215 protein-coding genes, 1 tRNA gene and 1 riboswitch (2 of these 217 only partly in view) are annotated in these 230,686 nt (G+C 49.6%); of the genes, 128 read left to right on the forward strand and 88 right to left on the reverse strand.

Annotation, left to right across the window (positions count from 1 at the left end; translation table 11 throughout):
• A protein-coding gene (locus H6F72_RS07860) for an AEC family transporter (protein ID WP_190433483.1) crosses the window boundary here: on the forward strand, nt 1–8 show its 3' end. 979 nt of this gene lie to the left of the window's left edge; the window shows 8 of its 987 coding nt (coding positions 980–987); the start codon falls outside the window, past its left edge; the stop codon is at nt 6–8.
• Between the two features lie 28 nt (nt 9–36).
• On the opposite strand, the gene H6F72_RS30145 is transcribed toward H6F72_RS07860, so the two are convergent.
• Nucleotides 37–468 (reverse strand): hypothetical protein, encoded by a 432-nt coding sequence (locus H6F72_RS30145; RefSeq protein ID WP_242016838.1) that lies wholly within the window; start codon nt 466–468, stop codon nt 37–39.
• 75 nt (nt 469–543) lie between these two features.
• Nucleotides 544–1,080 carry a phosphoribosyltransferase gene (locus H6F72_RS07870; protein WP_190433484.1) on the reverse strand — a complete coding sequence of 179 codons (537 nt, stop codon included), beginning with the start codon at nt 1,078–1,080 and terminating at the stop codon, nt 544–546.
• A gap of 203 nt (nt 1,081–1,283) precedes the next feature.
• Here H6F72_RS07870 and H6F72_RS07875 point away from each other — a divergent pair, with 203 nt between their 5' ends.
• Both H6F72_RS07875 and H6F72_RS07880 read left to right on the forward strand, forming a co-directional pair.
• Nucleotides 1,284–2,561 (forward strand): hypothetical protein, encoded by a 1,278-nt coding sequence (locus H6F72_RS07875; RefSeq protein ID WP_190433486.1) that lies wholly within the window; start codon nt 1,284–1,286, stop codon nt 2,559–2,561.
• 95 nt (nt 2,562–2,656) lie between these two features.
• Entirely contained in the window at nt 2,657–4,138 is a 1,482-nt protein-coding gene (locus H6F72_RS07880) for an MFS transporter (RefSeq protein WP_190433488.1), read from the forward strand.
• Here H6F72_RS07880 and H6F72_RS07885 read toward each other — a convergent pair.
• Nucleotides 4,135–7,449, reverse strand: coding sequence for a PAS domain S-box protein (locus tag H6F72_RS07885; protein WP_190433489.1), 3,315 nt, complete (start codon nt 7,447–7,449; stop codon nt 4,135–4,137). The two genes, H6F72_RS07880 and H6F72_RS07885, sit on opposite strands and share 4 nt — an antisense overlap.
• Before the next feature lie 930 nt (nt 7,450–8,379).
• Between H6F72_RS07885 and pstS the strand changes: the two genes are divergently transcribed.
• From pstS to psb27, 5 genes are all read left to right on the forward strand, one after another.
• A complete protein-coding gene (pstS, locus tag H6F72_RS07890; RefSeq protein ID WP_190433490.1) occupies nt 8,380–9,516 on the forward strand; it encodes a phosphate ABC transporter substrate-binding protein PstS in 1,137 nt (378 codons plus the stop codon).
• A gap of 75 nt (nt 9,517–9,591) precedes the next feature.
• Nucleotides 9,592–10,545: a phosphate ABC transporter permease subunit PstC gene (gene pstC, locus H6F72_RS07895; protein ID WP_190433491.1), complete on the forward strand. Its 954-nt coding sequence runs from the start codon at nt 9,592–9,594 to the stop codon at nt 10,543–10,545.
• A 66-nt stretch (nt 10,546–10,611) separates the two neighbouring features.
• Nucleotides 10,612–11,502 (forward strand): phosphate ABC transporter permease PstA, encoded by an 891-nt coding sequence (gene pstA, locus H6F72_RS07900; protein ID WP_190433492.1) that lies wholly within the window; start codon nt 10,612–10,614, stop codon nt 11,500–11,502.
• Between the two features lie 271 nt (nt 11,503–11,773).
• The gene (gene pstB / locus H6F72_RS07905) at nt 11,774–12,580 is read left to right on the forward strand and encodes a phosphate ABC transporter ATP-binding protein PstB (RefSeq protein WP_190433493.1); all 807 of its coding nucleotides are present in this window, start codon (nt 11,774–11,776) and stop codon (nt 12,578–12,580) included.
• Nucleotides 12,581–12,800: 220 nt separating this feature from the next.
• Complete coding sequence (gene psb27, locus H6F72_RS07910) at nt 12,801–13,193, forward strand: photosystem II protein Psb27 (RefSeq protein ID WP_190433494.1); 393 nt, start codon at nt 12,801–12,803, stop codon at nt 13,191–13,193.
• Nucleotides 13,194–13,384: 191 nt separating this feature from the next.
• Here psb27 and H6F72_RS07915 read toward each other — a convergent pair whose 3' ends face one another.
• Nucleotides 13,385–14,437 carry an adenosine deaminase gene (locus tag H6F72_RS07915; RefSeq protein WP_190433495.1) on the reverse strand — a complete coding sequence of 351 codons (1,053 nt, stop codon included), beginning with the start codon at nt 14,435–14,437 and terminating at the stop codon, nt 13,385–13,387.
• 277 nt (nt 14,438–14,714) lie between these two features.
• On the opposite strand from H6F72_RS07915, the gene H6F72_RS07920 reads away from it, so the two are divergent.
• The 6 genes from H6F72_RS07920 to H6F72_RS07945 all read left to right on the forward strand — a co-directional run bounded on the left by H6F72_RS07920 (nt 14,715) and on the right by H6F72_RS07945 (nt 20,802).
• The gene (locus H6F72_RS07920) at nt 14,715–16,055 is read left to right on the forward strand and encodes an adenylosuccinate synthase (RefSeq protein ID WP_190433497.1); all 1,341 of its coding nucleotides are present in this window, start codon (nt 14,715–14,717) and stop codon (nt 16,053–16,055) included.
• A gap of 119 nt (nt 16,056–16,174) precedes the next feature.
• A complete protein-coding gene (locus H6F72_RS07925; RefSeq protein WP_190433499.1) occupies nt 16,175–16,789 on the forward strand; it encodes a 50S ribosomal protein L25/general stress protein Ctc in 615 nt (204 codons plus the stop codon).
• 122 nt (nt 16,790–16,911) lie between these two features.
• On the forward strand, nt 16,912–18,453 hold the full coding sequence (locus H6F72_RS07930; protein WP_190433501.1) for an AAA family ATPase: 1,542 nt from the start codon (nt 16,912–16,914) through the stop codon (nt 18,451–18,453).
• Nucleotides 18,454–18,471: 18 nt separating this feature from the next.
• Nucleotides 18,472–18,798, forward strand: coding sequence for a hypothetical protein (locus H6F72_RS07935; RefSeq protein WP_190433502.1), 327 nt, complete (start codon nt 18,472–18,474; stop codon nt 18,796–18,798).
• A 10-nt stretch (nt 18,799–18,808) separates the two neighbouring features.
• The gene (locus tag H6F72_RS07940; protein WP_190433504.1) at nt 18,809–19,924 is read left to right on the forward strand and encodes an AI-2E family transporter; all 1,116 of its coding nucleotides are present in this window, start codon (nt 18,809–18,811) and stop codon (nt 19,922–19,924) included.
• Nucleotides 19,925–19,968: 44 nt separating this feature from the next.
• Complete coding sequence (locus H6F72_RS07945) at nt 19,969–20,802, forward strand: YdcF family protein (RefSeq protein ID WP_370527463.1); 834 nt, start codon at nt 19,969–19,971, stop codon at nt 20,800–20,802.
• Between the two features lie 12 nt (nt 20,803–20,814).
• On the opposite strand, the gene H6F72_RS07950 is transcribed toward H6F72_RS07945, so the two are convergent.
• The gene (locus H6F72_RS07950; RefSeq protein ID WP_190433508.1) at nt 20,815–21,837 is read right to left on the reverse strand and encodes a CHAD domain-containing protein; all 1,023 of its coding nucleotides are present in this window, start codon (nt 21,835–21,837) and stop codon (nt 20,815–20,817) included.
• Between the two features lie 312 nt (nt 21,838–22,149).
• On the opposite strand from H6F72_RS07950, the gene H6F72_RS07955 reads away from it, so the two are divergent.
• Nucleotides 22,150–22,374 carry a hypothetical protein gene (locus tag H6F72_RS07955; RefSeq protein WP_190433510.1) on the forward strand — a complete coding sequence of 75 codons (225 nt, stop codon included), beginning with the start codon at nt 22,150–22,152 and terminating at the stop codon, nt 22,372–22,374.
• Between the two features lie 237 nt (nt 22,375–22,611).
• Here H6F72_RS07955 and H6F72_RS07960 read toward each other — a convergent pair whose 3' ends face one another.
• Nucleotides 22,612–22,836: a ferredoxin-thioredoxin reductase variable chain gene (locus H6F72_RS07960; RefSeq protein WP_190433512.1), complete on the reverse strand. Its 225-nt coding sequence runs from the start codon at nt 22,834–22,836 to the stop codon at nt 22,612–22,614.
• Nucleotides 22,837–22,940: 104 nt separating this feature from the next.
• The gene (locus tag H6F72_RS07965; RefSeq protein WP_190433513.1) at nt 22,941–24,938 is read right to left on the reverse strand and encodes a PP2C family serine/threonine-protein phosphatase; all 1,998 of its coding nucleotides are present in this window, start codon (nt 24,936–24,938) and stop codon (nt 22,941–22,943) included.
• Between the two features lie 338 nt (nt 24,939–25,276).
• Between H6F72_RS07965 and H6F72_RS07970 the strand changes: the two genes are divergently transcribed.
• Both H6F72_RS07970 and H6F72_RS07975 read left to right on the forward strand, forming a co-directional pair.
• Nucleotides 25,277–25,708, forward strand: a complete 432-nt coding sequence (locus H6F72_RS07970; RefSeq protein ID WP_190433515.1) for an NfeD family protein — start codon at nt 25,277–25,279, stop codon at nt 25,706–25,708.
• 53 nt (nt 25,709–25,761) lie between these two features.
• On the forward strand, nt 25,762–26,766 hold the full coding sequence (locus tag H6F72_RS07975; protein ID WP_190433517.1) for an SPFH domain-containing protein: 1,005 nt from the start codon (nt 25,762–25,764) through the stop codon (nt 26,764–26,766).
• A gap of 65 nt (nt 26,767–26,831) precedes the next feature.
• On the opposite strand, the gene H6F72_RS07980 is transcribed toward H6F72_RS07975, so the two are convergent.
• On the reverse strand, nt 26,832–27,239 hold the full coding sequence (locus tag H6F72_RS07980; protein WP_190433519.1) for a Fur family transcriptional regulator: 408 nt from the start codon (nt 27,237–27,239) through the stop codon (nt 26,832–26,834).
• A 158-nt stretch (nt 27,240–27,397) separates the two neighbouring features.
• Between H6F72_RS07980 and purS the strand changes: the two genes are divergently transcribed.
• The 3 genes from purS (at nt 27,398) to H6F72_RS07995 (ending at nt 29,224) form a co-directional block, all read left to right on the forward strand.
• Complete coding sequence (purS, locus tag H6F72_RS07985; RefSeq protein ID WP_190433521.1) at nt 27,398–27,682, forward strand: phosphoribosylformylglycinamidine synthase subunit PurS; 285 nt, start codon at nt 27,398–27,400, stop codon at nt 27,680–27,682.
• Nucleotides 27,679–28,377, forward strand: a complete 699-nt coding sequence (gene purQ, locus H6F72_RS07990) for a phosphoribosylformylglycinamidine synthase subunit PurQ (RefSeq protein WP_190433523.1) — start codon at nt 27,679–27,681, stop codon at nt 28,375–28,377. The genes purS and purQ overlap by 4 nt, the downstream gene beginning before the upstream one ends.
• A gap of 166 nt (nt 28,378–28,543) precedes the next feature.
• The gene (locus H6F72_RS07995; RefSeq protein ID WP_190433525.1) at nt 28,544–29,224 is read left to right on the forward strand and encodes a TVP38/TMEM64 family protein; all 681 of its coding nucleotides are present in this window, start codon (nt 28,544–28,546) and stop codon (nt 29,222–29,224) included.
• Between the two features lie 19 nt (nt 29,225–29,243).
• Here H6F72_RS07995 and H6F72_RS08000 read toward each other — a convergent pair whose 3' ends face one another.
• Together H6F72_RS08000 and H6F72_RS08005 are read right to left on the reverse strand one after the other, a co-directional pair.
• Nucleotides 29,244–29,618 carry a hypothetical protein gene (locus H6F72_RS08000; protein ID WP_190433526.1) on the reverse strand — a complete coding sequence of 125 codons (375 nt, stop codon included), beginning with the start codon at nt 29,616–29,618 and terminating at the stop codon, nt 29,244–29,246.
• A gap of 207 nt (nt 29,619–29,825) precedes the next feature.
• Nucleotides 29,826–31,520, reverse strand: coding sequence for a GH3 auxin-responsive promoter family protein (locus H6F72_RS08005; protein ID WP_190433527.1), 1,695 nt, complete (start codon nt 31,518–31,520; stop codon nt 29,826–29,828).
• Between the two features lie 268 nt (nt 31,521–31,788).
• On the opposite strand from H6F72_RS08005, the gene H6F72_RS08010 reads away from it, so the two are divergent.
• The 3 genes from H6F72_RS08010 (at nt 31,789) to H6F72_RS08020 (ending at nt 34,308) form a co-directional block, all read left to right on the forward strand.
• Complete coding sequence (locus H6F72_RS08010; RefSeq protein WP_190433528.1) at nt 31,789–32,292, forward strand: sterol desaturase family protein; 504 nt, start codon at nt 31,789–31,791, stop codon at nt 32,290–32,292.
• Between the two features lie 162 nt (nt 32,293–32,454).
• Entirely contained in the window at nt 32,455–32,781 is a 327-nt protein-coding gene (locus H6F72_RS08015) for an Mpo1-like protein (protein ID WP_206755422.1), read from the forward strand.
• Nucleotides 32,782–32,910: 129 nt separating this feature from the next.
• Nucleotides 32,911–34,308, forward strand: coding sequence for an amidohydrolase family protein (locus H6F72_RS08020; RefSeq protein WP_190433529.1), 1,398 nt, complete (start codon nt 32,911–32,913; stop codon nt 34,306–34,308).
• A 74-nt stretch (nt 34,309–34,382) separates the two neighbouring features.
• Here the strand turns inward: H6F72_RS08020 and uvsE are convergent, their stop codons facing one another.
• Both uvsE and H6F72_RS08030 read right to left on the reverse strand, forming a co-directional pair.
• Nucleotides 34,383–35,312: a UV DNA damage repair endonuclease UvsE gene (gene uvsE, locus H6F72_RS08025; protein WP_190433530.1), complete on the reverse strand. Its 930-nt coding sequence runs from the start codon at nt 35,310–35,312 to the stop codon at nt 34,383–34,385.
• A 65-nt stretch (nt 35,313–35,377) separates the two neighbouring features.
• Nucleotides 35,378–35,665, reverse strand: a complete 288-nt coding sequence (locus H6F72_RS08030) for a hypothetical protein (protein ID WP_190433531.1) — start codon at nt 35,663–35,665, stop codon at nt 35,378–35,380.
• Between the two features lie 281 nt (nt 35,666–35,946).
• Between H6F72_RS08030 and H6F72_RS08035 the strand changes: the two genes are divergently transcribed.
• Complete coding sequence (locus H6F72_RS08035; protein WP_242016839.1) at nt 35,947–36,540, forward strand: class I SAM-dependent methyltransferase; 594 nt, start codon at nt 35,947–35,949, stop codon at nt 36,538–36,540.
• A 49-nt stretch (nt 36,541–36,589) separates the two neighbouring features.
• Here H6F72_RS08035 and H6F72_RS08040 read toward each other — a convergent pair whose 3' ends face one another.
• Complete coding sequence (locus H6F72_RS08040) at nt 36,590–36,934, reverse strand: hypothetical protein (protein ID WP_190433532.1); 345 nt, start codon at nt 36,932–36,934, stop codon at nt 36,590–36,592.
• Nucleotides 36,935–37,041: 107 nt separating this feature from the next.
• Here H6F72_RS08040 and H6F72_RS08045 point away from each other — a divergent pair, with 107 nt between their 5' ends.
• On the forward strand, nt 37,042–38,304 hold the full coding sequence (locus H6F72_RS08045; RefSeq protein ID WP_190433535.1) for an FGGY-family carbohydrate kinase: 1,263 nt from the start codon (nt 37,042–37,044) through the stop codon (nt 38,302–38,304).
• Nucleotides 38,305–38,319: 15 nt separating this feature from the next.
• Here the strand turns inward: H6F72_RS08045 and H6F72_RS08050 are convergent, their stop codons facing one another.
• Nucleotides 38,320–38,832, reverse strand: coding sequence for a GNAT family N-acetyltransferase (locus H6F72_RS08050; RefSeq protein WP_190433537.1), 513 nt, complete (start codon nt 38,830–38,832; stop codon nt 38,320–38,322).
• A 139-nt stretch (nt 38,833–38,971) separates the two neighbouring features.
• Here H6F72_RS08050 and H6F72_RS08055 point away from each other — a divergent pair, with 139 nt between their 5' ends.
• Together H6F72_RS08055 and H6F72_RS08060 are read left to right on the forward strand one after the other, a co-directional pair.
• Nucleotides 38,972–39,253: a hypothetical protein gene (locus H6F72_RS08055; RefSeq protein WP_190433540.1), complete on the forward strand. Its 282-nt coding sequence runs from the start codon at nt 38,972–38,974 to the stop codon at nt 39,251–39,253.
• A 23-nt stretch (nt 39,254–39,276) separates the two neighbouring features.
• Entirely contained in the window at nt 39,277–40,047 is a 771-nt protein-coding gene (locus H6F72_RS08060; protein WP_190433542.1) for a hypothetical protein, read from the forward strand.
• 278 nt (nt 40,048–40,325) lie between these two features.
• On the opposite strand, the gene H6F72_RS08065 is transcribed toward H6F72_RS08060, so the two are convergent.
• From H6F72_RS08065 to H6F72_RS08095, 7 genes are all read right to left on the reverse strand, one after another.
• On the reverse strand, nt 40,326–42,620 hold the full coding sequence (locus H6F72_RS08065; protein ID WP_190433544.1) for an EAL domain-containing protein: 2,295 nt from the start codon (nt 42,618–42,620) through the stop codon (nt 40,326–40,328).
• A gap of 176 nt (nt 42,621–42,796) precedes the next feature.
• Entirely contained in the window at nt 42,797–43,432 is a 636-nt protein-coding gene (locus H6F72_RS08070) for a hypothetical protein (RefSeq protein WP_190433546.1), read from the reverse strand.
• A 241-nt stretch (nt 43,433–43,673) separates the two neighbouring features.
• Entirely contained in the window at nt 43,674–44,441 is a 768-nt protein-coding gene (locus H6F72_RS08075) for a glutathione S-transferase family protein (RefSeq protein WP_242016840.1), read from the reverse strand.
• A 3-nt stretch (nt 44,442–44,444) separates the two neighbouring features.
• Nucleotides 44,445–45,047, reverse strand: a complete 603-nt coding sequence (locus H6F72_RS08080) for a TetR/AcrR family transcriptional regulator (RefSeq protein ID WP_190433547.1) — start codon at nt 45,045–45,047, stop codon at nt 44,445–44,447.
• Between the two features lie 220 nt (nt 45,048–45,267).
• Nucleotides 45,268–45,519, reverse strand: a complete 252-nt coding sequence (locus tag H6F72_RS08085) for a hypothetical protein (protein WP_190433549.1) — start codon at nt 45,517–45,519, stop codon at nt 45,268–45,270.
• A 29-nt stretch (nt 45,520–45,548) separates the two neighbouring features.
• The gene (gene pcrA, locus H6F72_RS08090) at nt 45,549–47,906 is read right to left on the reverse strand and encodes a DNA helicase PcrA (protein ID WP_190433551.1); all 2,358 of its coding nucleotides are present in this window, start codon (nt 47,904–47,906) and stop codon (nt 45,549–45,551) included.
• 189 nt (nt 47,907–48,095) lie between these two features.
• Nucleotides 48,096–49,022 (reverse strand): TIGR01777 family oxidoreductase, encoded by a 927-nt coding sequence (locus H6F72_RS08095; protein ID WP_190433553.1) that lies wholly within the window; start codon nt 49,020–49,022, stop codon nt 48,096–48,098.
• Nucleotides 49,023–49,250: 228 nt separating this feature from the next.
• On the opposite strand from H6F72_RS08095, the gene H6F72_RS08100 reads away from it, so the two are divergent.
• A complete protein-coding gene (locus tag H6F72_RS08100) occupies nt 49,251–49,949 on the forward strand; it encodes a diacylglycerol/polyprenol kinase family protein (protein ID WP_190433555.1) in 699 nt (232 codons plus the stop codon).
• 399 nt (nt 49,950–50,348) lie between these two features.
• Nucleotides 50,349–51,014 (forward strand): hypothetical protein, encoded by a 666-nt coding sequence (locus tag H6F72_RS08105; RefSeq protein ID WP_190433556.1) that lies wholly within the window; start codon nt 50,349–50,351, stop codon nt 51,012–51,014.
• A gap of 254 nt (nt 51,015–51,268) precedes the next feature.
• Here H6F72_RS08105 and H6F72_RS08110 read toward each other — a convergent pair whose 3' ends face one another.
• Nucleotides 51,269–51,418 carry a hypothetical protein gene (locus H6F72_RS08110; protein ID WP_190433557.1) on the reverse strand — a complete coding sequence of 50 codons (150 nt, stop codon included), beginning with the start codon at nt 51,416–51,418 and terminating at the stop codon, nt 51,269–51,271.
• A gap of 704 nt (nt 51,419–52,122) precedes the next feature.
• Here H6F72_RS08110 and H6F72_RS08115 point away from each other — a divergent pair.
• From H6F72_RS08115 to H6F72_RS08130, 4 genes are all read left to right on the forward strand, one after another.
• The gene (locus H6F72_RS08115; RefSeq protein ID WP_348252023.1) at nt 52,123–53,484 is read left to right on the forward strand and encodes a nicotinate phosphoribosyltransferase; all 1,362 of its coding nucleotides are present in this window, start codon (nt 52,123–52,125) and stop codon (nt 53,482–53,484) included.
• Nucleotides 53,485–53,543: 59 nt separating this feature from the next.
• Nucleotides 53,544–54,143: a nicotinate-nucleotide adenylyltransferase gene (locus H6F72_RS08120; protein WP_190433558.1), complete on the forward strand. Its 600-nt coding sequence runs from the start codon at nt 53,544–53,546 to the stop codon at nt 54,141–54,143.
• Nucleotides 54,104–54,850, forward strand: coding sequence for an NUDIX domain-containing protein (locus H6F72_RS08125; protein ID WP_190433559.1), 747 nt, complete (start codon nt 54,104–54,106; stop codon nt 54,848–54,850). Before H6F72_RS08120 ends, H6F72_RS08125 begins: the two co-directional genes overlap by 40 nt.
• A gap of 274 nt (nt 54,851–55,124) precedes the next feature.
• Nucleotides 55,125–57,131 (forward strand): ABC transporter ATP-binding protein, encoded by a 2,007-nt coding sequence (locus H6F72_RS08130; protein ID WP_190433560.1) that lies wholly within the window; start codon nt 55,125–55,127, stop codon nt 57,129–57,131.
• Nucleotides 57,132–57,262: 131 nt separating this feature from the next.
• Here H6F72_RS08130 and H6F72_RS08135 read toward each other — a convergent pair whose 3' ends face one another.
• Complete coding sequence (locus H6F72_RS08135; RefSeq protein WP_190433561.1) at nt 57,263–58,237, reverse strand: Npun_R2821/Npun_R2822 family protein; 975 nt, start codon at nt 58,235–58,237, stop codon at nt 57,263–57,265.
• 112 nt (nt 58,238–58,349) lie between these two features.
• Entirely contained in the window at nt 58,350–59,294 is a 945-nt protein-coding gene (locus H6F72_RS08140) for a hypothetical protein (protein ID WP_190433562.1), read from the reverse strand.
• 378 nt (nt 59,295–59,672) lie between these two features.
• On the opposite strand from H6F72_RS08140, the gene H6F72_RS08145 reads away from it, so the two are divergent.
• From H6F72_RS08145 to H6F72_RS08155, 3 genes are all read left to right on the forward strand, one after another.
• Nucleotides 59,673–60,677 (forward strand): Npun_R2821/Npun_R2822 family protein, encoded by a 1,005-nt coding sequence (locus H6F72_RS08145; RefSeq protein ID WP_190433564.1) that lies wholly within the window; start codon nt 59,673–59,675, stop codon nt 60,675–60,677.
• 10 nt (nt 60,678–60,687) lie between these two features.
• Nucleotides 60,688–61,605 (forward strand): Npun_R2821/Npun_R2822 family protein, encoded by a 918-nt coding sequence (locus tag H6F72_RS08150; protein ID WP_190433566.1) that lies wholly within the window; start codon nt 60,688–60,690, stop codon nt 61,603–61,605.
• A gap of 83 nt (nt 61,606–61,688) precedes the next feature.
• Complete coding sequence (locus H6F72_RS08155; RefSeq protein WP_190433569.1) at nt 61,689–62,639, forward strand: NAD-dependent epimerase/dehydratase family protein; 951 nt, start codon at nt 61,689–61,691, stop codon at nt 62,637–62,639.
• Here H6F72_RS08155 and H6F72_RS08160 read toward each other — a convergent pair.
• The 10 genes from H6F72_RS08160 to H6F72_RS08205 form a co-directional block, all read right to left on the reverse strand.
• Nucleotides 62,636–64,081 (reverse strand): FAD-binding domain-containing protein, encoded by a 1,446-nt coding sequence (locus H6F72_RS08160; RefSeq protein ID WP_190433571.1) that lies wholly within the window; start codon nt 64,079–64,081, stop codon nt 62,636–62,638. The two genes, H6F72_RS08155 and H6F72_RS08160, sit on opposite strands and share 4 nt — an antisense overlap.
• A gap of 82 nt (nt 64,082–64,163) precedes the next feature.
• Nucleotides 64,164–64,712, reverse strand: a complete 549-nt coding sequence (locus tag H6F72_RS08165; protein WP_190433573.1) for an NUDIX hydrolase — start codon at nt 64,710–64,712, stop codon at nt 64,164–64,166.
• A 12-nt stretch (nt 64,713–64,724) separates the two neighbouring features.
• Nucleotides 64,725–65,243, reverse strand: coding sequence for a 2-amino-4-hydroxy-6-hydroxymethyldihydropteridine diphosphokinase (gene folK, locus H6F72_RS08170; protein WP_190433575.1), 519 nt, complete (start codon nt 65,241–65,243; stop codon nt 64,725–64,727).
• Nucleotides 65,244–65,317: 74 nt separating this feature from the next.
• A complete protein-coding gene (locus H6F72_RS31060) occupies nt 65,318–67,024 on the reverse strand; it encodes an AAA family ATPase (RefSeq protein WP_199298965.1) in 1,707 nt (568 codons plus the stop codon).
• Between the two features lie 148 nt (nt 67,025–67,172).
• On the reverse strand, nt 67,173–69,782 hold the full coding sequence (gene acnB / locus H6F72_RS08180; protein WP_190433577.1) for a bifunctional aconitate hydratase 2/2-methylisocitrate dehydratase: 2,610 nt from the start codon (nt 69,780–69,782) through the stop codon (nt 67,173–67,175).
• A 426-nt stretch (nt 69,783–70,208) separates the two neighbouring features.
• Nucleotides 70,209–71,225 carry a tetratricopeptide repeat protein gene (locus tag H6F72_RS08185; protein ID WP_190433579.1) on the reverse strand — a complete coding sequence of 339 codons (1,017 nt, stop codon included), beginning with the start codon at nt 71,223–71,225 and terminating at the stop codon, nt 70,209–70,211.
• Nucleotides 71,226–71,416: 191 nt separating this feature from the next.
• Nucleotides 71,417–71,489: transfer RNA gene (locus tag H6F72_RS08190), tRNA-Glu, on the reverse strand.
• 295 nt (nt 71,490–71,784) lie between these two features.
• Nucleotides 71,785–72,063: an Npun_R1517 family heterocyst differentiation transcriptional regulator gene (locus H6F72_RS08195; RefSeq protein WP_190433581.1), complete on the reverse strand. Its 279-nt coding sequence runs from the start codon at nt 72,061–72,063 to the stop codon at nt 71,785–71,787.
• 1,052 nt (nt 72,064–73,115) lie between these two features.
• Nucleotides 73,116–74,291 (reverse strand): histidine kinase, encoded by a 1,176-nt coding sequence (locus H6F72_RS08200; protein WP_199296181.1) that lies wholly within the window; start codon nt 74,289–74,291, stop codon nt 73,116–73,118.
• 97 nt (nt 74,292–74,388) lie between these two features.
• Nucleotides 74,389–75,471: a universal stress protein gene (locus H6F72_RS08205; RefSeq protein WP_190433585.1), complete on the reverse strand. Its 1,083-nt coding sequence runs from the start codon at nt 75,469–75,471 to the stop codon at nt 74,389–74,391.
• A gap of 199 nt (nt 75,472–75,670) precedes the next feature.
• Between H6F72_RS08205 and H6F72_RS08210 the strand changes: the two genes are divergently transcribed.
• From H6F72_RS08210 to H6F72_RS31065, 3 genes are all read left to right on the forward strand, one after another.
• On the forward strand, nt 75,671–77,302 hold the full coding sequence (locus H6F72_RS08210) for a DUF2079 domain-containing protein (protein WP_190433586.1): 1,632 nt from the start codon (nt 75,671–75,673) through the stop codon (nt 77,300–77,302).
• 122 nt (nt 77,303–77,424) lie between these two features.
• Nucleotides 77,425–78,612 carry a glycosyltransferase family 4 protein gene (locus H6F72_RS08215; protein ID WP_190433589.1) on the forward strand — a complete coding sequence of 396 codons (1,188 nt, stop codon included), beginning with the start codon at nt 77,425–77,427 and terminating at the stop codon, nt 78,610–78,612.
• A 61-nt stretch (nt 78,613–78,673) separates the two neighbouring features.
• The gene (locus tag H6F72_RS31065; RefSeq protein ID WP_190433591.1) at nt 78,674–82,039 is read left to right on the forward strand and encodes a sigma 54-interacting transcriptional regulator; all 3,366 of its coding nucleotides are present in this window, start codon (nt 78,674–78,676) and stop codon (nt 82,037–82,039) included.
• Between the two features lie 28 nt (nt 82,040–82,067).
• On the opposite strand, the gene H6F72_RS08225 is transcribed toward H6F72_RS31065, so the two are convergent.
• Nucleotides 82,068–82,271, reverse strand: coding sequence for a hypothetical protein (locus H6F72_RS08225; protein WP_190433593.1), 204 nt, complete (start codon nt 82,269–82,271; stop codon nt 82,068–82,070).
• A 96-nt stretch (nt 82,272–82,367) separates the two neighbouring features.
• On the opposite strand from H6F72_RS08225, the gene rnc reads away from it, so the two are divergent.
• Complete coding sequence (rnc, locus tag H6F72_RS08230) at nt 82,368–83,066, forward strand: ribonuclease III (RefSeq protein WP_370527464.1); 699 nt, start codon at nt 82,368–82,370, stop codon at nt 83,064–83,066.
• 16 nt (nt 83,067–83,082) lie between these two features.
• On the opposite strand, the gene H6F72_RS08235 is transcribed toward rnc, so the two are convergent.
• Entirely contained in the window at nt 83,083–84,261 is a 1,179-nt protein-coding gene (locus tag H6F72_RS08235; protein ID WP_190433598.1) for an IscS subfamily cysteine desulfurase, read from the reverse strand.
• 143 nt (nt 84,262–84,404) lie between these two features.
• Between H6F72_RS08235 and H6F72_RS08240 the strand changes: the two genes are divergently transcribed.
• Entirely contained in the window at nt 84,405–85,034 is a 630-nt protein-coding gene (locus H6F72_RS08240; RefSeq protein WP_199296182.1) for a MarC family protein, read from the forward strand.
• Nucleotides 85,035–85,041: 7 nt separating this feature from the next.
• Here H6F72_RS08240 and H6F72_RS08245 read toward each other — a convergent pair whose 3' ends face one another.
• A complete protein-coding gene (locus tag H6F72_RS08245) occupies nt 85,042–85,437 on the reverse strand; it encodes a nuclear transport factor 2 family protein (RefSeq protein ID WP_190433600.1) in 396 nt (131 codons plus the stop codon).
• A gap of 257 nt (nt 85,438–85,694) precedes the next feature.
• Here H6F72_RS08245 and H6F72_RS08250 point away from each other — a divergent pair, with 257 nt between their 5' ends.
• Nucleotides 85,695–85,967 carry a SemiSWEET transporter gene (locus tag H6F72_RS08250; RefSeq protein WP_190433603.1) on the forward strand — a complete coding sequence of 91 codons (273 nt, stop codon included), beginning with the start codon at nt 85,695–85,697 and terminating at the stop codon, nt 85,965–85,967.
• Here H6F72_RS08250 and H6F72_RS08255 read toward each other — a convergent pair.
• Entirely contained in the window at nt 85,940–86,767 is an 828-nt protein-coding gene (locus tag H6F72_RS08255) for a metal-dependent hydrolase (RefSeq protein WP_190433605.1), read from the reverse strand. The genes H6F72_RS08250 and H6F72_RS08255 overlap by 28 nt on opposite strands.
• A 214-nt stretch (nt 86,768–86,981) precedes the next feature.
• On the opposite strand from H6F72_RS08255, the gene H6F72_RS08260 reads away from it, so the two are divergent.
• Complete coding sequence (locus tag H6F72_RS08260) at nt 86,982–88,106, forward strand: site-2 protease family protein (RefSeq protein WP_190433607.1); 1,125 nt, start codon at nt 86,982–86,984, stop codon at nt 88,104–88,106.
• Between the two features lie 103 nt (nt 88,107–88,209).
• Here H6F72_RS08260 and H6F72_RS08265 read toward each other — a convergent pair whose 3' ends face one another.
• Nucleotides 88,210–88,635 carry a hypothetical protein gene (locus H6F72_RS08265; RefSeq protein WP_190433609.1) on the reverse strand — a complete coding sequence of 142 codons (426 nt, stop codon included), beginning with the start codon at nt 88,633–88,635 and terminating at the stop codon, nt 88,210–88,212.
• A gap of 435 nt (nt 88,636–89,070) precedes the next feature.
• Here H6F72_RS08265 and H6F72_RS08270 point away from each other — a divergent pair, with 435 nt between their 5' ends.
• The 3 genes from H6F72_RS08270 (at nt 89,071) to H6F72_RS08280 (ending at nt 92,548) form a co-directional block, all read left to right on the forward strand.
• Entirely contained in the window at nt 89,071–89,478 is a 408-nt protein-coding gene (locus tag H6F72_RS08270; protein ID WP_190433610.1) for a phosphomannose isomerase type II C-terminal cupin domain, read from the forward strand.
• A 97-nt stretch (nt 89,479–89,575) separates the two neighbouring features.
• Nucleotides 89,576–91,048, forward strand: a complete 1,473-nt coding sequence (locus H6F72_RS08275; RefSeq protein ID WP_190433612.1) for a TldD/PmbA family protein — start codon at nt 89,576–89,578, stop codon at nt 91,046–91,048.
• Nucleotides 91,049–91,207: 159 nt separating this feature from the next.
• The gene (locus H6F72_RS08280) at nt 91,208–92,548 is read left to right on the forward strand and encodes a TldD/PmbA family protein (protein WP_190433614.1); all 1,341 of its coding nucleotides are present in this window, start codon (nt 91,208–91,210) and stop codon (nt 92,546–92,548) included.
• A 112-nt stretch (nt 92,549–92,660) separates the two neighbouring features.
• On the opposite strand, the gene prfB is transcribed toward H6F72_RS08280, so the two are convergent.
• Both prfB and H6F72_RS08290 read right to left on the reverse strand, forming a co-directional pair.
• Nucleotides 92,661–93,783 (reverse strand): peptide chain release factor 2 gene (gene prfB / locus H6F72_RS08285; protein WP_190433617.1). Its coding sequence is split into 2 segments (ribosomal slippage): nt 92,661–93,710 and nt 93,712–93,783, totalling 1,122 coding nucleotides; the frame shifts between segments, so codons are not numbered across the junction.
• Nucleotides 93,784–93,990: 207 nt separating this feature from the next.
• Nucleotides 93,991–94,719, reverse strand: a complete 729-nt coding sequence (locus H6F72_RS08290; protein WP_190433618.1) for a Bax inhibitor-1 family protein — start codon at nt 94,717–94,719, stop codon at nt 93,991–93,993.
• A 289-nt stretch (nt 94,720–95,008) separates the two neighbouring features.
• On the opposite strand from H6F72_RS08290, the gene H6F72_RS08295 reads away from it, so the two are divergent.
• Nucleotides 95,009–95,791 (forward strand): RNA polymerase sigma factor SigF, encoded by a 783-nt coding sequence (locus H6F72_RS08295; protein ID WP_190433620.1) that lies wholly within the window; start codon nt 95,009–95,011, stop codon nt 95,789–95,791.
• A gap of 9 nt (nt 95,792–95,800) precedes the next feature.
• Here H6F72_RS08295 and H6F72_RS08300 read toward each other — a convergent pair whose 3' ends face one another.
• A complete protein-coding gene (locus H6F72_RS08300) occupies nt 95,801–96,082 on the reverse strand; it encodes a hypothetical protein (RefSeq protein WP_190433622.1) in 282 nt (93 codons plus the stop codon).
• 163 nt (nt 96,083–96,245) lie between these two features.
• On the opposite strand from H6F72_RS08300, the gene H6F72_RS08305 reads away from it, so the two are divergent.
• The 7 genes from H6F72_RS08305 to H6F72_RS08340 all read left to right on the forward strand — a co-directional run bounded on the left by H6F72_RS08305 (nt 96,246) and on the right by H6F72_RS08340 (nt 103,339).
• A complete protein-coding gene (locus H6F72_RS08305; RefSeq protein WP_370527465.1) occupies nt 96,246–98,288 on the forward strand; it encodes a DUF3352 domain-containing protein in 2,043 nt (680 codons plus the stop codon).
• A 14-nt stretch (nt 98,289–98,302) separates the two neighbouring features.
• Nucleotides 98,303–99,487, forward strand: a complete 1,185-nt coding sequence (locus H6F72_RS08310; protein ID WP_190433626.1) for a M20 family metallopeptidase — start codon at nt 98,303–98,305, stop codon at nt 99,485–99,487.
• 139 nt (nt 99,488–99,626) lie between these two features.
• Nucleotides 99,627–99,881 (forward strand): hypothetical protein, encoded by a 255-nt coding sequence (locus H6F72_RS08315; protein WP_190433628.1) that lies wholly within the window; start codon nt 99,627–99,629, stop codon nt 99,879–99,881.
• A gap of 203 nt (nt 99,882–100,084) precedes the next feature.
• Nucleotides 100,085–100,489, forward strand: a complete 405-nt coding sequence (locus tag H6F72_RS08320; protein ID WP_190433629.1) for an NIL domain-containing protein — start codon at nt 100,085–100,087, stop codon at nt 100,487–100,489.
• Between the two features lie 28 nt (nt 100,490–100,517).
• Complete coding sequence (locus H6F72_RS08325; RefSeq protein WP_190433631.1) at nt 100,518–100,943, forward strand: hypothetical protein; 426 nt, start codon at nt 100,518–100,520, stop codon at nt 100,941–100,943.
• Between the two features lie 423 nt (nt 100,944–101,366).
• A complete protein-coding gene (locus H6F72_RS29660) occupies nt 101,367–102,218 on the forward strand; it encodes a peptidoglycan-binding protein (RefSeq protein ID WP_199298967.1) in 852 nt (283 codons plus the stop codon).
• A gap of 362 nt (nt 102,219–102,580) precedes the next feature.
• Nucleotides 102,581–103,339, forward strand: coding sequence for a hypothetical protein (locus H6F72_RS08340; RefSeq protein WP_190433634.1), 759 nt, complete (start codon nt 102,581–102,583; stop codon nt 103,337–103,339).
• Nucleotides 103,340–103,432: 93 nt separating this feature from the next.
• On the opposite strand, the gene H6F72_RS08345 is transcribed toward H6F72_RS08340, so the two are convergent.
• The 10 genes from H6F72_RS08345 to H6F72_RS08390 all read right to left on the reverse strand — a co-directional run bounded on the left by H6F72_RS08345 (nt 103,433) and on the right by H6F72_RS08390 (nt 113,898).
• Entirely contained in the window at nt 103,433–104,644 is a 1,212-nt protein-coding gene (locus H6F72_RS08345; protein WP_190433636.1) for an aspartate aminotransferase, read from the reverse strand.
• A 3-nt stretch (nt 104,645–104,647) separates the two neighbouring features.
• Nucleotides 104,648–105,832, reverse strand: a complete 1,185-nt coding sequence (locus H6F72_RS08350; protein ID WP_190433638.1) for an iron-containing alcohol dehydrogenase family protein — start codon at nt 105,830–105,832, stop codon at nt 104,648–104,650.
• A gap of 126 nt (nt 105,833–105,958) precedes the next feature.
• A complete protein-coding gene (locus H6F72_RS08355) occupies nt 105,959–106,492 on the reverse strand; it encodes a Ycf51 family protein (RefSeq protein WP_190433640.1) in 534 nt (177 codons plus the stop codon).
• 55 nt (nt 106,493–106,547) lie between these two features.
• Nucleotides 106,548–107,018, reverse strand: a complete 471-nt coding sequence (sufU, locus tag H6F72_RS08360; protein WP_190433641.1) for a Fe-S cluster assembly sulfur transfer protein SufU — start codon at nt 107,016–107,018, stop codon at nt 106,548–106,550.
• A gap of 161 nt (nt 107,019–107,179) precedes the next feature.
• Nucleotides 107,180–109,363, reverse strand: a complete 2,184-nt coding sequence (locus tag H6F72_RS30945; protein WP_190433642.1) for a bifunctional diguanylate cyclase/phosphodiesterase — start codon at nt 109,361–109,363, stop codon at nt 107,180–107,182.
• Nucleotides 109,364–109,388: 25 nt separating this feature from the next.
• A complete protein-coding gene (locus H6F72_RS08370) occupies nt 109,389–109,742 on the reverse strand; it encodes a PAS domain-containing protein (RefSeq protein ID WP_190433643.1) in 354 nt (117 codons plus the stop codon).
• A 304-nt stretch (nt 109,743–110,046) separates the two neighbouring features.
• On the reverse strand, nt 110,047–111,033 hold the full coding sequence (locus H6F72_RS08375; RefSeq protein ID WP_190433644.1) for a DnaJ C-terminal domain-containing protein: 987 nt from the start codon (nt 111,031–111,033) through the stop codon (nt 110,047–110,049).
• A 94-nt stretch (nt 111,034–111,127) separates the two neighbouring features.
• Entirely contained in the window at nt 111,128–113,155 is a 2,028-nt protein-coding gene (gene dnaK / locus H6F72_RS08380; RefSeq protein WP_190433645.1) for a molecular chaperone DnaK, read from the reverse strand.
• A 318-nt stretch (nt 113,156–113,473) separates the two neighbouring features.
• On the reverse strand, nt 113,474–113,617 hold the full coding sequence (locus H6F72_RS08385) for a hypothetical protein (RefSeq protein ID WP_190433647.1): 144 nt from the start codon (nt 113,615–113,617) through the stop codon (nt 113,474–113,476).
• A gap of 11 nt (nt 113,618–113,628) precedes the next feature.
• Nucleotides 113,629–113,898, reverse strand: a complete 270-nt coding sequence (locus H6F72_RS08390) for a hypothetical protein (protein WP_190433649.1) — start codon at nt 113,896–113,898, stop codon at nt 113,629–113,631.
• Nucleotides 113,899–114,130: 232 nt separating this feature from the next.
• On the opposite strand from H6F72_RS08390, the gene pds reads away from it, so the two are divergent.
• The 4 genes from pds to H6F72_RS08410 all read left to right on the forward strand — a co-directional run bounded on the left by pds (nt 114,131) and on the right by H6F72_RS08410 (nt 118,451).
• Complete coding sequence (gene pds / locus H6F72_RS08395) at nt 114,131–115,558, forward strand: 15-cis-phytoene desaturase (protein WP_190433651.1); 1,428 nt, start codon at nt 114,131–114,133, stop codon at nt 115,556–115,558.
• 31 nt (nt 115,559–115,589) lie between these two features.
• Nucleotides 115,590–116,516 (forward strand): 15-cis-phytoene synthase CrtB, encoded by a 927-nt coding sequence (gene crtB, locus H6F72_RS08400; RefSeq protein WP_190433653.1) that lies wholly within the window; start codon nt 115,590–115,592, stop codon nt 116,514–116,516.
• 304 nt (nt 116,517–116,820) lie between these two features.
• Complete coding sequence (locus tag H6F72_RS08405) at nt 116,821–117,969, forward strand: EAL domain-containing protein (protein ID WP_348226773.1); 1,149 nt, start codon at nt 116,821–116,823, stop codon at nt 117,967–117,969.
• Between the two features lie 92 nt (nt 117,970–118,061).
• The gene (locus H6F72_RS08410; protein ID WP_190433654.1) at nt 118,062–118,451 is read left to right on the forward strand and encodes a hypothetical protein; all 390 of its coding nucleotides are present in this window, start codon (nt 118,062–118,064) and stop codon (nt 118,449–118,451) included.
• Nucleotides 118,452–118,588: 137 nt separating this feature from the next.
• On the opposite strand, the gene H6F72_RS29665 is transcribed toward H6F72_RS08410, so the two are convergent.
• On the reverse strand, nt 118,589–120,409 hold the full coding sequence (locus tag H6F72_RS29665) for an S-layer homology domain-containing protein (protein WP_199298968.1): 1,821 nt from the start codon (nt 120,407–120,409) through the stop codon (nt 118,589–118,591).
• A gap of 151 nt (nt 120,410–120,560) precedes the next feature.
• Between H6F72_RS29665 and H6F72_RS08420 the strand changes: the two genes are divergently transcribed.
• The 8 genes from H6F72_RS08420 to rpsU all read left to right on the forward strand — a co-directional run bounded on the left by H6F72_RS08420 (nt 120,561) and on the right by rpsU (nt 128,027).
• Nucleotides 120,561–121,466 carry an alpha/beta fold hydrolase gene (locus H6F72_RS08420; protein WP_190433656.1) on the forward strand — a complete coding sequence of 302 codons (906 nt, stop codon included), beginning with the start codon at nt 120,561–120,563 and terminating at the stop codon, nt 121,464–121,466.
• 20 nt (nt 121,467–121,486) lie between these two features.
• Nucleotides 121,487–121,999 (forward strand): GNAT family N-acetyltransferase, encoded by a 513-nt coding sequence (locus H6F72_RS08425; protein ID WP_190433657.1) that lies wholly within the window; start codon nt 121,487–121,489, stop codon nt 121,997–121,999.
• A 197-nt stretch (nt 122,000–122,196) separates the two neighbouring features.
• Nucleotides 122,197–122,907: an SDR family oxidoreductase gene (locus H6F72_RS08430; protein WP_190433658.1), complete on the forward strand. Its 711-nt coding sequence runs from the start codon at nt 122,197–122,199 to the stop codon at nt 122,905–122,907.
• Between the two features lie 120 nt (nt 122,908–123,027).
• Entirely contained in the window at nt 123,028–123,864 is an 837-nt protein-coding gene (locus H6F72_RS08435) for an Npun_R2479 family HD domain-containing metalloprotein (RefSeq protein WP_190433659.1), read from the forward strand.
• 569 nt (nt 123,865–124,433) lie between these two features.
• The gene (gene aroF, locus H6F72_RS08440) at nt 124,434–125,312 is read left to right on the forward strand and encodes a 3-deoxy-7-phosphoheptulonate synthase (RefSeq protein ID WP_190433660.1); all 879 of its coding nucleotides are present in this window, start codon (nt 124,434–124,436) and stop codon (nt 125,310–125,312) included.
• Between the two features lie 105 nt (nt 125,313–125,417).
• Nucleotides 125,418–126,956, forward strand: coding sequence for a glycosyl hydrolase family 57 (locus H6F72_RS08445; protein WP_190433661.1), 1,539 nt, complete (start codon nt 125,418–125,420; stop codon nt 126,954–126,956).
• 439 nt (nt 126,957–127,395) lie between these two features.
• Complete coding sequence (locus H6F72_RS08450) at nt 127,396–127,743, forward strand: RNA-binding protein (RefSeq protein ID WP_190433663.1); 348 nt, start codon at nt 127,396–127,398, stop codon at nt 127,741–127,743.
• Between the two features lie 104 nt (nt 127,744–127,847).
• Complete coding sequence (rpsU, locus tag H6F72_RS08455) at nt 127,848–128,027, forward strand: 30S ribosomal protein S21 (protein WP_190433665.1); 180 nt, start codon at nt 127,848–127,850, stop codon at nt 128,025–128,027.
• A 53-nt stretch (nt 128,028–128,080) separates the two neighbouring features.
• Here rpsU and H6F72_RS08460 read toward each other — a convergent pair whose 3' ends face one another.
• Nucleotides 128,081–128,848 carry a gamma-glutamyl-gamma-aminobutyrate hydrolase family protein gene (locus H6F72_RS08460; protein WP_190433667.1) on the reverse strand — a complete coding sequence of 256 codons (768 nt, stop codon included), beginning with the start codon at nt 128,846–128,848 and terminating at the stop codon, nt 128,081–128,083.
• A 239-nt stretch (nt 128,849–129,087) separates the two neighbouring features.
• Nucleotides 129,088–129,537, reverse strand: a complete 450-nt coding sequence (locus tag H6F72_RS08465; protein WP_190433669.1) for a thiol-disulfide oxidoreductase DCC family protein — start codon at nt 129,535–129,537, stop codon at nt 129,088–129,090.
• A gap of 180 nt (nt 129,538–129,717) precedes the next feature.
• Between H6F72_RS08465 and H6F72_RS08470 the strand changes: the two genes are divergently transcribed.
• Nucleotides 129,718–131,376, forward strand: a complete 1,659-nt coding sequence (locus tag H6F72_RS08470) for a radical SAM protein (protein WP_190433671.1) — start codon at nt 129,718–129,720, stop codon at nt 131,374–131,376.
• Between the two features lie 46 nt (nt 131,377–131,422).
• Nucleotides 131,423–131,611, forward strand: coding sequence for a CPXCG motif-containing cysteine-rich protein (locus H6F72_RS08475; protein WP_190433673.1), 189 nt, complete (start codon nt 131,423–131,425; stop codon nt 131,609–131,611).
• A 3-nt stretch (nt 131,612–131,614) separates the two neighbouring features.
• Here H6F72_RS08475 and H6F72_RS29670 read toward each other — a convergent pair whose 3' ends face one another.
• Nucleotides 131,615–132,667 carry a hypothetical protein gene (locus tag H6F72_RS29670; protein WP_199298969.1) on the reverse strand — a complete coding sequence of 351 codons (1,053 nt, stop codon included), beginning with the start codon at nt 132,665–132,667 and terminating at the stop codon, nt 131,615–131,617.
• A gap of 206 nt (nt 132,668–132,873) precedes the next feature.
• Between H6F72_RS29670 and H6F72_RS08485 the strand changes: the two genes are divergently transcribed.
• Together H6F72_RS08485 and lepB are read left to right on the forward strand one after the other, a co-directional pair.
• Complete coding sequence (locus H6F72_RS08485) at nt 132,874–135,318, forward strand: VIT domain-containing protein (protein ID WP_190433674.1); 2,445 nt, start codon at nt 132,874–132,876, stop codon at nt 135,316–135,318.
• Nucleotides 135,319–135,352: 34 nt separating this feature from the next.
• Nucleotides 135,353–136,816 carry a signal peptidase I gene (lepB, locus tag H6F72_RS31070; RefSeq protein ID WP_190433675.1) on the forward strand — a complete coding sequence of 488 codons (1,464 nt, stop codon included), beginning with the start codon at nt 135,353–135,355 and terminating at the stop codon, nt 136,814–136,816.
• 2 nt (nt 136,817–136,818) lie between these two features.
• Here lepB and ligA read toward each other — a convergent pair whose 3' ends face one another.
• Nucleotides 136,819–138,891: an NAD-dependent DNA ligase LigA gene (ligA, locus tag H6F72_RS08495; protein ID WP_190433676.1), complete on the reverse strand. Its 2,073-nt coding sequence runs from the start codon at nt 138,889–138,891 to the stop codon at nt 136,819–136,821.
• Between the two features lie 208 nt (nt 138,892–139,099).
• Here ligA and H6F72_RS08500 point away from each other — a divergent pair, with 208 nt between their 5' ends.
• A complete protein-coding gene (locus tag H6F72_RS08500) occupies nt 139,100–140,341 on the forward strand; it encodes a glycerophosphodiester phosphodiesterase (protein ID WP_190433677.1) in 1,242 nt (413 codons plus the stop codon).
• Between the two features lie 185 nt (nt 140,342–140,526).
• Nucleotides 140,527–140,883 (forward strand): hypothetical protein, encoded by a 357-nt coding sequence (locus H6F72_RS08505; protein ID WP_190433678.1) that lies wholly within the window; start codon nt 140,527–140,529, stop codon nt 140,881–140,883.
• Between the two features lie 88 nt (nt 140,884–140,971).
• Here the strand turns inward: H6F72_RS08505 and H6F72_RS08510 are convergent, their stop codons facing one another.
• The 3 genes from H6F72_RS08510 to mnmG form a co-directional block, all read right to left on the reverse strand.
• Nucleotides 140,972–141,565: a TIGR04376 family protein gene (locus H6F72_RS08510; RefSeq protein WP_190433679.1), complete on the reverse strand. Its 594-nt coding sequence runs from the start codon at nt 141,563–141,565 to the stop codon at nt 140,972–140,974.
• Nucleotides 141,566–141,680: 115 nt separating this feature from the next.
• Nucleotides 141,681–142,730, reverse strand: a complete 1,050-nt coding sequence (locus H6F72_RS08515) for a hypothetical protein (protein WP_190433680.1) — start codon at nt 142,728–142,730, stop codon at nt 141,681–141,683.
• 511 nt (nt 142,731–143,241) lie between these two features.
• Nucleotides 143,242–145,155 (reverse strand): tRNA uridine-5-carboxymethylaminomethyl(34) synthesis enzyme MnmG, encoded by a 1,914-nt coding sequence (mnmG, locus tag H6F72_RS08520; RefSeq protein ID WP_190433681.1) that lies wholly within the window; start codon nt 145,153–145,155, stop codon nt 143,242–143,244.
• A gap of 712 nt (nt 145,156–145,867) precedes the next feature.
• Between mnmG and H6F72_RS08525 the strand changes: the two genes are divergently transcribed.
• Nucleotides 145,868–146,188 (forward strand): hypothetical protein, encoded by a 321-nt coding sequence (locus H6F72_RS08525; protein ID WP_190433683.1) that lies wholly within the window; start codon nt 145,868–145,870, stop codon nt 146,186–146,188.
• A 153-nt stretch (nt 146,189–146,341) separates the two neighbouring features.
• Nucleotides 146,342–146,530, forward strand: a complete 189-nt coding sequence (locus H6F72_RS08530) for a hypothetical protein (protein ID WP_190433685.1) — start codon at nt 146,342–146,344, stop codon at nt 146,528–146,530.
• Nucleotides 146,531–146,619: 89 nt separating this feature from the next.
• On the opposite strand, the gene H6F72_RS08535 is transcribed toward H6F72_RS08530, so the two are convergent.
• From H6F72_RS08535 to H6F72_RS08550, 4 genes are all read right to left on the reverse strand, one after another.
• Complete coding sequence (locus H6F72_RS08535; RefSeq protein ID WP_199298971.1) at nt 146,620–148,698, reverse strand: TolC family protein; 2,079 nt, start codon at nt 148,696–148,698, stop codon at nt 146,620–146,622.
• 173 nt (nt 148,699–148,871) lie between these two features.
• Nucleotides 148,872–150,590: a diguanylate cyclase gene (locus H6F72_RS08540; protein WP_190433687.1), complete on the reverse strand. Its 1,719-nt coding sequence runs from the start codon at nt 150,588–150,590 to the stop codon at nt 148,872–148,874.
• A 31-nt stretch (nt 150,591–150,621) separates the two neighbouring features.
• Entirely contained in the window at nt 150,622–152,007 is a 1,386-nt protein-coding gene (locus tag H6F72_RS08545) for a TIGR03279 family radical SAM protein (protein ID WP_190433689.1), read from the reverse strand.
• 51 nt (nt 152,008–152,058) lie between these two features.
• Nucleotides 152,059–153,030 carry an undecaprenyl-diphosphate phosphatase gene (locus H6F72_RS08550; protein WP_242016841.1) on the reverse strand — a complete coding sequence of 324 codons (972 nt, stop codon included), beginning with the start codon at nt 153,028–153,030 and terminating at the stop codon, nt 152,059–152,061.
• A 383-nt stretch (nt 153,031–153,413) separates the two neighbouring features.
• Here H6F72_RS08550 and H6F72_RS08555 point away from each other — a divergent pair, with 383 nt between their 5' ends.
• The 4 genes from H6F72_RS08555 (at nt 153,414) to nadB (ending at nt 157,932) form a co-directional block, all read left to right on the forward strand.
• A complete protein-coding gene (locus H6F72_RS08555) occupies nt 153,414–154,100 on the forward strand; it encodes a DUF3120 domain-containing protein (protein ID WP_190433691.1) in 687 nt (228 codons plus the stop codon).
• A gap of 202 nt (nt 154,101–154,302) precedes the next feature.
• Nucleotides 154,303–155,322, forward strand: a complete 1,020-nt coding sequence (locus H6F72_RS08560; protein WP_313930198.1) for an adenylate/guanylate cyclase domain-containing protein — start codon at nt 154,303–154,305, stop codon at nt 155,320–155,322.
• A gap of 271 nt (nt 155,323–155,593) precedes the next feature.
• Nucleotides 155,594–156,025 (forward strand): photosystem II complex extrinsic protein PsbU, encoded by a 432-nt coding sequence (gene psbU, locus H6F72_RS08565; RefSeq protein WP_190433694.1) that lies wholly within the window; start codon nt 155,594–155,596, stop codon nt 156,023–156,025.
• A gap of 176 nt (nt 156,026–156,201) precedes the next feature.
• The gene (gene nadB, locus H6F72_RS08570) at nt 156,202–157,932 is read left to right on the forward strand and encodes an L-aspartate oxidase (RefSeq protein WP_190433696.1); all 1,731 of its coding nucleotides are present in this window, start codon (nt 156,202–156,204) and stop codon (nt 157,930–157,932) included.
• Here nadB and H6F72_RS08575 read toward each other — a convergent pair.
• Complete coding sequence (locus tag H6F72_RS08575; RefSeq protein WP_190433699.1) at nt 157,929–158,393, reverse strand: hypothetical protein; 465 nt, start codon at nt 158,391–158,393, stop codon at nt 157,929–157,931. The two genes, nadB and H6F72_RS08575, sit on opposite strands and share 4 nt — an antisense overlap.
• 482 nt (nt 158,394–158,875) lie before the next feature.
• Between H6F72_RS08575 and H6F72_RS08580 the strand changes: the two genes are divergently transcribed.
• Complete coding sequence (locus H6F72_RS08580) at nt 158,876–159,670, forward strand: tetratricopeptide repeat protein (RefSeq protein ID WP_190433702.1); 795 nt, start codon at nt 158,876–158,878, stop codon at nt 159,668–159,670.
• Nucleotides 159,671–159,729: 59 nt separating this feature from the next.
• On the opposite strand, the gene H6F72_RS08585 is transcribed toward H6F72_RS08580, so the two are convergent.
• Both H6F72_RS08585 and psaM read right to left on the reverse strand, forming a co-directional pair.
• Nucleotides 159,730–160,158: a hypothetical protein gene (locus tag H6F72_RS08585; RefSeq protein ID WP_190433704.1), complete on the reverse strand. Its 429-nt coding sequence runs from the start codon at nt 160,156–160,158 to the stop codon at nt 159,730–159,732.
• A gap of 223 nt (nt 160,159–160,381) precedes the next feature.
• Complete coding sequence (gene psaM, locus H6F72_RS08590; RefSeq protein WP_190433706.1) at nt 160,382–160,477, reverse strand: photosystem I reaction center subunit XII; 96 nt, start codon at nt 160,475–160,477, stop codon at nt 160,382–160,384.
• 449 nt (nt 160,478–160,926) lie between these two features.
• Here psaM and phoU point away from each other — a divergent pair, with 449 nt between their 5' ends.
• The 5 genes from phoU (at nt 160,927) to H6F72_RS08615 (ending at nt 166,739) form a co-directional block, all read left to right on the forward strand.
• Complete coding sequence (phoU, locus tag H6F72_RS08595) at nt 160,927–161,583, forward strand: phosphate signaling complex protein PhoU (protein ID WP_190433708.1); 657 nt, start codon at nt 160,927–160,929, stop codon at nt 161,581–161,583.
• 703 nt (nt 161,584–162,286) lie between these two features.
• On the forward strand, nt 162,287–164,635 hold the full coding sequence (locus H6F72_RS08600) for a ribonuclease R family protein (protein ID WP_190433710.1): 2,349 nt from the start codon (nt 162,287–162,289) through the stop codon (nt 164,633–164,635).
• 18 nt (nt 164,636–164,653) lie between these two features.
• Nucleotides 164,654–165,286, forward strand: a complete 633-nt coding sequence (locus H6F72_RS08605; protein WP_348226748.1) for a flavin prenyltransferase UbiX — start codon at nt 164,654–164,656, stop codon at nt 165,284–165,286.
• Nucleotides 165,287–165,398: 112 nt separating this feature from the next.
• Nucleotides 165,399–166,181 (forward strand): LapA family protein, encoded by a 783-nt coding sequence (locus H6F72_RS08610; RefSeq protein ID WP_190433712.1) that lies wholly within the window; start codon nt 165,399–165,401, stop codon nt 166,179–166,181.
• Nucleotides 166,182–166,307: 126 nt separating this feature from the next.
• Entirely contained in the window at nt 166,308–166,739 is a 432-nt protein-coding gene (locus H6F72_RS08615; RefSeq protein WP_190434389.1) for a hypothetical protein, read from the forward strand.
• 112 nt (nt 166,740–166,851) lie between these two features.
• On the opposite strand, the gene H6F72_RS08620 is transcribed toward H6F72_RS08615, so the two are convergent.
• Nucleotides 166,852–168,051: a hypothetical protein gene (locus H6F72_RS08620; RefSeq protein ID WP_190433715.1), complete on the reverse strand. Its 1,200-nt coding sequence runs from the start codon at nt 168,049–168,051 to the stop codon at nt 166,852–166,854.
• 169 nt (nt 168,052–168,220) lie between these two features.
• Complete coding sequence (locus H6F72_RS08625) at nt 168,221–169,477, reverse strand: hypothetical protein (protein ID WP_190433717.1); 1,257 nt, start codon at nt 169,475–169,477, stop codon at nt 168,221–168,223.
• A 262-nt stretch (nt 169,478–169,739) separates the two neighbouring features.
• Here H6F72_RS08625 and H6F72_RS08630 point away from each other — a divergent pair, with 262 nt between their 5' ends.
• From H6F72_RS08630 to H6F72_RS08645, 4 genes are all read left to right on the forward strand, one after another.
• Complete coding sequence (locus H6F72_RS08630) at nt 169,740–170,300, forward strand: shikimate kinase (protein WP_190433719.1); 561 nt, start codon at nt 169,740–169,742, stop codon at nt 170,298–170,300.
• A gap of 110 nt (nt 170,301–170,410) precedes the next feature.
• Complete coding sequence (argB, locus tag H6F72_RS08635; RefSeq protein WP_190433721.1) at nt 170,411–171,304, forward strand: acetylglutamate kinase; 894 nt, start codon at nt 170,411–170,413, stop codon at nt 171,302–171,304.
• A gap of 5 nt (nt 171,305–171,309) precedes the next feature.
• Nucleotides 171,310–172,329 carry a carboxylesterase gene (locus H6F72_RS08640; protein WP_190433723.1) on the forward strand — a complete coding sequence of 340 codons (1,020 nt, stop codon included), beginning with the start codon at nt 171,310–171,312 and terminating at the stop codon, nt 172,327–172,329.
• A 21-nt stretch (nt 172,330–172,350) separates the two neighbouring features.
• Nucleotides 172,351–173,379 (forward strand): carboxylesterase, encoded by a 1,029-nt coding sequence (locus tag H6F72_RS08645; protein WP_190433724.1) that lies wholly within the window; start codon nt 172,351–172,353, stop codon nt 173,377–173,379.
• Here the strand turns inward: H6F72_RS08645 and H6F72_RS08650 are convergent.
• Nucleotides 173,376–173,837, reverse strand: coding sequence for a hypothetical protein (locus H6F72_RS08650; protein ID WP_190433725.1), 462 nt, complete (start codon nt 173,835–173,837; stop codon nt 173,376–173,378). The genes H6F72_RS08645 and H6F72_RS08650 overlap by 4 nt on opposite strands.
• A gap of 298 nt (nt 173,838–174,135) precedes the next feature.
• Here H6F72_RS08650 and H6F72_RS08655 point away from each other — a divergent pair, with 298 nt between their 5' ends.
• From H6F72_RS08655 to H6F72_RS08680, 6 genes are all read left to right on the forward strand, one after another.
• Nucleotides 174,136–174,669: a hypothetical protein gene (locus tag H6F72_RS08655; RefSeq protein WP_190433726.1), complete on the forward strand. Its 534-nt coding sequence runs from the start codon at nt 174,136–174,138 to the stop codon at nt 174,667–174,669.
• A 45-nt stretch (nt 174,670–174,714) separates the two neighbouring features.
• Nucleotides 174,715–175,626 (forward strand): DUF3153 domain-containing protein, encoded by a 912-nt coding sequence (locus H6F72_RS08660; protein WP_190433727.1) that lies wholly within the window; start codon nt 174,715–174,717, stop codon nt 175,624–175,626.
• Between the two features lie 37 nt (nt 175,627–175,663).
• Complete coding sequence (locus H6F72_RS08665) at nt 175,664–176,752, forward strand: AI-2E family transporter (protein ID WP_190433728.1); 1,089 nt, start codon at nt 175,664–175,666, stop codon at nt 176,750–176,752.
• Between the two features lie 138 nt (nt 176,753–176,890).
• Nucleotides 176,891–177,241 (forward strand): lipopolysaccharide assembly LapA domain-containing protein, encoded by a 351-nt coding sequence (locus H6F72_RS08670; RefSeq protein WP_190433729.1) that lies wholly within the window; start codon nt 176,891–176,893, stop codon nt 177,239–177,241.
• Nucleotides 177,242–177,390: 149 nt separating this feature from the next.
• Nucleotides 177,391–178,221 (forward strand): segregation/condensation protein A, encoded by an 831-nt coding sequence (locus H6F72_RS08675; RefSeq protein ID WP_190433730.1) that lies wholly within the window; start codon nt 177,391–177,393, stop codon nt 178,219–178,221.
• 339 nt (nt 178,222–178,560) lie between these two features.
• Complete coding sequence (locus H6F72_RS08680; protein ID WP_190433732.1) at nt 178,561–179,760, forward strand: sugar phosphate nucleotidyltransferase; 1,200 nt, start codon at nt 178,561–178,563, stop codon at nt 179,758–179,760.
• A 136-nt stretch (nt 179,761–179,896) separates the two neighbouring features.
• Here H6F72_RS08680 and H6F72_RS08685 read toward each other — a convergent pair whose 3' ends face one another.
• Nucleotides 179,897–180,343 carry a hypothetical protein gene (locus tag H6F72_RS08685; protein ID WP_190433734.1) on the reverse strand — a complete coding sequence of 149 codons (447 nt, stop codon included), beginning with the start codon at nt 180,341–180,343 and terminating at the stop codon, nt 179,897–179,899.
• Between the two features lie 240 nt (nt 180,344–180,583).
• On the opposite strand from H6F72_RS08685, the gene H6F72_RS08690 reads away from it, so the two are divergent.
• The 3 genes from H6F72_RS08690 to truB all read left to right on the forward strand — a co-directional run bounded on the left by H6F72_RS08690 (nt 180,584) and on the right by truB (nt 184,401).
• Nucleotides 180,584–182,494 (forward strand): alpha/beta hydrolase, encoded by a 1,911-nt coding sequence (locus tag H6F72_RS08690; RefSeq protein WP_190433736.1) that lies wholly within the window; start codon nt 180,584–180,586, stop codon nt 182,492–182,494.
• A 111-nt stretch (nt 182,495–182,605) separates the two neighbouring features.
• Nucleotides 182,606–183,391, forward strand: a complete 786-nt coding sequence (locus tag H6F72_RS08695) for a class I SAM-dependent methyltransferase (RefSeq protein WP_190433738.1) — start codon at nt 182,606–182,608, stop codon at nt 183,389–183,391.
• Nucleotides 183,392–183,474: 83 nt separating this feature from the next.
• Nucleotides 183,475–184,401 carry a tRNA pseudouridine(55) synthase TruB gene (gene truB, locus H6F72_RS08700; RefSeq protein WP_190433740.1) on the forward strand — a complete coding sequence of 309 codons (927 nt, stop codon included), beginning with the start codon at nt 183,475–183,477 and terminating at the stop codon, nt 184,399–184,401.
• Here the strand turns inward: truB and H6F72_RS08705 are convergent.
• Nucleotides 184,374–184,727 carry a hypothetical protein gene (locus tag H6F72_RS08705; protein WP_190433742.1) on the reverse strand — a complete coding sequence of 118 codons (354 nt, stop codon included), beginning with the start codon at nt 184,725–184,727 and terminating at the stop codon, nt 184,374–184,376. The two genes, truB and H6F72_RS08705, sit on opposite strands and share 28 nt — an antisense overlap.
• Nucleotides 184,728–184,828: 101 nt before the next feature.
• Here H6F72_RS08705 and H6F72_RS08710 point away from each other — a divergent pair, with 101 nt between their 5' ends.
• The 4 genes from H6F72_RS08710 (at nt 184,829) to H6F72_RS08725 (ending at nt 188,715) form a co-directional block, all read left to right on the forward strand.
• Nucleotides 184,829–186,769: a S9 family peptidase gene (locus H6F72_RS08710; protein ID WP_190433744.1), complete on the forward strand. Its 1,941-nt coding sequence runs from the start codon at nt 184,829–184,831 to the stop codon at nt 186,767–186,769.
• A 60-nt stretch (nt 186,770–186,829) separates the two neighbouring features.
• On the forward strand, nt 186,830–187,681 hold the full coding sequence (locus H6F72_RS08715) for an ABC transporter ATP-binding protein (RefSeq protein WP_190433745.1): 852 nt from the start codon (nt 186,830–186,832) through the stop codon (nt 187,679–187,681).
• On the forward strand, nt 187,678–188,223 hold the full coding sequence (gene scpB, locus H6F72_RS08720; RefSeq protein ID WP_190433747.1) for an SMC-Scp complex subunit ScpB: 546 nt from the start codon (nt 187,678–187,680) through the stop codon (nt 188,221–188,223). Before H6F72_RS08715 ends, scpB begins: the two co-directional genes overlap by 4 nt.
• Nucleotides 188,224–188,358: 135 nt before the next feature.
• Nucleotides 188,359–188,715 carry a DUF760 domain-containing protein gene (locus tag H6F72_RS08725; protein WP_190433749.1) on the forward strand — a complete coding sequence of 119 codons (357 nt, stop codon included), beginning with the start codon at nt 188,359–188,361 and terminating at the stop codon, nt 188,713–188,715.
• 90 nt (nt 188,716–188,805) lie between these two features.
• Here the strand turns inward: H6F72_RS08725 and H6F72_RS08730 are convergent, their stop codons facing one another.
• Complete coding sequence (locus H6F72_RS08730; protein WP_190433751.1) at nt 188,806–190,017, reverse strand: HhoA/HhoB/HtrA family serine endopeptidase; 1,212 nt, start codon at nt 190,015–190,017, stop codon at nt 188,806–188,808.
• Between the two features lie 211 nt (nt 190,018–190,228).
• Here H6F72_RS08730 and H6F72_RS08735 point away from each other — a divergent pair, with 211 nt between their 5' ends.
• The 11 genes from H6F72_RS08735 (at nt 190,229) to H6F72_RS08785 (ending at nt 201,971) form a co-directional block, all read left to right on the forward strand.
• A complete protein-coding gene (locus H6F72_RS08735) occupies nt 190,229–191,155 on the forward strand; it encodes a M23 family metallopeptidase (protein WP_190433753.1) in 927 nt (308 codons plus the stop codon).
• A gap of 31 nt (nt 191,156–191,186) precedes the next feature.
• Nucleotides 191,187–192,053, forward strand: a complete 867-nt coding sequence (locus tag H6F72_RS08740; RefSeq protein WP_190433755.1) for an inositol monophosphatase family protein — start codon at nt 191,187–191,189, stop codon at nt 192,051–192,053.
• A gap of 68 nt (nt 192,054–192,121) precedes the next feature.
• Nucleotides 192,122–193,084 (forward strand): J domain-containing protein, encoded by a 963-nt coding sequence (locus H6F72_RS08745; RefSeq protein WP_190433757.1) that lies wholly within the window; start codon nt 192,122–192,124, stop codon nt 193,082–193,084.
• Nucleotides 193,084–194,313: an ATP phosphoribosyltransferase regulatory subunit gene (locus H6F72_RS08750; protein WP_190433759.1), complete on the forward strand. Its 1,230-nt coding sequence runs from the start codon at nt 193,084–193,086 to the stop codon at nt 194,311–194,313. The genes H6F72_RS08745 and H6F72_RS08750 overlap by 1 nt, the downstream gene beginning before the upstream one ends.
• Nucleotides 194,314–194,400: 87 nt before the next feature.
• On the forward strand, nt 194,401–194,625 hold the full coding sequence (locus tag H6F72_RS08755) for an indolepyruvate ferredoxin oxidoreductase subunit alpha (protein ID WP_190433761.1): 225 nt from the start codon (nt 194,401–194,403) through the stop codon (nt 194,623–194,625).
• A 201-nt stretch (nt 194,626–194,826) separates the two neighbouring features.
• Nucleotides 194,827–195,558, forward strand: a complete 732-nt coding sequence (locus H6F72_RS08760; RefSeq protein WP_190433763.1) for an ABC transporter ATP-binding protein — start codon at nt 194,827–194,829, stop codon at nt 195,556–195,558.
• A 72-nt stretch (nt 195,559–195,630) separates the two neighbouring features.
• Complete coding sequence (locus tag H6F72_RS08765; protein WP_190433765.1) at nt 195,631–197,505, forward strand: serine/threonine-protein kinase; 1,875 nt, start codon at nt 195,631–195,633, stop codon at nt 197,503–197,505.
• A 115-nt stretch (nt 197,506–197,620) separates the two neighbouring features.
• A complete protein-coding gene (locus H6F72_RS08770; protein ID WP_190433767.1) occupies nt 197,621–198,100 on the forward strand; it encodes a Mov34/MPN/PAD-1 family protein in 480 nt (159 codons plus the stop codon).
• Between the two features lie 54 nt (nt 198,101–198,154).
• Nucleotides 198,155–199,327, forward strand: a complete 1,173-nt coding sequence (gene moeB / locus H6F72_RS08775; RefSeq protein WP_190433768.1) for a molybdopterin-synthase adenylyltransferase MoeB — start codon at nt 198,155–198,157, stop codon at nt 199,325–199,327.
• 939 nt (nt 199,328–200,266) lie between these two features.
• The gene (locus tag H6F72_RS31075; RefSeq protein ID WP_190433769.1) at nt 200,267–201,292 is read left to right on the forward strand and encodes a zinc-binding dehydrogenase; all 1,026 of its coding nucleotides are present in this window, start codon (nt 200,267–200,269) and stop codon (nt 201,290–201,292) included.
• An 88-nt stretch (nt 201,293–201,380) separates the two neighbouring features.
• Entirely contained in the window at nt 201,381–201,971 is a 591-nt protein-coding gene (locus H6F72_RS08785; protein WP_190433770.1) for a hypothetical protein, read from the forward strand.
• 20 nt (nt 201,972–201,991) lie between these two features.
• Here H6F72_RS08785 and H6F72_RS08790 read toward each other — a convergent pair whose 3' ends face one another.
• Nucleotides 201,992–202,336: a Dethiobiotin synthetase gene (locus H6F72_RS08790; protein WP_190433771.1), complete on the reverse strand. Its 345-nt coding sequence runs from the start codon at nt 202,334–202,336 to the stop codon at nt 201,992–201,994.
• Between the two features lie 426 nt (nt 202,337–202,762).
• On the opposite strand from H6F72_RS08790, the gene H6F72_RS08795 reads away from it, so the two are divergent.
• The 7 genes from H6F72_RS08795 (at nt 202,763) to glmU (ending at nt 212,350) form a co-directional block, all read left to right on the forward strand.
• Nucleotides 202,763–203,950 (forward strand): DegT/DnrJ/EryC1/StrS aminotransferase family protein, encoded by a 1,188-nt coding sequence (locus tag H6F72_RS08795; protein WP_190433772.1) that lies wholly within the window; start codon nt 202,763–202,765, stop codon nt 203,948–203,950.
• Between the two features lie 4 nt (nt 203,951–203,954).
• Complete coding sequence (gene crtB, locus H6F72_RS08800; protein ID WP_190433773.1) at nt 203,955–204,854, forward strand: cyanoexosortase B; 900 nt, start codon at nt 203,955–203,957, stop codon at nt 204,852–204,854.
• A gap of 31 nt (nt 204,855–204,885) precedes the next feature.
• Nucleotides 204,886–205,728: a cyanoexosortase B system-associated protein gene (locus H6F72_RS08805; RefSeq protein WP_199298973.1), complete on the forward strand. Its 843-nt coding sequence runs from the start codon at nt 204,886–204,888 to the stop codon at nt 205,726–205,728.
• A gap of 191 nt (nt 205,729–205,919) precedes the next feature.
• Nucleotides 205,920–207,185 carry a polysaccharide biosynthesis/export family protein gene (locus H6F72_RS08810; protein WP_190433774.1) on the forward strand — a complete coding sequence of 422 codons (1,266 nt, stop codon included), beginning with the start codon at nt 205,920–205,922 and terminating at the stop codon, nt 207,183–207,185.
• A gap of 107 nt (nt 207,186–207,292) precedes the next feature.
• The gene (locus H6F72_RS08815; RefSeq protein ID WP_190433775.1) at nt 207,293–209,488 is read left to right on the forward strand and encodes a tyrosine-protein kinase domain-containing protein; all 2,196 of its coding nucleotides are present in this window, start codon (nt 207,293–207,295) and stop codon (nt 209,486–209,488) included.
• A 409-nt stretch (nt 209,489–209,897) separates the two neighbouring features.
• The gene (locus H6F72_RS08820) at nt 209,898–210,932 is read left to right on the forward strand and encodes an HD domain-containing phosphohydrolase (protein WP_190433776.1); all 1,035 of its coding nucleotides are present in this window, start codon (nt 209,898–209,900) and stop codon (nt 210,930–210,932) included.
• Nucleotides 210,933–210,982: 50 nt separating this feature from the next.
• Complete coding sequence (gene glmU / locus H6F72_RS08825) at nt 210,983–212,350, forward strand: bifunctional UDP-N-acetylglucosamine diphosphorylase/glucosamine-1-phosphate N-acetyltransferase GlmU (RefSeq protein WP_190433777.1); 1,368 nt, start codon at nt 210,983–210,985, stop codon at nt 212,348–212,350.
• Nucleotides 212,351–212,417: 67 nt separating this feature from the next.
• Here glmU and H6F72_RS08830 read toward each other — a convergent pair whose 3' ends face one another.
• Both H6F72_RS08830 and H6F72_RS08835 read right to left on the reverse strand, forming a co-directional pair.
• Nucleotides 212,418–213,365 (reverse strand): isoaspartyl peptidase/L-asparaginase, encoded by a 948-nt coding sequence (locus tag H6F72_RS08830; RefSeq protein WP_190433778.1) that lies wholly within the window; start codon nt 213,363–213,365, stop codon nt 212,418–212,420.
• Nucleotides 213,366–213,455: 90 nt separating this feature from the next.
• Nucleotides 213,456–213,620: a DUF2256 domain-containing protein gene (locus H6F72_RS08835; protein WP_190433779.1), complete on the reverse strand. Its 165-nt coding sequence runs from the start codon at nt 213,618–213,620 to the stop codon at nt 213,456–213,458.
• Between the two features lie 133 nt (nt 213,621–213,753).
• Here H6F72_RS08835 and H6F72_RS08840 point away from each other — a divergent pair, with 133 nt between their 5' ends.
• Together H6F72_RS08840 and H6F72_RS30190 are read left to right on the forward strand one after the other, a co-directional pair.
• Nucleotides 213,754–214,608 carry an RNA methyltransferase gene (locus H6F72_RS08840; protein ID WP_190433780.1) on the forward strand — a complete coding sequence of 285 codons (855 nt, stop codon included), beginning with the start codon at nt 213,754–213,756 and terminating at the stop codon, nt 214,606–214,608.
• Between the two features lie 236 nt (nt 214,609–214,844).
• Nucleotides 214,845–216,674, forward strand: a complete 1,830-nt coding sequence (locus H6F72_RS30190) for a serine hydrolase (RefSeq protein ID WP_242016842.1) — start codon at nt 214,845–214,847, stop codon at nt 216,672–216,674.
• Here H6F72_RS30190 and obgE read toward each other — a convergent pair.
• From obgE to H6F72_RS08865, 4 genes are all read right to left on the reverse strand, one after another.
• A complete protein-coding gene (obgE, locus tag H6F72_RS08850; RefSeq protein ID WP_190433781.1) occupies nt 216,661–217,761 on the reverse strand; it encodes a GTPase ObgE in 1,101 nt (366 codons plus the stop codon). The genes H6F72_RS30190 and obgE overlap by 14 nt on opposite strands.
• 156 nt (nt 217,762–217,917) lie before the next feature.
• A complete protein-coding gene (locus tag H6F72_RS08855; protein ID WP_190433782.1) occupies nt 217,918–218,178 on the reverse strand; it encodes a hypothetical protein in 261 nt (86 codons plus the stop codon).
• A 115-nt stretch (nt 218,179–218,293) separates the two neighbouring features.
• Nucleotides 218,294–219,922 (reverse strand): C39 family peptidase, encoded by a 1,629-nt coding sequence (locus tag H6F72_RS08860; protein WP_190433783.1) that lies wholly within the window; start codon nt 219,920–219,922, stop codon nt 218,294–218,296.
• Between the two features lie 358 nt (nt 219,923–220,280).
• Nucleotides 220,281–220,718: a peroxiredoxin gene (locus H6F72_RS08865; RefSeq protein ID WP_190433784.1), complete on the reverse strand. Its 438-nt coding sequence runs from the start codon at nt 220,716–220,718 to the stop codon at nt 220,281–220,283.
• A gap of 312 nt (nt 220,719–221,030) precedes the next feature.
• Here H6F72_RS08865 and H6F72_RS08870 point away from each other — a divergent pair, with 312 nt between their 5' ends.
• Nucleotides 221,031–221,282 carry a hypothetical protein gene (locus tag H6F72_RS08870; protein ID WP_190433785.1) on the forward strand — a complete coding sequence of 84 codons (252 nt, stop codon included), beginning with the start codon at nt 221,031–221,033 and terminating at the stop codon, nt 221,280–221,282.
• Nucleotides 221,283–221,358: 76 nt separating this feature from the next.
• On the opposite strand, the gene hypB is transcribed toward H6F72_RS08870, so the two are convergent.
• Genes hypB through H6F72_RS08885 form a run of 3 tightly spaced genes read right to left on the reverse strand, consistent with a single transcriptional unit; the run spans nt 221,359 to nt 223,736 of the window.
• Entirely contained in the window at nt 221,359–222,087 is a 729-nt protein-coding gene (gene hypB, locus H6F72_RS08875; RefSeq protein ID WP_190433786.1) for a hydrogenase nickel incorporation protein HypB, read from the reverse strand.
• A gap of 50 nt (nt 222,088–222,137) precedes the next feature.
• Nucleotides 222,138–222,536: a hydrogenase maturation nickel metallochaperone HypA gene (gene hypA / locus H6F72_RS08880; protein ID WP_190433788.1), complete on the reverse strand. Its 399-nt coding sequence runs from the start codon at nt 222,534–222,536 to the stop codon at nt 222,138–222,140.
• Between the two features lie 3 nt (nt 222,537–222,539).
• Nucleotides 222,540–223,736: an agmatinase family protein gene (locus tag H6F72_RS08885; RefSeq protein WP_190433790.1), complete on the reverse strand. Its 1,197-nt coding sequence runs from the start codon at nt 223,734–223,736 to the stop codon at nt 222,540–222,542.
• 88 nt (nt 223,737–223,824) lie between these two features.
• Nucleotides 223,825–223,961: riboswitch (guanidine-I (ykkC/yxkD leader) on the reverse strand.
• 212 nt (nt 223,962–224,173) lie between these two features.
• On the opposite strand from H6F72_RS08885, the gene H6F72_RS08890 reads away from it, so the two are divergent.
• From H6F72_RS08890 to H6F72_RS08905, 4 genes are all read left to right on the forward strand, one after another.
• Entirely contained in the window at nt 224,174–224,584 is a 411-nt protein-coding gene (locus H6F72_RS08890; RefSeq protein WP_190433792.1) for an Npun_F0494 family protein, read from the forward strand.
• 47 nt (nt 224,585–224,631) lie between these two features.
• Nucleotides 224,632–226,101: a cobyric acid synthase CobQ gene (gene cobQ / locus H6F72_RS08895; RefSeq protein WP_190433795.1), complete on the forward strand. Its 1,470-nt coding sequence runs from the start codon at nt 224,632–224,634 to the stop codon at nt 226,099–226,101.
• Nucleotides 226,102–226,276: 175 nt separating this feature from the next.
• A complete protein-coding gene (locus H6F72_RS08900) occupies nt 226,277–226,516 on the forward strand; it encodes a 2Fe-2S iron-sulfur cluster-binding protein (protein ID WP_190433797.1) in 240 nt (79 codons plus the stop codon).
• Between the two features lie 133 nt (nt 226,517–226,649).
• Entirely contained in the window at nt 226,650–227,063 is a 414-nt protein-coding gene (locus H6F72_RS08905) for a hypothetical protein (protein WP_190433799.1), read from the forward strand.
• 290 nt (nt 227,064–227,353) lie between these two features.
• On the opposite strand, the gene H6F72_RS29685 is transcribed toward H6F72_RS08905, so the two are convergent.
• The 4 genes from H6F72_RS29685 to H6F72_RS08925 all read right to left on the reverse strand — a co-directional run bounded on the left by H6F72_RS29685 (nt 227,354) and on the right by H6F72_RS08925 (nt 228,825).
• A complete protein-coding gene (locus H6F72_RS29685) occupies nt 227,354–227,557 on the reverse strand; it encodes a hypothetical protein (protein WP_199298974.1) in 204 nt (67 codons plus the stop codon).
• An 88-nt stretch (nt 227,558–227,645) separates the two neighbouring features.
• Nucleotides 227,646–228,218 carry a DUF4351 domain-containing protein gene (locus tag H6F72_RS08915; RefSeq protein ID WP_190433801.1) on the reverse strand — a complete coding sequence of 191 codons (573 nt, stop codon included), beginning with the start codon at nt 228,216–228,218 and terminating at the stop codon, nt 227,646–227,648.
• Nucleotides 228,219–228,370: 152 nt separating this feature from the next.
• Nucleotides 228,371–228,598: a hypothetical protein gene (locus H6F72_RS08920; RefSeq protein WP_190433803.1), complete on the reverse strand. Its 228-nt coding sequence runs from the start codon at nt 228,596–228,598 to the stop codon at nt 228,371–228,373.
• Entirely contained in the window at nt 228,574–228,825 is a 252-nt protein-coding gene (locus H6F72_RS08925) for a hypothetical protein (protein WP_190433805.1), read from the reverse strand. Before H6F72_RS08925 ends, H6F72_RS08920 begins: the two co-directional genes overlap by 25 nt.
• A gap of 300 nt (nt 228,826–229,125) precedes the next feature.
• Between H6F72_RS08925 and H6F72_RS08930 the strand changes: the two genes are divergently transcribed.
• Nucleotides 229,126–229,500 (forward strand): helix-turn-helix domain-containing protein, encoded by a 375-nt coding sequence (locus H6F72_RS08930; RefSeq protein WP_190433806.1) that lies wholly within the window; start codon nt 229,126–229,128, stop codon nt 229,498–229,500.
• Nucleotides 229,501–229,538: 38 nt separating this feature from the next.
• Nucleotides 229,539–230,399 (forward strand): ImmA/IrrE family metallo-endopeptidase, encoded by an 861-nt coding sequence (locus H6F72_RS08935; protein WP_190433807.1) that lies wholly within the window; start codon nt 229,539–229,541, stop codon nt 230,397–230,399.
• Between the two features lie 64 nt (nt 230,400–230,463).
• Here the strand turns inward: H6F72_RS08935 and H6F72_RS08940 are convergent, their stop codons facing one another.
• Nucleotides 230,464–230,686: the 3' portion of a hypothetical protein gene (locus tag H6F72_RS08940; protein ID WP_190433808.1), read on the reverse strand. It continues 113 nt past the right edge of the window; the window shows 223 of its 336 coding nt (coding positions 114–336); its start codon lies beyond the right edge, outside the window — the gene reads right to left on this strand; the stop codon is at nt 230,464–230,466.

Raw genomic sequence — 230,686 nt, forward strand, 5'->3', positions numbered from 1 at the left:
TTCAGTAGCCTTGGCTGGCTAAGCAGGATGGGTCATTTACCCCACCCAACTGACGTCTTCACCGCTGCTGTTGACGGCTGGTAAGGGTTTAGTAATTGGCACTTCGCGGCGGCTCTCTTTAGGTGTGCCTGGTGAAGACTGGGATGCTTTAGTTACTTGATCTGGTGAAATGTGAGTTTGGGTCTTGCGTGTTTGTGATGAAGCCTGGCGTTCTGGCACAATCACTTTCTGCATCAAATACTCAATTGTTTGTTGTTTGACCCAGCCCCTTGTCACCAGGATGTCACCAAAGCGCATTCCAGTTAGCTTTTGATCATTCAAGGCCACATCTATCTGCCCCGGTGACAGCAAGCCAGCTTCCACTAAGTACCCGCCTAAGCGCTTTATATGACTTGCGTGATCTGGCACAGCTGGCTTCTCCAAGCGATCGCTTTTGTCTGGCCTTTTGTCCGGCTTTTTATCTGACATTGTGATTTCAGTCTATCAAGCTGGTTTGTAGCCCCTTCACAGTTCGCAACTCCAATTCCTGAAATTTACTGACATTTATTGGGCTTGACGATTAACCGGAGGCGCGATCGCTGGAGTTACTAGTTCACTGGGGTTCATTTGCTCATACTTTTCAAAAGGCTGATGAATCCAAGGATTGTCGAGCAAGTAGTCTACGTAATAATCCGGCGCAACGGTGGAACAAGCCTTATACCAAAGCACCGCTGTTCGTACTTCTTCTACATAAAAACCGTATTTGCGATCGAGCCAAGTTAGGGTGCGCTCTAGGGTTACTCCAGAATCTACCAAGTCGTCTACTAATAAGATATGGCTACCCAAATTGGCAGTTGTCATGGTTAAGTCACGCGAGAAGGTAATCGAACCCCGCACTTGATTGTTCAGCCCACCATAAGATGAAGTGGCCAAAATTGCTAAAGGTTGATTATAAATTCGCGACAGAATATCACCGACACGCAAACCACCTTTAGCTAAACAAATAATCTGATTGAATTGCCAATTTGACTGATGAATTTGAGCAGCTAATGCTTCAATTTTTTGATAATACTCAGCCCAAGAAACGTGAAGATCCACCATGATTGATTCAATTAAGCAGTAAGAATGAAGAGCATGATACAACTCTTAACCCCATCTCACTCAGGAATTTCCCAGCTTGCTAGTCTCCCTTTTGCCACGACCCTACCATCACAATTCAATTTGGGACGCATACGGACAATCGTGACACTGGGAATCCTAAGCTGACCTCTCAGAAATTTCTGCTCGCCCACGGCTAAGTACAGATGCGAAAAAAGATACTTTTATGGCTTTGTTTGGGCTTTGCTAGTTTGCCGATCGCCTGTCTATGGGTTGCGAATTGGGTTGCGGCTGAGCAAGAAAAACAATCGCAGCAACAGTGGCAAGTTTTTACAACTCGATTTGCTGATTCTGCTCCTAATCGTACGGCTTTGCAGCTAGAGGTATTAAGCGCTAAGTTAGGCATCAATCTGCTGGGTGCCAAAAGCGATCGCCTAACTCCAACAGCAATTCAGCAATTTGAAGCAATTCAGCCAGAACTGCAAGAATTTTTAGACAAGCAGTTAGAAGATGCCACTGATGCAGTGGAGCCGCTGCCCCAGTCCTTACAAAAATATCTACGGGCACATGCCGACACCCTAGATGCCATCCGTCAGCAAGGGCTACAAGGTGAAGTACCTCAGTGGGCCTCAGTGATGTCCCACCCCAATGCAACTCAAGTTCGCCCGAACTTTGCTGGCTTTGTGAAGCTACAACGTCTGCTTGCCATTGATGCTCTAGAGAAGAATCGACTCGGCCAAACCGAGGCAGCGATCGCCAATCTGGAAGCAAGTTGGAGGTTGACCCAAGGCTTGCGCGATCGCCCAGAGCTAAACAGCCAAGTCGTGGCGTTGATCATGACTAAAATCCAAGCGGGTAGCCTCCGTAAAATGCAGCAGTTACCGCCCATTTGGCAGCAACGTCTAATGGAGCACGATTACCGCCAGTCTTTTCAAGCAGCGTTGAACTGGGAGAGTTGGTTGGTTGCCGACTTAATTCGGAGAACAGATCTGCTAGCCAAGCCTGCTAATTCAGTACTGCAACCACTTTGGCAATCGCTCCGCCAACCTTATCTTCGCCTGGCTGCTTTAGATGCGGCTAGCAAAATGCGCCGAGCTTACACGGATTTACCCCAGCAAAATGTCTGTCTCTTTAATCCCCGAACTTTTGATGACGATTTAGGAACCTCACTCGCTCTCTGGAATGGAGAGGGTGGAGATATGTTGTTTGGGTTTGCTCAGCAATGGCGAACCGCAGGTTACTTAATGCTCGATTTGGAATTCACTCAAAAGGTACTAAACACTAAAGCGCTTAAGACTCCTGAGATAGCGTCTACTATAGTCACTCGGCAATCTCGCATTTGTCCTCACGCTCAGTGGATTTATCAAGCTTCACCGACCCAAACTTGGACGCTGAGCTTCAGTCAAGCCCTAGAGCGACCCACCCGTAAAACTAAAGGTCTAGTTTTACCGTTAACTTATCGTGCCAAAGCGCAGAAAATCTGATAGTTTCTGATAGTTTTGATAAACCCTTGGTGCTCGGATAGTTAGCTTGTTTTATTCCATACCAAGGTTGCTCTTTCTCGTCGGTGCCAACTGTTATGAACGATCCGTCTCCCTTTGCCGATGCTGCGACTCCCGCAGAAGAAAAGCTGAGCTTGAGTACCAAGCTAGCCTATGGAGCGGGAGATTTAGGGCCTGCCATTACAGCAAATTTACTAGGTGTATTTTTGTTGTACTTCTTTACCAGTGTGGCAGGGTTAGGAGCAGGGTTGGCTGCCAATATCTTGATGATTGGCAAAGTTTGGGATGCGGTTAACGACCCAGTCGTAGGGACACTGAGCGATCGCACTAAAAGCCGTTGGGGGCGTCGGCATCCTTGGATGATTTTTGGAGCCATCCCTTTTGGGATCTTCTTTTTTTTACAGTGGCTAATCCCACGCTTTAGTAGCAACCCTGTGACCAACCAGTGGGGGTTGTTCTGGTATTACGTGGGCATTTCTATCCTGTTCAATACGTTTTATACAGCAGTTAACCTACCCTATACTGCTCTAACACCAGAACTGACCCAAGACTATAACGAGCGCACCAACCTCAACAGTTTCCGCTTTGCCTTCTCTATTGGTGGCAGCATTCTCTCGCTAGTGTTGGCATTGGCCATCTTCAAGGTGGTTCAAGGAAATCCTGCTCAGCAATATCTCGTGCTTGCAGGGGTTTGCACCGTTTTATCGGTGCTACCACTCTATTGGTGTGTTTGGGGTACCCGAAAACGAGTCGCAGTTACTGAGCGCGCGCGCCAAGCTAGTAGCGACGGGACAGAGCCGCTGCCCTACTTAGAACAACTGGGCATTGTCTTTCGCAATCGCCCTTTTCTGTTTGTAGTTGGCATCTACCTTTGCTCTTGGATCGCCGTGCAAAATACAGTCGCGGTTATTCCCTACTTTGTCGTCCACTGGATGCGCCTTTCTCAGGAAACATTCACTCAGGTCGTGCTGGTCATTCAAGTGACTGCCCTGATCATGCTGTTTGTCTGGAGCAGAGTGAGTAAGCATCTAGGCAAGAAGGCGGTCTATTTCATGGGCATGAGCTTATGGATCATTGCTGAAGTTGCACTTTTTTTCCTGCAACCGGGGCAAACAGCACTAATGTTTGTGCTGGCTTTTCTCGCTGGGTTTGGCGTCTCAACAGCCTATCTGATTCCTTGGTCAATGATGCCAGATGTGATTGAGCTCGATGAGTTGCAGACTGGGCAACGGCGGGAAGGCATCTTCTACGGCTTTATGGTGCTGCTGCAAAAAATCGGTTTAGCTTTCGGCTTGTTTATGGTCGGTAAGGTTTTGGATGGCTCTGGTTTTATTGCCACCGTTGCAGGACAGGAGGCACCGCAACAACCTGAGTCGGCTTTATTTGCCATTCGCTGCTTAGTTGGTCCTCTCCCCTTAGCTTTTTTGCTGCTGGGGTTAGGGTTAGCATATTTTTATCCGATTACTCGTGAAGTTCACGCCGAGATTCTCTTGAAGCTACAGGAGCGCAAAGCCCACCACGGTAAAAGCACTAGTCCTGAAGCTTCTGAAGAAATTTAAGTGCCTTCAATATTGCCAAGCGCTTCCTGGCTAGGCTGGGTTGGCAACTCTAGCAAAAACGTAGTCCATCCCCCACCACTATCGACTCGGATCGTTCCTTTCAAGCGCTCCGCCAGTCGCTGTACTAAAGCTAAGCCTAAACCTGTCCCCCCCTGTTTCCAAGGATCAGCATTCGGCACGCGATAGAATTTTTCAAAAATCCGGGGTAGCTCGGCGGCTGGGATTTCTACCTGGTTGCGAACTGCCAAAGTAACGCTGGTATTGATCCCTGTTGACAAGTTTTTGGGCTGGGGCTGGTGGTTAACCTGTACAACAATTTGGCCTTTGGACGGCGTGTATTTACAGGCGTTGTTGAGCAACTCGGCAATGATTCGGCTTAAGCTGGCTCGGTCCGAGATTAAAGTGGGTGGGTGAGACAAGAACTCTAGGCGCAAAACTTGATGATGCTGCTGCGATCGCGTCTGAAATGGCTCTAGAAGTTCGGGCAGCCAATGCTGCAAATCGATTGACTCCACCACAAAAAGGGGATAAGACGCAGCTTCCAGACGTTGTAAATCTAGCAGATCGTTGATCAGCTCAGCTTCACGGGCACATTCAGTTTGCAAAATTTGTAAGTAGCGTTCTTGCCGCTCGGCGCTGGGAGCCATCCGCAGCATGTGAATCGCCATTTTCATGTTGGAGATGGGAGTGCGAAGCTCATGAGACACGGTACTGAGGAAGTCATCCTTCAGCCGATTCAGCATTTCCAGTTCGGCGACCTGGGTTCGAGATCTTTGATATAAGCGGGCTTGGCGAATGGCGATCGCGCACTGGTTAGCCACTTGTTGCACTAAGCGAATTTCCAGCTCATTAAAGACTGAACCACTGGATCGAAAGAGCCAGAGATCTCCTAGGACTCCTTGGTCATCCAGAATCGGGCAAGCCAGCAAGGTCGCTGCAACTTGGATCGGACGTAGCGTTAAACCCTCGTAGATACAGAACTGAAGATGCTGACCTTGTATAAGCTGATAGTACACTTCTGGTCGATCAGCCATCTGAATGACTTGGCCCACGGCTGAGGGGCCAGGGCTGTAATCATGACTGATAGTAGAGATTGTGTGGTCGGCATTGTAGAGTCCGGTATCACAACAGGGCACCCCTAGGCCTTGCGCTAATTCCTTGACAGCTGTGCTCAAAATGTAGTCTTCATCCAAGCTATCGCGGACCTTATCGGTGATCCGTTTCAGCGTGGCTTCAAAATCTAAGGCTTGCTGCAGTTGCACTGTGCGTTCCACCACTTGCTGCTCTAAGCGAGCATTTAAGCGTTGCACCTGTTCGTAAAGTTCCGATTGTTGAATGGCGATCGCGAGCTGAGTTACCAGCCTTTGCAGGGAGTCAATCTCAAACGGTTCCCAGTGTCGGGGAGCAGAGCACTGATGAGCGCAGAGCAGCCCCCAAAGCTGATCGTTGGACACGATCGGCACTAGGAGGTTAGCTCGAATCTGGATGCGTTCTAAAAATTCTAAGTAACAAGATAGATAGCTTGTCTGGTAAATATCATCAACGACAGAAATTCGTCCCTGTTGATATTGGTGACTGTAATCCACATCAAAACAAGGATCATGCAGCTCGATCCCCAGAACGGATAGACAGCCTGGAGCCACGGATTCCACAATAAATTGCCCAGGTTGATCCGGAATAATTCGGTAAATGGCGGCTCGCTCAATTTGCAGGAGATTTCGTGTCTCAGCCACAGCAGTCTGCAAAATATCATTCAGATTCAGCGATCGCCGAATTCGCAAAGCCATATCAGCAAGCAGGCGATCGCGTTCTGTTTGTTGTTGAAGTTGGGCTTCCGCCCGTTTGCGTTCGGTGATGTCCTTGAACGTAACTACCGCACCCACCAATACTTCATGCTCACGAATGGGCATGGAGGTGTACTCCACCGGAAATGAAGTGCCATTCTTACACCAAAAGATATCTTCTATGCCTTGTCGCACCATCCCATCCTTGAAAGCGGCATAAATGGGGCAGTCACTCTCTAGATGAGGTGTGCCATCTAGCTTAGAGTGATGAATCGTGGCATGCATCGGCTGACCAATCAACTCTTCTACTTCCCAACCGACCATTCTGGAAGCAGCAGGATTCACAAAAGTAACGTGACCTTGCAGATCTAAGCCATAGATCCCTTCTCCCGCTGAGTTGAGAATCAAGTGGTTCTGATGACTGAGGCGTTCTAGCAACTCCTGCGATCGCTTTTGCTCAGTCACATCTGAAATCACCGCGATCGTCCCATTGAGCTGCCCCTCAACGTCATAAAACGGTCCCGCAGAGAGGCTCAGGTCTATCTGTGAATGATCTTGTCGTTGACGGCGCACCTGTAACCCGGTGACCGTTTTTCCTCGGCAGATATCTTGATAAAGCTGTTGAAATTCTGCTTGTCCAGCATCGGACACAATCGGCAGTGGTTGACCTACCACATCTGCGCCTTTCCAGCCAAACATAGCTGCCGCAGCGGCATTCCAAAGCTTTACCTTTCCCCTTTGGTCCAAGGCAATAATGGCTGAGGGTGCCGCATGGATCAAGGCCTGCAACACCTGATTCGTTTCCTGTAACACCGCCTCAATGCGCTGCCGCTGAGTAATCTCGATCAAAAGCTGCTGCTCATGATTTTGAGTTTCGGTCGTAATCTGTTGGCGATACTGCCGAAAAAACCGATTCAGGCGAGGAGCGTCCTGCAAAAGTGCAGCTAAATATTTTTGCGCCCGCTGATCAAGCTCATACGTCACTTCGGGATGCGCTTCTACCCAAACATGGCACAGCTTCAAATAAGCCAAAAACGCACTCAAGTGGTTGTAGTACTGAGTTCCCAACACTCGCTGCATTTGGTTGTAGCAAGCCTTAGAAGCATCCAAGCTGAGGAATATATAAACTGCACTGCTAAAAATGCTCTCTTCCAACAATGAGCCCGAATCAGGCCAAGTTGTTAAAGTCGCAGGCTGGGCTTCTAGAACACTAATGTGAAACTGAATCCTTGCTTCTGTGGGAGGCGGAGACTCTAATAACTGAAGGATATTCAAGGCTGACATGCCTAAAGGCTGCAAGCTGCAACTGTGGCAAATCAGGCAATACGGGACGGCACAGTAACGTGACAGATAAGCTGAAAGTTTTTCTTTAATTAAAGTCGGCAAAGGATTATTCAGATAGGCAGACAAAGTGTGCTGCCAAAGCGTCTCCAGGATCTCAGGGGTTGAGTGAGCAGCGGCAAAGAAAGGTGGAAAAAAACCTAACCGTTCTTCTATTTCTGCTTGAATTTGTTCACTAGTTCGCATAAGAGGTGCGAGTGGGATGCGGAAGACAGTTTTGACTGGGTATGTATCGTCAGCTTCAGCTCAATCGTGCTGCCTATAGTAACGACTTTGAGCTTAACAATCTCTCAACTAGACGCCTCAATCTGAGTCAGTTAACAAATATTTCTTAAAGATTTCTGTTCGCCAGGTAAATAGCATTACCAAGATTTATTAGTTTAACTGGCTTTACTACGTCTTGTGGCAGCTAGACAGACTGGTTCTTCGGCGGAGCAAGGAACGAACGCTGTTTTGCTACAAGCACCACAGGCCAATTCTATGTTTTTAGGCTTAATTTGACAGTCAAAGCTTCTGTAGGGACGTTGTGCTAGCAACATTGTGCAAGGGCAAGGTGATTTCTTAAGTTTATCCAGCACCAATCAAGCAACCATTTGTAGCTCTTTTATAGATCTAGGAATAAGAAATAATTCACGCCAAAGCGATCGCATTTCCTAGCTTTCCGCTAACCTTAAATCAGATCCAAATCCATCAAAATTAATCAAAGAATTCTCTATCTACGTCGTTGTTAAACTGAAATGAATTTATTCGACCAGGATTTGATTCTTCTGGTTTTATTTCAACACATCTACTTCAATATCAACCAATTCACCAATTTAGGAATTTTTGTGCCAGAACACTGAGTTGCGAAATTCAATTTATCCCTTTAGAGAAATCTTTAAAGAGCAAATTCATTTAGGCTGGCACACTCCTTCGCTGAGTTATAAATTCAAAAGCCACAGATCTAACAACTCTCTAACTGTCACCAGCCATGCCAAAAAACAAAAGCTGATTTTTAGTTCCATCGCAAGCTTCTAGAGATTTCAATCCCCTTGTTAACCTTATCTTTACGCTTTAGTTGTATTCTTTTCTCGTTTGCTAAATAAGCAGTCCAGCAAAATTACTCCGAACCTGACAATGGCGCTTCACTTTAACTTTGCTCATCGAGCTTTTCTGACTTCTGCGATCGCCCTGACGGTCGGTTTGGCTTCCTGCCAACAAACTCCCCCCAGCGGTCCTCAAGGTAGCAGCCCCGCACCCGCTGGCAATACTGCCGCCAACAGCAATGCAGGTGGTGGTCAAACTATTGCTTTAAGTGGCGCTGGCGCTAGCTTCCCCGCTCCCTTGTATCAGCGCTGGTTCTCTGAGTACAAGAAGCAAAACCCCACTGTTGAAATCAGCTACCAGTCGGTTGGTAGTGGTGCTGGCGTTAAGCAGTTTTTGGCCGAAACAGTAGATTTCGGAGCCTCAGACGCACCCCTCAAAGAAGATGAGCGGCAAGGATTTCCGGCTAAGCGGGGCCAAGCCATTCAAATTCCTATGACAGGTGGTGCTGTTGTCTTTGCCTACAATCTAGATGGCGTTGACAACCTCAAGCTATCGCGCGAAGCCTACTGCGGCATTGTGCAAGGTGACATTAAAACCTGGAATGATCCCAAGATTGTTCAAGACAACCCTGGTGTAAATCTACCCAGCAACCCCATCACCTTTGTTCACCGCTCTGATGGTAGCGGTACCACCTTTATCTTTACGACTCACCTGAAAGCAGCTTGCCCCAATTGGACTGCGGGTGCCTCTAAAGCTGTACAGTGGCCCGCTGGTTTTGTCGGTGCTAAAGGCAACGAAGGTGTCACCGCTCAGGTTCAGCAAACTCCCGGTGCAGTTGGCTATACCGAGTACTCCTACGCCAAAGAGAACAACCTCAAATCAGCTACGCTACAAAATAAGGGGGGTGAATTTATTGCACCTAGCCCTGAAGCATCTGCAAAAGCATTTGCTGGCGTGACCGTTCCAGAAGACTTTTCTTTGGTGATTCCTGACCCAGAAGCTAAAGACGCTTATCCCATTAATGGTTTGACCTGGTTGCTGGTTTACAGCCAGTACGACGATCCAGCCAAAGCAGATGCGTTGAAAAACATGGTCAAGTGGGCACTCTCTAATGGCGACCAGTATGCTCAGGAGTTAGGCTATGTGCCTTTACCCGATGAGCTGGCCAACCGAGTTGTCGCAACTCTTGATACCATTAAGGTTGCCGCCGCAACTCCGGCACAATAAGCTATTTGGTGCTATTTAGTTTCCGTAGGTAGCTCTTCAGTACCTACGGAACGTCTTTAATTAGTAGAGGAAATCATGACTTTGCTGGTCAGAGATTCTCAGGAGACAATTCATCAACGGTCTCCAATCTCCCGGTATGTGAATATTGGCTTTAAGTGGCTCACTGGCTTCTTTGCAGTGGCAATTGGTTTAACGCTATTGGCGATCGCCTGGCAGGTCGCCAACCAGTCCTGGCCTGCAATCCAGCAATTTGGCTTGGGTTTTCTGACCTCTAGCGCCTGGAATCCGGTTGAAGATCAGTACGGAGCTTGGCCATCGATCTACGGAACTTTAGTCAGCTCCTTTATTGCTCTGTTGCTATCGTTACCCATCGGTGTAGGCGTGGCTCTGTTCCTCAGCGAGGATTTTTTGCCACCCCGCATCCAGCAGCCTTTGGTATTTCTCATTGAGTTGCTCGCAGCAATTCCCAGTGTTGTTTATGGCTTATGGGGCATTTTTGTCCTCATTCCTTTGGTCGGCAAACTAGCTCTTTGGCTGCACCAGCACTTGGGCTGGGTTCCCTTCTTTAGCACCCCTCCACGCGGACCAGGGATGTACATCGCAGGAGTCATCCTGGCTATTATGACTCTGCCGATCATTGCAGCTATTTCCCGTGATGCTTTAGTGGCGGTGCCTTCTGAGTTGCGGCAAGCTTCCTATGGTTTGGGCGCGACTCGCTGGGAAACCATCTTCAAAGTCATGCTGCCTTCCGCTTTCTCTGGCATTGTTGGGGCGACGATGCTGGGATTGGGTCGGGCTTTGGGTGAAACAATGGCGGTCACGATGGTGATTGGCAACGCCAACACGGTCAGCCCATCAATCTTCTCTCCAGCCACCACGATCGCCTCACTCTTGGCGAATCAATTTGCTGAGGCATCAGGGCTGCAAATTTCGTCACTGATGTACACCGCCTTAATTTTGTTTGCCTTAACGCTGGTAGTCAATATTCTGGCTGAACTCTTGGTCCGCTCAATGAGGCAGAGCCTTTAGTATTGAGGCTGAATTGGCTCACTTAAAGATTTAGTCAAAATCGAGATCTAGCAACTAGTCGCTTATATGGCTGATTTCCCCATTCCTTCACCGCCTCCCTTTTCGCCGCGCAGCTTGATGCGGTCTCGGACCTCACCTCGGACTTTGTTCTCCGCCGCCATGACTGGGTTGGTGTTTATTGCGGCCGCGATCGCCTTATTGCCTTTGGTGGCAGTGTTGACCTATGTCATTCTCAATGGAGCCGATCGACTGAGCTTAGATTTATTCACCCAATTGCCACCTCCACCACTCGTCAAAGGCGGCGGATTTGGCAATGCCATTCTGGGTACCTTACTTACTGTCGGCATTGGAGCCGCCATTAGCATCCCTGCTGGGATTTTAGGCGCAATCTTTCTCTCAGAATTTGCTAGAGATACCACCCTCGCTTCTTGGGTTGACTTCTTTAACAACGTCCTCAGTGGTGTCCCTTCAATTGTCGTTGGGGTTTTTGCCTACAGTGTCGTGGTGCTGACTACAGGTACTTTCTCTGCCCTTGCTGGAGGTGTCGCTCTTGCCGTTCTGATGTTGCCAATCGTGGTTAGAACTGCGGCTGAGGCACTAGAATCAGTGCCGAATGAAATTCGTCAGGCTGCCGTGGGGTTAGGAGCCACTGAATTTCAAACTGTGGCCCGTGTCGTCTTACCTGCTGCGATCCCAGCAATTTTGACTGGGGTGATGTTGTCGGTGGCCAGAGCTGCCGGGGAAACCGCACCTCTAATTTTCACCGCCTTATTTAGTCAGTATTGGGCGCGGGGTGTGATGCAACCAACTCCCACCCTATCTGTTCTAATCTTCAACTATGCCATTACGCCTTACAAGAATCAGCAAGAGCTAGCTTGGGCAGGCTCCCTAGTCCTCGTGGCTTTGGTACTAGTCACTAGCATCTTGGCTCGTTGGCTGACTCGACGTAAGGCTTAACCCCAGATTGATGAATTTTACTCAGCCACACGAAAAGAAAGGTTGAATAGAATGTAAGATATCTGTGCGTCCTCAGGAATGTTTGCGATCGCCTGCTTTAAGAGTTGGCTATACCCGGAAATTTGGGTTTCAAGTTTATGACTTAATTGGATAACTACATTTGGTGGCAACGCCTGACAGTGCGAGGTAAGTTGCTAGCTTGCATTTGAATAGAAACATTCTGAATCATTTCAACTAATTAGAGGCGAACTAATCCATTCGGGTTAACTTTATGCATACTCATAGTCCCATTGCCAGTCAGACGGATACCGTTTTACGTGCAGAAAACCTGAACGTTTATTACGGCAGCTTCCGCGCCCTCCGCAATATTTCCTTGGATATTGCCAAAAATCAAATTACAGCTCTTATTGGCCCTTCTGGCTGTGGTAAGAGCACCTTGCTGCGCTGCTTCAACCGTCTCAACGACTTGATTAAGGGATTTAAGGCCGATGGTAGAGTTTACTACCACGCTCAAGACCTCTATGCCTCTGAAGTCGATCCGGTCGAAGTTAGACGCCGAATTGGCATGGTATTTCAGAAGCCGAATCCTTTCCCCAAATCAATTTACGACAACGTCGCCTTTGGTCCTCGGCTCGTTGGCTATAAAGGGGATATGGATGAATTGGTTGAGCAATCTCTCAAACAGGCCGCGCTTTGGGGCGAAGTTAAAGACAAACTGCGAGAGAGCGGCTTAGCTTTATCGGGTGGGCAACAACAACGGTTGTGTATTGCCCGTGCGATCGCGGTGCAACCGGATATTATTTTGATGGATGAACCTGCTTCAGCCTTAGACCCCATCTCAACCCTCCGCATCGAAGATTTAATGCAGGAGTTGAAGCAGCAATATACGATCGTAATTGTGACGCACAATATGCAGCAAGCGTCTCGGGCCTCCGATCGCACTGCTTTTTTCAACGTTGAGGAAAACGAGAAAGGCGGACGCAGTGGTTATCTAGTTGAATACGATCGCACCGAAATCATTTTCCAAAGTCCACAACAGCAGATTACGCAAGAATACGTGAGCGGTCGCTTCGGATAATTGTTAATCATTGCTAGCGCCAAGCTTCAGCCCTAACGAGATTAAATATTTGCATTTAACTGCATCCAGCAATCTTCTTTGTCTGGATTATTTTTTTTGAGAGCAATTTCGTCTTTACTCTCAATACCTATCTCTTAGGAAGGTGATCCCCTAGTACCGATACAAGATAGGATTAACGTTAATTTTCTGATTTAATCCTGTTCTTTTTCGGTAATACATTATGAAACGCTATCTGTCACGTTTGCTAGCTCTGATTCTAGTGGTTACGGTTGGTCTGGCAGGATGCAGTGGCGACCAGCTCAGCGGCAACTATCGGCAAGATACTCTTACGCTCGTTAACAGTTTGCGAGAAACCATTGAATTGCCTCAAGACGCTCCCAATCGTGTCTCTCTTCAAACAGAAGCTCGCCAGAAAATTAATGACTTCGCCTCACGGTATCGCCGGGATGACTCTGTAACCAAGCTGAGTTCTTTTACGACTATGAGAACTGCTTTGAATGCTCTGGCAGGGCACTATAGCTCTTACCCCAATCGCCCGCTACCACAAAAGCTTAGAGACCGCTTGCAGCAGGAGTTGACCCAAGTCGAAACGGCTCTCAACCGAGGCGCTTAATTTTTTAGCTTCAGCAGACCCAGTTGGCATCGTAACTTTCGTAGCAGATTTTAAGATCTTCCGTTAGTTAACGTCGCGCGAGCGCAATTTTTGGCATCATTTCATTCTCACTATAAAATCGCCTTAGATCCGAGTTGGCTTTGGATCTAAGGCGATTTTGATTTCTCAGGTTTAACCCAAGTTGGCAGTCTTCAGTTGACGACGCTTTGAGCAGGCTCAGAAACCTTCTCGTCTTCCCGTAGCACCTCAGTCAAGATGGAAGCTGGACGCTGTCGATGGGGCCAAGCAAAGGCGTGCTTGAAAGCTGCATCTTGGCAAGCTTGAAGTTCCTTGAAGCCAATCACGTCATAGGTCAACAGATTTTCGTACTCGAACGGCAAGCGAACATTGTGCAACCCTGCATTATCTGTGCAGATGGCAATATCTACCCCTGCTTCAAAGCAGCGATCGAATACTAGTTTGAGTTGGCGAATATCCTCTAGAGTGCCCGTCTTGAGATACGTGGTCGGACAGACTTCCAAGCATTGATTTTGCTGAGCTAACTCTGGCAAAAGTTCTGGATATCGCAGCGGAATCTGAATTCCGTGACCAATCCGCATCAAATAAGGCAGTAGTTCTGGATAACTACCATCTGTAGTTTCGTACACATGCCCAGTAGTGTTGAGTCCCAGCGATCGCGCGTAGGCATACAACTCCGTAAACTCATCAAGCCGCTCCGCATAATAGGCATCGCCCCCAGCTAAATCAATGCCACAAACATAGGTGCGATTTTGAGCCGATAATTCCACGATGGCTCGGTTTACGGCATACGGTAAGCGGGAGTGCATACACAAGATCTGGCTCGTCACGATCGGGTATTCACTCAGCTGACTAGCCTGCCCCACAATCTCGACAATTTGAGCCATCTGGTCGATCCGCTCAGTTTGGGGCAAATGGTCTGGCGTCCGCAAATAAGGGGTATAGCGCAACTCTAAATACGCAAGATTCTCAAAGATATAAGCGCCCCGAATCAAGCGGTAGATAAAGTAAGGTAATGTCTTGGCACTCTGGACATTTTCTACCAGCGTATGTAATTCTAGATACTCATCTAGGGTTTTACGAGGCCGAGTGTAGAATTCCTCAAACTCTGGGTACTCTGGAAAGCGTTGAGCTAAATCCGACTGACTGCGATGAAAGTAGCGCCAGAGTACCCGAGGGACAACTGAACCGCCTAAGTGACGGTGTAGCTCAGCATATAAAGACACGGCAACCTCATTCAAAAAATAAGTTGACAATCGCCTGCCTGTCTCAGGAAAAAGAGCACAGTTAGATTAAATCAGCTAACTGCACCCCTCTGGTCCCAGTCAGCAGCTGCCATTAAATTGTGTAAATCCTTCTTCAACTATAGACAAATCTATGGAAGACCGGAGGGTTTCTAAAATGGCTGCCAACAGATTTTTCAACTTCTATCTTGAGGTTGACACTTGTTACGTTGGTTGCCGATAATCGTAATTTGTGTGAAGTCTAGCACTAGAAAAACCCTTGGCTAACGTAGTTGTAATTGGGGCCCAGTGGGGCGACGAAGGAAAAGGTAAGATTACCGACCTGCTCAGCAAATCAGCAGATGTTGTTGTACGTTACCAAGGGGGTGTCAATGCTGGGCACACCGTGGTGGTTAAGGACAAAACTTTTAAGCTGCATCTGATCCCTTCTGGCATTCTTTATCCCGACACAGAATGCATTATTGGATCGGGTACGGTTATCGATCCCAAAATCTTAATTGAGGAGTTGGATCAGCTCGATAAGTTGAATGTTTCAACTAAAAACCTGCTGATCTCCGAAACTGCCCATGTAACAATGCCTTACCATCGCTTGATTGATCAAGCATCGGAAGAGCGGCGCGGCAGTCACAAAATTGGCACCACCGGGCGTGGAATTGGTCCCACCTATGCTGATAAGTCCGAGCGGACGGGCATCCGGGTGATGGATTTGATGAATGCAGAATCCCTCCGGAAGCAGCTCAATTGGGCGATCAACTACAAGAACGTCATTTTAGAAAAGCTGTATAACTTGCCACCGCTCGATCCAGAAGCAGTGATTGCTGAGTATCTAGAATATGCTGAGCGGTTGCGGCCTCATGTCGTCGATTGCTCACTCAAGATCTACGATGCCATTCAACGCCGTCGCAATATCTTGTTTGAAGGTGCCCAAGGCACACTCCTGGATCTAGACCACGGTACCTATCCTTACGTCACCTCCTCTAATCCGGTAGCGGGTGGCGCTTGTGTCGGCGCTGGCGTTGGCCCTACCATGATCGATCGCGTGATTGGGGTGGCGAAAGCTTATACAACTCGTGTCGGTGAAGGCCCTTTCCCCACTGAACTCGATGGAGAGGTGGGTGAGTTGCTCTGCGATCGCGGTGCAGAATTTGGCACCACCACGGGTCGGAAGCGGCGTTGTGGCTGGTTTGATGCCGTGATTGGTCGCTACGCCGTTCGCATCAACGGCTTAGACTGCTTGGCCATTACTAAGCTAGACGTGCTGGATGAGTTGGACGAAATTAAAGTTTGCGTCGCCTACGAGATTGAAGGTCAACGCTGCGAAGACTTCCCCAGTAGTGCTCGTCGCTTTGCTCACTGCAAACCCATCTACAAGAGCCTCCCTGGTTGGAAGCAATCAACGGCTGATTGCCGCTCTTTAGAAGATCTGCCGAAGCAAGCCTTAGACTACCTGAAATTCTTAGCTGAGTTGATGGAAGTGCCGATCGCGATCGTATCTCTAGGGGCGAGTCGCGACCAAACCATCATTGTGGAAGACCCCATTCACGGACCGAAGCGAGCTTTGCTCTACGCTAACGGTGCGGCTGTTGCTGCTGAGGTCTAGAACAAACGCTTTCTAGGATGACTGCACTTTATGGGCACCTATACACCTACCGTTAGCAGGATTTAAGTTACTGTGCTCTGCGTTAGCCTGAAGGGCCATAGCGGAGCACAGTTTTTTTTATGCTACTGAACCTGGAGTGTCAAAAACGGGAGTCTGGAACTAAGCCGGGAGCGCTACGACGTGCTGGCAAGACTCCTGCTGTTTTGTATGGACATAAAGGGGCAGAGTCAATTTCCTTAACCTTGGATGCCAAAGTAGCGGAAAGCTTAGTTGATAAAGCCACTCTGAACAATACATTGGTGCAACTGAGCATTCCCAGCTTAGGGTGGAGTGGCAAGACGTTGCTCCGCGAAGTTCAAACTCACGCTTGGAAGCCGTCAATTTATCACCTCAGCTTCTTTGCGATTGAGTCGCAATCTAGCATTCACGTTCAGGTACCTATCCATCCCACGGGTGAAGCCCCAGGAGTCAAGCTGGAGCAAGGTTCTCTGGATACAGTTTTGACGGAAGTGCAGATCCAATGCCCTCCTGGAAGTATCCCTGACTTTATTGAAGTGGATATTTCCGAGCTTCATGTGGGCGATATGGTACATATCAGCGATCTAAAATTGCCTGATGGTGCCGTTGCGCTAGAAGATCCAGCCCAGGTAGTCATGATCGTCATCGGACCTAGAAGCACTGCCGCAGCAGAGCAAGAGGAAGCAACAACTACGGAATCAGCTGCCGCCACATAAGTCTGAAATACAAGTTTCGAGCCAAACAGAGTTATAAGAGCCAGGGTTACACCTGGCTTTTTTGTGGGAGCTTTTTGATTGGGCAGGTTGTTTTGGGCTGAATTTACTGGATATTAGAGAGTATGACAGACACTTCTCTTCCCCCTTTTATTCAACAGATGCTGGAGCCAGGATTTTATCCCCATCCTGTCGTAGAGCCGATCCAGCTAATTCAGACTCACGTTTCCTATGTACTGCTGACAGGTGATTATGCTTATAAAGCCAAAAAACCCGTTAACTTTGGCTTTTTAGATTTCGATACGCTGGAAAAACGCCATCACTTCTGCGAAGAAGAGCTGCGTCTCAATCAACGCGGTGCGGCAGAGCTGTATATCGAGATTCTGCCCTTGACGCAGAGTGGCGATCGCTATACCCTAGGTGGCTCCGGCGCTCCGGTCGAGTACGTGATCAAGATGCGGCAGTTTCCCCAAGAAACGCTATTCACGAACTTGTTCGATCGCGGAGAGTTAACCGCAACCCGTTTGGTAGAGTTAGCCCAAGAACTCGCAAGTTTTCATGCTAAAGCAGCTAGTAGCGACTATATCCGCAGCTTTGGTGAGGTAGACCAGATCCGAGTGGCGATCGATGAAAACTACGACCAAACCCAAGGCTATGTAGGCGGGCCGCAAACTCAGCAGCAGCTCGACGAAACTCGCAGCTACACCGATCGCTTGTTTGCAGAACAGAAAACTCTGTTCGACAGTCGTATTCAGAACGGCTGGATTCGTGAGTGTCACGGGGACGTGCATTTGCGGAATATTTGCCTGTGGCAAGACAAGATTTTGCTGTTCGACTGCATTGAGTTCAACGAGCCGTTTCGCTTTGTTGATGTCATGTTCGATGTCGCTTACATCGTCATGGACCTTGATGCCCGCGATCGCACCGACTTAAGCAATGTTTTCTTAAACGCTTATGTAGAGCAAACGGGAGACTGGGAAGGGTTGCAAGTTCTACCTTTCTATCTCAGTCGGCAATCTTATGTCCGGGCCAAGGTTACTTCGTTCTTGCTGGGTGATCCGGCAGTCCCGGAAGCCGAGAAGCAAGCTGCTGCTGAAACCGCCGCCCGCTATTACCGTTTAGCTTGGCAGTATACCCAACCGCAGCAGGGGCGATTGATTTTGATGTCTGGGTTGTCTGGCTCTGGCAAGAGTACTACGGCGCGCCAAGTGGCAGGTGAGATTGGCGGTATTCACATTCGCTCTGATGCGGTGCGGAAACATTTGGGCGGCATTCCCCTCCAGCAACGGGGTGGCGCTGATCTTTATACGCCAGAGATGACCCAGAAAACCTACGATCGCCTACTCAAACTTGGCACGACCTTAGCCGCGCAAGGTTTCCCGGTGATTCTGGATGCTAAGTACGATCGCCAAGCTTTACGGGCTGAGGCGATCGCTCAAGCTCAAGCTCATCAATTACCGCTGCAAATTCTTTATTGCACGGCTCCAGAAGCTGTGTTGCACGATCGCTTGCAGCAACGCAGCAACGACATCGCGGATGCCACGGCAGATTTACTCGCTCAACAGCAGATGGCCCCCTTTACGGCGGATGAGCAAGCTTTCGTGACCACCCTGGACACCACGAAAGACTTAACATCCTTGCTCACGCAGACTCTGCAATCCCTATAGGGATAGGAGAAAAAGACGGTGGCCAAGTCTTCTAGGTTTTCAGGCGGATTTGCAGTAGGACTGAAGTGGTCTTTATTCTTTCTGCTCTGCTTTTTCATCCTGGGTTACTCCGCCGTCTTTAGTGTCCTTCTCGCCTCAATGGGGGGATTTGCCACTAGCTTGATCACAGATTGGTGGAATGCTAAAGCTGATCCTCAACCTGCGACAACTTCAGATGCGGCAGGCAACCAAGCGAATCAGCCTAAAGCAGAACGAGTCCTGACCCGCGCTGAAAAATGGCAACGAGCCACTGGCACTCATCGCAGGCGTCTCCCCAGATTAAAGTGGCCGTTTGGCAAAAGGTAAAATCAAGCTCATGACTAACTCCCCCAATAAAGTACAGCGATGGTTAGCCTGGGGCTTGCCTTTTCCGCTAATTGTGCTTAATGCTTGGGTTGCCCTTCAGGTATTTGAGTATTTTGAGCCACTAGTGACCGTAGTTGGCCTCGGTGTTTTGCTAGCTTTCGTCTTAAACTACCCCGTGCGTTTTTTGCATCAACGCGGCATGAAACGCAATCGAGCCGTTTTCTTAACGTTCTTCGTGGCGCTCCTTGTAGTGATTGGGGTGGGGGTGACGCTGATTCCCATTGTGCTAGAGCAACTGAGCGAAGTGATCAGAGTTTTGCCGAGTTGGATTAATTCAGGCAGTACTAAACTGGAGCGCTTGAACCAATGGCTAGAGACTCGCAATTTGCCCATCGACTTCAGTCATTTGGCCACTCAGTTGACCGATCGCTTCCCAGATGAGGTACAAGCCCTAGCCGAAGAATTGCTTACCTTAGCTTTGGACACCGTCAACAGCGTCTCCGACGTACTACTGACGGCTGTGCTGACGTTTTACTTATTGCTAGATGGCGATCGCCTCTGGAACGGTTTGTTTCGTCGCTTGCCGAGTCGGTTTGGGGTGCCCATTCAGCGATCGCTCCAACAAAACTTTCAAAACTATTTTCTCGGTCAGGTTACGCTTGCGGCCCTCGTCGGCACTGCTATGACTCTGGCTTTTTTAGCGCTGCGGCTGAAATTTGGCTTGCTATTCGGCCTTGGGATCGGCGTTATGACCTTGATTCCCTTTGGCGATGTCCTAAGTTTTGTGCTGGTGGGCCTCTTGGTGGCTTCGCATGATTTTTGGTTGGGTGCCAGAACGTTAGGAGTGGCTGTGGTGGTCGATCAAGTGATTGACCAAGCGATCGCGCCAAGATTAATCGGGAGCTTCACAGGTCTAAGCCCCATTTGGGTGATTGCTGTCTTGGTCATTGGCACGAAAGTTGGTGGCTTACTGGGTCTCCTGATTGCTGTCCCCATTGCCAGTTCGATCAAAAGTCTTTTAGATATTAGCTTCCAGCCTGTTCCAGAGGACAATGGCCGCGAACTGGAGCCGTCCAATTTCAATCCCATACAACTAACTCCTGCAGAATCAGAGCCTCGCTCGTAGGGGCGAAGCCCTCGGCGAGGTGCTTTGGAGGGTTACAAGGTCGCTTGTCTAAAAGCTTCGCCCTGATTCAATTCAATCGATCGCCTATGTTTTTGTTTCTGTCAAAGTTGCTGCCTTTATTCTTGTACCCGTTAGGGCTGAGTTGCTTGCTGTTGGTGGTGGCCTTGTTGACGTTTTGGAAGCGGCCTCGAATTGCGGCTGGTGCGATCGCTCTGGCCCTCACCGTCCTCCTGTTGGGAGGCAATGGTTGGGTTGCCAATCAGTTAGTGCGATCGCTGGAGTGGCAAAATTTACCAGCGGCAGAATTGCCTCAAGCAGATGCGATTGTGGTGCTAGGGGGTGCGACTAAGTCTGTTGCCAAACCCAGACCTGGCGTAGACTTGAGTGAAGCAGGCGATCGCGTGGTCTATGGGGCGCAACTGTATCGCGAGGGGAAAGCGCCACTTTTGATTCTGAGTGGCGGTCGGATTAACTGGCGGGGTGGGGGATCTCCGGAATCAGCGGATATGGCGGCATTAGTGAAGAGTTGGGGCGTCCCTGAGTCAGCGATTCTGCAAGACCCGCGATCGCTGAATACCTATGAGAATGCCGTTAATGTGAAGCAAATTCTAGAATCGCACCAGATTAAGCGAGTTTTGCTCGTCACTTCGGCCATGCACATGCCGCGATCGCGACTCATTTTCCAGCGCCAAGGCATTGAAGCAATTCCTGCACCCACTGACTTCTTGGTCACTGAGCTAGAAATACAAGAGCTACAGAGCAGCCCAGAAGCGCTCTTGCTCAATCTCATCCCTGATGCTGATCGGCTTCAACAATCTTCTCGCGTCCTGAAGGAGTATTTAGGATTAGCAATTTATCGGCTACGCGGTTGGCTGTAAGTGACAAATTAACTACCCTCTCCCATTAGTCCCTACAGTCACGACCACTTCTGAAGTAGAACTGAGGTCGGATACTACAGGACACATTACTTGCAGCCGCAGCGTATTGCGGAATTCAGGAGCGAGGTAGCGTTGCTGAATGGGTTGCCAACTTTGCCACAGTTGCAGTTTTCGTTGTTGAATTTGCTCATCCAAAGTGGGTAGCGCTGTGGCTAAGTCTGACTCTAACTCAGCACTCAAAAACTCGCTCAACACTGAATAATCTTGAATCTGCCCTAGCACTTCCTGAATATTCTTAAAGTCTTCGACTTGAGCGGCATAAGCAGGATCATAGAAGTCGGTGAAGAATTCGGTTTGATAGCGTACTCGCTTCAGCTGCTTACGCAGGTCATGCAGTTGCGTTTCTTGGTCTGCCAATAACGCTTGAATGACTTTGGTATCTAACTTTGATGAGGATTGATTTTGAGCTAGATTCGCTCCGACTAGCCAACCGGGATGCAGCAGCAGTTGACTGATTAGCGGCAGTAATAAATCAGGCAGCACTTTGAGAATAGGTTGCTCAGCGATCGCTTGATACTCGGGGTGTTTAACCCAACGGGAAAAGGCTTTCTTGAACTTTTGGTAGTGGCCGCGATGTAAGGTTTTTTCTAGTTCAGCGAAGTGGTGCGATCGCTGCTTTTGTAGTTTTCTAAAAACGGCATCTAACTCTTTTTGCTCTGCTTTTTTAAGTGAGGGATAGTAACGATTTTTTAACTCTGGTTGCAGAACATCTAAATCTCGTACTGCTCCTAATTTCTTGGCGATTTTACTAATTTGAGGAATATTAGCTGCCTTGGGTAAATCTAAGGCAGGGCCAAACACTTGTAGGGCAGTCCGGAGACGGCGCATGCCAACTCGCATTTGATGTAAATGCTCTGGTTCTGAGTCTTGCAGGACTGCTGCTTCGGGCTTTACAGATTTTTTGAAGTGCTGCTGAATGGCTTGATGAGCATATTCTCCCAAGGTCGCTGCTCTGACGGGTGTCTGGATTTTCATATCGCTTCGTTACAACTCAAAGAATTATCAGAATGGAAAATCTTATCGAATTTTTGTTAACCTTTGACTACCATTTTGTTAATTTCAGCCAGGTAATTACTCAGTCCTAAGATAGTTAGTTTGAAACTTTGTCTGCCAATATGCGTATTGGAGGAGGGCTTGGCAAACGAGCGCTTTTCTCAGCGAGCCTGTCGTCTAGGACTGGGATAGGTAAACTATAAAAGTATGGTTTTATCTCTATCAGAAATTTCAGATAAAGTTAACAAATTATTTATTCAAAGTAAATTAAAACTTCTAGAGTTAGTTATTTAGATGTCTCAGCCTTTACATTGGGTCGTCCCAGCTCCTCCACCGGACACTGAATTCTTTGCGGTCTATCAAGCCACCCATGAGTTTTATCGGGAAGCACAACATCGAGAGGCGTTGGAGGAGTATTACGAATGGTACGAACAAACGGCTGCTGCTCACCGCCGCGAGTTTGAGAAGATGCGGGGAGATGTGAATATTTTTGGCTGGTTTAGTCGGCGCGATCGCTAGTATCCAGCCTCCTGTTAGAACCGAGAGCTTGAGGGCACCTGCCCCCAAACCCCCGCTGAGAGAGTTGCGTCCCCCAGCCTCCCTCCAGAAGGTTTTCGTAAAATTTTTTGGTGGAGAAGGTAAAAAGCAAAGACCCCTGATGTTTCTAGCAATGAGAAATCAATCAGGGGTTAGTAAAGTGATGAGTTTTATCTCTGAGCTTGAGCTGGCGTAGGAGGCTTCCTCCTGGGAACAGAACTATGCGGTTACTTCTAGTTCTACTTCTTGCAAGTGAGCGCGAAATTTTTTGTCAAATTTGACTTGGATGGGTAGGTTGGCACTGACGGGTCGGCCCTGCCACTCCTTGACGACAGCTACTACTTCGCCTTCCTGACCTTTGATATCAAATGCTTGATTGCGATGGTCAGGATGATGGTACACAATGACGGATTCTTTGACGCGAACGCGATCGCCAACTTTCATAATCCTCGTGTTTCCTCTTCAACAACCTGAACCAATGCAGCGCTCAACCATAAGTAGCGCTTGCAGACAACCTTTTTATCTTCACATAGAGTGGCACTTTCCTATCAATTAGTCGGGGAACCGGGGGGTAAAGCTTGGTTGAGGGGGTTGGGTAGACGTTGACGCAATTGCTGGAAGCCTTGCGGGTTGAGTTGTGACCAAGCAATTAAACCAGCGGTACCGCCACCAGCTAACAAGATTAATAAGCTGAGGACGACGACAAAGCGGTTGCGTTTGCGAGTTACTGTACTGACCGGAACAGCAGTGGCAGGGGTTTCGGCTTCACCTGATTCGCCATAGAGCAACGCTTTGGAGGCTTCGGACATATCTGCGGGCCAACCACTCGTTGCATTGGTCGCTCGTTTGGGGTCAAACCAGTTGAGCTGGAAGTCGGAGGAGACTCGACAGTGCATCAACACAACAGAGGTGTTGTCGTAGCCGTTGTGTTGGTTGGCTAAATCGATCAAGGCTTGAACTGCGGCTGACAGAGACAATTTACCTCGCAGCACAGGTTCGGCGTAATCAAGCCAAGCTCGCTCAATCAAGCCGTTATCACTGAGGCCATCGGAGCAGAGCAAAAGCAACCCATCTTCCTCGACAATGAAGCGCTGCACAGTGGGTCGAAGAAATTCGGCATCTCTGGTGCCTAGGGCTTGTGTTAATCCGCCTGCATCAGGTCTGTGTAGCGCTTCGCGATGTAAACTACGGCCCAACCGAACTTCTCTGGTGGCTACGTCATCATCCAAGGTCAACAGATGGCAGTAGTGAGGGGTGATCCAGTAAGCACGGCTATCTCCGACATTGGCGATGTATAGCTCATGGGCATTATCAGCAGTTGCACCTGTAGTCAGTTTGACTCGCTGCGGCAACTGAAGCGCCATGACTAGGGTTGTGCCCATGCGCTGTCGCGATTCTCGCCCTTGAGTATCGTTTTGAGCGCAAATCAAGTTATTCACGACGCGAATGGCTGCTTCTAGCTGTTCCATAATCAGCTCTGGTGACAGCAGTTCTTCCTGTTCTTCTACTTCTGTTAAAAAGGCACGAATTTGGAGCTTGAGCGATCGCACTGCCAACTGACTTGCAACTTCCCCGCCTTCGTGGCCACCAATGCCATCACAAACGATCGCCAGGTGGGGCACTAATTTCTCTTTGGGACGGGCTTGGCCTTCTCGCAAGTCGGGCACTGTAGGGAAGTAAGCATCTTCATTCAGCGATCGCTGCTTGCCTGTATCCGACTCGCCGAGTAGCTTGAGCTGGAGCGGCAATTGAGAAGATTGTTCTAGCAATAACTGGTTGAGTTGCGTGACCACACTGGCAAGCGAGGCTTCCGCTGTGCGTAACGGGTGCAAGACGGTTTGCAGCGGTTGAGCCACGACCACTTGAGCTTCGGAAGCCCAGGCAAAGAGAAATTCGCCAAATTCTTCTAGGGTGGGAGGCTGAGGCAACTTGCGGCTGAGGAGCGATCGCGGTTGGGCATCTGATTCAGGTTGGTCAGCATACAACTCGCGCAGTCGGACGCGCCAACCTTCTACTCGCAGGTTCTCTGGAATCATTAAGCTGGAGGCCACGCCTTGCTCAGCTAGCGGTTGCCACAGTTGCAGCAATTGCCACAGCCAATAGACTTGGCGCAGGGAGGTGGTTTGCGGCCAGACTTCGGCCATTGAGGGGTGTAAGGTCCCGCCTGAGTCGATGGCGGCGTTGTCCAGCAGTGCAATATCCCACTGAGTTGTTTCTTCTCGGCTGGAAGCGAACCCGTACAACTCTGGCACATGCAACCGTTGAGGATAGAGATGCAGATAAGCGAGCAACTCATCTGGCCAGGCAGGAGGGAGGTGCGGCAGCAATCCAGGTTGGGTGTCTAGCCAAATCTGTGGAGTCAAAACGTAGTATCTGCCTAGAACCAATTCCTGTGGCGATCGCTGAGTCGCGCTGCTGCCACTGGCCCAGAGGTAGCGATAGATGAGCGGTGTTTCACAATGGGCACAAAGCTTCTGGCCTAGAGAATTCTGTGGATTAGCACAGGCTAGGTTAGGGCAAGAAATTTTTAGCTCAGAATTGCTCATGCGTTCGCACACCCTAAAGCTAAGTGGATCAAAGGGCTAGAGGCCTAAAAGGTTGGGATAGATTGGTTGTGATAACACTAATCCCACCAGCCTACCCCATCATTATCTAAGCCTAGTACTTCACCAAATTAGATTTTCAGGGTTGAGTGGAGCGGGTTTCGCCAGCCCCACTCAACCCCAACCAGCACAATTAATGCGGTGGAATCCGAGGTTGAAGTTACAAGACAGCAATCATAGCAGGGTTAGGGGCTACCAGACATTTGCGATCGCGGCAACCAAGCTGGAATTGGGATCAGTGCAATTGAATCTATCTTTATCGCGCTGCACAGGATATGGGTATGCCTTTCGGTCCTACAGTGATTTGGTTGCTGGCAGGAGTCGGATTTTGTTTAGTAGAGCTATTGCTGCCGACTGCATTTGTCGCCTCAATGATGGGTGTGAGTGCGTTTATCGTTGCCCTGATTTCATTGGTTTTGCCGCAGCTTAGTTGGCAAATTATCCTCTGGATGGTCATTTCGGTAGCGCTGGTAGTTTTGGTGCAACGTTGGGTACCCAAGCAGAAGGCCTCAGCGATCGCAGATGCCACAGAGGCAGAAACTTTAACCGAGATTTTGCCAGGAAAAACGGGTCGGGTGCTCTACGAAGGCAATTCCTGGCAGGCCCAGTGTGATGATGAAACGCTGGCGATCGCGCCTCAGCAAAAAGTCTGTGTAGTCGGTCGTAAAGGCACGACTCTGCTGGTCATGCCAGAAAATTTACTGCATCACTAGAGCCGAATCTGCATTCGGTTGATTTGCTTTTTCAAGCTTCAGGAGAATCCACAATGAATCAATTTATCTTAATGCTCGTTCTCGCCCTAGGCGGTGTGGGGCTTTCTGGCGTCAGAATTCTGAGCCAAGGGAATGAAGCGCTCGTTGAAACCCTGGGACGCTACAACGGCAAAAAACTCAAACCAGGGCCAAATTTCGTCTTTCCTGGTTTGGATCGCGTGGTGTTCAAAGAAACCATCCGCGAAAAGGTTTTAGACATTCCTCCCCAACAATGCATTACCCGTGACAACGTATCCATCACTGTGGACGCCGTAGTCTACTGGCGCATTATCGACATGGAGCGGGCCTGGTACAAGGTGGAGAACCTCAAGTCGGCAATGGTAAACATGGTGCTGACCCAGATTCGGGCCGAAATGGGCAAGCTAGAACTCGATGACACCTTCACGGCGCGATCGCAAATTAGTGAGCTGCTGCTCCGGGAGCTAGACATCGCCACCGACCCTTGGGGGGTAAAAGTCACCCGTGTTGAGCTACGCGACATCGTACCCTCCAAAGCCGTCCAGGAATCGATGGAATTGCAAATGTCCGCAGAGCGACGGAAACGCGCCTCTATCCTGACATCAGAAGGCGAAAGAGAATCAGCCGTCAACTCTGCCAGAGGTAAAGCAGAAGCTCAAGTGTTGGATGCGGAAGCCAGACAAAAAGCAGTCATCTTGGAAGCGGAAGCTCAACAAAAAAGCATTATCCTCAGAGCGCAAGCAGAGCGGCAACAGCAAGTGCTCAAGGCTCAAGCCACTGCCGAAGCACTTCAGATTGTGGCCAAAACCCTTAAAACTGACCCCGATGCTCACGAAGCGCTGCAATTTTTACTAGCGCAACACTATCTAGAAATGGGCACCACCATTGGCAGCAGCGGCAGCAGCAAGGTAATGTTTATGGACCCGCGCAGTATTCCTGCCACTTTAGAAGGGATGCGATCGATCGTGGGGGATGACAGCACTCACGCTAACAACCACAACTCCAAGCTTGATCCTGCTGCTAATCTAGGGCTTTCATAAGCTCAAGTAGCACCTCTGCGATCGTTGGACAAAACACTGCTTAAAGCACTACTTGCGAAGCGAAGCTAACTAACCACCCCGTTAGCACTTTGAGCCGCTTGGCAGGGATCGCAGAGGCCAAAAAACTCCAGGGTATGGTAGTAGATCTTGAACTGATGCGATCGCTGGAGCTGCGTCTCTAGCTCGTGTACCGGACATTCATGAATGGGAATTGAGGCACCACATTGTAAGCAAGTGAGGTGGTGCTTATCTTGCTGCAAACAGCTGTACAACGATTCACCACTGGCTAACGTGCGTACCTGTACCACACCCTCTAATTTCAAAGCGTCTAGGGAGCGATAGACCGTAGCAAGCCCCATGCTCTGACTTTGACTCCGCAATTCCACGTAGAGATCTTGGGCAGAAACGGCTCGATTTAGGGTCTTCAATAGGGCTAAAATACGCTCCTGGCTGCGGGTGCGTTGAGCTTTCATATACAAACAATTCTCAAGCGTTATGTTGGGTAGGGACGCAGTTTGTCCTTTCCTTCAAGCTAAACCATATAGACTGCACAAATGGTAAATCGCAGCCTTAGAATAGGAAGGCTGTGGTGTACAAACCGTCTATTCACTCTTTTAGTTAAGGCGCTGCTGTGACTCGAAAGTATCAGGCTCGAATCTATGTTACCCTCCGTCCCTCCGTACTAGATCCAGCCGGGACGGCAGTGCAATCTGGATTGCAACATATGGGCTACGACAATGTGGAGCAAGTTCGAATCGGCAAATATGTGGAACTGACCCTGACAGCAGCAGATGAAACCGCAGCTCGACAGCAGTTGGATCGAGTGTGCGATCAACTTTTAGCGAACCCGGTGATTGAGAACTATCGCTTCGAACTCACCGAATCAGCCACCCTCAACTCAGGGGTAACCGCATGAAGTTTGGCGTTGTTGTATTTCCTGGCTCGAATTGCGATCGCGACGTTGCCACCGTTACCGAAGGCTTACTTCAGCAGCCAACGCGCATGGTTTGGCATGAGGAAAGCGACATTTCCGATTTAGATGTGGTAGTAGTTCCCGGTGGTTTTAGCTACGGCGATTACCTCCGCTGCGGGGCGATCGCTCGTTTCTCTCCTGTCATGCAAGCTACGATCAAGCATGCTGAGCAGGGCAAGCTAGTTCTGGGCATTTGCAATGGCTTCCAGGTGTTGACGGAAGCAGGACTGCTGCCTGGAGCTTTGGTCCGTAACCGTGACTTACACTTTGTCTGCGATCGCGTCCCCGTTAAGGTGGAGCGAAATGATTTGCCTTGGACGCAGGAATATCAGGCAGGAGAAGTGATTACCCTACCGATTGCCCATGGTGAAGGTAGTTATTACGCTGACCCCGACACCTTGGCTGAGCTTGAAGCCAATGGTCAGGTGCTGTTCCGTTACTGCACAGCGGCAGGAGAGGCTGAAAATGGCAGCAACCCCAACGGCTCCCTCAACAACATCGCTGGCATTTGTAATCATCGGGGCAACGTTTTAGGCATGATGCCCCACCCAGAGCGAGCCGCTGAACCCATCTTAGGTAACACCGATGGCATGAAATTGTTTCACGGTTTGTTGTCTGCCGTTGCTGCGATCGCTTAACCGACTCAATCAAATTGCTGGCGCGATCGCTCGACTATCTTGGTAGCCTGGGCGGGCAACAAGTAGTGGTAACCACTACTAGTTCCATACCCGTAGTGAGATGCGAGCGATGGTCAGGGTCTCGTATCCTAAGGCTTTCAAATCACCGAGGTCTCTGGATACGATTATGCGATTGTTGCGGCGTAAAAGGTTTTGGTTATTCGTGGCTACGATCGCTGTAATTACTTTAATTAGCGTGCTCTTTCTTAAGGGCTGGTTTATCAATTTGAGGAGCTGGCTGCGGACTTTAGGACCGTGGTCTATTCCGATGTTTATTGCTGTTTATGTCCTCATGACCCTGGCGGGGTTACCTAATGCCTTGCTGATGCTCGGCTCCGGTACTTTGTTCGGGTTTAGCAAAGGAGTACTTTACGCCTCAATCGCAGATATTTTGGGGGCGACGGCTTGTTATGTCGTGGGTAAAACCATTGCTCGCAAACAGATAAAGAAATGGCTCGCCAAAAATCCCAAGTTTCTCGAGATTGACAAAGCGATCGCTCGTAAGGGCTGGAAAATCATCCTATTGACTCGCCTCTCGCCAGTGCTGCCTTCGAGTGTGCTTAACTACGGCTTCAGTTGTACCAAGGTCAAATTTAGAGACTATTTCATCTTTACTTGGATCGGGATGTTGCCCGTAATCGCCTTCTACGTTTACCTCGGCTCTTTTGGCTTCAGGATGATGGGTCGAGAGGGTTCGCCGCAAAATCTGTTGCTGCAACTTAGTGGACTGTTGGCCACAGTAGCCACTGCGATTTACACGACGCGAGTCGCTAAGCGAGCCTTGGCCCAAGCTGAAGATGCTGCCTAGAAGCCTGCTCAAGAGGTAGCTATTCGGGTTGGTGAAGTTCTGGCTGTCTCCGCTTGAACCAAACGAGCAGCACATCCAGAATGCGATTAAGGCTGGCAGGATACGCGATCGCCCAGATATTAATCAACAGGCAAGTGCTAGCCAACCAAAACAGAATATAGGTGGGAGGCATCACGATACCAACGGCCAACCAGGTTAAGACATGTAGCACCATTACTAGGGCGAAGCAACTGGCTAAACCCACGGCTCGTTGAATTTGCACCGTTGGACGACGCAAAGCCGTGAGTCCCAGAGTCAGCACGGTGGCGAGTAAGTTAGCTGGCACCAAAAACGCACAAATGGCGATGCAGTGAGTCCGAGAGAATTCAGATAGAGAGTGGAAAGCGTCAAGCATGAAGAATGAACAGTGAGAGTCTAGAAGCTATCGATTTAAGCGATCGCCCCTTACGTTAGTGCCTGCTATAAGCTCTAGCCACAGCTTAAAGGGGGATATGACTAATCATTTCACCCTTTGAGAGTACCCACTCCGGATCTTTAATAACTCTACAGCTTTGGTGGCTGCTGGCGGTTTGGCAACTGCTCTCTGGGACACCAGCTCTCACTAGTAAGATTCTCGATTCGCCACTTCCGGCAGTCGAATTTCCTGGTCCACGGTTAACCCTGCCAAGAAACTGCGGTCCTCACTGATGTGAGGAAACTTGAGCTGAGAATCTGGCACCCCTTTCTTAAGCTGCCGTTGGCGGACGATCGCAAAGCTGCCTGAAGCCAGAATCCGAAGTCGCGGTGCGGGCACAGCATCTCGTCGCTTAACTTCGTAGGAAGTGTGAATTTCCTTCAGTTTTTGGTCGAACCGATGTAAGAAAGCTGACGGATTATCGAGTGCTTGACCAGGCAGCAGCTCAATGTTTACTAGATAGTGGGCTGGAATCACATCTTCAGCCAAAGTGACACAAAAATCTTCTAGGGGCAGGCCAAACTCTTGTTGCAGCGATTGCATCACTTGAGTCACATGGAATTCGGTGGTTTTTTCGGTGGTAGAGGAGAGCAGCCCCCCTCGACGATGGCGGAAAACAATCAATGGCGATTGCTCGTAAAAGCCTGTCACTTCGACCACATCACCAATGTCGTAGCGATAGAAACCGCTGTAGTTGGTCATCAAGATGCGGTAGCGATCGCCCACTCGCACTTCCGGCGCTAGTAGGGTTTGGGGCTGTTCAGCCTCCCATTGATCTTCCGGGATAAATTCAAAAAACCCACTCTCGATCGCCAGAATGCTGCCGTCTTGGCCCAGTTCCGGATAGATGCTAAACGTGCCTTCGGCAGAGGCATAGACCGCGCCATAACCTGGGGTGTCGCCAAAGTACTGAGGAAAGCGCTCAAAGTAGAAGTCCGAAGTGCCGCCCCGCGCAGTTGCCACATAGGAAAGCTGCGGCCAAACGAGCCTTGGGATCAGCCGCCCTTCCGACTTCCAGACCTCGCGGAGTTGGGCCGCTCGGCTTGGATTGGCTGACCATTGTCGCTCTAGTTTCGTACGCACGTCCGGCGCTAATTTCAACCAAGGCGCGATCGTGCCCTGGTCTAAATCGTGTATCAACTCCTCAGCATATTGCTCCAAATAATTGCAGATCCGCAACACCAGCATGGGAAAGTTAGCTCCTAAACCTCGCATCTCAGGCTGGCACAGCGCAAACAGTAGGCAGAGATAGTGCCGCGTCAAGCTGTCGTCGGGCAGCAACGTTTCGTAGGGATGCGCAAAAAGTTGTTCGTAGAGGAATTTGCCCATCCGCAGTACGCCAACGCTGGCAGGCCCATACTCAATACCGCCCGGAGTGCGACCCAAAAGCTGTACCGAGTTGGTAGCAAGCAGTTTGCCAAACTGGGAGCCGCGATCGCGTAAGGCGTCACTCAAAAACCCAATGCTGGTGAGATTCGCCTGCCGCAGAGAGTTTTGAAATCGCTTGGTGACGGGAATTAGTTTTTTTTGCCCCGTCGAACCGCTGGTGAGGTTGAGATAGACCACCGGATCGGGGGTTAAGACGTTTTGCTCACCTTGAGCAATGCGCTCGGTATAAAGCTCATAGCTGCTGTAGGGTAAAACTGGGACGCGATCGCGGAATTGGTCAATGGTTTTGATGTCGCCCAAACCATACTCTCGCCCCAAGGCAGTGTCTTGATAGGCAACCAGCAACTCTTTCAGGAACTGCTCTTGCACCGCTAAAGTGCGCCGAGTTTTTTTGACAAAGCTATTTTTCACTTGACGACTCACAGTCGCCAGAATCGGTAACAAGATCGACATTCCCCTTCCCCTCACGCTCATCCGCACAGATGCATTGGATTTCGATTAAAGCCGATTTACCACCGGAGTTCAAATAGACACCAGTAGCGCTAAATGGTTCTCAAACCGCGAAAAAGCTCCAAATTCTATGCTGAGCGATCGCCTCGTTAGACCCTCACTCTCTAGAAATCAGTGCCACAAACCTCCTTTAGTAGCTCCTGAGCCACGAAGAGGATGTCAAAATAGTCGTTATTGGTTCTTGCGGGCACCGTGTGAGGAAGGAGAGTTCATGCTGACCTTAGAGCCGATCGCCATCGGCATTGCCTGTTTCATCATCGCTTTTATTCTGGCCAGCTTGGTGGAGTACTGGATGCACCGCCTAATGCATGCGTCCCCTCGGGTGGGCGAGCGCCATCGCGACCACCATCGGCGTAACGAAGGCCAAGGCGTTTTGTGGGAATTCCGTGACTACGTCAGAGGCACGTTTATTGTGCTGGGCTTGATGTTTTTTGTCTCGATCCCTGCGGGTAGCGGGTGGCTGCTAGGTGGGATCGCCTATGCGGCGTTCTCAGCTTATGCCCATCAGCTCCAGCACGAAAACCCCACTAAGTGCTTCTGGATGAAGATGCCTGTGCATTACGTACATCATAAATACGGCATGTGGGACCACAACTTCGGCCTAGCTGTAGATTGGTGGGACCATATTTTTGGCACTTACAAACCTGTGGAGTGGCTGAGCGAGCAAGAACTGAACCAACCAGAACGGAGTTATCTGCAACTCCGTTGGTGGTAACGCTAGCTTAGAAGCAGTCCAACCGGGTGATTTTTGCCAAAAACTGGCGATCGCCCTCGCCTAAGCCAGAAGCCTAGTGCTATGTTGCTTAAACAGTTGCTTATTGCTTAAACAATAGTTTCCGATCCCTGGCATGAATTCTTAGTCTGTGAGGATTCCACCTTGAGCGAATTTCGACAGTTGTTGCAAGAATCGAAAGCCCACTTTGTTGCCAGTCATCAAAACCCCATTAACCAGGCTCTGCACCATCTCACCAATATTTTGGCGATCGCAGCGGTAATCTTGCTATTTTACGATTGGCGGCTGACCTTAGTTTGCCTAGTATTCACCCAAGTGTTTGCCCTAGGCGGCCATGCTGTCTTTGAAAAAAATCAGCCTGCTTTCGTCAAGTACCCTGGCGTCACTATTCTCAGTTCCTTCACTTGGTCCTTTGAGAATTGGTTTGGTCTGCGCCAAATTCTGGCTTACTTACAGCGCAAGACGGCTTAGCGTTTACACTTGTACACAAACTCAATAATTTCTTTGATTCAAAGTTTGTTGGAGCCAACGTCGGCAACTGTTTCCAGGCTTGCTGGCTGGTTTGTCTCCACTTTACAGGCTATCCACTGAGGAGCGTTCATGTATCAAGGTTTACTGGTAATCGATGCGGATGCCCATAAGCTCGAAAATCCGCTGCTGCTGCGGGATTATATAGAGCCACAGTATCGCGATCGCATTGGTCTAGTGATTGATAGTTTGGGTGATCAGCGCGCGAAGCTGATTGACTTTAATCCTGCGACTGGCAAAAACGATTATGTGCGGATGTTCCCCCAGCCCCAAGGCTTAGGCAAAGGTGGCTTCCGCAACCTCCATCCTGAGACGACTCTCGGTGCCATGTTCAATCGGGTCCGCATTGAGCACATGGACCGCGAAGGTGTAGATGTCCAAGTTATCTACGGCACGCTCAATCTGATTTTTTCCAGCATTTTAGATAAAGATTTTGCGATCGCCCTCTGCCGCGCTTACAACACCTACATGGCAGATGACTGCCGTGGTTATGACAACCGCCTCAAGCCCATTGGGGTTCTGCCACTTCAAGATGTGGACGCTGCGATCGCAGAGATGAAGCGCTGCATCAATGAACTCGGCATGGTCGGTATAGCGGTGGCTCCCAACCTGCCCATTCCTCATCCCAAAGCACCAGACGCCTTCCCCGAAATCCGCACCTGCAAGAACATCAGCCATCCAGACTTCCGCCCCCTCCTACAAACTGCTGTGGATTTGGATATTGCTTTGGGCATCCACGGTGGCCCTGGTTCTTACATGGTGGGCGGCATCGCTGACCACATGGAGACCTTTGTCCTGAGCCACATCTTCGTGCAGCGCAACCAGCAGCAAATGGCAATGGCGCGCATGGTCTTCGATGGGGCATTTGAGCAATTCCCCACCCTACGGGTTGGTTTCCTCGAAGGAGGTTGCGGCTGGATTCCTGACCTCGCCCATGCTTTCCATGAGCACTGGGAGAAGCGAATTCGTGACTTCGATCCTAAGAACCCATATCGCCCCTCCCTCATGGACTTCACCAAGCTAATGATCCAAGAGCGGGGTGTGCAAAACGTTAACTTGCTCAACCAGGCAAAAAATCTGTTCGACTTGCTGTGGAGTGCTGAGCATGACCCTGCCAAGATCGATGACGCGAGCCTGTATGAGCACTACGATCTGCGCCACCGCGACCCGATGGACTACTTCAAACGGGGTCAGATCTTTGCGTCCTATGAGTCGGATGACCCAGGCCCCTCCTACATGCCTCAGGCAATGGGTGAAGCAGGCAAGCACATTCCTTGCTTCTCTGGTGACTACGGCCATTGGGATGGCGTCCTCAAGGATTGCGTTAAGGATGCAGCCACAGCCACTGAGTACGATCGCGAGCATCTGGCATTATTGTTAGGCGGTAATGCGCTGGCGCTCTACGGCGATCGCTTGCGTAATTCTTTACCTGATTACGTCAAAGCTGAATCTACCGTTACAGCTCAATAACCTAACTTAGCTCCTGATCTATCAACCCCTCTTTGGTATGAAGAGGGGTTGAGCAAAAATCGAGATTTGGTTGATTAGGCTGACATTGAGGCGATCGCGGGAGCTAACCACTCTTCCCGGAGTTTCGCGATCGCCTGCTCCTTCAATTTTGCTTCCACCTCAATCCAAGGCACTTCCCGGTAAGAACTAGGCATGACTGTAATGAGATTGCTGTGGTGGGGGTCGCCAAAAGCATCACAACCATTAGAAATATGCACTAGTTGCCATTCTGGAAAAGGCCAAGTGCTACGAGCGGCTAGCACCATTTCCGCTACACTAGGGTGCTCGTAGCTTTCCAGTTTTTCGTGAATGACATGATGGTGAGCATCAAACACCATTGGCACTTCAGCCGCCTGGCAGACCGCTAAGATTTCTGCCGCGCTGTAAGCATACTCGTCATTTTCCAGAGCCAAACGGCAACGAATCCCATCGGGTAGATTGCGAATCACCTGAATCAACCGTTCCGCGCGATCGCCTTTGCCGCCGTGGATTTCCATCATCGCCCAAGGCGATCGCGGCAAACCGAGCAAGTCAAAGATTTGCGCCTGAGCCCGTAGGATTTTGATACTATTCTCGATTACCTCTGGTTTATCAGAGCTAAGCACCACAAACTGATCGGGATGGATGACGAGGCGAATGCTCGCCGTCTGGGCGCGATCGCCCGTGGCTCGGAGCGTGTCTTGAAACTCCAGCAAAATTCCTTCACCGATTGGCTCATCGGCAAACGGAAATAAAGCTGAAGTTAGCCGATAGAGCCGAATCCCTTGTTCTAGACAGAAATCGATCGCGAGGTTGAGGCGCTGTAGATTGTCGGCATACAGCGCTCGCAAAACTCGTTCCTGTTCACTGAGTTCTAGCTGTAATAACCGCTTCCGGGTCAAAGCACGATAGCGCACTTGATTTGTAGAGGTAATGCAGACCAACCCCAATTTTGGAAGTGCGGTGTCTGTCAACTGTTGGCTCATCGGGGTTCGGCTTCTCTGGATTCGGCTGCTTTAAGTTCGGCTCTGGGGGCACTGCTAGACGGAGTTTATTCTTGCACGTACATAGGAGGTTCGATCGCGAAGTTGTCGATCCGACCAGACTCATCGATCACATAACCATCGGTTGTCTTCAGGTCAGTATTTTCTTCCTGCTCCACCGCAGCATCCAAGTTCTTGATATTGCGGGCCACATCTACGTTGGAGGGAATTTCTTCATCAGCTGGGTTCACAGCTGGGTTTTGCGCCATCTGCACGCCAAACTGATCCCCTCCTGCACCTTTGCCAGGTTCAGCGTCTTCAGGATTACCGCTTCTATATTCTTGTTCTTCACTCATGGTCATATCCCCGTATGTAAAAATTCAAGCTGGCTGAGTAAGATTTGCCTTGACACCTCATGCATCCAATGCGGCGAAGTCTTAGCTCATTCAACGCCTACCAAGTTACCTCAGTTCACCTTCAGAGAGATTCCTTCGGCGGGAAGGAACTCCACCTTGGCTACCTATACCTTGAGTAGGGTTCTGATCCCCACACCTTCTGCCAGCGATCGCGAGAATAAAGGAAGGCTTTGCTCGCTGTTCTGGAACCATGTCTCTTTATCTTTGGGAACGAAAAATCTTTGGACAAGAAACAACTGTTCGATCGCTGGGCACCCAGTTATGACTGGCTCTTTCCCTCAGTGTTTTACCAAGCCATTCATCAGCGCTTGCTGGAATTTACTCAGCTAGGCGATCGCGCTCAGGTGCTAGATCTGGGTTGCGGTACTGGGCGATTACTTTATCGTTTAGCAGAGCAATTTCCCAGCTTACAAGGGACAGGATTGGATCTCTCTGCCGAAATGCTGGGGCAAGCCCAAAAACGCCAGCCTCAATCGTCTCGGCTCACCTATGTTCAAGGTGATGCCGAGCAGCTACCTTTTGGCGAGGTACAGTTTGATGCCGTGTTTAACACACTTAGCTTTTTGCACTACCGTCAGCCAGAGCAAGTTTTTGCTGAAGTCAGCCGAGTCTTAAAACCAGCGGGTTGCTTCTACTTGGTTGACTTGACGTGGCAGCCTTGGTCAGATACCCAAGCTCTACTGATCTCGCCAGGAGAAATTCGGCTTTATAGCCAGAAAGCCCGCGAACAGCTAGGGCAACAGACAGGGCTAATTTGCCAAGGCCATTATTATCTACTGGGTCCTGTGATGCTGACAGTTTTCACTAAACCCTAGGATTGCCGACTGACAATTTATTAGGAATAGCTAAAAATAGCCTGTTGTTTTAATCACTAATTAGAGATTCGAACGTGGTTCTTAAAGCTTTGAGATCTGCAATCCTAGCCACAATTAAGTTCTCGCTGCCAGCATCTTCTAAGCGGTGTTTCCAGAGTTGAATCTTTTCAGAATTATTCATCCAAAAATTAACGACAGTTTCTACCACTTGATCTAAATCCCAACCGCGTTGGGGAGGTACTGTCTCGATGGATTGAATAAAAGAATCAAGGGTGCAACGGTAGGAACCAACATATTCCACACCAGGTTCTGGCAGCTTTTGTATAATTTCTTGTTGATGATTGAAGAAATGTAAAATGGGTGAGACACCTAGGACTTCAAATGTGTATTTCATGTGAAACTCCTAAAGAGTTTTTGCCGTTTCTTATTAAGAATGAATTGTAGTGAGTATAAAACCAAACGTCTAACGTCAGTAGATAGATTTAATACCTTTTTAACCAAATGAACCTTTACCTTGGCCTAGATTTTGGCACTTCAGGCGCACGCGCGATCGCAATTGACGCCGAGGGAACCGTGCAGGCGCAAGCCAGTTATCCCTATGTCGCCACGGCTTCAAAGGATTGGGTCACCAGTTGGCAAACGGCTTTATTTGCCCTGATCGAAAAAATCCCCCTAGACCTGCGCCAATCTATCCGAGCGATCGCGATCGATGGCACCTCTTCGACTGTGCTGATCTGCAACAGCGCCGGACGACCCATTGATGAACCGATCCTCTATAACGATGCTCGTGGAGCAACAGTTTTGGAGATGTTACAAGCGATCGCCCCTGCGAATCACAGCGTCATCAGTGCCACCTCTAGTTTGGCTAAGTTGTTGTGGTGGACTCAGCAACCGCAGTTTGCTCAAGTGCGCTATTTCTTGCACCAGGCTGACTGGTTGAGTTTTCTACTCCACGGCAAATTAGGGATCAGCGATTATCACAATAGTCTCAAGCTGGGCTACGACGCCGAGCAGCTATGCTACCCAGCTTGGTTAGAGAGTTTGCCCATGTCACCCTTGCTACCTCAGGTTGTGGCTCCTGGTACGCCCATTGGCCCGGTTAAGGCGGCGATCGCTACCCAATTTAGCTTGCGCTCCAATTGCCTCGTCTGTGCAGGCACCACAGACAGCATTGCTGCTTTTCTCGCCAGTGGAGCCCAAATCCCCGGTGAGGCTGTCACGTCGCTCGGTTCCACTCTGGTCCTCAAGCTTTTGAGCCAAACTCGGATCGATGACACTCAATTCGGTATCTACAGCCATCGTTTGGGCGAATGGTGGCTTGTGGGTGGCGCTTCCAACACAGGTGGAGCAGTGTTGCAAAAATTCTTTAGTTCTGAGCAATTAGAAACGCTTAGCGAAAAAATTCCCACTGAACAGGAAAGCTCGTTGCATTACTACCCATTGCAGCACCCTGGCGAACGCTTTCCGATCAATGATGCTGCCCTGGCTCCCCAACTAGAACCACGCCCAGAAGACCCAGTGGAATTTCTCCACGGCTTGTTAGAGAGTATGGCCCGCATTGAAGCCCAAGGTTATGAGCTATTGCAGAAGTTAGGAGCCACGCCGCTCAAACAGGTCTACACAGCCGGAGGAGGGGCAAACAACTCAGCCTGGACCAAAATTCGCGAGCGCCAACTAAAAACCTCTGTGGTTCGCTCGGCCCAAACGGAAGCGGCATACGGTACAGCTTTGCTGGCAATGCGGAATTGCAACCAGATTTTGTAAGTAGCAAGTCTACGTTTACAGCGCTAGTTTCATCGTCAAGGAAATACCGCCAGCGCGATTGCGAACTTCACTCCCCGCGATCGCTCGAAACCCCATCCTTTCATACAACCGTAGAGCAGGATTATGAGCTCTGACACTGAGAGAAATCGCTGGGTAAATCGGTTTTGCCGCTTCGAGTAAATGAGCGATGAGCTGAGTGCCAATGCCTTGGTTGCAATAGTCCGGTAGTACGGCGATCGCTAGCTCTGGCACGTCATCTGATACATAAGCGAAGCCTTTTTCTGTCCCTGGCCAAAGCCTGACCCAGACAGCTCCAACTTTCTGGTTGGTACCGGAGGCGATCGCCACAAACCCTAGATCTCCCTCTCGGCCCCAACCTTCAACGTAACGAGCTAGCAGAGGATGATGCATCGCAGCTTGAATGCTAGTTTCGCCCTCGTCTCTGAGGTGGGCTGCCTCAAACAGCATTTCCCATAGAAACGGCTGATCCGCGATGGTTAAGGGTTGAATTAGGTAGTTCAAGCTCATCTCTTCTAAATTGCAAAATATTTTTATTTTCTTAATAAAGAAAGTTTTTGCAATGGCCTTTACAGTAACCTTAACTTTTACAGGTGTATAAAATATTTTCTATAATTGTAATTTCTTAATCTCTACATAAGTAGACAAGATGACTCCTGAAGAAAAATTAAAGCAATCGGCAGAACAAAGTCGAATTGCAAGAGAATTTAAAGAGTTTGTAAAACAGGAAATTGAAAATTCAAAAGAATGGTTTGTGGTGACTCTTGAAACCTATGACGCCTACAGGGGATGCTATAAAGTTCACAAAAAAGATGGTTCAGTTCTTTATGCGACAGTAAGGTCAATGCCCGGTCATATTGGCAAAGGTGACACATTGGTAGCTTATCAGCCCAAAACAGGTCACTCGCCTAAATTATTTTTACCTCTTTAAAGATGTATTTTTAGAATTTTGCTATGAGTCATAAAGATAATAATGAGCAGAAAAACAAAGCTCATTTAACCCTAGGGTCTGCTAGTGGGATAGGAGGTGTAGGCATACTACAAATTCTAAGTCTCTTTCCTCTTACAGCTCCCATAGGAGCCGCTGGTACTGTTATTTTGAGTGCATGGCAATCTGAGCAGCAAAAGAAATTTATCAGTGAAGTCGAGCAAAAGATAGAGGCCCTTGAGCAGAAAACCATTAAACAATCTTTGCTAGATTCTGATGAGTTTAAAGAAATAGTAGCTCGTATTTGGGATAACGCTTTGAAAACAGCTTCAGACTTGAAACGGAAGGCGCTTGCGAGCGTTTTGGTGAATTCTGCTACTCAATCCCAAAACAGTCTCGCCGAAAAATCATCTCTTTTGCGAACTCTGCTAGAAATATCAGACAGAGAAATACTTGTCTTTACAGTTATACAAAGTGCTCTAGAAAAATCTGTTTCTTCTTGCCACGAGAAAGATATAGAACTAGCCTTAAATTTAAGTAGTCAAGAAGTTCATAATACTTGTGAGGATTTAGAGCAGCTTCGTCTAATAGCCCTTGCTGAACCGAATACCTGGACTATCACTCAACGTGGTTTGAGACTAATCGTGTGGTGGAGTGGGCTAGACAAACAAGAGATCCTAACAGCAGTTCAAGAGAGGGTTGAATCCGAACTTGGAACTAAACTTCAAGAAGTCAAGCAAGAAACAATGATTGCGATGTATGACACGCTTAGAAAAATGATGCATCTCGGCAGGTAAGCTTCTATACTCTCTTGATCTCTAATGCTCCTATTTAGTCATCTTCTTTAGCGACTGAATATACTTAAAGTTCTTATTGATTAATCATTGATTCTCTATCAAATTAGCGAGCCTTATTTAAAGGTTGTTCCACAATACTAGCCAGCAATCGGCTGTGGCAGCTTGTTGTTGAGTGGTTTCTGCTTGCTGGCGGATACTCGTTTTAATTCCGGCTAAGTCAGAGCGGAATTCAGTCATACTTTCTGAAGGCAATCCGATTTGATAGGTGAGTGCTTTAGTTAATTCTCTATTGTGGCTTTGATATTAGCTTCTTCGTAATTTATTTGAAATAAGCGATTGCGGCCTTGAGCTTTAGCTCGGTAAAGACCTTGATCCGCGGCTGCAATTAAAGTTGCAGCAGAAGACTGGCCCTGGGGAATTGTTGTGGCGACACCGAGGCTAAGCGTTACGAATCCAGTAACTTGAGAACTAATGTGCAGCAGTTGCAAAGTTTTGATCTTGGCCTGGATTTCGGTCGCGACTGCGGCAGCACCCACCGCATCCGTATTCGGTAGGATGATGGCAAATTCTTCACCCCCGTAACGAGCCACTAGATCCGCAGGTCGCTTTACAGCTTGGGCGATCGCTTGGGCAACTTGTCTTAAAGCATCATCCCCAGCTAAGTGCCCGTAGGTGTCGTTATACAACTTGAAGCAATCTACATCGCACAGAATCAAAGACAAAGTAGCTTGCTCACGCGCTAATCGCTGCCATTCCTGAGCTAAATACTCATCAAAGCAGCGACGATTTGCCACTTGAGTCAAGCCATCTGAGGACGCGAGGCGCTGTAGCTCCTGGTTGGCTTGTTGCAGTTGTTGATAAAGTTCCGACTGCTGAATCGCGATCGCGGCTTGACCCGCCAACTGGCTGAATAGATTCATCTCAGAAGCTTTCCAGCTTCTAGGACCGCTACACTGATGGGCGATCATTAGCCCCCACAGCTTCTCCTGCTGCAAAATTGGCACCACTAAATTAGCCCGAATTTGCAACTGCTGTAGTAGCTCCACATGGCATGGAGTCAGCTCTGCGGCGTGAATATCTTCAATTGCTTTAGTTCGTCCTTGCTTATATTCACAAGCGTGATTGGATTGGAAGCAAGTATCTATGACATTCAGCCCCAATATAGGTAGCCATCCCTCGGCTACAGACTCTACCACCACAACCCCACTCCAGTCGGACGCAAAGCGGTAAAGGACAACCCGATCTACCTGAAACAGCTGTCGAACTTCTGCCGCTGTGGTTTGCAGAATTTCATTTAAGTCTAGAGATTGCCGAATGCGCTGAGTTACAGCAGCCACAATTCGCTCCGACTCACTTTGCTGGTCAATTTGCGCCTGTAAGTCGTAGTTTGCTAGCGGTTGGCTGCCTACCTGCTGAGCCTGACTACTTGCGTCCGGCAGGTTGTCACTAAGTTGATTTAAAGTCGGTGGCGCGATCGCAGTTAAGCAAGGCGTCGTAGCGGCGGGCAAAGCCCCTGGTTTGGCAATCAAGTATCCTTGGGCAAAAGTGGCACCGCGCTGCCGCAGCCAGTCCAGCTCCCCAATGCACTCAATGCCTTCAGCCACGGTCTGAATATTTAACTGCTGCGTAATTTCCAAAATCTTTTCTGTGATTAGACCTTTATAGGGGTCTTGATGCACATCTCGAACCAGGCCCATATCCAATTTGAGGAAGTCTGGACGTAATTGATGCAATAAATTAAGGCTAGAGTAGCCAGAGCCTAAATCATCCAGCGCGATCAGAAACCCTGCATCTCGGTAGTATTTCAAAATTGATTTGAGATGATCCAAATCCTGAGGGCGATCGGACTCAATTACTTCAAACACCACATGCTCATGGGGAATGCCTGCCTCATCAATGGCATCTACGGTACTCCGTAGGCAGGAAACTGGGTCATACAACGCCGTGGGGGAAAAATTGATAAAGATGTGGCTGGAGATTTGATGCCGACTGGCAGCAGCGATCGCGCTTAAACGAGCCAGTCGATCCACTTGGGGCAGCAGTCCCGCTTCTGTAGCCAAATCCAAAATGGCACCTGGCATAATCAAACGATCCTGCTCGTCAAACCCCCGCAATAGCGCTTCGTGAGCATAAATCCGAGAGGTGTCTGCCATGTGAACAATCGGCTGAAAAAAGCTAGTGAAGCGTTTAGCCGCCAGCATCTCTACCAGCCAATCAGATTGGGTGAACTTGATGAAGCGTTGCAACGAGGTAATATCGCTAAAGTCATGAATTCGGGGCTGGATATTACCTCGAACAAACAACACTTGAGTAGATTCCAACTCTCGCGGAGTCAGCAACTCGCCGATATTTTTGGCTAACTCCTGGGTTTGTCCAGGTGCACAAGCAATACTCAGGCCATGCCGCTCTGGCATCAGATCGCAGCTGAAGTTTGCTGTCTGCAAGTAAGGCACGATTTTTTTTAGGGTGTGCGGTACAGGCAGCCACAGAAACAATCTGCCAGCCTCTGCTGCACCACAGGGCGAGAGGTTGTAGCAAGCACAGGATTTCGGACCAGCATTAGCTTGGCTCACAACTCGCCTACCTTGATAAAACAGCTTTAATTAGTAATTCCCAGCCAAAATCACGAGAGCCCGAAATATTATCAGGAGTTTTCAAAGAATTATTAAAGATCTCTCTTTAGGCATAAAAGCGGGCAGACCCAAAGCCAGAATCAGTCGAGCTTAGACTTTTATCTATTATCTAACTTTTAATCGTTTGGTAGCGGCGGGCGGAAGCAAAGGTAAGCCAGTGGCCCAAATAGCGGAATTAAAGCCACAGTCCAAAACAAGCCTGGTTCTTTTAAACCTCGACGGGCCATGTCGTCTCCTAGCAAGGTCGGCCACAACAGACCGAAAAGGCAAAACGCCAAACTCATTAGGTGAATGAAGCGGCTGGTTTGAAACTCCTGCACAAACCCACCCCAATCACCCAATAGAATGCCATAGGCGATAAAGGCGATCGTGCTTGTGCTGATCAACCAACCAGTGCGGCGTGAATCCCAAAAATTGAGCCAGCCATCTTTAGGCCCCGAAAAATGTTGGTTCGGCTCTCGTAACGCCAAATAAGGAATTAAACCCAATACTCCGGTGCCCAGAGAACCTAGGACAAACGGCCAAGCAGGAAGCTTTTGCATACGGCCATCGGCAAATATGAGGCAGCTATAGATCATCACCCACATGCCAATCAGACTGAACACTGCCACGACCCAAGCGTTCAGATCTGTCCAGTTTCCCGCCAAGAAGTTTTGTAAGCGGCCTACGTCAGGCTGCCAGGGGGGAGCTAGGAACACAGCATAGGCAATAAAGCCAATCCAGAGCAGCCACAATCCGACTTTTCTGATCATTGCTTTCACATCACGATTCAGCCAACCGCTCGATCAGGTTATTTAGGAGCGTCACTCTTACCTGCCTGTCTAGCAAACAGATAAACCGCGCCCCAAGCGAGCAGCACAATGATTAGTAAATAACTCATTTATTTTCCCCATTCTGATCACAGCGTAGATAAATCCAAGCGGGCGTCCCTCTTTCCTAAGGCAGGTCACTCAGCGGTATCCTCAGCCGTGGTCCAGCTCGTAGCAACTAGAACTAAGAACCAGGGGCGATCGCTTTATCCCGTCGTCTACCCTGCGAATATTGGCGCAACCGTTGTTTGGCAATGATCTTGACTCGCCGCCTAAATTCCTCAAACTGCTGTGGGTTGGGTTGTGTTTTTTGCCAAGCCTCTCGTGCCATCAAGCGCTCCGACCAAGCTTTTAGGGCTGGGTAATCTACTAAGTCAACTTGCACATAAGGCAACAGAGACACCACAACTCCTGCGACAACATCGCCTAAAGTCAATTGGTCGCTGCCAAAGTAAGGGCGATCGCCCAACAACTCGTTAAGAAAACCCAACCCCTGCGCCACTTGAAGTTGAATTCGTTCGAGCTGCTTTGAGTTTTCGGGCTGCACCACCAATCCAAACACTGCTGGCCCCAATTCGTTCGTCGTCACCATCTGGGCCATCCGTACTGTGGCGATCGCCTGCGGATCAGTTGGCATCAGAGCAGATTGAGGGTATTTAGCTTCTAGGTAATCCAGAATTGCCAAAGATTCCAAAACTCTCACCCCTTCATCTACGACTACAGGAATGTGATGAAAAGGATTAATCGCGGCAAACTCCGGTTGGAATTGGTCTCCATTCAACTGCATCAGCACAGGTTCAAATGGAATCTGTTTTTCTAACAGCGTCAACCAGACTCGACGCGCATTAGGTGAGAGGGGAGCATAGTAGAACTTCAGCATTAAAAACTCCGAGAAGGACGAATTCCGACCGATCGGTCTGTAGAACTTCAAAAAAATAACCCTTCGTTTCATCCGCTAAATTGATGGTGGTGGCAAGCGATCGCAAAGGTAATCATTTAGATGCGCGATCGCTCGCTCCAAATGCACCGGATCGTCATAGAGCTTGCTCATCATTAGGGCTCCTTCCAAGGTAGAAATCATCACCGTTGCTACGGTATCCGCCTCAACCGTAGGCCGAATTTCACCCCTGGCAATTCCCCGCTCCACAGTGCGTCGAATCGAATTGCGTAAGGTATTCATCGCTGCTTGAGCGCGATCGCGCAACGCAGGATTGGCATCATCACTCTCGATCGCCGTATTGAGAATTGGGCAACCTCCCGCGATCGGCGGGTCTTCGATAAAACTGTAAAAGACACCCAAAATCGCTTGCAGCCGTTCTATAGCATGCTGCTTTGTCGCTAGAGCAATGCGAAGCCGTTCTTGGCATCTCTGAAAAGCAAAGTCAAAAGCCTCTAAAGCTAGAGCCTGCTTACTCGTGAAATGGTTGTAAATCCCTCCTTTTTGTAACCCTGTCGCCTGCATAATGTCCGACATCGACGAACCCGCGTAGCCCTGCTGATTAAACAGAGTCGCCGCCTCTTGCAGGATCTTGGCTCTAGTTTCGTCAGCCTTAGCCATACAGCAGTCCTCAAAAAGAACCGATCGGTCTTTTTAAGAGTACAACAACCCCATCACTAATACAAATCAACCTAATGCACCAAACATTGTGCCCCTTTTGGAGGGAGTCTGAGGGATGCAACCGTCTCTCAGCACGGGCTTGGGGGCAAGCGCCCCCGAAGGCTCGGTTCTGCAAAATCTAACGGTATGCAGCACCAACCAAGCCAAAGACTCAACCTATTTAGCCACCTTGAGCTTCCTGCTGTTCCAGCTTCTCCTTCGAGTCACCCCAATAGGCGCTATAGGTCCACTCCTCGCTATTCCCCTTGTCCTCCATAGACCAGCGGTAAATAGCTGACTTTGGGTTCACTCCAATCTCCAAGAGCTTAGCGCCCATGTAGTATTCCATCTGGCGCTTCGTCATATCCTTCCAAGCCTCGGCTCTGTTCTTCTCCAGGGTCTTGGCCATATGAGCTTGCGTATGCTTTGCCATCCTATTTAGGTGCCTCCGATTGAATTGAATTATTCTACGCGCTGCAACACTGTGACCTTTGGGTCAATAATTTTCTGGCCTAAACCTGGAAACTTAATGGCGAGGCAGATTTTGTCCCCTTTGCCAAAGATGTGTGTGACTTGGCCCACGCCGAAAGCTTTATGCACAATGCGATCGCCCACAGTCCAGTCATCTTCATGGCTATTGGGCCGAGCGGAGCCGACAGCAACGCCTTCGCGTTTAGCCGCAGCAATTCCCTGAGTCATCCGTGTGGGGATGGCCGTAGCAACGTTGCTGGTAAGCAATTCTCTAGGCAACTCAGCTAGAAATAGCGAGGGGCTAGCAGGTTCGCGTGAACCATAGAGGCGACGTTCCCGCGCGTGGCTGATGAACAACCGCTCTTGGGCACGAGTGATGCCGACGTAGCAAAGCCGCCGTTCCTCTTCTAAAGCAGTCGGGTCTTCGAGCGATCGGAAGTTGGGGAACAAGCCTTGCTCTAAACCCACCAGAAACACGACCGGAAACTCTAGTCCCTTTGAGGAATGCAGCGTCATTAGGGAAACGCGGGCGTCATCTTCTTTTAGGTCATCCAAGTCAGAGGCAAGAGAGGCGTTGGCTAGGAAACCTGACAAGCTTTTGTCTTCGTTGTCTTCCTCAAATTGCCGCACCGCGTTGTAAAGCTCTTGGACGTTTTGCACGCGATCGAGAGCTTCATCTGTGCCCTGGTTCTGCAAGTCTTGGATATAGCCAGAGTCTTCGAGTACCCCTTGGACAATTTCTGTGGCAGGGATGGTTTCTAGTTTTTCTCGCCAAGTTTGGATGATGTTGGCAAAGTTGAGTACGCCTTTTGCAGAGCGCCCCGCCAAAGTTTTAACCGAAGTGTCGTCTTGCAAGATTTCCCAGAGCGGTACACCCAGTTGTTGCGCCGCATTAGTTAGCGAGTCGATCGTGGTTTTGCCCACGCCACGCCGGGGGGTGTTGATCACGCGCAGCAAACTAACGGTGTCGGCGGGATTGGCGATCGCTCTCAAGTAAGCCAAGACATCTTTAATTTCTCTGCGATCGTAGAACTTGAGACCACCCACGACTTTATAGGGCACTCCCCAACGCACTAACGATTCCTCAAAGGCGCGGGATTGGGCATTGGTGCGGTAGAGAATGGCAAAACAGCCCCAATTAAGTTCGGGGTTCTGGCGTTCTAGGGTGCGGATTTGGTGAACCGCAAACTCGGCTTCAGCCGTTTCATCATCAGAGCGGTGACAGAAAATGGTTTCGCCACTACCGCGAGTCGGCTTCAGGACTTTGTCGATCCGCTCCGTGTTGTTCTCAATCAGTTCGTTCGCGGCTTGGAGAATGTTTTCGGTGGAGCGGTAATTCTCCTCCAGCTTCACCATCGTCCGAGTGTCGTCGTCGGGGAGGCGATCGCCGAAGTCATCCTGAAAGCCCATCAAGATTTTGAAGTCAGCTTTGCGGAAAGAATAGATCGACTGATCCGCATCCCCCACGACAAAAATCGAGCGGTAATCCCAGCTCTTAAAGTCGCGTGACTCTGCGCCGTTCGTTACAAGTAATCGCACTAAATCGTACTGGGTGCGGTTGGTGTCTTGGTACTCATCCACCAAAATGTGGCGAAACCGCTTGTGCCAGTAAGCTAGCACCTGCTCATTCTGCTTAAAGAGTTGCACGGGCAGCAAAATCAGGTCGTCAAAGTCTAGGGCGTTGTTGGCGGCTAGGGCATCTTGATAGCAGCTATAGACATTAGCAATCACCCGACCTCTAAAGTTGGGCTGCTGTTGCTCCAATTCCTGCGGCGACAAGCCTTCATTTTTGGCGTTGCTAATGGCGTAGCGCACCGATCGCGGATCGAACTTTTTGTCATCCAAGTTCAACTTGTTTTGGACAATATCTTTGACTAAGCTCTGGGCGTCCGATTCATCAAAGATCGAGAAGTTCTTCGTCCACTGACGACCATTACTGTCTTGATACTTATCTACGTCAAACCGCAAAATGCGGCAACACAACGCATGGAAGGTGCCAATCCACAATTCTTTGGTGATGTTTTTGTAGACCCGCGATCGCAGTTGCTTCTGTTCGTAAGGTGCGAGCAAATGAAAGGGCTTGCTAAATTCATCCAGGGCTTGCCGCTCGGCAAACAAGCGCTCAATCCGCTCTTTCATTTCCTTGGCGGCTTTGTTGGTAAAAGTCACGGCCAGGATGCTTTCTGGGTCTACTCGGTGGGTCAGCACCAGATTGGCAATCCGGTAGGTCAGGGCGCGAGTCTTGCCTGATCCTGCTCCCGCTACCACCAAAAGCGGCCCGCAGAAATGTTCCACGGCTTGTCTTTGAGAGGGGTTGAGATGGCCGAGAAAGTCAGTGGTGGCGGTCATAAAACTCTAGGTGCGATCGCGAGCAGAGAACTCATTAAACTGGGTCAGGCAGCTTCAGAGCAAGCGTCATTTGTGTAGAGAGCAGGCTCCATTTCACATACTACAGGGTTGCTTGAAGATAGGGGCAGTGAGGTGAGGTGCGATCGCCGTCCTTCATCACTACGCCTATCCCCATTGCCAATTCTCGTTCTAGCCAGCCGCCAAAATTTCTGAGAGCGCTTGTTTCACCGTGGGATATTGATATTGCAAACCATCGGCGAGGGTGTGCTTTGGTAGAACCTGCTGACCTTCTAGGACAACCTTGGCTCCATCTCCCAGCAAAGCTTCCAAGGCAAAATCCGGGACTGGCAACCAGGAAGGACGGTTCAGCACCTCGCCTAATACATGGCAAAACTCAGCCATACGGACTGGGTTGGGAGCAGTGCCGTTATACACCCCTTGCATATTGGTTTGGGTCAGTGCTTGCAGAATTAGGCTGACCAAGTCTTCGCGGTGAATCCAAGAAAACCATTGCCGACCACTACCAATCGGCCCGCCTGCAAACAGCTTGAACGGAGGTAGCATTTTGGCTAGTGCGCCTCCCATCCCCAAAACAATCCCAGTCCGCACAATCACCAAGCGGGTGCCGCTATCCTTAACTTTTTGGGCTTCCGCTTCCCAGGTTTGGCAAACTTGCGCCAAGAAATCTTTGCCAGCCGCACTGGTTTCGTCAAAGGTAGCGGTTTCACTCGTGCCGTAATAGCCCACTGCCGAAGCGTTGACTAACACGGTTGGTTTCGGGTTGGCTTGGTTGATCGCTGCCACGATGTTTTGGGTGCTAAGTTGGCGGCTGCTCAAAATCTCTTGTTTGCGGGATTCAGTCCATCTGCCGTCTGCGATCGCTTCCCCAGCCAAATTCACCACGCCATCACAACCTGCCACTGCCTGCTGCCAAGCGCCCGGAGTAGTAGGAGTGTAGGGAACAACTTCTACATTTGAGAAAACGGTGCGAGGAAACAACTGTTCGGCTCGCTCACGGCTACGGCTGAAAGCGACAATTTGATGGCCTTCCGCCTGTAAACGCTCGACTAGACGACTGCCGACAAAACCTGTGGCACCTGCGATCGCGACTTTCATACTCTCTTCCGTTACTTAAAAATGCCTTCAAAAATTCTGGATTGAAGGAGACTGACCTGTTATGTAAAAAATCAAGGAAACTTAAAGCTCAGTATACAGAACGGAAGCTGGAGCCGTGGCTAAGGGCGCAACTGGCGATCGCACTCCGGGCCGTAGCAATTAGATCCAAGCCAAGATCTAATCAAGATCTAATAAAGTGAGAAAGCACCTCTACCCTGTGTTCTCGCTTTGCTAACTGAAGTCTTCAGCCTTGTTTCTCCACCCAGCTTTTGGGTCCAGTTAACTGTTGTGGGCATCTGGCTCAGTTGTGTCGTGCTCTTGGCAGAGTGGCTAGGTCGTTATACAGAGACTGACGCAGAGATCGTTCGGAAAGTCGTCCATATCGGCGTGGGCAATGTCATTTTGCTAGCTTGGTGGCTCCAGATTCCCGCCTGGATGGGCATCACGGCTTCTGTTTTGGCTAGCGCGATCGCCTTTACTTCCTATTACGTCCCGATTTTGGCAAGCATGAACAGCGTGGGTCGTAAAAGTTGGGGCACCTTTTTTTATGCCATTAGCATTGGGGTGTTGATTGCTTGGTTCTGGCCTATACACCAGCCTCAATACGCCGCTCTTGGCATCTTGGTGATGACTTGGGGAGATGGGCTAGCAGCTTTAATTGGTCGCCGTTTTGGTCGCCACCCTTACCAGCTTTGGGATATGCAAAAAAGCTGGGAAGGCTCATTGACGATGGCAGGCGTGAGCTACGTGGTCAGCAGCGCCATTTTGTTTGGAGTCCAAGGCAACACTTGGCAAACTTGGTGCATTCCTTTGGCCGTTGCCATAGTTGCCGCTGGCTTAGAAGCTTTTTCCAAGTTCGGAATCGATAACTTAACAGTCCCCATTGCCAGTGGAGCATTAAGTTTTTTATTAAGCAAAATTCTTTGACTGAGCTAATTATTTAGGTATATTTAGCCACTTTGATAATTGGTGCTTCAAATCATTTGTTAAGTTTCTATCAAAAAATAAGCACCTGTTTGATATCTTTAAAAAGTCAAGCCTGAACCAGATTTAAGCGTAAAAACAGATACAGTTTTAATCTTTCATTCAGCATAAACTATCAGTCTTTAGTTCTATGCCAAGCTAGATCTAGAGATTACAGTCATTAATCTAAAGTAAAAGCTAACGACTTCAGCTACTTCTGTTGACAGACTCTCGGATCAGTTAAACCGCTTCTGTCGATAGATTAAAGGCGATACATGAGGAGAGATGATTGTAGCGTTCCGACTCAAGGAACGACATCATTTTATTTTCAATCGCCTTTTATCAATCACCTTATTGAAGTCAATGAATTTAGTTAGCCCAATTAACCTAGATTTTTTTAATTTTGATATCCCTTTATTGCGCTCTAAAGAATCTGCATTTGCCATTGAGGACTTGCCTGGTTTATGGCGAATTCATTGGCAGGTAGGTGATAAAACCATCATTTCCACTTTTTATACGCGCATCGATCAAGCGTGTCTGCTTTGGGGAGTCATTTCGATCGCCATCTTTGCAACAGCTCAATTTCTACCTATCAGTTGGAGTTTGCAAGCTATTTGGTGGTCCGCCTTAACGGTATTCGGCACTCTGGGTATGCATCTATTAACAGAACCCTGGAGCCGATTTGAGCATTTCAAGTGGGTGTTGCGCTGGTGGGCTTGGTTAATGCTCGGTGGTGTAGTGATTACTGACCTCAGCATTTTTTGGGGTTGGGGCGATATGTTGTTGCAGCTTTGCCCCCTATGGCTGGGATTAAACGCAGTGGGTTATTTGGGGACAGGTTGGCGGATGCGATCGCGAGCCTTCATTTTAGTTGCGCTCATTCATTTGCTCGGCATCCTCATCCTGCCTTACTTTGCAGCTTGGCAATTTTTGCTGACTGGAGTTGTAATCGGGGTCAGCGCTCTGCTAATAGCAGAACTACAGTGGGATTCCAACGGCAACTGCACTCAAGAAATCTTAGCGGACTAACTATTTTAGATAAGCTAATTAACTAAGTTAGCGATCGCAACAAAACAGCAAAAAGTTTGGCAGATTAAATCTGGATACTCATGATTAAACTCGGCGAAAAATAAAGGAATACTTCACCGAGTCAAAGATATTTACGAGTAAAACCACGAGCCAATTCGGATAACTAACAACAGTCCTCAAGCAACTTAGGATTGCACTAACTAAGGTTGCATTTAGCCCCTTAGATAGTGCAGAACCGCTAAGCGCCCGATTAACTACCAATCATGAGACCGACTGGATCTCACATCTCCTTCAAAAGGCTGGACACCCGTTGCAGGATACTCATCGTCAGTAGGGCTAAAGATTCGATTCACCGCACCAAAAATAAACTGAATCAAATCATTGAAGACGGCACGTAATTTCATAAGGTTTCTCTCAAGATTAGTGAGTAGTGACTCGACCTAAACTAAGCTGTGTAACCTGATACTTTTATTATCTTCAACTCTTCCAGAACGAGTTGAAATTTGTATAATTCTTTAGCTTAATTGGAGCATCATTTACTCTTCTTGATACTGCTTTACCTTTAAACAGCTAGTGAGAACTTCTTTGGGTACAAGCCAGAGCGATCGCCCTGAGATTTTTGAGCTTTTTCATAGACACAATTACTAATTCGTCAAACCTGGGCGCTAAGCGCAGCAGCTAAACTCTTATTGTTTTTAAGCTAAGTCAAGCACCTAGTTTTGCAAAAAATCACTATAAATTGGTGGGTTAAATCTCTAGAGCATTCCTAGTACGGATAGCCTGTTGGCTAGTAGGCAGGAGCTTCACCTCACTGCTTGCAGACTGCTCCTATCATGCAATTTTGACAAAATCAGTGAAACCTTAGCAGAAGCTTTATCTAATTTTGGTAAATTTGACTATAATTAGAACAAAGGCTCTGGGACGACAAGAATAGTCGTGTTAGAAGCACCTTGAATGCACTAACTGACACGCCAATTAGCAACTCATTGTGGAAAGGTGTTGAGAAAAATGGCTGAATTGCTGAGTTGAGGCAACCTAGAGGGTTGGTTGTAGAGTTGCTGCCTTCGCAAAAATCAAACGTGAGAATTTTGTTGGTCTAGGAGAAAATGTGACCCATTTAGAACTAACGCTACAGCCAGAAGATTATAGTTTGCTGACCGATCTTTACCAGCTCACTATGTCGGCTTGCTATGTCGGAGAAAGCATTGAGCGACGTCGGGCTAGTTTTGAGCTCACTGTGCGACGCTTGCCAGAAAATTTTGGCTATTTGGTGGCGATGGGTTTGGCGCAAGCATTGGAGTACTTAGAAAAGCTCCAATTTAGTCCAGCACAAATTGCAGCCTTACAAACCAGTGGGATTTTTAGCCACGCTCCCGATCGCTTCTGGACCTTGCTAGAAACTGCCCGCTTTACCGGAGATGTCTGGGCTGTCTCAGAAGGGACCGTTGTCTTTGCCAATGAACCGCTTTTAAGAGTAGAAGCTCCCTTGTGGCAAGCCCAAATTGTGGAAACCTATCTCTTAAATGTGCTGAATTACCAAACACTCATTGCCACTCGCGCCGCCCGGATGCGAGATGCGGCGGGTCCACAAGCGGTGCTATTAGAATTTGGTACTCGTCGGGCTTTTAGCCCTCAGGCAGCACTCTGGGCGGCAAGAGCCGCTTTAGGTGCTGGGCTAGATGCTACTTCTAATGTGCTCGCGGCCCTCCAGCTCGGTCGTCAACCCGCTGGGACGATGGCTCACTCCTTAGTCATGGCTTTAGCAACCCTCCAAGGAAGCGAAATGGAAGCGTTTACGGCCTTTCACCGCTACTTTCCGGGGGCTCCTTTGTTGATTGACACTTACAACACGATCGCCGCTGCCGATCAACTTGCTCAGCAAGTCGAAGCTGGCACCCTGACGTTGGAAGGGGTACGGATTGACTCTGGAGATTTGGCTATACTTTCCCAACAAGTGCGATCGCGGCTTCCGGGTGTACCCATTTTTGCCAGTGGAGATCTAGATGAGTGGAAAATTGCAGAATTACGAGGCGCAGGTGCTTGCATTGATGGCTACGGTTTAGGTACCCGCTTAGTCACCGGAGAGCCTGTCAACGGAGTTTATAAGCTCGTCGAACTGGATGGTCGGCCAGTTATGAAAGAGGCTAGCGGTAAGTTAACTTATCCTGGACGCAAGCAAATTTTTCGCTGCTTTGAACACGGACAAATCCACAGCGATCGCTTAGGGTTGATCACAGAAATGCCTAATCATGAACAACCGTTGTTACAACCCGTCTTTAAACAAGGGGAGCGCTTGCAATCAACCGAAACCTTAGAGGCGATCGCAGAGCGCACCAGCGTCTCTGTCGCGAGTTTACCCGCCGAGTTACGTCGCCTCCAATGCCCATCACCCCCACCTCTAGAAATTTCCGCTTCTCTCCTAGAGCTAACGAATCAAACCCGCCACGCCCGACCGTCACGAAACGATTAGATTCTCTCCATCAACTTGCCTGTTCTTACAGCTCACCTATCCCGTTGGCAACTTAACCTATGCCGAACATTGCGCTCTTTGGCACCAGTGCTGATCCACCCACCGCCGGACATCAAGCCATCTTGGGTTGGTTATCTCAACAGTTCGACTATGTGGCCGTTTGGGCTTCTAATAATCCTTTCAAATCTCATCAAACGCCTCTAGAGCATCGAAGCGCTATGCTCCAGCTCTTGATTCAAGATATTGAACCACCACGACACAATATCAGCTTGCATCCAGAACTCAGCAGTTCTCGTGCCCTAATCACCGTTGAACAGGCGCAGCAGCAATGGCCTGATGCCCACCTCACCTTTACAATCGGTGCGGATTTAGTCGCCCAATTGCCCACTTGGTACCGAGTAGAAGACCTACTACAACAAGTCAAGCTGTTGGTTATTCCTCGCCCAGGTTACCCTCTAAAGGATAATGATTTGGCGGAGTTGAGGCAGCTTGGTGCCAAAATTGCGATCGCTAATTTGACTGGACCTGCCATTTCTTCCACCGCCTATCGGGAAGCAGGCCACGCAGAAGCATTATCCCCAACCGTTGAAGCTTATATTCATCAAGAGCAATTGTACGCATGGCAGGAAACCGCCCCAAAAAGAGTGCAGATCCGGTAACCCAACCAGCATTGGCGGACTTCAAAGTTGGAGTAGACAACGTCATTTTTTCAGTGGACACAGCTCAGAATCGGCTCCTAGCTTTATTAGTGATGCGCCAGGAAGAACCTTTCCTTGGCCAATGGTGCTTGCCAGGAACCTTAGTGCGGCAAGGAGAATCTTTAGAGGACGCTGCCTATCGAATTCTGGCCGAAAAAATTCGGGTCAAGAACCTTTATCTAGAACAGCTCTATACCTTTGGAGAACCAGGCCGCGATCCTAGAGAATCACCTGACAGTTATGGAGTGCGTTATCTCTCCGTCAGCTACTTTGCCCTAGTACGGTTTGAAGACGCTGAACTGATCGCCAATGGGGTGAGTGGCATCGCTTGGTACCCTCTCGAGCAAGCGCCCCAACTAGCCTTCGATCACAACCAAATTCTGAAATACGGATATCAACGACTGCGCAACAAATTGGAATACAGCCCAGTAGCCTTCGAGGTGTTACCAGACGTATTTACACTCAACGACCTCTATCAACTCTACACAACCGTTCTAGGGGAAAATTTTTCAGACTACTCCAATTTTCGCTCTCGTTTACTCAAGCTTGGCTTTCTCCATGACACTGGCATCAAAGTGTCACGGGGAGCAGGACGCCCTGCCAGTCTCTACCGCTTTGATGCCAATGCATTTACCCCGTTCAAGGACAAACCGCTGGTGTTCATTTAACTTTACTTAATATTTACAAAGCCTTAAAGACTACGTAAAGCAGTACCTAGAACGTATCTAATCGCTGAAATAGATTGACTAACATATAGCGGAATAAACTAAATCTCATAAACCAATGAGGGTCAAAAGCTGGGAGGTTTCGATAATAAAAATATATTGTAAAAAACTTTAGAACGACGTTTAATGCAATAATAGTAACTTTAGTTATTAAAAACACTAAGTTTATTTGCTACTAGTTAGAAACCCTTAACAGGAAACAAACAAGAAACACTGAATGTCTCCCAATCAACTACTGATAAAGTACGCTCTCCGATACCCACTTTGGAATGTCATCACCATAGTATTGGGTTTTTCTGGAGCCCTGTTTAATGGTGTTAGCACGACTCTAATTGTGCCTGTAGTCTTGAGTTTTCTAGGTCAAGATGTAGTTCTGCAGGGCGGACCACCCGTAATTCAAAAAATTATGGGCATGTTCAGTGGTGCACCTGAACAATATCGTCTGATTTTAATGTTGGGAGCAATTCTATTTGCGATTGGTCTCAAGAATGTAATTGGATACATCAATTCTCTATCCTCAGGTCATTTAGCTAGATTGTTAGTTAATGATTTGAGGAAAGAAGGGCTAAGAATTCTCTTAGAAGTCGATCTGGATTTCTATAGCCAAATTAAGGTTGGGGACATTACTAACCGAATTGGTAACGAGGTTAGCCGAACTGCTCGCTCAGTTCAAATTATCTTTCAGCTTATTTCAACAACTACTACGATCTTAGTATTTGTTGGTATTCTATTATCAATATCTTGGGAGCTGACCCTAGCTTCTACGTTCCTGCTTTCACTAGTTATTTTAGTTAATCAATTTTGGATTCGCCGATCTAAAGAGTTTGGTCGTACGTTAACTGAAATTGCCCGTATTTACACGAGTCGCCTCATAGATATCTTGACAGGGATTCGACTGATTAAAGCTGCTGGTAATGAAGAAAAAGAATACAAACAATTAGAAGACTTAATTTTAGTCCGAGAGAAAGCCGAATTCCAATCTCAGGCTAACTCCTCAGCGATCGCACCCGTCAATGAAATGTCTGGCATCATCGCTGTTTTAACCATTCTATTTCTAGGTCGAACCTTCTTCTTTCAACAGCTAGAAGCGGTCTCCGCTGTATTACTGACCTATCTCTTTATCCTCTTTCGATTACTCCCCGTTGTTGGTCAATTAAACGGCGCTCGCAATGGATTTGCAAATGCTTCGGCGAGTGTTGAAAGTGTGAGTGATTTTCTGCGTCGTGACAACAAACCATTCATGAAGAATGGCTCGTTACTCTACAGCAAACTGGAGAAAGGGATTCGGTTTGAGAATGTATCATTTGGCTATCCAAGCCGCAGCAGCTTGGTACTCAAAAATGTAGATCTCTGGGTTCCCAGAGGAACTACCTTAGCCTTGGTAGGAGCCTCAGGTGCAGGTAAGTCAACGCTTGTCGATTTGCTACCTCGGTTCTACGATCCCACCGAAGGCCGCATTACACTAGACGACCAAGATTTGCGAGAGTTCAACCTCCGATCGCTCCGACAGTCAATGGGAATCGTCAGTCAAGACACCTTCTTATTTAACGATTCAGTTCGCAACAATATTGCCTACGGCAAAGCAGATGCCACTGACGAGGATGTCATTGAGGCGGCCAAGCGATCTAATGCTCACGAGTTTATTTTGCAGCTACCTCAAGGCTTTGATACGCCTCTTGGCGATCGCGGCATTTTGCTCTCTGGAGGCCAGCGCCAACGGCTCGCGATTGCTCGGGCTCTGCTACGCAATCCAGAAATCTTGGTACTAGACGAAGCTACCAGTGCTTTAGATACAGTCTCTGAACGACTGGTGCAACAGGCGATTGATGAATTAAGCCGCGATCGCACCACGATTGTCATCGCTCATCGTCTCTCTACGGTGCAGAAGGCTGACCAAATTGCAGTGATGGACAAAGGCTCTGTTGTAGAGCTGGGCTCCCATGAGGAACTTTTGAAGCAAGGTGGCTATTATGCGCGCCTATGCTTGATGCAGTTTTCGGAAGACACGCAAGAAGCGCTTAAACTCAGCAAACATACTGCTGTCTCTAAAACCTCTTACGAAATTCGCAGCCGCCTGAATTCCATGATTGGTTCTCTAAAGCTGGTTGTTGATGGAATGGCAGAAAACTCAGAAGAAGCGAGTGAACTGACTGAAGAGGCTTACTATTCAGCCGTTAAACTACTGCAAACCTTAGAGTCTCTTGAAGAAGAAGCTAAGGTGTAAGCCTGTAATAGCTAAAGGCTTCTGTGCACTATTACTAAATCATCCTGTTTGCCGATAAGAATAGCTTTTTGAGAGAGCAGGTCATTGTAGTTTTTTACGCCAATGACCTGTTCTTTTTTAGCTTCACTTCCTCATGCCTCATAAAGAAATCTGTAATGTACAAATACATCCTTGTATGGAATACTGCTAATCTTGCGATCAAACAGCTTGTCTGTAATCGGCAAGAGTGCATTCTTGAACGGAATTTTACTTTTTTGCCATTCACAGAGTTGACCAAAAAGCTCATTACTAACCCCCATATAATGCAAGTAGGTTAGTCTTTTGCCTTTGTCGTACAAAATATGTTGCTTTTCCTCAAAATGTTTGGAGGTAACACATACTCCTGTGCAATATTCTGAATCACCATCAAACGTTAAATTGTAAGGCTTAAATAGCTTTTTTAAAGTCATATAATTAAGCAGACGTTGCTCACTCAGCTTGTCTCCAAAAATTCTGATTTCACCAGATGCCAAATCCTGAAGAAACACTTCTAGGTCAAGCTCTGTGATCGCACCTCGCTTCGCCCCCCAGAAACCACTACAGTGAAAGTAGCGTGAGAGGACATCTGTCGATCCATATGAATCTTGGAAAACTTCTATAAAACTATCAATCGTGTTTTTGTTGCTAGAAGTCTTTCTTTGAAAATCATGCACTATGAAATCGTAGTCATCCAGCTTTTGAAAGATGTGATTGAGGGGACGAAAAACTAACGTATCGCAATCGATAAAAATAAATTTATCGAACTCCCCATCAAACGCACAATATTTTCTACTGTGTTGAACTTTTTGAGCTTTCTTTTTCTTGCTTCCTAACTCGCTGGGATAGTCATAGTACAAGGCTTGTACTCTTGTCACAAATCTTTCCCACTTCTCAATAATTGCTTGATTCTCAAATAAAGAGACATTTTTTCTCTTGGTAATCTCTTTTTTAATTAAGTCGATATCGTTGTTATAAGGAATTACACAAATCGGTATGTCTCGACTGTAGTTGGCTTCAACACTATTAAGCAAAGCAACCAACTGATCGTAGACATTATTGTTTGCTACTACGTAAATACCTTGTTGCACAATTCAACCTCCCATTTAGAGTTGGCTCCTTAAAGGAGCATAGTAGCTTCCTTAAAATCAGAATGCCTGCTAAAGATAGAAATAATTTTGCTGTAACAGCTACACAGTTCTTCTATGAAAGCCAAGCCTTGAATTGTAAGTCGTAGTGCCCTGCTTGCTCTGGCGGGTACCAACCTGCTTCAATCTTTTCAATTAGCTGAGGTAGAGCTGCAATAAATTCTGGACCCCGATCCTTCGGATGAACAGTCCAAGCCTTGGGAGAGTCAATGACAGCTCGCACATATTTGTCGTTCTCAATTCTCTTGGAAACCATAATTTCCCAGGAGTCTAGAGCATTTTTGCCAGTGAAATAATTGAGAGTTGTTTTAACAGTGTTGGGTAACTGGTTGAGAACTTGATTTCTGTACGATCGCCACAGAATAGGTAATGGTAGCAATTCCTCAAAACGCTGGACATTAATTAAGTAAGCTCGGCTACTGAAGAATTTGAAGCGATAAAAACCATTGGGATCGCGCTCATAGGGCACCTGCTGATACAAGCTGCCATCCATTGTCGGTGGACCTGCTAGCGGGCGAATGGCCATAATCTCAGGATGTTTTTGTATCAGTTCCATGCCTTCCTCGATCCAGCTATAGCCCGGAGCTTGGTAAAGCATCATGTCACTATCAAAATGGAGGACGTAGTCAGTTTTAGCTTCCTCAATCTTGAATAGGGTACCTAGAATGGGATATCCCTTATAGTTATGGGTTTGGCGGATGCGACGGCCAAAATGTTTGGCATACACTCGGTTATGGTAGGCTTCCGAGTAATCAATATCGGATACCGTATCAACTACCCCTGACTTGAGTAATTGATCACAATTGGCTCGGACCTCCTCCTGGCTACCAATTCCGGGGCGACCCACTTTATCACCGGAGAGGGGAGCCGTATCAATGGCGAGTAGGCGCTGAGTGAAAGGAAAGTTGCAAGTCCTGACTAAATGAGGAATGGTGTGCATCATGAAGGGAACATCAGTCCGCGCAGCCAATATGGATAATGAGCAAGTAGGAGATGCCATTAATCTTTCCTTTCCTTAACTTACATGGAATTTGAGAACGACTAGAGCGGCGGATCTGCTAAAAGCCGTGCTTCTGTCCTTGATTTTAATAGGGGCATATCCATCTGAGTTAGAAGCTGAAAGCCCAACCAACAGCCTAAAGGACACACTGCAAAGAAACTATAAAGTCGCTTAAAGTTTTTGAGAAGAATCCTTGAAAATACGGGTGATTCATCTTAGACAGTTTGCAATTTCAGGCTCTTGTTAGTAGGGTTTAGAGGACTCGTGCTCGTTAGCAACCAGAATTTTGATCTGTAGATTAACGGATTTCACCGTAAATCGCGGAAGATACATGAGTGCCCCTGCATTACAATCAAGCCAGCGTGAGTGGAGAGTTCAATGGTAGATGGTATCTATACCCTTGCTAACGACGTGGTGTATAACCAGTTAGTTGCTCTTTTAAATAGCATTGAAGCTAATGTTGGTAGTGAGATACCAGTTTGTATCATTGCTTATGATGAGCGAGTTGAGCGAGTGCGGGCAGAAATCGCCTCTAGAAAGAATGTCACGCTTCTAGAGGATCCTCATCTGTTTTCTCGTTGGGAAGACTTTTCAAGAAATATTTGGTCAGCTCATCCAACTGCACTTCAAACTTGGCAAAAGCAGGGCATTTCAGGGGTATACCGTCTGGGAATGAATCGACGATATTGTGCTTTTGATCCAGAAGCGCCTTTTGACAGATTCATCTACTTAGATGCTGATGTGCTAGTGATGAATTCCTTGCAAAACGTTTTTGGGGCTTTAGATACTCATGATTTTGTAGTTTACGATTTTCAGTATAAGAGCCCTGATCATATTTATAATTTGCGATCGCCTAAACTCAACGAAGTTTTTCCAGAATCCAGAATTCGCTCCGAAATTTTCTGTGCTGGAATGTATGCATCCAAGCGAGGATTATTAGATCAAGATCAACGAGCTTGGTTAGTGTCTCAATTGCAAGCGGGCGAATCAGAAATTCTCTATATGTCTGCTCCTAACCAATCTGTATTGAATTATCTGGTGATGCGATCGCAGATTCCTATTCACAACTTGGCATTGAATTTACCAAAAGACCAGATTTCTGGCAACGCAATCACCTCTAGCCACTTTGTCGACCAGAATCATGTTTTGTATGACAAGAATGCCCAGCTAACTTATCTACATTACATTGGCTTGTCTTCTAAGTTTTTCGACCGAGTTTGTAATGGAGAAAATATAGACTTTCCCTATCGTGATATTTTCTTGCATTATCGATATTTGCAGGAACCAGAAAATCAACCTCAATTTAGAGGCAAACCAAAGCTTTACAACGCGCCGCCGAGTTTGACAAAGCGGGTCATGAAGAAACTTGGACTAGCTCGTTGAGGAAAAAGTGATGAAGCGTGGCATTTACATCGTTGCGAACGACAAGGTTACGAGTCAGGCGATCGCCTTGCTCAATAGCATCCGACTGCATGATCCAGAGATACCGATCGTCATGATCCCCTACGACGATCAATATCAGGCAGTGGCAGCAAAGCTGAACAGCGATTATGGCGTCACGCTCTACGAGGATTTGCAATTCATCGATCGCTTATCTAGCAAACTCCAACAAACCTTTGGGGAAAAGTTTTTTGCTAGACCCAATCAATTTCGCAAACAGGCTTGCTGGTTTGGACCTTTTGAGGAATTTCTGTATATCGATACCGATATTGTTGTTTTTGAGAAAATCAGTGACAACCTGAATTATTTAGCTAATTATGATTTCATCTGTTGTGATTATCAGCATGCGGGTGGAATCAAAAATGTATTTTCTCAAAAAGTGATTGAAGACCAAGTCTTTAGTGAAACAGACCTAAAAGGCATGTTTAACGGAGGCTTTTGGGGCGCTAAAAAGGGCTTCTTTTCCGAGGAAGATCTATACAACAACTTTGCAGAGTGTGCTGCTCATCCGGAATATTTTGACTTTTCTCAGAAGACTTCCGATCAGCCCATTATTAACTACATGATTTTGAAGCGAGTGCAGCGTCGCCTCAATATTGTCCAGCAAGAGCCGAAAGGCCCTGGTAACTGGGCAGGTAGCCCTCACTTCATTGTTCAAGACCATCGCCTGATCGACTCAAAAGTAAATCGACCCCTGCAATACTTACACTGGGCAGGAATTCGCATCCAACCCGGTTGTCCTTATTGGGAAATTTGGGAGCATTACCGCTATTTGCATGAGCCAAAGCCAGAGCAACCTGCACCTACTCCTCAAAAGTCTAATTTCTGGCGTAAGCTGACCAACAAAGTTAAAAAGCTAGCCGCAGGATAGAGCTAGAGTTGGCTGAATAAAATGCCAGATAGAGTCTGGATATAGTTGAAAGTTAAGTCATTTGTTGAGACCCCCTAAAAGATATGGCTATTCATATTGTCACAGGAGCTGCTGGATTTATTGGCTCTCACTTAGCTGAGGCACTGCTTAACCAAGGACATGAGGTTATCGGTGTTGATCAGTTCAATGATTATTACGATCCTGCACTGAAGCGTAAAAATATTGTTTCCTTCGAGAGCCACTCTGCTTTTCGGTTGGTAGAAGGAGATATTCAAACTTTAGACTGGCCTGCCTTGCTGGATGGGGTAGATGTGGTTTATCACCAAGCGGCTCAGGCAGGGGTCCGAGCTAGTTGGGGCGAAGGTTTTCGCAGTTACACCGAGCGGAATATCAATGCCACGCAAGTTTTATTGGAAGCCGCAAAAGACGCTAAGCAACTGAAGCGACTCGTTTTTGCCTCCACTTCATCTGTGTATGGCAACGCCGAAACTTTACCCACCTACGAATCGATTTGCCCGCAACCTGTTTCCCCTTATGGCATTACAAAGCTAGCGGCGGAGCGTTTGTGTTGGTTATATCATCAGAACTTTGAGGTGCCCGTTACCGCTTTGCGCTACTTCACGGTTTATGGCCCTCGCCAACGCCCGGATATGGCCTTTCACAAGTTCTTTAAGGCCGTTTTGGAAGACCAAGCGATTCCCGTCTACGGAGATGGCCAGCAAACTCGCGACTTCACGTTTGTCGCTGATGCGATCGCCGCTAATTTAGCAGCAGGTAGTGTGCCTGAAGCTATTGGCGAAGTCTTCAATATTGGTGGGGGCAGTCGTGTTGTGTTGGCCGAAGTGCTCGACACAATGGAGCGAGTGGTGGGTCAGCCCATCAAACGCGATCACATTGGAGCGGCGATGGGAGATGCTCGCCATACAGCCGCTGATGTCTCTAAAGCCCAAAAACTGCTAGGCTATCAACCTCAAGTCTCTTTGGCAGAAGGCTTGGCGCGAGAATGGGAATGGATTAAAGCTTTATACGCCTAAGCTTCGACTCCGAGTCCAGCTTTTTGCTGCTGATAGAGTTGCTTGAATAAGCTTTGTTGTTTGTTGTGGTCGACAATGGGGGCGGGATAGCCACAGCGATCGCGCTCTAAAGGCAAAATCTTGCCGCTGAGCAAATCTTCCGTATCCACACTTCGTAGTTCTGGAAGCCAATGGCGGATGTAGGCTGCATCCGGGTCAAATTTTTTAGCTTGGCTGGCAGGGTTAAAAATTCGCAGCGGTTTGGGGTCCATACCACTGGAAGCACTCCACTGCCAGCCGCCATTGTTGGCCGAGAGATCGCCATCAAACAGCTTTTGCATGAAGTACTTCTCGCCTTCCTGCCAATTGATGATCAAGTCTTTGACTAAGAAGCTAGCCACAATCATGCGGCAACGGTTGTGCATCCAGCCTGTCTCGTTCATCTGCCGTATGGCTGCATCCACAATCGGGTAGCCAGTTCTGCCTTCGCACCAAGCTTGCAAGTGGTCGTCGTTGTTTTGCCAAGGAAAATCTTTGAGGGGTTGGCGATAAGGGCCATCAGCTAGCGCTGGGAAGAAGTACAGAACATGCTGGTAAAACTCGCGCCATGCCAGTTCTTGCCGCCAAGTTTGCACCCCGTCTCTGGCTTCGTCGCTGCGAACTTGCTCCATCACTGCTGTAGTGGCTGCCCACACATGGCGCACCCCCAGCACCCCAAACTTTAGTGCGGCGCTGAGTTGCGAGGTGCCGTCTTCAGATGGGAAGTTGCGCTGCTCGGCGTAGTCAGACAAAGCGCGATCGCAAAATCCTTCCAGTCGTTCTTGAGCTGCTGTTTCCCCTGGCGTCAAAACCAGTTCGTTCTCCCAGACAAAGCCTAAATCTTTAGCGGTGGGAAGCGCGATCGCACCGACCTGTTGAGACGCTGCTTTTTCCTCTGACGTTAAACCCACTGCCCCTTGGAAACGTTCTACGGGTTCAGCCTTGAGGCGACTACTCCAATTTCTCCAGAAGGGTGTGTAGACCGTGTAAGGGTTGCCCGAACCCGAACGAATGTCCTCCGGCGCATGCAGAAGTTGGTCCCAGAAGTTGCTCGCTTTAATACCTTTTTCGTGCAGCGCTTCTAGAACGGCGCGATCGCGTTGGCGAGCGTAGGGTTCTATATCCCAATTCCAAAACACAGCCTGAGCATTGAGTGCCGCCGCCAAAGCAGGAATGCCCGTCCGAGGATCAGCCCGGAGAATCAACAATTCACTTCCTGCCTGGGCATAACTTGCTTGTAGTTCTCGCAAGCTGCCGATCATGTAAGTGACTCTGGCAGGAGCAACATCATTGCGCTCCAAAATAAGGGGGTCGAGGCAGAACACACCCACTACTTTGGGGCTTTGCTGACGTGCTTGAGCCAACCCAATATTGTCTGTGATTCGCAAATCACGACGGTGCCAAAACAAAATAAGATCAGACATCCGGGCTTACTGCAACTGCAAGGAAGTGTTTCAGTACTACTGTACTGAACTCTGCCAGATTTAGCCTAAGCTCTGACAATTTCTAGGCTAGAAAAGGGCGAGCTAAGAAGAAGCTGGAAATAGATTTGGCGTCTACAGGTTGTCCCGCCAAAATCGCCTGCTCCAATTCCTTAGGAGTCATCAAGACCAGTTCAATGTCTTCATCGACATCCTGGGCAGGTGGCGTTTCTAACTTTTCTAAATCTTGGGCCAGAAAAGCGTAGATAATCTCATCTGAGTAGCCGGGAGCCAAGGAAAATTCTCCTAGCTTCCGCCAAGCACCAGCGCGATAGCCAGTTTCTTCCTCAATTTCGCGCCGAATCGTTTCTGCTGGGTCTTCGTTAGGCTCGATGGTGCCCGCTGGAAACTCTAGAATCCGCCCCTTCAAGGCAAAACGGTATTGCCGTAACAAAATGAGTTTGCCATCGGGAGTGACCGGGACAGCCAGTGCTCCACCGGGGTGCCGCACACATTCCCAATCTCCTACCGCTCGGTTGGGGAGACGCAGAGTATTGACTTCAAAGTTAAACTTGCGGCCTCGGTAGAAGAGGCGTTGTTTCAATAGCTGTGGGGGTTCGGAACCAAAACCCATAAGATACTCGACTCACAATCGGCGCACTCCTGACCAGTCTACCGCCTGAACCAAATCTGCGATCGCTTTTCGAGAAACTGGCTCCAACCAATCGGAGGCAATTTCGGCTAGAGGCACTAGCACAAAAGCCCGCTCGCTCATGCGGGGATGTGGCAGAGTGAGGGTGTCAGTTTCCAAAATTAAATCATCAAAAAATAACAAGTCGAGGTCAAGCGATCGCGGCCCCCACCGTTCTTGTCTCACTCGCCCAAATTGCTGTTCTATTTCTAATAAAATCGCGAGTAATGTTTGCGGGGTCAGCGTGGTAGTGAGCAGGGCACAGCCATTGAGGAAATCGGGTTGAGGCGGACCAACCGGAGCCGTGACATACCAGTGCGATCGCGCTTGTAGGGTAATTCCAGGTGTCTGCTCTAGCTCTACCAAAGCTGATTCTAAAGTTTGTTGCGAGTCTCCTAAATTGCTACCTAAAGCGATCGCGGCACTGTGAATCAATGGATGCGTGCAGGAACTAGGGACATTTGATAGCGGCATCTCAACCTAATTTTGCAAGTAGTATCTATGGTTATCGAAAGAGGAAAGCAAGATACATAATGCTGGCAAAAAAGCTACGAAAATGGATTGGCAACGAGGTCAAATTCGTGGCTCCAAGACGGTAATTCATCCCCTCTACGCCGTCCATATAACCTTACTCTTTCAATAGATTCAACTCCTAAGCTGGTCATACCCTTCTGAATCAGGGATGCCATAGCCTGAACCTCTGGAACTTGCTCTGCCTCAACCATTACCTGCAAACAATCATTCTTCAAGTTTGCTTTAGCCGTAATTCCTTTAGGTTTGAGAGAGCGATTCATTAAAGCAGCGATCGCTTGCGGATCACCTTTCTTTGCCAATTCTAAAATGTTTTGCTGAGGCGCTGATATTTTTGATTCCTTCTGTTGGTGAATTCCTAGGCTTTCAAGAGAAGGTATATCTTCCGGCTGTATTGTGGCTAATATGGCATCTGTAATTGAGGGTATTCGAGCAATTCTATTAGCTTGTTTCTCTAGAACTTTTTCAAAAATATTTCTCACCAACCTTCCATTGCCAAACATTCTGTCTCTATTCGTATATAAAATATTAAACGTATTTTTTAAGCTTTCTCTGGCTGTATTAGTTAACTGAAGATGACTGTTAACGCAACGTTGCTCAAACATCGCCGATAGTTCTTCAGGGATATAATTTTGAAAATAAAAATATCGGTTAAATCTTGACTTAAGTCCAGGGTTCGATTCTATAAATCTAGTCATTTCATCAGGATAGCCAGCAACCACTACTACTAACCTGTCCCTATAATCCTCCATATATTTAAGTAGTGTATCTATAGCTTCCTGACCAAAGTCATTAGTACCGTCATGTGGCTTTAGGGTGTAAGCTTCGTCAATAAAAAGCACACCGTCTAAAGCCGAATCTATTAATTCTTTAACTTTCAGTGCAGTATGCCCAACATATCCAGCGACTAATCCTGCTCTATCAGTTTCTACAAGATGTCCCTTACTCAGTAAACCTAGGCTTTTGTAAACTTTGCCAAGTAATCGTGCAACTGTAGTCTTCCCAGTTCCCGGTGGTCCGCAAAAGACAGCGTGGAGTGATAAAGGCGTTTTTATCATTCCTCTTTCCAGCCGAACCTTTTGAATTTTAAGAAAGTTAGCTAGGCTTTCTACCTCATCTTTCACATTTTGCATACCAATAAGTTCGCTAAGATGGTTCAAAACCTCATCTAAACTTTCTTCCTCAAGTTCATCAGTAAGACTGACTTCCTCTTCTTGAGTTTCAATATCCTCTTCTTTATTTAATAAGTGCCAAGCCAACTTTAGTGACTCTATTTCCTTTGCTGAAACTGTTCCATCTGCTTTGACGATAACTTGAGCAAATCTGTACATGGCATTGACAAACGGATCAAAGAAATCAGTCCCATTATTCTCGTCAATACTTCTGATTACGGAGGGTATATAAAACTTATAATCTTTATCTTCAATTACTGTCTCAAATAGATCTAATACTGTTTTTTCGTAAAAATTTCTTACTTCTTCTGAGGAATCCCACCAATATAGTTCAGATAGAATATCTTGGCTTTTTCGAACCAATCCTATCATTAGTGAGTAGACGTACAGTTCTTTATGGTCAAAGTCACCATCACTAAACCCACAAATTATGCCTATCTTGGCCAAGTCCAATACTAAAAGGTTTTCAAAATCATCCCCTGTTAGCTCAAGTAATGGAGAAAAAGCGTTATATATAACATTGACCTCTTGCGAAAGCTCATTAGTATTCACAGCATTTCTCCTCTTGGTTTGGGGGCTAGGAAGCAGGTGAGATTTCTGGCCATGCTACCCCAAGATTGAGCTAGCAATAGTAAAGCCTCTTCTACAAAGTGAGAAGAGGCTATTAAGATTATTTTTCCCTTTCAAGAGGCCTTATTAACTAACGTGTTGTGGCGGTTGGCATACCCAGAATGTCTTCGATTCTAGGCATTTCTTCTAGGGGAATCACACGGCCTTCATCTTCAAAGCCCACAATTTGATCGAAGTTGAGGTAGCGGTAGAGATTATCTGCGAAGGGATTGATCTTGTTCGCTACAATGTCGAGATATTCCTGCACCGAGGGAATCCGACCGAGGAGGGCACAAACAGCAGCGAGTTCGGCAGAGCCGAGATAAACCTGTGCTCCTTTACCCATGCGGTTGTTGAAATTGCGGGTAGAAGTCGAGAAGACCGTTGTGTTGTCGGCCACACGGGCTTGGTTCCCCATGCACAACGAGCAACCGGGCACCTCAGTTCTGGCCCCTGCTACGCCGAAGGTACTATAAACGCCTTCTTCTTTTAGTTGGTGCTCATCCATGCGAGTGGGAGGCGCGACCCACAGGCGAGTACTCACCGGAGGCGCACCTTCTAGCACTTTGGCAGCGGCGCGATAGTGACCAATATTGGTCATGCAGGAACCGATGAACACCTCATCAATTTTGTCTCCCGCCACGTCCGATAGCAGCTTCACATTGTCGGGGTCGTTGGGAGCAGCGACGATCGGTTCTTTGATTTCGTTGAGGTCGATCTCAATGATGGCGGCGTACTCAGCATCTGCATCCGCTTCCATTAGCGTTGGGTTGGCTAGCCACTCTTCCATCTTGGCGACTCGCCGCATAATCGTGCGAGCATCTTGGTATCCACGCGCCGCCATGTTTTTCAGCAGCGCCACGTTCGACCGCAAGTACTCAGCCACGGTATCAGTACCAAGCTTAATCGTGCATCCAGCACAGGAGCGCTCCGCACTAGCATCCGTCAGTTCAAAGGCCTGTTCCACTTTAAGATCAGGCAATCCTTCGATTTCCATGATCCGCCCGGAGAAGATGTTCTTCTTGTTCTCCTTGGACACCGTCAACAATCCTTGTTGGATCGCCACATAAGGAATCGCATTCACCAAGTCGCGCAGCGTCACGCCGGGTTGCAGTTCACCCTTGAAGCGCACCAACACGGACTCAGGCATATCTAAGGGCATCACACCCAAAGCCGCAGCAAAGGCCACCAAGCCAGAACCCGCCGGGAAAGAAATGCCGAGGGGGAAACGGGTATGGGAATCACCCCCAGTACCCACGGTGTCAGGCAGCAGCATCCGGTTCAGCCACGAGTGAATGATGCCATCACCAGGACGCAGCGCTACCCCACCACGGGAAGAAATAAAGTCAGGTAAGTCGTGGTGAGTTTTGATATCGGCAGGCTTGGGATAGGCCGCAGTATGGCAGAAGCTTTGCATCACCAAATCAGCGCTGAAACCTAGACAAGCCAATTCTTTTAGCTCGTCACGAGTCATCGGGCCAGTCGTATCTTGCGATCCAACGCTGGTCATCAGGGGTTCGCAGGAAGTACCGGGACGCACACCAGGTAGACCACAAGCCTTACCAACCATCTTTTGGGCCAAGGTATAACCTTTTCCGGTATCGACTGGCGCATTAGGCCGCACAAAAACTGTGCTGGGTTCAAGACCTAGAGCGGTGCGCGTTTTGTCGGTGAGCGATCGCCCAATAATCAGCGGAATTCGTCCCCCTGCCCTCACTTCATCCAAAATCGTGTCAGGTTGCAGCGTGAAGGTAGAAATCACTTCGCCTGCTTCGTTGGTGATCTCTCCTTTATAAGGATGAATCGTGATCACCATGCCAGTTTCCATCTGAGTGACATCGCACTGGATGGGCAGGGCACCGGAGTCTTCAGCCGTATTAAAGAAAATGGGCGCGATCGCACTTCCTAAGACAAATCCGCCACTGCGCTTGTTGGGCACAAACGGAATATCTTGACCAATGTGCCATAGTACTGAGTTGATCGCAGACTTCCGGGAAGAGCCAGTGCCGACTACATCTCCCACATAGGCCAGAGGATAGCCCTTTTTCTTAAGTTCCACGATCGTTTCTAGCGATCCAGGCTGCCGCGTTTCCAGCATCGCCAAAGCGTGCAGCGGAATGTCAGGACGAGTTGCCGCATGAGTCGCGGGAGACAAGTCATCCGTGTTAGTTTCTCCGGGCACCTTAAACACCGTCACCTGAATTGCTTCTGGCAAAGTGGGACGACTAGTGAACCACTCCGCATTCGCCCAGGCTTCCATCACTTGCTTAGCGTAAGCGTTGGTGACGGCTAATTCTTGGATGTCGTGGAAGGCATCGAAAACGAGCAGAGTTTTGCTCAAAGCTGCTGTAGCTGCCGTTGCCAACTCGGCACTGTCCACCTGCAACAACTCGATCAAGGAGTGCACATTGTAGCCGCCCATCATTGTGCCTAACAGCTTCACAGCTTCCACAGGCGTTATCAGAGGACTGGTGGCTTCTCCCTTAGCGATCGCCGTCAAAAATCCCGCTTTGACATAAGCCGCTTGATCGACACCCGGAGGAACGCGATCGCGCAGCAGCTCTAGTAATACCTCTTCTTCTCCAGCGGGAGGGTGTTTTAGAAGGTCACACAGCTCAGAGGTTTGCTGGGGGGTGAGGGGTAAAGGTGGAATACCGAGGGCAGCTCGCTCAGCGACATGTTGGCGATAGGATTCAAGCATTGCAGTAGTCTCCAGGCATCAGCAAAATTTTGAGGATGTGCAAGGTCAAAGAGATGATCGAGAGCGTAACCCAACTCACAATTCCTAATGGTTGGCAGGAATACGGTCAGCAAGTCTCAAGTCCCAGTGATCGGGCAGTTACAACTGGCAGCAGCCAAATATTGAAATGGGCAGCACACACTTTCGCTACCGTTCTATCAGCATAGAAGTTTACGTAGCGAAAACAAATGTTGCAATCGGCCCACAGGTCACTCCAACAAATTGGTGACAGGCGATCGCACTCATCACTGACCAAGCGTTGCAGCAGGCCCACTAACTTCACATTTAGTTTCACAGTCAGGTCAAAGTGTATCGCTCAAGTCTTGACCTGTACTTCAACCATAGCAAAGCTGACTTGGTAACCGTTGGGGACTAAATACTTGCAGCTTATAGACTGATATCTAAACTTTCAATTAAACTCCGCAACCATTCTGTGAGGGTTTGATTGCCTAGTTGGTCTGCTAGCCCCCAAGCTTTTGCATAAAATGCCAGAGCGCGGCTTTTTTTGCCTAACTCAACATAGACAGTGCCAATGTTCGCCGTCGTATTAATTTCGCCCAAGCGATCGCCTGCTTCGCGTCGGATAAGCAGTGCTTGCTGGTAAAATCCCAAAGCTTTCTCTAACTGGCCCAGCGAGCGATGAACTGCCCCCGTATTCGACAGAGTCACAGCTTGACCTAAGCGATCGTCCATCTCCTGCTGTAGCAACAAAATCTGGTTATAGAACAGCAGGGCTTGATTGGATTGACCTAAGTTGGCATAGGTTAAGGCCAAATTATTCATAGTGATGGCTGCGCCAGAAGTATCTCCCGCCTGCTGCCTCACCAACAACACTTGCTGATAATGCAGCCATGCCTGAGCCAGCTCACCCAAGTCGTTATAAATGGATCCAATATTGTTCAGAGTGGTGGCTTCGCCCGTGCGATCGCCCAGCTCACGTTGAATTAAAAGCGCTTGCTGAAAATGCTCTAGAGCAGTTTGGGATTGACCAAAGGCACTATAAGCAAAGCCCATATTGTTGAGAGTGGTGGCCTCAGCAGCGCGATCGCCCAGTTGCTGCCGAATGGCCAAAATTTGGTTGTAAAGCAGCAAAGCGCGTTTGGGTTGTCCCAGTTTGGCATAGACTAAGGCAGTGTTGCTCAAAGCAGCGGTTTCACTGGCTCGATCCCCTAAAACCTGAAAAATCAACCTAGCTTGATCGAAACAGTGCAAGGCTCTTTGGAGTTGACTGAGGCGAGAGTGAGCTAAACCCAGGTCATTGAGGGAAGCGGCTTCTCTGACCTGATCTTGCAAGCCTCTAGCCAATTCCAAATTAGCTTCAGAAAGGGTTAAAGATTCACGAAATTTGCTGCCTTTATACAGTTCGATCGCCCGAAGGCGGCATTGATCCCATTTCTGTTGCACAAGCACAATCCCTAAAAACTGCTGGCTTACTTGCGATGGCCTATTACTCTCAGAGTGCCCGATCGCTTGCCAAGAAGAACAGGCTACGAGGCAGAGTCAGCATAGGATTGGCAATAGCTAACCGCCGTCAGGTCATAAACAAAAATCCGCTCAATACCAAATCTTGGAATCGAACGGATTTTTAGTTGTTATACCCCCAGGGGAATTCGAATCCCCGTCGCCTCCGTGAAAGGGAGGTGTCCTAGGCCTCTAGACGATGGGGGCCTGTTTTTGATTTGGCCAACCGATTTACCTCGGTTTATCGCCGCGCCTTTATTAACTTAATCAATCTCCCTGAATCTGTCAATACCTGGTTTAGATTTTGCTTAATTTTTCAGTAACTGAGTGGTGAGGCTACGAGAAACCAAATGCAGTGGCCACCAGTATGAAGCACTCAGCTAGTTGCTTGAGTCAAGCATTCTATAAGCTTGGAGCAAGGAACTATAAAGGTTATGAGCTGTAGGATAAAACTAAAGGAGCGACAGATACAGGGATGCCCAGATTGAAAAGACATGAGCCGCTAGGCTAGTTCGTTGGAGTTGCGTAGGCGGATGAGTTGACGACGCAGTTCGGGAGAAGCCGACATTTCGGAAACTTCTTCAGCTTTCACTAAAACTTGCAACGGCTCCAGGTACTCGTCGGTACCACAGGTAAAAGCATCAATCAGTTGCTCTAGCAGTTGATCGCGATCGCTGAGCCCACCTTTCTCTTCAATCAAACGAAACTTCAGATGGACTTCGCACTCATAAACACTGACTTCAAATGCAGCGGGCTGGCGATCCAGAGAATCCTGTTTCATTTCAGTAAGCAGCACTTAACTATGCTGTGAGTAAAGGAATGTTTAGAGCTAGACCTCGAAGAATTTCAACGCTGGTATTCATAAATATTGAGTTGGTTGAAACCTTAGCAACTTGACTTAAGCCAAACCTAAATCTGCTGCTGTCATTGCTTACTATCAAAATTAATATGCCCTCTATAAAGTTAGAATCCGCTAATTAGCTGAACTTAAATCAGCAACCTAATTAGTTCAAGGAATCTTAAAATCAACTTCGCTGTTTCTTCATAAAATACTTTCTTCTCACCCCCACTCACTAAAGCCAATAAACTAACTGCTACCTACCATTCAAGTGGAGGAATACACCCCCAATCCAGGCGTCATCGGAGATTTGAAAAGGCTTCATGAGAGCTTTATCGACGCTGAGTGCATCAGTATATTGAATTTTCAAAGCTATAAAAATACTCAAACTTTACCCGTATGAATGCAATTATGTTTCAATCTAGTTAGCGTTCATTACTGATAAAATGCTTCTCTCACTGAGGTCATTTAATTAAAATTTGATACTTTGAGTCACTGAGATAAACAGGAACACAAAGACAGGAAGCAGTGATAGATAGCAGAACGTACCCAACCAGTCTCTGGCAATCATAGGCTTAAGTTGGCTCCTCGTTCATCTACTCTTTTAGCTTTAAAGCGAGTTAAGTTAATTTTTTTTTAGAAGTAAAGATGGACACAAGTAACTTTAACCCTGTCCATAGTTGCTTACTCCTGACGCCAATATCTAAAATTTTGAAAATAGTTACCTTAGAGCACTCAGTAGTTTATATAACCTTTAGGATGACAATATTCTTAACAAGTAGCTTGAGCTTTGAAGTCCTAACTTAACAATTGCTAACGTCAAAAATACAGAGTTCTTATTAACCCCAGGATTAAGTAACAAATCAATCTAGTAGCTTCACGGATGCAGTTTAGAAGAATCAGAACGCTAAGGATAGCAGCCCTGAATCGCAGTTCAATCCTTCATAACCATTCGGTTATAAGCAAGCACGTCTTTTAGTTCTGAGAGGCTTCAACTAAGGACGGTAAACTGGCAGGGTGAAGTGGAAACAGCTACCTTGGTTGGGGACGGAGTCAACCCAAATTTGGCCGTAGTGCGCTCGCACAATGCGCTGGCACAATGCTAGACCAATACCGTATCCTTCCTGAGCTTCGTCGCGCTTGAGCCGAAAATGCTCTTCAAAAATTCGTTCATGATTTTCTTCTGGGATACCAGGCCCATCATCACAGATGCTTACCTGCACTTTTTGAGTGGTGCGGTGCAAGACTGAAAAGGCAATGGTGCCTTTTGCAGGAGCGTACTTGATGGCATTGTCTAACAAATTAATCAGAACTTGGCGGACGCGCTCTGGGTCCGCGTAGATCAACGGCAAGTCACTCGGAATATCGTGGGTAATCTGCTGCTCTTTGGGTTGAAAGCGATCGCGCAGATATACCAAAACTTCTTGGCAAAGCGACCCTAAATCTAGTTTCTGCGGCTGGATCTGAAAGTCTCCGCTAGTACCACGAGCTGCTTGCAAAATATCTGTGATCATCCGGTCGATCGCTCGCGTTTGAGTTTTAGCGTGCTTGAGCAATTGAGCTGTGACAGCAGGCTTAAGGCGAGTGTTCAACCCTTCCTTGGGGCTGTAGCTGAGTTCTAGCGTTTCGATCGCGATTGAGGCCGCCGTTAGAGGGTTACGTAGGTCATGAGCCAACATGGCAATAATGCGGTCTTTGAACCGCAATTGCTCTTGTAGGTCTTCTTGATCTTGTTGTAGGCGAAAAATTTCGTCTGAAAGCCGCATCAACTCGGCTGAATAGGCTACTGAGTCAATGGTTGAGTTGGGGCGTTCCGGGCTAGACGAATCTGTTTGTGACTCTAAGGTTGCTAGATATTCCTCAACAGAACGTTGCCACCGGGGCCAGCAATTTTCTAATTGAGTCACTAGAGTACTGCCCGCCAGCGTTTGTCGCGGTTCTGGCTGAATTTTGATTAAAGCGGGGGTTGCTACCAGCTTAAAGTGCTCGGCTAGATAGGGCTGTTCTCCTACGTCAATAACTTGTAGATCGAACGAATACTGAGCTTTGAGATTTTTTAGATAATTACGGATGTGCCGAATCTGTTCCCCTGAATTCGGGCGCTTGTCTACAAATAAAAGTAGTTGTAGCGGAGTTTCAGGGTCGATTGGCTTATCAGGAGATGCTTTCATGCCATCTCTCGTCAGCACCTAGGATAGGCAAAATAGGTTGGATTTGGTTCAAACAAGACTAGGTAGAACTGCCACCATCTATATAGACTATCGTGTTCTAGGCCTCCTCGCGCGAAATCTCAGCCTCAGATCCTAGGTTGGTTTCCGTTTCCAATCGCGCTGTGCGGCAAAGCAGAATCGGACAAGGCGCATGATGCAGGACGTAGTCGCCTGTAGCAGTGAGGCGAATATTACGAAAAGCTGGATGGCGATCGCTCCCCAAAATAATCACATCGGCTTGCTGCTGTTGAGCAATTTGGCAAATAATCGGCCCTGGCTCTCCAGTCTGGATCAAGCTGGTGATTGCTACATTTGCTCCTGCTAGCTTCTCTTGCGCCTTTTGAATGATTTGCTCACTTTGCTCTTTTTGGGCTTGTTGCAAGGATTGCGTGAGTTGCCAATTAGGGGTGGGAGTGGCGAACGGTCCAAACAAGTAGTGAGGATTGAGGGGTGTTTGGGCACAGAGGATGGTGACTCGCTGGATACCTGCAGGAATTAACTGGCGCGTCAGGGCGATCGCTTGCTTGGTGGATTGAGAGCCATTCACAGCCAAGAGGACGTGGTGCCACTTTGGTTGTAGCGTTGGTGCTTCAGGTAAACCTCGCGCGACTAAGACGTGACAGGTGGCATAACGCGCGATCGCTGAAGAAACGCTACCCAGCAACAACTCCCGCGATCCACCAACACCCCGATGACCTACTGCAATCAATCCAGCCTGAATTGTCCGCGCATGGTTCAAAATTTCAGTCGCAGGTCGCCCCTCTCGGCTCTGGTAAGCAATTTTTCTGTCTAGCGGCATTTCAGCTTTAATTTGAGCGAACAAATCATTCGGGTTCAAATCAGCCCGATGCCCATTCTCTACTTCAGGTAGTGGCAAGGGTGAGGTCAGTTCTGGCTCTGCTTCAGGCGTCCGGGTTTCAGCCGTTGGTTTCCTAGATAGGGCCGGGAGTCTTGGGCGCATTCCCGCAGGCCAAGGCTGTACAGTGAGAATGTCTAGCCAGGTTTGTCGGTCTGCCTCAGGTGGCAGCTGGGAGAAAAGCTGGATTACCGGAAGCAAAAGCCGCTGTGCCGTGCCAGCACTTGTAGAACCATCCGTAGCCAGTAGCAGCGGTGGCAGCAAAGGAGAAGTAGTAGACGGCATGATCGACAGCTCCAGTCCCGAATAGAACTTAGGCAGGGCATTTCTTACCCCTAACATAGGCAAAACCTGAGCAAAAATTGGTGTCTTGTCTGGAAATATTCATGAAACTCTAGGCGATCGCGGAAATTTTGGGGAATAGGTTGAGCCAAGGCCGACAACATGAGAGCGTTAAGGCTGTAGCGAAGAGAGTCATCTAATCATGTTGCAGCAGTGGCAGAAACAGCCGGAGTTGCGGTGGGTGGGGGGTATGGCGATCGCTTTTTTTGTCGTGTTGTCCGCGATCGCGCTGCATCGGTATTACAACTTCTACCCAACCTATGTGGCCTTCGACCAAGGCATTTTTAATCAAGTGTTTTGGAATGGCTTGCACGGTCGCTTCTTCCAAAGCTCACTCTCTTCGACGCTGTCGGCAGCGGTGACTCAAGACGGTCAAGTGCCGGAAGTGTTTTACCATCGGCTGGGCCAGCACTTCACGCCTGCTTTGCTGATCTGGTTGCCAATTTATGCCCTGTTTCCCTCTCCTGCACTGCTGTCAGTGCTGCAAGTGGCACTGATGACGGCGGCTGGCTTGGTGCTATATGCCTTGGCGCGGCAATATCACAACCCACCCTTAGCCGGGATGATTACTGCTAGTTTCTATGGGGCGGCAGCAGTGATTGGGCCAACGGTAGCTAACTTCCATGATTTGTGTCAAATTCCGTTGTTTATTTTTGGGATGCTGCTGGCAATGGAGAAGCGCTGGTGGTGGCTGTTCTGGCTGCTGGCAGGACTGACGCTGCTAGTACGAGAAGATGCAGGTGTCGTCTTATTTAGTGTGGGATTTTATCTGGGGGTGAGTCGGCGGCACCTCCGAGCGGGGTTGGGTGTCTGTGCGCTGAGTGTGGCTTACATACTGCTGGTGACTAACTGGGCTATGCCGCTGTTTTCGCCTGATATTTCTCGGCGGTTTATGGTGGAGCAGTTCGGCCACTTTGTGGGCAATCAGGAAGCGTCTTCGTTGCAAGTGATTGGGGCGATCGCCACTCAGCCGCTGCGGTTAATTCAGGAAATCATCACACCTGTCGATCGCACGATTAGCTATTTACTGGCGCATTGGCTACCTTTGGCTTTTGTGCCTGCGGTGGCTCCGGCGGCTTGGCTAGTGGCGGGTTTTCCGCTACTACAAAATTTTATGCGGCAAGACCCAACTGCTCTGTCGATTGATCTGCGCTATGCCCTCACGGTGATTCCTGGGTTCTTTTATGGAGCGGTGCTGTGGTGGGCCAAGCATCCAGGGGCGTTTACTCGGCGGTTTCGGCGCTTTTGGATTTTCTGCCTCAGTATGTCGCTAATTTTGACGATTGTCTCGAATCCCAACCGAGCTTTGTCTTTTTTAATCCCCGATTCTTTCCGGCCTTGGGTTTACTCAGCACCTCAAGCTCAATGGCAACGTGCGGCAGCAATTCGCGGCTTGATGGCTCAAATCCCAACGGATGCCAGCGTTTCAGCCACAACCCATATCGTGCCGCACCTCTCGAATCGGCGGGAGATTGTGCGTTTTCCAGCCCTACAAGTGAGAAATGATGCGCGGGCTGTGGTTTCGGTGGACTATGTGATTCTGGACTTTCAACAGTTACGGCAGTACCAAGTTGTGTTTGATGACGATCGCTTGCTGCTGAAGACAATGGTGCCTGTCGTTGATCGGCTTTTGGGCGATCGCTCCTACGGGTTGATTGGCTTCCGAGATGGCGTGTTGTTGATGCAGCGTAATGCTAGTTCTGACGCAATCGCGACTACGGCTTGGTCTAGTTTTCGGCAAGAGCTGGAACCCATTTTGCGACAGCCCGACTAGCCAAGCAACGCTTTGTGAAGATTTAGGAATCATGCCTGCATTCCTTCGTAGCAATTACAGTCGCCGCTACACTGATATGTGAAGTTCTTAGGACTTATGTGAAGGTGCAGGAGTAGCGTTTGATGAAAATTCTGGTATTAGCTTGGGAATTTCCGCCTCGCATTGTGGGCGGCATTGCCCGACATGTGGCCGAGCTATATCCAGAACTCGTCAAGCTGGGCCATGAAGTGCATCTAATTACCGTCGAATTTGGGCAAGCCCCCAGTTATGAAGTGGTCGATGGGGTCAAAGTGCATCGAGTGCCTGTGGGCTATAGCCACGACTTTTTCCACTGGGTCGTGAATATGAACGAGAGCATGGGCCGTCATGGTGGCAAGTTGATTCTAGAAGATGGCCCCTTCGACCTGATCCATGCTCACGATTGGCTGGTCGGAGATGCGGCGATCGCCCTCAAGCACACGTTCAAAACTCCGCTCATTGCAACCATTCACGCCACCGAATATGGCCGCCATAACGGCATTCATACCGATACTCATCGGTACATCAGTAGTAAAGAAACTCATCTAGCCTACAATGCTTGGCGAGTCATCGTTTGTACTGATTACATGCGCTCTGAGGCTGCGCGGGCATTGGGCAGTCCTGAAGCAAAAGTGGATGTCATCTACAACGGCATCCGCCCCGAAAAGAAGCGACGGCACCCAGATTTTGACTTTGCTAGTTTCCGTCGCCAGTTTGCCGAGGATGCCGAAAAGATTGTTTATTATGTGGGCCGCATGACTCACGAAAAAGGCGTGGCAGTTCTACTCAATGCCATGCCCAAGGTGCTGTGGGAAATGGGCGGCTATGCCAAGCTGGTGGTCATCGGCGGCGGCAATACAGACCACTTGAAACAGCAGGCTTGGAACCTCGGCATTGCCCACAAGACCTACTTCACTGGGTTTATGTCTGAAGAAGACTTGAACAAGTTTCAAACCATTGCCAACTGTGCGGTTTTCCCTAGTCTCTACGAACCTTTTGGCATTGTGGCTTTAGAAAGTTTTGCGGCCCGAGTACCTGTCGTGGTCTCGGATACAGGTGGCTTTCCGGAAGTGGTGCGTCATACCAAAACAGGCATTGTGACTTGGGCCAATAATTCGGAGTCACTGGCTTGGGGTATTTTAGAAGTCTTGAAGAATCCGGGTTATGCCCAGTGGCTGATAGACAACGCTTATGAAGACCTAGAACGGCGCTTCAGTTGGGCCAAAATTGCCCAGCAAACAGAAGTGGTTTACAAACGGGTGGTACAAGAGCGATCGCTAGTCGATTGGTAAGGTGGATTGGTAAGACGATTTAGACATATCGGGTTCAAACCACAATACAGGGGGCGAGCATATGGATGGGGCTGAGCGGATTCAATGGTTAAAAGAGCATACCCAGTTGGTATCACTCTCCGATGAAGCCCTAGAGGCGATCGCGGCTGTTATTGTCGAAGAACCGTTACAAGAAAATCGCCGTCTGGTTTTAGAAGATACCCATCCAGACGTACTTTACATCCTGAAAGCAGGACATTTAGAGAGTTACCATACCAGCCCCAATGGTCCTGCTAAAGCGGTGAGCTTGCTGCCTGGAAGCATCATTCATCTCAAGGAACTGTTGCTAGAGCAGCCGACTGAGCGAACCGTCATTACGCTTGACGATGGTTTGTTGTGGCGGATCACTAAAGAACAGTTTCTAGAGTTAGCGCAACAATATCCAGAGATTAGCCGTACCTTCTCGCGCCAACTTGCAGCGGAGCTGAACCAGGTCACCTCTCAACTTGCCTATGAACAAGAGCGCCAATCAGCATTACGACCCTATGTGATTCCTAAACTGAAGCGGGGGGTGATTGGCAGTAGTGAAGTGGCGATCAGGCTCCGCAAACAAGTGAGAGAGGCCGCTCGCGATCGCACCCCCGTTTTACTGACAGGAGAAGCGGGGGTTGGCAAAGTCAACCTAGCGGCGTTGATTCACTTTACGTCTGCGGCGCGGCACGAATCCTTAATTCGGCTCAACTGTGGCACGCTCTCTAGCAGTGGGGTAGAACTGTTTGGTCGCAGCACCCCAGGCTCAGGTAGCAAACTGGGGGTACTTGCTTACCTAGGCACCGGAACTTTAGTGCTGGATCACTTGCAAGACCTCCTGCCAGAACTGCAAGCCAAAGTAATTCAACTCCTCCAAACTGGAGAATATCGCCCGGTGAGCCGTGACGGCGAGCCGATGGCTGAATTGCAGCAGTGTGAAGCGCGCATCATCCTGACCGCAGAGCGATCGCTAGATCAGGTCAATGAGCAACTGAGCCTTGAACCTGGGCAAGCTTTGTGGAGTCACTGGATAGAAGTTCCACCCCTGCGCGATCGCAAAGCTGATATCAAAGCCAAAGCTGAATATCACATCAGTTGTTTTGCTCGTGCGGAAGGCATCCCCAGACCCAGACTGACACCCGAAGCTGCCGAAGTCTTAGCCGGTTACGACTTGCCTGGTAATTTGCCAGAGCTAGAGAGCCTACTGGAGCAAGCGATTAGCCAATCGAATGGCGCGGCTAAACTCAACGCCGATCTATTCCGCTCCGCTCAACAACTTGCTGTCCAGCTAGATCAAGTAGCCTCCCAACTCGCCTTCGAGCAAGAACGCCAAACTGCATTGCGTCCTTATTTGGTGCCAAAAGTGCGGCGGGGAATTGTTGGTTCTAGTCGCTATGCGGTGCGATTGCGTCAGGAAATTAAAAAGGCGGCGGGCGATCGCAAATCTGTATTGGTGTTTGGTGAACCAGGACTGGGCAAAGACAACACCGCAGCGCTGATTCATTTTGGCTCTCGCGATCGCCACCAGCCGATGATCAAAATCAACTGCAACACGCTGCAAGCCAGCGGCGCGGAATTGTTTGGTCGTGTAGGCGGCAAGGCAGGGCTACTAGAGTGGATCGGACAGGGCACGCTCCTGCTTAACAACATTCAAGAGTTACCCCCCGCGCTGCTAGAAAAAATTCTGCTCTTACTAGAAACCGGAACCTACACCCCAATTAGCCGAGAAGGAGAACCAACACCAGAACCTAAACGCAGCCACGCTCGGATCATGATGGTGTCAGAAAAAACGCTGCCGCAGCTAGAACGGAAGCATTGCGTTCCCCATGTGATCAAGGTGCCACCGCTGCGGGTGCGAAAGGCGGATATTGCCGCCCAAGCCGAGTACTACATCAGCTTGACCTGTCGAACTAAAAACATTGCTCGCCCCCACGTCACCCCAGAAGCCTTACGCCGCCTCCAAGGCTATGACTTCCCAGGCAACTTCACGGAACTAGAAGGACTGATCGAGCGGGCGATCGCGCAATCGAATGGCGCACCCGAACTCACGGAAGAAGTCTTCTGGGCCGTGAGCAATAAAACCCGACGCTTCCGAGTGAACCTGCTCAACGCCTATCCCAAGTTGCGGCAGTTTCTGCGGAGTGATTGGTGGCCTGATCGCATCAACTTTGGTTTCACCTTGGGCATGTTTGCTGTCATCGTTGCCATCTTGATGTTCGGCCCCCAAACTCGCGACTCCAACATTGGCCTCAATTTGTTTTGGGCTTGGTGGTGGCCGCTGATGCTCTTTGCCTTTCCCTTTGTGGGGCGGTTGTGGTGCTCAGTTTGCCCCTTCATGATCTACGGTGAGTTAGCTCAGAAGCTTTCCTTACAAATCTTTCCGCGCGAATTACTGCCTTGGCCCCGCCAGCAAGCGGAGAAGTGGGGGGGCTGGTTCTTGTTCGGCTTATTCACGCTGATTTTGCTCTGGGAAGAACTCTGGAACCTAGAAGACACCGCTTATCTGGCGGGTTGTCTCTTACTGCTGATTACGGCTGGGGCGGTAATCTTTTCACTGTTGTTTGAGCGCCGCTTTTGGTGCCGCTATCTCTGCCCCATTGGGGGCATGAATGGCTTGTTTGCCAAGCTTTCCATGACTGAGTTGCGGGCACAGCAAGGCATTTGTTCTGCCACTTGCACGACCTACCAATGCTACAAAGGCGGCCCTGAAAAAGGCGAAGGACAAGAAAGCCTCGGTTGCCCGCTCTACTCGCACCCCGCCCAACTGGAAGACAACCGCGACTGCGTGCTGTGTATGACCTGCCTCAAAGCTTGCCCCCACCGCTCAGTGGAGGTGAATCTGCGGCCTCCAGGCATTGAACTTTGGACGACCCATCAGCCGACTTATGCGGAAGTAGCGCTGCTATTTTTATTATTCGGAGCAATTTTTCTGCATCGCCTACCTGAGATTGAAAATCAGTTGGGCTGGAATTTACATCTAGAGAATTTTGGCTGGCATGCTGCCGTTTCTGCTGTGGCGTTGTTGGCGCCTGTGGCGATCGCGCTCTTGGCTCAAGGCTTAGTCCGAGTTTCTAGCCGCACCCTCAAGCCGCGCCCATTCTTAGAGTTGGCCTACGGCTATCTTCCATTGGTGCTGGGCGGCAGCTTAGCTCATTATCTGCGCTTGGGTTTAACAGAAGCAGGCCGAGTCTTGCCGATTACGCTAGCCACCTTTGGTTATAGCGGTGTGAATGTGCCGATCGCCGTGGCTGAACCCGCAGTGATCGCATTCTTGCAAGCAGTGACGCTGATTATCTCAGTCTGGTTGAGTGTGATTTTGACTCAGAAGATTGCCCGCCAACCTTTGGTCAGCTTGCTACCCCAACACCTAGCCACGATCGCGATCGGCTCACTGTTGTGGAAGTTGATCGTCAGTTGATCAGGTTTGCTGCTCTAGCAGTTGGAACTCAATCCACTACTTTCAGGAGTCCCATATCCAAGTGGTCAGAAATCCGCCGAATTTGACTCAACTCCTCAGCACTCAACACTGCGTCTGAAGCGATCGCCATAAAAAATCCGCATTCATCCGCTTGGGTAATTTTTCCAGAAGTAAAAATGCGCTGGATGATTGGCCCAATGGCAGAACCAAGACTGCTATTGTCAGTATTCATGAGGACGATTCTTTAAGGAAAATATGAAGAAGCTCTAGTGATATGTATATTCCCTGAATCGTTGACCTCTCCACTCCCTCCAGTCGGCTTATCTAGGTGGGTGAGCCTGAACCATACAACGTAGAGATGCAAAAACTGCCCATCTTTCAAGACAACGCTCTGTTACAACGATCACTGACCCACAGTTCCTACATCAACGAACATCCCGACGCTGGAGAAGACAACGAACGCTTAGAGTTCTTAGGCGATGCTGTGCTGAACTTTCTCAGCGGTGAATTTCTCTACAAGCGCTACCCTGAGGAGCCCGAAGGAGAATTAACGCCCCTGCGCTCTGCCTTAGTCGATGAGCAACAGCTCGCCAAATTTGCGATCGCCCTTAACCTCGGTAGTCTCATGCGTCTAGGGCGAGGTGCAGAAATCAATGGTGGACGAGAAAATCCCAACTTACTTAGCAGCACGTTTGAGGCATTAATCGGGGCTTATTTCCTTGATACTGACTCCATCGAGGCAGTCCGCAGCTATGTAGAACCGCTGTTTCAAGCGATCGCCGATACTTCAGTGGACACCGCACCACAAATCAACTTCAAAAGTCGGTTCCAAGCTTGGGCCTTGGCACATGTGGGTCAGAACCCCAAGTACATCATCATTGCCCAATCTGGCCCAGATCATGCGCGAGAGTTTACGGCTGAGGTGCGAGTTGCCGATCACAAGTACGGAGAAGGTAAGGGGCGCAGAAAACAAGATGCCGAAAAGAGTGCAGCCAAACAAGCCCTAGAAGCCTTAGGACTGCTCTAGAAAACGGGTCAACTCGCTAAGCTGGGCTAGAAACTGCCACACCCCGCAAAGATTGGATAGTTGCGATCGCCTGTTCTGCTACTTGGTCAATCTCAGCCTCTGTATTGAACCGCCCAATGCCAAACCGCAGTGAAGCATAAGCCAATTCTGGCGATCGCCCTAAAGCAGTCAACACATGAGAGGGTTTGATTTCAGCCGAGGTACAAGCAGAGCCCGAAGAAACTGCAACTACAGGCTGTAACCCCAACAACAACGCTTGCCCATCCACCCCTGCCACACTGACATTGAGATTGCCAGGAAGCCGTTGGGTGGGATGACCATTGAGGTAGATATTGCCCACAGTGCTGAGCTGTTGCCACAGGCGATCGCGTAGTTGCATAAGCCGTTGAGTTTCTGTCGCTTGTTCGGCCAGTGCCAACTCTACTGCTTTAGCAAATCCGACAATCTGCGGTGTGTAAAGCGTCCCCGATCGCATCCCTCGCTCATGTCCCCCGCCATGTAGTTGAGGTGCCACCTGGACTCTAGGGTTCCGTCGCCGCACATATAACGCGCCAATCCCCTTCGGCCCATAAACCTTGTGAGCGGTGAGCGACATCAAATCGATCCGCATCGCTGCCACATCTAAGGGGATTTTGGCGATCGCTTGAGCCGCGTCGGTGTGGAAGAGAACTTGATGCTGACGACAAAGCGCCCCAATTTCAGTCAGTGGCTGCAACACTCCGATCTCATTATTGGCCGCCATCACCGAAACCAAAATCGTGTCAGGCCGAAAAGATCGCTCCAGTTCTGCGAGGTCGATCAAGCCATCGGGCTGTACAGGTAAATAAGTGACTTCAAAACCTAAAGACTCTAAATAGCGGCAGGGGTCGAGAACCGCACTATGCTCAGTGCTTACCGTAATGATGTGCCGCCCCTTGCTGATGTAAGCTTCCGCCACTCCTTTGATCGCCAGGTTATTCGCTTCTGTCGCGCCACTGGTAAAAACGATTTCTTCTGGCCCGCAGCTGATTGCCGTTGCTAAAATCTCCCGCGCTTTTTTGACAGCTGCTTCCGCTTCCCAACCATAGGCATGAGTCACACTCGCCGGATTGCCAAAATGCTCCGTAAAGTAAGGCACCATCGCGTCTAGCACTCTGGGGTCTACCGGAGTTGTAGCGTGGCAATCCAGATAAATTGGACGATAAAGGCTGGGCATTTTAAGGAGAAAACGAATGGATTCGTTGGGTGTTTGAATGTTACAGCAACACTTCAACTTGTTGTGCGATTCACAAATCAGCCAAGGAGGGAATGTAAGGCACAGGCGATCGCGCTACTGTTGAGAAAATTTGCTTCCCTGGTATGGAATTCCTTAGCTTAGCCAAAACATTTATAGATGTTCCAGTTCTGGTCAAAACCTTTGTGGCGGTCTTCGTCTTAGCTGATGCTTTGGGGAATGCCCCTATTTTCTTAGTTTTGACCAAGGGCATGGAAATAGAGCAGAAAAATAGCGTAGTCGATCGCGCTAGTCTTGTTGGCACTGCGGTAATTCTAGCCTTTGCCTTTGGTGGTCAAACAGTCTTGGATTACTTGCACATCAGCATGGGTTCCTTGGAGATAGCTGGCGGCTTACTGTTGCTGATGATCGCCTTAAAGATGCTGGAAGGACATACAGAGACTCCCGTTATGGAGCAAGGTCGAGACGTAGCCATTACCCCGTTGGCATTTCCGCTCTTGGCAGGACCAGGCACCTTAACCAGTGTGATGTTGTTGATGTCTGACGCGGACTCCGCGATCGGTCATTTTAGCGTTGCGATCGGGATTGTGGGCGCTATGTTTGTCACTTGGTTTATTGTGCGGCAGTCTTCTCGGATTGATCATTGGCTAGGGGCAGAAGGCGCGATCATCATCACGCAACTTTTAGGGTTCCTGTTGGCGGCGTTGGCGATCGAAATTAGCAGTTCGGGAATTCGAGAGTTATTTCTGAAGTGAACTGCAATTAATAAGACTTGCCATCACTGCCAAAGTACTCGCGGTAAGCGCAAATTTTGTCTCCGCGCACATCAAAAGCGATCGCCACCCGATTTTTGTAGGGTTGCCCCCGCATCATCCCCTCATCCCGAAACTCAAACACCACTGTGGTGTCGTTGCTCATGACGCGATCGAGCGTCACAGTCAGGCCATCCTCAAACGTATCAGAGACATACTGCAAGAACGCCTCAGTCCTAGCTTTTCCGATATTGAGTCCGTGATACGGCCCGATCGGAAACCAGAAGCTAAAGTCCTCGGTGAGCATGTCCAAAAACGCTTGCCATTCTCCTGTTGCTAAACCGTGGGTAAAGTAGTCAAACGCTTGATGGGCAGTTTTTAGGGTGTCAGTCTGAGCTGTATTCATCTTGATAATCTTGGCTCGATCTCACCTAAAAAGTAGTACTCAGAGATTACTCCTGCACCCCAGCAAATTTGCTTCTTCTAGCGAAATCTCAATAATCTAAATCCGCAATTATACGCATAGGGTAGTAGGTAATTCCAGCAGTCTGGGTAAACCTGCGATCGCATCTCTGAAGATTCCCAGTTACAACCAAGAAGCTAGAGCGCGATCGCTCCTGAGTTGGTTCAAGTTTGTGTCAATGACGCTGGAGAAAAGTTGCAATGGAATTTACCACCACGCTAGGACTAATTGCAGGCAGTTTAACCACGATCGCCTACTTGCCCCAACTGATCAAAACTTGGAAATCTAAATCAGCCGATGACCTTTCTTGGAGCATGCTGATCACGCTTTGCGTTGGGATTGTACTGTGGTTGGTTTACGGCAGTTATGTCCACGATATTCCAGTCATTTGCGCCAATGTCGTGACCCTAATTCTTTCCTCAATCATTTTGGGCCTCAAAATTCGTTACAAGCGGAGTGGGGAGTTGGGGTGAGGAGCGAGGGAACCAAGCACTCTCGCAGCTAACGCTTGGTTGTCTTTTTGAGAGGGATGAAAAGAAGGCCGAGCATAGTGCAATCCACTGATGATTGCCCTGAACAAAAGCTTCTCTTTGAAGAACCAAAATTGCATTAGGTTTTGCCAAACTTGGCGATCGCTCCACTTTTTGTCTTGCTGCAACAGCAGGATTATGCCCCAGTTCATCAGACCCAGCATTAAAAGATTTGAGATTACTAAACCCAATAGGCGCACTCCATAATTGCGAGTTGCAGATTGCAACACCTCAAAGGCCACTACTTGGTGTTCTATTTCTTCAGCGGCGTGCCATTCAAACAACGCTTTGAGATTGGGTTCTGCTGGATCGAGGAAGCGTTTAGTCAAAATGACCTCGGCCATCAGCGAGGTCAGGTGCTCTCCCCCAGCCACGATCGCTAGATTCAGGATCAAACTCCCATGTTGCGTCAGCCGTCGCCAAATCCCCTGGGCATAACGGACATATCCATCAAAGCAATACCCCTGTTGTTGGAGATTTTTCCAAAAATGGGTGTGCTGGCTGGCATGTTGGGACTCTTGGGCAACAAACGCTCGCACCTGTGGCTGAAGTTGGGAGTCAGTAATGTGAGGCAATTGCTGCTTAATGATGTGATTCATATAGCGCTCGATATCAGGGAGCAGCAACGTCAAGCTATTGAGCAGATGAGTATTGTAAGCACTGTCACCGAGCCAATAGCGCTCAATGGTATCGGGAAAACGGAAGTGAATCGGGCGTACCTGAATCTTGGAGATTGCCATCATGGGTACGGGGCACCGAGTTGCTTCGAGAGATATCTTTTCTATTACCTTGTAAGAGCGATCGCGGCGGAGTAACTCTATCCCTAGGAATGAAGAGCCCTAGGAATGAAGGTTCCTATAACCGAACGCTAAAGTGCGGCTTCCGCCCTAGTGAAAGCTGAGAGAATTGTTTACATTTGTTTACAGTAAAAGTAAACAATTTTTAGAGGTGCCCCGTATGAACGGCACTCTGCGCGTCGGTAATCTGTTTGGTATTCCGTTTTATCTCCACCCGTCTTGGTTCATAGTGCTCGCACTGGTAACTTGGAGTTACGGCAGTGGGCTGGCGGCTCAGTTTCCTAGCTTGGGTGGCTTGCTTCCCCTCGGACTTGGTTTAGTCACAGCCTTATTGCTCTTTGCTTCAGTGTTGGCGCACGAGCTGGGTCATAGCTTTGTGGCATTGCGGCAAGGGATTGGCGTGAAATCGATTACGCTGTTTCTCTTTGGCGGACTCGCCCAATTAGAAAAAGAATCGGAGACTCCGGCTGAGGCATTCTGGGTGGCCGTTGCGGGTCCCGCAGTTAGTCTCATAATTTCTGGACTTCTGACCGCGATCGCTCTAGTTAGCCCTGTCTCAGGTCCACTGGCCGCTATTTTAGGATTGGTTGCCTCCATTAACTTAGCCTTGGCCCTCTTTAACCTAATCCCAGGCTTGCCGCTCGATGGCGGAAACATCCTCAAGGCGCTGGTGTGGAAGCTTACCGGAAATCCTTACAAAGGAGTCGCCTTCGCCAGCCGAGCGGGTCAAGTTTTGGGTTGGGCCGCGATCGCCTCTGGCTTAATTCCTCTCTTGATCTTTGGCAGCACTGCTAACTTCTGGAACTTGCTGATTGGGTGGTTCTTGCTCCAGAATGCAGGCCGAACGGCTCAATATGCCACAGTGCAATCCAAGTTGTCAGGATTTACAGCAGCTGATGCGGTGACTCCCAATGGCCCAGTCGTACAAGCTGACTGGACCCTACGAGAATTTGCCGACTGGTCTTTATTCCACCAGATGGCTTGGCAACGCTTTTTAGTCACCGATACTACAGGACAGTTGATGGGAGCGATCGCGCTGGCTGACCTGCAACAGTTACCAGTAGAGCGTTGGGCTACAACTCAAGTCTGGAATGTGATGCAACCCATTAACCCAGAAACCACAATTCAGGCAGACCAACCGCTGAGCGATGTAGTGAATTTGCTAGAGCAACAACAACTGACAGCGTTACCTGTAGTTCGGACTAATGGCATTTTGGTCGGGCTTTTAGAAAAAACGGCCATTCTGCGCCTACTTCAAGGCAATCTCCAAGCTACGCCTGCCTAACTGGTTAGTTTTCCTCCCCTAGATTTCATAATTCCTACCCCGTTCCCTGGAGCCACCAATGGCCTAGGGAATTTTTTTGGCTGAACTTTTCTTTTTGATTCAACTAATATCCAAGCGCTCTAACGGTCGTGAGTTTGAGTAAAAATGCACACACCAGGATGTTGCGGAGTAGGGTTTGGGATAAAAATTGCGGTAGCCACATAGGGACTGTCGTGAGCCAACCCAGAATGCTGCCAAAGATCAGGAGGGCGATCGCCATTTCACAAAGGTTGGTCATGGCTCGTTCGCTAGTTTGAGCTGGCTCCCCAGACAACTTCGCAGTTGTAGGAGCGGTTGCAGGGACAAGTCGTTCCTCAGCTTGGGAGTTGTTATGAATCGATGACTCAGCAGGATCAGGAGAAGCGATCGCTTCTCCCACCACACCCCCGCAAAGTGGCAACACGATGTAGGTCAGCGGTGTTCTTAGGAAAGCTGAAGGGTGAGTTACAAAAGGCTGATCCTTTGCAAACTCCCGCTGTTTATTTGTCATGATAAAAAGTAGCTCCTAAGTAATACGGACTTGGGAGAACAACCAGGGTTGAGTGTGGTAGCTGGACCCTGGTTGCCACCTAGAACAAATGCGATAAGTTCAGTACCAGGAGTATTCACCAACCTAACCAGATTGGTGAATACTCCTGGATCAACACAGCTAGTTTCAGTGTTATTACTGTTTTCCTACTGTGATCTATTTTTTCGTTCGCTCGGGTGATGACACGCCTATAAACCTGTGACTGTAATCGTCCGGAGACGTGATAAAGATTGGGTAAAGATGTGACTGACCTCACCCCGCCAAGCAAATTAGGCGTTAATTCAGTCACGAGATGATTGGAACCTGAGCGGGTCTGAGGTAAATTTTGAATAATTCCAACGTCGTCCATCTGAGCCAGTCACAAAGATCCAGCCACAAAGATAGGGAGAGCCGCCGATGAGCAGTAACCAAAATAACGAGCAAACTCCCACCACACCCCTGTTGGCAAACCAGTTGGCCAATACTGCCACCACCCGCATGCGGAATTGGGGTACAGTCACCGCCCTAGAAGAAGGCAAGTGCTACCGCATCAATCGGATTGAGCTACAGCCAGGGCACCACATCAGCACCCAAATGCACTACCACCGCAGCGAGCACTGGATCGTGGTTTCTGGGACGGCCAAGGTAATCTGTGACGGCCAAGAAAAAATTCTGATTGAAAAGCAATCCACTTATGTGCCGATGTGCATGCCGCACCGAGTTGAGAATCCAGGCGTGATTCCGCTGGTGATGATTGAAGTGCAGAATGGCGAATACTTAGGAGAAGACGACATTATCCGCTTTGGGGATGCCGAAGAAGGATAAACGTTAGCAATCATCAGGCTTCTAGCGATTTGTTAGACTGAAACCAATAGGCTTGTCAGTCAACTTTCTGTAAGGACGCCCGCAGATGACGTTATCGATGCCTCCAAAGACTTTGTTGCTCTCTAAAGAATTACCCACCCTCCAATACAACTCCACCCGCGATCGCTTTGATGAAACCTGGCAAGCTCCCCTCTCCACACTGTTAGGGCTAGGACGAGCAGCGGGCGCTGATTTTATCGAATTTTTCTTGGAGCGCACCAACTACATCAGTTGCTTGGCAGAAGATGACGGCATCAGCAGCATTGCCCCGCGCTTATCCACAGGGGCAGGCGTGCGTGTGTTTCGAGGTAAAGCAGACTGTTACGTCAGCACCAACGATCTCACTTTTGCTGGACTGAAAGCGGCTCTGGAAAAAGGCTTATCTATTCTGGGTTTGCACTTGCCTGCCCCTAGTGCCTTTGTCCCCGAAATCAACTTAGAGCTACTGCGCGACTACGCCACCAAAAAAGGCAAAGAAGATTGGCTCAGTGGTTGCAGCTCCATGAGAGAGATGGGCGACATTCTCTTAGCGGCTAATGCTCAATTGCAAACCAAAGCTACTCACGTCCAGTCTCGACGGGCCGCTTACTTCCGCGATTGGCAAGAAGTGTTAGTTGCAGCTAGTGACGGCACTTTCGCGCGAGACATCCGCCTGACTCAATCGGTGGGTTACAGTTTGCTCTGTGCCGATGGCGCTAACCGTTCTTCTATCAGCCAGCGAGTCGGAGACACCAGCAACCCTGACTTCCTACGAGGTTGGGACTACGCCGCTACCGCCGCAGATGTCGCAGAATCCGCAGGCAAGATGCTCTACGCCGACTATGTAGAATCGGGCACCTACCCAATCATCATGGCGAACAAGTTTGGCGGCGTGATCTTCCACGAAGCTTGCGGCCACTTGCTAGAGACCACTCAGATTGAGCGAAAGACCACGCCCTTTATCGACAAAAAAGGCGAAAAGATTGCCCACGAAAGCTTGACCGCTTGGGACGAAGGGCTGTCTACCGATGAGTTCGGCACCATCGACATGGATGACGAAGGCATGCCTGCTCAACGGACGCTGTTGATTGAAAACGGCATCCTGAAGAACTTCTTGAGCGATCGCACAGGTTCTATCCGCACAGGCCATCCCCGCACAGGCAGCGGTCGTCGCCAAAGCTATACTCACGCGGCGGCATCCCGGATGCGGAACACTTACATCGCCCCTGGTGAGCACTCCGTTGAAGATCTATTTGCCTCGATCGACAAAGGGATCTATTGCAAGAAGATGGGCGGCGGTAGCGTCGGCCCCACCGGACAATTCAACTTTTCAGTAGATGAAGCCTACTTAATTGAAAATGGCAAAGTCACCAAGCCTCTTAAGGGCGCAACTCTGATTGGTGAAGCCAAGGAAATCATGAACAAGATCTCCATGTGCTCTCAAGATTTAGGCTTGGCAGCAGGCTTCTGCGGTTCGGTCAGTGGCAGCATCTACGTCACCGTCGGCCAACCCCACATCAAGGTGGATTCGATCACGGTGGGTGGTCGTTAGGAGATCCCCTGAAGACCTAACCCCCAGCCCCTTCCCTGGTAGGGAAGGGGAGCTAGATTTAAAGCCCCTCGCCTCGCAGGAGAGGGTTTTTGGGAGAGGTCTACGAGGACTCAATACAAGATTTTTGCAAAGACATACATTAGCCAGTAAGACTGCAATATGCCGAATATTCAAGAACTAGCGACTTACGCCAAAGAAAGCGCCACAAAACTTGGTATCCAAAAATTTGATATTTATGGTTCCTCAGTGGATGAAACCAGCGCTCAGGTAGACCAGGGAGAACCGAAGCAGGTTAAGGCATCGAATCGTTCTAGTGTCACGGTGCGGGTGTGGAATGAAGAACACCGAGTGGGAATTACCTCTACCACGGATGTTGATCCGGCGGGTGTGGAGTTGGCGCTGAAAACCGCTTACGAAGCTAGTTTCTTTGGCGCTAAAGAGCATGTGCCTGACTTTAGCCCTGAAGCGACCGCTCCAATTCCCGAAACCTCTCACGAGAAGACTCCCCAAGCTCCAGTTTCAACGCTGATTGAGACGTTAGTGAAGGCGGAAAAAGAATTACTGGAGGCCCATCCGGCGATCGCTGGGGTTCCCTACAATGGTATGGCCCAGCGAGATTTCGATCGCTTCTACCTCAACAGTGAAGGAGCACAGCGGTATGAGGGCGGCTCCTATGCCTCGGTGTATCTCTACAGCAAAACCGAGGAAGAAGGCAGAAAGCCACGTAGTGCCGGGGCGTTTAGGGTAGGTCATGGTTTCCCAGAGTTAGATGTGCAAGCTTGCGTGCAGGAAGCTGCCGAGAAAACCATCAGCCACTTGAACTACAACAAAATTCAGTCGGGTAAATACTTGGTAGCGTTCTCTCCAGAAGCGTTTTTGAGCTTGTTGGGAGCGTTCTCCAACCTGTACAACGCCCAAAGTATCCTCGACAAACAAAGTCTTTCTACTCCCGAATCTCTGGGCACCCAAATTGCTTCACCCTTACTATCGGTCTGTGATGACCCACATCATCCCGGCAACATTGGCGCGGAGATGTTTGATGGCGAAGGCACCCCAACTCGTAAAGTCTCCCTAATTACCGAAGGTGTTTTGAGTGGTTTCCTCCACAGCGCCGGAACTGCCAAGCGCATGAATGCTCAGCCCACAGGCAACGCCAACATGGGCGCGAAAATTACGGTGGGGCCACACTATTACCACGTTGCTGCTGGTCAATCAACGGACAATACCTATAACCTCGACACTGTAGAAAACGTTGTTTTGATTGATGATTTGCAAGCCCTCCATGCAGGAGTACAATCCTTGCAAGGCTCATTCTCACTACCATTCGACGGTTGGGTTGTGAACAAAGGCGATCGCGTCAGTGTGGAATCGGCCACCGTAGCTGGAGATTTCTTGGAACTGCTCAAGGCAATCGCTTATGTGGAGCCAGAAGCCGAAGTGACTCCCGGTGGGATCTCTCCTCGGATTTGGGTCGATGGTCTCGCGATTACAGGCGAATAGCCACAACACTTGAGGGCGAAGTATTCGTATAAAAACACAGGTTGGCTGATGAGCCTGTTTACGAATGCTTCGCCCTGACAAACAGCTAGCTCCCTGCCCCCGGCATGGAACTCTAAGCGGACTGGCTCTCAACAAGTTGATTGTCTTGGCGTAGACAAGCTTGGATGAAAAAGTCTAACTCGCCATTCATCACATCTGCGATCGCCGTAGTCTCCACCCCAGTTCGCAGATCTTTCACCAACTGGTAGGGATGGAAGACATAGTTACGAATTTGGTTGCCCCAAGCAGCTTCCACCATATCTCCGCGAATGTCAGCAATCTCTTTAGCTCGTTGCTCTTGAGCAATAATCAGCAATTTCGCCTTCAAGATTACCAAGGCTTTTTCTTTGTTCTGGAGCTGCGATCGCTCCTGAGTACAGCGCACTGCAATGCCCGTAGGAATATGGGTAATCCGAACCGCCGTTTCTACCTTGTTGACGTTTTGCCCGCCCTTACCCCCTGCTCGTGAGGTCGTAATTTCCAGGTCTTTCTCTGGAATCTCTAGGTTTACAGAGCTGTCAATCATCGGCATTACTTCCACCCCAGCAAAACTGGTTTGCCGCTTGTCATTAGCATTAAAGGGAGAAATACGAACGAGGCGATGGGTTCCCTTCTCGACTTTGAGGTAGCCGTAGGCGTATTTGCCATCCACTTCTAGCGTGACTGACTTAATCCCCGCTTCATCCCCTTCCGAGATTTCTGCCAGATGTACTTTATAGCCGTGGTCTTCGCCCCAACGGGTATACATCCTTAACAGCATTTCAGCCCAGTCTTGAGCATCCGTACCTCCAGCTCCCGCATTGATTGTCAAGACGGCACCCTTGGAGTCGTAGGGGCCAGAGAGCAACTGTTGCAACTCCCACTGATCGAGTTCGCGGCTCAGTTGGGAAACATTGGTCTGGGCCTCTTGCAGTAATGCTTCATCTGCCTCTAACTCCAGCAACTCCAAGATGGCTCTCGTATCTTCTAAGCTAGTTTTCCACTGTCCTAGCTGATCTAAATGAGATTTGAGGTCGTTTAACTCTTGCAGGGTTTTTTGCGCCTGAGTTTGGTCATCCCAAAAGTCTGATTGGGCCGCAATTTGTTCTAAATCTTGAATTTTGGCATTTAAGGCTGGAACGTCAAAGATAGTCCTGGGTTTTACCCAGGCGCTCAGACAACGTTTCAACTTCGCGTTTAATCTCTAGTGCATCCATAGACAGTAACTGTTAGCTCCTAAGCCACAAAAGGTTGCATAGTTCATCTTAGCGAGAGTCAGCGATCGCATTCATTGTTTAGCTCTGATTCCACTCCACTATGCCCCAATTCATATGATGCTTAAAAAAAAGCTGTGGCCCGAAAGACCACAGCTTTGCATAATTTAGACAATTGATTTTGCCAACGCTCTCAGAAGCACCGCAGTCTTAATTGCGGCTGTTGATCGCAATTAGCAATCTCAGAATGAAAACAAACAAGTTGATGTAGGTCAGATACATCGACAAAGCTGCGGGCAAATACTGATCATCCCGGTAGGTGCGGGGTAGAACATAGAAGTCTACAACTGCCACCCCAGCAAACAGCAACACGCCAAGCCCAGAAATAGCGATTTCGAGCCAAGTTGGCGTATAGATACCGAAGAAGCTACAAAGCAGCTGCCCCACTAAAACTACCAGCAAAGCGATAACGCCAAGGCGGACAGTTTGAGCTAGGGCCATGCCATCCTGCTCGGACAAGTTGGAGCCAATTTGCCGAGCCGCGATAAAGGTAACCCCACAGCCTAACGCCGCAAAGCCCATGCCTGGCAAACCAACACCAGGTGTCCCTAAGGCCACCGCTACCAACCCAGTCAAGGTATAACCTGACAGCAAGCTGTAGGTTGCGAGTAGTGGCAAGGCAACACCATTCTGCCCCCTCTCTGCAACTCCACTCGCAACGAAAAATAGAATCAGCTCCAGGATCAGAGCGCCCCAAAAGGTCGGGAAGAAGAGACCTGGATTGGCACTGAAGACCTGTAAGCCCCCATAAGTACCTAGCGCTGTTAAGAGCAACCCTGCCCCTAGGTAAGGCAGAGCATTAGCAATGACATTGGGACCAATTAACGCTTGCGTCTTGGCCTCACGAATGGCATTGCGGAAGTTACTGGTATTGCTCATAAGACTTCCTTGTTATCCACCAACAATAGAGCCCAACTACGCCCATTGTGACGTAGATCTTGGTTTCCCGCAGTTCCTCAGCTTTCAAAGTTAAAAATTTTCTTTGAAGGAAATTAGAAGCAGCCGTACCACAGACTGGGAAAGGAGCACCCTCAAATTTGCGGGGTGACACTTACGTATTTCCGCCGACACCCTCGGGAGCAGCCCCAAGGAGTACCGTGAAACAACGATAGTTCGAGTTGGCTGCTGTAGGGAGAATGAGTTCAACTCTGATGCAAGGCTCTGTGTGATGACTACTCAATCTTCTCCCCGCTCTCAAGTCATGGAACTCCTGGTTGCTTACCACCAGAACCCCTCCGTCTCGCGTCGCAACCAACTCGTCCGCCTTAACGCTGGACTCGTGCGGAAGATTGCTCACCAAGTCAGCCATCAGTGTGCAGAACCCTACGAAGACCTGGAGCAAATCGGCCACCTCGGTCTCATCCGCGCCATCGAGCGCTTCAACCCGTCCCAAGGTTGTGCCTTCAGCTCCTTCGCCGTTCCCTACATTCGCGGTGAAATGCTCCACTTCCTCCGCGATCGCGGCAACACGGTAAAGATTCCCCGTCGCTGGCAAGACTTGCAGAAGGAAGGCCAAAAGGTACGCGAAGCGTTGATGAAAGACTTGGGACGGCAACCCCAGGACGCAGAAGTCGCCACTGAGCTAGGCGTCTCGGTCAACGAGTGGAGAGAAATCAAACTTGCAGGCAAAAATCGCTCCTTACTGAGCTTGGATGCCACGGTTTCGCAGCAAGTAGACTCAACCGTAACATTGGGCGACATGCTCCCCGATGCCCACTACCAAACCTTGCAGTTACTCGAAGAAGACCGTCAGCAGTTACAGAGAGCGCTGAGCCAGCTAGAGGACAAGACAAGAGCCGCGATCGAGCTTGTTTACTTCAGCGACTTGTCCCGCAAAGAAGTTGCAGAGCGGATTGAGGTCAGCCCGATGACAGTGACCCGCCGCATTCAGAGAGGCATCCAGCAGATGGTGGCCTATCTCCAGCCTCAAGAATTACAAAGCGATCTTTAACTTCAGGATTTAGTAGAAGCAGGTCAAGCTCCAATATTCATCGCAGCTAATTTTCTCGTCTTCTAGTAGGGTACCTAGCACATCTAGTAAGGCTTGAATCGCGACTTCGCGGTCAATAAAGTGACGTCCTGCTACCAAGGCAGCCGCAAAGCTGTTATAGGTCTCTCCTTCATTCATGCCACCCGGTACACTGGGGTGATGGGCATCGAACCTGAAGGAATCACCATAAGGGATGACCTCAAGGAGCCAGCCATGATAAGGCATCCGGTTCGGCTCGCTCTTCAACATCATAATCGTCTCCAGCAATCTCGTTATTCAGTACCAGGTGTTCAGCCGTAAATTTTGGCTGATGGTGTCATTATTCCCACCTGAACTGCCAGAAGAACCAGTCAAACCTGGAGTTGAACCTAGATTGCTAAACCTACAGGAATAGGCTAGTCTGTGAACAAAAAAGGTGGAGAGAACTTTGCTACATCGTTTCGCATTACCACTTCTTGCACTTCTAGCAACGAGTCCAAGTTATGTAATCGCGCAACCCAGTTCCCCATCTAACGTTGCTAAATCTTCCTCACTCACTGCTACGTTGCCAGCTAATGTTGCGGGTGTAGTATTTGTCAACACCAATACTGAGGCTTGGACCACACTGACACAGTTTCAGTTGTTTTCCCAAGCTAGACCTTTTCTAGCCGGACTGCCCGCTCTTTTTCTAGGTCTAGACTTAACCACAGATGTACAGCCTTGGCTAGGTGAGCGAGTGGCGATCGCTCTCATGCCCTTTACGGGTTCAGAAAAGAACTCCGACGACCGCTTAGAAAATAGCTCGGGACTTCTTAACGCAAACCATGCGCTTTTGTTAGCCCCAGTTAAAGACACTCAGCTTTTGAATGCTTTTTTGACAAAGCTCAAGGCATCCCGAAGCCAGCCTCCGATCGAGCGTCAATATAAAGGAGTTACCGTTTGGGAGTGGCCTGCGGAAAAGCCAGCGCAGTGCGACAGTGCCTCACCAAACCAGCCAGGCTGCGAGTCAGCTCCAGAAACTGAATCAGAGCCTGAAACCACACCTCAAGCACCCTCTGAAGAAGAAATTCAGCCGACTGAACCAACGACTCAGACTTCGATAGGCAAGCCACAGGCATTTTCCAAACTCAAAGCTGTCGGTTCTACGCCTACTTTACCTTTACCTCCCATTCCCGGAGGGGGACTCTCGGTTCCCTCCATTCCTAGTCCTCAGGCAGGTTTAGCGATCGCTGTCTTGCCTGGTTACTTGGTGACAGCTACCACTCCAGGCCCCATCGAACAATTAATTGATGCCCGCCGCAGCAAGAGCCCAGCGTTAGCAGCGAATCCGCAGTTTCAGCGCACAATGCAGCATCCCCAGTTTCAGCGATCGCTGCTGGTAGCTTACGGCAACATCGCCGAGATTGCTCGCTTCCCTCAACCCCAATTTCCGATTCCCACAACGCCTCCCCCTGAAGAACCTACTTCTCCCCAGCCGCAAACTTCTCTGCCTCGTAAATTAAAAGCAGATTCTCAGCCACCCAGCCCAGTGCCAATGGAAAGCCTGACGGTTGGCCTAGAACGCTTAGCCCAAGATTACAGCACCGTTGATGGCTATGTATGGTTGCAGCCAGAAGGCATTCACACCCAAATTAGTACCTACTACAAAACGCCACAACCCACCAAGGCTGATGTTTTGACTCCCAATGCCGAGCAGATTCTAACGCGGATGCCAGGGGCCACTTATCTCGCCAGCACTAGCCGGAATCTCAAGCAGCAATGGCAATCCTTCGTAGACATTACTCAAGCGGAACCAACCCTACAACCAGCTTTACAACTCATTCGCGATGGAATTCGGACCTTTAGTGGTTTGAATTTGGAACGCGATTGGTTGCCCTGGATGGATGGGGAATATGCAGCGTTTTTGTTCCCCGACAATCAAGGCCCCTTCAGCCGCCTCTATCCCAACTTGGACCTGGGCTTGGGTTTGGTGATGCAAACCAGCGATCGCCCTGCCGCTGAAGCCGCTCTGACAAAGTTTGACCAGTTCATCAAATCGCAGTCTGGTGGCGCTTTGAACATTGCGACCCGTAGCATTCAAGGCCAACCCGTCACCAGTTGGGAATTTGCAGAAGCAGGCGATCGCCAAAGTTTCTTCGCCCATAGTTGGGTGGATCAAGATACGTTAGTGGTCACAACTGGACTCGGTCCCATGAAGGCGCTCAACCCTAAACCGTACCTACCACTTAACCAAAATCGCACCTTCAAAACCGCTACCGACTCTTTTTTACGTCCCAACCAAGGCTATTTTTATACGAACATGGGAGCTTCCCTATCGTTTATCTACGGCCTATTTCAGCCTTATAGCAACGCCCCAGAGATGAGAGAAGTCAAGCGCTGGCTCGGCACAGTTTATAGCATTAGTGCTTCTAATTCTGCTACACCAGAAAAGCAACAGTTTGATAGTCTACTCGTTCTGGCACCAACCAGAAAGCCATAGCAGCGCCCATTGTCATGCTTAGTCAGATTAAAGAGATCGCTCATACCCTTGCCCCACGTTTAATTGAAATTCGTCGCCATCTGCACAGTCATCCAGAACTAAGCGGCCAGGAATATCAAACGGCTGCTTATGTAGCGGGTGTCCTTTCCTCCTGCGGGTTGCATGTGCAAGAAGCAGTAGGCAAAGTTGGAGTCGTAGGTGAACTGCCAAATCAAGGCACCGACCCACGGTTGCTCGCGATCCGGACAGATATGGATGCCCTGCCAATCCAGGAGCGAACTGGTCTAGAATTTGCTTCGCGACAGCCTGGGATTATGCACGCCTGCGGCCATGATATCCACACCACGGTGGGTTTGGGTACAGCCATGGTGTTATCCCAACTCAACGGCGCTTTACCAGGCCCGGTGCGTTTTCTGTTCCAGCCCGCCGAAGAAATTGCCCAAGGGGCAGGTTGGATGGTAGCAGATGGCGTCATGGATCAAGTCACAGCGATTTTATCCGTTCATGTCTTTCCGTCGATTCCCGCTGGTTCTGTCGGCATCCGCTATGGAGCCCTGACTGCGGCGGCTGATGATTTAGAAATTTTGATTGTGGGTGAGTCGGGTCATGGGGCGCGCCCCCACGAAGCGATCGATGCGGTTTGGATTGCGGCTCAAGTCGTGACTAACTTGCAACAAGCCATTAGCCGTACCCAAAATCCCCTCCGTCCCGTGGTTTTGACGTTTGGGCAGATTAATGGGGGACGGGCTCCTAATGTGATTGCTGACCAAGTGCGTCTTCAAGGAACTGTGCGATCGCTCCATCCTGAAACTCGCAGCAATCTGCCCGAATGGATTGAGCAAATTGTCGCCAATGTTTGCCAAACCTATGGTGCCAAATACGAGCTGCACTATCGTCGGGGAGTGCCTTCAGTCCAGAATGATCCAGCCTTGACCCAGTTGCTAGAAGCAGCGGCTCATGAAGCTTGGGGGAGCGATCGCGTACAGATTTTACTAGAGCCTTCCTTAGGCTCCGAAGATTTCTCTCTTTATTTAGAACATGCTCCTGGCAGCATGTTTCGCTTGGGTGTGGGCTATCCCGATAAATTCAATTACCCATTACACCATCCTCAATTTGAGGTGGATGAGTCGGCAATTTTAACCGGAGTTGTTACTCTAGCCCATGCTGTTTACAAGTACTGGCAACGAGAGCATCGTTAGGACGGGAACGGCCTTGGCTAACACTCCAACCATGCTCAACCAACCTCAATCAGGTGAGCATTCTGCCCTACGAGAGATCAACTAGGAGAAAAGCTTAGCTAAATTGGCTGGTAAGGCAGAATTGAGAAGAATTAAATTCATGGCTTCACCTACACCCTTAAAAGGTACAGATCTGATTGACTGTGCCAAAGCGAATGCCAAACAAGGAGTTGAAACTGCTGCTTATTTCTGCGGCTATGGCAGTGATTTGAATACATTTGAACAGGAATTGCACCAAGCCTGCCAAGACATTGGGGTGAATATTAACGAGCTGAGCGATCTGATTACAGATCAACAACAGCTAATCCAGTTCGCAGGCACTGAGGTCTCCCCTGATAGTCCCTCATCTTTATAAAGTACTAGGCTGTCTGATTTAGGTCTTGCAACAGCCCTCTCTGTTAGATTGAGCACAACACAATTGTAGGGGTACCTCCGGTAGGTGCCCTTTTGTATTGAGTAGGGCCAAGATAGGTTCCTTGCAATTCTCTACTTGGGGCGCTGATAGAGAAATCTATAATAAAGGTCAGTACAACGAAGCAACCTTTATGAGCGCCTGCTGTGAAAAAACGGGTAACTCTGACCTTTCCTAAACGTTCTGTGCAAATGCCTGTCACTTATCGGCTGGCCAAAGACTTTAATGTTGCCGCTAATATTATCCGCGCTCAAGTTGCCCCTAATCAGATTGGCAAGCTCGTTGTGGAGTTGTCTGGGGATATTGATCAGTTGGATGCAGCCATTGACTGGATGCGATCGCAAGACATTGGCGTTTCCTTAGCAAGTCGAGAACTGCTGATTGACGAAGATGTTTGTGTGCATTGTGGTCTCTGCACTGGCATTTGTCCCACCGAAGCCTTGACCCTCGATCCGCAATCTTTCCGACTTACTTTCACTCGATCGCGCTGCATTGTTTGCGAGCAGTGCATTCCAACGTGCCCAGTTCAAGCGATCTCAACTAATCTGTAAACTAAATGGATGGCAATAAATCGCGTGAATGGCATTGCTGAAAAAACTTCCTTGGCTCTCTCTAGCACTTTTAGTAGTTGCCTACTGTACATGGGGCTGGTTCCTTTACCCATCCCGCAGTTCGGGGTTTGATTGGTTGTTTGCCGCTGCCTTCGCCATCATTGTGGCAGGATTATTGACCGCGCCTGAAAAAAGCCTGCGATCGCGATTTTTCACTTGGTCTGTTTCTAGCATTGGTAGATTTATCCTAGTGCTTTGCGGCTCTGCGCTAACAGCCGTAGTTCTCTACATGGCTAATGTTTTTGTTCATATTTTAGTTACAATTTCTGCTTGTATGTTGGCAAGGCTAGACTTACAAACTGCCGGATTCAAGCAGTTAACCGCCTTCTGGGTCTTATCAGCATTTTCTCTAGTTGGCTTGGGACTGGGCTGGACCTTTCACTATTTCGCGTAAAGTCAAGCAATAGAGCAAGAAAAAAGCAGCCCTTGTAGGCTGCTGGTGTGGTGTGTGAGGAGTAGTTAGCTCCAGATTAAGGGAGTTCGATGGCAACTGCAATTCAGTTACAGTTTTCGATACAATCGCCTGAAACGCCCACAGCTTAAACTTTTCAAAAATTTTGCCTCACAAAACTCTCTCCAGTCACCGGATGGACAATGTAGAAAGCGTCACACGGTACCCCAAGATTAGAGTTGAATTTAACGACACTATGAAAAGCGCTTAACTGTCCTCTTGCCCTACAGCATTCTACGCAGTGGGGCAATTTTGTTTTTAAAGTAGATTGTCAGGTTCCTAGCTGAACCAGATCACACATGAGATAAACTCAGGGGAGTCTGGCATGCGATCGCATGTCACTGAGTTGACAGAGGAGTGAGGTCAATGAAAAGCAGCCTGGATCGAGGCTTAGCGACTCCCAGCATCATTTACACTCCGCTTGTTCGCTGGAGCATCATCAGCCTACTAACGGCTAGCTCAGTCGGTCCCTTCGCATGGATGGCTGAAGCTCAAGAAGCTGCCAACCAAACGCCAACTGGCAGTACATTAACTAGATCTCCAGGGAGCTTGATTAATCGAGCCACCTTAAAACTAGGCACTCAAGGTCGAGACGTTTCTGAGCTACAGGCAACTTTAAGGTTATTGGGCTTCTACGCTGGGGCAGTAGACGGCTTTTATCGCGAAAGTACTGCGATCGCGGTCTCTCGCTTTCAAACAGCAGCAGGGCTTCCTGCGGATGGCATTGTTGGGCCTGCCACCTGGGATCAACTCTTTCCACCAACCGCTAACCTACGTTCGTCTACCATCAACACTATCTCTGCGGCCAATCTTTCCCCTACTACCAACTCTGCTGCGGCCTTTCCCACTCCTAATATCACTAATTCCAGCAACCCAAATCCTGATCGCTCCCCAGCTCTAGCTACTACCAGTCTCAGCAACGCGAAACCCAGTAGCGACTTAGCAGGTAGTAATAGTTCTGCAAGGTCAGTTGTCCCTTCGATCTCCACTGAACCTGAAGCCTCTACGGTAGAGTTACCAGTTTTAAGATTAGGCATGCAAGGCTCCGCAGTTTCTAGACTGCAAGAGCGCTTACAAGCCGCCGGATTTTTTCAAGGAGCCATAGATGGTGCCTTTGGACCAGAAACCCAAAGTGCAGTTCAAGCAGCTCAGCGCCAGTACCAGTTAGAAGCAGATGGTATCGTTGGGCCTGCAACTTGGAGTGCCTTGCTGCGTTAGCTAGTTTTTACTCAAAAGAAACTTGAGCTTTGAAGAAGTAGGGTAACTTTTGTTTCCTACTCTTTCAGCGATCGCGCTATAAAAATCTTCTTTAAAAAGTTAAATAAGCAAGTCAGCCTGGAGGTAGAGCAAATAATCCACTCTTCCGATAGAACTGTTTGTTATTGCAAACCAAGTATCTTTTGTATACAGAGCTCACGTAGAGCTAGTACAAAATACAGACTCAAAAACTTTAGAAGTCATTGTTGAAATCTACTGATTTTAGAGTTCACCCATTAGGTTCTAGTAGTCTCTAGCGATTCAAATATTTCTTTGCTCTTTTTTCTAAAAACCTTTTTTTTGAAAGCGTTCTGGCAATAAAAATGTACAACAGAGATAACCGCGAAACCCACAATTCAGAAGTTCGTCAAGAGACTTATCAAGACGCTCAAGGAAATACTCATACTCGTGTCACTCGCAACGCTGACACCGTTAATACCCGTACACCCACGACAGACGAGGTGTCTTATCGCGATGGCTACGTAAGCGGTCAGGTCACCGAACGGGAATTGCGAGACGGAAATCAGATTGCTCGTGATAACGACAATGCAGCTCGTGGGCTCCTGATCGGCATTATTCTGACCTCTTTGTTGGGCTTAGTTCTTGGCACACTATTTTTCTTGAATCGACGCGAAACTCCTGCGCCTGTAGCACCCATTATTGTGCCGAATCGCTCAGTTGCTCCAGCAGCCAAGCCATCGCCTAGCCCGGTGACCAAAACCGAAACTCGAATCATTGAGCGAGACAGAGTGGTACCTGTTCCTCAGCCACAGGCTCCAGCACCTCAAGCACCTGCTCCCGCTCCCGCTCCAGCACCTACGGTGAACGTAGCACCCGCTCCCGCTCCTGACGTAAACATTACAGTACCCAGCAATCCTGCGCCTGCGCCTACTCAGCCTCAAACTGGAAATGACGCAACATCTACTCAGGGCAGCAGTGGCAGTACAACTGATACCGCACCTAGCACCAACGATCTGAATACGGGAGATCAGTCAGATACTGCACCAACTACAGAGGGCACAAGTACAACTGGCAATGACACAACTAACACTGGTGGCACCTCTGGAACCACTGGCCGTTAAATAGCAAAGCTGAGTTTCAGCGACTAAATTAGTCAATTTTCCGTGGGTCTAGTGAATACTTACTAGACCCACGATTATTTTTGAAGGTAATAATTATTCGGAGTGAGACCCAACGGCTTCGGCTTGATAACGAATGTTAGCTTGTTTCAATCGTTGCAAGGCTTCACCTAGGCGATCGCAATCTGCAATTAAGCTAATGCGAACATATCCTTCGCCGCCAGGACCAAAGGCATTACCTGGGGTCACAACCACACCTGTTTGTTGCAGTACCGACAGAGCAAAGTCAGTAGAGTTTTGCCCTGGTGGACAAGGTACCCAGAGATACATGGTGGCGCGAGTCTTCGGAATGCTCCAACCCAGCTCTTCCAATCCTTGGATCAAGAAATCTCGACGGGTGCGGTAGCGAGCTTGAACTTCGTGCAAGTAAACATCGGGCAGTTGCAAGGCAGTTTCAGCCGCAGATTGTAAGGCCGCAAAGATGCCGTAATCCAGATTGGTTTTTAGCGTTCGCAGTCCTTGAATAATGTGGCGATTGCCCACCACAAAACCAACCCGCCAACCCGCCATATTATAGGTTTTGGACATGGTGTGGAACTCTACCCCAATGTCCTTAGCCCCCGGAATCTCTAGCAAACTGGTGGGCTGATAACCATCAAAGGCGAGTTCCGCATAGCAAAGATCATGGATCAGCAGAATTTCATGCTTGCGGGCGAAAGCGACAATGTCTTCAAAGAACTCACGGGGGGCTGTGGCCGCTGTTGGATTACTGGGGTAGTTGAAGTAAAGGATTTTGGCTTGCTTGGCTACATCATCGGGAATCGCAGCCAAATCGATCAGCCAATCATTTTCTGGCTTCAAGATCAGGTTGTGAATCTTACCCCCAGCAATGAGCGGTCCCCGGAAATGAGCTGGATAAGCCGGGCTGGGAACTAAAACAACATCACCGGGATTGACATAGGCGATCGCTAAGTGAGTCAACCCTTCTTTGGACCCCAGCAACGGCAAAGCTTCTCCGTCGGGGTCAAGGCTAACACCATAACGACGGTGGTACCAGCTGGTGATGGCGCGGCGGAAACTGGCAGTGCCTTCAAAAGGAGGATAACCATGATTGGCTGGGTCCTGTAGAGCCGCGATCGCTGCATCCACGACAGGTTGAGGTGTAGGGCCATCTGGGTTGCCCATTCCCAAATCAATCAAGTCCAGACCCTGTTCGCGAGCACGAGCTTTCAACTCATCTAAGCGGGCAAATACATAGGGAGGGAGCGCACGCAGACGTTCGGCAGGGGTAATCCAATCCAGTTCCATTCCTTACACCTCGTTGCTGGTTGCCTGAGTCAGAGTGGTACGACTGACTTCAACCGGAGCCATTGTCGAAACCATAGCTGCCATGAGTTGTGCAGGCACAACCGAGAATGGCAGACGGTGAATGTCCGAGCCTTGAGCACAGGCTACTTCAGCAGCATGTTGTAAATCTGCCAGCGAAATCTGCTCTAAACCCAGATCTCCTAAGGTTTGGGGTAAACCGATTTCAGCATAGAACTTTAAGAGCTGCTGTCGTGCTGTCGCTGCTAGTTGATTTCCTTGCAGCATTTCTTCTAGGCGCAGTTGGACCAGAATGCCATAAGCTACCTTCTCGCCATGCAAAGCATCGTGGCTAGCCAACAGATGCGTGAGGCCATTATGCACCGCATGAGCAGCAACTGTACGGCATTGGGCTCCACCCAAACCGCCAATCACTCCTGCCAACAACACGGAAGCATCTACTACTTCCCGCCAAGCGTCACCCCCTGGTTCTTGCAAAGCGGCCACAGACTTTTGAAACAGAATGTCGCGCAAAACGCGGGCTTGCTGGACTGCGGCAATCAGTAAGGTTTGCTCAGAGTGACCGCTGCTGACGGAAGCTTCATACCATTTCGCCAAGGCATCGCCAATACCTGCGACCAAAGTTCGCTGATCAGCCGTCCGAATCAAGCTATAGTCAAGCACCAACAAATCTGGACAGCGGGGCAAACCCACGTCGTACAGAAAGGCTCCTTGATCGGAATAGATATTGGAGAGGGCTGTCCAAGCCGCACAAGTGGCTGCTGAAGTGGGCACAGTCACAATCGGCAACTGGGACTGATGAGCAATCAATTTAGCCGCATCTAAAGCTTTACCACCACCAACACCAATGATCACATCGGCTTGGTGAGTCGCAACTGCTTCTCGGAGTGTTGCCAATCCTGCCTCGCTGCAATCTAAACCATAGGCAGCTTGAGCGAATGATAATTTTTCCTGTTGTAACACAGGTTCCAGCCAAGGTCGCACCACCGCTAAGGTGCGATCGCCCCCTACAATTAAAGGCCGCTGTCCTAAGCGACCAATTGCCTCCCCTACCTGGGCCAACGCTTGCTCGCCTCGGATCACTTGAGCGGGCGCGACCATCAGCGAGAGCAGTGCAGTCGTGGTTTTAGTTTGGGTTGATGATGAATCCGGCAGAGAGGGATGAGGCATAGGGCACGATCGCGAGGTCGTTGACATTTACGTAGGGTAAGGACAACTTTACTACTATTTCCAGGTTAGTTTGCACTGAAACTAAGGCGTAAAGATCACCCAGTTTCTAACTAACCGATGGAAGTTTTAGGATGGGCGAGATGCGGTCTCTAGCTGAGGCAAACGAGCAAAATTTTGGTCATAGATCGTTACCGCCAAATTGGTGTCATCTCGCGATGCCAGCGATCGCTTGACTTCACCTAAATAGAGAGGCACCGATTGCCCCGCTTCTGGGTGAATAATGGTTCGCGCCCGAATCGTGAGTTTCTCGTCTGCTCCTCCCAAGCGACCAAAGGAGAACAAATCGGAAGCTGCCTGGCGCAGAGTGGCATCTAACTCAGATTGCTTGATCTTGGGTGAAACCGAAATAACAGCCTGACTGGCTCCAGAGTCATAGATGAGTGAGAAAGGAGCGGCACCCGGGATGATGGTATGGGTCAGAGGCACCAAACCGAGAGCAAAAAAGCCAACGGTTAAAACCCCCATAAAGCCTGTGACTCCTACAAAGCGGAACCGCACGCCCCACTGGAACACAAACATTAAAACGGTTAAAGCAGCGCAAACTAAGGTCAGAATGCCTGACCACTTAGTAGCAATTAAAAAATCAGCAGTTGTAGGCATGACGGTGGCAAACTAAGACTAACGACAGATCAATAAAGCTGAGGCAATTCCTCGGTTATTCGTTGCTGACAAAGCCCGCAGGCTGAGACGCTTCAGAGTGCTCTAAGGCTGCCTTCAAGGTATGCCAGGAAAGATTGGCACATTTAATCCGCACAGGAAACTGAGAAACCCCTTGCATTACGTTTAACTTCCGCAATTCTTGGGGGAACTCTGCTTCTCCTTTCATCATGGTTTGGAAGCGTTGCACCATTTCTAGCGCTTCGGCAACAGTGCGACCTCGCAAGGCCTCAGCCATCAGATCTGTAGAGGCGATCGCGATCGCGCAGCCTTCCCCTTCAAATTTGACATCTTCAATCCGGTCGCTGTTCTCGTTGAGTTGCAGGGTCAGTTCGATCGTGTCACCACAAGAGGGATTATGGCCTTTTTGATAGCGATGGACTGGAGAGGTTGTACCCTTGTTACGAGGTTTTTTATAACGCTCCAGAATCACTTGTTGATATAGATCACGTAAGTTGCCCAGAGTCATGATGGGTTGATGATGTGTGTCTCCGTCTATTCTCGATCCTATCAGGGTCTTCCAGCTTGATAGGGGTGCGATCGCATTATTACCTAGAGAATTTCCAGCATATCAACTGCTAGCTCGATCCGCGATCGGTTTGCCGTAGCGCTCAGACCAGAAATTCTGAATCAATTTCCAGGCAAAACCTTGCCAGCTTTTGATAATTGGCGTTGATGCTGCGGATGAGGACTAAGTTGGCGAGCGCGGCAATGATATTGCTGAGTTAGCAGGGTGGTGATGACAGCAGCAGACACAGGTTTAGAGAACAGGTAACCCTGCCCGTACTCACATCCCATCTGGTTTAGTTGAGTATGTTGAACTGCCGTTTCTACGCCCTCGGCAATTACTTGCATCCCCAAATTGTGGGCTAGCGTGATGATCGTCTGAACAATTGCTGAATTCTTACTATTCGTGTCTATCGTGGTGATAAAAGAGCGATCGATTTTGAGGACATCAATCGGAAAGCGGTGTAAATAGCTCAAAGATGAATATCCAGTGCCAAAATCATCCATGTATAGCTGAATATTCAGAGTTTTCAGGGCTAGTAGCATAGCGATCGCAGGTTCCGAATTTTCCATCAACACAGTTTCAGTAATTTCCAGTTTCAAGCTCCCAGGCGCTAGCTGGGTGGTCTGCAAAATTTGACTAACTTGGGTCATCAAATCCGTCTGGGAGAACTGCCGCCCCGAAATATTGACACTGATCGTCAGGGGTTGGCAGAAGGGAAAGCGTACTTGCCAGTTCGCTACCTGTTGGCAAGCTTCCTGCAACACCCAATGCCCCAGTGGCACAATCAAGCCTGTTTCTTCAGCAACTGCAATAAACTCCGTCGGAGCAACCAAGCCGCGCTGAGGATGGTGCCAACGCACTAAAGCTTCAAACCCCACAATTGCACCTGTGGCTAAGACCACAATGGGTTGATAACGAACCTGAAACTCTTGGCGATCGATGGCTCGTCGCAGATCCGTCTCCAGTTGCAATCGCTCCACCGCGTGAGCATGCATACTCAGGTTAAAGACTTCATAACAAGCCTTCCCTACAGCTTTGGCGCGATACAAAGCGATATCAGCATCTCGCAACAAATTTTCTGGTTGAACGTAGCTGCGGGTATATAGCGCAATCCCGATACTAGCTGTGGTGAACACTTCGTAGCCGTTGAGGTTGAAGGGTAGGGTCAGAGCCTGCTTGATGCGCTCAGCAATTTGGGTGGCACCGCTTAAATCTGAAATGTCTTCTAGTAAGACGGCAAACTCATCCCCGCCTAGCCGCGCCACTGTATCGCCTAACTTTAGGCAGGCTTCTAGACGGCGAGCAATCGCAACTAACAGTTGATCCCCAACTAAGTGCCCCAAGCTATCGTTAATTAGTTTGAAGCGATCTAAATCGATAAATAAGACTGCAAACAAATCCCCTGTGGAACGCTTGGCCCGCTGCATGGCATGTTCTAAGCGATCCATAAACAAAGTTCGATTGGGTAGATGCGTCAGTGCATCATGTATCGCGCTGTGCAACAACTGTTCTTCTGCCCACTTGCGCTCCGTTACATCCTGAGCCAGCGAGGCAATGCCAATCAGGTTACCGTTTTGATCAATCAGAGGTGTGTTGTACCACTCACAGAAAATAGTTCTGCCGTCTTTCGTCTGGTTGGCATTGGTGCTCCGCATGCCTCCTCTTTGGGCCAAGAGTTCTACCCAAACCTGCTTGACCTGCTCTCTGGCGGTGTGGGGCACAATTAACTCTAAAGCGTGACAGCCTACCACCTCGCTTTGGGCATAACCAAAAATCTTTTCTGCGGCTGGGTTCCAGTCCACCACTTCAAAATCTAGGTTCCACTCAATGACAGCTAGGGGAGTTTGCTGCACATGGAGTGAGAGCTTTTGCTTGGATTGCTTCAGTTCGGCATCCAGGCGATCGCGCTCTGTTAGGTCTCGAATTGCCAAGACAGCATTAGTTCCCTGACCCTTAAATTGGATGCAAGTGGCATAAATCTCTAAAACCTGCCTGGTTTCAGCCTGTTGAAATTCATAAATGCCAGTCACATTCAGTCGTTCGTGTAACACTCGATTGACTGGGTGTTCCTCCGGCGTAAGTGGTTGATTCTGTTGCTCTAGGCACAATAAATCTAGAAGTGGTGTACCCAACACTTCAAAGCGTTGCCGATTCACTAAACGGTCGAACGTAGTATTAGACCATTGAATTCTGCCATCCTCGTCCGTCCAAACGATGGAATCGACAATGGCCCCTAAAGCCACTTCCATTTTGCCTAGTGTGGAGCGCAGTTGATTGAGCAGGATGGTGGGATCGCCTAGCATTAGGGCTTTGCTCCGTGAGGGGTTGTTACGACTCCAAAGGCCGTAAGATGGCACCAAACATCCATTGGCCAAGCTGCTGCTCTGCGGTAATAAAATGCTCGGATAGAATTTCTCTGCCATCCTGAGTGACTGCCATTAATCGCAGAGGATGGTTCATGATCGTCGGTTGCTCAGTTAGGGTAAAGCGAGCAAATCCGAGGTGATGGGAATCGTGATAGCTCGTAGGAATGACTACTGTGAGCGGTTGACCGAGAATCTCCTCACTCTGCCAGCCAAAAGTGGCTTGAAAGGCAGAATTGACAAAGGTAATGAAGCCTTGATGATCTGTGATTAGCACAGGCACGTCGGTTGTAGTCGTCAGTTCCTGAAGCGTCATCATAATGGTCAGCTTCTCTTGATTTGCTTTTTTGGTTTGCTTCTGGGATGGGTCGCGATCGCAGCAATAATTAACAGTAATTAAAAAAGTTGTTTTTTTGAGTAGGCCATAGTTGTGTAGAAACTCTCTGCACAACTCCGAGAAAAACGCCTAAGTTCTAAGCGATTAAAAATGCTGTAATAGAGTCTAGTTTGGCAGTAACTAGAGCGGCAAAAATCCGCAAGTTGAGCTAAAAACATCCGCCACTTGCGCAAACTAGAGCACTTTTCTTCAAGTGCTAAAAATAAAGGCTAGAAACTGAAGTGATTTAGATGGGCAAGTCAGCGCGGGGATAGAAACTTTCAATTTGACGGAGTTTTTCGTAGAGATTGCGTTCTTCCGCAGTCAGGTCTCTAGGCACCGCAATTTGGATTTCGACAATCTGGTCCCCGCGCACTCCCTGATCATTGGGATATCCTTTGCCAGCTAAGCGGAGGCGTTGACCCGGACGCACGGCTGGGGGAATTCGCATTTTCACCAATCCATCTAGAGTTGGCACCTCAATCTGCCCCCCTAAAACTGCCTCTACTGGCGTGATCGGGAGCTGGCAGAGAATATCAGTCCCTTCTAACTTGAAGTAAGGGTGAGAGGTGACTTCAATTTTTAGGTACAGGTCACCCCCGTTAACGCCTTGACCCTTGAGCCGAATCCGCTGCCCAGAAAACATGCCACCGGGCATATTCACTTCTAGCGATCGCCCATCTTCCAGCCGCACTCGTTCGCGACCGCCTGTATAAGCTTTATCGAGGGGGACGCTCAGTTTAGCTTCGGCGTCTCGGCGACCTGTCCGTACCGTATAGGTGGTCTTGGTGGTGCCTGGGCGGTAATATTCTTGAGTGGCAGTGGTAGTGCGGGAATTTGTGCCAGCGGTCGCCGTTTTAGCGGTGGTGCGCCGATTGAGCAGCTGATCTACAAAGCTGTTGAAATCTGGGAAGGAGCCGAAATCTAGGTCATCGTTCGCCCGACCATTGTTACGATCGCTCCATGCCGCTGCCCCCCGCGCCGCATTCGCCCCTTGAAAGCCTTTCTGCTTCCAAAAGAGACTGAACTGGTCGTACTGCGCTCTCTTGGTCGTGTCGGAAAGCACTTCATAGGCTTCTCCCACATCTTTGAATTTTTCCTCAGCTTCTTTATTCCCCGGATTCAGGTCGGGGTGATATTGCCTTGCCAGCCGCCGATAAACTTTTTTGATCTCTTCTATAGAAGCATCTCTGGAAACTCCCAGAATTTCGTAGTAGTTCCGAAAGTTTTGCATAAGGAAGTTAACACTCAATGATTGATTGTCCGTTGTTGGTTGTGAGGAACTAGTAATCGGCGTTCAAACCTAACCCCCCGCACCCAAAAACTGTCTAGAGCCAGTCATCGTCATCCTCGTCCCAGTTGTCATTCTGGTAATTCGGGCCAGAACGGCCTGCACCCACGCCATAGGCAGAGCCAGAACCAGGTCTGCGGTATGGCGTATCAAAGCTGTCATCGTAATCACGGCGGGAATCACGAGGTGAGTCACCCGTAATTGTCCGGCGGATCGACCCAAAGAAGTCGTCTTCTTCCTCCTCGGCCTGGGCGTACTGATACGCTTCTCGCTTGAGATTGTACAGTGCATCTTGCAGATTCGCCTGGGCCAAATCCACGCTGCGCTCGTCGTTAGATTCCAGAGCTTCCCGCAGTTCTTGGATCAAGACTTCGATGCGGCGGCGCTTGTCGCTGGCAAAGTACATGCCATAGTCGAGCGCGACTTGCCGCAACTCTCGCTCTGCTTCAAAGGTGAGCGCTTCTGAACGGGTTCGCTTCTCGACGCGATCGCGGCGTTGGCGATCAGCATCGGCAAATTGCTCCGCTTCCCGAATCATTTTCTGCACTTCGGCTTCGCTAAGATTTGAGGCTTCTTGAATAACGATGGTTTGCTCTCGGCCTGTGGTGCGATCGAGCGCGGTCACTTGCAAAATCCCGTTGGCATCAATATCAAACGATACCTGTACTTGGGGAAGTCCTCTAGGAGCTGGGGGAATGCCATTCAGCTTGAACCGCCCTAGAGATTTGTTATCCGAGGCCATCTCACGCTCGCCTTGCAGCACATGGATTTCCACCACCGTTTGGTTGTTCTCAGCGGTGGAGAAAATGTCAGACTTGCGAACTGGGATGGTGGTGTTGCGAGGAATTAGCTTCTTCATCGCTCCAGAAATGGTTTCCAGACCGAGAGAGAGCGGAGTCACATCCAGTAGCAGAATGTCTTTGACTTCTCCCGCCAAGATACCTGCTTGAATTGCCGCTCCGACTGCGACTACTTCATCGGGGTTGACGTTCTGGTTGGGTTCGCGATCGATCAAGCCCCGCACCAGTTGTTGCACCATCGGAATGCGAGTGGAGCCACCGACTAAAATCACTTCGTCAATATCGCCCGGAGACATGGTGGCATCGGAAAGCGCCCGCTTCACGGGAATTCGTAAGCGACTGACTAAATCGCCACACAGTCCCTCAAACAGCGATCGCGTCAGTTTGGTTTCTAGATGCTTAGGGCCATCGGCAGTAGCGGTGATAAAAGGCAAATTGATTTCGGTGACGGTAACACCAGACAGTTCAATCTTGGCTTTTTCTGCCGCTTCGGTGAGGCGTTGCAGGGCTTGGCGATCGCGACGTAAATCTACGCCTTCTTCTTCTAGAAACTGCTCTGCTAGCCAATCGACAATTTTTTTATCAAAGTCATTGCCGCCCAGTTGGGTATCGCCACTGGTGGATTTAACTTCAAACACACCCTCCCCAACTTCCAAAATAGATACGTCAAACGTGCCGCCACCCAAATCAAACACCAATACCGTTTGGCTTTGTTGGCGATCTAAACCGTAGGCGAGGGCTGCAGCGGTGGGTTCGTTGAGAATTCGCAGCACTTCTAAACCCGCAATGCGTCCCGCATCACGAGTGGCTTGGCGTTGGGAGTCGTTGAAGTAAGCGGGAACGGTAATCACCGCACCCGTCACAGACTCACCCAAGTAGCGTCCTGCATCATCGGCCAACTTCCGCAAAACTTTTGCTGAGATTTCTTCAGCCGCAAAGTCTTTATCCAGTCGGGGACATTTGATTTTGACGTTGCCGCGATCGTCCTTGCGAATGGTGTAGGGAACTCGCTTAGACTCTGGGCTTAGCTCGGCATATTGCCGCCCAATGAATCGCTTGACTCCATAAAAGGTGTTTTGTGGATTCAGGACAGCTTGCCGCCGAGCCATTTGCCCGACTAACAATTCGCCTTCTTTGCTGAAGCCAACCACTGAGGGGGTAGTCCGCATGCCTTCGGCATTAGCAATGACCACTGGCTTTCCGCCCTCCATGACGGCGACCACTGAGTTTGTCGTACCCAGGTCAATGCCGACTACTTTACCCATGCGTTGAAATTCTCCCCGCGTATCTTAACTATTGTTGAGATCATTTGCTGGATTCATTCTATCTTGCTAGCGAGGCTGCTCAGTGCTAGGGTACCCATCAATCCGTCGATAGACTAGGTTCGGGTTTCCGCCCTATTTCCCCCTCTCTAGGATCGGCTATTTGCGATCGCGTTAGCTGCCAATCTAAATACAACAAAACAATCTGAAGTTTCAGGACATTATATAGACGCTCCAGGTTGCAAAGTTGCTCAACCACAAGTTGCAACGTTAATTATTCACTTGTCGTGGATCGTTTGATGGTGGATGGCAGCCTATTTCTTAATCGGTTGCCCGAATGTTAAGCACGCGATCGCGGTTGAGGTCTAACCCTGCCACTGTTGAGGCGTGGCAATACTTACATAAATAACTTGCTCGTTGACGTACTTGTTCTTGGACAGCTTCAGGTATTTTGCTGCGAGACACCCTAGCAGACCTTATTGATTTTGAGTGAGAAAAATGTTGCGAACGGCACGGTTCCCCAAGCTCAAATAGTCATCAATTTTTTCGTAGCAGTCTAACTCCTGCCCTTCTTCGACACTGAGTGGAGACTGTTGCTGCTTTACCAACAATTCTTCAATCCAAGTTTGAACGGTCTCAGTAGCTCGAAAAATCGGAATCCCTTCTTCTAACCCAATGCGTACAGCTCCGTTTATGGGGAGACTTGCAGGTAGTCGATCGAGTTTTGGCAATAAGGGGATAGTCACGGCAAGTACGAGTGTCAGGCTGTAGAGCGATTATATCGTTGGCCAAAGTAAGGTAAGCGATCACTCATCCCAGCCCTCTGAGGGATAGCCTGCCTGTGCAGCGATCAGCGACCAGAGGGTAGAAAACAGCAATCGTGGTCATTAACTTTACTGAGACTTCAAAATGTAACGGTTTGCAACGTATAATGAGGAGCGGGAAACCGTTAAAAAATTCTGAAGAGCGGTAGGTTACATGCGAGTTGCGATCGCTGGAGCAGGCTTAGCAGGGCTTTCCTGCGCCAAATATTTGGTTGATGCGGGGCACACCCCCATCGTCTTGGAGAGCCGAGACGTATTGGGTGGAAAGGTAGCCGCTTGGAAAGACGAAGATGGCGATTGGTATGAGACTGGGCTGCACATCTTCTTTGGTGCCTACCCCAACGTGCTGCAACTGTTTAAAGAATTGAACATCGAAGATCGGTTGCAGTGGAAAGAGCACACCATGATCTTCAACCAGCCCACAGCTCCGGGCACCTACTCACGGTTTGACTTTCCCGATATTCCTGCTCCTATCAATGGTGTAACTGCCATTTTGCGGAACAACGACATGCTGACTTGGGGAGAAAAGATCCGCTTCGGTTTGGGTCTGATTCCCGCCATGATCAAAGGTCAGAATTATGTCGAAGAGATGGACAAGTATTCCTTCTCCGAGTGGCTGAAGAAGCAAAACGTGCCACCTCGCGTCGAGAAAGAAGTCTTCATCGCGATGGCCAAAGCATTGAACTTCATTGATCCTGATGAAATCTCTGCCACCGTAGTCCTGACTGCCCTCAACCGCTTCTTGCAAGAACGCTACGGCTCCAAAATGGCATTCTTGGATGGCGCACCCCCAGAACGGCTCTGCCAGCCAATGGTGGATCATGTGACTGAGCAGGGTGGTCAAGTACGGATGAAAGCGCCGCTAAAAGAAATTGTTCTAAATGAAGACAACATGGTAAAGCACTTTGTGATTCGTGGGTTAGATGGTGCACCCGACGAAATCCTAACTGCTGATCTATATGTCTCCGCCATGCCCGTCGATCCGCTAAAGGTGATCCTGCCTCAGCCTTGGAAGCAGATGGACTACTTCAAAAAGCTCGATGGCTTAGAAGGCGTACCCGTGATCAACTTGCACATGTGGTTCGATCGCAAACTGACCGATGTGGATCATCTGTTGTTTTCGCGATCGCCCCTGCTCAGCGTCTATGCCGACATGAGCAACACGTGCCGTGAATACGAGAACCCCGATCGCTCCATGCTGGAACTGGTCTTGGCTCCCGCCAAAGATTGGATTACCAAATCTGACGAAGAGATTATTGCCGCCACGATGCTGGAGATCGAAAAGCTCTTCCCCGATCATTTTGTCGGCGATGACCCTGCCAAGTTACTAAAGTACAAAGTCGTGAAGACTCCCCGCTCCGTGTACAAGGCGACACCAGGACGCCAAGCATGCCGTCCGACCCAAACGACTCCCATTAGCAATTTCTATCTAACGGGAGACTATACAATGCAACGCTATCTAGCCAGTATGGAGGGGGCCGTACTTTCTGGTAAGCTGACAGCGCAGGCGATCGCATCTGCTCATCCCAATTCAGCTGCTCCAGCTCCAGGGCAGAAGTCCCTGCAAACCACTACTGCCTAGCCTGCGACGTTAGCGAAGCGCCCCGAAGGACATGCTGCAACTGCCTGATTCCCCTCGTGTGAGAACTCTGGCCTCTTTAGAGGAGTCCTACGAATTTTGCCGCCAAATTACGGCAAAGTATTCTAAAACCTTTTACCTCGGCACGCTCTTGATGCCAGAGGCAAAGCGTCGTGCAATCTGGGCAATTTATGTCTGGTGCCGTCGCACTGACGAGCTAGTCGATGGGCCACAGGCAGCCCAGACGACGCCAGAAACGCTTGATCGCTGGGAGCAGCAATTAGAGTCAGTTTTTGCGGGACATCCGTTGGAAGACCCCGATGTCGCCTTAGTGGATACCTTAGAGCGGTTTCCCCAGGATATTCAGCCGTTCCGCGACATGATTGCGGGGCAGCAGATGGATTTGTATCGCAGCCGCTATGAGACGTTTGAAGAGCTAAATCTTTATTGCTATCGAGTCGCAGGTACAGTTGGGCTGATGTCTACAGCGGTGATGGGCGTAGACACCACCTATCGCACCGCTCCTTGGGACCGCAACACGCCTCAAGGACCGATTGAAGAAGCGATCGCCCTAGGGGTAGCAAACCAGCTCACCAATATTCTGCGTGATGTGGGTGAAGATGCACGGCGCGGCAGAATCTATTTGCCTTTAGAAGACTTAGCCTTATTCAACTACACCGAGCAAGATCTATTTAATGGGGTCGTAGATGAGCGCTGGCGAGGATTGATGCGCTTCCAGATTCAGCGGGCCCGCAAGTTTTATGCCCAAGCAGAAAGAGGCATTAGTCGGCTCAGTCCTGATGCTCGCTGGCCAGTTTGGGCAGCCACAGGACTCTATAGCCAAATTCTCAACGCGATCGAAAGTAACCAGTACGATGTGTTTCAGCAGCGGGCTTACGTTAGAGGCCCTCGGAAACTAATGTGCCTGCCAGTTGCTTGGTTACGCTCTAAGGCGCTCTAAATTATTCTTTTTCTGTGCTTTAGATCACACTACAGTTGTGATCTACTTTTGTTTTCACGGTTTACAGGCTCGTGATTCTGGCTATGATGGGGATGTCTGTGCGAGAGGCAGAACTAGCAACGGCAGGCTAGAGCTTTCCTGAAGTAGTGACGTTGGCGATTTCTGCCGTTTTCCTCAAAAAGCGTCTTTATTGTTTGTTAATTGTGTTTTTTAACACTCTTCAAAAGCAATTGATTCGCTTACGTTAAAGGACGATTGTTGCCTCATACAAGGATAGTGCGTAACGCAAGGGAAGATCCGAGTAGTGCGTGATACCAGCCTACTAACCGAAGTGCTCCACCTGGTGGTTCAACCGAATGACACAGAAGCGCATGCCTTCTTCTGTGAGCTAGGCTTGCAACCGATTCCTGATGTTCCACAACTGCTCTGCTTGGTGCTCGATGAAAGCCAACTCCGAGGAGTTTTTTGCCAAATCAGCCAGAGGCTCTCGGAAACTGGACAAGCCGATTCTCGCTTTATTCTGACGCGATCGCCCCTCCAGTCGAAAGCACTATTGATTGAATTTCTGCACGCTCAACCGCTGAGCAGTGTTACGGTGCCGATCAAGCATCAATGGTTTTTTCAAGCCTTAGCCGATCGCGCTTTTGTCTTTAAGTATCAGCCCATTTATAACTTGGCTTCCGGCGAGGTGCTGGCTTATGAATGTTTGGCGCGGGCGGTGCAGGGTCAAGGTCAATACTTCAATGGCAAACAGATTTTAGATGCGGCCCTCTCAACTCATTGCACCCATGAATTTGATGAGCTGGCTCGTGAAACTTGCATCAATGCGATCGCGCAGGTAAGCAATGGCCAAACCTTTTTTATCAACGTGCTCCCCAACGCCATTTTGCAAGGGCCTAAATCTTTAGAGCGCAATTTGCAACAAGTTCTGGCTCTAGGGTTGCAACCACAGCAGATTGTTTTCGAGTTAACCGAAGTAGAAGCGCTGATTCAACATCCAGACCTCTCACGCTTAATTCATCAAATTCGAGACTACGGGTTTGGAGTCGCCATTGATGACTTAGGGGGGCAAGTTGCGATCGATCATTATTTCATGGCTCTCCACCCGGATGTGATCAAGCTAGATCGTCAGCTCGTGCAAGGTTGCAGCCGCCATCCAGTCCAGCAAATTCTGCTCAAGAGCCTTCTTTACTCAGCCCACGAAATGGGCATTTTAGTCGTGGCCGAGGGTTTGGAAACGGCTGAAGATATTGCTTTTTGTCGGGATCTAGGCGTTGATTTTGGTCAAGGCTTTGGGCTAGCTAAACCCGAAGTGACACTGCAACAGCAGAGATTGGATATTTCTAGTTTTTGTCCTCTGATCAATCGCCGACCCGCGATCGCGCCTCTATTTGCTGCTAAGCTAGCCGCATTTAACAGCCGCCAACCCCGCCTTACCCATGCCATTAGCTAATTGGTAACTGGCAGCTCTAGATGGCCCTCCGAGGTTGCATTAAGGCCCCTCCAGCTTGCATAGTAGATGGAGTCCAAGCCCTGCGACGATTCATGCAACTCGAATTTGTGCCTGTTGAAGATTTTTATTTCGCTCTCACCTTAGCGGTTCGTACTCTCGAGGATATCCCCGATCCAGGGCTCATTGAGCAAATGCGATCGCGCCTTCAGGAAAAGTTTGGTCAGCCTTCGACCGTTGCCGCAGCGAAACAAAATACGTTTAACTACGTGTTTCGAGTGCATAACTACGACAACAGTCCTGCCAATCAACTAATCGTCTCTGTGGCAGACTGGCAAGATAAATTACGTCTCAGCAGCGACTATGGCTGGACCTTAGATGCCGAGCGCAAACCGATCCGCACCGAATGGTTTGACCGCCGTCCAGAATTTTGTCAACAACTGCGATCGCACCTACAAGAGTGGCTAAAGGTACCCATTGGTTGAAATCAACTGCTGGTAAGCCTCAAAACCAGGGCGATCGGTAGGGGTAGATTGTCTGCCCTCGAAAATGAAAGGGCACCTACAAGAGGTGCCCCTACTAGCTTCATTCTTTCAATCGGCAGTTCTTAGCCAGAACTTATTTAGCGAGAGGGAGCCTGACCAGGGGTGCGGCCACCTTCGTCATTGCTGCCACCACGGGGGCTAGAGTTGCCTGGATCGCAACCCTCGGCACCGTTACCAATGCCTTGGTTACAGTTTTGCTTGCCCTCTTTCTCGTCGTCTTGCTCTTGAGTCTGAGTTTCTTGCTCAGTTTCGGTCTCTTGCTCAGTTTCGGTCTCTTGCTCGGTTTGAGTTTCAGTTTGGGTGGTGCCCTGCTGAATCACATAGGGAGAAGAGAAGCTTTGAGCTTTACCTGTGCTAACCAAAGCTTGGTACAAGAACGCACAAACTTCTGCGCGAGTTGCTACGCGGTTGAGTTCTAAGCGATTGGTGTTGGGATAGTTGATCACGATTCCCCGCTCGGTCAGGGCCGCGATTAGCGTCCGGACATCAGCAGGAATAGTAGCTGCATCCCCATAACCTTGCAGCAAGGTTGCAACAGTGCTGGTGCTGCTGACGGAGGTGTAGTTTAAGCCTCTGGCTAAGGCTACCAACACATCCAGACGAGTCAGACGAGCAGTGGGGTTGAAGAGGCGATCGCTATCAGCACCAAAGAAGCCCATCGAGTAAGCTTCGCGAACAGCGGTGTAACCCCAATAACTAGTGGAGACATCACGAAACTCAATGGCTTCGCGAACGGCTCTTTGGTCAAAGGCTTTGCGCAACACTGCGGCAAATTGAGCCTTAGTAACTGCTTCGCTAGGACGGAAGGTATTGTCCGGGAAGCCCTCAACAATATTCTGTTGAGCCAAGCGAGCGATGAACTCATAGGCCCAGTAGCTACGAGAAACATCCGTAAAGCTACCTTGGGTAGTGCTGGTCGTGGTTTGCTGACCACCGGTTTGCTGGCCAGTAGAAGTAGTACCTTGGCCAGTAGTAGATTGGCTGGTTAGGCGAGCCATTAGAGTTTGGGTGGCAGCTTGGTCGAATGCCAATACTGAGCCAGTCGCGTTGGTACGATATACCCAAACTTCCTCGGAGCTGGCTACAACTACTCGGAAACCAGGAACATCACCAGGAGTGCAGGTAGATGCAGTGCCAGGAACACCTAAGCAGCTATCAGACCAAGTCTCTTGTTGGACGGAAACCACCCGCAGTTGAGTCGCTTGGACTTGGCTACGAGCCGTGATCGCTTGGTATACAGAGGTGGCGATCGCTTGAGTAAATCTAACTTGGCTGCTGCTAGATTGCGTAGTTGTGGTGGTTTGACGAGTTTCAGTAGTTTGAGTGGAACTGGTAGTCTGACTCGCAACGGTCCGAGTTGCAGCCTCGTCATACACAACTTGAGAGCCAGTGGCATTGGTGCGGAAGACCCAAGTTTTGTTATCACCTTCTACAAAAACCCGGTAGCCTGGAACGATCGCCTGGGTGCAACCAACACCAGCACCCCCCAGACCCAAACAACCATCGGACCACTCTACTCTCTCTGCTCTAGCGATTCGCAGGCTAGCAAGTGATATCTTCTGGCTGGTAGAGATTTGTTGGAGGATAGTTCTGGAAGCGCCTTCAGATAGTTCGACTTCCTCGCCACCATCGTCATCGCCATCATCGTCGTCGCTATCGTCGTCTCCACCATCATCGTCGCTGTCATCGTCACCATCATCACTATCGTCGTCGTCATCGTCTGACTGACTGATGAGCAACTCGCCAGACTGCTCTGTGGAAAGCTGTTGGCTAGTAACAGGTGAATTCGTGGCCTCAGCTTCCGAAGTTACAGCATTTGCTGGAGCAAAAGCAGTCATCGACAAAATCGTGGCAGCCAAAAATAGCTTGCCCAAAGAGGCCAAAATGCCTTGATTCATAGATCCTCACACTCACGTAAACGGTTAAAGAGACGGTTTTTAATTGGTATATGTTCCCTGATTGATGCCTTAGAGGTCTTTATGGCTGAGCGTAGGCCAAAAAATATATGATGAACGAAGACTATTTACAAATCTTAAGAAGATAGTGGGAATGACCCAGCAGTTAACAAAGACCAATATTTTTGAAAAACTGACTTGGACTTGGCGCGGCTACCCGATCCAGTACACCGTCATGGGCACTGGACGCCCACTGGTGCTGATTCATGGTTTCGGAGCCTCCATTGGCCATTGGCGCAACAATATTCCAGTTTTGGCAGCGGGTGGCTATCGAGTGTTTGCCTTGGATCTACTGGGGTTTGGTGGCTCGGCCAAGCCAGATATTGGATACAACTTAGAACTTTGGCAAGTGCTGCTCAAAGACTTTTGGGAAGAGCAGATTCAGCAACCTGCTGTTTTTGTGGGTAACTCCATTGGTGGCTTACTGAGCTTAATGGTGCTGGCTAATCATCCCGAAATTGCTGCTGGAGGCGTGCTGCTCAATTGTGCGGGAGGGCTAAATCATCGCCCCGATGAACTGGTGCTGCCCTTGCGCTTGATTATGGCTACTTTTACCAAACTGGTCAGTTCTCCCCAATTTGGTCCGTTTTTGTTTAACCGAGTTCGCCAAAAACATCGCATTCGGAACACGTTGCGTCAGGTTTATCGCAATGCTGAAGCGGTGACGGATGAACTCGTAGACTTGCTTTATGCCCCATCCTGCGACGAAGGTGCCCAACGGGTCTTTGCGTCTATTCTGACGGCCCCTCCTGGCCCTACTCCCACAGAATTGCTGCCCCAAGTCCAGTGCCCCTTGCTGGTGCTCTGGGGAGAACGTGACCCTTGGACTCCGATCAGAGGAGCAGAGGTTTACCGGAAGCTGAGCGATCGCGAACCTGGGGAAGACGTGCCTCCAGTGCGTTTTGTCGCCATTCCTGACACAGGCCACTGCCCACACGATGAGCGACCAGAAGTGGTGAATGCTCTAATTTTGGATTGGCTCGCAGAAACGGCTTTGTAAACTCATGCCCTGGAAAACTCATGACGGTCTTTGAAACGCCACGCCTGCTTTTACGACAATTCACTCAGGATGACGTGGATGACCTCGCGGCGATGTATGCTGACCCTGCTGTCATGACCTTTCTGGGTGGGGTTCGCTCTTACGAGACCACACAGCAGCATATTGAGCGCATCATCCAAAACTATCGGGAATACGGTTTTGGGCTGTGGGCGGCGATCCATAAGGGCGATCGCCGATTAATAGGTCGTTGTGGGCTGATTCCTCAGACCATTGAGGGACAAGGCCAAGTTGAGATTGGCTATTTGCTTGCCCACGCTTATTGGGGGCAGGGATTGGCGACGGAAGCAGCTACGGCGATTCGAGATTATGGGTTCAATACGGTGGGGTGCGATCGCTTGATTTCTCTGATCGATCCTCACAATTTGGCTTCGCAGCAGGTGGCGCTGCGAGTGGGTTTAACGTATGAAAAAGATGTGATTTTGTCGGACAAGCCGATTCGGGTTTATGCCATTTATAAGCCTGCTGACTCTTAGCATTGTTTAAGCTAGTTGAAACCGAACCTTTGGGGGTAAACGCTTCCAAACCCTCGCTGAAGGACGGTTGCGTCCCTCAGGCTCCCTCAAAAAGTGTGCTCGGGTTTTCGCGAACTTCTCTCTGTGATGGGATGCGGGCGATCGCTTTTGATTGTGTAATGAGGGGCGAGTGGTGACGGTTGCAACAGGAGGGAACGATGGCTAGCGATCGCAAAATTGCTGTGGTGACGGGTGCAAATCGAGGTTTGGGTTTGGAAACGTCGCGGCAATTAGCTAAGCAAGGCGTTTATATCATTCTCACGAGTCGTGATCAGGCGAAGGGACAGCCTGTCGTTCAGCAGTTGCAGTCTGAGGGGTTGGAGGTTGGATATCATCCCTTAGATGTGACTGATGCGGTCAGTGTGCAACAACTCGCCCAGTTTGTTCGTGACCAATTTGGCCATTTAGAAATTCTGGTCAATAATGCTGGCATTGGCCTTGATTTTGACAATGGCAGTCTCTTTAATCTACAAATTGAGACACTGGCGCAAACCTTACAGACCAATCTTTATGGCCCGATTCTGCTCTCCCAGGCACTCATTCCGCTGATGCAAATCCGGGGATATGGCCGAGTGGTGAATGTCTCTTCTGGAGCGGGGCAATTAAGCGAGATGAACAGCGGCTATCCCAGTTATCGAATGTCGAAAACGGCTCTCAATGCTTTAACTCGCATTCTGGCGAATGAGTTGCAAGGGAGCAATATCCTAGTGAACTCGGTGTGTCCCGGCTGGGTAAGAACAGATATGGGTGGCCCTGATGCCCCTCGTACGCCAGAGCAAGGAGCAGACACGATCGCCTGGTTAGCCACTCTACCGGATGGTGGCCCTACCGGAGGTTTCTTTCGCGATCGCCAACCTATCCCCTGGTAAAGCACCTTATAGATGAGATTTAGCCATTTCTGTGCTCACCCATGATTGCTGGGGCAAACTTAGGACATGGCTGCTTAATGACACTAAGGCGATCGCGGGTTTGGGAGACAGCAATCTAGCATGTTTAATGCCACAGAGCTTTTAATCGAAAACTTTTTAGAACAACTCAGAAGTGCCTACCAACGTACCTATGGCGGCTGGAAATCCGAATACCAGGAGATTATTGCCTGGGTAGGTAGCATGGCGCTAGAGAATATCGCCAACAGTGATGCGCTCTATCACAACGTGGAGCACACGATTCTCGTCACGTTGGTAGGACAGGAGATCCTACGGGGTAAGCATATCCGGGATGGAGGGGTCTCCTGCGATGATTGGCTGCACTGCATGATTTCTCTGCTCTGTCACGACATTGGCTATATCAAAGGGGTTTGCCGTCGCGATCGCCCAGGTTTATACGCTACGGGTATGGGTGACACCATGATTTCTCTGCCACCCGGAGCGACCGATGCCAGTCTCACGCCTTACCACATCGATCGCGGCAAGCTATTTATTGAGGAGCGGTTTGGCGGACACCCACTAATCGACGCCGAAGAAATTAAGCGCAATATTGAACTTACCCGTTTCCCGGTGCCAAACGATAGCGATCATCAAGACACAATTAACTACCCCGGTTTGCTCAGAGCCGCAGATTTAATTGGTCAACTGAGTGATGTTCGTTATCTGCAAAAAATTAATGCGCTGTTTTACGAATTTGAAGAAAACGGCACCAACAAACACTTGGGTTATCACCATCCTGGTGACCTACGGCAAGGCTACCCAAAGTTCTTCTGGAACGTGGTTTACCGCTACGTAGAAAACGCGCTCACTTATCTGCAATTGACGCAACAAGGCCAACAAATCATCGCCAATCTTTACGCCAATGTTTTTGTTATAGAACACGGTCCAGCAGTAATTTAAGAAAGGAGTTTAGAAGAGGAGCGATTGCTTTCTCCTCACCAATCTTCTCCAGAATTCCTCCAAGTGGGGGGTTGACGATGCTGGTTTTTCTCTGTTAGCGTCGTTGCATAAAGCTTGACAACTCGCAAAAGATTTTTTTGCAAATGCTATCTCTTCGCAGCAGCTACTTTTATTTTTGGTATATGGAGGTTCACTTGGAGTGAATCCAGCTTCGGCTGAATCTCCAGGTGGACCGCAGAAAACAGGCTCTGCGGTCTTTTGCTTTTTTAAGGATAGATTTCACTCACACAAAACCAAGACAGGACTGACGACTCGTGATGACTCCCCGCACCAAAGCAATTTCTCAGATGGCCGCAGCTAGCCTGTGTGCCCTTAACTTTGGTGATTGCCTAAAGACGCAGTGTTCCTACCTGCGTCTTTGTTTTTGGGGAAGCTGGTTTTATAGCTTTTACTTTTGGACCAGGAGTTCCGGGTAAAGTCGCCATGCTGCTCACTGCACGACCCGGAACTCTCACAAAGTTCCGGGTTTTTTGTTATCTCTCACTTCCTCACTCTCTCGGAGACCCATCATGTTAAACGCCAAACTCGCTAGCAAAGCCCACGCCAACCACAAAAGCGTGATTCAACTGTCTGATCACGTGACCGTTGGCGGTAAAGATCTGCTGATTGTCGGTGGCCCTTGCACTGTAGAAAACTTAGCCCAAATGGAAGCTGTGGCTAGCCGCTTACTCACAGCCCCGATCCAAGCCTTGCGGGGTGGAGTTTACAAGCCTCGTACCTCTCCCTACGCTTTCCAAGGCATGGGTTTGGAGGGCTTGGAGATTTTAGCCACGGTGCGGCAGCGCTACCACTTGCCTGTAGTGACTGAAGTGATGGCGATTTCTCAGATTGAGGAAATTGCTGCTCAGGCTGATATGTTGCAGATTGGTAGCCGCAACATGCAGAACTATGACTTGCTCAAAGCACTAGGCCAAGCAGGAAAACCGATTTTGCTGAAGCGGGGTCTCTCCGCCACCATTGAAGAATTTGTTTTGGCAGCGGAATACATCCTGGCTCACGGCAACCCTAATGTAGTGCTGTGTGAGCGGGGAATTCGTAGTTTCGACACCTACACGCGCAACGTCCTCGACTTGGGTGCGGTTGCTGCCCTAAGGCAAATCACCCATCTGCCGATCATTGTTGATCCGAGCCATGCCGCTGGGAAGCGCGAACTAGTAGCCGATCTAGCGAGAGCCGCGATCGCCTGTGGTGCTGATGGCCTGATCATTGAGTGTCATCCGGAACCAGAGCAATCAGTCTCGGATGCTCGCCAAGCCCTCTCTTTAGAAGAGATGGCGGAACTAGTCGCTAGCTTGAAGCCGATTGCGGTTGCGGTTGGGCGAGGCATTGCAGAAATGAATACCCGTCCTCTAGTTCCAGTTTTGGCGGGAATGGTGGGCGTCAAGTAACAAACAAGTAGCAAAGCAGATTCCAAACACTTACTTCAAAGGCTTGCCTCATGATCAGCATATAGAGGAATATGCCTTTATTCCCTGAAATGAGACTTCAGCTTTATGCCTGCCCTCAGTCAAGCAGCTAGTCTGCCGCTGCTTCCAGAACTGATTGATGGATTGCCCAATATTTCTGGCTGGGAGGCAGAAGTGCGATCGGTGGTGCAGCACGATCGCCCCATTTTTCTACCCACTACCAATATTCACCTTCAGGATGTCTCCGCTGCTTTTGCGATCGCCCTCCACATGCACCAGCCCATGATTCCCGCTGGGCCGCAAGGAGAGTTGATCAGCAACTTGCAGTATATGTTTGAGCATCCCTACGAAGGAGATAACCACAATGCTGGTCCCTTTGCCTACTGCTACAGCCGCATTGCCGACTTCATGATTGATCTGGTGCGGCAAGGTTGCAATCCTCGTATCATGCTGGACTACTCTGGCACTCTTTTGTGGGGACTGCGCCAGATGGGCCGGGGAGACATTCTAGACAACCTCAAGCGCATCACTTGCGATCGCACCTACCACCCCTATGTGGAGTGGCTCGGCACTTTCTGGGGACATGCGCTAGCCTCGACCACCCCAATTCCTGACCTGAAGCTGCACATTCAAGCTTGGCAACATCACTTTGCGGCCATCTTTGGCTGGGATGCTTTAGCGCGAGTGAAGGGATTTTCTCTGCCAGAGATGCATCTCCCCAATCATCCTGACACGCTATTTGAACTGGTAAAAGCTTTGAAGGAAGCGGGCTATCGTTGGCTTCTCCTACAAGCAGACACAGTAGAAACCACCACAGGCCAACCGCTATCGCAGCTCCATCTCCCGCATCAATTAGTCGCTCGCAACGCTGAGGGAGAAACTGTTAGCATCACGGCGCTGATTAAAACCCAGGGTGCTGACAATCAGCTAGTCGGGCAGATGCAGCCCTATCAAAAAGCTAGAACTCTCAACCCGCAACTCGTGGGTCAAGTCATGATCCCGCCATTGGTTGCTCAAATGGGTGATGGCGAAAATAGCGGCATTATGATGAATGAGTTTCCCAGCACGTTCAGAAATGCCTGGTATGACATGAGTGCCCAAAACCAAGGTCACTTTGGTGTTGTCGGCCTCACAGGCACTGAATATCTAGAACTTATAGAGGCAGCAGGTTGCACCCCAGAGGATTATCCGGTTTGTCAAGCCAAGGGACAGCACCGAATTTGGCAGCGAGTTTCCGAAGCAGATACTCCCAAGGCGATCGCGCGGGCCATTACCGAACTCAAGCGAGAAGATTCTAGTTTTCAGGTAGAGGGCGTCTCTTCCGCTCATGCTCTGCGCTGGAGTCAAGGTAACGACCCTGTTTTGGCTTCCATGCAGAAACTCAGTGCGTTGTTTCACCAAACCCTTGATCCCCTCCTGCAAGCTCAATCAAGCAATGGCGAGGCTAACCCTCACACTAATCCGTTAAGTTCTGCTTTGACTCAGCAACCCCGTTATCGTCAAGCCCTCCTTTACAACCTGTTAATCCAAACCAGTTGTTTTAACTACTGGGGTCAGGGGATGTGGACTGACTATGCCCGTACGCTCTATAGTCGGGGGAAAGAGAGTATCTCCAGTCATTTCTAGAGAGTTGCTTAGTTGCGGCTGATTCGATAGAAGTTTGTCGTGGCGATCGCTCTAGCATTTCTTACCCAAAGTTTCTTTCTCGACGGATAAAAAGTTGCAAGGCTAGGTGTTTAGCACTCCATTAAGCTAATTTTTCTCAGGAAAAAATTAGTTGAAATTAGTGATTAGTCTAGAAAAATATCAACTTCAATCTTACTTTGAGGCTGAATTCACTAACCGATCAAAATTTCCGTAGGACTGCATTTTTTTGTATTAATTGCAACAAAATTATTGGACTAATGCAGAGACATTTGAGCGGCTCAAAGTCCTGTTAAATCAAACAATGGTATGGTAAGCTGTACTCGAAGAGTTTTATTCGGTTGTAGGGTTTGTTTTCTCATTTCGACAGGCATCTCTCCGAATTTAAATCTCTGCAATTTCTTTGATTCTGGAGAGTTTCATGTCCATTTACGTTGGTAATCTGTCTTACGATGTCACGCAAGACGATTTAAATGCCGTTTTTGCAGAGTACGGCACTGTTAAGCGAGTTCAACTCCCTTTAGACCGGGAAACGGGTCGCCCCCGTGGTTTTGGTTTTGTCGAAATGTCCACAGAAGCAGAAGAAACCGCAGCAATCGAGGCTCTGGATGGAGCTGAGTGGATGGGTCGCGATCTAAGAGTCAACAAAGCTAAGCCTCGCGAAGAGCGCAGCGGTAGCGGTGGTGGCGGTGGTAGAGGTCGTGACGATCGCAATAGCTGGGGCGGCGGCGGTGGCGGCGGTGGCGGCAGAGGCTACTCCCGGTATTAATCATTTCCTAGAAACTGAAGCACTGGCTTGAGTGGATTGAATTTGCGGTAATCCTGGTAAACAATACTCATCACGATTCAGAGGCAACCTGAGGGATATACAGAATGACCCAAATTGTTCTGGGCGAAAACGAAGGAATTGAGTCAGCGCTACGTCGCTTCAAGCGTCAAGTTTCTAAAGCTGGAATTCTCGCTGATGTGAAGCGTCAACGCTTCTTTGAAACTCCTCAGGACAAGGAGAAGCGTAAAGCGTTAGCCAGACGTCGCAAACATCGCTTTCACTAAACTAGGGCTAGCTAAAGCTAAAGCGAAGAGTTGTCAGTTGGCACTCTTCGCTTTTAGTTTGAGGCGGGCTGAGGCAGAGCTACGACCTGTGGTTGGCTTGCCGCTTGGACAAATGCCTTAAAAATCCTTTGTTGCCCAGAATCTTCTGGGGCAAGTTCTGGATGCCACTGCACCGCGATCGCCCAAGGATGATGCTGATGTTCTAGCGCTTCAATCACACCATCTGGGGCTTGAGCGGCAACGCGCCAACCGGGAGGTGCGCTTCGGGCTGCTTGGTGGTGCCAAGATACTACATTAATTTCTGTTTCTCGATGGAGCAAAGTTGCAAGTCGCGTTCTGGGCACAAGTTGCACGGGGTGCTTGGCACAGTGAGACTGATCGGCTCGGTGAATGACGGTATTGCCAAATTCATCAGGAATGTGAGGAACCAACTGGCCACCGCTCACAACCATAAAAATTTCCAGCCCTCGGCAAATTCCCAACATTGGAATTGACGTTTTCAGAGCTAGGTTAGCAAGTCCAAGTTCAAAGGCATCTCGCTCGGCATTGACGCGATAGATGCTGGGGTGTGATGAACCCTCATACTCGGCTGGGTCAATATCGCCGCCCCCCGAAAAGAGCAGACCATCGACAAAATCGAGGATTCGAGCCTGATGCATTTCACCAGGAGTTAGGAGTACAGGCACACCTCCAGCACGTCTGACCGCATCTATGTAATTGCTGAACAGAGAGTAGTGGCCTGTTTCGTTTTTGCAAGAAGTCGTGATGCCAATAATTGGCGGCTTCGTAATTGAGTTGGGGGATGGAAGAGGGAACAACATGCTGCACAATCATCCTAAGCAAGACAACCAGGAGAGCGCAGTCTTAGAACCAGAGTGCGATCACCCGCTTTATGATCAACCACATTGGGATCATTCACTATTACTAAATTTCCCTAATTTGTTCTAGGAGTTGGCACGATCCCAAACATAATCTTAGGGTCGAAATTTAGGATACTTTAGTTGCCTGAGTTCTAACTGTGTTCAAACTGTCAGACTTGGCTTTAATCTCGCTCTAAACTTCAAGATTCTCTGTTAGCTGACGCGGCTGGAGTGGCAAAGTAGCGATCGCAGGCATTAGAGTCACAGGCAGGATAAGCAGAATGGTAAACAGCCGTGCGCTGCCCAAACAGGGTATAGCGGTTGTCGCGCACTTGTTCGTAGATGCGATCGCCGCTCCACTTTAGACCAGGGAGAGCACGATAGGCAGCCACAAATACATTGCCTAGAGGAAATAATTGACCAATTTCTTCAGCGGCATCACTTCCTTGCCAGCGGCGTTCTGGGGCTTCTGCATCAATTAAGATCATGCCTAGTTCGCAGTCCTGAGGGGTGACGTTCCAGCGCTGCAATGTTTCTGGATCTTGCATGGGAATGTACTGAAAGCGATCGCCTTGGTCTAAGCTTTCTAGAAGTTGTACCAGGGTAACGCAGAGGTTGCATTTGCCGTCATAGATTACGGTGTAGGGCATCAGTTTTTTAGAGAGTTGCCTTTCTATTGTGAATTATTCTCCTCCGTAGAGCAGAAGGCACCTGTACCTAAGAGTTCGGGGATGTCCGGAAATCCAGCCTGTCATCGCTTGCTCAAAATTGACTAGAGTGAGAGAGCTAATCCTTGTTCAATTCGCCTAGATCCGAGCGATCGCCCTTCTGTGACTAATTCGCCCTTTGCTGCCGAACGCCTCCTCTTTACTCCCGCTACACCCAACCCTGACGCGATTCCCACGATCTTTGCCTTCCCTAACGAGTACAACGTCGGCATCACCAGCTTGGGTTATCAAGTCGTTTGGGCCACCTTAGCCGCTCGCTCGGATCTGCAAGTCAGCCGCTTATTTACCGATGTTCACGAACCCCTCCCCTCCCAACCAGAGCTGCTCGGCTTTTCGGTGTCTTGGGAACTGGACTATGTAAATATTTTGAACTTGCTAGAATCCCTCGATATTCCGATTCGGGCTAGCGATCGCACCAACACTCACCCGCTCGTTTTCGGAGGCGGCCCTGTCCTGACGGCAAACCCCGAACCCTTCGCCGACTTCTTTGACGTAGTGCTGCTCGGAGATGGCGAAATTCTGCTGAATACGCTGGTCGCAGCCTACAAAGAAGTGCGAGATAGCGATCGCCCAACTCAACTACGGCACTTGGCCCAAGTTCCAGGGATCTACATTCCTAGCTTGTACGAAGTCACCTACCACAGCCCAGACGGAGCGATCGCCACGATTCAACCCGTTGACTCCACCATTCCTGCTCAGGTCGAAAAGCAAACCTATCGGGGCAATACTCTCTCCGCCTCTACCGTTGTCACCGGAAAAGCTGCTTGGGAAAATATTTATATGGTGGAAGTGGTGCGGAGCTGTCCAGAGATGTGCCGCTTCTGCCTCGCCAGTTACCTGACTTTGCCCTTCCGCACCGCCGATGTGGAAGCGTCATTGATTCCTGCGATCGAACAGGGTCTGACCGTGACCGATCGCCTCGGTTTATTGGGAGCTTCAGTTACCCAACATCCAGAATTTGACTCCTTGTTGGATTACATCAGCCAACCTCAACATGACCAAGTACGGCTGAGCATTGCTTCGGTACGGACCAACACTGTCACCGAGAAACTAGCGCGAACCCTCACTCAGCACGACACCCGCTCCATCACGATTGCGGTGGAAAGCGGCTCAGAGCGATTGCGGCAAATCATCAATAAAAAGCTGCACAACGACGAAATTAACCAGGCAGCGGTGAATGCCAAAGCAGGGGGCTTAAGCAACCTAAAGCTCTACGGTATGGTGGGTGTGCCTGGCGAAGAAACAGATGACCTAGAGCAAACCGTGACGATGCTGCGCGGCCTCAAGAAAGCGGCTCCGGGTGTGCGCCTCACCTTTGGCTGTAGTACCTTTGTGCCCAAGTCCCATACTCCGTTCCAATGGTTTGGCGTGAATCGCCAAGCAGAGAAACGACTGCAATTTCTGCAAAAACACCTGCGATCGCAAGGAATTGACTTCCGACCGGAAAGCTACAACTGGTCGGTGATTCAAGCCTTGATTTCTAGGGGCGATCGCCGTCTCTCTCGCTTATTGGAACTAACTCGTCATTACGGAGACTCCTTGGGCAGCTATCGCCGCGCCTTCAAAGAACTGCGAGGACAGTTACCCGACCTGGAATTTTATGTCCATGCTGATTGGACTCCAGATCTCGTATTGCCTTGGCAGCACTTAAAGGGACCATTACCCCAAAACACGCTGCTGAAGCATTTGGCAACGGCTACCAGTCTATTTAACTGGGAGCACCAAGCCTCACTAGAGCAACAGTTAAGCGTTCCCGCCTAAGACCCTCCTATAGGTAAAATGAGGGTTTTGCGCTGCACCTGAACTCATGCAAAACACAGCTGAATACTTCTGTGCCTTCTGTGGTGAACCTAACTTAACCTTTGTGGACTTCAGCGCTGGAGGACAGCAATCCTACATCGAAGATTGCCAAGTTTGCTGCCGCCCCAATGTGCTTTATGTCCGCATTGATGAAGACACGCTGGATATTGAAATCGACAGCGACTATGAAGGTTAAGCGTTAACGTCGCTCGGCATCAACTCGCTGCGCCACCCCGACAGGCTGGAAACGCTTGGCAAAGTTGATGAATTTGGGGATTTTATCTCCCGTGATATTCAGCACAGGTAAATTGTGAGTTTCCTGCGCAGCATTATTGCCATAGCCAAAACGAATTACGGTACGCTCTTTGCGACCCTGCCCATAGGCATTGACCACATCGCGCACCAAATTGCAGCCCATGACGAAGCGGCCCATGTTGATGTCGCCATTGCCTGCAAAGTAGTTCCACTCCACACTCTGCCAATCGTTAGTGGAGCAGTAGAGATTGGCGACTTCAAACATTTTGGCTAAATGCACATCGTAGCGACGTAAAGAGCCACCATAGGCCGAGCGAGCAGTGTCGCGATCGGGCACGATGAAAATGCCACGAGCTTGCCCTCCTTGGCTGGCTGGCAGGAAACGAATGCTAGCGACGGGAACGGTTGTGTCTGTTGGCGTAGTGGCTGGGGCAATCGAGACAGGCTCGCTCTCACCGCCGATCGCTGACCCAAACCCAGAACTGGGAGCAGGCCGAAATTGCTGAACGGTATCTTGGAAGCGGGCTAAGCGATCGCCTCGCAAGTTCAAGGTGGGGATGTACTCTACTGTCTTAGTTCCCGTAGCCCGATAAGTCATAGTCGTGGGTTCGGAGTTGGTCAGACCATAGGTATCCACCACTTCCTGAGCCAGTTCGCAATTGATCGAGAATTGATCCAAGTTCAGATCGCCATTGTCCCCAACATATTGCCATCGCACTTGTTGAATATGAGGGCGCAACTGGTCGCAGTGGGCAAACGTGACCTCAAACATTTTGGCCATGTGCAGGTTGTAGCGGCTTAGAGCACCACTGGAACCGTTATACAGATTGCGATCAGGCACGATCAGGGTTAACTGCTCCTGACCATTTCTCTGCATGGGTTCAATTTGGATCGCGGTAATGTTCGCGCTGGGACGGGACCAGGCTGGCTGAGTTATTGAGAGCAGACCGAGCGCAGCACAGATAGAGGCACTGATTGTGAGAGATGGTTTAAACATAGGAAGCTTGCCACAGCAAAGCAATAAACAAAGCAACTAAAGCCTGATTGGTAAGTAGCTACAGTCGCGATCGCTATAATTTCCGATCTTGCCATGACCGATGTTACAAAAATTGCAACGGTCGAGATCGGTAGCTTTCAGCATGTCATGGTAAGAGTCAACCGCGTTCGGTCTAGCGATTCTTTTCTACTGCTAAGAGTTTAAGTATGAAATTTGCCTATGCTCTGCCTGCTGCTACATTGCTCCTGGTTGGCACGATAGGAGCGATCGCCCACTTTTCTATTGCTCCATCGGCGAGGTCAGTGCCTCTGCGCCCTACAATCGTGAATCCAACTTCAATGGATAACGCTGCTGAGCCGACACCTACTCCTGCACCCGGTGGTTTATTTGGGCAAAAGGATGGGCAGCAGCAAGCCTTTGTGCTCAAACATACGGAGGTGAAGGCGAGGGTAGCGGGCAATATCTCTCGCGTTGAGGTAACTCAAACCTTTGAGAATCCCTTTAAAGATCCCCTAGAAGCCATCTATGTTTTTCCCCTGCCCGATGAGGCGGCAGTAGATGACATGGAAATCAAAATTGGCGATCGCGTCATCAAAGGAGATATTAAAAAGCGAGAAGAAGCGCAGAAAATCTATGAGCAGGCAAGACAGCAAGGCCGCACCGCAGGGCTATTAGAGCAAGAGCGGGATAATATTTTTACGCAGTCCTTGGCGAATATTCGTCCCGGTGAACGAATTGAAGTCACGATTCGCTACAGCGATAGCCTCAAGTTTGAAGGAGGCGATTACGAATTCGTCTTTCCGATGGTGGTGGGACCGCGCTATATCCCTGGCAACGCGATCGGCAATAGCGGCGATACCGATGTGGTGCCCGATGCTTCTCGGATCACGCCTCCGGTGCTCAAACCGGGTACCCGTTCTGGTCATGATATTGGAGTCACAGTTGAGATTGATGCAGGTGTGTCTGTGCAAGAGGTGCGATCGCCTTCTCACAAACTGAGAGTGGAGCCAGCAGGTAATACAACCAAAGTGCAATTGGTGGCAGAAGACACGATTCCTAACAAAGATCTGATTTTGCGTTATCGGGTAGCGGGCAAAGAGACGCAAGCCACGCTGTTGACGCAAGCCGACGCCCAAGGGGGGCACTTTGCGGTCTATCTCATCCCCGCTGTGCAGTACCGCAGCAATGAGATTGTGCCGAAAGATGTGGTGTTCTTGATGGATACCTCTGGCTCTCAAGAAGGCGATCCGTTGGCGAAGTCGCAAGAACTGATGCGCCGCTTCATCAATGGGCTGAATCCCAACGACACCTTCTCGATTATTGATTTTTCCAATACAACCACCCAGCTCTCTCCCGCACCACTGCCAAACACACCCGCTAATCGCGCTAAGGCGATCGCTTATGTGGACCAACTCAAGGCCAACGGCGGCAGCGAATTGTTGAATGGCATCCAAGCGGTGATGAATTTCCCAGCGGCAGAATCCGGGCGGTTACGCAGCGTCGTGTTGCTCACCGATGGCTACATTGGCAACGAAAATCAGGTGATTGCCGAAGTGCAGCGACAACTCAAGCTAGGGAATCGGCTCTACAGCTTTGGCGTGGGTAGCTCGGTCAATCGCTTCTTGCTCGATCGCTTGGCTGAGGTAGGGCGAGGCACATCTCAAGTGATTCGCCAAGATGAGCCAACTCAGCAAGTATCCGAGAGGTTCTTCCGCCAAATCAACAACCCCGTTCTGACCAACGTTCAAGTCACCTGGCAAGGCTCCGGTGCCGCCCCAGAAATTTATCCCTTAGCAGCTCCTGATTTGTTTGCCAGTCAACCACTGGTGCTGTTTGGACGTAAAAGCGATCGCGCCAGTGGCACTCTGAAAATCACCGGAGTAGCGGCGGGTGGAGAACGTTATGAGAAGACGCTCCAGGTTAACTTTGACCAAGGAGACAACAATCCCGCGATCGCTCAGCTTTGGGGCCGTGCCCGGATCAAAGACTTGATGAACCAAATGTTTGGTGGCGAAACCACGTCTGGCGTGGCCGCAGTTACTGATACAGCCTTGGCTTATCGCTTGCTCTCGCAATATACAGCGTTTGTCGCGATCAGTGATGAGGTGCGAGTCAATCCAGATGGCACTCGCCAGAGGGTACAAGTGCCAGTGGAAATGCCAGAGGGGGTTAGCTACGAAGGTGTCTTTGGGAGCGCTCAAGACGCTGCGATGGGGTCAGGTGCCGCTGTTCCTATGCCTGCGATGGCTCCATCTAGGAGTTTAGCGGGACGACCAGTGGGGAGTAACAACCGAGCAGCAACAGCGAGTCCTCCAGTAGCTAAGACCAGGGTGGCTGCTGAAGCAGAGGCGATCGCTCCTGTACCTAACAATTCTCGCTTGCAAGTCGTAAGTATCACGGGTTTAGATCCAGCCCAAATGCCTGCTCTCTCCCAATATCTACAAAGCCTCAATCTGCCCACTGGGTTTAACGGCGATGTGGTGCTAGAGTTCTCGGTGCAGAATGGTCGAGTCGGTCGCATTTTGTTGGATGACAAGACTTCTACCCTAAAAGAGGCGGCTGTGGTTGATGTGATCAAGCGATCGCTCCAGGGCTGGCAGCCATCGCAAGGTGTGACGGGTAAGGTGCGGGTGACGTTACGGTTGCGTTAGGGTGGATTTAGTTGAGCATTTGTAGCCATCTGCCGTGACTGAGAATCTGCTGGAACTAGCTAAACAAGGGAATCCTGATGCGATCGCTACGTTGATGAATCGGGCTCTGAAGCCGCAGGGGATAACGGCGGCGGTGGAGTTGGTGGGCGATCGCTTGCAGGTGGAGCTGGTGGCGGAGCGGTTACCTAATCAGTCAGTAGCAATAAACTATGTGCGTCGAGGCTTGCTGGCTTTGGGTGTGACAGGGATTCAGCAGGTGCAGGTTTCGGGGAAGCAAGTTGATCAGGTCGCACTGGGTTGGATGGAGGAGTTTGCGATCGCGGAGCAAGCTTCTGTGTCTGATACAAGGACAACAACCGCTATTCCTGCGGCTGCATCTATTGCCAGTTCGCATTCTTTGACTCAGGCTGGTTCTGATCAGAAGCAAAAGTCTGCGGGGACAGGAGAGGTAGGGGCGATCGCGAGTAAAGATGCTTGGTTCGCGGCGAATTTATCTTTGTTGTTTCCTGGTTTGGGCCAAATCTATGTAGGTCAAATAGTTAGGGGATTACTATTCGCGGGGATGGCGATCGCCCTAATTTGGTTGGCTTTTTGGTCAATTTTCAGCCCTGCGGGCAATACGTTAATTGGCTTGAGTTGCATTCTGCCAGTTGTCTTTATCTACATTGTGGATTTGTTTGAAGCGTACCGTGGGGTAACGGGGGGTAGCATTCTAGAACTTCACAAGGAGGATGCGAGCCAAAAAGAGAGTTGGTTGGCTGTTTTTTTGTCGCAACTTTTGCCTGGACTGGGGCAGGTTTACCTTCAGCAAAACCTTCTTGGTACGGTCTTGATAGTAGCCATGATTGTTGCTGCCAGTGGTTTGGTAGGCCTCAAGATTCATGTTTGGCTACCTGCAATGATTACGGGTTTTGCTTGTTATCACGCCTACGCTCACGCACCGAAAAAACCAGCAATCCGAGCACAACAGATTATTGTTTTAGTGATTGCTAGTATTGTTGCAATTCGCTTATTAATGGGAGCAGTTCCGGCATCTCTCCAGCAACGAATTGAGAGGTTTGTAATTCCTAGCAGTTCAATGGAGCCAACGCTACAAGTTAAGGACCGAATCTTTGTTTTAAAGTCTTTAAGATATGTGCCCAAAGATGGTGATCTGGTTGTTTTTCGCCCACTGCAAAGAAGTTCCACAGACAGGCCAATGAAAGATAAGTTTTTTGTCAAACGAGTGATTGGTACGCCGGGGGAAACAATTCAAGTCAAAGATGGTAAGGTCTATCGCAATGACCAGCCTTTACAGGAGAGCTATATTTCTGAGCCTCCTGCTTACGAATGGGGACCAGAGGTAGTGCCTAACGATGCCTACCTAGTCTTAGGAGATAATCGTAACGATAGTTTTGATTCTCATGTTTGGGGATTTCTTCCGGACAGAAATATTGTGGGTAGAGCGTACAAAATCTACTGGCCACCCGCTAGAATTCGACCTCTAAACCAGCAGTAAGTCTATTGCTCACTGGTTGATGCAATTAGTCCTAATAATTCAGATTCAGTGAGTTGAGGAATACCTAGAGATTGAGCTTTTTCTAGCTTTGACCCAGCGTTTTCTCCAGCAACCAAATAGTCAGTTTTTGCACTCACGGAATCGGTGACTTTACCTCCGGCTTGCTGAATCATAGCTTTAGCTTCATCGCGCTTGAGTGTGGGTAGGGTACCTGTGATCACGAATGTTTTGCCTGCTAAAGCTTGATTTCCGCTAGTGGGTTGAGCAGTACCTTCCTCGGCAAACTGGAGTCCGGCGGCACGTAAGCGCTCAATTAGGGTTTGGTTGGCGGGAATGCGGAACCACTGATGTACGGCTTGGGCGATTTCGGAGCCGATGCCATAGACGCTCGCGATCGCACTCACCTCAGCACTCGCTAACTGTTCGACGCTGGGAAACTGAGCGGTGAGGGTTTGAGCATTGACGCTACCGACATGACGGATGCCCAAGCCGTAGAGGACACGGAACCAAGGTTGGGCTTTGGAATGGGCGATCGCGTTGACGAGTTTCTGAGCGGATTTCTGCCCCATGCGCTCTAGCGTCATCAGCCGCTCTGTGGTGAGGTCGTAGAGATCGGCGACGGAATGCACCAAGCCATGTTCGACAAACTGCTGTACTAGTTTCTCGCCCAAGCCGTTGATATCCAAAGCATCGCGGCTGGCCCAGTGAATCAAGGCTCCACGCAGAATCGCGGGGCAAGAGGCATTAATGCAGCGGGTGACAGCTTCAGTTTCAGGCTTAACCACGGGTTGACCACACTCTGGGCAGTGAGTCGGCATGGTGAAGGAGCGGGCATCGGCGGGGCGCAGTTCCTTCAGCACTCGCACCACTTCGGGGATGATCTCGCCTGCCTTGCGGACAATTACGGTGTCGCCAATGTGGATGTCGAGTTCGGCAATGCGATCGCGGTTGTGGAGTGTGGCACGAGAAACGGTGGTACCTGCCAGTTGCACAGGCTTGAGTTCGGCAACGGGGGTGATGGCTCCGGTGCGACCGACGTTGACGCTAATATTTTCCAGCAGTGTGGGAGCTTCCTCGGCAGGATACTTGAGTGCGATCGCCCAACGGGGAAATTTTTGGGTAAATCCGAGCTGGGTTTGCAGGTCAAAAGAGTTGATTTTGATCACTACGCCGTCGGTCATGTAGGGCAACTCCACCCGCTCGGTAGACCAGCGATCGCAGTAAGCTTTCACGGCTTCTAGGTTGGGGCAGCGATCGCGGTTGGGGTTAACGCGGAATCCCACTTGTTGCAGCCATTCCAGAGCTTCCCATTGGCTTTGAATTTGGAAGGGATGAGCAACTTCCCCTTGAGCGGAGGCATCGGGGATGTGTAGGGTGTAGGCAAAGAAGTCTAAGCGGCGCTTGGCGACGATGCGCGAGTCGAGTTGGCGCAAAGTTCCAGCAGCGGCGTTGCGGGGGTTGGCAAATGCGGCTTCGCCTGCTTGGGCGCGTTCTTGGTTGATCTGCTCGAACACGTCCAGCGGTAAGAAGGCTTCGCCTCGCACTTCGACTGAAGGGGGTGGGTTATCGAGGTTGAGCCGTAGGGGAATGGAGCGAATGGTTTTGATGTTTTGGGTGATCTCTTCGCCAGAGATGCCATCGCCACGGGTGGCACCGCGTACTAGCAAGCCATTTTCGTAAGTCAGGGCGATCGCGTTACCGTCGATTTTCAGTTCACACACATATTCTGCGGCACCGACATCTGGCGCAACTCGCCGCCAGCGCTCTTGCCAAGTGTTCAAATCAGCATTGCCAAAGGCATTTTCTAAGCTGTAGAGCGGGACGTTGTGGCGGACGGAGGTGAATTGAGAGGCAGGTCGTTCGCCAACGCGCTGGGTGGGGCTATCGGGGGTGATCAGCTCTGGGTACTGAATTTCTAAGTCTTTGAGTTCTCGGTAGAGCTGGTCGTAAACCGCATCGGGCATGGTAGGTGCGTCGAGCACGTAATATTCATAGCCAGCCTTTTGCACTAGTTTCCGCAGTTCTAGCACTCGCGCTGCGATCGCAGGGGTTGGCTGTGCAGTTGGCTGTTCCACAGAGACGCTCCGTTGCCCATGAATCAAAACTCCAGACGCTAGTTTAACGCTCCCACTTCCGATTCTGGTTGAGGAAAAAGACTAAAAGCGATCACAGTTTAACCCACTCCTAAACTGCTATTAACTCAAAGCTAGACACAGGCTTAATCTGAACCCCGTATTTTCACTTAATGAGGCATCAATTCACCTGCTTGTGAGGAGTTATCTTATGCTGCGTCTATTCAAGTTAGGATTGCTAGCAAGTACGGTGCTAGCAGTATGGCCGATGGTTGAAGTGAAAGCTGCGACCTTAACCGGGCAACCCCCAATTGTAATTGGTCATCGAGGCGCGAGTGGTCTGCGGCCAGAGCATACCTTGGCGGCTTATGAGTTAGCGATCGCCCAAGGAGCCGATTACATTGAGCCTGACTTGGTTGCAACCAAAGATGGTGTGTTGGTGGCGCGTCACGAAAACGAGATTTCTGGCACGACCGATGTGGCTGAGCGTCCAGAATTTGCCACCCGGAAAGCCACCAAAGTGATTGATGGCGTGACCTATACTGGATGGTTCACCGAAGACTTTACCTTGGCAGAACTAAAGACGCTGCGAGCCAAGGAGCGAATTCCTGACCTGCGTCCGGGCAATACGGCTTTTGATGGGCAGTTTGAAGTTCCCACGCTGCAAGAAGTGATTGATTTAGCCCAGCGCAAGAGTACTGAACTTGGTCGCACGATTGGCATTTACCCCGAAACCAAACATCCTAGCTACTTCGACTCGATTGGTCTGTCGCTCGAAGAACCTCTGGTCGAAACCCTGAATAAGAATGGCTATATCGGCCTCAATGCTCCGGTATTTATCCAGTCGTTTGAAGTGGGCAACCTTCAGCAACTCAACCAACTCACCGATGTACCTTTAGTGCAGTTGTTTGGCGGGGCCACTGAAAAACCCTACGATTTTGTTTTAAGTGGCGACGCTCGCACCTATGGTGATCTAACTCGACCCAATGCTTTGACTGCGATCGCCTCCTACGCCAACGGCATTGGCCCTTCCAAGCGCTTGATCGTTCCTGCGGCAACCGTTGACCAAAACCAAGACGGCAAGCCAGATGACTTGAACGGAGACGGCGTCATTAGCGATGCTGATCGGTTTTTACAATCGCCGACTACGTTAGTCGATGATGCTCACACAGCTGGTCTGTTGGTACATCCCTACACGTTCCGCAACGAGAACTTCTTCCTAGCTCAAGATTACAACGGCAATCCGGAACGGGAGTACGAACAGTTCTTTGCGTTGGGTGTCGATGGTGTGTTCAGCGATTTCCCTGGAACTGCGGTGCAAGTGCGGAATCGGGTTGCTGGTGATCCAAATGGCGGTAAGGAAGTCCCCGAACCCGGTTTGACTTTAGCGCTAGGAGTTATCCCTGTCGCAGCTTTTCTTCGCCGTCGTCGCACTCAATCTGAACTGTCTTAGGTTTGCGCGATCGCCAACCCACCATCCACAGCGATCGCCACTCGTAGGGGCAGGTCTCGTGCCTGCCCTATTTAGATCAAGAGGTGCCCCTACCAACAATCAAAGATGGTACAGCTTGAAACCTTGCGATATAGTACAGCTCTGGTACAGTACTGGTACATGAGTGGAGCGCTTGGAGCTGAGCCATGAAAATCTGGGCAACTACGTTTGTCGTTTTGTTTGGCTTAGTGGAACTGTACCAATGGGTGCAGCATTTTAACTGGACAGTGACCTTACCATTGCCCGTGTTTATCCTGGGCGGGGCAGCTTTAGCGATCGCCTCTAACTATGACAAACGTGCAGGCTTGCCTTTCGCCTTGAAGTTCGAGGAATCAAAGGCGATCGCTAACCCAACTCCTACGGTGATTAATTCTGTCACATCAGGAATTCCCGTTCAGCTCAACTCAGCCCAGAAACCTTTAGAGCCTCAGTTACCCAACCTAAAATCTCAACCACCTCATCCCATTTCGTTTAGGATTCAGCGCCCTGAGTCCCAAGAGTAAAGCCCAAAGCTGGTTCTGCATTGAGTCGGGTTAAGTGTTGCTGCGATCGCTAAATTTTAGACTTCCAGCTTTTCGCAGGAAGTTGGAACTACCGGCCCATGTTGCGCTTGAGTTGATCTAGCTCTTCATCCATTTCCCAGCGCTTGAACTGAGCTTCTAAGGGGTCGGCGCTGTTGTGTAAGTAAGTGTTGCTTTGGTTCCAGCCAATCGTCTGCCAACTGGGTTCGGTTTTGGCACTCGCATTGGCATTAGCACTCGCACGAGCTGCCTCCGCTTCCACCGCCTTGGCTCTGACTTCCTGGCGACGAGCTTGAATCTTCCGCTGCAACTCTTCCGTTTGCTTCATGCGTTCCTTCAGCACTTGCATTTGGCCCCAGCGTTGATTGCCTTCTCGCAACAGAGCGGCCTCTCGCTCCTCGGCTGGCTTCACCAAGTCCCATCTCCCGGCAGTTTTGGCTTTCCCAATGCGCTCATGCCAGCGCTGGATTTCTTGAGCTGTTGCCAAAATATTATCTTGGGCTTGCTTCTCTTTCAGACGCAAATCGGCCATGAGTCGCAGCGCTTCTTCTTCCTGTTCCCGCAGTTGTTCTTCCAGAGCTTGCAACTCCAAATGAGGGTTGTTCCGCAGAAATTCCTCTAGTCGAGTTTCCAGAAAACGGCTGAAATCTTCAAATAAACCCACGGCCAGAACTCCTGCGGTCGGATAAAGCTTTGTCTGATGGTAGCAAGGGGTAACCCAAAGTCCGCTACAAGCTTAAGGAAGAACTTACGAAGCACTGGATCAATTTGAAACTAGCTTAAAACTGCTGCCCTACGTAAACCGATCGCACCTCTCCATTGCGGCGAATTACGGCTTCTTTGTTACTGACTTTCACCAAAGTCCAACCGCTAGAGCCAATGCCCTCACCCAAGTTAATTCGCTGGGTGCTGCCGCCAATTTCAAATAAAGCGGCAGAGCGATCGCCCCATTCCACAACCCCTTGCAAAGTTACTTTAGGCGCAGGCGCGGCAGGTGCAGCGGGAGCAATAGGGACAGAAGCGACAGGTGCAGGCGCGACACTGGGCATGGGGACTACGGGACGCACAACCACAGGACGCGGTACCACAGGTGCTACAGGTGCGGGGACAGGACGATTGTAGGGGCGTTGCGGTATCTTCGGTAGGGTGTAGATGCGCTCTAATGCGCTGGGAATCCGAGTCAGCGGCTGAGCTAAGTTGCCAGTCACAGGTACGCTCGGCAGAGTTCCGGCAGGTTGGGGTGCAGTGGTGGGAACTGCTGCTACTTGCTTGCCTGGGTTTTCGAGTTGAACAATGGTTTCTAGCGATCGCTGCACATACGCACCAAATTGAGCATCTGCTAGCTCTTTAGTCGTGGGGGCGGATGTAGTTATGACGGAGGAGGAGTTGCTAGTAGGGAAGAATCGTCCCAACTTACCCTGGTTACCTAACCAGATCAAGATGATGCCGACAATGGAGGCACAAGCCGCCCCCAACAAGATCTTGTCGAACGAGTGGCCGAACTGGCGATGCTTTTCGAGTGAGCTATCGGTTTCTACCAAAGCTGTATCGAGAGCGTCGCTGCGAACAGGCTGGGAGGTGAGACCTTGGCGTGGCATTAGTGCTGAAGCCAGGATCATTTGAGGAATCGCCAGAGCTTGGACCGAAGTGTTCTCAATCGGTGTAGTTTCTGTAGGTAGTGAGGTGCCGCCTTCCACGACGCGATCTACGTCCTCAAACAGCTCATCCATCAATTTGTCAGCGTAGTCCTCTACAGACCAAACAGGACTCGGCATTGAGTTTTCTAGTGAGTCTGAAGCCATCTGGCTGGTTACGACATCCTGGGACATAGACTGCTCGCTCAGTGACAGTTCAATTAATGCTGGAGGAGGTTGGAGTGATTCTGCCCAACCAATCTCTCAAAAAAGCTAATGCTAGTGCGCCCTGATATAGATATAAAGATTGCTTCCTGAAATCGTTTGCGAAGTAGCTTATTAAAGGCGATCGCGACCTCATCAGTAGAAGGTTCTACGCGGAGGCGGAAAATCATGAGTAGTTTACAGGAAGAATACAACGAATCGTGTGATCTGAAGCTGCGATCGCTGAATCTACCAAAATTTAGCAAGAGTGGTGATGATTACAGGGTTTCGGGGTTCAGATTTTAATTAGTTGTTACAAAAAACTAGGGTGGCTGTGGCTAGGTTTGACTGAATTCGAGCCTTGGGGGCACTCGCCCCCAAACCCCCGCTGAAGGACGGCTGCGTCCTCCAGACCTCCTCCAGACGAGTCTAGTTGTCGGTGTTTCGAGGCTTGGAATGCCCTAACCCCCAAATTTTTGGCTCATTCCTCATCCTTGCTCCGTCATCCCTCAGTTCCAACCAACTGCCGCGCCCGGACTTCTAAGTAAACTAGGAGGGCGTTGATGTCGGCGGGGTTGACGCCACCGATGCGGGTGGCTTGGCCTAGGGTCAGGGGTTTGATTTTGGCTAGTTTTTCGCGGGATTCTTTCGAGAGGGTTTCGATCGCGGCGTAGTCGAGGTCAGCGGGGAGTTTGCGGTGTTCTTGGCGGGCGATTTGCTCAATTTGGTGTTGTTGGCGGTGCAGGTAGCCTGCGTATTTGATGTCGATTTCCGCGCCTTCTTTTTCGACGCGCTCCAGTTCTAAGTTGCCAAGGTTGTAATGGTCGAGGTTGGTGTAGTGGAAGCCAGGGCGACGCAGTAAATCGGCTAGGGTAACGGAGCCTTTGATGGCTTGTTGAGTGTCGGTGGCGATCGCTTTGCCCACGGGGTCGTGTTCTTTGATGCGGGTTTCGTGCAGGCGCTCTTTTTCGGCGGTGATGTTGGCTTGCTTGCGGGTAAAGAGTTCCCAGCGGCGATCGTCGATGAGGCCAATTTCTCGACCGAGGGGGGTAAGGCGCTGGTCGGCGTTGTCGGAGCGCAGGAGCAATCGGTACTCGGAGCGACTGGTGAGCATGCGGTAGGGTTCGCGCAGGTCTTTGGTGCAAAGGTCGTCGATCAAAGTGCCGATGTAACTTTGCTCACGGGGCAAAATCACCATCTCCTGGTTGTAGGCATAGCGGGCGGCGTTCAGGCCTGCAACTAAACCTTGAGCCGCAGCTTCTTCATAGCCTGTGGTGCCGTTGATTTGCCCTGCACAGAACAGCCCAGCTACTTTTTTGGTCATTAAGGTGGGGTAGCACTGGGTAGCGGGTAGGTAGTCGTATTCCACGGCGTAGGCGGGCCGCAACATGGTGCAGTTTTCTAGCCCCGGAAGCGATCGCAGCATTTGCAGTTGCAAACCTTCGGGCAATCCGGTGGAGAAGCCTTGGATGTAAAGTTCTGGGATGTCTCGGCCTTCTGGCTCAATAAAAATTTGGTGGCTCTCTTTGTCGGCAAAGCGCACAATTTTGTCTTCGATGCTGGGGCAGTAGCGTGGCCCTTTGGCATCGACCCAACCGCCATAAACCGGAGATAAGTGTAAGTTTTCGCGAATCAGGCGGTGCGTCTCGGCAGTGGTACGAGTCAGGTGACAGTTCATCTGCTCCCGCTCTACCCAAGCTTCTGGGTCAAAGCTAAACCAGCGCACGTCTTCGTCGGGGGGCTGGGCTTCCATTTTGCTGTAGTCTACCGATCGCCGATCTACCCGCGCGGGGGTGCCAGTTTTGAGGCGTCCGGTTTCAAATCCGAGTCGGTTGAGGGTTTCGGTCAAGCCGACAGCAGCAAATTCTCCAGCTCGTCCTGCATCCATCGACTTGTTGCCGACCCAAATTTTGCCACCTAAAAAGGTGCCTGTGGTCAGCACAACGGCTTTGCACTGGAAGGCCACGCCAAAGTAGGTTTGCACGCCGATCACTTCATCATTTTCGCCCAAAATCAGGTCGGTCGCCATGCTCTCTCGCAGCACCAAGTTCTCCTGGTTCTCCACGATGACTTTCATGATGTTGGCGTATTCGCGCTTGTCGGTCTGCGCCCGCAAAGCCCAAACTGCTGGCCCTCTAGAGTTGTTGAGGATGCGTTTTTGCAAATAGGTGCGATCGGCCATTTTGCCAATTTCGCCACCCAGAGCATCAGCTTCATGCACAAGTTGAGATTTAGCAGGTCCGCCAACAGCTGGATTGCAGGGTTGCCAAGCAATTTTGTCGAGGTTGAGGGTGAGCAGCATCGTACGGCAACCTAACCGTGCGGAAGCGAGAGCTGCTTCACAACCAGCGTGACCCGCTCCAACCACAATCACATCAAAAGCATCTAAGAATTCTACGGGTGTTTGCAGGGTCATAGTTTGGTTCGAACGCTGGAGAATCTCAACTCACTAATTTTAGCGGTTATACTCAACCGTCAGGCTATATCCACTTAACTGTTGCCAAAGGAATTGATGCTGCACATCAACCTAAGTAAAGACAGAAAAATCAACAGAATATTGTTGGATTGGCAAAAGCTTTTCTCCCAGATGCTTCGCCCCAATAACTACAAGTTAATTCTTGAAATCTTTGCTTACCAGCTAATTCCATGAGCAATGCTCTTGAAGATTAATTAATACTTATTGAGGTTTTTATAAGCAACTTATCTACTAGGCGTTGAACAGGTTTACTGACGGAGTGCGATCGCCACATTTTCAGTCCTATAATGTTTACACTTGACTCCCAAAACTCTTTAAAAAATACTTCCTGAAAAGTTCTGAAAATTTTACAAAGCTGAATGCTTTAAATATTTCAGTGGTATGCAAGTACAAACCTTCAACTTGCATACTTTAAAGGTGTAGAATCTAGCAAAAATCCTTCTGATTTCAGAAGAAAAATAGTTTTAAGAGTGGCTGTAAGCTGGCGATCGCCCAGACAGACACCTCCCCCTAGGTGAGCCTTTTCCTCTTAGCTTTGACTTTGCTGATCATCCTGGTGAGTTGCAACAAATACTGAATGATCCTGAAGCATTAGGAAATACTGGATTTAGAACGCCATAATTTCAGAGCCATTTTTCATTTTTAACCGCTTGTGAAATACTTCTTTTTATCAGACGGCTGGACTGTGGGGCGAGTGTGGGAGTCAGCAGGATTGTGGAGCGAGGTGGCCTGGAGACGCAAACCAGACATCAAGAAAATGAACGTTTCCATCCTAGAGCAAGGAGAAAAGTTGTGGCTTTACCGAGTTGAAGAAGCGGTACTGATGGTAGAGGTAAGGCCCACTGAGTCAGCAGAGCTAAATCCTGGGGCTCAAGTCATTGGACAAGTCGTGCTCAAGCGCTTAATCACAGCAGAGCAAGTCTTAGAGTGGCTGTCTACATCCAGTTCGGTCTGCACCCAAGGAGATGACTGAGCTGGATCTTTATCTAAAGTTGCAGTCGTGTAAGCGTTCACTCATTCGGGGGAAGAAGATTTTTGGGACATCACTCAGACTAAATAAATAGGCGTTGAAGCCACCTCAGACTCTAGTGCAGCACTATATAAGCTAGTGGAATCTTTAGTGGGAATGAACTTGGTCGAACAAGCGTATCAGCGTCTTGCCATCGCCACAGATTTGGTCAAGAGTAGTGTTGATTCCCTCTCCGAAGTAAGCGATCGCTCAGAAGTGACGTTTGAGGTTTTACAGGATTTGACAGTTGTCCTCTACGAACTGGAAAAACTAGCTCAAGATTTCAACACGCTGCTGAAAAACTAAGCCAAGGTTCTACAATCCTGCCAAAAAGAGATCTTTAGGAAAAACCAATAGAGAGAGAAAGGGCAAGGAAAGACTTGCCCCCGTAAGTTCTATGGAGCAGTAGCCGCAGGCGTTCTACCTGTAGAGGCACTAGGAGCAGCGCCTAGATTGGTAATCGATCGCTGGAGGGCAGCTAAAGCTCGGTTGTAGTTCAGAATCGCATTCAAGCGATTGCCTTCAGCCCTAGTCAATTCGTTTTGAGCACTGATTACGTCTGTTTGAGTGCCAACACCCGCTTGGAATCGCAGCCGTGCTAGACGTAAACTCTCCCGAGCCTGCTCCAAGGCAACTGAAGCCGTCTGGATGTTCTCAAAGTTAGATTGCAGGTTAAAGAACGATTGCTCTACGTCGAGACGAACTTGATTTCTCGTATCCGCAAACTGGTTTTCAGAAATTTCTGCATTAATTTCTTCCTGTCTGGCTCTGGCTCTAGCTGCACCGCCGTCAAACAAGTTCCAGTTCACTTCAGCCCCTAGAGAGTAACTTCTCAGCGCGTCTCGATCATCGTCAAACTGATCTTGCAAACTGGTGTTGAGGAATGCGCTGATTCGCGGTCGGTTATTGGCAAGGGCAATTCGACGCTGTTGCTCGTTAATTTCTCCCTGTAGCAGTTGTTGCTCTAGCTCTGCTCGGTTTTTGAAGGCTTGGACAATGCTCTGTTCTAGCGACAGATTCCACAAGCCTGCAATTTCGACTGGGTCTGCTGCTGATAAATCAACTGATTGGATAATGTTTAGTCGTTGGGAAAGTTGCCGCCGGGCCGTCCGTTGATCGCTGAGAGATTGGGTTAAATCTTGCTGAGAGTTGGCTAAGTCTACTTGAAATCGCAGCACATCAAAGCGAGTCCCTACACCCGCCCGTTCCAAAGCTAGAGCGTCTCGCAAACTAGCCTGAGCCGTTTCGACCGCAGCCCGCGAAATGCGAACTTGCTCATCGCTTTGTTGCAAATCATAGTAATTGTTCGTGACATCCAGCCGTAGCTGCTCTCGCTGCACCTCAACTTCTAATTCGTTAGAGCGTACCTGTTTTTCAGCAGCTCTGACTGTGGCAGACCGTTGGCCTGAGGTAAAAATGTCGTAAGAGACTCCAAGGGTACCGCTGAGGGATGTGCTGGCAGAGTCAGGATCGGCTGGCTGTGGCTGCGGTGTTAGGTCGTTTTGGTTAGAGTCCTGGCGCGCGATTCTAGCTCCAGCATTCACGTTGGGGTAATAGGCTGCCTGTGCTTCTCTTAGGGCCGCACGACTTCTTTCTAGGTTCAGTCTAGACACTTGTAGGCTCGGTGTATTGCGCTCGGCTAGTTCGATCGCTTCTTGTAAGGTAATGGGTTGAGTGCCCTGAATCTGAACTTCGCTAGGTCTGGTCGGGAATCTCAATGGATTCGGGTCAGGATTGAGATAACCACGAGGAACAGGGCGAACGAATTGGTTGCTATTGCTAGCAGGACTCGTTGGAGTTGCGGTTGGTGTGACAGGTAGCGTCGGACTTGAGTTATTTGGCTGCGCTGGTTGTGGCGATCGCGGCGCTTCAGAACCACTCGGATTAGCAGGCTCTAGCGCTGGTAAAGGAGCACTGGTTTGCGCCGTTTTTTTAGCAGGGGTTGTGGTTTTGTCTATGCTCTTTTCTGCTGGTATGCTCTTTTCGGCTGGCTTCTCGGCCCGCTTAGTAGTGGCACCACGAACCTGATTCGCTGTCTGAGTCCTAGCTTTAGAGCGGATATTGGGCTGAGGGGTGGCTTGCTGAGTTGCTTGTTCCTCAGCTATCTCCTTTAGCGCTGCCTCTACACTGGAAACGGTAATTTTTGCAGAGTTGGAGCGAATCTTACGGCTACTCTGGGTCTTGGAGCGGGTCTTGTTTTTGAGTACCGGATCTTTGGATGCCGAATCTTTTTGTACCGAGCTTTTCTCAGCAGCGGGTCTAGCAGTATCAGAACTAGTTTGGGTGACACGCTCGGAGGTGGAATCAGAGGTGGCAACGTCAGTCTTAGTAGGCTCGTTTGGCGTTGCATCAGTGGAAAGCTGAGCCGAAGTTTTATTAGATTGGGCTGCACTGGGCTCCGGGCTACCCAACGTACTTCCCAACGCGATCGCCGCACTCACACCTACAGCCATCAAATAGCGAATGGTTTGCATAAGTTTTATTCAGTCTGCAATCCAGAGAAACGTTTAGAAGTCGGGCAACCAACCTTAAGCAGAATACTGGCTGGCAAAGTCACTTGGCAAATAGTTCAGCTTGATTATTGCTGCTCTGCTCTAATTTACTAAGTGTGTAAACCAAAAGCACCCTAAAGATATCAATAAACCTGTTACTCAGCATCCGGAGATGCAGAACTGGCAACTAATGTTTCATCGGCTACCATAACGCGATCGCGCCCAGCAGCTTTAGCACGGTACAAAGCAGTATCTGCCATCCGAGTCACTGCCTCTCCAGTAGGCCCATGCAGCGGATAACTCGCAACCCCAGCAGAGAGCGTAATCATGCCGAGAGCTTGGCGGTGATAATGAACACTCAGGTGGCTAACGGCTTCTCGAATATGTTCCGCTCGTTGACGGGTGGCTTCTAAAGAAGCATCGGGCAAGAGTAACATCAGCTCTTCACCGCCGTAGCGACAAGCAATATCGGAGGCCCGAATAGAGTTTCTGATGAGCAAGCCTACCTCACGCAGCACCGCATCTCCTGCTTCGTGGCCAAAGGTATCGTTGAAGCGCTTAAAGTGGTCAATGTCTAGCATGACAATACCGAGGGGTTGTCGATTACGTTCTGCCCGTCGCACTTCTCGCTCTAGCGATTCTTCCATATAGCGCCGATTGAATAAGTTAGTCAGAGGGTCGCGAATGCTCTGATTCCGCAGGCTTTCGCGCAGCTTGAGGTTAGCAAAAGCTAGGGCAATATGCTCAGCCACTGTCCCTGTCAGTAGCCGCTTTGTCGGCGTGAAGTCGTCTTTGTTGGAGGCCGCTAGATACAAAGTTCCTAGAGCGTCTCCCTGAGCCATGAGAGGAATGCAGCAGTACTGAGTGGGCCAAGGAGCCTGGAGATGTTGGCAACGCAAACTGCTATCACCGTTGTCAATGAAGTAAGCTCGGCCTCGACGGAGCGCCCAGCAGTCTGTCGGATCAAACATGATCGGCTGCAAGGAGAGCGGTCCCCAAGAGGCGATCGCTTCGACTAAATTGCGAGACTCACTGGTGATATAAATCGCCCCGGACATACCCGGAAACAAAGGCTGTACCAACTCAGCCACCACAGCGTAAGCTTCGCCCAAGGTGAAGCAGGCTTGCAAAACATCGCTCAACTCTCCTAAGAGAGCAATCTCGCGACTGCGTTGTTCTAGCTCCCCTACCCAACCTTTCAGCTTGGTTTCACTTTCTTGCAGAGCCAGTTCTACGGTTTTGCGCCGTCTGATGTCTCGGTTGAGGGTAATGGCCGCGATCGGTAGCAACACCGCTGCGAGAAATCCACTAATGGCAACCACTAGCGTTGTATTGCGAGTTGCTAATTCTGCCTGATGCGATCTCTGTTGCAGTAAGCGATTTTCTTCAGTGGTCATCTCATCCATGAGGCGACGAATTGCATCCATCACCTGACGGCCTCGAGCTTCACGGATTGCTTGCTGAGCCGCTGTAAAGCCTTGTTCCTGCCGAGTGTCTAAAACTGCTTGCAGCTTGTCTAGGCGCTGCTGGAGCAGAGGACGCAAAGTATTAAGGCGCTGTTGCTGCCTGGGATTATCAGCAGTGAGCCTCTGAAGCGTGTCAACTTGGTCATTAATGGTGTTAGTGGAAATGTAATAAGGTTCTAAATACTCCTCTTGTCCCGTAATAACGTACCCCCGTTGCCCAGCTTCAGCGTTGGCAATGTGAAAGAGTAAAACTTCTTGTGCCTCTAGCACCCGATAGGTATGATTTACCCAGTTCGCAGTCACAACGAGTTGTGTGATGTTCCGGTAGCCGAGACCACCAATTAAGCTAAGCACTAGCAGGGCAATGCCAAAGCCGCCCGTAATACTTTTCTCGATTGACCACTTCATATCGTCTTGCAGCTCCTAGAAGCGACTGGCACTAGACGCAAGAGGGAGCCTTGGGAGTTCCAGAGATACAGGGTTGGGCAGCCGCATCGAGCCAGAGACAAGTCTCCATAAATTCCTCAACGTTGCTAATCAGCCAAATTTTGGTTTGGAGTTGGCAAGCTAAATCCTCAACCGTAGTGTCATCCAAAAAGCGAGACTCTCCATGTTTCAACATAACCGTTGGCAAGAGAATACCATCACCTAGGTCCTTGGCTTGGAGCGCTGGCAACAAATCGTGCCCAGTCAGCAAGCCCGTCACGGTGATCGACTGCCCCCAATAGTCGCTGCAAAGTGCGACTAGTTCTACAGTGAGTCCTTTCACTTGATTGAGCCGTTGTAGCAATGGTTGAAACGCTTGCTCAACTGCATTTCCCACCACCCAAGTCAGTTTCCGGGGAGGGGAAATTTGTTCAGGTAGGCGAGCCGTAGCAGCGGCAAAAGTTTTCAGGAACTGCTGAATTGACCCAACGCCATTGCCAATTTGTGGGTAGTCTTCGTAGTGTGATTCTGGCGGCAGCGCTTGTCCTGCAATCAAAAACCACTCATCTGCTAACCAGGCGAAGGTAGAGCTAAACTGCCGTTGGAACTGAGTTTGCAGTGTCTGAACTTGGGCAATCACTTCTTGAGCTTTTTCCGGTGTCACAGGCACCAACTCGTCTTGGTCAGGCCGAAAGCGCGTGAGTCCTACAGGCACTACAGCCACAGAAGCCACAGCAGGCATCTCACCTTGATGGAACTCAGCTAAGTCTAGTAAGGTGCGCTCTAAGTGAACTCCATCATTAATCCCTGGGCAAACTACCACCTGGGCATGAATCTGCAAACGCCGCTCTTGGAACCACTGCAACTGCGATCGCAACTGTCCTGCCCTGGGGTTCTTCAGTAACCGACTTCTAATTTCTGGCTCAGTGGCATGGACTGACACATAAAGCGGAGAAAGCCGCATCTGCTCAATCCGATCCCATTCTCGTTGGGTCAAATTGGTGAGGGTTAAATAGCTGCCATAGAGAAAGCTAAGGCGGTAATCGTCATCTTTGAGATACAGCGTTTGCCGCATTCCGGGCGGTTGTTGATCAATAAAGCAAAATGGGCAGCGGTTGTTGCACTGAAGCAACCCATCAAACAAAGCAGTTTCAAACTCTAGACCCAGATCTTCATCAAAGTCTTTTTCGATCTCGATCTCATGAGCTTTTCCTTTGGCATCTAAAACTTCTAGTTCTAGAACTTCATCGGCGCAAAGAAACTGGTAGTCGATCAAGTCACGCGGTTTTTGACCATTGATGGCAACAAGGCGATCGCCCGGCTCAAACCCAATCTCAGCAGCAATCGAATCAGGAAGAACCTTGGTAATTAAAGCCGGACGAATTGAAACTTCGCTCATGAAGATGCCACTGGAATGCTAAGGCCAATTTCTATTCTAGAGAGTCCAGCCTCAGGTATTCCGTAAAGCGCCAGCCGCCACTGCCGTCAGAATCGCTGCACCAAAGCCCAAACGATACCAAACAAAGATCCAGGTGTTGCGATTTTGCAGATAGCGCAATAACCAGGCAATGGAGAGGTAGGAGAAAATGAAAGATGACAGTGTGCCAACCACTACTAAAGACAGGTCAATTTGGCCCAGTGCTTCCTTAAAAAATTGGTATAAGGTTGCGATCGCTAACGTCGGCAACCCAAGTAAAAAAGAAAATCTAGCCGCTGTCTGTCGTTCCAACCCTAAAAAGAGAGCAGCCGTCAAGGTAGAGCCAGAGCGAGAAACTCCTGGCACCAAAGCCAACATTTGCCCCAAACCAATCAAAATTCCATCTTGAATTCGCAACGCCGAAAAATCCCGTTTCCGACTCCCTAAGTTTTCTGCGGCTCCTAATAACAGTGCCATGACGATAGAGGCGATCGCGATCGTCGTCATGCTGTTAATGGTCGAGCCGTCATCATTCAGGGCTTTTTTGAGCAAAAATCCCCCCGCCAACGCTGGGATAGTGCCCACCACAATTCCCACTAAAAGTTTCCATTCCTCCCGCTGCCAATCTCGCTTTTGTACGGCTTGCCATCCTCCTAGCAAAATGGTGCGAATGTCCGACCAAAAGTAGATCACCACTGCGACCACACTGCCGAATTGAATCGTCGCCACAAACGGTTTAGCGCCTACAGTAGCCCAGCCCAACGCTTTAGTAAAAACTTGCAAATGGGCAGTACTACTAATGGGCAAAAACTCTGTAATGCCCTGCACAATTCCCAAAATGAAGGCTTGAAACAACCCAGCCAACCAGTTAACAGCACTCGCTTCTGGGGTAGCAACGGCTAACAGAGAGGAAATATTCGCTAAATGATCCATCTTTACTGATGGAATTGACACTGGTTCCAAGGAATAGCTGAGCCACACCAAACTGTCTATTCCAATCGTCATGCACATACTCCAGAAAACTAATCAGTTCGGTATCCAGTTTTTACTGCTGCTCTCAACTAGGAGCAGGACAAACCACTCTCAGGTTCCTTAGCTACGTTGCGTCAGCCAAGAGCAACGGCAAGCAATTTGACCTTACGCCAGCAGCTAGAAAAGCTCAACTTTCACCTGCTCTGGTATAGCGTAATTGAGTGTTGCAAACTTGCGAAAGTTTCAACGATTACATCAGAGGCACTGATCTCAAGCTTTGGCAAGAGAAAAACTAAGTTATCATAAACAAGATGCCCCCCCAGGGGATGTGCTTGTGTTATGTTAAAAAAAGTAAATTAAATAAGAAACTTAAAAATACTTTGTCTTCCTTCACACCCTTCCCCCCATCCTCACGCATGGTTGATTCAGCCCAGGAAAGGTCGCCTGATTCAGCTTGGCAGCTTCGAATTAGCCAAACTTGGCTCGTGTTGGCGGCTGCTGTCCTGCTAGTAGCGGTACCTGTTTTTATTCAGGCTCCCTTAGTGCGCTGGCAGCCTGTGCTGAGCTTACTTCTGACTGGTGGTTGGCTTGGACTCAGCTTAGTCTTGATGGCTCGCGATCGCACCCAACTCTGGGGTGACTTGCTTTTTGGATTCACCTGGAGTTGGTTAGCAGGTTCTATTTATTGGGGATGGTTTCGCTGGGAGCCACTGCTACACTTACCCATCGAAGCGATTGGGTTGCCTGTTGCAGTTTGGTGCCTGATGCGCCAGTGGGGAAAGGTAGGAAATTTCTTTTATTTAGGGTCTTTATTCGGAACCGTCGTTACTGATCTTTACTTCTATATCGTAGATCTGATCCCTCATTGGCGACGATTGATGCAAGTTGATCCAACGCTGGCATTACCTATTTTTCAGGATGCGATCGCTCAAATGCGGACACCCTGGGGAGCAGCTTGGGCAGCGGTGCTGGGGGTAACTTTGCTGGTGGTGGGATTGTTGCCACTACGCTCTCAGAAAGCTCACTGGTGGGCCTTTGGCGGAGCTGTGCTGAGCACAATCTTAGTAGATGGTTTATTCTGGTTGGTAGCTTCTGCGGCTTAAGTTCCTGAGCTGCTAGTCAGCATTTCCAAGATTAACGTCTTTGGACTTCAGGGCAAACTTCAAGCGCAACGAGATTTTGATTACAATTCTTAGTTAAATCTTCGAAAGCATCCATTGGCATAAGTAGATGTGTCATGGATAGTCGTAGATAGATGTGTCAGGATGCATCATAGGGAAAGATGCAGTGATTTCTTAGCCTGTGGTGACTTTTCAATCCACTCCTCATTTAGTGCTCCGTTCCGAGGCAGGTGATCGATATCTTCCATTAGTCGGCAACAACTGCTGGACGATTGGTCGAAGCGATGACAACAACTTTGTGCTGCCCGATCGCTGGATCTCCCGGAACCACGCGATGCTTCAATGCATGGAAACAGGCGAGTTTTATCTCATTGACTTGGGAAGCCGCAATGGTTCCTTTGTGAATGGCCGCCGAGTTAGTGTTCCGGTAACGTTACAAAACGGAGACCAACTCACCTTTGGTCAGATCGAATTAGAGTTTTACTGTCCTTCCCCAGAGCACCTCACTGATCCGTCGATGGGAATGGACTCCAAAGAATTTACCGCGACCGCAACCTTGCATGTCCGTCGCCTAATCTCAGTTTTGGTGGTGGATATTCGCGACTTTACGGGGTTGACTCGGCAACTGGACGAAAAAATCCTCTCTGAGGTGATCGGCACCTGGTTTCGGCGAGCCGGCGATATCATTCGCGAACACGGCAGTTGGGTCGATAAATATATTGGGGATGCGGTGATGGCAGTCTGGATTCACGGCACCCAAGGGGTCAGTGACGAAGAGATGCTACGCATTTTTAGCGCCCTCAGCGCCATGCATAAGATGACGAGTGAGCTGTACGACCAGTATCCGCTGCCCTTCCCGCTACGCATTGGGGCAGGAATTAATACTGGGTTTGCGATGGTGGGGAATACGGGGAGTGGCGATCGCCCTGACTATACCGCCCTAGGAGACACAGTTAACGCTGCCTTCCGCTTAGAATCTGCCACGAAAGAAATCCGTCTGGATGTAGCCTTAGGAGAAACAACCTATAAGCACGTGCCGATGGGCCCAACTTATCAAGCTTTGTTTCAGACTCATACAGTGGACTTAAAAGGTTACGACGTACCCACTGTTACCCATGCCTGTACCTTCGCTGACTTGAATCGCTTTCTACAAATGCAGGAAGAAAGTCTAGTGCTGGGTAATGAAAGCCCTGAACCTCTCTAAAGCGTTGTCAAGATTGCTGTCACAGAGTACTAGTAGTTTAGGTTTACGCTTTAAGATCTAAGGCGGTAAAGCGCATCAGCGCTGAGCAACGCAAAGTTTAGAGGTTTTCCAGGGTACCTGGGTACGCTACCCTAGACTTTAGAAAATTTGTGGCATTTGCTGCTTTGCACGACCTTAGAGAGCATCGCGCTTTTCCAGGGTTGGGTATTCTTGTGCCAATTCTATAAATGCTGTGTGTGGATTTTATCTGCTCAGAGGAAGGTATAAATCGATGAAACGCTTTGTTCGCTGGCTATCAGTTCTCAGTTTGTTAGTGGGCTGCCTGGGATGGCTAGGGTTGCCTCAACAAGCGATCGCTGCAAACTTGAGCCATTTGGTTCTGCAACCGATCCCCGTCTTAGCTGCTGAGGTCGCTCCTCGCAATGCAGTCGATGATAAGCGGGCCAAAGTTGGGGACAAGATCGATCTCAACAACACCAATGTTCGAGCTTTCTTGCAATATCCTGGCTTGTACCCCACCCTAGCGCGTGCGATCGTCCAGCACGCACCTTATGAAAAGGTGGAAGATGTTCTTGATCTACCTGGCATCAGCGATCTCCAGAAAGAGACATTGCAAGCAAATTTCAAGAACTTTACCGTGACCGATCCAGATTCTGCCTTGACCGAGGGAGACGATCGCTTCAACAACGGTATCTACCGCTAAATCTGCCTTCAGGTCTGCCACTGTTGACTAAGTTCGTAGAAGCCCCGTGCTCTAGATGCACTTGTCTCTACAGCTTCTGGGTCAGAACTGGGTGTTTAAACGCTGCAATAATATCTTTGCTCTCTGTACAGTAAGGTTAATCCTTACGCGCGATTGATGACAGGGAGCAATTTTTATTGGACACTTCGTTACCTCTTCCACCCCCTGCTCCAGCCCAGAGTCCTGACTTCACTCAGCCTTTTGATGTTTTAGTGGTAGGAGCGGGAGCCGCAGGGCTTTATTCCGCCCTTTGTCTACCGCCGTCGTTTCAAGTCGGCTTAATTACCAAAGACACCTTATCTCTTTCGGCGAGTGATTGGGCTCAGGGTGGGATTGCTGCCGCGATCGCTCCAGATGATTCTACAGCTCTCCACATTACTGACACGATCAAAGCGGGTGCAGGGCTTTGCGATCCCACAGCAGTGGAGTTTTTGGCTGAGAACGCTTCTGATTGCATTCGGTCCTTGGTAGAGATGGGGGTGGCCTTCGATCGCCATGATGGAGAACTCGCTTTGACCCTGGAAGCAGCCCATTCTCGACGACGAGTTTTGCATGCGGCAGATACCACAGGACGGGCTGTAGTTAATACGCTCACGGCGAAGGTGCTGGAGCGCAAAAATATTCAAGTATTTCCCCAAACGTTTGCTCTGAGCTTATGGATTGATCCCCAAACTCAACGTTGCCAGGGAATTAGCCTGATCCACCAAGGGCAAGTTATTTGGGTTCGAGCGACAGCCGTAGTCTTGGCGACAGGTGGGGGAGGGCAGGTATTCGCCCAGACGACTAATCCCGAGTTGAGTACAGGAGATGGAGTGGCGATCGCTTGGCGAGCCGGAGCTTTGTTGCGGGATTTAGAGTTCATCCAGTTTCATCCCACGGCGTTAAGCAAGCCTGGAGCCCCCCGGTTTTTGATTAGTGAAGCAGTACGCGGAGAAGGAGCGCACTTAGTGGATACGGCAGGCCAGCGGTTTGCCTTCGAGTACCATCCAGCGGGAGAACTGGCCCCTAGAGATGTAGTTAGTCGAGCAATTTTCAATCACTTACAACAGACGGAATCAGACCCAGCCAGCGCCCACGTTTTGTTGGACCTCCGGCCCATTCCTGTAAACACGATTCGGCATCGCTTCCCTAACATTATTCAAGTCTCTCAACAGTGGGGCGTAGATGTATTTCAGGAGCCCATTCCCGTGACGCCTGCGGCCCACTACTGGATGGGAGGTGTGGTAACTGACACGATGAGTCGGACGTCGATTCCAGGGCTTTATGCGGTGGGAGAAACGACCAGTACTGGCGTGCATGGAGCCAACCGTTTGGCCAGCAACTCGTTGCTAGAGTGTTTGGTTTATGGGGCTCAGTTAGCTCATTTAGAACTAGGCCAATCGAACGCCCTTGACTCAAGCTCAGAGCCAAGCGTCCCTAAATCTGAGGGCTATCATCCTGAGCCTACAGATTGGCAGCGTCAGCAGGCGGCGATCGCCACTATGCGTCAAGAATTGCCTCGCTTAATGTGGCAAAGCGCCGGAATTTGCCGCGAAGAAACTACCCTTCTGGGCGCGATCGCTCAAGTAGAAACCTGGCAAGCAGAATTTGCTGCCTTACCTTTAAGCCAATTCCTGCTGAACTTAGCACCAACTCAAGCCGCTAGCGTGGGCTTGCCGGATGCTGACTTAGCCATCCGTACTTGGAGCGAAACCCAAAATCTTTTGGATGTTGGCTACTTGATTCTAAAAAGCGCTTTATTTCGCACTGAGAGCCGGGGTGGGCACTATCGAGTTGACTTCCCGCAGCCCGAGCCGCACTGGCAAGCTCAGACTTTGGTACAAGACTACCATTGGTGGACAGCCCCCATTTCAGCCCTCTCAAATTAGAGAACTTCGTGCGTGTACTTATGCTGTTTCACATTGTCTTCAGCTCTGACAATGCGCTGGGAGTTAAGCACGCGCTTGCGTTCGGTGGAGTAATTGAAGTCTTGACGAGTTGTTCCGGGGGGGACATGACCTTGTGCTGCAGTCTTGGCTTTGTAGGTACGAGCGGCAGCAATAGCACGCTGCACAAATTCATCACAGAATTGGGCATCTTCCGGGAACCCATCTGGCTTTTGTGGGGTTTCTCCAGCTAGGACTGTGCCTAAAGTCGTGGCAAGGGCCATTTCGTAAGAGGTGGGCACTCCTTTCACAATGGCTTCGATCGCGGCTGAGGGGATCGGCTCCAGAATTCTCACTTCGTGCAGTTTGCCATCTTCTTTGAGAAAACAAGTGGCTAAACCGATGACTAAATATTCATCTGTGGAGAGGTCGGGGGCTTGAGGATGGGAGGTCGCGGTTGTCATGGAAGATTTGGATTGGCACTGCCAATTTCAACGGAATTGAAAAATTTCAAGGAGCTACGCATCACAGTTCGTTAAAGTGCGATCGCAGGTAAGCTCCATAGGAATTTTAGCTCGGTTAAGCCTTCTGGCCACGTCCATCCCTGAGGCCTGTCGAACACTTGAATTTTTAACTGCTAATGCTGTGTTCAGGCAAGGTATACGGTGCACTTCAGAAATTGGCTGAGTTGCTCTTGTAGTCTTGCTATAAATTCTCAGCATTGTTTTCAGTATTAAGGGTGTCTATTCTGTCACTTGCTCGGCATCAGTCTTAGGAGACAGCTTCAAAGGTAAGGCTTGCGAGTTTAACGTCTGGAAATCATGACTTAAGACACATCGGTAAGTGACACACGGATAGAGCAACAATTGCGGCCAACTGGATATCGTGAGTCTACAAGCCCAAAGATACAAGCCCAGAGATACGGTCACTGATTCAGGAGAAGAGTATGAGTAGTCGTTCGGCTTTCAACCCTCAAGGCAGCGCTCAGCGTCGGCGTCAGGGCTCAACTCTAGCTTCTGTGGCTGGGCAAGCAAATATTGGTACTGGCGTCGGGCAGGCGGGTCCTCATCGGCGGCAAGGCAACCAACTGCGTCTAACCGGGATTCCATCTCCTCGTTCCAGCGGGAAGCCTGAGGTACACACTGACGAGCAGGATCAACAATTGCGACAGCAAGCGATCGCCGCAGCGCAGCAAGGTTACTACGAGGTAGCAATTGATCTACTGAGTGAATTGCTAGAGCGGCACCAAACTAGTGCGACAGATTACAACAACCGGGGTTTGGTCTACTTTCAAAGCGGACAAACGGAAAAAGCGATCGCAGATTACAACCAAGCCATTGAACTAAATCCCAAGCTCGCTAGCGTCTACAACAATCGAGCCAACTACTATGCAGCTCAAGGTCAATTAGCTGAGGCGATCGCAGACTACGGAGTTGCTATTGACCTAAATCCGGGCAACACTCGCGCTTGGATCAACCAAGGAATTACTTTTCGGCAGCTAGAGATGTATGAGCAAGCGATCGGCAACTTTGAACTAGCGCTGCACTTCGGCCAGCTCGAGGGCCACATTTACGCCGAGCGGGGCCGCACGTTTCATATCATGGGTGATTGGAACTGCGCGATCGCTGACTACCAGAAAGCTCTACAAATTCTGCTTCTGACCCATACCGAATCTGCACAACGACTCCGCCAGCAAGTGGAGAATTGGCTCGACGACCTTCTCAGTCCCCTAAGAGCGTAGCCAAAGCTACCTCCTTGCGATCTAGCTAAGTTAAACCCCAGACTCCAGCGACTCCAAATTTAGGGAGCGACCTCGTCGGTGTCAGCTAAGTCGGCCACGTTTGTCCACACGACCTGTAGCTGCTTTGGGTCTACCCGATTGCTCTGTTCCTGCATAAGCGCTTTTGTCTGCTGTGGATCAAAGTGGCGACTAAAGTCATCTCGTAAGCGATTCACTCGCCCTTCAGTCACATTGACTTCAGCTCGAATTTCTTGCAACTTCTCTTGCTGCGATAACTGGTAAGGCAAAATCCGCATCAACGTAGAGACAGCAGCAACGGACAACGTGACGTTCACAGCTAACTTCAGCGTTGTTTCCATCACAAGACCAACAGGTAGCTTCGTGGCTGCTTTGGCGGGTTTGCGCCGCTGGTGCGGATTAGGCGGAGTCGCCAGCCGCAAATGGTTGTTAGTTCTTAAAGGGGGGCTTGAGGGTTGAATCGCGTTCATACGGAGTGGGGTGACGTAAAACCTTGAATGTGACGCACCTTTGCTACCCAGGCTCAATGGTAGGTTCAGATCAACCAATTCCATAGCACCCAAAAGCTCCAATTGGAGCCTATCTCAGCAGCAAAGCCTAGTTGCTATCAGACAATCTACACTAAATTTCTAAGATTGCCCGGAGGTTTTGACCCCACCCCTAAGATAGGCTCCAATCGCTCAATTTGCGAGCTTACTTATACAGTTCGGTGGCTAACCGGAAAGCCATAATCCCTGGGATCAAAGCAACGACTAGCGCAACGTAGACTTGGGTATCTGATATAGACATGTTTGAAAACTCCATATTTTGAGGTTGCTAGTTCACCAATTTCGGCCAAATTCTTGGCTTCTGGAACAACTTGTTACATGATGTAACAAAAAATCAGCTAAAGCTGCGATCGCAGCCTGGTCTACTTCTAAGCATAGTTGAGGCTGCAAAACCTAGCTCCAATTGGTTCTGCAACTAGTCGCAGGAGCACAGCCGATACACTTTCAACAAATAGTTCTGAATGAACAGTTAGGGCTGAAGAGAAACTGCATGCTTACAAATGCTGCTTATAGCGACCTGTAGCCAAAATGCTTTGATTTAGAGCGATCGGGACTACATCTTTCTAAGTTTTAGGTGGCTATACTTAAGCTATTTCAATGAGATAAATCATCTTTGCAAAACTCGAAAGCCCCGCCTTCGAGGCGAAGTTTAATAAAATCTACATATTTTTAAGATTGGTAACTGTTTCGTTGGAAAGCCAAAGATCTGTCCGAACCCATTTCGATCGCCAGCTTAAACGCCTGCAACGGGACGTTCTACGCATGGGTGCCTTGGTAGAAAAATCCTGTCGCTTAGCGCGCCAAGCTTTATTTGAGCGGGATTTAGAAGCCGCTGAGCGGATCAGTCAGCAAGACAAACAGATTGATCAGCTCTACCGCCAAATAGAACTAGATTGCGTCAGCATGATGGCACTACAAGCCCCTGTGACCCAGGACTTACGAATGATTAGTGCCTTAATGCAGTTGGTGCGAGACTTGGAGCGGATCGGCGACTACGCTGAGGACTTGGGTGAAATTGCGGTTAAGTTGTTCCCTTACCCGATTCATCCCTGCATGGAGCGAGTGCAACTCATGCTAGACCGTTGCCAAGCTATGCTCGCTATGAGTTTAGCTGCTTTGTCTGATCTAGATGCAGAGTCAGGTCTGGATTTGAAGACAAAGGACGACGCGGTCGATTCAGATTACCAAGATTTATACGACCTCCTTGCACATCAAACTGATCTTCGAGGCGTCGTAGAGCCAACGGTTTTGTTAGTTTTGGTGATTCGTCACCTAGAACGAATGGCTGATCACGCAACTAATATTGGCAAACGTGTCGCTTACATTGTGACTGGACAGCGTTATTAGGAACTGGACAAGGAATCACTTAGGACTGCCATAGTCTGATGAAAAAGAGTGTTTCTTGGTTCTAAAGACATAATTCTGATGAGAGATTTGGTGAATAGCGTTTGACAGGTTTACATTCAGTGCGAAAGTATTAAATAGAGTGTGTACAGTGCCGAGGTAGACGCAATTAAAGCACTGGAACATTGTCAACCCGAATCTAGCGTTCGTTACTCCTGCCTCCTACAACGTCTCGATGTACTATGGCTGTCCTTTCATCTGGCTGGTAGCTCCAGAAACGTAACTCTAGAGCACTAATCAATGAAGAGATGGTATTCCCCAGACCCTGTCAAAAAGCAAGTTCGCGCTGTTGCGGCTGCTATGTCTAGGGCAGGATCGAGGTTCATCAGCTGTGGATGACCCAGGGCTTAGTAAATGCAAGGAGCTGAGTGACTGGCATACCTGAGCTGCAAGGCATGGGTTGGCGTGCGATGTAAGCTGTATTGCCTGTATAAATGCGAAGCGTTGTATTGATGCAGGTTTACAGCAAGTGACATCGTTAGGTGCCTATTCGGAAACTCTATTGAGTTTTTGAAATTCAAAGCCCCTCCGGGGTTTTCGGATAGGTTCTAGGTAAATCGGGGATAACACAGGCTAAGCGATGCCTGGGTCATCACAGCAAGGGTGAGAGAACCGAATCAACAGAAATTTAAGGACCTATCGCTACATGGAATTTTCGATCGCGGCACTGTTAGCAAATTTCGCGGATGACAAACTGATCGCCCCTAAAGTCTTGGAAAAGAAGCTGAACTGCCAAGACGATGCGGGTCTGCGGAAGCTCCAAATTGCCTTAGATGCCCTGGAAAAGGTGGGCATTTTGGTAAAAGAGCGAGGCAAATACCGTCGGGTCTGGGAAGAAGGCGTCGTTGAGGGCAAACTGCGTTGCTCTAGCAAAGGGTTTTGCTTCGCGATTCAAGATGAAGAAGGCGCAGAAGATATCTACGTCCGCGAGAGCCAACTCAGCAACGCTTGGAACGGCGATCGCGTCTTGGTCAGAGTCACCAAGGAAGGCAGCCGTCGTCGCAGCCCGGAAGGGGAAGTGCGGCTAATTTTAGAGCGGGCCAATAGCTCAGTGCTGGCGCGGGTAAAGCAATCGGAAAAAGGCTATCAAGCGGTGCCCCTAGACGATCGCTTGCTGTTTGAATTGCACTTAAAGATCAATGGAGTAGATCTAGAAGCCGCCCTGGATCATTTAGTTCATGTTGAGGTGCAGCGCTACCCCTTGGGACAGCAACCTCCCTTAGGAAAAGTGACGCAAGTTCTAGGCAGTGATGCTCAGTCAGCCGCAGATACCGATATTGTCAGCTGCAAGTACGATCTGCGTCGAGAGTTTCCCCCCGCAGTGCTGAAAGCTGCGGAAGCGCTACCTAAGAAGCTCAAAGCCGCTGACTTAAAACATCGCTTAGATCTCCGCGATCGCTTAGCCTTAGCCTTGAAAGCAGACAGCACCCAGCAACCTGTCGATGGTTGTGATGATGCCCTCACTTTGGAAAAGACCGAGGAGGGCAACTGGCGCTTAGGGGTGCATATTGCAGATGTGTCTCACTATATCCAGGCTGGGTCACCGCTGGATATAGAAGCGCAAAGGCGGGGCATTTCAGTTTATTTGGGAGACGTGGTGCTACCGATGCTGCCCGATGCAGCGGCGCAGTTGTGCTGCCTAGTACCAGGACAAGATCGCCTTGCCATCTCCTTACTCTTTACCGTTAGTCCTGAAGGCCAAGTGGTTGAGTATGAGCTGCAACCCACTGTGCTCCAGGTGGACCATCAACTCAGTTATCAGCAAGTGCAGACAATTCTAGAGCGCCAGCAGCCGCAGTCTGAGTCGCTAGATAGCCAAACGGCGGCTTTTGTCGAGTCACTGCCTGATGGAGTCAGGGAGATGGTCGATCAATTGGCATTGCTCAGTCAGGCATTAAAAACCCAGCGTCGCCAGCGGGGTGCCTTTGAACTTAACTTGCCGCAAACCCGCTTCCACTACGACGACGAGGGAGCTTTAGGAGCAGTCATCGTCTCCTCCGACCTCTCGGCGCGAGCGATGGTAGTAGAGTTTATGCTGCTAGCGAACCAAGTCGTAGCGGCCCATTTGCAAGCTCTGGGTGTACCTGGAATTTATCGAGTGCATCCCACGCCCAATGTCGGTGAGGTGCAAGAACTCATGAAGCTCGTCAGCAACATGGGCATTAACTTGCGCTTGGAGCAGGAAGATACAATTCAACCGCAAGACTACCAAAACTTTACTCAGCAGTTTGCGGAGTCGCGAGCCGAAAAGGTGCTCACTTATCTGCTGCTGTCTACGCTCAAGCCTGCCGTTTATACCACGCATCCCCGACCGCATTTTGGTTTGGCGCTAGAGCAGGGATACACTCACTTCACTTCTCCCATGCGGCGCTACCCAGACTTGTTGGTGCATCGGGTGCTACAGAGTGTATTTGAGCAAGGCCGCGATCGCCGTTCTACCCGTGCTAAGGACAGCGTCAACCTCCGAGACGGTTCTTGCTACGGCAAAATTAACTGGAATGTGTTGCCCCCAGAATTGCACCAAGACCTGGAGAGCCATATTGCCACCATCGTCAACAACTTGAGCGAGCGGGAGAAAGTGGCACAAGAGGCGGAAGACGACTTAGAGGGTCTGAAAAAAGCTGGGTTCATGAAAGAACATACCGGCGAAATCTTCCAAGGCTTAATTACTGGGGTGCAATCCTACGGTTTCTTCGTCGAAATTGAAGATCTACTAGTCGAAGGTCTGGTACATGTCAGTTCCTTGAAGGATGACTGGTATGAGTACCGATCGCGGCAGCAGAAGCTAGTAGGTCGGAAGAACCGGAAGCAGTACCGTTTGGGCGATCGCGTGGAAGTCCAAGTGAAAAGCGTTGATTACTATCGCCAGCAAATTGACTTGATTGCTGTCGGTGGTGGTAGCGAAGCATCCGAAGATGACTCCGACGAACCCGGAAGCACTAACGCTGACCTGGGTTACGACGCTGACCCTGGTGCCCGTCATCTTGAAGAGTAAGGCTGAGTTCAAAAACCTGTGTCTAATCCTGTGGCTTCAGCCCTACCTCGGCCTCTGATTCTCGGCGTGTCAGGGGCATCGGGTCTCATTTATGCCGTGCGGGCACTCAAGTTTCTCTTGAGCGCAGATTATGCCATTGAACTGGTAGCCTCTAAAGCTACCTACATGGTTTGGCAAGCCGAGCAAGACATCCGGATGCCAGCCGAACCTTTGCAACAAGAACAGTTCTGGCGGCAGCAAGCGGGGGTTTTAACAGGTGGTCAACTGACTTGTCACTCAGCGGGCGATGTGGGAGCTAACATTGCCAGCGGCTCTTTTCGCACCTTAGGGATGTTGGTGATGCCTTGCAGTATGAGTACTGTCGCCAAATTAGCTGGGGGGTTGAGTTCGGATTTGTTAGAACGAGCTGCTGATGTCCAGCTCAAAGAAGGCCGCAAATTGGTGGTAGTTCCTCGCGAAACTCCCCTAAGCTTAATTCACCTCCGCAACTTGACCACTTTAGCTGAGGCAGGCGCTAGGATTGTCCCAGCTATCCCCGCTTGGTATCACCAGCCTCAAACGATCGAAGATTTAGTGGATTTTGTGGTGGCTCGCGCCCTAGATCAGTTTGAGCTGGATTGCGTACCGCTAAAGCGCTGGGAAGGGCACTGATGCCGCCATCATTGGCTCTAGGCAAGCTATAGGATGTAGGGTATAGGGTGTGTAAGGTCGAGCTGGCAATATTAACAAGTAGAAGACAATTTAGAGCTGAGTGCTGAATAGCATGCCTGTGATCCGCCTCTTACTACTGCTATTGATTTTAGTAGCGTTAGCTGCATTTACCCTGCAAAACTGGGTATCTCAACTGCCGCTGGTGTTTCTCGGCAAGCAGACCTTGCTATTACCCCTCTCAGTCTGGGTTTTAGGCGCGATCGCGGCTGGAGCACTTACGACCCTGCTCCTAACGGGGCTTTTCCAGTTGTCCAACACTTTAGCTGTCAAGAAAATGCGATCGCGGGTCGCTACTGCTTCGCGGCTAGAAACAGAAGCCGCTGCCTCCCGTTCCAGTTGGGATAGCAGCAGTCGCTCAGCTAGCAATCAAACTAGCTACACCAGTCCCACAGCAGATCGCTTTACTGATGAAACAGACTTTGGGGACGAAGAAGAGGAAGCAGATCCAGTAGACCGCTCTGACTACAGTTCCGGCGATCAGCGCGATCGCACAAGCTACGAAGTGCCCCAAGAACCAACCTCTAGTTATCGCTCTGGATCATCCTACTCCTATAGCTACAAAGAGCCAAACACCTCTGGCGTAGGCCGATCTGAATCTGTCTATGATGCTGATTACCGAGTCATTATTCCACCGCCCCAACCGCTGGAAGAGACAGAAGATGACTACGGCTTTGAAGATGAAGATTTTGAGGATGAAACGCCTCGTGATGTTGAACGCCGTGACTGGGCAGAGCGTCCCGACAGGCAAGACCGGGGAGACTCCCAAAACGATGATTGGGGGGATCAAACCTGGCGAGACAAAGGTTGGGGCGATCGCTCAAAGTCTGATTGGTAGCGGCTTATCCCCTATCCCCTATCCACCCATTGACTATTTCTACAGCGGCGAGTTTATATCGGCGGATTGATGTTCGTCCTGCATAAACAAGCAACACTGATGACGTTGCTCTATATGAGGATGTTTATGATTCGAGTTATTCGTCGTTTACAACAAATTCAACTACGCCAAGTTCTCAGTGCTTTTCTAGTCGGAATGACGTTCTTCTTGAGCGCTGCTCTAGGTCAAATCAGCTATATCCCTTCCGCTCAAGCTGCTGCAACTCCTGAAGCCGCTCAATACAACCCAGATGGCAACAGTACTGGAACGGCTAGCGGCATCCAAATTGACACCAAAAATTCCAAAAAGAATCTTCAGGCAAACACTAAAGAAGCAGGTGGCTTCGTCGGCGCGATCAAAGATGCGGCTGAAAACGTAACTGAAAAGCTGAACTTGAATGAGCCTTTGCCTGAGAGCACCAAAGAGTTTTTAGATTCTGTGACGAACGATCCAGCAGAAGCGACACAAAATGGCTTAAAAGATGCAGCCGCTTTCCCTCAAGGTGGCTATAGCCACTAGTTCTAGATAAATTTATCTTTTTCAGCAAGCGATCGCTCTTGGCTTAAGTCCAAGCAAGGCGATCGCTTTTTTTTACCTCTTTAGGGTTAATTTAACCCATGGTTTAAGTTCCTTAACCCACTAGAAACGTTCTAGGGCCCTCGGAAATCACCGATAAGAAATCTGTGTAACCTTCCACAACACCAACCAAGTCACCGGATGTAGTAGAGAGGGTTAAACTACCGTTCACTACTTGCTGAACGTACGCCTCGGGAGAGCCTGCTAACTGGATGTAATCGCTTTGGATGTCAAAGCTTCGGATAAAGGCATAATCACTGTTGCCATTTCCGAGGTATAACTGCACAGGACCAAGTGCGTCCTCCAGTCCAAGAATGTAGGTATTAGATTCGCCACCTCCAATTAGATAATCGATCTCGCCAGTTCCTAAGCTTTGCACTATACCTGTTCCTGGGTCTTCACTCACTCCTAGCAATTGAGAGTTAGCACCGAAACTGACAATAGTATCGTCTCCATCCGTTCCCGTGAAGAAACCTGTTCGCTGTGGCTCGAATTGGCCAAAGATGCGATAGTGGTCCTCACCAGAGCTAAACGCGCCAGCTTGGATCGCCTTATTCACGTCAGGATTAGCTGAACGATAGAGGTATTCATCAAAGCTGGTACCAGAACGGCCTTCTTCTTCGCCATATTCAGCAAAGTGAGCCAACCCAGAACTGAAAAAGCCCGCAGCAACGGCATTCTCTACATCCGGGTTGTCACGTAGGTAAAAGCCTTCATTAAAGAAAGTGCCGCCGGAGCGATTCTCACCTAAACCATGATTCAGGTAATGCTGTAACCCAGAACTAAAGAAGCCCACAGCAACGGCATTCGCTACATCAGGATATTTTTGTAAATAATATTGCTCGTTATACAATGCCTCGAAGCGGCCTTCATCAAAGCCAAATTGCTCGAAGTGACTGAAACCAGAACTGAAGAAGCCCGCAGCAACGGCATTTGCTACATCGGGATATCTGCTTAAGTAAGCTTGCTCATTGAATGTCCCATACAAGCCAAAGCGTCCTTCGTCTTCACCATAGGCCATGTAATGCACTAAACCAGAGCTAAAGAAACCCGAGGCAACCGCATTGGCTACATCTGGATTTGCTTGCAAGTACAGACTCTCGTTATACAGCGGGGAAACGGAAACCCGCCCTTCGGCAAATCCGAATGTATTGAAGTGGTCAGCACCAGATTCAAAGAAGCCCGCAGCAACAGCATTCGCTACATCTGGGTTAGTGGCAAGGTAATATTCCTCATCAAAAATATCAAAGGTCATGATGTCACCCGAAAGTACTGATTAAGACATCAAAGCTAGATATTTCTATTTCGGAATTTACGGAGGAATTTTGTAGAACCTACGCAATCTTTTAAACCTAAATAGTAGACCACTGGATAAGTTGTATTTACACAACTCGGCAGATTTGTCAAATCTAAATTAAAACGTACTAACCCAATAAAAAAGTTCCAGGCAAGACACTAGGACCAATTATTGATAGCGAAACAACACCCTCTACAACACCAATCAAGTCACCGGCAGTATTAGAAATAGTTAAGTTACCATCTACAACTTGACGCGTATATTGGTCTTCGCTACCTGCCAGAACAATAAAATCTTCATTCAAATCGAAATTTTTGATCAAGGCGAAGTCTGTACTGCCTGCTCCTACATAAAAGGCTGTAGGAGTACCATAGAATTGACCACCAAATCCTAGATAAAATTCATCAGCAGCGTCTCCACCAACTAAGGTATCCACCTCACCTACACCAAAGCTTCCCAAAGCTAAGTTTTGGAGGCTCTCTACTGTAGCTGTGATTCTACTGACTTGAACTCCCATTACAGAATTAACAAAGTCATCATTTAAGCCAAAATCGCTACTTGAGGCAGCAATAATATCGTTGCCTTTACTACCACTAAAAAGAGGACTCCTGAAATCTTCAAATTGTCCAAACTGTAAATAATGGTCTAACCCAGAGCTAAAAATCCTTGCTTTCACTGCATTTGCAACATCAGAATACAGAGCTAAATAAACTTGCTCATTGAATGCAGTACCAGAACGGTTCTCAGTTTGTCCTGACTGGGCAAAGTGGGCCAAACCAGAACTAAAAATTCCAGCAGCAACTGCATTTGCCACATCAGGGTATCTACGTAGGTAGAAACCCTCGTTGAATAAAGTTCCGCCCGATCGCCCTTCAGTGAGACCAAATTGCAAAAAGTGCTGCGCTCCAGAACTGAAAATACCTGTCTGCACCGCATTGGCGACATCTGGATACTTCTGCAAGTAATACTGCTCATTAAATAGAGCAGCAAAGCGACCTTCCTCAAAACCAAACTGCACTAAGTGCTGAAACCCAGAACTAAAAATGCCTGACTGAACTGCATTCGCGACATCAGGATATCTTTGCAGATAAGCTTGCTCGTTATACAAGCCCAATAATCCAAACCGGCTTTCTGTTTCGCCATACAAAATGTAGTGCTGCAATCCAGACCTTAAGCTGCCAGTGGCAACCGCATTCGCCACGTCTGGGTTGGCTTGTAGGTAAAGGCCTTCGTTGTAGAGGGGTGAAACAGAAACGCGCCCTTCAGTAATCCCAAATAGTTGAAAGTGCTGTAGTCCAGAACTAAAGAAGCCTGCTTGAACCGCATTGGCTACGTCTGGGTTAGTAGCAAGATAGTAGCGCTCGTCAAAAATATCGAAGCTCATCTATTACCTTAGAGATTTTATTGTAGTTTGAGTAAAATTACGTAGGAATCTTTTTAGTAATATCACAATTTCAAGCAGAGCAGTAGAGACTTTAGGTTTCAGTAATCGATCGCCCCACCGAGTCGGCGCTCAGGTGAGGCGGGATTTTAACGGTTTGTTTTACTGAAAGCAGTAAGCTACAGGAAGACCCCAAAGTAGATCTCATCAAGCTGTGCTTTAAGGGTGGTCTTGCTATTTCTCTTAACCTCATGAAATTAATCTCATGAATCAGTTGCTAAAAGGAGTCAATCTCTACCTTGTTGGAATGATGGGGGCTGGCAAAACAACGGTAGGACGCCTACTTGCAAAAGAGTTAGGCTACCACTTCTTCGACACAGACATGTTGATTGAGCAGTCCCAGAAAAAATCGATCAATGAAATCTTTGCGGAAACCGGAGAAGCGGCATTTCGGGATATTGAAACTGCTGTATTGGCCGAGCTATCGTCTTGTGTCAGATTGGCGATCGCGACAGGCGGAGGGATTGTACTCCAGCGCAAAAACTGGAGCTACCTGAGGCATGGCTTAGTGGTCTGGTTAGATGCTCCGGTGGAGGTGCTGTACAGCCGATTGCAAAACGATGCGACTCGGCCCTTATTAAGAGAGACTGACTTAAAGGTAAAGTTGCAAAGCCTATTGGAGCAACGTCAAGCTCTTTATGCCCAGGCTGATTTGCATCTGACTTTGCAGCCGGGAGAAACTCCAGAGCAAATCACCGCCAGAGTCATAGCAGAAATTCCTACAGTGCTTTGCCCAGAACGAAGGCCAGTCACTGAGCTGAATTAGTCAGCAATTGTTGATGAGCGATCGCATTTCGTTAGACTCCACGACTTTCATTCCCACCCTTAGGGATATTAAGCTCTACTAGACCTGACTTTTCGCCCAATCCAGCCCTCATGGTTAACGACAGCGAATATTTTCGGCAAGAGGATGCAACCCGCGTCCGCATCCTCAGTGAAGCCTTACCTTACATCCAACAGTTTGCCGGACGCACCATCGTGATCAAATACGGTGGGGCCGCGATGAAAGACAGCAATCTCAAAGAGAAGGTGATGCGGGACATCGTCTTCATGGCTTGCGTCGGGATTCGGCCTGTAGTGGTGCATGGCGGTGGCCCAGAGATTAACACTTGGCTCGATAAGCTGGGGATTGAACCTCAGTTTAAGAATGGTCTGCGAGTCACTGATGCTGCCACGATGGACGTGGTGGAGATGGTCTTAGTCGGTCGGGTGAATAAAGAAATTGTCTCTTTGATTAACCAAGCGGGCGGCTGTGCGGTTGGGCTTTGCGGCAAAGACGGCAGCTTGGTCAAGGCACGCCCTGAAGGCCAAGCAGACATTGGCTTTGTCGGTGAGGTGAATAGTGTTAACGTGCGGATTCTAGAATCGCTGCTGAAGGCAGGACATATTCCGGTTATCTCTAGCGTGGCGGCAGACGACACGGGGCAAGCTTATAACATCAATGCGGATACAGTTGCGGGAGAGCTAGCAGCGGCTCTCGGAGCCGAGAAGCTGATTCTGCTGACCGATACAGCCGGAATCTTGCACGATTATCATGACCCTTCCACCTTAATTGACAAGCTGGATATCCAAGAAGCGCGCCAGCTAATTGAATCTGGAGTGGTTTCTGGGGGCATGATTCCTAAAGTCAATTGTTGTGTGCGATCGCTGGCTCAAGGTGTAAAAGCAGCCCACATTATTGATGGCCGTCTACCTCACTCCCTGCTGCTAGAAATCTTTACTGATGCTGGCATTGGCTCCATGCTCGTGGCTTCTGAGTTTATGAAGTAAGACGAATGATCACTTATTCTGAGCAAATTTCCACGATCGCTCACCGAGCCCAGGCACGAGAAGATGCTTTGCCTGTGCGAGACCCTGCTTGCCGTTCCCGGTTTTGGTTTCACCCGCGACCCACTTCTAAGGTTTGCTTGTTCTTCCACGGGTTCACGGCAGGCCCCTACCAATTTGAGCCGATGGGTGAAGCCTTTTACCAAGCAGGCTACAACGTTCTGGTACCCCTACAGCCAGGGCACGGCATCGCTGGCGACTGGAATCGCGATCATCCGCCACCGCTCCCCACAGATGTGCTCATCTATCAAAATTTTGCCGTGGATTGGCTCCAGCAAGCCCAGTCTTTAGGGCAGCAAGTCGTGGTGGGCGGACTCTCCAGCGGAGCGACCTTAGGGGCTTGGCTAGCCTCTGAGTACCCGCAGCAGATCGCTCGTGCCCTGCTGTTTGCACCATATCTGAGTGGCACGAACCGATTAGTCGATTTTTTGGTAGAAATTCTGCCCGTCTACTTTGAATGGTTGAACAAAGACGAGCCTGGGCATCATGGCTATGATGGCTTCCGGATTCCCACGCTGCGTCTGTTCTTGGATCTAGGCCAAGAGTTGCTCGACCGCGTGGCCCATCGCCCAGCCGCACCCATGTTTGTGATTTCTAGTGCCAGCGATCGCGCTACTAACCCTCAAGATCACCAAGCCTTGGCGCAAGCTGCCCGAACGCTTCAGCCTCAAACTTGGTACCACTGTCTAGACGAAGCCCTGGATATTCCACATACGATGATGACCCAAGCGGAGGGGAATGATTACCAAAACTTGCTGATCACCCTGGCGAAAGCTTTTGTGGAAAGCAACTTGACTTGGTCGGAGGTGTTGGCGATTGGCGATCGCTTGCTGCACGGAAACACGTTTGATGGTGCTGTAGCTGAGCTAAATCTTCAGCAACGCACGGCTGCGGAGTTGTCTGTGATGATGGCATTGCTCGACCTCAAGGCCATTGTTGCAGCGCACCAGGCTGAACTCAAACCTTAAAGAAACCAAACTGGCTGTTTTATGCCCAATTACTCTGCTACGATTGCCGCGATCGCCAAGCAAGCAAAAGCGCGGGAAGATGCTCTACCCCTGCGTCATGAAGCCTGCCGCTCCAAGTTCTGGTTTCACCCCCAACCTACCCAGCGAGTTTGCCTCTTCTTTCATGGCTTTACAGCCGCACCCTACCAGTTTCAGCCCATAGCTGAGGCATTTTACAAATCGGGTTACAACGTGTTGGTGCCTTTAATGCCAGGGCATGGCGTCACTGGCAATTGGGGGCCTGACAATCCTCCCCCGCTCCCAAGCGATCCAGCAATTTATAAGCAATTCGCCTTGCAATGGCTCCAGCAGGCACAAGCACTAGGGAAGCAGGTGATTGTCGGTGGCCTTTCAGGGGGAGGGACTCTAGCAAATTGGCTGGCCTTCGAGCGATCGCAGCAAATTTACCGCACACTGCTATTCGCTCCCTACCTGAGTAGCAGCAGCAAAGTCATAGATTTATTCGTGCAAAAGGCCAGTTCTTATTTCCAATGGGAAAGCAAACCCGGGAGCGTTCCCGTGGGTTATTCTGGATTTTTATTGCCGAACTTACGAGTTTTTCTGAATATTGGCCAAGAGGTATTAGTTCGCTCCAAGTCTCTAGATCCGGTGGCTCCCATGCTGATCATTTCTAGCGAGAGCGATCGCGCTGTCGGCAATGACGATCACAGAGCCATGTTTCGCGCTGTTCTACCACGGCAACCAAAAACTTGGTATCACCGCTTTGATCGCGTCCTCGACATCCCCCACACCATGATGACCAAGCAGGAAGGCAACGAGTACCAAAACCTGCTGATCACGATGGCCAAAGCCTATACCGAAAGCAGCTTGGGCTGGAAGGACGTAGAAGAAATTGGCTACCGCATGACTCAAGGTAAGACTTTTAACGCAGTAGTAGCTGAGTTGAACTGGCAGAAACGAGTCTCGGCAGACATGCCTGCCATGATGACAATGGTAGATAAGCGAGAAATTGTCCTGGCCCGCAATAAGGCTGATGTTGGCGCTGACTAGAACGAAATACTAAAAGACCCCCGCACCCCAGGACGATACCGAGGTCGCTCGATAATCACGGGATTGACCAAGGTGGAGTTGTAGATGGGCGAGTTGACTACCACCGGATTCACTAAGGTAGAATTCACCACGCTGCCGTTGACAATGTTGTGGTTCGTTCCACCCACAGCAGGATAGGGCGTAATACAGGGATGAAAACAGCCATAACCCACGGAACCATAGTGATTAGAAAAACTAGGTGAGGCGATCGCGGGACTCAAGAATAGGGGGTCGATCTGAGGTGGATGGTAAATCACATAATTAGGTGCTTGGTTGACTAAAATCACGCGCCTAATCGTCACTTTTTGACCTGCTACTACCGGAATGGCACTTAGCAAAAAACCACCAATGCTTACTAAAGCAAAGGCTGAAATTAAACTAAACTGCCCAGCAGACTGTAACTGAGAAGAGTGAGACATAGAGGTAACCTGAAAGTAGGAGCGATTGACTAAGCCAAAGCTGAACCTCAAGGCTGAACGTGGCGACACCCTAACAGGTATGAATTTCTCAAAGCAACTGATCGCTAGCTCTCAGATCTAGACTAACGCCCTTTGCTAGGATCTTGAAAGGTGCTTTACCGTAGCTTTAGATGGTAGAAAAAGCATCGAAGTTGCTCAGAAATGCAGCAGCTTCCAGATTTGTGGTGTGGTTTAAGGCGAATAAGTTAAGCATGTTGATGCTTGGCCCAGTCCCAGTCCTGATCTAACTTTAAGAAGCGTGAGTTCAGAAAACCTAGAAATCGTTGAAGCTGAATACGAGGCTGGCAAAGCTACCTTTGAGCGAGGACAGTATCGCCAGTCGGTGCAGCATTTAGAAAAAGCTAGTGCTTTGGTCAACCGCACATCTCCTTTGGGTGGAGAGGTGCAAATGTGGTTGGTGACAGCCTATGAAGCCGCAGACCAGCGCCCCGAAGCGATCGCCCTCTGTCAGCAGTTAACTCGGCACCCCGACTGGCAAACTCGTACCCAAAGTAAGCGTTTACTCTATATCCTAGAAGCCCCTAAATTAAATACTCGCCCCGAATGGTTGACCCAAATTCCCGATTTGGTAACTTTAGCGGAAAGCGATCCTAAAGATCGGCGAGGCAGTGCGGGAACAGCACCCGCGCGATCGCCGCGCAAAGTAACCGCAGCCGAAGAACCGGAGTCTCCTTTTAATCTCGGTCAAGCTAGCTCTAGAAATGCTAACTTTTTCTGGTTCGCCTTAGGGCTGATGGCGCTAATCTTGGGCAGTTTGTGGTGGTTTAGCTAAAAGCTGTCTAGTGCCGCTGCAACAGAACGGATAGGATGAGCAAGTATGGGAATCAACCTGGGAGTCAAGCCAGTGGGTAGAACGATCAAGCAGTCATCGCTCACAACTCGCCATTCAAGTCGGCCAGCTCAAACAATTACAAAAACGGTCACAAAAGCGATCGCCCAAAAGCTAGGACAGCAGCTTAGGCGCTTTCGAGTGGTTTGGATGATGCTGTTAGCTTCCTTACTGCTTTCTGGTTGCGTTCAGTATGATGTCGGCATCAACTTCGAGAGTCCCAACCGGGGTGAAATTGTCCAACACATCAAGTTGGACGATCGCTTGACCAGCTTGAGTGGAGCCAGCGCCCAACAGTGGCTAGAGACGGTCGAACAGCGGACTCGGCGCTTAGGTGGCAAAATCCGCCGCAACTCCAACCAAGAAGTCACAACCATCATCCCCTTCAGTAGTGGCGCTGATCTGAATACTAAATTCAACGAGTTTTTGCAGCCATCGACCCAAAAAGGTACGGCGAAACGAGCCGAACCAGTTTTGCCTGAGATTACGTCAGACTTTCAGCTGTCGCAAAGTAACTTCTTGCTCCTGCTACGGAATCGCCTCAGCTATACTCTCGACTTGCGATCGCTCGGTGTCACGAGTGCCAATGGAGATTTGTTGGTGAGTCCTAGCTCATTATTAGACTTGGAGTTTCGGCTGAACACGCCTTGGGGAGCCCGTAGCATCGATACGGCAGCTAATGCCATTAGTGCGGAGCGTCGCCAGCAAGGTCATGAATTGATCTGGACGCTGAAGCCAGGCCAGATCAACCACTTAGAAGCAGCTTTTTGGCTACCGAGCCCGTTAGGAATTGGCACTGTGGTTATCGTCTTCTTAGTGCTAGGTGGGTGGTACTTGAAGTATCAATCTCTGCCCGGACAAACAGCGGGTTCGACTCAAGTTTCTGCCTCAGAAGGTTAGTCAAACCTGCTAGCTGCTGACTCACGGATTATCTACAATGCGCCGTTCAAACAATCTCCAGCGTTTGTTTCTATTGGGTTTGAGCGGCCCAATTGTAGCTTTGAACGTTTGGATTCTGTCGCAGGTTTTTCGCTACTTTGAGCACTCGATCACGCTGCTAGTAGTGGCGGCAATTTTGGCGTTTCTGCTCAACTATCCAGTGCAGATCTTAGAGCGGACTCAAATTAGCCGTTCTCAAGCTGTGATCGCTGTTCTACTGCTAGCACTGGCGCTATTAGTCGTGCTGGGTGTGACCTTGGTGCCGATTTTGGTGGAGCAAGCCGCTCAGTTTGTGGACAAGCTCCCTGCCTCCTTAGCGGATAGCCAGCGTCATGTAGCTTCTTTAGATATTTGGGCGAAAGCGCATCGTCTCCCGTTAGACCTCCAAGGTTTTAGCACTCGGATTAACAACCAAATTGAAAATCAGCTACAAGCCTTAGCCAGTCAAGCATTGGGTTTGGCAATCATAACGGTTTCGGGGCTATTCGACTTGGTTTTGGTGGTGGTGCTGGCCTTTTATATGCTGCTCTACGGCGATCGCATGTGGCAAGGCTTAGTCAACTTGTTGCCAGCCAGCATTGGTTTACCGCTCAGTGCCTCTCTACGCCTAAATTTCCAAAACTTTTTCATCAGTCAGTTGTTGTTGGGATTTTTTATGTTCTCAACGCTGATTCCTATTTTTATCGGGCTGAGGGTGCCCTTTGCGCTGCTCTTTGCCCTGTTGATTGGCGTGGCTGAGCTGATTCCCTTTATTGGAGCGACGTTGGGAATTGGGGTCGTGATCCTGCTGGTCATGTTTCAAGACTTTTGGCTCTCGCTACAGGTGGCCTTTGCCGCAATCTTGATGCAGCAGATTAAGGACAATGTTTTGGCTCCTAGATTGATGGGCAATTTCACCGGACTAAACCCCATTTGGATTTTCATTGCCATTCTGATGGGGGCGCAAATTGCTGGACTACTCGGCGTTTTAGTCGCAGTTCCGATCGCAGGCACTATTAAGAGCACCATTGATGCAATTCGCGAGATCAACCGCCCCAAAGTCGTCACTACAGAAATTCTGCCAGAAGAGAAACAGGTGCACCGCTAATCCACAGAACCATTCGATCGAGTGAGCAGGCTGCTAAGCTTTTCTTCAGATATAGGGTCTGAGATTTAAGTTACAGTCCTGATGATGCTTAAAAAACTTGTGAAGTTAGCCAGACCTGTGAAATTGAGGAGTTGATGAATGCGCCAGATTAACTTTTTAATCATCTTTGTCATTGCGCTAGCTTTGGTCTTGTTCAGTTTAGAAAATACCGAACCTGCCACCATTCATATTGTTCGAGATATCCAAATTCAGGCTCCCCTAGCCGTAGAACTGATTTTGGCTTTGGGCGTGGGTGCAGTACTGGCCTGGGTCTTCAGCGTTTGGGCCCAACTACAACACATGCTGGAAATTCGCAAAGGCTTGCAACAAGTTCAAGAGCGAGAACAACGAATTGAAGAGTTAGAACAAGACCTCGATCGCTACAAAGCAGAACTTCAAAACCAGCAACCCCTATTGCCTGCGGTTGATTCTATGGCCCAAGAAGTCTAGACTGCTGGGAGGCTGGCTGGGATGTGGACTGCTGATTTGACTAACCCTGATAGTCTCTGGAGTTTGGTGGTGCCAGTCTTCTTGCTGGGCCTGATTGTCTTAGCGGCGGTTGCCTTTGTTCGCATTAACAGCAAGTAGGAATTGGTGGCATGGTTCTGTCTCTGGCCCAAAGCGCGATCGCCTTACTGACCGAGTTGGCAGAGCGGGGTGAAATTGACCCTTGGGATGTCCAAGTGATTGAGGTGATCGATCGCTTTTTGAGTGAATTGACTCCCAGCGACACAGTAGAAATGAACCGAGCTACCTACGAAGCTGACCTGTCTCGTTCTGGGCAGGCTTTTTTATACGCCTCTATGTTGGTGCTCCTCAAAGCTGACACGTTGGTCCGGGCCGAATCTTCTGAAGTTGAAGTGCTCGACGAGGGAGAATTCCTAGAGCCAGATGGGTTGATGGAAACTCAGATGCCACTACATCTAGAACGGCGCTTACGGCGACGAGCGGTGGCAAAACCGCCGCAAAACCGCCGAGTCACCTTGCAGGAGTTGATTGAGCAACTGGAACTGATGGCCGCAAGCATGGTGGAAGCCGCTCCCCGCACTCGCCCCCGTCGCCCCCGTCCCCAATCGCGCAGCCAAGCAGTCCGAGCGATCGCGCAACTAGCGCACCAAGAAAACCTTTCCGAAGTGGCAGCCGCATTAGACCAGTTTCTGGCGACCCAATGGCTAAAAATCTCCCAAGGAGAAGATTGGCTAGACTTTGATTTGTTGATAAAACTATGGTCGGGTGCTGCTCAGCAAGAATTAGATCTTCCTGGCTTATCTAATGGCTCGCATCACAGCACCAGCGATCGCGTCGCTATCTTCTGGGCGCTACTATTTTTGTCCGCTCAGTCCAAAGTAGAGTTATCGCAGGAGGAATTTTACCAAGACTTAAAAGTTCGGAGTCTCGCAGAATTGCCTATTTTTGCGGTATCCGAATAAGCGGGGCATCCTAGCAAAACAGATCACCAGTTTCACCAAGCCAGTTTTACCAAGAATGTAAAAGATCTGTTAGCATCTTGGCGACTCCCAGCCAGTTATGTCTGGTAGTGATAAATTTTGCCGGGTTGGGCAGTCAGGTTGAGATCAATGAAGAGAATGGTTGGTAGATTATCTACAAACCATTGGGTTGCATCAATACGAGTTTTTCCAAAGCGGCTGATTGAGGTCGTTTGGTAATGAGAGGGGGAGGAGAGCGAGTGCCACAGCACTGGAACTCAACCGCCAAACAATGTATCGATTATTGACAGTGTAGTGGTCTAGGGTGAGAGATAAATATTTATGAAAGCCATGATCCTGGCAGCTGGTAAAGGTACGCGCGTTCGTCCGATTACCTACACCATTCCCAAGCCCATGATTCCAATCCTGCAAAAGCCAGTGATGGAATTTCTCTTAGAACTCCTGCGCCAGCATGGTTTTGACGAGATTATGGTCAATGTCAGCCACCTAGCCCATGAAATTGAAAACTACTTCCGAGACGGGCAGAAGTTTGGCGTCCAAATTGCTTACTCTTTTGAAGGGCGCATTGTAGATGGTGAGTTGGTCGGTGAAGCGCTAGGCTCGGCAGGAGGCATGCGCCGAATTCAAGACTTTTCCCCTTTCTTCGACGACACCTTTGTGGTGATGTGCGGCGATGCCCTGATTGATCTTGACCTTACCGAGGCCGTGAGATGGCACCGAGAAAAAGGTTCGATCGCCACTGTAATCATGAAATCCGTGCCCAGAGAAGAAGTCTCCAGCTACGGGGTTGTGGTAACTGATGAGTCAGGTCGCATCAAAGCCTTCCAAGAAAAGCCTGCTGTAGATGAAGCCCTCAGCACTAGCATCAACACAGGTATCTACATTTTTGAGCCTGAAGTTTTAGATTACGTTCCCTCAGGCTGCGAGTTTGACATTGGGGGTGAGTTGTTCCCCAAACTCGTCGAAATGGCTGCGCCCTTCTATGGCGTCACAATGGACTTTGAGTGGGTGGACATCGGCAAGGTGCCTGACTACTGGCGGGCGGTGCGTGGAGTTTTGCAGGGCGACGTTAAGAATGTGCAAATTCCAGGGCATGAAGTCGCGCCAGGCATCTACACCGGATTAAATGTGGCCGTGAACTGGGACAAAGTTGATATTCAAGGCCCAGTCTATATCGGCGGCATGACCCGAATTGAAGATGGAGCCAAGATTGTTGGTCCCACCTACATTGGCCCTAACTGCCGCATTTGTGGTGGGGCAACCGTTGACAACAGCGTGATCTTTGAGTACTCGCGGCTAGGTCCTGGGGTGCGCCTAGTAGATAAGCTGGTCTTTGGTCGCTACTGTGTTGATAAAACGGGGGCGACAATTGATGTCCAAGCGGCAGCCCTCGACTGGTTGATCACCGATGCTCGCCAAGAAATTCCCTCTCAACCAGCGCTGGAACGGCAGGCGATCGCGCAGCTCCTCGGCAAGGATATCAGCGAGCTCGGCAAAGACAGCCGAGCCATGCTTTCCTAAGCGTCGGGCCTCAGGTTAGTTCTAGTCTTTGAGCAAAATCAAAATCCGATTCTTGAATGCTTTAAGTTCTAGAGTCGGATTTTTGTTGGCACTCTTCTTTGTTGGTGCTGAATAAAACAGCAGCATGACGAAGGCTCTAAGGTCTGATTACAGGTTGCCGCAATACTAAAATTCCTTGAGCATTCACCCGGTAAGCTTGACCCACATAGCCCGTGCGATCGTACAACACTTGATGGATATGTTGATCTAGCTTGACTTCATCGGCAATGCGCTCGCGATAATAGCCTTTCATTTGCTCCTCAACGCCCATTTCGCTGAGGCGATCGTGCACTTGGGTACTGTTGCCCTCAAAATAGGCAGTTCTGGCGGTGTTGTCTTGGAGAAAGCTGACGATGACCGAGAAGGGTACGCCTCCAACCGTCACATATTCTCCCACCACTAAAACAACCCAAAGTCCTAAAGATAGCAGGATGCCTGAGCCAACCAAGACGGCAATTTGCTGAGGCGATCGCAGTGAACCTGAACCCGGAGTTTTGGCTTGTTTGTGTAAGGCTTGCTTTGATTGAGGTGTGAAAGCACCCATGATCTCAGACCTCTAGCGATCGCTCTTAATCTAGCTTAGGGAGTCAAAGGCTGCCAATTCCTTGAACAATTGAGCAGCAAACTCAGTCTCAATTGCTAAGGTTAGAAATTGGGAAATGTACTGGATCAATCGCACATATGAGCGTATAAGGTTTCAGGTACCCAGTCGCTACCTAAAAAATCATTGCCCAACTGACTGCTCACCCTGCGTGGTGTGACGAGAAGCCCTGAGTGCAACCCCATGAATTTCTTTTTGTCTGGTTTTGTGGCCCTGACCCTGCGGCGGTGGCAATTGCAGTTTGTTTCTACTGACCATCGTGTTGTTCAGACTCACCCTGTAAAACGTTGGACTCTTCTAGGACTGGGAGCCCTGAGCAGTGGGCTGTTACTACCCAGTCTCGCTCACCCAGCGGCGGCGGCAGAACGTGTCTATGTCTCCTATGGCTCCGTCGAACGCTCCATTTCCGTAGACACACTAGAGACCTATGCCAGAACGGGCACCATCAATGATGATTTAGCAGCTTATGCTCAATATGCAGACCCCAAACAGCTGCAAGATTTGCGGGAAGTTCTACTCACACCAATTCAACTTTCATCGGTCGCTGTTTCTCAGTTCCTCTACACCCCCCAAGCAGAAACCTTACTCATGCGCTTAGGGCAGGTGATTCAAACAGAGGCGCGTCAGACTGGGTTTTATGCCATTCGCTCGGCCTTGATTTTGGCAGCAGCTCAGCCAGAGGGCTTGACCTTGCTCAATGTGATGCGGCAATTTCCCACGGATGGCATTCGAGTGAACTTGGGTCGCAGCCTAGAAATTGCTAATGCCTTGGATGAATTTGTGGAGCAAACAAGGCAAGCCTCTGTCGCAATTAGCCAACAAGCAACGGCAGAAGCGGCTTTGGCACCTGTGACTGATTTTTCTGCCCTCGCGGACTTGCGTCAAACGGGAGGATTTGAGTGGGAGAAAACCACCATTACTTTGAGCGATCGCACCCGCAAAACTATTCAACGATTTCCCAATCGTCCGCCGATAGAAGTTCCTCGAGAACGGGTGTTTCCAGTTGATATCTACATGCCATTGGCCAGCGCTGCACAAAACCAGGCCCAACCTTACCCAGCTCCAGTGATTGTGATTTCTCACGGGTTGGGGTCAGATCGCACGACCTTCGATTATTTGGCTAAGCATCTGGCTTCCTACGGCTTTGTGGTAGCTTTGCCAGAGCATTTGGGGAGTAATGCAGGTCGGTTGCAGGCGCTCTTGAGTGGCACAGCCACTGATGTCGCTGAATCCTTTGAGTTTGTCGATCGCCCCTTGGATGTTAAATACTTGCTGGATGAGTTGGAGCGGCGGTCTAAGTCTGAGCCGTTGTTTCAAGGGCGACTCAATCTACAACAAGTGGGAGTGGTCGGGCAATCCTTCGGAGGCTACACAGCCCTCTCCGTAGCTGGAGCGACGTTGAACTTTGAGCAATTGGCCGAGAACTGTCAGCGCAGCAATGAGTCTTTGAACTTATCGCTGTTGTTGCAATGTCGGGCGCGGGAATTGGCAGGACGGCAGTACGAGTTGCGAGATCCTCGCATTAAAGCCGCGATCGCGATCAATCCGGTTGATAGCACTGTATTTGGAGAACCGAGTTTGAGCCAAATCCAAGTACCGTTGATGATGATTGCTGCCAATGCCGACACAGTTGCGCCTGCCTTGCCTGAGCAAATTCGACCGTTTACTTGGCTTACCATGCCAGAAAAGTATCTAGTGCTGATGAATGGGGCTACTCACTTCTCGGCCATTGGCGCTTCTGCTACCAATAGTGAAGTTGTGCCCATTCCTACCCCAGTAATTGGGGCAGCTCCAGCGTTGGCTTACCGCTATATCCAAGCCTTAAGCGTGGCGTTCTTTAAAACTCACATCACAAATCAAGAGCAATTTCGACCTTACTTAACTTCTGCCTATGCCGCTAACATCAGCCGAGCGCCCCTCAAACTAGATTTAGTGCAATCTTTTACTGCTGCTCAATTGGCCCAAGCTCTAGATGGTGAGACAGAAGAACCAACAGTGCCACCGGAGTCTGTCCCTGCTCCCCCTGCAACCTCTCCCTCCGAGCCATTGCCCGCACCCGTCCCACTGGAGGAGCTAGTTCCGACGGTGCCCTAGAATTGAGCCGCTTCTGAGCGCATGAAGCGCGATCGCGCTGTTCAAGACTTGACCAAAGCGCATACAGTTCTAAAGGAACGCAATTTTTGTCTCTCTTAAGATAATTTATCTGTGCCAGTGCTTGAGCCTAAACATCAACAAATTATCGGGGAACTAATTGCACTGCAAGCCCAAGATCGTCAGTGTAATTTATCCCAATTTAGAAGCATCACAAGTGCCGAGCAGTACCAAAAGCTTTACCAGTTATTGCAGCAATATGTAGCGCCAAAAAGTGCGGTTTTAGATTGGGGCTGTGGCAATGGTCACTTTTCTTATTTCCTCGCCCGTGCCGATTATCAAGCTTATGGTTATGCCTTTGAAGACTTTTACTTACGACAAAAGCTAAATCAATTTACTTACGAATTTAAGCAAGGCACTCTTACAGATGCGATCGCCATCCCGTACGCCGACCAACAATTTGATGCGGTGGTTTCTGTGGGCGTTTTAGAGCATGTACGAGAAACTGGAGGGGATGAAATCGCCAGCTTAAAAGAGATTTTTCGCCTGCTTAAACCGAGCGGTTATTTCATTTGCTACCACTTGCCCAACCAATTCAGTTGGATTGACCCGATCGCCGCGCTAGTCCCTAACAAACACCACCACCTTTATCGCTATACTCACCAATCCATTCAAGCTTTGTGCCAAGCAGCAGGCTATGACTTGTTAGAGTTACAACGTTATGGAGTTTTGCCCCGCAATTTTTGGGGCAACTTACCCGGAAGTATTCGCACCTCGGCAGCGATCGCTCAAGGTTGGCAGATGGCGGATTCAACTTTAAGCTACATTTTCTCGCCGTTCTGTCAGAATTATTGGTTTGTGGCGCAAAAACCAAGCGACAATCAGCGTCTCACTGCTTAGAAAGATTAACTAATTTTGAACTTGTAATAGGTTGGCTAGCCGACCCATGACCGTACACCACAATGAGAGCTTGAACTGAGACTGTGCAAGGGTTTTTGAACTTAAACAAACCAGCAGGAATGACTTCCCATGATTGTGTGGCTAAGCTGCGTCGTCTGCTGAAGCTGAAGCGAGTGGGACATGGCGGCACCCTTGACCCCGCAGCAACCGGAGTGCTGCCAGTCGCGATCGGACGAGCCACCCGTCTCCTGCAATTTTTGCGATCGGATAAAGCTTACAAGGCTACCGTGCGTTTGGGAGTCAGGACTGCCACAGATGACCTAGAGGGAGAAACCCTGTCAGCGCAAGCAACGCCGAATTTAACCTTGGCGGCGGTGCAAGCAGCCCTACCCCAATTTCAAGGCCCGCTCCAGCAAATTCCTCCCGCTTATAGTGCCGTCCAAGTTGAAGGTCGGCGGCTTTACAGCTTAGCTCGTGCAGGGACACCGATCGAAGTGCAGCCTCGCTCTGTGGAGGTGTTTCAGATCGAAGTACTGGACTGGCGATCGGGTGACTTTCCCGAACTCGATTTGGCGATCGCTTGTGGTCCGGGCACTTATATCCGGGCGATCGCGCGCGACTTAGGCGAGGTGTTAGGGGTGGGGGGCACGTTGGCCGCTTTGAGTCGTACGGAGAGTTGTGGCCTCACGTTAGCGGAGAGCCTCACCTTTGCCGATTTAGAAGCGCAGCTACAGGCAGGCACCTTTGAGGCGATCGCTCCCCTGAGTGTTTTGCAGCATCTACCCTCGATTATCCTCTCCCATGAGTTAGCGCGACGTTGGTGTTGGGGACAACGAGTGTTTCAGCCGCTGGATCAGCATTTATTCCAAGCAGTTGAGTCCGCAGATGCCCCAAGTTTAGCAGTACGAATTCACCACGAAGATGGACGGTTTTTGGGCGTGTCTCAGCAAATTCAAGAACCAGAAGGCACGCTACTAGCACCTCAAATGGTCTTAGAGCCTGATTTATAAAGTTCGTCTTCTGGCTCATCGGGTAACTCGGTTTGCCAAGTGGAAACCGGGCGCAGCACCGCCGGAAGTTCACCTTGGTCTAGGGGAAACTCCAAAATAGTTTCTGACAAGCCTAAATACCCCGATTCACTAAACGAGATCAGCATCCGTTGCAGGGCAGGCCAAATCTCCGCTTCGTATTCCCAGTCGCGATCGCGGTTCGCTCTCCCGGCGATCGAGCGTAAGGCCCAGAAATAGCTATTTCGCACCATCGACCCACCTTTCTTGTAAGGCGGGACATCCTCATGGTGGAGGAACAGAATGTCATCAACGATTTTGGCTCTCATGGTTGTTTCTAGGGGCTGATTCTGGGTTAAGACGATCCGGAGGGCGAAAAAGCTTCTATCCTCAATTTTAGGAATCGCTGACCCGCCTTTGGAGAATACTCATGCCCTCATCCCAAGTTGCCGCTTACGGTACCTGGAAGTCTCCTATTACTTCAGATTTGATTGTTACAGGTACCATTGGCCTCAGTCAGGCAGCCTTAGACGGAGAGGATATCTACTGGCTAGAGCTAAGACCCACAGAGGCAGGCCGAACAGTGCTGGTGCGGCGGACTCCTGATGGGCAAACTTCAGATGTCACACCCGCTCCCTTCAATGTGCGGACACGAGTGCATGAATATGGTGGGGGAGCTTATGTGGTTCACCAAGGCACCGTCTACTTCAGTCACTTTGCTGATCAACGCCTCTATCGCCAAACGCTAGGCTCAGAACCGCAAGCTCTGACACCGGAAGGCAAGTGGCGCTATGCCAATGGCGTGGTAGACGCATCACGGCAGCGCTTTATCTGTGTGCGAGAAGACCACACGGCTGGTGAGCAGGAACCCGTCAACACAATTATCAGCCTCAGCTTAGAGGCAGGCCAAGAACCAAAGATTTTGGTAACTGGCAATGATTTCTACTCCTCACCTCGTCTCAGCCCTGATGGTTCGCATTTGGCCTGGCTGACCTGGAACCACCCCAACATGCCCTGGGATGGCACCGAGCTTTGGGTCGCGGCCTTTAACCCTGATGGTTCCTTGGCAGAATCGGAAAAAGTTGCGGGTAGCATTGCCGAGTCGATCTTTCAGCCAGAATGGTCTCCTAGCGGCATTCTGCACTTTATCTCCGATCGCAGCGGTTGGTGGAATCTCTACCGTTGGCAAAATGGGCAAATAGAAGCGTTATGCGATCGCGCTGCTGAGTTTGGCGAACCGCAATGGGTGTTTGGTCAGTCTACCTATGGATTTGATACGAGTACTGGCAGCGAGCAAATTATCTGCACCTATGTCGAGAAGGGTACTACCCACCTCGCTCGGCTAAACCCAACCACTCAAGAACTTCAGCCAATCACCATTCCCTATACAGTGGTGCGAGGGTTACAAGTAGCAGCGGGGCAAGCTGTGTTCTTGACAGGCTCCCCAACCGAATCACTGGCGATCGCTCGTCTCGATTTAGTCACTGGCGAAACTTCTGTCTTGCAACGCTCCAGCCACGTCACGGTTGATCCGGGTTATCTCTCAGAACCACAGGCGATCGAGTTTCCTACCGAGAATGGTTTGACTGCATACGCTTTCTTCTATCCACCGAAAAACCAAGACTATCAGGCACCCGGCGGGGAGAAGCCACCTTTACTCGTCAAAAGTCATGGTGGCCCCACTGCTGGCACTTCTACGCTTTTGAGCTTGAGCATTCAGTATTGGACGAGTCGGGGGATTGCTGTTTTAGATGTAGATTACGGCGGCAGCACCGGATACGGTCGCGCTTACCGGGAGCGATTGAAAGGACAGTGGGGCATTGTCGATGTGGATGACTGTGTGAATGGAGCCCGTTTTTTGGCTGAGCAAGGTTTGGCAGATGGCGATCGCTTAGTGATTGATGGCGGAAGCGCTGGAGGCTATACGACGCTCTGTGCTTTGGTGTTCCGCGATGTATTCAAGGCAGGCGCGAGCTACTACGGAGTCAGCGATTTAGAGGCGTTGGCGAGAGATACGCACAAGTTTGAATCCCGCTATCTCGATGGCTTAATCGGCCCCTATCCCGAACGGCAAGATTTGTATCAAGCGCGATCGCCTGTCCATTTCTGCGATCAGCTTTCTTGTCCAGTGATTTTCTTCCAGGGTTTGGAGGACAAAATTGTGCCGCCTAGCCAAGCCGAAGCAATGGTAAACGTGCTGAAATCGAAGGGCTTACCTGTAGCCTACATTGCGTTTGAAGGAGAACAGCATGGCTTCCGCAAAGCCGAAAACATTAAGCGATCGCTAGATGGTGAACTCTATTTCTACTCGCGAGTCTTTGGCTTCGAGTTAGCCGATGCGGTCGAACCCGTCGCGATCGCCAACCTGTAGAGGTTTAAGGCTTTCATCGGTGCTAGGGTAAAGATTGGTTTCATTTCGCTTCGCTTATTCATGTCTGCTGCGATCTCCCTGCAAAACGTCTACAAAACCTATAGCGATCGCCCGGTCGTTCAGGATCTTTCACTCACGATCAAATCAGGGGAGATGTTTGGTCTACTCGGCCCCAATGGTGCAGGGAAATCCACCACCATCCGCATGCTGACGACGCTGACCAAACCCAGCCAAGGCCAGATTCAGATTGCTGATTTTGATGTGGTGCGTCATGCGGCTCAGGTAAAGCAACGGATTGGGGTGGTATTGCAGCAGACGAGTGTGGATGGCGACCTCACGGTTTGGGAGAACATGGAGTTTCATGGTCGCTTGCACCATATTCCCAATCGGGTACGTCAAGAACGGATCGATCGCTGGCTGGACTATGTAGAACTGAGCGATCGCCGGAATGATTTGGTCAAAACCTTATCGGGTGGGATGAAGCGGCGCTTACAAATTGCCCGCGCCCTGCTGCATGAACCAGAAATTCTGTTTCTCGACGAACCCACAGTCGGTTTGGACCCGCAAACTCGCCGCCGCCTCTGGGAAATCATCCGCGACTTGAACAAGCAGGGCATGACCATGTTGCTCACCACGCACTACATGGATGAAGTGGAGTATCTGTGCGATCGCATCGGCGTCATGGATGCGGGCAAGTTGATCGAGTTGGGCACGCTCTCCGAACTCAAGCAGAAATATGGTGAAGGCTTGGTCATGACCCAAAAAGGCGACAAATGGGACTACCAATTTTTTCCCGACTTGGAGCAAGCCAACGCTTATCTTGATCAGCAGCCAAACAAGACTGGTATGATGGTGCGACCTTCCAACTTAGAAGACATTTTTGTTGAATTGACAGGACGTAATCTGGATTGAGCGATCAACCAACGCTTTGGGAAGAACCGCCAAAACAGACGGGACTCGCCAGCACTATCGAAGCAATTCTCTACTTGAAGGCACAACCGCTGACAGCCAGCGAGATTGCCAAATATGCAGGCTGCGATCGCGCTACGGCAGAAGAAGGCTTGATCGAACTCATGACCGATTATGCTCATCGCGACAGTGCCTTAGAAGTGGTGGAAACCCCAGAGGGCTACAGTTTGCAACTGCGTCCTGCCTTTCACAAACTTGTCCAAACCTTGATTCCGGTGGATTTGGGGGTGGGGGCTTTACGAACTTTAGCGGCGATCGCCCTACGCGGACCCATTGCCCAGGCAGATTTGGTTAACTTGCGCGGTTCTGGTGCCTATCAGCATGTACCAGAATTAGTCGAGCAAGGCTTTGTGCGGAAACGGCGGCAATCGGATGGTCGGTCCTATTGGTTACAAGTCACAGAGAAGTTCCACCAGTATTTTCAGGTAGACAAACTACCGATCGCTTTAGAGCCACAAACTCAAGAGCCTGCTGACGAATCCTAAATTTTGCCATTCGACAACCACCACCCCTTACCCGTCCCTAGAGGTTCGGAATTTTCACCTTTTTGAGACTGGTCACAGAGGTGGGTGGAAGTGCCACAATAGTACAAATAAGCAAGTAAACCCTTTAGCGTCCTTATGGTCTTTAACCCTGAAAGTGCTAAGTTCCTTGGCTCTGACCCCGAAAATGCTCAAGCAAATCCGTTGCTGAAATATCTGCAACATCAGTCACCTGAGGTGCTAGCACGGGTTGCCAAGTCGGTCAGCCCCGAGGTAAAACAAATTATTTCCCACAACGTTCAGGGTTTGGTGGGAATGTTACCCAGTGAAGGCTTTAACGTTCAAATTACGACCGATCGTGACAACTTAGCAGGGCTGCTCGCCTCTGCCATGATGACGGGCTATTTCCTGCGCCAGATGGAGCAACGCATGGAACTAGAAGGCGTTTTAGCGGGTTCAATGTCTCTTCACGAAGACCCCCCTTCTAACCCATAACCTGCAAGCGCAAAAAGAAATTTTTAGGATCGCGAAGATTGACCTAACCCCGGCCCCTTCCCTGCCAGGGAAGGGGAGAGAGATAGTAGATCAGCCCATTTCTTCGGTCGGAAAAGCGCTGGGTTGAATCCGCAAGCGCTGAGCTTTGCCGTTGCGGTTAATTTCGAGGTTGAGCTGTGCCCCTACGACACTCGCTTCCACCATCTCTTGCACTTCAGAAGCAGTTCTAACCGACTTGCCGTTAATTTTTTGAATCACGTCTCCCTGCTTTAAACCTGCCTTGGCAGCGGGTGAGTTGTCCAAAACCTTAACAATCAAAACGCCTTGATCCTGCGTTACCTTAATGCCCAGCTCGCGATCGCGGTTGATTTCCTCTTTAATTTCGCCCGTTAGATCAACCATCTGGATGCCTAGGTAAGGATGCTCGGCGCGACCACTGCGAAATAGTTGCTCGGCAATGCGCTCTGCTGTCTCAATGGGAATGGCAAAGCCTAACCCTTGAGCATCAGCTCGGATAGCTGTGTTGATACCCACAACTTCTCCCTGCTCGTTCAGCAAAGGTCCGCCAGAGTTACCGGGATTGATCGCCGCATCGGTTTGGATAAATTGCACTCGCTTGTTGGGCACGCCAACTTGCGAACTAGAGCGACCAATAGCACTGATGATGCCAGCGGTGACAGTGTTATCTAGACCTAAGGGATTGCCGATCGCGATCGCCCATTGCCCTGGCACTAAGGATTGAGACTTGCCCAATTTGACCACAGGCAAGCTAGAAGCACTGATTTTGACCACCGCTACATCCGTCACTGGATCCGTTCCCACCACTTGGCCATTAAAGCTGCGCCCATCTTTCAGCGTCACTTTGACAGTATCAGCCTCAGCCACGACATGGGCATTGGTCATCAGACGGCCATCCGCACTCAAAATAAAGCCAGAACCTGTCCCTCGCTCTACGCGATCTTCTGGGGTAGGAGCTTCACCGCCAAAGAAGCGTTTGAACATGGGGTTTCTAAACGCCTCTGGCACATTACCCGTGACTGTCCGCGCTGAGTCAATTCGCACTACCGCAGGCCCTACCTTTTCGACTGCTGCGGCAATAAAGTTAGGGCTGGTAGGGGAGATAGGTAGGCTGGCAGCGGTACGGGCAGACGGCTTCTGAGCCGGGGGCTGAAGAAAAGGTGCCAGCCCAGTAGATGAACTAGTTCGCTCTGCGGTGAGGTAGCGGTTACCCCACGCTCCTGCACCACCGCCAATGGCTAATAAAGCTAGGTAAATCGTTAGTTGTTTGAACGACAAACTCATAGTCTCAACACTGAATGGCAGTGGCGCAGGAAATATACCTCTACTGTAATCGATGGTGCTTCTGAGCAGGAAAATCGGACCGAGCTAGGCGATCGCTTACGATTGCGATTCAATAAAGCTAGGAAACAGCAGTCAGAAAACAGGAGTCAAAATAGATGCAGTTCTTCTGACTTCCAATTCCTAACTTCTGACTCCCCCAGATATGATACCCATGAGTTTTTCTCGCTGGTTTGCTCTACCCACTCTGCTCTGGCTCACTTGGTATCCCCTCAACAGTAGTGCTGCAACGCCGGAAGTCAGGTCAGGGATACGGCCAGGAGCGATCGCTCAAACCTCCAGTCTTTGTCCAAAGCCTGCATTAGAGCGCTTGACTCGCTACAAGGTTAAGTCGGGTGAAACGCTAGAGAGTATTGCTCAGAAATATAATTTGATTCCTGCAACTTTGATGGGGTTTAATCCTAGCCTGAGGAGTGGCAAAGCAACTCCTGGCGCAGAGATTGTGATTCCCCCTTACAACGGGGTGCAGGTAAGCGTTCCAGCAGGCCAAACTTGGCGAGATGTCGCAGCGACCTACAAAGTGCGGGCTGATGTGCTGTTTGAAGTCAATGGTTGCTCAGCCAAACCTGCCACTGTTTTTGTCCCCGGTGTAAATTGGTCTCCAGTCGGCTCCGCCCCACCCAGCATCAGCCCCAAAGATCGCGATAACTATGGCTTAACAAGCTACCCTCTGCCCACCACGGCGACGGTGCTGCTAGGTTACGGTTGGCGGCTACAGCCTGCGATCGCTCAAGTGGCTTTTCATAGCGGCATTGACCTTGCAGCTCCAGTCGGCACCAATGTTCTAGCGGCAGGCGATGGTGTGGTAGCTTTTGCTGATCAACAAGGCAGCTATGGCAGTTTAGTTGTGATTAATCATGCGGGTGGAAGGCAGAGCCGCTATGCGCAGTTAGGCAGCATCAAAGTCAAGGCGGGCCAGACCGTGAAGAAGGGCGCGCTAGTTGGTACGGTCGGCACCACTGGAACGCCTAGTTCAAAAGCAACTCATCTACATTTCGAGGTGCGCTACAACTCCAATTTAGGGTGGGTCGCTGAAGATCCAGAACCTTATATTCAGGGCATGAAAGTGGCAAAACAGTGATTCAATAAGAAACTGTGAATAAATATTAAAGATGAGCCACCCATCGCCTGAACAACTCCAAATCTTTTTAGACGTTGCCACGGAAGCAGTGCTGGCAGCAGGAGTCATCTTGCAAGATTACTGGGGCCACCTAGAAGGGATTGAGGAGAAAGGTCGTCCCGGAGATTTAGTCACAAAAGCGGACAAGGCCGCAGAAGCAGCGATCCTTCAGGTGCTGCGTCGCCATGTTCCCGATCATCCGATTTTGGCTGAAGAATCAGGGCAGCTCGACAACACCGCCAGCGAATATCTGTGGGCGATCGATCCCTTAGATGGCACCACGAATTATGCCCACCAATATCCTGTCGCCGCAGTTTCGGTGGGGCTGTTAATTGAGGGGGTGCCGCAAGTCGGAGCTATTTTTGACCCCTTCCGCCAAGAACTATTTCGCGCCGCTACAGGATTGGGAGCCACTCGCGATCGCCGCCCCATTCAAGTCTCAAAAACCGCTGAACTTAGCAAGAGCCTTTTAGTCTCAGGCTTTGCCTACGATCGCCGTGAAACCTCAGACAATAACTACGCCGAATTTTGTCATCTTACTCACCTGACTCAAGGGGTGCGTCGTAGCGGTTCGGCTGCGCTAGATCTAGCCTATGTGGCCTGTGGTCGTTTCGATGGCTATTGGGAGCGGGGGCTGTCCCCTTGGGATATGGCAGCAGGTATTGTGTTGGTTCGCGAAGCGGGTGGACAGGTTACAGCTTACGACCAAAGCCCTGTAGTCATCCCTTCCGGTCGCATTCTCGCTACGAATCAGCAAATTCACAGCGCTTTGAGCAATGAACTGTTACAGGTGAGCGCTGCATCAGCCGCAAGAAGTGATAACAATGTATTAAGTCAGGATGCTAGCCACCCCTCCTAAGGCATGCATCCCCTGCGAGGCAAAGTAGACTAGAAGCATTTACGTAGTAGGAAGTGAGACCACAAACCATGTCTTTTCAAATTGACCGAGGGCTATTTAAGCTGGATTTCACTGACTACTACGCCATCTTGGGAGTCCCAATCAACTCGGACGCTAAAGAGATTCGAAAGCGCTATCTTAAAATCGCGCGTAACCTCCATCCAGATAGCTTTTCATCCGAATCTGAGGACGAAAAGCAGCAAGCCACAGAGTTATTATCCAAGCTCGTTAATCCAGCTTACGAAAAATTATCTCAAGATCGCGAACGAGCTGAATACGAAGTCTTAGTGCGGCTGAAAGGTCAACAAGCTATTAAAGAAAAAGATTCTGTTCAAATCTTTAGTGAAGTAGCGACACAACTCTCTAAAGCTAATGATGTTGACCATGCCTACAAAACGGCACTACAAGAGATAGCAACTAAGCAGTATCAAACTCTAGATCAGATCCTGGAACTGACTGGTCAAATTAGTGAGTTAAATTTTGTCTACCTCCTACGCAAAGGTGGTGCCGTTCCAGGGTCTTCACAGACTAAAAATCAGGCTGCGGGGGGTGCTGCAACTTCTAATCAAGCAGGTAAATCTAATCAAGCGGCGAATGCTGCTCCAGCGCCTTCTACTGCTTCACAAGCCAAGCCAACCGCTGTAGAACAATATTGCCGTCGGGCCGAAGAATTGATTGTTAGAAACGCTTTTGCTCAAGCAATTTTGGAACTCCGCGACGGTTTGAAATTAGAACCAAATAACAGCCGCTGTCATGGCTTGTTGGGCATGGTGTATTTGAAGCAAAACCAGGCCAAAATGGCTAAGATTCATATTGAGCGAGCACTACAGTTAAATCCCAAAGATGAGATAGCTTTGGAAGCGAAGCAGAAATTAGATAAGCTGTCTGCTGGAACTGGCGGCAAAGCTAAACCAGCCAAGGCTGGTCAGTCCGAGAAACCCCGTGATTCGGGTGGTGGTTTGTTTGGTTTGTTTGGTGGAAAGAAAAAATAATGGTTTATCAACCACCTGCTGGAGCTAGAGATCTCCTGCCACTCGATGTGGCTCAAAAGCGCTGGATTGAGAAGGGTCTACAGCAAGTGTTTCATCGCTGGGGCTATCACCGCATTATTACTTCAACCTTAGAGCGGCTGGATACCCTGATGGCTGGGGGAGCGGTGCAGCGCTCTACGGTGATTCAAGTTCAAGATGCCGAGAATGAGGTGTTGGGGCTGCGGCCAGAACTGACAGCTTCGATCGCACGGGCAGCAGTGACTCGGATGGCGGGTGCTACCTATCCCCAACGGCTCTACTACAACGCCAATGTATTTCGGCGGGCGGCTCAAGCGAATCACAACCGTCAGCAGGAGTTTTACCAGGCGGGCGTGGAGCTGTTGGGCGGCGGTGGCTTAGTGGCAGATGCGGAGATTCTGCTGTTGCTGGCCGACTGCCTGAAGAATCTTGGTCTAGCCCAGTGGCACTTGGTATTAGGAGAAGCAGGACTGACGCGATCGCTACTCTCGCCGTTTCCGAGCCACTTGCAGGACACGGTACGGCAAGCGATCGCTCATCTAGACCGCATTGCCCTAGAAACTCTCCCTCTCTCGCCAGAACTGCGGGAACGAGCGCTGTTTTTGGTGGATCTGCGCGGTCGCCCAGCGGATGTGCTGCAAAAGGTGTCAAGTTTAGACCTGGATGCGGCTCAGCGTGAAGCGGTAAATAACCTCAAGTCTTTGGTGGAACTGTTGAGTGATAGTTTTGCTGCACAGCCAGGCCAATCTCCCCTGATTCTCGATCTCAGCTTGATTCAAACCTTCGACTATTACACAGGCATTGTGTTTGAAGTGGTGAGTGAGGCGGAGACGGGGCAGCGCGTGTTGGGCCAGGGTGGACGCTATGACCAGTTGTTAGGTCTGTATCATCCTCAAGGAGAAACGTATCCTGGGATTGGTTTCTCGCTCAATATCGAGGATTTGCATCAAGTGCTGTTGCCCACCGAGCAATTGCCTCAGGAAACACCGAATAGTGATTGGTTGGTGGTGCCAGAAAGCGCTCAAGCTTATACGGCGGCTTTTGCTTATGCCCAAAAGTTGCGGGAGTCGGCTGAGTTGGTGCGGGTTGAGGTAGATTTGGGCGATCGCCACTCCCCAGAAGCGGTGCGGGAATATGCGCGCGATCGCCGGATTGCCCAGGTGGTTTGGATTAAGGTGGATGGTTCTGCTGAGGTAGAGTCACTCACCTAATCTCGTCCTGAATCTTTAGGTTGATCCTGATAGCTTAGAAGAAGCAATCAGATTGATTTTTTTTGCGTTTTTGAGAGAGAGAACACTGTGCCACATACGATTGTTACGAATATTTGTGAAGGCGTTGCCGATTGTGTAGATGCTTGCCCAGTGGCCTGTATTCATGAGGGTCCTGGTAAGAACACGAAAGGGACTGATTGGTATTGGATCGATTTTTCTACCTGTATTGACTGCGGGATTTGTTTGCAGGTTTGTCCGGTGGAGGGGGCGATCGTGCCGGAGGAGCGGCCTGATTTGCAGAAGACGCCTTAGTTGTTAGTTCCTGACTTGAGGAAGCCGAACCTTTGGGGGCAGGTGCCCCCAAACCCCCACTGGGGGACGGTTGCGTCCCCCAGACCCCCTCCAAAAGGGTGATTGAGTCTAACTGATACCTCCCTTGCTTCCTACGCTCTACTCCCTATCCCACTGCCCCCTAAGCTCTACTCCCTATCCCCTATCTCTTAACCCCTACCCATGACCCATTCTGCTCCTTTGCTTGAAGTTGAAGATGTCTATGCAGGTTATGTGAAGGATCTGAATATTCTGCAAGGCGTGAATATGCGGGTGTATCCGGGGGAGTTGGTGGCGGTGATTGGGCCGAATGGGGCGGGTAAGTCTACGCTGGCGAAAACGGTTTTTGGGTTGTTGACGCCAAATAGCGGCAAGATTACGTTCCAAGGGGAAAGTATTGCGGGTCTGAAGTCGAATCAGATTGTGCAGCGGGGCATGTGCTATGTGCCGCAAATCTCTAATGTGTTTCGATCGCTGAGTGTGGATGAAAACCTGGAAATGGGGGCTTTTATTCACAATGAGCCGTTGGACGCAACCAAGGATCGCATTTATACGATGTTTCCTGACTTGGCAGGGCGGCGGCGGCAGCGGGCGGGCACTCTGTCGGGTGGTCAGCGGCAAATGCTGGCGATGGGGCGAGCGTTGATGCTGCAACCAAGCTTGATGTTGCTGGATGAGCCTTCGGCGGCGCTATCACCGATTTTGGTGAACAATGTGCTGGAGCAAATTAAGCAAATTAATCAAAACGGGACAGCGATCGTGCTGGTGGAGCAAAATGCTCGTAAGGCGCTGGAGATGGCCGATCGCGGTTATGTATTAGAGGCGGGGCGCGATCGCTTTGAAGGGCCAGGGCGTGACTTGCTCTATGATCCCAAGGTGGGTGAATTGTACCTTGGGGCGGGTAAGGCTCACTGAGACAGATGAGAGTCAAGCAGTAACTTCTGCAATTATGCAAAATAGGTATAGCTTTTGTGACCATTCTTCAACATGAGTTACTGCCTCAATCCTGTATGTCGAAACCCTGAGAATACGGGTGATGTGGAAAAGTGTTTGGCATGCGGTACACCTCTACGGTTAAAAGAGCGATACCGAGCTATAGAACCAATTGGTCAAGGAGGCTTCGGTAAAACCTTTTTAGCGATTGATGAAGATTTACCTTCAAAGCCGCACTGTGTAATCAAACAATTCTTTCCTCAAAGCAGTCAAAGCTTTTCAAAAGCAGAAGAGTTATTTCGTCGTGAAGCTGAGCAGCTGGAACAACTGGGTAAGCGGCACCTTCAAATTCCGGAATTATTTGCTTTCTTTGAATTGGGTAGCGGTTTGTACTTTGTTCAAGAGTTTGTTGATGGACAAGACCTAGACCAAGAACTCAAGAACGTAGGAAAACTTGACGAAGCCAAGATTTGGTGCTTGCTTGAGGAGTTACTATGTATCCTCAAATTTATTCATAGCAACCGAGTAATTCATCGCGATATAAAGTCTGCAAATATTATTCGTCGAAGCACTGATCACAAACTTGTCTTGGTAGACTTCGGCATTTCTAAGCTTGCGAGCGAGACTGGTATAGAGGTAACTGGAACTGTAATTGGTAGTCGTGGATATGCTGCCCCAGAGCAAGAAGAGGGAAAAGGTTATTTTTCCAGCGATCTTTTTGGTTTAGCTGCAACCTGTTTTTATTTGTTGACGAGTGTGCAACCTTCTAAAGTACTATCGCAATGGGGTAACTGGCAGAAGAATTTAAAAAACCATCTGAAGAGAAATAATATTAGTGATGACTTAAGAGACTTGCTTGTCAGACTTTTGCAAAGAACTCCTAGCCAACGATATCAATCAGCAGATGAAGTCATTGAGCTTCTAAACTCTATAAGACCTCAGATTACTGTTGCACCGACATTGCCTGTCTTCACAATCGCGGATAGAAAAATAAATGAAATATGGCCATGCGAAAAAACCTTGACTAGCCACTCGTCAACCGTACTTTCTGTAGCCATTAGTCCGGATGGTCAAGTCTTGGCTAGTGGTAGTGGTGTGGATGACATGCTAGTCAAAATCTGGGAGTTAAGCACAGGAAAACCTATCCGAAGCCTCTTTGGGCATACAAGCGGAGTGCAGTTCGTTACTATTAGTTCTGATGGTCAAACTCTTGTAAGCGCTAGCAGTGATAAGGTAATCAAGGTTTGGGACTTAGTTACAAAACATTTACGTCACACCATCACGGAAGACTCTAACTGGTTTTGGTCAGTTACTACTAACTCCAGTGCAGAAATTCTTGCTGTTGGTCATGAGAACGGGGCTAACTTATGGGACTTGACAGCGGGTAAACTACTCGGCACGCTGGTCAGCCAAGATCGGTTCTCAGATGACTATTCTATAGATGGACCTATTTTTTCAGTGGCAATCAGTCTTGATAATCAGATTGTTGTTGGTGGTAGCCATGACGGAAAGATCAAACTTTGGGAATTAAGCACAGGTAATTTGTTAGATGTTATTTCAACTGGACATGAAGGGCTAGTGAAACCTCTTATCTTTAGTCCTAACGAACACATTCTTGCTAGCAGTGGAAGTGATGACAGCACAATTAAGGTTTGGGACTTAAAGAATCATGAATTAGTTCACACTTGCAACGGCCATACAGATCGGATTCGCGCACTTGCTTTCAGTCCCGATGGTCATACTCTAGCAAGCGCTAGTAGTGATGAGACAGTTGGGTTATGGGATATGAAAACAGGTGAAAAATTGTTAAGCCTTGAAGGTCATAGTGGGCCAGTTCTATCAGTAACCTTTAGTCCTGACAGTCAAACCCTTGTTACTGGGGGTCAGGATAAAACTATTAAAATCTGGCAACGCGCTTGTATACTGTAGCTTTCCCGCTACCGTTGATTTATAGGTTTTTCAAACTTTAGCGATTGAAAGATATTGAGTTGATTCTGACGTAGAATAAGTAATCTGGCTCAGCAAAAATTTTGACGACTCGTTCGTGACTCTGCAACTCGACTCTCACCACATTCAAGCGATCGCGGCTCACGCTGAACGCACTTACCCGGAAGAGTGCTGCGGTTTGCTATTGGGGAAATTGGGTTCAGGTGCTAGCGAATCCAGGATGGTGGTAGAAGTTCGTGCCACTGAAAATATTTGGACTCAGGATTTAGGAGACACGATCGAGTTGCCCAGTGATTGGGATGTGATCCAACACAAGCATTTTTGGATTGATCCCCGCGAGATGCTGCAAGTTCAGCGGGAAGCCCGCGATCGCCACCTCGACATTATTGGTGTGTACCACTCCCATCCCGATCATCCCGCCACACCTTCGGAGATGGACCGAATGTGCGCCTGGGCGCACTACTCGTATGTTATTGTTTCCGTTCAACACGGTAAAGTTATAGATCTGCGTAGCTGGAGCCTGACCGAAGACCATCGGTTCCAGTCAGAAGATATTTTGATTGCTGAGGCTGCTTAGTTTTAGCGATTTCCCCGAACTCGCCTATCCCATCATCTCTTTGCATTCATTGCCATGCTCAATCCCAATTTGGATGAGATCCAACTCACAAAAGACGAATACGAACGGTATTCTCGCCACTTGATTCTGCCAGAAGTCAGTCTGGAAGGGCAAAAGCGCCTTAAGGCGGCTAGCGTTCTCTGCATTGGCACAGGCGGCTTGGGTGCGCCGCTGCTACTCTATTTAGCCGCAGCAGGAATTGGCCGCATTGGTATTGTGGACTTTGACGTGGTGGACCACTCAAACCTCCAGCGTCAAGTGATCCACGGTACTTCTTGGGTGGGTAAGCCCAAGATCGAGTCGGCTAAGAACCGAATTCTCGAAATCAACCCCAACTGTCAAGTTGATTTGTACGAGACTCGCCTCAGTTCTGAAAATGCCCTCGATATCGTTGAACCTTACGACATTGTGGTGGATGGCACTGACAACTTCCCCACTCGTTATTTGGTCAACGATGCTTGCGTGTTGCTGAACAAGCCCAACGTCTACGGCTCCATCTATCGCTTTGAAGGCCAAGCGACGGTCTTCAACTACGAAGGTGGCCCCAACTACCGCGACCTCTATCCCGAACCCCCACCGCCGGGACTCGTACCTTCCTGCGCTGAGGGTGGCGTTTTGGGAATTCTGCCAGGTATTATCGGGGTGATTCAAGCCACCGAAACGGTCAAAATCATTCTGGGCAAAGGCACCACGTTGAGTGGTCGGCTGCTGCTTTACAACGCCTTGGATATGAAATTCCGGGAGTTGAAGCTGCGGCCCAATCCGGTGCGACCCGTAATCGAGAAGCTGGTAGATTACGAAGAGTTCTGTGGCATTCCCCAAGCTAAGGCAGCGGAAGCCCAGCAACAAGCGGAAATTCCTGAGATGACGGTGCAAGACCTGAAGCAACTGCTCGACAGCAGTGCGGATGACTTTGTGCTGATCGATGTTCGCAACCCGAATGAGTACGAAATTGCCCAGATTCCTGGCGCTATTTTGGTGCCCCTCCCCGACATTGAAAGCGGCGAAGGCGTGACTAAAGTCAAAGAAGCCCTGAATGGTCATCGTTTGATCGCTCATTGCAAAATGGGCGGACGATCGGCTAAAGCTCTCGGCATCCTGAAGCAAGCAGGCATCACTGGAACCAATGTGAAGGGTGGTATTCAAGCTTGGAGTCGGGAAATCGATCCTTCTGTGCCTGAATATTAAACGCCTGAGTTCTCAACTCTTCGCAATTTACTAAATCATCGCCTCCTCACTTCCGCTGCAATCCTTTCTTAGAGTTTGGATTGGCCGAGGTAGAGGGGGTGATCGCTTTTTTGCTAATTCGTTTTCCTGAATTTGTCTGCTAGTGATGATCGTTACTTTCCTAGCAGCAAACTCGTGCATTAATGTTAATTGGCCATTGTGCTTAGCTCTCTAGAGCTGAAATTTAACTAGCGCCGCATTGAGTGCAATGAATCCTGATTTATCTATCTGGGGATCAATCTCTAAACTAGATAGTTAAACTACATTTCTGAAGTTTGCCCCGACTGTAAAAAAACAAAAATTTCGTGCTGACAAATGCCATTTCGCTACTGGCAATTTAATTTGTCTCCCAAGATGGATGGCGGGGATCGCCCAGTGGCTCTACCTTGGAGTTCAGTGAACCTAAGTTTTTAGCCTTTGCTTAAACATTTTTGAATCCCAGACCAGGGGTAGCAGACCGAATCGCTAAGGCTAATTGAATGAACCAATTAAGCTCAGCCCTTGTATTTCTTTAATTAACAATTTTTAAACTGTTTGGAGAGCTAAGTGCCATGAATAGCGATGTTAATAAGTGCCCTTATTGCGATAGTCCTTTGCTACGGCACGCGCGTCAAAAAGGAGTCTATTGGTTCTGTACCTCCTGCTGGCAAGAAGTCCCTTCCCTGTCTAGTGCAGTTCTGCGAAGTGAGACTCCTATGACTGCTCTAACACCGAACAAAGCCACCTCTGCTTATCGCTCTGGACAATAAGAGAGATTTTTAGTCAGACCGAGTTTGAGTCGCATAGAGCCATTAGCCCTGTCTTTAGTATTAAGGCAGGGTTTTCTGTTGAGCCAGCGGGCAGATTGCTGGAACCCAATCTTGTAAGATTGAGAGAAATCAAGGGTTTTAGGCAATTCCTGTGCTAGCAGCTCTCCTCTACGGTCAAGAAGATTTACGCTTAGAACAAGTCCCCGATCCCACTCCTGGCCCTGGGGAAGTGGTGATTCAAGTGGCAGCCGCAACGACTTGTGGCACAGACCTCAAAGTATGGCGGCGCGGGGGTCATGCCCGAATGCTGCGTCCTCCAACTCTATTTGGCCATGAAGCTGCTGGAGAGATTGTGGCCATTGGGTTAGGGGTGACAGGCTGGAACATTGGCGATCGCGTAGTTGCCAATAACTCCGCTCCTTGTCTCAACTGCTTTTTCTGCCACCGTCAAGAATATTCGCTCTGCCCCAACTTAACTTTTAACAACGGCACTTTTGCTCAATATCTCAAAATTCCCGCGCCGATTGTCCAGCAAAACTTGCTGCCGATTCCGGAAGATTTACCAGCAGAGTTAGCGGCAATGACCGAGCCGCTAGCTTGTGTCTTGCATGGAGTCGCCCGCTCTAACGTTAAACCTGGCGATCGCGTGGCTTTGCTTGGAGATGGCGCGATCGGACTCATGTTTGTGGCAGCTTTGGCAAACCAAGGCGCAGAAGTGTTTTTGTTTGGGGGTAGTGACTCACGCCTGCAAGTTGGCTCCAAGTTTGGCGCTGCCCAAGTCTTTAACTATCGCCAAGTGCCTGACATACCTACAACAGTGAAAGAGCTAACAGATGGTTGGGGCGCGGATGTGGTGATCGAAGCAACGGGAGTACCTGCGGCTTGGGAAACGGCGATCGCCTGTGCCCGTCCCGGTGCAACAGTGAATCTATTTGGCGGTTGTCCTCGCGATACCACGATTACCGTCAATACCGAACAACTCCACTACAGCGAACTGACGCTAAAAGGTGTTTTTCACAATACGCCTGACTATGTCCGGGCTGCGTTGTCTTTGCTGGCTAGTCGCACCGTGCCATTTGAGTTGTTGATTAGCGATCGCCAACCCCTTGAACAACTCGAACAAGTGTTTCAAGACATGAAAGATCGCAAAGTGATTAAAGTCGCGATCGCAAACTGATATATTTAGGGCGCAAATCGCCAATACTAGGGCATTACCCATTCCCAATTACCTGGGGCGGTTGTCATGTGTCAACAAGAGGCTTGTGATGAGTAGAGTGCAACTGGGAGCTGTTCTGTCTTTTGGATTGATGCTAGTGCTAGGAGGCGGGCGAGCGGAGGCGCTACCTGGGCAAACGACTGAAGAGGTTGGGGCTTGGATTCAAGCTCACCCGACTCTGCGGCCTGCCAGTGGGGAAAAGCTCCTGGTGCGTAAGAACGATAGCGCCGCTCAGCGGTTTACTTTTCAAGCTTCTGTGCTTGCTCCTGGTAAAGTGATTCCGGCTGGAGACCCCAGTATCATTCGCTCTGAGCGTCTGTCCATCTTTGACATGATCAATGGCGTGACTCGCAATCGCCTAGACGAATCACTGCGGGTGATTTATGGCCTAGATGTGTACCAAGACTACGAGCGTGCCAATCTGGTGTACAGCTATCCCGGAGAAGCCACCGCGTACCAAGCTCGCCGCCGCGCTACCCCTCTGATGTCAGCTTTGCAGGGAGAACTTCGCACAGGCAATCGTTATGCCTATTGGACCGAAATCGCTCAAACGCGAAATGGAAGTGCCTACGCAGGTCACGTTGTGGTTTTCCTGAAGAGTGACCTCAATAAACTAGAAACTGAACTGCGAAATCGCTAGGTTGATTACCAATGCCTAAGCTAGGCTGATTTCCACTCATCTGAAAAAATATTTTTTACGGCAGTTGAAATTCGCGTAACGTCTTCATCAAGTAGGGGTGGCCAAACCACTCCTAATTTGCGCTGCGAATCATACTGTCGTCGGCTTTCTAGTGCCAATATATGCAAGGTATAAATTAATTCTCGGTCTAGGCTCGGGGCGGCTCGCAGTGCCTCAAATACCACTTTCAGGGCGAGTAATATGGACGTAACCTGCCCTGGAACTGGCGGTTTTCCTTGCTGGAGACGAGATAAAAACGTATCTTGATTTGGGTTGAGCAATCGCGCTTGATTGATTAAAAAACTACGAGCGGTTTCGTAATCCATGCCGTTCAAAAAATGATAGGGCTTGTCATTGAATTTGCTGATTTAAGGAGTTGGACTTCGATTAAACATCGCTTCTGCCAGGAATGCTGTTTAAGAGTGCCCACCTAAAAACTGCAAAGCAGCGGAATTGCTGTAAAGCTATCGTATCTGGCGATTAATGCCAAGTTCTCAGCAAAACCTATTACTTAAAAAATCAATAAAGTTAGTTTGAAATTAACGTGATCCTCCGGAGCTTTCACCTTAATTGCAGCGGTGCGATCGCGGAAGTTATTGGAAGTTCATTGATTACCTAGGGACATTCATAGACTCTTCACCGTTTCACTATGTTCAAAATTCAGTAATTCGCCCATAACTAAAGTAGACCTGTACTGATTCAGCTCGGTTTCTCGATTCCGTCCCTACTCTCCCTCTTGAATATTGCCGTTTATGAATATCGCCGCTGCAACCATTCCATTTGTCGATCTCACCCTTCAACATCAACCCATTCAAACTCAGATTGAACAAGCGATCCAAGCAGTAGTGCGGCAGGGAGATTATGTGTTGGGTCAAGCACTGACAGAGTTTGAATTGGCCTTTGCCACTGCTTGTGGCGCTGAGCATGGAATTGGAGTTGCTTGTGGTACCGATGCGATCGCCTTGGGTCTACAGGCCTGTGGCGTTGGGCCAGGTGACGAGGTGATTCTACCAGCCAATACCTTTGTTGCCACCTTGATTGGAGTCTTACGGGCAGGGGCAACCCCAGTCCTAGTGGACTGTGAGCTAGAAACAGGGCTGATGGATTTAGCTGCTGCTGCCAAAGCGATCACGCCAAAAACCAAGGTGCTGCTGCCAGTACATCTCTACGGCCAGATGGTGTCGCCTCGGCAGCTTTTAGACTTGGCTGATGCCCATAATTTACTAATTTTTGAAGACGCCGCTCAAGCTCACCTGGCAGAGCGAGATGGTTACCGAGCTGGCTCTGTGGGCATTGCCGCAGCCTTTAGCTTCTACCCTAGTAAGAACCTAGGAGCCGTAGGAGATGGTGGCATGGTCGTGACGCAAGATACGAGTGTGGCCCAAACCATGCGATCGCTGCGCAACTACGGAGCACCCCGCAAATATTTTCATACGGAATATGGCACCAACAGCCGCCTAGACACCTTGCAAGCGGCTGTCCTCAATGTGAAGTTGCCTCACTTGGCCGAGTGGAACCGCGATCGCAATCAGATTGCTCAGTACTATGATGCTTTGTTGCAGCCGCTCCACTCAATGGGTTTAGTCCCTGTCACGAATCAAAGTAGCAGCGGTCACGTGTACCACCTCTATGTCCTGCGTGTGCAAGACTGCCCCTTGACTCGTCAGTTAATTCAAGAAGAGCTTTCAGCCCAAAATATTCAGACAGGCATTCACTACCCGATTCCCTGCCATTTACAACCTGCTTTTCAAAACTTAGGTTATAAAATGGGTGACTTTCCTCAAGCAGAGCAGCTCTGCCAAGAAATTCTCTCCCTGCCTATGTATCCTGGTTTGACTCCAGCTCAAGTAGAGCGAGTCGTGGCTACCTTGAAAGGTTTACTCCAAGCATATCCTCCGGCAGCCAACACCCAGTTATGTACTCCAGTAATGGCAAACTAAAACCATGCTAATCAGGCGTAAAGTTCCCATTGCGATCGAGCGCTATGTCCTCAATGGCGCAATTCTAGGTCTACTGGCGTTGCTCTACGCTCCCTTACTATGGCATTGGGTAGATGGCTGGCTCAACAAAAGTATCAGCACTGAACATGAATACTTTAGTCACGGGCTGATTGGCTTACCCTTTGCTGCCTACATTGCCTGGAACCAACGAAACGAGTGGCGGCGCTTACCCGAAGCCAACCATCCGCTCGGAATTGCCTTCTTGAGTTTAGGAGCCGTTTTCTACCTCAGCGGCCTCTCAGATCTAGTCAACTTATCCTTGCCTGCCATCTTGGTGGGGTTGTGCTTGTGGCTAAAAGGCATGCCAGGCTTAAAGCTGCAAGGTTTCCCATTGATCTTAGTATTTCTGGCAACCCCCACTGAGTTACCTTACCTAATTGCGCCCTACACCTTGCCGCTACAACACTTCATTGCCGCGATCGCCGGGTTTATTCTCAATCAGTTTGGGATGGATGTAACGGTCGAGCAGATTTATCTATATGTGGGCGATCGCATTGTGGAAGTAGCGCCTTACTGCGCTGGCTTAAAGATGCTGTTTACCAGCCTCTATGTTGGCCTGATGCTAGTTTACTGGACAGGCACTTGGACATCACGAACCAAAACTAGCTTGTTTTTCCTTGGCACCGTGGTCATTAGTGTCAGCGCCAATATTTTGCGCAACACACTTTTGACCTTTTTTCATGGCACTGGACAGGAAAAAGCATTTGAGTGGTTGCATGCAGGCTGGGGCGGTGACTTGTATTCTGCCTGTATGCTAGGGCTGACTGTCCTGCTCTTGACCAAAATTGATCAGTTTTTCTCCAGCAACCCTGAAAGTGATGGTGCTGAGGGCGTGGCTGAGTAACACTGTATTCCTACCTTGAGTAATTGTAAAAGTGACTCATTCCCCTGCCATCATGCGGTTCTTACCTAAATCCTTCCAGCAGATGCAGTTACCCAAACTTGCTCTATTACTGCTGTTGTTATTGCTGCTAGGAATTGGAGCCGCCCCCAGCTACTTGACTGGTCACTGGCGGTGGGCTCACCCGCCCAAGGATGCAGCCTTTAAACAACTACGAAATCTAGAGAACACAGAATTAAACTTACCTGGCTGGAAGACCCGGAAGCGACAAACAGTACCCATTGGCGGGCATGAATGGCTAGCCCAAGAGATTGAGGCTGAATCCCTAGTGCTATTACCGCCTCAATCACTTAATAGTACAGCGAGCCGCTTGTCTGCCCCTGAGCCTGCAAGAGCAGTATTACTACTCACCGCTCCTAGGAGTGAAAAAAACCAACCGGAAGTCGAGTGGATGGACATCAATGGGTTTCAGCGTTGGACCACAGACTCAGCTCGGCTGTCCCGATTTACCGTAGACGTAGAAAATTCTGCTGCCGTCAAGTTGGGTTCAGATAGTAAGACCTCAGCAAAGTCTCCCATTCCCGTGAAAGCCCGGTTTTTACGCGGCTGGAATCAACAACAAACCTTTGCGGTTTTGCAATGGTATGCTTGGCCCGCAGGTGGCAGTCCAGCTCCGAGTGATTGGTTTTGGGCTGATCGAGCTGCCCAACTGCGCAATGCTCGCCAACCTTGGGTCGCTGTCTGTCTACTGATTCCTATTGAACCTCTCGGTGAGATTGATACTGTTTGGCCTATGGCGGAATCACTCGCTCAAACGGTGCAAGCTGCCTTAATCAAAGGCCCCCTCACGGCTGAGCCGCGATCGCCAGGTAAGTAGTAATAAATACTCTAGGTATGGGAACCGAAAAAATCTCACTTCGTCGTCCTCTCCTAAACTAGGTCAAGTCTCCACTAGACGACCAGCGGACGACCAGCCAAACTCAAAGTTCAATTCTTGCTTTGCCCTAACGTTTTTAGTGACCTCGCTCCAATCGCAGTATAAGAACGCTCGCAACTCTTTCAAGCCCTATGTCCCAAGCCTGTTTTCGGATACGTCAGTTTCGTGCCTTCACCCTAACCGGTCTGTACTCCGTCGCAACTACGGCATCGTTTACAGCTCTCTTGTGGGCGGCCAATGCTAGGTTTTTGCCAGAGGCAGCAATTGGGCAGACCAATCAACCAGCCAGCGATCGCCAAACCTTACCTACGGTTGTGCCAACAGTTCCGGTTAACCCAGTTGTACAGCCGCTGCCTAACTCGTTTCCCCCACTATCCAACACCTTCCCAGCCACGCCACCCAACGCCAGAACCCAGTTCGACTTATATCGCTTAGGGCCTGGAGATGGAATTGCTGTAAACGTCAATCGGTTTCCAGATTTGAGTTTCACGGCCAACGTCAACCCCGAAGGCAATATCACCGCACCCTTGCTAGGTACGATTTCTGTCAGGGGTCTCACTTTAGAAGAAGTTCAGGAACGACTACGAGTTGGCTTTAATCGGTATGTGATCGATCCAATGGTGGTCGTAACCTTAGGAAATCAACGCCCGGTGCAAGTAACCATCCTAGGAGAAGTTACCAAACCAGGTTTCTACCCAGTAGCTGGAGCCCAGCCCCGGATCTCGAACGCCCTACTCGCTGCGGGGGGAGCTACGAATCGAGCGGATTTAAGGGAAGTGCAAGTGCGTCGGACCTTGATTGACGGCACGGTCATTGAACAAAGAGTTGATTTGTTTACTCCCATCGCCAATGGCGGACAACTGCCAGACCTGCGTCTAGAAGACGGAGATGCGATCGTGATCCCTAGACTGGATGTGGGTGAGGACAAGGATTACGACCGTAGCTTGGTCGCTCGTTCTACCCTTGCCAAACAACAAATTACGGTGCGAGTTCTAAGTTATGCCGGTAATGGCATCGGCAACATTAACCTACCCAATGGCAGTACCTTTTTAGATGCTTTAACTGCCATTAGCCCTAATTTGCAGAACGCCAGACTCAAGAAAATTGCTTTGATCCGCTTCGATCAAGAGCAAGGGAAGGCGATCGCCAAAGAATTAAATGGCAAGAAAGCCTTGATGGGCGATGTTTCGCAAAATGTTCCACTTCAAGATAATGATGTCATTATTGTGGGTCGTAATTTGGTGGCTCGAATTACCTACGCTCTCAATACATTTACTCAACCGTTCCGCGATGTCTTAGGATTTCTATTGTTCTTTAGCGAAATCTCTGATAGTGCCAGCGATCTTTTCGGCCCGGGTTCTAACGATGATGACAATAATGACGATGATGATGATTAGGTAACAAAGCGTAGCAAAAGCTGCAATTCACCGGAAATGCTAAGTTACCTTAGAAGCTAACCTGCTGTTTCAGCGCCCCCTTTCCATCTACGCGTTTTCCTGCTGCTATGACTCCCCCCTTTGTTAAACGTTATCTCATTGCTCTGGATCGACATAAATGGGCTGGACTTGCGGGTTTTGCCCTGATTATGGGTGCCTCTGTATTGGTGGCAGCCCAACCAGAAGAACCACCGACTTACGTGGCCCAAGGAACGCTAGCGAACAATCGCCCGCCTGTAACCTTTTCTGAGACAGGCACTCAGATCCAAGCCGAGGGACAGGTCCTGAGTCCAGAAATCTTACTAGCAGATAACGTGGTTGAGGCCGCTGCTAAGCAGGTTGATGCTGAGCCAGACGAGGTGCGACGCAATGCAACAGTAGAAGAACCCAAGAAGGAGAAGGGCAAAAACGATAATGCAGGTGCTGGTTCGTTCATCATCACCTATCGTGACGGAAACGATCCTAAGCGGGCTGCTGAAACGGCTAAGGTGCTGATGGATGGCATGGTGGAGCAGAGCCGCCTCATTAATACAGCACGCTTACGGGCGATCATTCAGGAACTGAATCAGCGTCTACCCCAAGCAACTAAAGACCTCAGAACCGCGGAACAGCAGCTAGAGCAGTACGACCGGAGAGAAGGTCCTGCCCTAGTAGCGGCTCAGAATGGCAATGTGATTACAGCGATTCAAAATGCCGAGGAGCAGCAACGGCAACTCCGCTTGGCAATGGAAGGAACGATGGCTCAAATGCGGAGCCTACAACAAAGATTAGGGTTGAATCCTGAGCAGGCCTATGCCTCTTCTGCCCTCAGTGCCGATCCAATCATTGCCAATTTGCGATCGCAGCTTTATCAAAACGAATCCCAGATAGCGCTGCTCAGTCAGTCGTTGCGGCCTGAACACCCAACGATGATCGAGTTACGAAATCAGCAACAAGCCTATGAAACATTGTTGCAACAACGCGCTGGTGAAGTTGTAGGTGGCAACCAAGTTGCAGCTCCCTTAGTCGGTGGCAACCAAATTCGCAGAGATAGTAGTTTGGACCCAGCTAGGCAGCAGCTAGCTAACCAACTTACTAATTTGCAAACTCAACTAGATACGATGCGGCAGCAGATGGCCTCGGCAGCTCGCACCGAGCAAGAAATGCGCCGTGAATATGCGGTTCTACCCAACAAACAGTTAGAGCGCACTCGCCTAGAACAACAAACAATTCTGAAGCGCACCTTTTACGACCGGATGCAGGCTGCTTTGGTGGATGCCAAGGCTGCCGAAGCAGAAACGGCTAGCAGTTTGACGATCGCGAAAGCGCCAGAGGTGTCACAGGATGCCAAACCTGCGAAAAATGCTCCTTTAACACTCGGGATTGGAGCTCTAGTCGGCCTGATCGTGGGTGGTGGGTTAATCTTGCTGCTAGATTCCCTGGAAGGCAAGTTCTACACCCTCGAAGACGTGCGAGAAGCCTTACGTCAGCGAGAAATTGCGATTTTGGGCGTCTTGCCGTTGCTACCGAATCTTGATCCTTATAGCGACGACATTCCCGTTGTGGTCGATCCTGAGTCGCCTTATGCGGACTTTTATGAGCGGCTGCGAAGTAATCTACGCCGTGCCGAAGGTAAGACGCTAAAGGTCATTTTAGTGACGAGTGTGGTAGGTCAAGAAGGCAAGACTTTGAGTGCTTATAACTTAGCGATCGCCTCCGCTAGAGCTGGCAGACGAACTCTACTAGTAGAAGCAGATTTGCGGTCACCTTCCCAAGCCAAGTCTCTCAAGGTCGCTCCTGACCCAGACAGCGCGATCGAACCACTACGCTACTACGGACAATTCGGTGACTGCATCCGCTTGGTTCCCGATGTCGAAAACCTCTATATCGTTCCTAGCCCTGGCCCCCAGCGTCAAGCCGCCGCTATTTTGGAGTCAAGCGAAATTCGTCGTCTCCTAGAGGATGTGCGGGGTCGCTTCGATATGGTGATTCTCGACACCCCTTCACTCAGCCTCTGCAATGATGCCCTCCTTCTAGAACCCTATAGCGATGGCATGCTATTGGTGACTCGGCCAGGTTATACCGAAGACAGCCTGCTAGCTGAAGCTACTGACCAGTTAGCGGAGTCAGATTTCCGGCTACTGGGAGCCATCATTAATGGGGTAGACATCCCTGTACAGTCAGTTGAACCCTTACTCGATGAGGAATTGACTGCTCATGCACTTGGCGAGGACATGGCTGAAGACCTAGGAGAAGTAGCCACTAGCACCAGAGACTACCGCTAGTTCTTGCTAACTTTCAAGAATTTAGAGCTTTTTTGAAACCTCTGTAGCTTTTGGGACTCCGCACCCTGCTACAGAGGTAAGCTATTAGTTGAAGTAGTTGAAGCAAAATTAGTAAGAACTTTGACCTTAGAGTTGTCGGTTATCGGCAAGAACTCTACTGCACTGCTAAACTCGTTAAATCTTAATTTAATCTCCGTAAAAAGCCCGATTTCCCAATCGGGACAATTGCACATACTGATAAGCATGGCACTCCACCCGATCAATTTATAAACTCTTCACAAGCGGATAGACATCTAATTTCGGTAGGGTTTAGCACAGAAATTGAATCCCAGATATTAAGCTGACCCCTAAATGCTCACCCGCTTAACTTGACTGGGTTTATCTACCCCCCTTTAACATGAGGTTTCCAGTGAACGGTCTTGACCTAGAACGACCTAAAATTCTGGTCGTAGATGACCACCCAGCAAGTCGGATGACTGCTGTGGCCCTGCTCTCAGTGGAAGGATATGACGTTTTAGAAGCAGACAGTGGCCCAGCAGCTTTGACTTGTGTCACTGAGGGCAATCCTGACTTGATTCTCCTGGATGTAATGATGCCAGGAATGGATGGCTTTGAAGTCTGTCGTCGCTTAAAACAAGATGAGCAAACCCGACTCACCCCAGTTATTTTTATTACCGCCCTAAACGATCGACGAGCTCGTCTAAAAGGGATTGAGGCAGGGGGGGATGATTTTCTCACAAAGCCATTTGACCAATTAGAACTATCGGCTCGTGTGAAATCTTTGGTGGGTCAGAAGCGCCTGAACGAAGACTTAGACCACGCAGAGCAAGTCCTTTTTTCCATTGCTCGCACTGTAGAGAGCCGCGACCCTAACACTGGCGACCACTGCGAACGGCTAGTGATGCGGGTTAAAGCCTTTGGAGAATACCTAAATCTATCTCGGAGTGAGGTGCGAGACCTAATGTGGGGCGGGTACCTGCACGACATCGGAAAGGTTGGAATTCCAGATGCCGTCTTGCTCAAAACAGCGGGCTTTACCTCCGAAGAATGGGAAGTGATGAAGCAGCATGTGCTGATTGGAGAACGAATCTGTCAGCCACTGAGAACGATGCGGGGTGTGTTGCCAATTATCCGTAATCACCATGAGCGCTGGAACGGCTCAGGCTACCCAGATGGGCTGGTGGGTGACGACATTCCCTTGCTGGTGCAGGTCTTTCAATTGATTGATATCTACGATGCCCTGACTCACGAGCGACCTTACAAGCGAGCTTATACCCCAGAAGAAGCTCTCGCTATTTTGCTGGAGGAGAGAGACAGAGGCTGGCGGAATCCCAAGTTAGTGCAGCAGTTTCAGGATTTTATCCATCAAAGTGAGATTAAGCCGCTGCTCTCAGTGCCTCGAACTGAAGTGGTTGCTCACCCTGTAGAATCACCTGTGAGTTAATCGTGTAGAACCGCGGTATACTCCGGTGGAACAGATGGAATCTGAAGGGAATGGTAGCGGTAGCAATCTTAGCGGCTGGACGTGGAACACGCATGAAGTCGAACCTACCCAAGGTTTTGCATGGTCTGGGTGGGCGATCGCTGGTGGAACGGGTTCTGAATAGTTTGTCTGATATTGAACCATCTCGACGAATCATCATCGTCGGCTATCAAGGGCATCTTGTCCAGGAAGCTTTAGCATCTTTTAGCGATGTCGAGTTTGTGGAACAGGCAGAGCAAAAGGGCACAGGGCATGCAATTCAGCAGCTGTTGCCTCATCTAGCAGGGTTTCAAGATGACTTGCTGGTGCTGAATGGAGATGTGCCACTTCTGCGGCCAGAAACATTGCAACAGTTGTTAAAAACACATCAGCAGCACCAAAATGCTGCCACAATTTTGACGGCTCAACTGCCCAATCCTAAAGGATATGGGCGGGTTTTCTGCGATAGCCAAAACATTGTGAAGCAAATTGTAGAAGACCGAGACTGTAGTCCTGCCCAGAAGCAAAATCATCGCATCAATGCGGGAGTCTACTGCTTCCGGTGGCCTGACCTAGAGCTGGTACTGCCCCAGCTCAAAGCAAACAACGACCAACAAGAGTACTACCTGACAGACACCGTAAGCTTCCTAGAGCCAGTCATGTCGGTAGATGTAGAAGATTATCAAGAAATTTTGGGCATCAATGATCGTAAGCAGTTGGCGGGCGCTTATGAGATTTTGCAGGCCAGGGTAAAAGACGATTGGATGGCTGCCGGAGTCACATTGGTAGATCCAGACAGCATCACCATCGATGAAACCGTACAGATTGAACCGGATGTAGTGATTGAACCCCAAACCCACTTGCGCGGCAAAACCACCATTCGTGCAGGCGCTCGTATTGGCCCTGGTAGCTTGATTGAGAACAGCGAGATTGGTGAGAATGTAACAGCGCTCTACTCAGTCGTGACGGACAGCACCGTGAAATCTGGGGCTCGGATTGGTCCTTATGCTCATCTCCGGGGCCATGTGGAAGTAGGCTCTGGCTGCCGTATTGGTAACTTTGTCGAGATCAAGAGCAGTACTGTGGGCGATCGCACCAACGTAGCTCACCTGTCTTACATCGGTAACGCGACGCTAGGTGAACGAGTGAATATTGGTGCGGGAACGATTACCGCCAACTACGACGGAGTGAACAAGCATCCGACCGTGATTGGCGATCGCACCAAGACAGGCTCCAATAGCGTACTAGTAGCTCCCGTTACCTTAGGGGCAGATGTTACTGTGGCAGCAGGTTCCGTCGTGACCAAAGATGTCTCCGATGATTCGCTGGTGATTGCTCGTGCCCGTCAAGTGACGAGAGCAGGTTGGCGGATGAAACCGCAGGCTGGAAGTGAGGAGTAAGGAGTGAGGAGTCTGAAGTCTTGACCTTCCTTCATCTTTCCTCCTACTCCTTACTCCTCGCCTCTCTTCACGTCGTACCTACCACCATTCCAGACGCTAATTCTAAGGTGTCGCCGATGCGATCGCCGTTGTGGTAAGCAGCCAAGAGAACATCACTAGTTTTGCCCCAGGCGATCGCACCATTGGCATCAATTCCAATGGCACCCAAGTCGCGCTGATTTTGTTGAGACTCAGTAAAGGAGCGCTCAAAGGCAGCTTGTAGGGGTAAGCCGTCGGTAACCCGCACGACAATCCGCGCGGCGAGGCACTCGTCAATAATGTCTTCCCCAATGCCAGTACAGCTAATCGCTGCATGAGTGGTGGCGTAGTTGCCCGCAGGCATGGCAGAATCGCTGACTCGGCCCACGCGCTCGAAACCTTTGCCCCCAGTTGAGGTGCCAGCTACTAGATGACCTTGGTTGTCGAGCGCGACCACTCCAATCGTACCGCGCCCCGCATTGCTATCGGCAACGAGTTCCTCTGCGACGACACCCGCCATTGTTTTGGAAAAGTTGCCTTGCCGTTCCTGAATCCACTCTTGTAGCCGTAGCTCCGTTAAAGGTTCATGGGGGGGAATTTGCAGTTCACGCACTAACTCAGCGGCTCCATGGTCAGAAAGCACGCGATCGGCAGCATTTTGCAAGGTTTCAGCCAGATTGATCGGATTTTTTACCCGAGAAACGTTAATCACACCACTAAAGCGTTGAGTTGCGCCATCCATGAGCGCCGCACTCATGCGAATTTGGCCGTCGGATTGCAGCACCGAGCCAGTGCCAGCATTAAAACGGGGATGGTTTTCTAGAAGCTGACAACCCCGAACCACAGCAGTTTGGGCGCTGGCTCCTTGGTTGAGGAGGGCATAAACTTCTTCCACGATGCCGTAAAGAATTTGTCGTAATGCGTCTGCTCCCCCTTTGCCTTTTAAGGAGCTACCCGCCCCTCCATGAATAATTAGCTTTGGCTGCACCCGTGACATAACTAGCACCTTTAGTAAATTAGATAAGACTCAACTGCCTGAAACTGGCGAAGCTGGCGCGATCGCTAGCCCAGCCGACAACTCCCCGATCTATAAATCTAGCGACTGAGCTTGACTACGACGACGGCGACACCGCTCTGAACAGTATTTAACTTCATCCCAGCAGCCTTCCCATTTTTTTCTCCAGGTAAAGGGACGTTGGCAAACCGGACAAATTTTAGTCGGTAAATCGGATTTAGAGCGAGCACGTCCCATAGTCAAAGCATCTAGAAATCAAACGGTGAGTCGTAGGGTACGGTTGTAGATTAGGCTGTTTTAGGAAATAACCTATAACTCCAGGCTTAGTCTACTAAAACCTTAGCTGCTTACCCTCTATTCCTGGTTTTACATGTCTGAAAGTGCCTTAACCAAAGTCCGAATTGTCTTGGTAGAACCCGCAGGGCCGCTCAACATAGGTGCGATCGCCCGTGTGATGAAAAATATGGGTCTGCAACAGTTGGTGTTAGTTAATCCGCATTGCGATCCCCTAGGGCCAGAAGCACGCCAGATGGCCGTTCATGCAGTAGATCTTCTCACCACAGCTCACGTAGTCCCGAATTTGCCGACTGCTCTCCAAGGATGCCAGCGGGCGATCGCAACCACAGCCCGGAGTCGCACCTTAGAAACTGAGTTGGAGCATCCCCGAACCGCTCTCCCTTGGCTATTACCCGGAGTTAGGGAAGTTGAGGAAACAGAGCCGGAAAACAGCTCAGACGCAACACCAACGGATACTTGGCAATCAGCCTTAATTTTTGGGCCAGAGGATCGCGGGCTGAGTAACGAGGAACTGAACTATGCACAGCGCTTCATTCGCATTCCCTCCAGCCCAACGTATCCGTCGCTGAACTTAGCTCAAGCAGTAGCAGTTTGTTGTTATGAGCTATATCAATCTATTCAGATCAGCGCAGAACTCACTGGAATCCCGCCAATCGCCCCCAAACCAACGGCCCTAGCAACGCCTGAATCCTCAACCACCCCAGTGATGGCTCCTCTAGAATCCTTAGAAGGGTATTACCAACAGTTAGAAACTTTGCTCTTGAAAATTGGTTATCTTTACCCGCATACTGCAACCAGTCGCATGGAGAAGTTTAGGCGATTATTTAATCGAGCTGAGCTTTCGGCTGCTGAAGTAGCGATGTTGCGGGGTATTCTCAGTCAAATGGAATGGGCGCTCCAGCAAAGTCAGAAGTACGAAGAGGTATGAACCTTCGGCTCTCTTGGAGTCCTCTCAACATAGGTACAACCTAGACAAGAGGGGGCGATCGCGAGTCATGAGGTGCAGTTGCAGCCGAACAAGGTTAAAATTCATCCAAATTTGTGCAATTAACCGCAAATACGATTAACCTTACGGCAGCGTTGCTCAACGCCCGCAATGAGAAATGAGGGGATTGGTGTGGCTAGAGGTGTACAGTTTAATGTGTTGTGTCGGGAGGCTCGCTAATGACAGATCAAGGTAGCACTATGAGCCGTCGGCACCGTCGTCGCCAAATGTTGCAGGCATCGCAGCAGCAAGAAGTTGCGAAAAGACTGCCTAGCCAACCCGAAAATTTGCTTTCCGCTCAGGGCACCGTGCCTAAGGCTCCCACGCAATCGCAGCAGCGGGCTAGCCATCGAGCGGGATCGCAGTCACACTTACGGCTTAACTTAAAGCAACTGTTGTCAGGCCAACCAGAGCGGCGTTTACTGCCCCTCGCTAGGACAAACGGGCAACTAGTGGTATCGCCATCGAGAACTAGCGCGATCGCACCTACGACCCGCCGTTCAGCCAGAGAAAGCGGTTTACGCACGTCTAACAATGCTCAGCGTCTCCCCGGACCGCGAGATACCAACTCAATCGACGATAGTCTTTGGCGCGATCGCTTACTGCCACTCACTCCCAAAGCAGCAACCCGAGAAGCAGCTAGAGGAATAGGCGCAAAAAATTCCCCACTCTCGGAGCGACAAACTCAAGTCAGCAGCCCCATTCCAGGCAATTCATCGGGTTCCAGAACTCGATCAGGCAAGCGCACTCGACAACGCAGTCCTAAACTGCACCGCTCCCAACCCACAGCTCAGTCAATTGCAGAGTTGAAGCGCAAGGCAGCTCAGCGATCGCAGCTTCGGCGGTCAGTATCTCCTTTGCTGTATGGCACTCGCCTGTTGATTTTGGGCTTAGGCATTGGGGTAATTGCTGGCACTTTGCTCTCTACTCTAGACCCTAGCCGCTTTATGGCTGGAGCCTCTCAAACGGCTATCAACGCTAAGAGCCAGACTGAACAACAGGCAAAAGTGGTTAACTCAGCTAAACTTCCGATGCCGTTGAAGTTAAGCCAAGAAGCTGCCCCCCTGAAAGCTGAGATTCAAGGGTTAACCAGACAAACCTCCGGTTTAACCCCAGGCGTGTTTCTGATCGATCTGGATACGACGACCTATGTAGACCTGAATGGAACTGCCGTCTTTCCAGCAGCTAGCACAATCAAAGTTCCAGTCTTAGTAGCCTTCTTTCAAGATGTAGATGCTGGCAAAATTCGCCTAGACGAGCTTCTAACGATGAAGCCTGAGTTGATTGGCTCTGGGTCAGGCGATATGCAGTATCAACCTCCAGGGACAAAATTTAGTGCCCTAGACACCGCATCCCGAATGATCACGATTAGCGACAATACAGCAACCAACATGCTAATTGCTCGCTTGGGTGGGGTTGCTGCGCTCAACCGACGCTTTCAATCTTGGGGCCTCACAGCGACGGTAATTAACAACCCCCTACCTGACTTACAAGGCACCAATACCACCAGCCCTAGGGATTTAGCCACCTTGATGGCCTGGGTGAATCAAGGGGATTTGGTGTCGATGCGATCGCGCGATCGCATGCTTGACATTATGCGGCGCACCGTAACCGATACCTTGCTGCCCCGCGGTTTAGGAGAAGGTGCCACCATTGCCCATAAAACTGGAGATATTGGTTCGCTGATTGGAGATGTCGGTTTAATTGACATGCCCAACGGTAAGCGATACGTCATTACCGCTTTGGTCAAACGTCCCTTCAACGACGGGCAAGCTTCAGAGTTAATTCGCCAAATTTCCCGCGTCACCTACAACAATCTCAGCCAATCGGGGGGAGCTGCGAATACTCTGCCGGGGTCCACTATGGCTCCGGGTCCAGGAGTAGGTATGCCCAACCCAGCAGGAAATATGCCACTGGGCAACCCCGCCAATGTCCCAGGTCAAGGCCGTCCCATGGCGCCTGCTGCCCCCAGCACTTTTAACCAACCACCAGGGTTTAATCAGCAATAAGACTTTCCGAGAGACTTTGGGAAAGATCTTCAGCCAGATCCGGGGGGAGATCCTCTGAAAGGCTTGCTGCTTCCTCCGCCGCCATTTGGTCTAGAGTCTGCCAAATCTCTTGCAGCAAAGGCTCTAGACCGATGCGCGCTACGGCTGAAATCAGAAAAACAGGCACTTGGCTAAGTTCTCTTAGGTGAGCTGCTACAGCCTCCAAGGTTTGTGCAGCTTCCTCCTGATTCTGGATGGCATCCATTTTATTGAGGGCAATAATCTGCGGGCGATCGCTGAGCCCCCGACCGTAAGCTTGCAACTCATCTTGAATGACGTGATAAGTCGCGATCGGATCTTCAGTAGTTGCGTCAATGAGGTGGAGTAAAAGTCGAGTCCGCTCAATGTGGCGAAGAAAGTCGTGGCCCAAACCTGTACCCAGGTGCGCTCCTTCAATTAAGCCAGGAATATCGGCAAATACTGTGCCGTCTCCCGTTGGTTTACGCACCACGCCTAAGTTGGGCACCAAGGTCGTAAAGGGATAGTCGGCAATTTTGGGTCGGGCAGCAGATAACACCGAAATCAAAGTAGACTTGCCCGCATTGGGTAAGCCAATAATTCCTACTTCCGCCAACAGTTTTAACTCCAGTCGCAGCAAGCGGGACTCACCAGGTAAGCCAGGCAAGGCTCTTTCAGGAGCGCGGTTATGGTTGCTGAGGAAGTGCTTATTACCCAGCCCGCCTTTGCCACCTTGAGCAATGCAGAAGGTTTGCCCAGGTGTAATCAAGTCGCCCACTATTTCATCCGTTACGGCATCATAAATCATTGTGCCGCAAGGAACTTCAATGATTCTGTCATCCCCTGATGCTCCTGTGCGGTTGTTGGGGCCGCCTCGCTCGCCATCTTCCGCCTTAAAGATGTGTGCGTATCTAAAATCAAGCAGGGTTTGCAAATTCTGATCCGCCTTCAAGATCACGGAACCACCTCTGCCACCGTTGCCACCAGAAGGCCCCCCTGCAGGTACATACTTTTCACGCCGGAAGGCAACTAAGCCATCACCGCCGTTACCCGCTTGAACTTGAATTTCTGCTTGATCAATGAATTGCATGAGGATGAAAACTGAAGCGTTTATCTATCCATCATAGGTAACTACTTCTCCCTTGAGTTGAGTTAATTTCAGCTCGAAGTGTCTGTACCATGACTGTCTCTCCTGAGCGTAACGATTGCAGCGATAATGAGCGATCGCCTCTTCAAAGTAAGTCGGTTAGCCATGTTCGTTAACTTGTTGTTGTAGCCACCCATCTACAGGTTGACCGTCGCGCCGCTTCAGCTCAATTTCGACCACTAAGACTTCCTGGGAACCTGGAGGGGCAGGCTTTTGATGAAACAAAATTTCGTAGGCCGCAGGGTCTTCGTTGCGCTCCCGCAGCCAATCTTGCACCTTCATCGTGGCAAAGAGCGATTGCCCCTGCTCAAACATGCGCGTAATTTGCATTTGCAGGGTGTAGGGGTTGTACCGAGGCATCGCTGACTCCGATCGCTGAACAGTACCCAGATTTTAGCTTGGGGAGCGATCGGCGGTTTGCGATTAGCAGTTAGCCGAATTCAACCGCTAACAAACAACCACCAATCGCTATAAATTACCGAGCAATGAAGTGCGCCCAAACATTGCCATCTGGACCTGCGACTCGATCCATGTAGCTGTAGGGATAAAGCAGCTTACGGCCTTCGGTGTCGTAGTAGCCAGATAGAGCATCGCCCCAAGGGTCGTTTACGATGAAGCCTTGCGCCGTGTAACCTACCACGCAAACAATATGGCCAGTCGCTGTGAAGTCTCCCCCCATCACGACAGGGCGACCATTGATTAGTTCGTCCTTTACGGCTGCCCAGTTGCGAGTGGTGCTAAAGCTGGTTTTGAAACCATAGGCCTTAATCATTTCTGAGAGAACCGCATTATCGGTTTGCGATCCTTGGCCGTAGCGGTTGAGACACCATTGCAAGAGTTCATCCTCTAATTGGCCGCCTTGCGATCGCCGTCCGTAATAGTAAAAAATCATCGCGATCGAGGTGACGTTGCAAGTCGCCCAGGAATAGCGCGGATTGTCCCGTTGGGAAAAGTAAGGAACATTCAGTTCCACCTGGGGTGGCATCGGGTTGAAGGGCTTGGTGCCCCGCTTCATTTGGATAAAGTCGGGAAAGATATAGCCCGTGTTGCCAAACTGAGGCAACTCTTCGGTGAGGGAGGCTTTGATGTGGCCATCGGCGATCGCATAACCTGCCACCCCGTAAACACTGCCTGCCGTTATCGCGAACTTTTCTGAAGCTTGCAGACTGGCGGAATCAACCGGACGTTTTTTGAACACAGTGGTTTTGAGCACCGTGGCTGTGAGGGCGTCTGGGTCAAAAGACACAACTTTATTGTTGTGCTTGATCTGAATGTGCTCCCAATAGATATAGCCCGTTTGCCCCAAACCCTGAATAGGAGTAGCCAGAGACACCCGGAAGTGACCTTTGATCGCAGCGTATCCAGTAATTTGTAAAGTTTGGCCCTGTAACAACTCAGCTTTTTGGTTGGCTGCTAATGAGGCAGAGTCAGCAGGCTGAGCCTTAATTAAGGTGGTTTGCGTAACCAGAACCTGAGCGCTTAAAGGTGTGTTAGGAACATCGCTGATATTAAACTTGAAAACCTGTGCTCCCTTGCTGAGTTGCACATGCTCCTCAAAGAAATAGCCGAATTCTCCAATCGGGGCAATGGGCGGGTCAAGCACCACTTTGAGATGTCCATCCACTGAGCCATAGCGACTGACCTTGAAAGTTTGGCCTGCCTTTACAGCTACCTTCTGCTGAGCGTTGAGACGGGCTGAGTCGATGGCACGAAACTTAAATAAGGTATCTCGCAAGACTTTTAAGGTTAGCGACTGGCCTACCGTCATCGGGTCAGTGCTGACAGTCAGGTAAATCACTTCATCGTCAACCAGCTTGCCAGCGCTATCAGTGCCTTTGAGTTTTAGCCAGCGAGAGCCTGCGGCCTTAAAGCCTTGGTTCAAGTTCACTTGCCAAGTGCGCTTTTGAGCATCCATCATCACTTCCAAGGGATACTTGTCCTCTGCGGCGAGTGAGACTTTGGCAATTCGTAGTGGGTCATAAGTTCCCTTGAGAACCACGGCCTGATTGATCAGAACTTCTCTGGGGCCACTGTAGGTGAGTGCGGGTGGGGCAGAAGCAACGGCTGGACTACTGGGCGGATTTTGGGCTTGGGGGTTGGTCATAGTGTCCTCAGTCGGTCGATGACTCTTTCTTCTAGTCTTCTATCTAGAGTGGCGACTTCATCCTATGGAAGTGGCACCCTTCAACTTGAATTCTGAATGGCTATGCTTCTGATTGCTCACTCAAGGCAGGGGGCAGAGGCAAAGCACTCAGGGCAACTACAGTTGGAATGGAATACTTTCCGACACATGTCAAAAATTAGGTCAGGCACTCCTAGCGCTAAGCTACTTCCTGCTGCTCTGACACCCATCTGGCAGAAGGCTGAAAAGAAAAGTCCCAAGATGATGGCAACCTTGGGACTTAACAACATAAATGAAATTAAACAGTACTAATCAAAAATCACTAACGCAGTGCTAGGGGCTATACACCCAAGTCAGCCAAAATATCAGTTGCATGGGTGTCGGTCTTCACAGTGGTGTAGACATTGCTGATGGTGCCGTTGCTGCCAATGACGTAGGTGACACGCTTGGCATAACCACCCCCATCGACATCGTAAGCTTTCGTGATGGCACCGTTGACATCGGCGAGGAGAGGGAAGGGGAGATTAAACTTCTCTGTAAACTTCTGGTGAGAGGTTTCGTCATCAATGCTGACACCTAGCACCACAATGTCTTTGCCTTGATACTGGCTGTAGTTGTCTCGGAAGCTGCAAGCTTGTTTGGTGCAACCGGGCGTATCGTCTTTGGGGTAGAAGTACAGCACAACCGCCTTGCCTGCAAAGTCAGACAGCGAAACAGTATTACCGTTGGTGTCTTTGGCTGTAAATGCGGGGGCAGTATCGCCAACAGATAAAGGCATAGATTTGGCTTCCTTCTAGTTTCTAGGTTCAGTTCCAGATTGTAACTTACCGAGCTTTTTACAGCCCTAGCGGGAGTGATTCCAGAAGGAGGCGATCGCTGCCTATTCCTTGAGGTTGAACCGTAAAACGTAAAGTTATACTTCAGGCGCTTGATCAAGTACTTTGATATTCTGTAGTCTTTGTTACAGAAATATTTTTAGTTCTTAGCGGCAGAGTCGCTTAACTGATAGTAATCTGCCAATTGATTTAGCAGTTGCTACTCAATCTCAGACTAAAGCCCAGGCTAAGACTCAAATTAAGGAAACTGACTTATGAAAGCTCAAATGCAATATTCCCAAACTGCTTTTGCTCAGACTGCTAACTTTTGCTGGCTCCCTGGCCTGGCTCCCGCCCCTACTGAAGCCGAGGCTTCTACTTGGGTGCATTTGCTCCAGCCTCCCAGCACTTTTAGCTATGACGAAGCTTTGCTAATTTGTCAGCAGTCTGAAGATGAGTGGCTGGCTTGGGTGCCTGAGCACGGTGAAGTAGTGCTGCACGTCAATCAGTTTTATCGCGCTGCTTAACTGAGTCAGGCTCCACAGGGAGTACTTACAGTTGACTTGAGGCGACGCGATCGCCTCATCCAATGCTAATCCGATGTTAATGAGTAGCGGCTAGCTCTACAGTCTCCACATCATTATCACTATCACTGGGTTTAAGGAGTGATACTTGAGTGCGTACCCACTCAAACCAAGCCTCCAAGCCTTCCCCAGTTTTGGTGGAAACCGGAATGATGGTGGCATGAGGATTCATTTGCCGCACATTCGCCACAATCTGTTGAATATCCACTTCCAAGTAGGGCGCTAAATCCATCTTGGTAATCAGTAAGCAGTTCGCTTCTTGGAACATCACTGGGTATTTCAGTGGCTTATCTTCGCCCTCGGTGATGCTGAGCAGCGCGATCTTGGCATGCTCACCCACTTCAAACTCGGCTGGGCAAACTAGATTCCCCACGTTTTCCACCAAAACCAAATCGAACTCATTGGGGTTGTATTGGTGAGAAAACTGATGCAAACCGCCTGCTACCATCTTGGAGTCGAGGTGGCACGAGCGCCCTGTATTGATGGCAATGACTGGAACGCCATATTGCCGCAAGCGATCGGCATCTAGTTCGGTGGTCATGTCACCTTCAATCACTGCAATTTTTAGCTCACTGGTTAAAGCGGCTAGAGTCCGTTCTAGTAGGGCCGTTTTGCCAGCGCCGGGACTGCTCATGAGGTTGAAACAGGTGATACCCCACTGATCAAAATGTGCCCGATTGTGGTCAGCTCCCGCTTGGTTGACGTGGAGTAGGTTAATGCCAAGGGCAGCGTCGAAGGTTTGGTGCATGAGTTTCAGTGAGGGGGAAGGGGTGAGGAGTGAGAGGTCAGAAGGAAGGGTTAAGCGATCGCTGCGTTAGCTGGGTCAGAATTAACAGCGTCAGCAGTAGCAACAGAGTATTCAATGCGATCGATTTTGAGTTCGCGGCCAGATCGGATGTCTTCCATCGGGGATTGGCATTGGGGACAGGCATATTGCAGACCAATCTCAGGGGCGTATTCTGCTTGGCAACGGTGACAGAAAGCAATTAAAAGAGTTTCTGCGATCGCCAGTTCTGCGCCTTCGAGAAAGGTGTTGCGCGTCTGCACTTCAAAGGCAAATTGCAGACTGACAGGTTCCACACAAGTGCATTTGCCCACAGTTAGGTGAACTCGGCTTACCTTAGGTTGTTCTGGCTGCGCTTCCCACCAGTCCTTAACTGTGAGAATGAGGGCTTTGGTCATATCAGTTTCGTGCATACCTTAGCTCCACTCCGCGACCAATTCTGGGGTTGCCTCGGGATGAATGAAACTGGCCTTTTCTTTACGCGGTAGTTGCCCGGACAAGACCAGATGAGCCATTGTGTCGCAAATGACGCGAGTCGCCATTAAAGAGGTGATGTCGCTGATGTCGTAGGGAGGGGAAACTTCTACGATTTCAAGACCGCAAACAGGGGCACGCTGGACAATTTTGCCGAGGAGATAGAGGGCTTCGCGCGGCATGAGGCCACCGGGTTCGGGCCAACCTGTACCAGGGACAAACCCAGCGTCAATGCAGTCAATGTCAAAGCTAATGTATACGCAGTCAGTGCCATCCATAGCCCGCTCTAGAGCAAACTCTACGGCTGCATCTAGGCCCATTTCCATAATGTCTGTAACAGTCAAGATGTTGGTGTTCCGCTCGCGGCAAACTTTCACGCCTTGTCGAGGCACTTGCCAGCCCCCAATGCCTAACTGCACCAAGTTCTTGGGAGGTGCATTCTTGATGTTGTTGGCATGGAACCAAGGGCAGGTATGCATGCGCTCGTCTAGGTCAGTCTCTTGGGTATCCACATGGCGATCGAAGTGAATAATGCCAACTTTTTTATCCCCTAGGTGCCGACAGATGCCCCGAACCGTAGGATAACCAATCGAATGATCGCCGCCCATAATGATGGGAAAAGCACCCGAACTAAAAACGTGGGCAATGCCCTTAGAAATCTGATCAAATGATTTTTCGTTATTCGCAGGGATGGTGAAAATATCCCCCACATCACAGAGGGTAATTTGCTCTCTCAGGTCAATGCCCAGTTCAAAGTTGTAAGGGGTATAAAGCGCTGAGATCCGGCGAATTCCTTGGGGGCCAAAGCGAGTTCCGGGGCGATAGGTAGTACCCGAATCATGGGGAACTCCCACGATCGCGACATCATATTCCCCGACTCTTCTCACATCTTCTAAATAAGGCGCTTTGAGAAAAGTATTGATGCCTGCATAGTGCGGCAATTCTCCGCGAGAAAAAGTGGGAATGGTGCGATCGCGAATACTTTCGGCAGCTTCTAAACCATACTCCAAGCCTCTAGAGACTTCTTGTTGCCAGCCAGTCAGGGGCAGATGAGTCTCCAGTTCTAGGGCACGATTGGCTTCAGTTTGGCGCTGCGGTGAGTCGCCATTAGGACTTCGAAAAAGTGAATCTTCAGTCATGGTTTGTGGCGATGCGAGTGGACTAAAAAACAGAGAAAATTGCAACACAAAAGCCCAGGAGAGCCATAGCAGTTCAACTCTGCTACGTACCTCCCGGGCTTTTTTCCCGCCGTGTGACCAGCTAGTGTTTCTACAAAATTGCCGAAATACTAAAGACTGGTTGCCTCTCTCGGACCAGACGTTTGAGCCATCAAAACTAAAACCGGAACCCTAGAAGCAATTAAATTGTTGTGATAGTTCTAGCAACAGCACAAAAGCAATTGTGTATTGAAAAATACAAAGTTTCGCGATCGCGAAACCTGAAGGCAATCTGACAGACCTTCCGGACTGGTGGCGATATCGCTGAGAATCTAAGATTAGGAGATAATGCAAGCAACTGTAATTTCAGCTAGCTGCGTTACAGCTTGATTTTTGACTCAACATCCTTGTGCTTCTCAATGACTGTAGTCAATCCCAACCGTTCTAGAACCATTCACTATCCCAGCCGAACCGTCAAGCGAGCTAAGCAGGCCATGCGTTGTGCTCCATTTCGGGGCTACTTGTTTGTCACCATGCACCAGCAAAGCGTCTCCCTACAGGCGATCGCGGGGTCCGCTGGAGTACAGCAGCAATATACACGCCAGCCACTATCAGAATTGAAGGCTGAGAGTGCTTTGCTATGGTTAATCCAAGTGGGAGTGCTACGGCGAGAAGTAGATGGTCAGGGTTTGACGGATAGTTTTCGGCTCACGCCCCTTGGTCGGCAAATCGTAGAGCAGTGGCAACTGCAAGGAGGAAATTGGCCTAGTGCAACGCTATGGGACCACCTCTATAACGCCTTGAACCGTTGGGTAAGACTACCTATTTAGTCGGTGCTGATGAATGATTGAAATGGGATAGCCAGCGAGGACCTCGGATGAAAGCCATTATGATCGTGGGCACTACGTCCCACGCTGGAAAATCGCTACTGACTGCGGCTTTGTGCCGAATTCTGAGCCGTCGCGGTTGGCGGGTCACTCCTTTTAAGGGCCAGAACATGGCTCTTAACGCTTACGTAACCTCAAGCGGAGGGGAAATTGGTTACGCTCAAGCCGTACAAGCTTGGGCAGCAGGGGTCAGCCCTCGCATTGAGATGAACCCAATTTTGCTCAAGCCTCAGGGAGATATGACTTCCCAGGTGATTCTCAAAGGCAGAGCAGTAGGCAAAGTCAGTGCAGCCGACTATTACGAGCATTACTTTGAACCAGGCTGGCAGGCGATCGAAGAATCGTTGCGACGGCTGGGCGAAGAATTTGACTTAGTGGTGTGCGAAGGAGCAGGCAGTCCTGCCGAGATCAACCTCAAGCACCGCGACTTGACTAATATGCGGGTGGCAAAACACTTGAATGCGTCCACCATTTTAGTTGTAGATATCGATCGCGGTGGCGCTTTTGCCCATATCATCGGCACCTTAGAACTCCTAGAGCCTGACGAACGAGCCTTAATTCGCGGCATTGTCATCAATAAGTTTCGCGGTCAGCGATCGCTCCTGCAATCCGGGATCGATTGGCTACAAGAGCGCACAGGCATTCCCGTCATCGGTGTGATTCCATGGATGGAAGACTCTGGTTTCCCAGCCGAAGATTCGCTAGATTTGTTCGAGCGCCGTACCAGCCAAAGCAATCGTGATCTAACGATCGCCGTGGTTCGCCTGCCTCGGATTTCTAACTTCACTGACTTTGACCCACTGGAGTCAGAATCAACCGTCACCGTGAAGTACGTGGGTCCAAAAGATTCTTTAGGCTATCCAGATGCGGTGATTATTCCTGGCTCTAAAGCCACGATCGCTGACTTGCTGACTCTGCAAAAAACTGGCATGGCCGAAGAAATTCAAAACTATGCCGCAGCCGGTGGCACCGTCCTCGGAGTCTGCGGTGGCTTCCAAATGCTGGGTAAAATTTTGGCAGACCCCGAAGGGCTGGAGGGGCATGAAGGTCGCTATAAGGGCCTGGGGCTGTTACCCCTCAAAACCGTGATTACAGGGCAAAAAGTAGCTCGCCAGCGTCTAGTCAGTTCCAACTTTCCTCAAACTGGACTGCCTGTTTCAGGTTATGAAATCCATCAAGGCCGAACCCAGGTGATGGAAGGGGAAGGGGTGCAGTTGTTATTTGAAGATGCCAATTTGGGAGTAGTGGACAAGAGCTTGTCTGTATGGGGCACCTATCTGCATGGCTTGTTCGACAATGGCCCCTGGCGGCGAGCTTGGCTAAATCGCCTCCGACAGCAGCGCGGTCTGAAGTCTTTGCCAACCGGAATTTCCAATTACCGAGAACAACGAGAAGCCCTTTTAGATGCTCTGGCTACTCAGGTTGAATCACACCTGGACTTAGGCCCCATTCTTCCCTAGAGAGGCACAGTCAACCTTTCTCTGAAAAGCTAAAAAAATAAGCGCACCCTCTATTCAAGGTGCGCTAAATGTCCCTAACCCTTTGGGTGCAACGTACCCATTTGTCCTTAAGCTATACAGTAAAGGCTGGCTCGTCAGAATGCCGTTAGATTTAGCTTTATTTTAGGGTTTTGTCATGAGTGTTTGCATTCGCTTTCTACCCGACGATGTCACGATTGAGGCAGAACCAGGAGAATCATTACTGGAAGTGGCTGACAGAGCGGGAGTTGACATTCCCACGGGGTGCCTGATGGGGTCTTGCCACGCCTGTGAGGTAGAAATTGAAGGCGGGGAAACGATACGGAGTTGCATTTCGGCAGTCCCACCAGGGCGATCGCAACTCACCATTCAACTATTCTCCGATCCTAGCTGGTAAATTCTTTTTGTAGAGAAAGTATCCCCTTGGGGAGATGCCAAGCTAACAATCACTTGCCTCTCCTGAGAGACGTAGGAAGACTCTTTGCTGCTTACCCTGATTGGTAACAGTACTAATCAGGAGATCAAGAATCATGATTCCCAAGGGTTTCGCCATTTTGGGAGCAAGTTTACTCACCCTAAGCTTCTTGCCTGCGGCTTCTGTCCAAACTTCTAGGCAAGTGGCGACTGGTAACTTTACGCTATCCGGAGAATCACTACGCGGTGTTCAAGGTCGTAGCATCAGCCAAGATTTCCCCGTTGGGCGATCGCCTCGACCATTAGTGTCATCCACTAGCTCCAACACCAACACTACATCTGGCCCCCAAGCAGATCTAGCGCTAGAACCACTACCGAGAAATTGGACCGTAGGCGATCGCGTAGATGTAATTCTCGATCGCTCGTCCGGTGCGGTAGTTGAAACCACGCCTCTGCTAGTTCAAGATGCACCCGCTACCGAGTCACCAGAATTGCGAGTGCAATATCAACTGTTGCAAGAAGACCAATAACTTACGTTTAGACGGTAAATGCTTCTGGATCAATATCCCAGTTGACCCATTGAATCCCATTGAATCACTGAGTAACGCAGGGTTAGGAAGCGGGAAACTGACTGGAGAGCGATCGCAAACAACGGAGCAGCAGCGTATAGAACGTTGAGGTGTGGTTACTTGTTCTTGGTCTGAGTCTTCGCTTGCTCAATCGCGATTTCGCGCATGGCTTGGAAGGAACTGATATTTGCTGCGCCTTCAATCGCTTTGACTGCCAAATCCTGAACCTGTTTGAGGGCAGCGCTAAGCTGTTACGAGAGAGCATGAATCCGGGTCTCCTGATTTTGTAGGGTCTCCTGTAGGGATTGGATGCGTAATTCATAGTTGCGCTTGTTCCCTTCCATGTCTTTGGCATACAAATCTGCTTTGACCTTGGCTTGGTGATGAGCAATGCCCCTGCCTTCTTCCTTGACGCGTTTGATCGCCGCCTCCAACTCTTTGGGGAAGCCTTCCACCTTTTCTTTCAGCTCGGCAAATTGTTTCTCTCGGTCCGCGATCGCGGTTTCTTGCTCGGTCCGCTGTTTTTCGTCCGATCGCCAACGCTCATTTCTTGCGCTTACGGCTCTGTGAAGTGTGAGTTTCCAACCAATTTGTCAAATCAGCCTCACTATTGAAATCCCAGAGAGCTGTGTCTAAACTCCAAAGTATGTTGGTAGAAAGGCGAGAAACTTGCTGTTCTAAGGCTGGTTCCAGGCTTCCGAGTTGATGTTGTAACCGTTGCAGAACTCGATGTCGTTGGTATTCTGCTTCAGTTGTGAAATGATGAATTTCTGGCTCAATAACTTTGTAATCTAGCGTCACGATCGCCTCTGTCATTCCAGAAATTTCTGCGTCTGGATCGTCCCACCAGGGAGGCTCAAACATCACGAGAAAGTAGTAATACTTTTCACCATTTCTCAGCACTTGAGAGGAAAGCTCTAATTTTTGAAATTTAGGTTTTTGGTGGCTCATTTGATGAATGTAGGCAGATGCTACGTCAATCACAGCATCAATGCGAACATCTAAAGGAGATTGACCATTCCAGGTATAAGTGCGGTGTTCATCACTGACATAAAAGGTATGTTCTACGATCGCCTCGTTGCGATGTGAGGTATGACCGCAAAGTAATTGCTTCATGAATTGCACCAAGATCGATGGCTTGTGGAGAATTCTTTGTAGGGGCGTAATATTAAGGCACTCATGCAATTGGAGGAGCTTTCAAAGGCACGCATGGCCAGGTCTTGAGCCTGGCGCATTGCAGCTTGAAGTTGATTGGAAATTTCGGTGATTTATTCCGTTTGTTTTTGGTTTTTAGCTTCGAGAGATTGGATTTGCAGTTCGTAGGATTGCTTGGTGGCTTCCCATTCTTGCTCGAACAAATCCGCTTTGACCTTCGCGTCTTGATTAACTTCGCGAATACCTTCCTCTCTAGATTTCTTAATTGCTTCCTCTAATTCTTTAGGGAAAGCTTCGGCTTTTTGGCGATAAGTTTCTAGCTGCGTTTGATTCGCTGGCAAAATCCGCTCCCGTTCTGACCAATCTTTTTCTTTGGCCTGAGCTGTTTCCTGAAGTTCTCGCTCAATTCGGCGTTGTTTGGCTTCGTAATCGTCGGTGGCAATGGTGCGCGATCGCTCAGCTTCTTCCTTGGTGGCGAGCTTGGACTTACGGTTTGCCGCTCCGCCAAAATCTGTTGAAATGCTTCTAAAGTCTTGGCTTTGCTATCTTTGACGGCACCTGAGGTCATGAAACATCTCCTAGAACTAGAACTTGAATCTTGTTGATGGGATTTATATGAAGCAGGCTTTGCCCGCTCCACATAAACCTTCTTGGTGAATCACTGAATCTGGAAAGAACTTGTTTTGAACTAACTCGAACTCGCGGCGGGGAATGTTTCGGAGGGATTTCTGTTAAAGTGAAATCAGGATTGCAAACTGTGGTTTACATTTTCTGAACACTATTATGGCATTTACTTCGGAAAATGTAAAGCTAGCAGACTAAATTTGCAAACTATAGTTATCAAAAACTTGTCCTAACTGTCAATGCAATGGAAACTGATGACTTTGGTAAGAAGGTGCGCGATCGCCGCCGAGAAGAAAAACTCAGCCAGGAAGAATTGGCACAGCAGGTAGGAATTTCCCGCAACTACCTGTCACAAATCGAGCGCGGGCAGGCCACCAATCTGTCCTGGCAAGTGATGGAACGCCTCACCTCGGTATTGGGGTTGAAGCAAGAACAAACAGGAACCTTAGAGGCAATGGCAGATTTGCCGTCCAGCTTGGCGGAGTTCGCCAAAACCGCCGACCTCCCCCCGGATGATGTGCTAATGTTGGCGCGGCTCAAGTACCGAGGTCAGCAACCCACGACCCCGGAAAAATGGGAATTGCTCTATAACGTGATTAAGATGACTGTTGGTAAATAGATTCGCCATTAATCCAGTGAGTGAGGCAGAACAGTTCCATGCAGTACAGGCATCCTGGGCAAGCTTTCCTGTCCCGTCATGGGCTGCTGCAAACTGAGCAGGATATGTTCCGCTATGTTGAGTTTTTGCGGCAATCAGCGGGGCTGAGTGATGAACCGCCGATCGATCTCTTACGCATCTACCAAGAATTCGGCATGCCTACGCCTCTGCGGGCACCGCTAGCCGATCAGCAAGGCATTCTGGTGGATAGCGATGCAGGTTTAATTCTGATTAAAGAAGATGACCCCTTGGTGCGGCAACGCTTCACCGAAGGTCATGAGCTAATGGAGTTGTTGTTTGACGCTCAGGAGCGGTTATTCCTAGGCACCAACACCCAACTACCCTGGCAGGCGGAGCAAAAAGAGCAGTTGTGCGATCGCGGAGCCGCAGAGTTGTTGATGCCTACCTCTTCGTTTTTGCCCCAACTCCGCAGTCTCGGCTTCTCCCTCCGCACAGGACAAATTCTCGCGAATCTCTACCAAACCTCGCTGCTCGCCACTTTGCTCCGCATGGTGCAACATGAATCGGGAGCCTATGCGGTAGTAATGTGGCACCAGGCTCTACGCCGTCGGGAAGCAGAAGGTTGCCTCCCCACAAAACCACAACCTAAAAAGAAACTGCGCGTGTGGTGGCGGGCCAAGGCTCAAGGTTGGAGCAGCGGCTTCATTCCCAAAAACAAGTCCATTCCCCACGGCTCCCTCATTGCTGAAGCGTTTCACAGTGGACAGCCTCAAACAGGTACGGAAGCCCTAGACTTTGGCTGTGGCCCGCTTCACTGTTATGTAGAAGCACTGCCTATCCAGTTAGGTGGCAAATCCTGTGTTCTATCTTTGTTGCATCTACCGTCACCTAGTCGGTAAAGCTACAGCGTAGGTAGAACTTATAGCGCGGACATCTTGCCCACGCCATCAAAATTTTAGCTATTTACTTAGCTGTACTCGGCATTCTCATCATTCCTGGCATGGGTTGCATCATGTCTTTTTTGTTGTGATTCATCATGCCTGACATGTTGCCACCCATCATGTTTTTACAACAGCTACATCCACCCTCGTTAGCTGGCTGCATTGTTGGCTTTTGCCAAACAGCGGGTTGATTCATCGGTTTTTGAGTGATTGACTCACTCATCTTGTCAGCAGCTGTTATTTTC

This window comes from Trichocoleus sp. FACHB-46 (assembly GCF_014695385.1).
Taxonomy (GTDB): Bacteria; Cyanobacteriota; Cyanobacteriia; order FACHB-46; family FACHB-46; genus Trichocoleus.

What these genes read in the sequence shown, in the direction of transcription:
- acnB (WP_190433577.1), bottom strand. Translation starts at nt 69,782, where the DNA reads ATGCTTGAATCCTATCGCCAACATGTCGCTGAGCGAGCTGCCCTCGGT.
- H6F72_RS08140 (WP_190433562.1), bottom strand. Translation starts at nt 59,294, where the DNA reads ATGGCATCTCCTACTTGCTCATTATCCATATTGGCTGCGCGGACTGAT.
- H6F72_RS08675 (WP_190433730.1), top strand. Translation starts at nt 177,391, where the DNA reads ATGGTTCTGTCTCTGGCCCAAAGCGCGATCGCCTTACTGACCGAGTTG.
- purQ (WP_190433523.1), top strand. Translation starts at nt 27,679, where the DNA reads ATGAAGTTTGGCGTTGTTGTATTTCCTGGCTCGAATTGCGATCGCGAC.
- H6F72_RS08435 (WP_190433659.1), top strand. Translation starts at nt 123,028, where the DNA reads ATGTTTAATGCCACAGAGCTTTTAATCGAAAACTTTTTAGAACAACTC.
- H6F72_RS08425 (WP_190433657.1), top strand. Translation starts at nt 121,487, where the DNA reads ATGACGGTCTTTGAAACGCCACGCCTGCTTTTACGACAATTCACTCAG.
- H6F72_RS08815 (WP_190433775.1), top strand. Translation starts at nt 207,293, where the DNA reads ATGACTCCCCCCTTTGTTAAACGTTATCTCATTGCTCTGGATCGACAT.
- H6F72_RS08445 (WP_190433661.1), top strand. Translation starts at nt 125,418, where the DNA reads ATGCCTGCCCTCAGTCAAGCAGCTAGTCTGCCGCTGCTTCCAGAACTG.
- glmU (WP_190433777.1), top strand. Translation starts at nt 210,983, where the DNA reads ATGGTAGCGGTAGCAATCTTAGCGGCTGGACGTGGAACACGCATGAAG.
- H6F72_RS08250 (WP_190433603.1), top strand. Translation starts at nt 85,695, where the DNA reads ATGGAATTTACCACCACGCTAGGACTAATTGCAGGCAGTTTAACCACG.
- H6F72_RS08870 (WP_190433785.1), top strand. Translation starts at nt 221,031, where the DNA reads ATGAAAGCTCAAATGCAATATTCCCAAACTGCTTTTGCTCAGACTGCT.
- H6F72_RS07885 (WP_190433489.1), bottom strand. Translation starts at nt 7,449, where the DNA reads ATGCGAACTAGTGAACAAATTCAAGCAGAAATAGAAGAACGGTTAGGT.
- H6F72_RS08295 (WP_190433620.1), top strand. Translation starts at nt 95,009, where the DNA reads ATGACTACTCAATCTTCTCCCCGCTCTCAAGTCATGGAACTCCTGGTT.
- H6F72_RS08860 (WP_190433783.1), bottom strand. Translation starts at nt 219,922, where the DNA reads ATGACCAACCCCCAAGCCCAAAATCCGCCCAGTAGTCCAGCCGTTGCT.
- H6F72_RS08750 (WP_190433759.1), top strand. Translation starts at nt 193,084, where the DNA reads ATGGTTTATCAACCACCTGCTGGAGCTAGAGATCTCCTGCCACTCGAT.
- H6F72_RS08210 (WP_190433586.1), top strand. Translation starts at nt 75,671, where the DNA reads ATGTTGCAGCAGTGGCAGAAACAGCCGGAGTTGCGGTGGGTGGGGGGT.
- H6F72_RS08030 (WP_190433531.1), bottom strand. Translation starts at nt 35,665, where the DNA reads ATGAGTGAAGAACAAGAATATAGAAGCGGTAATCCTGAAGACGCTGAA.
- H6F72_RS07880 (WP_190433488.1), top strand. Translation starts at nt 2,657, where the DNA reads ATGAACGATCCGTCTCCCTTTGCCGATGCTGCGACTCCCGCAGAAGAA.
- uvsE (WP_190433530.1), bottom strand. Translation starts at nt 35,312, where the DNA reads ATGAGCCAACAGTTGACAGACACCGCACTTCCAAAATTGGGGTTGGTC.
- H6F72_RS08665 (WP_190433728.1), top strand. Translation starts at nt 175,664, where the DNA reads ATGCGCCGTTCAAACAATCTCCAGCGTTTGTTTCTATTGGGTTTGAGC.
- crtB (WP_190433653.1), top strand. Translation starts at nt 115,590, where the DNA reads ATGCTGCAACTGCCTGATTCCCCTCGTGTGAGAACTCTGGCCTCTTTA.
- H6F72_RS08325 (WP_190433631.1), top strand. Translation starts at nt 100,518, where the DNA reads ATGGCATTGCTGAAAAAACTTCCTTGGCTCTCTCTAGCACTTTTAGTA.
- H6F72_RS08355 (WP_190433640.1), bottom strand. Translation starts at nt 106,492, where the DNA reads ATGCCTACAACTGCTGATTTTTTAATTGCTACTAAGTGGTCAGGCATT.
- H6F72_RS08545 (WP_190433689.1), bottom strand. Translation starts at nt 152,007, where the DNA reads ATGAGCGAAGTTTCAATTCGTCCGGCTTTAATTACCAAGGTTCTTCCT.
- H6F72_RS08900 (WP_190433797.1), top strand. Translation starts at nt 226,277, where the DNA reads ATGAGTGTTTGCATTCGCTTTCTACCCGACGATGTCACGATTGAGGCA.
- H6F72_RS07875 (WP_190433486.1), top strand. Translation starts at nt 1,284, where the DNA reads ATGCGAAAAAAGATACTTTTATGGCTTTGTTTGGGCTTTGCTAGTTTG.
- H6F72_RS08450 (WP_190433663.1), top strand. Translation starts at nt 127,396, where the DNA reads ATGTCCATTTACGTTGGTAATCTGTCTTACGATGTCACGCAAGACGAT.
- H6F72_RS08690 (WP_190433736.1), top strand. Translation starts at nt 180,584, where the DNA reads ATGAATTTCTTTTTGTCTGGTTTTGTGGCCCTGACCCTGCGGCGGTGG.
- obgE (WP_190433781.1), bottom strand. Translation starts at nt 217,761, where the DNA reads ATGCAATTCATTGATCAAGCAGAAATTCAAGTTCAAGCGGGTAACGGC.
- H6F72_RS07955 (WP_190433510.1), top strand. Translation starts at nt 22,150, where the DNA reads ATGTCTCAGCCTTTACATTGGGTCGTCCCAGCTCCTCCACCGGACACT.
- mnmG (WP_190433681.1), bottom strand. Translation starts at nt 145,155, where the DNA reads ATGACCCTGCAAACACCCGTAGAATTCTTAGATGCTTTTGATGTGATT.
- H6F72_RS08375 (WP_190433644.1), bottom strand. Translation starts at nt 111,033, where the DNA reads ATGCAAAACTTTCGGAACTACTACGAAATTCTGGGAGTTTCCAGAGAT.
- H6F72_RS08225 (WP_190433593.1), bottom strand. Translation starts at nt 82,271, where the DNA reads ATGAATACTGACAATAGCAGTCTTGGTTCTGCCATTGGGCCAATCATC.
- H6F72_RS08740 (WP_190433755.1), top strand. Translation starts at nt 191,187, where the DNA reads ATGAGCCACCCATCGCCTGAACAACTCCAAATCTTTTTAGACGTTGCC.
- H6F72_RS08275 (WP_190433612.1), top strand. Translation starts at nt 89,576, where the DNA reads ATGCCTCCAAAGACTTTGTTGCTCTCTAAAGAATTACCCACCCTCCAA.
- H6F72_RS08715 (WP_190433745.1), top strand. Translation starts at nt 186,830, where the DNA reads ATGTCTGCTGCGATCTCCCTGCAAAACGTCTACAAAACCTATAGCGAT.
- H6F72_RS08465 (WP_190433669.1), bottom strand. Translation starts at nt 129,537, where the DNA reads ATGCCCTACACCGTAATCTATGACGGCAAATGCAACCTCTGCGTTACC.
- H6F72_RS08905 (WP_190433799.1), top strand. Translation starts at nt 226,650, where the DNA reads ATGATTCCCAAGGGTTTCGCCATTTTGGGAGCAAGTTTACTCACCCTA.
- H6F72_RS08070 (WP_190433546.1), bottom strand. Translation starts at nt 43,432, where the DNA reads ATGATCAGAAAAGTCGGATTGTGGCTGCTCTGGATTGGCTTTATTGCC.
- H6F72_RS08475 (WP_190433673.1), top strand. Translation starts at nt 131,423, where the DNA reads ATGCAAAACACAGCTGAATACTTCTGTGCCTTCTGTGGTGAACCTAAC.
- H6F72_RS07960 (WP_190433512.1), bottom strand. Translation starts at nt 22,836, where the DNA reads ATGAAAGTTGGCGATCGCGTTCGCGTCAAAGAATCCGTCATTGTGTAC.
- H6F72_RS08205 (WP_190433585.1), bottom strand. Translation starts at nt 75,471, where the DNA reads ATGCCGTCTACTACTTCTCCTTTGCTGCCACCGCTGCTACTGGCTACG.
- H6F72_RS08265 (WP_190433609.1), bottom strand. Translation starts at nt 88,635, where the DNA reads ATGACAAATAAACAGCGGGAGTTTGCAAAGGATCAGCCTTTTGTAACT.
- H6F72_RS08000 (WP_190433526.1), bottom strand. Translation starts at nt 29,618, where the DNA reads ATGCTTGACGCTTTCCACTCTCTATCTGAATTCTCTCGGACTCACTGC.
- pds (WP_190433651.1), top strand. Translation starts at nt 114,131, where the DNA reads ATGCGAGTTGCGATCGCTGGAGCAGGCTTAGCAGGGCTTTCCTGCGCC.
- psbU (WP_190433694.1), top strand. Translation starts at nt 155,594, where the DNA reads ATGAAACGCTTTGTTCGCTGGCTATCAGTTCTCAGTTTGTTAGTGGGC.
- H6F72_RS08215 (WP_190433589.1), top strand. Translation starts at nt 77,425, where the DNA reads ATGAAAATTCTGGTATTAGCTTGGGAATTTCCGCCTCGCATTGTGGGC.
- H6F72_RS08060 (WP_190433542.1), top strand. Translation starts at nt 39,277, where the DNA reads ATGAGTCATAAAGATAATAATGAGCAGAAAAACAAAGCTCATTTAACC.
- pcrA (WP_190433551.1), bottom strand. Translation starts at nt 47,906, where the DNA reads ATGACCGCCACCACTGACTTTCTCGGCCATCTCAACCCCTCTCAAAGA.
- H6F72_RS08640 (WP_190433723.1), top strand. Translation starts at nt 171,310, where the DNA reads ATGATCACTTATTCTGAGCAAATTTCCACGATCGCTCACCGAGCCCAG.
- H6F72_RS08280 (WP_190433614.1), top strand. Translation starts at nt 91,208, where the DNA reads ATGCCGAATATTCAAGAACTAGCGACTTACGCCAAAGAAAGCGCCACA.
- folK (WP_190433575.1), bottom strand. Translation starts at nt 65,243, where the DNA reads ATGCCGCTATCAAATGTCCCTAGTTCCTGCACGCATCCATTGATTCAC.
- H6F72_RS08105 (WP_190433556.1), top strand. Translation starts at nt 50,349, where the DNA reads ATGAATTTAGTTAGCCCAATTAACCTAGATTTTTTTAATTTTGATATC.
- H6F72_RS08155 (WP_190433569.1), top strand. Translation starts at nt 61,689, where the DNA reads ATGGCTATTCATATTGTCACAGGAGCTGCTGGATTTATTGGCTCTCAC.
- H6F72_RS08485 (WP_190433674.1), top strand. Translation starts at nt 132,874, where the DNA reads ATGAAATTTGCCTATGCTCTGCCTGCTGCTACATTGCTCCTGGTTGGC.
- H6F72_RS08855 (WP_190433782.1), bottom strand. Translation starts at nt 218,178, where the DNA reads ATGCCTCGGTACAACCCCTACACCCTGCAAATGCAAATTACGCGCATG.
- H6F72_RS08150 (WP_190433566.1), top strand. Translation starts at nt 60,688, where the DNA reads ATGAAGCGTGGCATTTACATCGTTGCGAACGACAAGGTTACGAGTCAG.
- H6F72_RS08515 (WP_190433680.1), bottom strand. Translation starts at nt 142,730, where the DNA reads ATGTCCCAGGATGTCGTAACCAGCCAGATGGCTTCAGACTCACTAGAA.
- H6F72_RS08840 (WP_190433780.1), top strand. Translation starts at nt 213,754, where the DNA reads ATGTCTGAAAGTGCCTTAACCAAAGTCCGAATTGTCTTGGTAGAACCC.
- H6F72_RS08080 (WP_190433547.1), bottom strand. Translation starts at nt 45,047, where the DNA reads ATGGCTAAGGCTGACGAAACTAGAGCCAAGATCCTGCAAGAGGCGGCG.
- H6F72_RS08005 (WP_190433527.1), bottom strand. Translation starts at nt 31,520, where the DNA reads ATGTCGATCTTGTTACCGATTCTGGCGACTGTGAGTCGTCAAGTGAAA.
- H6F72_RS08500 (WP_190433677.1), top strand. Translation starts at nt 139,100, where the DNA reads ATGCTGCGTCTATTCAAGTTAGGATTGCTAGCAAGTACGGTGCTAGCA.
- H6F72_RS30145 (WP_242016838.1), bottom strand. Translation starts at nt 468, where the DNA reads ATGTCAGATAAAAAGCCGGACAAAAGGCCAGACAAAAGCGATCGCTTG.
- H6F72_RS08530 (WP_190433685.1), top strand. Translation starts at nt 146,342, where the DNA reads ATGAACTTGGTCGAACAAGCGTATCAGCGTCTTGCCATCGCCACAGAT.
- H6F72_RS08235 (WP_190433598.1), bottom strand. Translation starts at nt 84,261, where the DNA reads ATGCCCAGCCTTTATCGTCCAATTTATCTGGATTGCCACGCTACAACT.
- argB (WP_190433721.1), top strand. Translation starts at nt 170,411, where the DNA reads ATGGTTAACGACAGCGAATATTTTCGGCAAGAGGATGCAACCCGCGTC.
- H6F72_RS08885 (WP_190433790.1), bottom strand. Translation starts at nt 223,736, where the DNA reads ATGACTGAAGATTCACTTTTTCGAAGTCCTAATGGCGACTCACCGCAG.
- H6F72_RS31065 (WP_190433591.1), top strand. Translation starts at nt 78,674, where the DNA reads ATGGATGGGGCTGAGCGGATTCAATGGTTAAAAGAGCATACCCAGTTG.
- H6F72_RS08410 (WP_190433654.1), top strand. Translation starts at nt 118,062, where the DNA reads ATGCAACTCGAATTTGTGCCTGTTGAAGATTTTTATTTCGCTCTCACC.
- H6F72_RS08760 (WP_190433763.1), top strand. Translation starts at nt 194,827, where the DNA reads ATGACCCATTCTGCTCCTTTGCTTGAAGTTGAAGATGTCTATGCAGGT.
- H6F72_RS08255 (WP_190433605.1), bottom strand. Translation starts at nt 86,767, where the DNA reads ATGATGGCAATCTCCAAGATTCAGGTACGCCCGATTCACTTCCGTTTT.
- cobQ (WP_190433795.1), top strand. Translation starts at nt 224,632, where the DNA reads ATGAAAGCCATTATGATCGTGGGCACTACGTCCCACGCTGGAAAATCG.
- H6F72_RS08050 (WP_190433537.1), bottom strand. Translation starts at nt 38,832, where the DNA reads ATGAGCTTGAACTACCTAATTCAACCCTTAACCATCGCGGATCAGCCG.
- rpsU (WP_190433665.1), top strand. Translation starts at nt 127,848, where the DNA reads ATGACCCAAATTGTTCTGGGCGAAAACGAAGGAATTGAGTCAGCGCTA.
- H6F72_RS08260 (WP_190433607.1), top strand. Translation starts at nt 86,982, where the DNA reads ATGAACGGCACTCTGCGCGTCGGTAATCTGTTTGGTATTCCGTTTTAT.
- H6F72_RS08550 (WP_242016841.1), bottom strand. Translation starts at nt 153,030, where the DNA reads ATGACGATTGGAATAGACAGTTTGGTGTGGCTCAGCTATTCCTTGGAA.
- H6F72_RS08610 (WP_190433712.1), top strand. Translation starts at nt 165,399, where the DNA reads ATGCCTGTGATCCGCCTCTTACTACTGCTATTGATTTTAGTAGCGTTA.
- H6F72_RS30190 (WP_242016842.1), top strand. Translation starts at nt 214,845, where the DNA reads ATGACAGATCAAGGTAGCACTATGAGCCGTCGGCACCGTCGTCGCCAA.
- H6F72_RS08370 (WP_190433643.1), bottom strand. Translation starts at nt 109,742, where the DNA reads ATGATGACGCTTCAGGAACTGACGACTACAACCGACGTGCCTGTGCTA.
- pstA (WP_190433492.1), top strand. Translation starts at nt 10,612, where the DNA reads ATGGCTGATTTCCCCATTCCTTCACCGCCTCCCTTTTCGCCGCGCAGC.
- H6F72_RS08350 (WP_190433638.1), bottom strand. Translation starts at nt 105,832, where the DNA reads ATGCCTCATCCCTCTCTGCCGGATTCATCATCAACCCAAACTAAAACC.
- H6F72_RS08160 (WP_190433571.1), bottom strand. Translation starts at nt 64,081, where the DNA reads ATGTCTGATCTTATTTTGTTTTGGCACCGTCGTGATTTGCGAATCACA.
- H6F72_RS07950 (WP_190433508.1), bottom strand. Translation starts at nt 21,837, where the DNA reads ATGAAAATCCAGACACCCGTCAGAGCAGCGACCTTGGGAGAATATGCT.
- H6F72_RS08130 (WP_190433560.1), top strand. Translation starts at nt 55,125, where the DNA reads ATGTCTCCCAATCAACTACTGATAAAGTACGCTCTCCGATACCCACTT.
- H6F72_RS08660 (WP_190433727.1), top strand. Translation starts at nt 174,715, where the DNA reads ATGGGAATCAACCTGGGAGTCAAGCCAGTGGGTAGAACGATCAAGCAG.
- H6F72_RS08795 (WP_190433772.1), top strand. Translation starts at nt 202,763, where the DNA reads ATGAATATCGCCGCTGCAACCATTCCATTTGTCGATCTCACCCTTCAA.
- H6F72_RS08125 (WP_190433559.1), top strand. Translation starts at nt 54,104, where the DNA reads ATGGCAGGAAACCGCCCCAAAAAGAGTGCAGATCCGGTAACCCAACCA.
- H6F72_RS08085 (WP_190433549.1), bottom strand. Translation starts at nt 45,519, where the DNA reads ATGGCAAAGCATACGCAAGCTCATATGGCCAAGACCCTGGAGAAGAAC.
- moeB (WP_190433768.1), top strand. Translation starts at nt 198,155, where the DNA reads ATGCTCAATCCCAATTTGGATGAGATCCAACTCACAAAAGACGAATAC.
- H6F72_RS29670 (WP_199298969.1), bottom strand. Translation starts at nt 132,667, where the DNA reads ATGTTTAAACCATCTCTCACAATCAGTGCCTCTATCTGTGCTGCGCTC.
- H6F72_RS08830 (WP_190433778.1), bottom strand. Translation starts at nt 213,365, where the DNA reads ATGTCACGGGTGCAGCCAAAGCTAATTATTCATGGAGGGGCGGGTAGC.
- H6F72_RS08915 (WP_190433801.1), bottom strand. Translation starts at nt 228,218, where the DNA reads ATGAAGCAATTACTTTGCGGTCATACCTCACATCGCAACGAGGCGATC.
- H6F72_RS08925 (WP_190433805.1), bottom strand. Translation starts at nt 228,825, where the DNA reads ATGACCTCAGGTGCCGTCAAAGATAGCAAAGCCAAGACTTTAGAAGCA.
- H6F72_RS08540 (WP_190433687.1), bottom strand. Translation starts at nt 150,590, where the DNA reads ATGAAGTGGTCAATCGAGAAAAGTATTACGGGCGGCTTTGGCATTGCC.
- H6F72_RS08810 (WP_190433774.1), top strand. Translation starts at nt 205,920, where the DNA reads ATGTCCCAAGCCTGTTTTCGGATACGTCAGTTTCGTGCCTTCACCCTA.
- H6F72_RS08705 (WP_190433742.1), bottom strand. Translation starts at nt 184,727, where the DNA reads ATGAGAGCCAAAATCGTTGATGACATTCTGTTCCTCCACCATGAGGAT.
- H6F72_RS08270 (WP_190433610.1), top strand. Translation starts at nt 89,071, where the DNA reads ATGAGCAGTAACCAAAATAACGAGCAAACTCCCACCACACCCCTGTTG.
- H6F72_RS08310 (WP_190433626.1), top strand. Translation starts at nt 98,303, where the DNA reads ATGCTTAGTCAGATTAAAGAGATCGCTCATACCCTTGCCCCACGTTTA.
- H6F72_RS07930 (WP_190433501.1), top strand. Translation starts at nt 16,912, where the DNA reads ATGACAGACACTTCTCTTCCCCCTTTTATTCAACAGATGCTGGAGCCA.
- H6F72_RS08195 (WP_190433581.1), bottom strand. Translation starts at nt 72,063, where the DNA reads ATGAAACAGGATTCTCTGGATCGCCAGCCCGCTGCATTTGAAGTCAGT.
- H6F72_RS08615 (WP_190434389.1), top strand. Translation starts at nt 166,308, where the DNA reads ATGATTCGAGTTATTCGTCGTTTACAACAAATTCAACTACGCCAAGTT.
- H6F72_RS29660 (WP_199298967.1), top strand. Translation starts at nt 101,367, where the DNA reads ATGAAAAGCAGCCTGGATCGAGGCTTAGCGACTCCCAGCATCATTTAC.
- psb27 (WP_190433494.1), top strand. Translation starts at nt 12,801, where the DNA reads ATGAAACGCTATCTGTCACGTTTGCTAGCTCTGATTCTAGTGGTTACG.
- H6F72_RS08315 (WP_190433628.1), top strand. Translation starts at nt 99,627, where the DNA reads ATGGCTTCACCTACACCCTTAAAAGGTACAGATCTGATTGACTGTGCC.
- H6F72_RS08430 (WP_190433658.1), top strand. Translation starts at nt 122,197, where the DNA reads ATGGCTAGCGATCGCAAAATTGCTGTGGTGACGGGTGCAAATCGAGGT.
- psaM (WP_190433706.1), bottom strand. Translation starts at nt 160,477, where the DNA reads ATGTCTATATCAGATACCCAAGTCTACGTTGCGCTAGTCGTTGCTTTG.
- H6F72_RS08625 (WP_190433717.1), bottom strand. Translation starts at nt 169,477, where the DNA reads ATGAGCTTCGATATTTTTGACGAGCGCTACTATCTTGCTACTAACCCA.
- H6F72_RS08835 (WP_190433779.1), bottom strand. Translation starts at nt 213,620, where the DNA reads ATGGGACGTGCTCGCTCTAAATCCGATTTACCGACTAAAATTTGTCCG.
- H6F72_RS07970 (WP_190433515.1), top strand. Translation starts at nt 25,277, where the DNA reads ATGCCTTTCGGTCCTACAGTGATTTGGTTGCTGGCAGGAGTCGGATTT.
- pstC (WP_190433491.1), top strand. Translation starts at nt 9,592, where the DNA reads ATGACTTTGCTGGTCAGAGATTCTCAGGAGACAATTCATCAACGGTCT.
- H6F72_RS08045 (WP_190433535.1), top strand. Translation starts at nt 37,042, where the DNA reads ATGAACCTTTACCTTGGCCTAGATTTTGGCACTTCAGGCGCACGCGCG.
- H6F72_RS08710 (WP_190433744.1), top strand. Translation starts at nt 184,829, where the DNA reads ATGCCCTCATCCCAAGTTGCCGCTTACGGTACCTGGAAGTCTCCTATT.
- H6F72_RS08165 (WP_190433573.1), bottom strand. Translation starts at nt 64,712, where the DNA reads ATGGGTTTTGGTTCCGAACCCCCACAGCTATTGAAACAACGCCTCTTC.
- H6F72_RS08535 (WP_199298971.1), bottom strand. Translation starts at nt 148,698, where the DNA reads ATGCAAACCATTCGCTATTTGATGGCTGTAGGTGTGAGTGCGGCGATC.
- H6F72_RS08345 (WP_190433636.1), bottom strand. Translation starts at nt 104,644, where the DNA reads ATGGAACTGGATTGGATTACCCCTGCCGAACGTCTGCGTGCGCTCCCT.
- H6F72_RS08645 (WP_190433724.1), top strand. Translation starts at nt 172,351, where the DNA reads ATGCCCAATTACTCTGCTACGATTGCCGCGATCGCCAAGCAAGCAAAA.
- H6F72_RS08685 (WP_190433734.1), bottom strand. Translation starts at nt 180,343, where the DNA reads ATGGGTGCTTTCACACCTCAATCAAAGCAAGCCTTACACAAACAAGCC.
- H6F72_RS08765 (WP_190433765.1), top strand. Translation starts at nt 195,631, where the DNA reads ATGAGTTACTGCCTCAATCCTGTATGTCGAAACCCTGAGAATACGGGT.
- H6F72_RS08555 (WP_190433691.1), top strand. Translation starts at nt 153,414, where the DNA reads ATGGTTGATTCAGCCCAGGAAAGGTCGCCTGATTCAGCTTGGCAGCTT.
- H6F72_RS08735 (WP_190433753.1), top strand. Translation starts at nt 190,229, where the DNA reads ATGAGTTTTTCTCGCTGGTTTGCTCTACCCACTCTGCTCTGGCTCACT.
- H6F72_RS08600 (WP_190433710.1), top strand. Translation starts at nt 162,287, where the DNA reads ATGGAATTTTCGATCGCGGCACTGTTAGCAAATTTCGCGGATGACAAA.
- H6F72_RS07975 (WP_190433517.1), top strand. Translation starts at nt 25,762, where the DNA reads ATGAATCAATTTATCTTAATGCTCGTTCTCGCCCTAGGCGGTGTGGGG.
- H6F72_RS08790 (WP_190433771.1), bottom strand. Translation starts at nt 202,336, where the DNA reads ATGGATTACGAAACCGCTCGTAGTTTTTTAATCAATCAAGCGCGATTG.
- H6F72_RS08240 (WP_199296182.1), top strand. Translation starts at nt 84,405, where the DNA reads ATGGAATTCCTTAGCTTAGCCAAAACATTTATAGATGTTCCAGTTCTG.
- H6F72_RS08200 (WP_199296181.1), bottom strand. Translation starts at nt 74,291, where the DNA reads ATGAAAGCATCTCCTGATAAGCCAATCGACCCTGAAACTCCGCTACAA.
- H6F72_RS08340 (WP_190433634.1), top strand. Translation starts at nt 102,581, where the DNA reads ATGTACAACAGAGATAACCGCGAAACCCACAATTCAGAAGTTCGTCAA.
- H6F72_RS08935 (WP_190433807.1), top strand. Translation starts at nt 229,539, where the DNA reads ATGCAGTACAGGCATCCTGGGCAAGCTTTCCTGTCCCGTCATGGGCTG.
- crtB (WP_190433773.1), top strand. Translation starts at nt 203,955, where the DNA reads ATGCTAATCAGGCGTAAAGTTCCCATTGCGATCGAGCGCTATGTCCTC.
- H6F72_RS08040 (WP_190433532.1), bottom strand. Translation starts at nt 36,934, where the DNA reads ATGAAATACACATTTGAAGTCCTAGGTGTCTCACCCATTTTACATTTC.
- H6F72_RS08420 (WP_190433656.1), top strand. Translation starts at nt 120,561, where the DNA reads ATGACCCAGCAGTTAACAAAGACCAATATTTTTGAAAAACTGACTTGG.
- H6F72_RS08620 (WP_190433715.1), bottom strand. Translation starts at nt 168,051, where the DNA reads ATGACCTTTGATATTTTTGATGAGGAATATTACCTTGCCACTAACCCA.
- hypA (WP_190433788.1), bottom strand. Translation starts at nt 222,536, where the DNA reads ATGCACGAAACTGATATGACCAAAGCCCTCATTCTCACAGTTAAGGAC.
- H6F72_RS08075 (WP_242016840.1), bottom strand. Translation starts at nt 44,441, where the DNA reads ATGAAACGAAGGGTTATTTTTTTGAAGTTCTACAGACCGATCGGTCGG.
- H6F72_RS08890 (WP_190433792.1), top strand. Translation starts at nt 224,174, where the DNA reads ATGACTGTAGTCAATCCCAACCGTTCTAGAACCATTCACTATCCCAGC.
- H6F72_RS07870 (WP_190433484.1), bottom strand. Translation starts at nt 1,080, where the DNA reads ATGGTGGATCTTCACGTTTCTTGGGCTGAGTATTATCAAAAAATTGAA.
- H6F72_RS08020 (WP_190433529.1), top strand. Translation starts at nt 32,911, where the DNA reads ATGTATCAAGGTTTACTGGTAATCGATGCGGATGCCCATAAGCTCGAA.
- H6F72_RS08745 (WP_190433757.1), top strand. Translation starts at nt 192,122, where the DNA reads ATGTCTTTTCAAATTGACCGAGGGCTATTTAAGCTGGATTTCACTGAC.
- H6F72_RS08630 (WP_190433719.1), top strand. Translation starts at nt 169,740, where the DNA reads ATGAATCAGTTGCTAAAAGGAGTCAATCTCTACCTTGTTGGAATGATG.
- H6F72_RS30945 (WP_190433642.1), bottom strand. Translation starts at nt 109,363, where the DNA reads ATGCTAGGCGATCCCACCATCCTGCTCAATCAACTGCGCTCCACACTA.
- hypB (WP_190433786.1), bottom strand. Translation starts at nt 222,087, where the DNA reads ATGCACCAAACCTTCGACGCTGCCCTTGGCATTAACCTACTCCACGTC.
- H6F72_RS08300 (WP_190433622.1), bottom strand. Translation starts at nt 96,082, where the DNA reads ATGATGTTGAAGAGCGAGCCGAACCGGATGCCTTATCATGGCTGGCTC.
- H6F72_RS08650 (WP_190433725.1), bottom strand. Translation starts at nt 173,837, where the DNA reads ATGTCTCACTCTTCTCAGTTACAGTCTGCTGGGCAGTTTAGTTTAATT.
- H6F72_RS07980 (WP_190433519.1), bottom strand. Translation starts at nt 27,239, where the DNA reads ATGAAAGCTCAACGCACCCGCAGCCAGGAGCGTATTTTAGCCCTATTG.
- H6F72_RS08930 (WP_190433806.1), top strand. Translation starts at nt 229,126, where the DNA reads ATGGAAACTGATGACTTTGGTAAGAAGGTGCGCGATCGCCGCCGAGAA.
- H6F72_RS08725 (WP_190433749.1), top strand. Translation starts at nt 188,359, where the DNA reads ATGGTCTTTAACCCTGAAAGTGCTAAGTTCCTTGGCTCTGACCCCGAA.
- H6F72_RS08110 (WP_190433557.1), bottom strand. Translation starts at nt 51,418, where the DNA reads ATGAAATTACGTGCCGTCTTCAATGATTTGATTCAGTTTATTTTTGGT.
- H6F72_RS08680 (WP_190433732.1), top strand. Translation starts at nt 178,561, where the DNA reads ATGAAAGCCATGATCCTGGCAGCTGGTAAAGGTACGCGCGTTCGTCCG.
- pstS (WP_190433490.1), top strand. Translation starts at nt 8,380, where the DNA reads ATGGCGCTTCACTTTAACTTTGCTCATCGAGCTTTTCTGACTTCTGCG.
- aroF (WP_190433660.1), top strand. Translation starts at nt 124,434, where the DNA reads ATGTTAAACGCCAAACTCGCTAGCAAAGCCCACGCCAACCACAAAAGC.
- H6F72_RS08730 (WP_190433751.1), bottom strand. Translation starts at nt 190,017, where the DNA reads ATGAGTTTGTCGTTCAAACAACTAACGATTTACCTAGCTTTATTAGCC.
- H6F72_RS29665 (WP_199298968.1), bottom strand. Translation starts at nt 120,409, where the DNA reads ATGAATCAAGGCATTTTGGCCTCTTTGGGCAAGCTATTTTTGGCTGCC.
- H6F72_RS08290 (WP_190433618.1), bottom strand. Translation starts at nt 94,719, where the DNA reads ATGAGCAATACCAGTAACTTCCGCAATGCCATTCGTGAGGCCAAGACG.
- H6F72_RS08585 (WP_190433704.1), bottom strand. Translation starts at nt 160,158, where the DNA reads ATGAACGCGATTCAACCCTCAAGCCCCCCTTTAAGAACTAACAACCAT.
- pstB (WP_190433493.1), top strand. Translation starts at nt 11,774, where the DNA reads ATGCATACTCATAGTCCCATTGCCAGTCAGACGGATACCGTTTTACGT.
- H6F72_RS08670 (WP_190433729.1), top strand. Translation starts at nt 176,891, where the DNA reads ATGCGCCAGATTAACTTTTTAATCATCTTTGTCATTGCGCTAGCTTTG.
- H6F72_RS07925 (WP_190433499.1), top strand. Translation starts at nt 16,175, where the DNA reads ATGCTACTGAACCTGGAGTGTCAAAAACGGGAGTCTGGAACTAAGCCG.
- sufU (WP_190433641.1), bottom strand. Translation starts at nt 107,018, where the DNA reads ATGACTCTGGGCAACTTACGTGATCTATATCAACAAGTGATTCTGGAG.
- H6F72_RS07965 (WP_190433513.1), bottom strand. Translation starts at nt 24,938, where the DNA reads ATGAGCAATTCTGAGCTAAAAATTTCTTGCCCTAACCTAGCCTGTGCT.
- H6F72_RS08120 (WP_190433558.1), top strand. Translation starts at nt 53,544, where the DNA reads ATGCCGAACATTGCGCTCTTTGGCACCAGTGCTGATCCACCCACCGCC.
- H6F72_RS08865 (WP_190433784.1), bottom strand. Translation starts at nt 220,718, where the DNA reads ATGCCTTTATCTGTTGGCGATACTGCCCCCGCATTTACAGCCAAAGAC.
- H6F72_RS08095 (WP_190433553.1), bottom strand. Translation starts at nt 49,022, where the DNA reads ATGAAAGTCGCGATCGCAGGTGCCACAGGTTTTGTCGGCAGTCGTCTA.
- H6F72_RS08575 (WP_190433699.1), bottom strand. Translation starts at nt 158,393, where the DNA reads ATGACAACCGCGACCTCCCATCCTCAAGCCCCCGACCTCTCCACAGAT.
- H6F72_RS08145 (WP_190433564.1), top strand. Translation starts at nt 59,673, where the DNA reads ATGGTAGATGGTATCTATACCCTTGCTAACGACGTGGTGTATAACCAG.
- dnaK (WP_190433645.1), bottom strand. Translation starts at nt 113,155, where the DNA reads ATGGGTAAAGTAGTCGGCATTGACCTGGGTACGACAAACTCAGTGGTC.
- H6F72_RS08580 (WP_190433702.1), top strand. Translation starts at nt 158,876, where the DNA reads ATGAGTAGTCGTTCGGCTTTCAACCCTCAAGGCAGCGCTCAGCGTCGG.
- H6F72_RS08460 (WP_190433667.1), bottom strand. Translation starts at nt 128,848, where the DNA reads ATGTTGTTCCCTCTTCCATCCCCCAACTCAATTACGAAGCCGCCAATT.
- H6F72_RS08505 (WP_190433678.1), top strand. Translation starts at nt 140,527, where the DNA reads ATGAAAATCTGGGCAACTACGTTTGTCGTTTTGTTTGGCTTAGTGGAA.
- H6F72_RS08055 (WP_190433540.1), top strand. Translation starts at nt 38,972, where the DNA reads ATGACTCCTGAAGAAAAATTAAAGCAATCGGCAGAACAAAGTCGAATT.
- H6F72_RS08785 (WP_190433770.1), top strand. Translation starts at nt 201,381, where the DNA reads ATGAGTAGAGTGCAACTGGGAGCTGTTCTGTCTTTTGGATTGATGCTA.
- H6F72_RS08245 (WP_190433600.1), bottom strand. Translation starts at nt 85,437, where the DNA reads ATGAATACAGCTCAGACTGACACCCTAAAAACTGCCCATCAAGCGTTT.
- H6F72_RS07995 (WP_190433525.1), top strand. Translation starts at nt 28,544, where the DNA reads ATGCGATTGTTGCGGCGTAAAAGGTTTTGGTTATTCGTGGCTACGATC.
- H6F72_RS07940 (WP_190433504.1), top strand. Translation starts at nt 18,809, where the DNA reads ATGACTAACTCCCCCAATAAAGTACAGCGATGGTTAGCCTGGGGCTTG.
- H6F72_RS08010 (WP_190433528.1), top strand. Translation starts at nt 31,789, where the DNA reads ATGCTGACCTTAGAGCCGATCGCCATCGGCATTGCCTGTTTCATCATC.